We start from the raw sequence: 225,922 nt of genomic DNA on the forward strand, positions 1-225,922 counted from the left end.
TTGACGCCTTCCGACGCCAGAAGATCAACTACCCGGCGACCAATGCCCTTCGTCGAGCCCGTCACGATGGCATTCTTGCCCTTTAAACCCAGATCCATGATTCATCTCCCAACCAGATGTGAAAAACTCGCTTCGACCCCCCGTGAGGCCGCTGCCGCGCGCCGAGACCGGCGCATTGAAGTCCCGCGAACCGGATGCGGCGTGACCGCATCTGTCATGAAAAGGCGCCCGGAAGGTCTCCCCCTGCTCCGCGGGACGTAACGGCAGGATCGGAGCCATATCATAGATTTTTGCCACCGAACAGGATAAGAGCGGGCAATCACAAGACATCGGAACGGGTACCATGACACAGACCATCATCGTCGTCGGCGCCGGCCATGCCGGAGGCCAGGCCGTGGCAACCTTGCGGCAGAAGGGATTCGACGGCCGCATCATCATGATCGGCGACGAACCCTATGTCCCCTACGAGCGCCCGCCGCTCTCGAAGGCCGTGCTGGCCGGCGAACTGGAGGTCGAGCGGACCTTCCTGAAAAAGGACACGTGGTACCCGGATAAGCAGATCGATTTCCGCGCCAACACGCAGGTCACCGCCATCGACCGCCGCGCGAAGACGGTCACCACGTCCCATGGCGAGAACCTTGCCTATGACAAGCTGCTGCTGGCGACCGGTACCAGGGTCCGCAAGCTGCAGGCGCCGGGCGCCCACCTCGAGAACATCTTCTATCTGCGTGCCATCGACGACACGCTGGCGATCCGCAAGCAGATGAAGCCCGGCGCAAAGGTAGTGATCGTCGGCGGCGGCTATATCGGTCTCGAAGTGGCCGCCGTGGCGGTGAAGATGGGCTGCGACGTCACCGTGCTCGAAGGTCTGGACCGGGTGATGAGCCGTGTCGTGGCGCCGGAGGTCTCGGCATTCTACGACAAGGTGCACACCGACGCCGGTGTCAAGATCCGCACCGGCATGGCGGTGACCGGCTTCGAGGGCCATGGCAAGGTCGAGCGCGTCACCTGTGCCGATGATTCATTCTTTCCCGCCGATCTGGTCGTCATCGGTGTCGGCGTCTTGCCGAACGTCGAACTGGCAGCCGACGGCGACCTGGCCGTCGACAATGGAATCGTCGTCGACGAATACTGCCAGACCAGCGACGAGAACGTCTGGGCGGCCGGCGACTGCACCAACCATCCCAATGCGCTGCTGGGCCGTCGCCTGCGCCTGGAATCGGTCCAGAACGCCGTCGACCAGGCGAAGACCGCCGCCAACGCCATGTGCGGCGAGTTGAAGGAATATGCCGAAATACCGTGGTTCTGGTCGGATCAGTATGACCTGAAACTGCAGATCGTCGGCCTTTCCGAGCCCGGCGACGAGGTCGTGATCCGCGGCAACCCCGCCGAACGGAAATTTTCGGCGATCTACCTTCGGCACGGCAAGTTCGTGGCCATCAACGCCATCAACATGATCAAGGATTTCATGGCGGCCAAGAAGATGATCGCCGCAGGCACGCAGCTTGATCCGGTCCGTGCCGCCGACCCTGAAGTACCGCTGAAGGATCTGTAGTCGGCGGAATAGGTTGCAATGCTCCGCGCCTTTGGCTAGGAAGCGGCGAAAACCCGCAGCAGATACCCTCGAGGACACACATGGCAAAAATTCTCATCACCAACCGCGACGGCGAGCAGAGCGAGATCGAAGGCGAGATCGGCATCTCGGTGATGGAGAATCTGCGCGACAACGATTACGAACTGGAGGCCATCTGCGGCGGCCAGTGCTCGTGCGCTACCTGTCACATCTATATCGACGATGCATGGCTGTCCAAAGTCGGCGCTCGCAACGACGAAGAGAACGAGTTGCTTGAGGAACTGGACTGCGTCCAGCCCGGCTCGCGCCTGAGCTGCCAGATCGAGTTCAGCGAAGATCTGGACGGTCTGACACTGACCATCGCGCCGGACGAATGAGCCGCACGGCTCTCTGACTGAAAAGCCCGGCCTTGCGCCGGGCTTTTTGTTTCTAGAACGGCGCCGACATGAAAATGCCGCCCCGATACTCGGTATAGGACCGGCGGTCGCTGTTCGACGCGCCGCCGGCAAAGGAAAAGTTCACGGGTGGCTCGGCAGGCCGGGCCGACGCCGCGACTGGCAGGGCATTGCCATAACCATCGACCGGCGGCGTGCCGTTGTCGTAGGTCGACACGTTGTTGACCTCGCGGACATCGCTCCACAGACCGTAGCGAAGCTGGCCGTTGCCGAAAGCGAATTTCAGGCGATTGTCCGGCCTGACCCGGTAGGCGGTAAACCGCGGCATCGCCGAATAGGTGTCCCTGCCCCGGAGATTGAACGCATCGTCCTTGCAGACCGGACACGGCCGGGACTTGTAGCCGCGCGCATTGGTCACGCGCGGCAGGCCAGTCGCCCCGGCAAGCTTCAGTTTGGCGGGACGCCCCAGCAGACCGCTCGGCTCGGGAAGCCGCGCAAGCGCGTCCACCATCTGGAGAAATTCGCCACCGGCGTCGAACGCGGGCTGCGCGGCGCCCTCGCCGGCACGCACCGGCGTGACCATGAACGGAACAATGAGCAATGCCCAAAGCATCTTCATCTGAGTTCCCCCGTTGATGCCTTTGCAAAGGAATTAGGCCTCATTTGCCGGATTCCAACGGCGCCCTTGGCCATATCCTGCCGGTGGCATAGGCTCGGTGCAATCAAGGGGAGAGACATGACGAACCGTAAAAGCACCGTGGTTTTTCAGAACGCGTTTATCGTGAACGACATCGAGGCGGCGGTTGCCCGCTGGGTGAAAACCATGGGTGTCGGCCCATGGGTCATGCTGGAGAACATCAGCATGGCCAATGCCTTCTACAAGGGCAAGCCGACCACCATGAAGCTGCATGCCGCCCTGGCGGCGTCGGGCGGCATCCAGATGGAACTCATCCAGCCGTTGCACGACCATCCGTCGGTCTACCGGGACTACTTTCCCACCGGAAAGGAGGGCTTTCACCATATCGGTGTGCTGACCGACGACGTGCAGCGCGATGTAGAGATGTACCGGAAGCTGGGCCACGAGGTGATCGCCTCGGGAGGCAACCCGGACCAGACACACATCGCCTATGTGGACACCTGGAACACCGGCCATTGCCTGGTCGAACTGATCCACGCCGACCAGGCCTACATCAAGATGAGCCGCATGCTGGAAGACGCCGCCCGCACCTGGGACGGCAAGACCATGACCGTACCGCGCGCCTAAGGGGAAAGACCGATGAAACAGCACCAGAATCTCGTCATCACCCAGAATGCCTGGGTGGTCCGCGACCTCGATCAAGCCATCGCCCGATTTACCCGAACCATGAAAGTGGGTCCGTGGTTCATGATCCCGAAAATCGCCCTGAACACCGTCATGTATCGGGGAAAGCCGGCTGAACTCGACATCTCGGTGGCCGTGGCCTTCGCCGGGCATGTGCAGCTGGAGCTAATCGAGCAGCACAATGACAGCCCCTCGGCCTACCGCGACACGGTGCCGAAAGGCCAGGACGGCTATCACCACATCTGCTTCTATCCCGACGACTACGACGCCGAACTGGCCCGCTACATGTCGATGGGCTACGAGGTGGCGACCAGTGGGCAGGTCACCTCGGCCAACGACCGCCGGTTCTGCTACATCGACACCCGCAAGGACCTCAACTGCATGGTCGAGCTGGTCGATGCCCCGGAAGGCGGCAGCGTCGTCTGGGCGGCGCTGCGCGAGGCCACCGACAATTGGGACGGCAGGACCGACCCGATCCGGACCATGGGACTCTAGGACCGGTCCCTAGGGCGAGATGATCGTGCAATTATCGATCAGCATCTCGGCGCCGTTGATGAACTTGGCTTCGTCGGATGCCAGGAACAGCACTGTGTTGGCCACATCCTCCGGCTCGCCCAGGCCCGGACCGGGCGGGCCGGCGCTGGCCGGATCGGCGCCCTTTGGCGTGGTGCCGCCCTCGGCCGCCGCCTGCTTGATCATCTCGGTGGCGATGCCGCCGGGGTGTATCGAGTTGACCCGGATCCTGTAGCCCGACTGCTGGCAGTGAACCGCCGCCGACTTGGTCATCGAGCGCACCGCGCCCTTGGCCGCCGAATAGGCGAAGAATGGCGGAAAGCCGAGGAAGGCCGCCGTCGACGACACGTTGATGATCGAGTTCAGGTCGGCGTTCTGCTTCATCAGGCCGATGCCGTATTTCAGGCCGAAGAACACGCCGTCGGTCATGATCGAATGGACCCGCCGCCATTCCTCGGTGGTCGTGCTTTCGACCGTCTTGACCACCACGATGCCCGCATTGTTGACCAGCACGTTCAACTTGCCGAAATGGTCGGCGGTCTGCTTCAGCACCTGCTGCCAGCCATCCTCGTCGGTCACGTCCTGGCGGATGAAGATCGCGCCGTTGCCAGCCATCTGGGCCGTTTCTTCGCCGCCCGCCACGTTGACATCGGTGATGACGACCTTGCCGCCCTCCTCCGCCAGCCGGATCGCATCCGCCCTGCCCAGACCGGCGCCGCCGCCGGTGACCAGGCACACCTTGCCCTCGATTCGTCCCATGGAAACCTCCCCGTTTCGCTGATTGTCAGATGCCGCGGACCATCATGTGCATGCCGTCCGAATTGTCTTCCCGCAGCTTCTTGTACGGGGCGTATTCGGGGCCGAACCAGAATTTCCTGAAGGCGTCCTCGGACGGATACCGCAGGGCGATGAAAGACGCGTGCGGCCAGCTGCCGTCGAGTTGATCGTAGGTGTTGCCGGCGGCGCAGGCCTGCACGCCGAACCGGGCGCTGATCGGTGGCACTTCCGTGTAATAGGGCTTCATCGCCTCCATGTCGCGCGTGTCGCCGCCGCCGATCATGAACACGGCGCCGCTGCCGGTGGCGGGCAGCGGATCGTCGGTGAAGGCTTCCGCCAGGATGCAGTCCTGGTCGCTGGCCGCATCGCGAACCTCCTTCATCGGCTTGTATTCCGGCGAGTTCCAGAACGTCCGCGCCTGCGCCAGCGACGGAAAGCCCAGCAGCACCATGCGCTCGCGCTTGTACTTGCCGTCGAGCACTTCGGCATCGTTGTCGATGGCCAGGATCTGACCGCCATACGAGGCGAGAATCGGCGGCGCGCCCTCGACATATTTGGCCATGCCGGCCTCGTCCTTGATGTCGATGCCGATGAACATGTAAGCGACCTTGGTCATTCCCGTTTCCCCATTCTCAGTTAACGAACGCCGTGCATCAGCCGCTTCAGCAGCGGTGACAACAGCAACAACAGCAGCGCCGAGCCGACCGCGGTCCAGCCTACTGACATGAACATACTGCCATATACCGGCAGCGCATCGGCGACGGCGACGTCCTCGCCCGGCATATGCTTGATGCTGGACGTCATGGCGATCAGACCGGCGCCGTAATTGGCGAACGCGTTCGAGAGGAACCACACGCCCATCATCAGGCCGGTAATCCGTGCGATCGAAAGCTTGGTCACCGCCGACAGGCCGACCGGCGAAATGCACAGCTCGCCGGTCGAATGGAACAGAAAGCCCAGCACCAGCCAGCCGAACCAGACCTTGTCACCTTCGGCCGCCATCTGGATGCCGATGACGAACATGAAGAAGCCTAATCCCATCTGCAGCAGCCCGAGCGCGAACTTGAGCGGAATGTGCGGCTCCCGGCTGCGCCGGTCCAGACCTGCCCAGAGCGCCGCGAACACCGGGGCGAACAGGATGATGAACAGCGGATTGATCGACTGGATCTGGGACGGCACCACCGTCAGGCCGAACAGGCTGAGTTCGACACCGCGCTTGGCGAACAGCGCAATCGAGGTGCCGGTCTGCTCGAAGAATGCCCAGAACAGGGCATGGAACGGCATCAGGATCAGAATGGCGAAGATGCGGTCGCGCGCCACCGGCTCGAGCCGCAAGGCCGAATAGACGATGACCGCCAGCATCGCCAGACCGCCGGCGACGCCGAGTAGACCGCCGACAATATGGCTGTGCTGCACCAGCAGCCAGACCGGCAAAAGCGCGAGGATGCAGCCGCCGATCACCGTGTGCTGAACCGTCAATCCGGCAAAAACCGGGCGATCGAGCGCGGCCGGATCGGGCGCCTCGCCTTTGCCTTCCAGCCAGCCGCGGCCAAGCACGAACACCACCAGCCCCAGGAACATGCCGACGCCGGCCGCACCGAATCCGTATGACCAGCCATAGGTCTCGCCCAGCCAGCCGCACAGCAGCGGCGCCATCCACGCGCCAACATTGATCCCCATATAGAAGATGGTGAACCCGCCGTCGCGGCGCCGGTCGCCCTCGTCATAGAGGCTGCCGACGATGGACGAGATGTTGGCCTTGAGTAGGCCCGTCCCGACGATGATCAGCGCCAGCGAGAAGTACATGACCTGCATGGCGCCCAGATCGCGCGTGACGTTGCCGGCGGCATCGGCGGTCGCCTCCGCGCCCTCGAACGCCATGCCGAAATGGCCGAGCATGATCAGGATGCCGCCGAACAGCACGGCGCGGCGGAAGCCCAGCCAGCGGTCGGCGATAAAGCCGCCAATGATCGGCGAGATATAAACCATGGAGGTATAGGCGGCGAAGATGCCGTAGGCCGGGTCGTCGGCGAACAGGAAGTGCCGGGTCAGGTAGAAAATCAACAGGGCGCGCATGCCGTAATAGCTGAAGCGCTCCCACATCTCGGTGAGAAAAAGGATGGCCAGCCCGCGCGGGTGCCCCAGTATCTTGCCGCCCGCTGCCATGCCGTCCATGAGTTCCCCTTCCTCGTCCGCCCGCCACTATAGAGAAACGGAAGGCCTGCAAAAGAGCCTTATCATTCCGGCGTGCCGGGCTATAGTCGCCGCGACACAGAGGGAGATTCCGATGACCGACATCCACAAACCCGTGGACGCGACGCTGACGCTGGAAAACCGCGTCGCCGTCTTCACCTTGAACCGCCACGACGTGCGCAATGCGCTGACCGGCAACAATCTGATCCAGGACATCGTCGACACCTGCAAATGGGTCAATGCAACGCCGGAGGTGTCCGTGCTGGTCATCACCGGTGACGGCTCGGCATTCTCGGCCGGCGGCAACGTCAAGGCCATGAAAGCCCAGGGCAGCCAGACCGTCGGACACGTGGCGCAGACCTACCGCGACGGCATCCAGCGTATCCCGCAGGCGGTCCAGTCACTGGAAGTGCCGGTGATCGCCGCCGTCAACGGCCCGGCCATCGGCGCCGGCTGCGACCTCAGCCTGATGTGCGACATCCGCCTTGCCTCGACCGAAGCCATCTTCGGCGAGACCTTCGTGAATCTGGGCCTGATCTCGGGCGACGGCGGCGCATGGTTCCTGCCCAAGATCGTCGGCTACCAGCGCGCCGTCGAGCTGACCTTCTCGGGTCGCCTGGTGAAGGCCGACGAGGCGCTGACGCTGGGCATGGTGCTCGAAGTCGTCGAGCCGGACCAGTTGATGCCGCGGGCGCTCGAGATGGCCCGCCTGTTCGCCTCGAAGCCGCCGATCACCACCCGCTATACCAAGCGGCTGATGAAGCTGGCCGAGCGTGAGCAACTGAAGGACTTCCTCGACCAGTGCGCCTTCTTCCAGGGTGTCTGCCACCAGACCGCCGACCACCAGGAAGCTGTCGACGCGTTCATCGAAAAGCGTTCGGCCAACTTCGCCGGGCGCTAAGGCATCCGCAGCCGACCCCTCTCCCGCAACGGGAGAGGGGTCGGGCCGACGACGGATCGGCCATTCTCCCCTGGCCGGAATGCGCGCCGCCGCGCTGAATCCAGCCGGCCAAGATTCTCATCCCATTCGATTGAACTGCGCGAACAGAGCTCCACATACTGTTGAAAGAACACGTGTTTCTGAAAACGCGTGATTCACAAAACCGCAACAGGAAGGCTGCTCGATGAGACGCGAAATCGCGCTTCTCGCGATACTTCAATCCGTGCTGCCGGTCGTTGCGATGGCGCAGCAAGCCCCGCTGCCCGAAGCGGTCACGGCCATGCTGCGCATGGCCGCCGAGCGTGACGCGAAGGAACACACGACGCGTTATCTGGATGCTGCGGTGGCCATCGCCGCCGACGTCTATCCCGAAGCGCACGGCGCCGTGCTGGCCGAGGCCCAGCGCCTCGCGCCGGCCCGCGCCACCGGGCTGGCGTCGGTGATCAGCGGCGAGACGCGCAGCTCGGCGCCTCCTCAGGTCGCCGACGAGAAATCCGTGCCGCCCGCCAGCAAGGCGGCCGAGAAGGCCGCCGCACCCAAGCCCAGCGGTTTCCTGCCTGTCGATCATTGGAAGGGCGGCGTCGAACTCGGCGCGGCGATGAACAGTGGCAACGTCTCCAGCCGGTCTGTCGCCACAGCCGTCAACATGCTCAACGACCGCCAGAAATGGCGTCACAAGGTGGGCGCCACCTTCGGGCTGATCCGGACCGACGGCGTGACCACCAAGCGGGCGGCGACCGCCAGCTACCAGCTCGACCACAAGTGGACGCCGCGTTTCTATAATTACGGTTTGTTCGACTACAGCCGTGACCGGTTCGGGACATTCCACGAGCGCTATCTGGAGACGCTGGGCTTCGGCTACCGGGTCTTGCAGGGCGAAACCTATTCGCTCGACATCGAGGGCGGCGCAGCACTGCGCCAGAGCACGCCCACGCGGACCATGATCCGCGAGGACGAGTACGGCGGCCGCGTGAATACGGTGTTCAACTGGAATGTTTCGGACAGTTTCGCCATCAACAATACCGGGTCGGCTTTCGTGACGGACGCGCGCACATCGCTGGAGAACACCGTGGCGTTGAAAACCAAGATCACGGACCGCATTTCCGGCAAGCTGTCGTTCAATCTGAAGCACGACACCGAGGTGCCGATGGACACCGTCAGGACCTCGACCGAGACCAAGGCGACGCTGCTCTACAGCTTTTGATCCGCATCAAGATCATGAATTTGCTCGGCAATGTTTGAATTGCGCGAGCCGGGTCCCATATTCGTCTCAATCATAACGGGCACCAACCCGCCCAACTCCGGCAATTCCACGACAGCAAGGGGGTACGATGCAACGCGGGCTCGCGTTTCTCGCCGCTATTCAATTCATGGCACCGGTCGCCGCCATGGCCCAGGAGGCAAAACTGCCCGACGGCGTGGCAGTCATGCTGCGCAAGGCGGCTGACAGGGACATCCAGGAAAATACGTCGAGATATCTGGAGACGGCGGTGGTGATCGCTGCCGATGGCTATCCGAACCTGCGCGGCGAGATTCTTGCCGAAGCCGGGCGGCTGGCGCCAGGGCGGACCGGTGCGGTGACTGCCGCTGTTGCTAACCGGCAAATGCCGGCATCAGCAACGCCCGCGCCAGAGCCCCAGGCCGCCGTCAGCGTCCCAACGCCGCCCACCCCGCCCGCAAAGAAGCCAGTCCCGCCAAAACCCTCCGGTTTCGCCGGCTTCGACAACTGGACAGGTAATGTGGAGCTGGGCGCCAGCCTCAACAGCGGAAACATCTCTTCCCAGTCGATCGTTGCTGCCCTCAGCCTGCTCAACGACCGGCATAAGTGGCGCCACAAGCTGGGCGCCAGTTTCGGACTGCTCCGGACGAGCGGCACCACCACCAAGGAACAGGCGGCAGCCAAGTATCAGCTCGACTACAAGTGGAGCGACCGGCTCTACAATTTCGGCCTGGTCGAATACGAGCGCGACAAATACGGCGCGTTCCGCGAGCGGTTCCTGGAATCGATCGGCGTCGGCTACCGGGCGCTCGAGGGCGAAACCTATTCGCTGGACATCGAGGCCGGCGCCGCTGTGCGCCAGAGTACGCCCACTGCCACCATGATCAGCCAGACCGAGTATGGCGGGCGGCTGAATACGGTGTTCAACTGGGATGTTTCCGACACGTTCTCGATCATCAACACGGGATCGGTTTTCCTGTCCGACCGGCGAACCTCGCTGGAAGACACCGTCGCCTTCAAGACCAAGATCACCGAGACCATCTCGGGCAAGTTGTCATTCAATGTGAAGCACGACACCGATGTGCCGCTGGGGAACGCCAAGACCTCGACCGAAACCAAGGCGACGCTGCTCTACAGCTTCTAGAGGTAGCGCCGCTCGAACCGGCGCCCCAGTCCGGTGAGCAATTCGTAGGAGATCAGCCCGGCGGCGCTTGCAGCGTCGTCGAGCGTCCACTCCGGGCCGATCAGGTCGATCATGGCGCCCGGCGCGGCGGCGCTTTCCGGCGCATCCGTCACGTCCAGCGCGATCAGGTCCATGGAGACCCTGCCCGCAAACGGCACGATCACGCCGCCGGCACACGCCTTGCCTCGTCCGCTTGCAGGCGTTGGCCAGCCGTCGGCATAGCCGGCCGCGATCACCGCCAATCGCGCCGGACGCGTCGTGGTGTACGTCGCTTCATAGCCGACAGTCTCACCGGCTTCCACGAACCGCTCCTGCAGCACGCGGACGCTCAGCCGGACCACCGGTTTCATGGGATCAGGCCAGCCCTCGACAGGGTTGCCGCCATAAAGCGCGATCCCGACGCGCGCCAGATCGAAGCAATATGCCTCGCCGATCAGCACGCCGGCGGAATTGGCCAGGCTCGCCTGCGCGTCGGGGAACAGCGACCGCACCTGCCGGAATCGCTGCAACTGCCGGGCGTTCAACGGGTGCTCTGGCCGCCGTGCGCAGGCCAGATGACTCATCACCACGGCAATCCGGAAATTCTCGGGCGCCGACGCCGCCAGCGTTGCGGCTTCCGCCATTGTCATGCCCAGCCGGTTCATGCCGGTGTCCACGTGAATCATGGCCGCGCCGCGATCGCCGGCACGGCCACAGGCGTCGTTCCAGCGGGCGACCTGGTCCAGATCGTTCAGCACCGGCGTGAGCCGGGCTTCCCTGACGCTTTCCTCGTCGCCCGCCATCAGGCCGTTGAGCACGGCGATCTTCGCCTGGGGCAGCATGCGCCGCAGCGACAGCCCCTCGGCAATCGTGGCGACGAAGAACCGCCGGCAGCCCGCGTCCCACAGCGCCTTGCCCACCCTGCCCGCACCCAGTCCATAGGCGTCGGCCTTGACCGCGGCCGCAACCTCGGCGCCATGAGCCTGCGCCTGCATCAGCCGGTAATTGTCGGCCAGCGCGACCAAGTCGATCTCAATCACGCCCGCAGGCGGGACGGATTCCGTGTTCTGGGGATAGGAAAAGGCCATCACCGACAGGTAGCGCGCGCTTTGCCATTGCACAATAGCGGCCTGCGACGCGCATGCTCTATTCCCCAAATCGGCCCAAGACAATAGAGTTGCGACTGAGCGGGAATCGCCTAATGTGGCCGACGAACCGGCCGGTAACAAACCGCCCGCACACGATCTTGAAAGGGTTGCACATGAAATTGGGAATTCTTCTTGGCTATTCCGGTGGCCGAATGGATTTGGGCATCGAGTCCGTGAAACTGGCCGAGAGCCTGGGCTATGACAGCGCCTGGACCGCCGAGGCCTATGGCTCCGACGCGGTCACGCCCGCCGCCTGGGTGCTGGCGCAGACGACGAAGATCAAGGTCGGCACCTCGATCATGCAGATTCCCGCGCGCACGCCCGCCTGCGCCGCCATGACCGCCATGACCCTGCAGGAATTGTCCGGCGGCCGCTTCATCCTGGGTCTCGGTCCGTCCGGCCCACAGGTCGCGGAAGGCTGGCACGGCGTGCCCTATGGCAAGCCCATGGTGAAGGTGAAGGAATATGTGGAAATCGTCCGCCAGATCCTGAAGCGCGAAAAGCCGCTCGAGTTCCACGGCGAGGAATACCGCATTCCCTATGATGGCCCCGGCGCCACCGGTCTGGGCAAGCCGCTGAAGAGCATCCTGCACGGCGACCCCAGCATGCCGATCTATACCGCGGCGATCACGCCGGCCGGTATCCGCGCCTCGGCGGAAGTGGCCGACGGCTTCTTCCCGATCTGGATGAACCCGGAACGTTTCGACGTGTTCAGGGAAGACATCGACAAGGGCCTCGCCAAGGCTGGCAACGGCAAGACGCTGGCCGATTTCGACGTTGCGCCGTTCGTCAACGTGGTGATGGGCGATGACGTGGACGAGTGCCGCAACAAGGTGCGGCCCGGCATGGCGCTCTATATCGGCGGCATGGGCGCCCGGTCGAAGAACTTCTACAACGACTACGCCAAGCGGCTGGGCTACGAGGATGCGGCGGTAAAGATCCAGGACCTGTTCCTGTCCGGCCAGCGCGCCGAGGCCGCCGCCGCCATTCCCGACGCGCTTGTCGATGCCGTCGCCCTTTGCGGCCCCAAAGAGCGCATCAAGGAACGTCTTTCGGTCTGGAAGGACGCGGCGAAGAAGAACCACATCGGTTCCATGCTGATCGGCCGCACGTCGCCCGACGCGCTGAAGGTCATCGCCGAGGCGATGCTCTAGGCATCGCCGCTTTTGGATACGGCAACGGCGCATCCGCAAGGACGCGCCGTTTCTTTTTCACCTGTGCAGTGGGTCAGGCCGCGAGCGGCTTCACCACCGGCGTGCCCGAGGACCAGTCGATGCGCCGGACCGGGTCGGTCTTGCCGTCCCAGGTGTCGGCGCCTTCCTTGATGATCGCAAACATCTTCTCGATCATCTCGCCGCGATACATCAGCTGCATCATCACGCCCGGCTGATCGACGGAATCGATATAGGCATGCTGATCGCCATAGGTCTGGCGAACCTCGTAGTTCATGCCCTTGGCTTTGAGTTCGTCCAGCTTCTCCTGGATGGTGCCGCCGCAGAACACCGCCAGGTGCTGCAGGCCGCCTTCAGGATGCTCCTTCAGATATTCGCTGTAGATGCTGGCCACCGGACCGATCGGCTCGATCACCTCGATCTGCTGGTCACCCGAATAGGCGAAACCGGCCTTCAGCTCCAGCTTCACCGGCTTGCCGTCCACCTCGCCGGGGAACTCCTTCAGATGTTCCATGTAGAACGGTCCGATGCCGCGGGCGATCCAGTGCTTCATCGCCGCGTCGATATCGGGCACCACATAGCCCTGCTGCAGGACCGCGCCGAATACGTTGCTCATGACATGTCTCCCGATTTCTGAGTCGCCGAATGGTAGACCCAACGGGACGGCCGTTGCAACGACACGGCGGACCTGCGACTCTGGCCTGAGGATCGGCACCTCCGGCGCCAGCCAGCATTCGCTCCCCCTTCGCCCTCAACCGACGGTATTGCCGTGCACCTCGACCCATCGATCACCGTACTCGTCGCCGCGATCCTCGGCATCCTGGCGATCGCCGCCGCGTCCAAACTGCTCAACCAGCCGAATGTGGTCGGTTACCTGGCAGCCGGTATCGTGCTGGGCCCGGCGGGACTGGGCCTGATCACCGATACCGAGCTGCTCGACCGAATGGGAGCCTTCGGCGTTCTGCTACTGATGTTCTTCGTCGGCATGGAGGTCACGCCGCGCAAGCTGCTCGCCACCTGGAAGATCGCCCTGCTGGGCACGCTGTTCCAGATCGGCGTGAGCATCGGCTTCATCACGCTGCTCAGCCCGCTCACGGACTGGTCGATCCAGCAATGCGTGTTCTACGGCTTCGTCATCAGCCTCAGCAGCACGGCCGTGGTCATCAAGCTGCTGGAAACCCGCGGCATGCTGCAGAAGGCGCTGGGCCAGGACATCCTCAGCATCCTGCTGGCGCAGGACCTGGCCATCATCCCCATGATGATGGCCCTTTCGGCCATGAATGGCGGCGAGATCAGCAGTACCGACCTGGCGCTGCAAGGCATCGGCAGCCTGCTGTTGCTGGGCCTGCTGGCCTTCGTGCTGATCAAGAAGGAGATCCACCTCCCCTTTGCCCGGCACATCAGCAGCGACCACGAACTGCAGGTGTTCGCCGCGCTTGGACTGTGTTTCGGACTGGCGGTGATCACCTCGTTGTTCAACCTGTCCGGCGCGCTGGGCGCCTTCGTTGCCGGCATTGTGGTCTCGGCAGCCCGCGAGACCGACTGGGTGCGGGGCAGCCTGGAATCCATGCGGGCCCTGTTCCTGGCGTTCTTCTTCGTCTCCATCGGCATGCTGATCGACCCGCAATTTCTCTATGAGCACCTGTTACAGGTCTCCATCGTGGTGGTCGGCGCGTTCACGATGAACACGGCGATCAATGCCTTCGTGCTCCGGCTGGCAGGGTATGACTGGCGCAGCGCCGTCTACGGCTCGAGCTACCTGGCGCAGATCGGCGAGTTCAGCTTCATGCTCGCGGCCATAGGTGTCAGCAGCCGGATCATCAACAAGGCCGACTACAATGTGATCATCGTGGCGATCGCCGTGTCGCTGATGGTCAGCCCGTTCCTGACGGCACTGGCCGGACGGCGGCTGCAATCGATCCAGCCCCACGAGGACTAGGCGCCGCAAGAGAGCCGTTGCATTCGCTGGCGGACAGCTTATCTTTTCGCCATCATTGGCCTGTGTCTCCGCCTAGCGGAAAGCCTGTGCCTACGGCCATCAGTTTCCCATTTCCGCCTGAGTGCAGTTGCCTGAATGACCTACCGTTCCGTCCTCCCAGCTTTCGCGTGCATCCTGGCCGTCGCCATGGCCGTCATGCTTCCCCTCGACGGCGCATTTGCCCAGAGCAAGCCGAAGGCGAAGAAGGAAGGTCCGCTGCCGCTGCAGTTGCAGTCACAATGCAGCTGGCCCGGCCAGCGGCTGGTCCACTCGCTGCTTCGGGATGATACCGTGGCGGCGAAGGACCATCTTGCCTTCTACGAACAGTTCAATTGCCCTAACGACCATCTGGCCAAGGCATTTGCCTGCGCGGTGGATGCGCCTGCCGGCGCCGGCCGTCCACGAGCGGAAATCCTGGTCGAGAATTGCTGGGAAACCCTGTCGCCCACACGGGAAACCGAGGAAGACGCGGATGCGGCCGCCAAGCTTGGTCGCAAGCAGTCCAAATAGGGCCGCCGGGCCTCTGCCACGCCCTCTGTTCCTGAACCGGCGGCGAGCCGGGTTCTGCATCATCGAAGCAATCCGCATGGCTACGGCCATTCAGCGCCATAGGTTTCCACACTGATGCGCAACATCTTCCTCGCCATCGTGATCGGTGCCCTGCTTCAGGCCTGGGCATGGTTCGAATCCTACGACAAGTCCGATCCGCCCGAAGTGACCAACCGCGTCCAGTCGGTGTCACTCGACGTAGGCGGCCCCAAGGCCGCAACCAGCCCGATCACCCTGGCCGAACTGGACCGGGTTGGCGGCATGCTGGACCGGGTCAAGACTGTTTCGTCCACCGTCCGGCTCTACGCGTCCACGGGACTGGCCGCAGAGGTGCCGCGCCTCGCGAACGAGCGCGACATTGCCGTGATTCTGGGCATCTGGCTTGGCCGGGATGAGGAAAACAACCGCAAGGAAATCGAATCCGCGCTCTATTTGTCCAATCTCTACCCGAATATTCGCGCCATCGTTGTCGGCAACGAAACCATCCTGCGCAACGAATGGGGCGTGACGGATGACGACAAGAAGCCGTCGGTAAAGGAACTGATCACGCATCTGCGCGAGCTGCGCCGGCGCAGCCGGGTGCCGATCACCACCGGCGAAACCTGGGACATCTGGATCGCTCACCCCGAACTGGTCAAGGAAGTCGATTTCATATCGGCGCACATCCTGCCCTATTGGGAGATGATTCCCGCCGATGGCGCTGTCGAATTCACCATGGAAAAGTACGACCGCCTGAAGCGTACCTTTCCGGGCAAGCGCATCGTCATCATGGAGTTCGGCTGGCCCAGCCAGGGCTACAACCGGAAAAAGTCGGTGCCCACCGCCATGAACCAGGCGGAACTGATCCGCGAATTCCTGATCGAGGCCGACAAGCGCGACGCCGAATACAATCTCATGGAGGCATACGACCAGCCCTGGAAGACCAACGAGGGCACGGTCGGACCCTATTGGGGTCTGTTCGACGCCTCCGGCAAGCCCAAGTTCCAGCTTCAGGGCGAGGTCAAGGACCAGAACCACGGCCGGACTGCCGCCATCGGCATGATCCTGGGCGCGCTGTTGACCGCCATCGCCATCGGCCGACGCCGCACCGCGTTCGGCCACGCGCTGGCCGTCTCGCTGTCGGCCCAGGCGCTCGGCGCCGGCATGGCGCTGGCACTGGTCTATCCGTTCGACAATTATCTCAATACCGGCTCGACCATTGCCTGGATCATCGGCTTCTTGCTGATGTTCCCGCTGACGGCAATGACCCTGCTGAAGATCGACGAAGTGGCCGAGGTGACGGTCGGCAACCGGCCGATCCGACTGCTGCCGCACCACGTGAAGCCGCCCGCCAGCTTCGTCTATCCCAAGGTCTCGATCCAGGTTCCCGCCTACCGCGAGAACCCGGCCATGCTCAACGAGACGCTGAGCAGCCTGGCGAAGCTGGATTACCCCGACTTCGAAGTCATGGTGATCCTCAACAATACCCCGGACGAGGCCCATTGGGGACCGGTCGAGCGGCATTGCCAGACGCTTGGGCCGCGTTTCAAATTCCTCAACCTGCAGGACGTGAAGGGCTTCAAGGCCGGCGCACTGACCCTGGCCATGGACCACGTGTCGCCCGACGCCCGCATCCTGGCGCTGCTCGACGCCGATTATGTGGTCGACAAGGACTGGCTGAAAGATCTGGTCCCGGCCTTCGCCGATCCCAAGATCGCCTTTGTGCAGGCGCCGCAGGATCACCGCGATGGCCCGGAATCAGCGTTCAAGACCGCCATCAACAGCGAATATGCCGGCTTCTTCGACATCGGCATGGTGCAGCGGAACGAGCGGAACGCGCTGATCGCCCACGGCACCATGCTGCTGATCCGCCGCTCGGCCTTCGACGAGGTCGGCGGCTGGTCGACGGCGACCATCACCGAGGACACCGAACTGGGCCTGCGGCTGCTCGAAGCGGGCTACGAGGGCACCTATACGACCCGCCGCTATGGCTGGGGCCTGCTGCCCGATACCTTCGAGGCATTCAAGACCCAGCGCCATCGCTGGGCCTACGGCGCCATGCAGATCATCCGCAAGCATGCGCCGTTCATGAAGCCGTCGGCGCCTGGCCTGAATTACCGGCAGAAAAGCCAGTACATCGCCGGCTGGAGCTACTGGATTTCCGACGCGTTCGGCGTGCTGACCGCGTTTCTGAATCTGTTCTGGGTGCCCATGATCATCTGGGCCGAACTGATGATCCCCATGTTGCCCTTTACCGTGCCTATTCTGGTTGCGTTCGGCGTCAACCTGCTCCATTGCGGCATGCTCTACGTCACCCGGGTGAAGATCCCGACACATCGCATCCTCGGCGCTGCGGCGGCCGCAATGGCGCTGCAGTTCACCGTGGCGCACGCGGTCGGCCGCGGCCTGATCAGCGACGCGCTGCCGTTCAAGGTCACGGCCAAGGGCGGCGGCGGCAAGAAGGGCAAGGGGCCCAGCCCTATCCGTGTCGAACTGATCGTTGGCGTTCTGCTGCTGGTGGGCTCGAGCAGCCTGTTCTACGTCAACCGGAACGAGCAGGCCACGGAACTGTATGTATTCGGCGCAACACTGATGGTCCAGAGCCTCCCCTTCCTCGCGGCGGCCCTGCTCTATGCCCTGGAGCGCGGGCACGCTTTCGCCAAGGGCGACCCGGGCGACACCGCGACCCAGACCGCGCAACCGGCCATCATCGAGGCCAAGGCAGCGTAGCGCCTTCCTAAAATCGGCGGGGTCGGATAAACCCCTCCTGCCCGACATTTTCGCTGACAGGCCAGCCAATGCATCGCACAGCCGCCATTCCCGCGTTTCTGATCGCCGCAGCCATTTCCTGGTTTCTGTGGTCGTGGCTGGGTCGTCCCATCGACATCGTCGACGTTCCGCGCGGCCATTTGCAGTGCCTGTCCTATACGCCGGCGACCGACGAGTCCTCGCCGCTCAACGCCAAGGACGGCCTGTTTCATGTGCCCGACGGCATGGTCGAGCGCGATCTGAAGATCCTGTCCCGCTACACCGACTGCATCCGCACCTATTCCATGCTCGGCGACCAGGGCAAGACCATGAAGGCCGCCCACGAAGCCGGGATCAAGGTGCTGGTGGGCATCTGGATCGGCTCCGAGGACCGGCGCAACGAACTGGAGATCGACCGGGCGCTGGAGTTGGCCCACCAATATCCGGAGAACGTCCGCGCCATCGTCATCGGCAACGAGGTGATGCTGCGCCGGGAAATGACCGCCGAACGGCTGGCCGGCATCATCCGGTCGGTGAAGGCACGGACCCACCTGCCCGTCACCTATGCCGACATCTACGAGTTCTGGCGGCGCAACCCGGTGCTGGGCGAGGCTGTCGACCTGGTGACGGTGCACGTGCTGCCTTACTGGGACGACCCCCATCCAGTGGCCATCGACCAGGTGCAGGCCCATGCGCGCCGCATCATCGAGGACACCCAGAAGCTGTTTCCCGGCAAGACCGTCCAGATCGGCGAGATCGGCTGGCCGTCGGCGGGCCGCACGCGGTCGGGCGCCGTGCCGTCGCGGGTCAACGAAGCCCGGTTCGTGCGCGAATTCGCCGCCCAGGCGGAATCCATCGGCGTGCCCTACAACCTGATCGAGGCCATCGACCAGCCGTGGAAGCGCATGCCGGAAGGCACCGTGGGTGGTTATTGGGGCATGCTCGACAAGGACCGCAACCTGAAGTTCCCGCTGACCGGTCCGGTGAGCGAATGGCCGCAATGGCGGCTGGCGGCAGCCTTTACGGCGGCCGTCTCGCTGGTCGCCTTTGCCTGGGCGCTGCTGTGGCGCAGGCCGATCATGCCCGCGCGCTGGCTCGGCCTCGGCATCACCGCGCCGCTGGTCGGCGCGACCTGGTGGGCGCTGGGCGCCCAACTCGGCACGATCATGCTGAACAATTGGTGGGGATGGGCATGGATCGGCCTGTTGACGCTGATCGCCGTCATCGGCGGCGCGCTGCTGGTCTACACCGTCGCCGGCGGCCGTAACGTGCCCAGGCCAGCCGGTTTCGACGGCGTGCTGGCGGCGATCCGCACCCGCCGGTTCGATGGTTCGCAGGCGATCGGCGCCTATCATTGGGTGGTGATGCTGACCGCCGCGATCCTTGCCGTGTCCATGGCCATCGACGGCCGTCACCGGGACTTCCTGCAATTGGCCTTCTGGCTGCCGGCGGCCGCGTTCCTGCTGCTCTACATCCAGCCGGCGACGCGCGAACTGGTCCGCGAGCCCCAACCCGAGGAGGCCTGGATCGCGGCATTGATCCTGATCGCCGGTCCGTTCGCCATCGACCAGTTCACCAACCTGGAAGCGTGCATCTGGGCCGCGACCTGCGTGGTGCTGTCGGTGCCGTGGCTGGAGTTCGTGTTGCGCGAAGGAGCGCGGATCCGCGGCGCATTCCGCCGTCCGGAAGCTGCGGGGAACTAGCGCGCCCGGATCAGGCAGATCAGCGCCAGGATCGCGGCCGGCACCGACATGGTGTTGTTGTAGAGGATCATGCCCAGACCGGCCGCGGCCAGCCCGGCAATGGCGAGCCAGCGCGCGGCCCTTGCGCCGCCCTTTGCGAGCACCGCAATCGCCACCACCGCCAGCAGCAGCGACAGCCAACCGAAACCGTTCCCCTGGGTGAACATGATGAAGCCGGTGCGTAGCGGGCACCACCAGGGATCGCCGCGCTCGCACGCGGCGCCCATCGCTTCGGGCTCGACAAACCGGTAGCGGATGGCATAGCCGGCGCCAAATCCGAGCGCACAGACGACGATGCCGCCGACCGCCCGGGCATCGCCCCACAGCGCCGCGATGCCGCCTTTCGCCGCTCCTGCCTGCGCCGCATCGCCCTTGCCTGCCGCCATCCGGGTGTTCCTTCCGCCGATCCGCCGTGGTTGCGCATGGTTACGGCCCGGACCCGCCGTGGTCAACTGTCCCGACGGGCGGGACCAGTCGATTGCGTCGATGAACGTGCGTTGCCCCATCGGTGCGCCAACAGACGTTTGACCGGGCTTGCCGATCCCGCCATTGTGTCGTCCGGAACCGACGCTAGGGAGACGATCGCCATGTATCTGAAATGGTCCGAAGAGAAGCGGCTGCACGAAGTGCTGGCACGCGACGAGATCATGCAGCTTGTCCAGAACTACATGCGGGCCCAGGACCGGCTCGATCCGAAGCTGCACCGTTCGGTGTTCTTCGATGACGCATGGCTGTCCTACGGCATCTACGAAGGCGGGCCGGACGGCTTCGTGGAATTCGCACAGAACGCGCTGCGCCCGCACAAGGCCAACCACCATTTCATCGGCCAGGTGCAGATCGACGTCAACGACCTGGAGGCATTCGGCGAGGTCTATTATCAGGCCCATCACCGCATCGTCGAGGACGGCAAGGAATATGACTATTTCGTCAGCGGCCGCTATGTGGACCGCTACGAGTGCCGCTTCGGGGTGTGGAAGATCGCCTATCGCAGCGAACTGGTCGACTGGGTCCGCAAGGACGAGGCCGCCGACGCCTTCTTCAAGGACAGCAAGATGATCCCGGGCGCGCGCAAGCCCGCCGATCCGCTGTATCACCGCGACAAGATGCGCAAGCCAAAGGGGAAGTAACCCCTGCCCGCAGGCGGCGCGGCAAGAGCATCGGTCTCAACCTGGGTAACGGGGAGCAACCCATGAGCGAGTTCATCAAGACCAGCGTCGACGAACGGGGCATCGCCACGCTGCTGATCGACCGAAACGACCGGCGCAATGCCATGTCGTTCGCCATGCTGAACAGCTTCATCAACCGGATCGCCGAACTGGGCGACGACCCGGCCGTGCACGTCGTGGTGGTGACCGGCGGCGATCAGGGCTCGTTCTGCGCCGGCACCGATCTGAGCGACCTGGATTCGATTCCCGGCAAGGACCGGGGCCTGCGCGGGACAGCTCAGGAAAGCAACAAATGGTGGCCGCTGCTGAAGTGTCCCAAGCCGGTCATCGGCGCCATCGACGGGCCGGCGGTCGGCATGGGCGCCGAATATACCAGCCAGTGCGACATCCGCATCGCCACCACCCGCGCCCGGTTCGCCTGGAACTTCGTCCACCGCGGACTGGTCCCCGACACCGGGGCCGGCACCTGGCTGCTGCCCCGCCTTGTCGGCCCGCAGAAGGCGCTTCAACTGCTCTATTCGGGCGATTTCCTGTCGGCAGAGGAAGCCTATGCCATCGGCTACGTTTCGCAGCTGGTGGCGCCGGAGAACCTGCTGGCCGCCGCCTATGCCGAGGCCGAGAAATATCTGAGGGGCTCGCCCTTCGCCCTCACCCGGATCAAGGCCCTGGTCTATGAAGGCCTGGAGCGGGATGCCGCCGATCACATGGCGGCGCACACGGCGGCGCTGAAGGAGTGCTTCGGCTCGAACGATCACCACGAGGGGGTGCGGTCATTCCTTGAGAAGCGCACGCCACGCTTTACCGGCACCTGAAATTGCAGCACGGCACGGCGGCCCGCGCCGGTTATAAGCCAGCACGTCACGCAACCGCCGGAACCGCGCCATGCCCGCTCAACCCGACCTGATCCTGCTCGGCGCCCTGCTGGTGGGCGTCGGCCTGTTCGGCGGCGTGCTGTCCGGGCTGCTGGGTGTCGGCGGCGGCATTGTCATCGTGCCGGCGCTCTATCACGTGTTCGCCTATCTCGATGTCGATCCCTCCATCCGCATGCATCTGGCGGTCGGCACCTCGCTCGCCACCATCATCCCCACCTCGATCCGCTCGGTTCGAGGCCACTACAGGCGCGGCGCCGTCGACCTGACGCTGATGCGCCAGTGGGGCATTCCGCTGGCCATCGGGGTGCTGATCGGCACCTGTCTCGCCGCCTTCGCGCGCGGGCGCGAATTGACCATGGTGTTCGCCGCCGTCGCGCTGATCGTCGCCCTGCAGATGGTCCTCATGCGCCACGACTGGAAACTGCGGGATACCATCCCTCGCGGCCTGCCGGGCGCGCTGCCGCCGGTCGGCATCGGCACGCTGTCGGCGATGATGGGCATTGGCGGCGGCACACTGGCCGTACCGACATTGTCCATGTTCGGCGTGCCGATCCACCGGGCCGTGGCCACGGCATCGGGGTTCGGACTGATCATCTCGGTCCCCGGCGCGATCGGCTTCATGGTCGCCGGCTGGGCCAACCCGCTGCTGCCGCTGCCCTGGTACCTGGGCTATGTCAGCCTGCTGGGCTTCGTGGTGCTGGTGCCGGCCACGCTGATTGCGGTGCCCTGGGGCGTCGCACTGGCCCATTGGCTGAAGCCGCGGCCGCTGCGCTGGGCCTTCGCCGGGTTCCTGGCGCTGACCTCGGCCCGGATGTTCATCGACCTGTTCGCCTAGGCCGTATCGCCCAGCGCCAGTTCCATCATGTTGCTGTCGATGGCATGGACGGCCGCCTGCGTGACATAGCGGAACCGGCCGTAGCCGCCATCCACCGGGAATGAGCCGCGCACACCGCCCGCCTGGTCGGCGTCGGCAGTGACCGGCAGGGTGCGGCGGATGAAGCGATTGGCGGCTTTGGCCGCCGAGAGGAACGCCTCATCCTTCGTCGCCTCGAACAGCAGAAGCCAGCATGCGGCAGCCTGGGCATCGCCCGACAGGCCGCTCCAGCGCGCCGCCGGCTCCCATTTTTCGGTCAACCGGCCAGGCAACGACCCGTCGCCGCGCCGCTGCACGGCGAGAAGTGCCCAGCCGGCCATTACCGCCGCGTCCAGGTGGCGCAGCACATGGCCGATCCGGTACGCTTCCAGAAATCCCCGCACCGCCGTCCCGATGGTGACGGTGAGCGGCTTCGTGGCATCGTCGGTACAGCAATTGGCCAGCCAGCCGTTGCCGCGCTGCTGGCTCAGGGCCCAGCGCAGGTTGGCCTGTGCCGCGTCGGCGAGACCACGATGCGGCACCTGCTGGTCCGCCTCGAGCAGCGACCAGGCGATCTGGGTATCCTGGGCGCGCCCGGCAGCCCAGCTTCCGTCGCCATGCTGCACGGCAAGCAGGTAGCCCGCCGCCCGAGCCGCCGCGTCCCCTGCGGCCTTGACCACGCCGTGTCCGGCCAGTAATCCGAGCAGCGCCTGCCCGGTGGCAAACGGCGAGGATTGCGCGCCGCCGGCCTCGCCGAAGCCGCCGTCGGCATGCTGGGCGCCGCAGAGCCATTCGAGGCCCCAGGTGGCGCGCTGGCGCAGGGAATGGTCGCCCCAGCGCGCGTCGGCGCGCAGCATGGCGCGCGCCGCGAGCCCTGTACTGCCGGGGCACGACAGGCTCCAGCCCCGGATGAGATCAAAATGACCGGCGAACCCGCCTTCACCCGACGCCGAGCGATCCTGCGCACGGCCCAACCAGGCCAACATGGCATTGACCGCCGCTTCGGCGCACGGATCCCGTTCCGGCAGACCGCGGGCATCGGCACGGCGCAGACGGCGCGCCGGCGCCGGCAGGGTCAGCCATTCCCAGGTGCGGCTCAGCCCCGCGCGCATGCGGCCATCAGGCGGACATCTATTCGAGCGGGCCGGCCGGCTGTTCCGGCGGCTCATCCTGCCGCTGGCGCATCGCCACGATCGCGACAACCGGCAGCAATCCGGCATAGATCATCGCCAGACCGACATAGGTGGCCCAGAAGGACGAGGCCAGCAAAGCTGCCAGGATCACCGCGCCAACCAGCAGCGGCAGCACCAGGTGCCGGTTGATGCGAACGTGCTTGGTCGACAGGGTCGGCACCCGGCTGACCATCATCAGGGCCAGAACCGCCAGATAGACCGCGCACACTTCCGGTTGCCGGAAATAGTCGGACTCGGTGTGGAATGTCAGCGCGAACGGCACCAGGGCAAGCCCCGCCGCCGCCGGCGCGGGCATGCCCATGAAGTGGCTGTGAACCGTGCCGTCCTCGGCCGCGCTCTGGTCCATGATGTTGAAACGCGCCAGGCGCAGGGCGCAGCATACGCAATACATCAGCGTCACGGCCCAACCGAAACGCGGGACCTCGTGGAGCGTCCAGAAATAGAGGATGATGGCCGGCGCCACGCCGAAACAGATCACGTCGGACAGGGAATCCAGTTCGGCGCCGAACTTTGTGGTGCCCTTGATCATCCGCGCCACCCGGCCATCCAGCAAATCGAACAGGCTCGCAAGCAGGATGGCGATCACCGCCGCCTCCCAGCGCTCCTGGAAGGCGAAGCGGATCGAGCTGACGCCCGAACACAGCGCCAGCACGGTCAGCACCGTGGGCGCCAGCACCCGGATCGGCACGAACGGCGGCAACCGGCGATGCAGGGGAGCCTTCATGGTCAGCGAACCTCGCCCAGCACCAGAGGCTCGACGGCCTTCTCGTCGGCCAGGATGGTCTCGCCAGCCACGGCCTGCTGCCCGACGACGACCATGGGGGACATGCCCTCGTCCAGATAGACGTCGACCCGGCTGCCGAAGCGGATGATACCGATGCGCTCGCCGGTCTTCAGCATGTCGCCTTCCGCGATCTTGCACACGATGCGCCGCGCGACCAGTCCGGCGATCTGGACGAAGGCCACGTCCTTGCCGGTCACCGTGGTCATGCGCAGCGCCATGCGCTCATTGTCGTCGCTGGCCTTGTCGAGCGTGGCGTTGAGGAACAGGCCGGGGCTGTACACCTTCCTGGTGATCGTCCCTTCGCAGGGCGAGCGGTTCACGTGGCAGTCGAACACGTTCATGAAGATGGCGATGCGCATGCGCGGCTCGGTGCCCATCTCCAGTTCCGGCGGCGGCGGTGCCGGGCGGATCGACACGACGAGGCCGTCGGCCGGGCTGATGACGAGGCCTTCGCGTACCGGCGTGGTCCTGTCGGGGTCACGGAAAAAATAGACGCACCAGACCGTCAGCACGAAGGCGATCAGGCCCAGCGGCGGCCAGGCCCACATCAGCAGCAACGTAACCACCGCGAAGATCGCGATGAAAGGATAGCCTTCCCGGTGGATCGGGACGAATACGGACTTGATGCTGTCCAGGATGTTGTGGTTTTCCATCGCCTCGCTCATTCCATCATTGTCCGGCAATTAGTAGTCGGCGGCCAGCGTTTCCAGCTTCTCGGCGGCAGCGACCGCTTCCTGCTGGCGCTGCCACATGGTGCCATAGAGTCCGCCGGGCAACGCGAGAAGCGCTGCATGCGTTCCGCGCTCGGCGATCCGTCCGTGCTCCAGCACGATGATCTCGTCGGCATCGACCACGGTCGACAGCCGGTGCGCGATCACCAGCGTGGTCCGGTCGCGCGACACGCTCTTGAGCGCCACCTGGATATCTTTTTCCGTGTTGGTATCGAGCGCCGAGGTCGCTTCGTCCAGGATCAGGATCGGCGGATTTTTCATGATCGTCCGGGCAATGGCGATTCGCTGTTTCTCGCCGCCCGACACCTTCAGACCGCGCTCGCCCACATTGGTGTCATAGCCCATGGGCAGCGAGGTGATGAAGTCGTCGATCGCGGCCATGGCGGCAGCCTCGCGCACCTGCTCGAACGGCGCCTCGGGACGGCCATAACCGATATTATAGCCGATCGTGTCGTTGAACAGGACCGTATCCTGCGGGACGATGCCAATGGCGCCCCGCAGGCTTGCCTGGGTGATCTCGGCGATGTTCTGGCCGTCGATCCTGATGGCGCCGCCGGTCACGTCGTAGAAGCGGTAGAGCAGCCTCGAGATGGTCGACTTGCCCGCACCGCTATGTCCCACGATGGCCACGGTTTTGCCGGCCGGCACGGTGAAACTCACCCCAAACAGGATCTGCCGGTCCGGCTTGTACGCGAACGACACGTCATCGAACACGATTTCGCCGCCTTTGGCGACCAGCGCTGGCGCGTCCGGCCTGTCCTCGACCTCCCGCGGCTGGCCCAGCAGATCGAACATGGCCTCCATGTCGATCAGTGACTGGCGCATCTCGCGGTAGACGAAGCCCAGGAAGTTGAGCGGCAGGAACAGCTGGATCAGCAGCATGTTGACGAACACGAAGTCGTCAATACCGTGTCTCCCCGCCGCCATGTCGTTGGCTGACATCAGCATCACCACGCCAAGGCCGATGGAGATGATCGTGCCCTGCCCGGCATTGAGCAGCGAGAGGCTGCTCTGGTTCAACACGGCGGCCCGCTCATAGCGCTGCATGGCCATGTCGAAGCGCCGGGCCTCGTGCTCCTCGTTGTTGAAGTATTTCACCGTCTCGTAGTTCAGCAGGCTGTCGACGGCCTTGGTGTTCGCCTCGGTATCCTGCCGGTTCATCTCGCGGCGCAGCTTGAGACGGCGCTCGGTGACGCCGAAAGTGAAGATCACGTAGACGACGATCGAGGCCACCGTGGCCGCCGCATAGCGCCAGTCCAGCACGCCCCACATCATGGCGGCGACGAAACCGATCTCCAGAATCGTCGGGATGATGTTGAAGATCATGAACCGCAGGGCAAAGTCGATGCCCTGGGTGCCGCGCTCGATCACCCGGCTCAATCCGCCGGTGCGGCGATCCAGGTGAAAGCGCAGCGACAGCGCATGAATGTGGCGGAAAACCCGCATCGCCACCCGCCGCAACGCCTGCTGGCCGACCTTGGCGAAAATCATGTCGCGCAACTCGCCCAGCGCCGGCGCCACCGCCCTGGCAATGCCATAGCCGAGGATCAGGAACACCGGCACCGCGAAGGCGGCCGAACCGACCGTGCCACCTTGCCGGGTCAACGCGGCGACCACCTCCTTGTAGACCAGTGGTATCGCCACCGTCAGGCCCTTCGACGCGGCCAGCAGCACCAGCGCCACCACCACGCGCGCCTTCATGTCCGGCTCGCCCGCCGGCCACAGATAGGGCAGCAGTGTCTTGACCGTCTTCCAGTGGTGCCGCTCGCGCCGTGGCGGACGGTTGTCGAAATCAGGATCCATGGCGGGTATATAGCACAGGCTTGGCTGCTTGACGCGAGAGCCATCCGGCGCCGTGCGCACCGAACGGCAAGAGGCCCCGGCAATAAAACCGGGGCCCCTGCTTCAGTCAGTCAGATTGCTGACGGACGGTCCGCCTCAGCGCCGCGGACCGTCGCGATCCCGGTCGCGGCCATCCCGGTCGCGGCCATCCCGGTCGCGGCCATCATGGTCACGGCCGCGGGGACCGCGGTCATGGTCCCGGCCATGACGGTCGCGACCGTCATGGTCACGCCACCAGTTGCGTTTCGGACCATAGGCGTTCCAGCGGCGATCCCAATGATCGCGGTCCCGATAGAAGCCCCGGCCCCGGTAATGATTATCCCAGTAACTGCCGACGCTGAACGTCACGTTCGGCACGCCCCACGGCATGCCGTAGACGAGACGGCGGCCGCTCCGCTCGGCAACGATGTCCTCGCCGATGACCCAGCCCCGGCCACGATGGGTGGTGACGTCGCACCACGACCAGTCGCGCAGGCAGCCGTTGATCTCGAGCCGACTGCCACTGCGCGCATAGGCCACAGTCGGATAGTCGTAGTCCGGGCCAGCCTTCACATCGAGGCGGTCGGTCGCATAGCCCGGCATCGCATTGGCCGGCGCGCTGACAAACAGGGCCGCACCCAGGGCAAGCGCCGCGGCGGTAACAGTTCTCTTGAGCATTTCAATCTCTCCTGTGACCTTGTTTTTGTCCGAACGGGCTTCGACACATTGCAGTCTTCCCAGACACGTTCGTGCATCGCAAAACGACACCCTTGCCGGTAAGTTCCCCGCCATCGGACAGGGACAAGGAAAAAGTACTTCCTGACAAGCGTGAAAGTAAACCGCGTGTTCACTTATCGTTCATGTGCTGGAATTTAGAAAGGGACGAAGCCCATTTATCGGCGCCTTGTTGTTGCACCACAGACAGATTTCAGGACACGTTTTTCTATTATATCTCTCCGTTATGCGCGCCTTTACAAAAATATTCGGGGCGTTATCGCAGATATAATCTGATATTATTTTCTTTTGTCGTTTTTTGTAAAATTACATATCTTTTAACGAACAGCCTTTCCTCGCCGTTTATTTACGAATAATGTCCTTCATTCAAAGGAACTTCCAAAAAATCCGTACGTTTATTTAGCGAGGACGATCTCCTAAGCGAAGGAATTTTCGCCGGCGCCCGTTCCACGCTCATCATCACTGGAGATAGACATGTTGAAGAAAACACTTACCGCCACCGCCCTCGCTCTCGGCGCCACCATCATGATCGCGGCGCCAGCCAGCGCCGTACCAGGCTACTCGACCGACCGGCTCGACGTGAAGGCCGGCCCGGACTACGACTACCCGACAGTGGCCTATGCACGCAGCGGCAGCCGCATCGAAATCAACGGCTGTCTGCGCGATTGGTCGTGGTGCGACGTAACCACCCATCGGGGCCGCGGCTGGGTGCTGGGTGAAGACCTCCAGGCCGAGCGCGCCGGCCGTCGGATTTCCTACGGTGCGCCATGGGGCGTCGCGAACGTGACCTTCAGCATCGGTAACTACTGGGACAATCACTACAAGGGCCGCAGTTTCTATGGCGACCGGGACAATTGGAGCCGCCGCGGCGGCAAGAGCAACGGCCATGGACGCAATGACCACGACGGCCGCGACCGGGATGGCGACGGCCGCGATCGCGACCGCGATCACCCCAAGCGTTAAGGGAAGTTTCGGCCGTGACAAGCCGCGGCAGGCAGACGGAGGTCCTGGGCTCATCCAGGGCCTCCTGAGGCCAGCCGGAACCAACGGCGCGCGCTGACGTTCAGTGCCGGATACCATCTTCATGTAACCGGCCACGCCGGAAACACCGAAAAATTCTTGGAGAGAACCATGTTTCGCAAGTCAATCGCCGCTGCGGTGCTTGTTGCCGGCGCGGCGCTCGTTCCGGCCGCGGCCCAGGCTGCGACAGGCTTTACCGTGGAACGTACCGAACTGTTTGCTGGTCCCGACTACGATTATCCTACAATCCGGCACATCGCCGACAACCGGCGCGTCGAGATATTCGGCTGCCTCAACGACTGGAGCTTCTGCGACGTCGGCTATCGCTCCGAACGCGGCTGGGTCAATGGCCGCGATATCGTCGTCGATTATCGCAGCCGCCGCGTCCGCCTGGTCGACGCCGGTCCGTATGTGGGCATCGGATTCCTGTCGTTCAGCTTCGGGAATTATTGGGACAACCATTACCGAGGGCGCCCGTTCTATCGTGAACGCGGCCGCTGGGAGCGCCACTACCACGATCACTACCGTTCAAGCTGGGGCCCGCGCAGGGGCGGCCATGACCGCGACCGGCACGACCGCGATCGCCGCGACCACAACGGGCGGGACCGGCACGACAACGACCGGCATGACCGTGGCGACCGCGACCGGACTGACAATAACCGCCATGATCGGGGCGACCGTGACCGGACCGACAACAACCGCCGTGACAACGACAATCGCGTCATCCACCGGGGCACCCAGAGCCCGGCCGCTGTGACGCCTACTCCCCGGCCGCGAGCGAGCGACCGCAATGACCAGCGCCGTGATGACGTTCGCAAGGGCGACAACCGGTCGCCGGACAGGGATCGGAATGTTCGCAATCCTGCGCCGACGCCCGGTGCGGCCATCGCGCCGACCGCCGCGCCCAGGGGCCCGGCTGCCGGCAATGACCGCCCGGACAGGAACAGGCCCGACCGGAAGGCCGTAGAGCGTCCCGATCGGCCGGATCGCAAGGACGCTGCAGAACGCCGCGCCCCGCGTGAGACTCCGGCAAGACAGCGCGATGATCGCGAGCCCCGGAACAAGCGGGGCCCGGTCGACCCGGATGACGAGAATCGTCCCGGCCGCTAGGCTCCAGACGTGATGATCTGAGAGGCACGAGGCCCCGGTCCGCCGGGGCCTCGTTGCGTTCGGGAATCAGATGTCCGAGCCAGGCTTGAGAATGCCAGGCATCTTGACGCCGTCTCCGTCCTTTTCCTGGGCCACACCCTGATCTGCCCGGAATACCTGGGCGTAGCGCAGCGCGCCGCCCGGCTGGCGCCTCACCACGTGCCAGACGGTCCTGGCGGGCAGGATGGTCGCGGCGGCGCCGCCATCGTCGACAGCCAGGGTAATCGCGGGATTGAACGCCTGGTCCACGTTCTGCACCACGGCATTGCCCGCATCGATCTCCTCGAGCCGGATATTGTGCGGGCCAGCCGTGACGTGCGGAACGGTCAGACTCCACCGGGATTCGTCACCGGCCTTTGCCGTGCCGGCCGGCCGGCCGTCGATGTAGACATTGACCGTATTGCCCGCATTGGCGCGGCCCCGCAGCACGGTTTTGCCCGAGTCATCGAAATCGGCCAGGTCGATGCCCAGCGCCAGGGTCGGCTTGAGCAGGCCCGGTCGCTGCAGGACCCGGCCCGTCCCGGCACCCTGACGCGGCAGCAATACCGCCAGCACGCCCTCGTCGGCCACTGGCTTCTTTTCCCCTTTGGCGGTCTTCAGCGCGGGGCCCTCGGACGGCGGCGGCGGCACGCCCACCAGGGCAAGATTGGCGGACCTGACGTCTCCGCCATTGCCGTCGGTAGCGGTGAGACTGAGGACATGGGTGCCCGGCGACAGCGAACTGTCGACCACGATCTCCCAGGCACCGGTTTCCGAAGCCCGCGACTTTCCGATCGACCGGCCCTCCGACATCACGTCGACAAAGCCGCCCGGCGCGGCGCTGCCCGCGATGACGCCCATGCCTTCGCGGCTGAGCCGGACCAGATCGAATTCTACCGGTACAGGAGCGGCAAGGCTTACCGCCTTCACCGGCGTGGCCTCGGGCGTGGCCGGTTTGTCGGCGCCGAACTGGCTCCAGCCCAGCCCCCCGGCAAGGGCCAGCACGATCAGGACGAGAATGAGTCGGTTGCGCACAATGATGCTTCCGGTACGGGACTGACCGAGGGCGGCGTCGCGCGGCCGCCCGATGATGACTTAGACCCTCTCGCAGCCGGGTCAAATCCGCCGCACTTTATGCGGCAGCCTCTGGTGCGCCGCAACCGAATCCTCCTATAAGGAGACACCCCCGGAGCCGGCATCCAGGAACGTACCAGGAGCGCCCATGTCCCGTCCCCAGTCCATCTGTGTATTCTGCGGCTCGCGCCGCGGCACCGATCCGGCGCTGGCACACGCCGCTGCCGAGCTGGGACGGACCCTGGCGGAAAACGGCATTACGCTGGTCTATGGCGCCGGCGGGATCGGCCTGATGGATGTGCTGGCGCAGGCCGCGCTGGATGCGGGCGGCAAGGTCACGGGCGTCATGCCGCGGCACCTGGCGCGCGAGGAACTGCTGAAGGACGGCCTGACAGACCTGCACATCGTCGAGACCATGCACGACCGGAAACGGGTGATGTTCGAGTTGTCCGGCGCCTTCGTCGCCCTGCCCGGCGGCATCGGCACCCTGGAGGAAACCGTGGAAATCCTGAGCTGGCGCCAGTTGGGCATCCACGACAAGCCGATTGTGCTGCTCAATGCGGGCGGCGCCTGGGATCACTTCGAGGCGCTGATGCGCGGCCGGGTCGCCGCCGGCTTCTGCGCTCCGTCGGACCTGGAACTGTATGAAATCGTCGACCGGGTTGACCAGTTGCTGCCGGCGCTGGATATGGCAAGGCCGCCCAGGATTCCCAGCTTCACGGACTGGACCTGACGTGGCGCGGCGGCTGCATTCCAGCCATCCCGAAATAGGCCGGGACCGCGCTTTTCCGGCCCGAACTCCAATGCTATGGTGCCGCGACTTTTGCGCCCCGTTCATGCGCGCTTAGAGAGGAACAAGAAAAATGGCGAAGATCAAAGTCAAGAATCCCGTGGTCGATCTGGACGGCGACGAGATGACCCGGATCATCTGGAGCTTCATCAAGGAGCGCCTGATCCTTCCCTATCTCGACATCGACCTGAAATATTACGATCTGGGCATGGAGCACCGCGACGCCACCGACGACCAGGTGACGATCGACGCCGCCAACGCGATCAAGAAATATGGCGTGGGCGTGAAGTGCGCGACCATCACCCCCGACGAGGCGCGGGTCGAGGAATTCAAGCTGAAGAAGATGTGGCGCTCGCCCAACGGCACCATTCGCAACATTCTGGGCGGCACCGTGTTCCGCGAGCCCATCGTGTGCTCGAACATTCCGCGGCTGGTGCCGGGCTGGACCAAGCCGATCGTCATCGGCCGTCACGCGTTCGGCGACCAGTACCGCGCCACCGATTTCAAGGTGCCCGGTCCCGGCAAGCTGACCATGAAGTTCGAGCCCGAGGGCGGCGGCGAGCCGACCGAATACGAGATTTTCCAGTTCCCCGGCAGCGGCGTCGCCATGGGCATGTATAATCTCGACGACAGCATCAGGGACTTCGCCCGCGCCTGCCTGAACTACGGTCTCGACCGCAAGTGGCCGGTCTACCTGTCGACCAAGAACACGATCCTCAAGGCCTATGACGGCCGTTTCAAGGATCTGTTCCAGGAAGTGTTCGACGCGGAATTCGCCGACAAGTTCAAGGCCGCCGGCACCACCTACGAGCATCGCCTGATCGACGACATGGTCGCGTCCGCCCTGAAGTGGGACGGTGCGTTCGTCTGGGCCTGCAAGAACTATGATGGCGACGTGCAGTCCGACACCGTCGCGCAGGGTTATGGCTCGCTAGGCATGATGAGCTCGGTGCTGATGACGCCCGACGGCAAGACCTGCGAGGCCGAGGCCGCGCACGGTACCGTCACGCGCCACTACCGCCAGCACCAGCGCGGCGAGAAGACCTCGACCAACCCGGTCGCGTCGATCTTCGCCTGGACCCGCGGTCTCGCGCACCGCGGCAAGCTCGATGAAACTCCCGAGGTGATCCGCTTTGCCGAGACGCTGGAGAAGGTCTGTGTCGACGCCATCCAGTCCGGACACATGACCAAGGATCTGGCCATTCTGGTCAGCCCCGACCAGGCCTGGCTCACCACCGAGGATTTCCTCGCCAAGCTGGACGCCGACCTGCAGAAGGCGCTGGCATAAGCACCAGCACATCCTGACGGCAACAGGCCGGCGCGAGACGATCGCGCCGGCCTTTGCATGTTTACGGCATCGCATATTTCCGGCGGTGTCAGCCCAGCTGGTTCAACGCCCGGTCGATAGCGCGCCTCGAGCGGGCGATTTCCTCTTCGTCGAGCAGCGCCTCGCCATCCGCACCGACCGCGCCAAGACGGGCCGAGGCCTGCTCCAGAATGACCCGGCCAATATCCGGGCTTTGCCCGATAAGATGCAGGAAATCAGCCTTCTGGAGCATCATCAGCTGGCAACGCGAGCGCGCGGTCGCCGTGAAATTGCGTTCCTTGTCGACCAACAACCCCAATTCGCCAAAGAACTCCCCGGAGGTCATGCGCACACGCTGGTATTCGGTCGCGACTTCCACCTCGCCCGACAGGACGATGAACATGCTGTCGGCATAATCGCCCGCACGGGTGATGACGTCGCTGACATTGAATATCCGCGCCTTGAGCAGGCTGGCGATGCGCGACAGCGGCAACGGCCCCAGGCTGGAAAATACCGGTATCTGGCCCAGCACGTCCTTGTTGACCACGAACTCCCGTTGCCGGATTTCGGTGGCGAAGCCCGATGCGAGGATGCCGACCGGCAGCGCGAACATACCCAGCCCGCAGATCATCATGAAGCCGCCGAACATCCGGCCTTCGGTCGTGATCGGTGTCATGTCGCCGTAACCGACGGTCGTCAGGGTCGCCACCGCCCACCACATGGCGTGCGGTATACTGGCGAACACCGCCGGCTGGGCATCGTGCTCCAGGTAATAGATGATGGTCGCCGCGACCACCATCAGTCCGACCATGATGATGCCGGCGGCCAGCAGCCCGCGCCGCTCCGAATAGAATACGCGGCCAAGGGTCGCGAGCGCCGGCGAATAGCGGAACAGCTTGAGCAGCCGCACCAGCCGGAACAGCCGGAGAATGCGCAGGTCCCAGTAGAGGCCGAGATAGAACGGCAGGATGGCGACCAGGTCGATCAGCGCATAGGGCGAGACTATATAGCGCAGGCGGGCACGCCACGGCTTGTTTCGCGGATAGTGCCCATGCATGTCGCTGACCCAGATGCGCGCCAGATACTCGATTGTGAACACCCCGATGGTGAACAGGTCGAAGGCGTGGAACACGGTCTTGTACTGGCTGAACAGGGGCTCGGAGGTCTCGAACACCACGAGCGCCACGTTGAGCACGATCATCGTGATGATGAAGGCGTCGAAGATCGACGACACCTTGTCGTCCATCGCGCTGATCTCGAGAATCTCGAACAGCCGGCGGCGGATCCGTTGGATTCCCGACCGGCCTGTCATGGCCTTACGCCGCCGCCGCCACGGCGGCCTCGATAGCGGCAAGCGCATCCTGCGCCTTCCCGGTGTCCGGGCCGCCCGCCTGGGCCATGTCGGGACGGCCACCGCCGCCCTTGCCGCCCAGCGCCTCGGCGCCGGCGCGCACCAGGTCGACGGCACTGACACGCGCCGTCAGATCGTCGGTGACGCCCACCGCGACAGACGCCTTGCCATCGGCCACGGCAACGAATGCCGCGACGCCCGAGCCCAGTGATTTCTTCGCGTCGTCGATCAGGCCCCGCAAATCCTTGGCCGACACGCCTTCAAGCACGCGGGCCAGCATCTTCACCGAACCGACCGCGCGGATATCGTCATCCGCCGCGCGCGCCCCGCCGCCGCCCATGGCCAGCGCCTTCTTGGCATCGGCAAGCTCCCGCTCCAACCGCCGCCGGTCCGCGATCAGCGCAGTGATGCGCTCGGGCAACTCGGCCGGCGCGGCCTTCACCGCCATGGCCGCCTGGGTCAGCAGACGCTCCTGCTCATTGACATACTCGACCGCGCCCGCACCGGTCATCGCCTCGATGCGCCTGACGCCGGCGGACACGGCGCCCTGGCCGACGATCTTGAACAGGCCGATATCGCCAGTGCGCCGAACATGGGTGCCGCCGCACAGCTCGACCGAATAGCTCGGGCGCGACGGTTCCTCGCCCAGGCCCATGCCGACAACCCTCACCTCGTCGCCGTACTTCTCGCCGAACAGGGCCAGCGCACCGGCTTCCACCGCTTCGTCGGGCGTCATCAGCCTGGTCGTCACTTCCACATTCCGGCGGACCTGACGGTTGACCTTGTCCTCGACCAGCGCGATCTGTTCGGGCGTCAGCGGCGCCTGGTGCGAGATATCGAAGCGCAGCCGCTCGGGCGCGACCAGCGAGCCCTTCTGGGTGACGTGGGCGCCCAGCACCTGCCGCAACGCCTCATGCGCCAGATGGGTGGCCGAATGATTGGCGCGCAGCCGGTCGCGGCGTTCGACGTCCACATGCATCTGCACCACGTCGCCGACCCTGACCGGGCCGGCATGGACCTTGCCCATATGCGCGTGTAGCGCACCGAGCATCTTGCGGGTATCGGTGATCTCGACCGTGCCGACATCGCCGGCAAGCGACCCGGTATCGCCCATCTGGCCGCCGGATTCGCCGTAGAACGGCGTCTGGTTGGTGACGATGGCCACCTCCTGGCCCGGCTCGGCCGTATCGACAAGCTGGCCATCCCGGATGATGGCGACGATCTTGCCATCGGCGTCGGTGGCATCGTAACCGAGGAATTCGGTCGCGCCATGCTCCTCACGGATCTCGAACCACAGGGCCTCGGTCGCCGTCTCGCCTGAACCGGCCCAGGCCTTGCGCGCCTCGGCCCGCTGCCGGGCCATGGCCGCCTTGAAGCCATCATGTTCGACCGTGCGGCCCATGGCGCGCAGCGCGTCCTCGGTCAGGTCCAGCGGGAAGCCATAGGTATCGTACAGCTTGAACGCCACCTCGCCGGGCAGTTGCGCGCCGGACGGCAGCCGGTTCAACTCGTCGTCGAGCAGCCGCAGGCCGCGCTCCAGCGTGACCCGGAAACGAGTCTCCTCCAGCCGGAACGTCTCGCTGATCAGCGCTTCGGCGCGGTTCAGTTCGGGATAGGCCTGCCCCATTTCCAGGGTAAGCGCCGGCACCAGCCGGTACATCAGCGGATCCTGGGCGCCCAGCATATGGGCATGGCGCATGGCGCGCCGCATGATCCGGCGCAGCACGTAACCCCGGCCTTCATTGGATGGCAGCACGCCATCCGCCACCAGGAACGAACAGGCGCGCAGATGGTCGGCGATCACCCGGTGCGAGACTTTCTGGGCGCCGTCGGGATCGGTGCCGGTCGCCTCGGCCGAGGCCTCGATCAGCACGCGCAGCAGGTCGGTGTCGTAATTGTCGTGCACGCCCTGCAGCACGGCGGTGACGCGCTCGAGGCCGGCTCCCGTGTCGATGCTGGGCCTGGGCAGCGCAATGCGCTTGTCCGGCGTGACCTGCTCGAACTGCATGAACACCAGGTTCCATATCTCGACGAACCGGTCACCGTTCTCGTCCGGCGAACCGGGCGGGCCACCGGCAATATGCGCGCCGTGATCGTAGAAGATCTCCGAACACGGCCCGCACGGGCCGGTATCGCCCATGGACCAGAAATTGTCCGAGGTCGCGATGCGGATGATGCGGTCGTCGGACAGGCCGGCGATCTTTCGCCACAGGGCGGCGGCTTCCTCGTCCTCGTGATAGACGGTGACGGTCAGCCGCTTCGGGTCGATGGCGAAGTCCTGCGTCAGCAGGTTCCAGGCGAATTCGATGGCCTCGGGCTTGAAATAGTCGCCGAACGAGAAATTGCCGAGCATCTCGAAGAAGGTGTGGTGGCGCGCCGTATAGCCCACATTGTCCAGGTCGTTGTGCTTGCCGCCGGCGCGGACACATTTCTGGCTGGACGCCGCGCGGACATAGTCGCGCGTCTCGTTGCCGGTGAACACGTTCTTGAACGGCACCATGCCGGCATTGGTGAACATCAGGGTCGGGTCATTGTGCGGCACGAGCGGCGCCGACGGCACGGCGGTGTGGCCGTGGCGTGCAAAGAAATCCAGAAATGCCCGCCTGATCTCGTTGGCGCTCTTCACGTCAGTCCAATCCCCTTGCCCCAGAACCGGCTTTTGCCGGGCGTTTCGCTTTTAGCGTCTGGCCTTAAGCCTGTCCAGCGCACCGGCGCAAAGCTGCGCCGATGGAAACGAAACGGCCGGCACGAGGATCGTGCCGGCCGCCCTGAGATAATGCGATAGAGCCCTAGAGCGAGCCGTCCTCGTCGTCTCCCGCGTCCGAATCCGCATCCGGCCCGCCGGTGATGGCCTCGGCGATGATGCCTGCATTGGCCCGGACGGCCTTCTCGATGGATTCGGCCATGGCCGGATTGTTTCGCAGGAACTCCTTGGCGTTCTCGCGGCCCTGGCCGATCCGCGTCGAATCATAGGAAAACCATGAACCGGATTTCTCGACGATACCGGCCTTGACGCCCAGATCGACCAACTCGCCCATCTTGGAAATACCCTCGCCGTACATGATGTCGAACTCGACGGTGCGGAACGGCGGCGCCACCTTGTTCTTGACCACCTTCACCCGGGTCTGGTTGCCGACCACCTCTTCCTTGTCCTTGATCTGGCCGATACGGCGGATATCGAGGCGGACCGACGCGTAGAACTTCAGGGCGTTGCCGCCGGTGGTGGTCTCGGGGCTGCCGAACATGACGCCGATCTTCATGCGAATCTGGTTGATGAAGATGACCATGCAGTTCGAGCGCGATATCGACCCGGTCAGCTTGCGCAGCGCCTGGCTCATCAGCCGCGCCTGCAGGCCCACATGCGAATCACCCATCTCGCCTTCCAGTTCGGCGCGCGGTGTCAGCGCGGCCACACTGTCGATGACCAGCACGCCCACCGCGCCCGACCGCACCAGCGTGTCGGCGATCTCGAGCGCCTGCTCGCCCGTATCGGGCTGGGAAATCAGCAGCTCGGGCACGTCGCAGCCCAGCTTGCGCGCATAATTGGGATCGAGCGCGTGCTCGGCGTCGATGAACGCCGCGATGCCGCCGCGCTTTTGCACTTCGGCCACCACATGCAGCGCCAGCGTGGTCTTGCCCGAACTTTCCGGGCCGTAAATCTCGATGATACGGCCTTTGGGCAGGCCGCCGATGCCGAGCGCAATATCGAGTCCCAGCGAGCCGGTCGGAACAGCCTCGACGTCGACCGAGGCTTCCTTCTGCCCCAGCTTCATCACCGACCCTTTGCCAAACGCGCGTTCGATCTGGCTCAGCGCCGCGTCCAGAGCTTTCTGCTTGTCCATGGTGTCCCGATTGATGAGCTGAAGATTGGCCGACATGGCTTTGTCCCCTTGTTATTCCATACGCCCGCAGGCTATTCAACGAGGGATATGTACCTGTTTTGTTCCGTTTCGGCAAGCAATTTGTAACTGACTGAACCGCATTGATGAATTTCAGTTTGTTCTCGCTATGTCCGGGACGGCGCCATCCGCCGGCGCCAAAAAGGAAAGGCCGGTCCTGGGACCGGCCTTTCTGACCTTTACCTCTCCCCAAGGCGTCAGTCGTCTCGGTGCACGCGCTCCTTGCGCTCGTGGGCTTCCTGCGCCTCGAGCGTCATGGTGGCAACCGGCCGCGCCTCCAGCCGCTTCAGGCCGATGGGTTCTCCGGTGACTTCGCAATAGCCGTATTCGCCGGTGTCGACCCGCCGCAATGCCGCATCGATCTTGGAAATCAGCTTGCGCTGGCGATCACGGGTGCGCAGCTCCAGCGACCAGTCGGTCTCGGTGGAGGCGCGGTCGGCGAGATCGGGTTCCTGGATGCCGCCTTCCTGGAGATGGTCCAGCGTCTCACGGCTCTCGCGGAGTATTTCCGCCTTCCAGTCCAGCAGCTTCTTTTTGAAGTACGCCAGCTGGGTGGGATTCATGAATTCTTCGTCGGATGAAGGCGCATAGCCTTCGGGAAGCTTTATGCCGTTGGCCTTGTGACCAGAGACCGGAGAGTCTTTTTGATCCACAACCTTGTCCACGTGGTCTAACCCGCCCATGCAGTTGATGAGGCTTTTCAAGCGGCCAGACATATACTCAACGTCAAAAAGCCCTGCAACCGCTTTTACGACTTCTTTCGGGATAGACATGCAATTTTTGCACCTTGACACTCCCCTCCCCGGCTGCGGCCGCGCGGTTTCCAGGCATCCACGCAGAGCGCGGACACCGACGGTTTGTAATCGGTCCATGTTACCGCAAGAGTAGTTTTCCGGCGCGCGGTACGGCCAAAAATACGGACAAGGATTGAATGGCTTCACGGCATCGCGCCTGCAAAACGGCACGGACCGATTGCAGCCCTGCCCAGCGGCTTCTGGGACGGGTCGGTCCTTATTTCTTGATCCCCCCAGCACGCACGCCTAATTTGCGGGGCAACAACAGCTTTCATCTGGAAACGAGTCCATGAAATTCAAAGGCACCGACAGCTACATCGCCACCCAGGATCTGAAGGTGGCGGTGAATGCGGCGATCACCCTGCAGCGCCCGCTGCTGATCAAGGGCGAACCGGGTACCGGCAAGACGGTGCTGGCCATCGAAGTGGCGAAGGCGCTGAACAAGCCCCTGATCCAGTGGCACATCAAGTCGACCACCAAGGCGCAGCAGGGCCTGTACGAATACGACGCCGTGTCCCGCCTGCGCGACAGCCAGCTGGGCGACGCCAAGGTGCACGACATCTCCAACTACATCATCAAGGGCAAATTGTGGGAAGCCTTCACGGGCGATGACTCGCCGGTGCTGCTGATCGACGAGATCGACAAGGCCGACATCGAGTTTCCGAACGATCTGCTGCTCGAGCTCGATCGCATGGAGTTCTTCGTCTACGAGACCCAGGAGCGAGTCATCGCCGTCAACCGGCCGATCGTGATCATCACCTCGAACAACGAGAAAGAGCTGCCCGACGCCTTCCTGCGCCGCTGCTTCTTCCACTACATCCAGTTCCCGGACCCGGACACGATGAAGGAAATCATCGACGTCCACTTCCCCGACATCCAGAAGAAACTGGTCAGCGAGGCGCTGCGAATCTTCTATGAAATCCGCGATGTGCCGGGCCTGAAGAAGAAGCCCTCCACGTCCGAGCTGCTCGACTGGCTCAAGCTGCTGATGGCCGAGGACATGACCCCCGAGATGCTGCGCGAGCGCGATCCCAACAAGCTTATCCCACCGCTGCACGGCGCGCTGCTGAAGAACGAGCAGGACGTGCATCTGTTCGAGCGCCTCGCTTTCCTCAGCCGTCGCCAGAGCTAGTTAGAAGGAAACGGCATCAACCGGAACCAACCGTCATGTTCACCAACTTCTTCTACGAGCTCAAGGAAGCGAAGATTCCCGTCACCCTGCGGGAATACCTCACCCTGATGGAGGCGCTCGACAAGGGCGTGGCCGACTACAAGGTCGAGGACTTCTATTATCTGTCCCGGGCTTGCCTGGTGAAGGACGAGAAGAACCTCGACAAGTTCGACCGGGTGTTCGGCAGGTGTTTCGAGGGTATCGAGTTCAGCGCCGATGCCGAAAAGATCGACATTCCCGAGGATTGGCTGAAGCAGCTGGTCGAGAAATTCTTCTCCGAGGAGGAGAAGGCCGCGCTCGAGGCCATGGACTGGGACGAGCTCATGGAAACCCTCAAGAAGCGCATGGAAGAGCAGAAGGCGCGGCACGAGGGCGGCAACAAGTGGATCGGCACGTCGGGCACCTCGCCTTACGGCGCCTACGGCTACAATCCGGCGGGCGTGCGCATCGGCCAGAAGGAAAGCCGCAACCAGAAGGCGGTCAAGGTCTGGGACAAGCGCGAGTTCAAGAATCTCGATGATTCGCTGGAACTCGGCACCCGCAACATCAAGGTCGCGCTGCGCCGCCTGCGCCGCTGGGCGCGCGAGGGCAATGCCGAGGAACTGGACCTGCCCGATACCATCCGCGCCACGGCCAAGAACGCCGGCTATCTCGACCTGAAGATGGTGCCCGAGCGGCACAACAACGTGAAAGTGCTGCTGTTCTTCGACGTCGGCGGCTCCATGGACCCGCATATCAAGGTGTGCCAGGAGCTGTTCTCGGCCGCCCGGTCCGAGTTCAAGAACATGGAATATTTCTACTTCCACAATTGCGTGTACGAGGAAGTGTGGCAGGACAACGTCCGCCGCCGCGCCGACAAGCTCAACACCTTCCAGGTGCTGCATACCTATCCGCACGACTACAAGGTCATCTTCGTCGGCGACGCCACCATGAGCCCCTACGAGATCGTCCATCCCGGCGGCTCGGTGGAGCATTGGAACGAGGAATCCGGCGAGGTCTGGATGCATCGGGTGCTCGACGTCTATCACAAGGCGGTCTGGCTCAATCCGGTGCCGGAAGGCTATTGGGAAACCTCGCCGTCGATCCGCCTGATGAAGCAGATCATGGGCCACCGCATGTTCCCCATGACCCTTGCGGGTCTGGAAAACGCGATGAAGGCACTGAGCCGCTAGAACCGTCATTTCCCGTCTGGAAGGAGAGCCCGCGATGCTCAAGGGCAAGGTGCGCGCGCCGGAGATCGACCGTCCGGGTCTGGAATGGTTCAACGTCGAGCGGCCGCTGTCGCTCAAGGATCTGGAAGGCAAGATCGTCCTGCTGGATTTCTGGACGTTCTGCTGCATCAACTGCATCCACGTTTTGCCTACCCTGGCGATCCTCGAGGAGGCATTCCCGGAAGAGGTGGTCGTGATCGGCGTCCATTCGCCCAAGTTCGAGGCGGAAAAGGACAGCGCGAATCTGCGCCAGGCCATTGCCCGATACGGCATCACCCATCCGGTCATCCAGGATCCGGAGCACGTGCTGTGGCAGCAATATGCGGTGCGGGCGTGGCCGACCATCGTGTTCCTGGCGCCCGACGGCACCGTGCTGGGCCAGACATCCGGCGAGCCGTCGCGCGACAAGCTGCTGCGTTTCGTGGCCGACCTGCTGCAGCAGGCGGCTGGCGCCGACCAGCTTCGGCCATCGTTGCTGGCGCTGGCGCCCGAGCCCCGGCCCGCGGGCGCGCTGTCGTTTCCCGGCAAGATGCGCAGAATCCCGGGCACGGCGCTATGGGCGCTGGCCGATTCAGGCCATAACCAGATCGCGCTGCTGGACGAGGACGGCGAAATCGTCAGACGCTTCGGTTCGGGCGCAAACGGCTTCGACGACGGCACCGCCGAGGATGCCTCGTTCAGCGCGCCGCAGGGCCTTGCCTGCGGCGAGGCTGTGATCTACGTGGCCGACACCGGCAACCATGCGCTCCGCCGGATCGACATGGATACGGGCACCGTCGAGACGCTGGCCGGCACCGGCCAGCGCGGCATGATCCTCGGCGGCTTGGAAGACGCCGCCAAGACCGCCCTCGCCTCGCCGTGGGACCTGGTGCTCGCCGGCGACGCGGTCTATTTCGCCAATGCCGGAACCCATCAGCTCGGCGTGCTCGACCTGTCAGGGTCCACGATCCAGCCGATCGCGGGCAGCGGCGCCGAGGACATCGCCGACGGTCCGGCACTGGAGGCCGCCCTTGCCCAGCCAAGCGGCCTGGCGATCAGCCCCGATCACGGCACCCTCTATTTCGCCGACAGCGAGACCTCGTCGATCCGGGCGGTGGGCCTGCGAGAGCCGCGCATGGTCTCAACCCTGGTGGGCGCCGGCCTGTTCGAGTTCGGTCACGTCAACGGCCCGTTCGCCGAGGCCAGGCTGCAACACGCCCTGGGCATCGATTTGCTGGGCGATGGCAGCCCCATCGTCGCCGACAGCTACAACGGCGCCATCCGGGTGCTCGATCTGGCGGCGGGCGAGGTAAGCGACCTGGACGACGGCACCTATACCTGCACCGATACCCTGTGCATCCCCGCCGCGGAACCGGCTGGCGTCACCGTCGCCGAGGATGGCCGCATCTTCCTGGTCGACACCAACAACCACCGGGTGCTGGTCTATCACCCCGAAAACCGCACCTATCGGACCTGGGCTGCCTGAAAGGGATTAGCGGTGCAGCACATCCACGCCGAATATCCAGCCGTGAAAATATAGGATCGCGGCGTAAACGATCAGGCCCGCCAGGATTTTCGGCCATCCGATTTCAGCGACCTTCAGGGAATTGCGTCCCTTCAGGATCGCCGCGAATGGCGTCCGCGATGTTCTGGCCGCGAACCTGGCCCAGCCTTCGGGATCACGTCTTGCACGCTTGGCATCAATGTTGGGCATGCCGATCAGCGACACCAGCAGAAATGTGCCGAAGAAGATCAACGAGCCCAGATCGCCATTGGCCAGCAGGTGCGCGGCGGCCCACAGGACGACGCCGACCAGGAACGGGTGGCGGGTAATGCGGACAATACCGGTTGCCGGATCGTCGGCGGCCAGCAGGCCTTCCTGCTGCATGGCCGTCGGATTCTTTGTCGCCACCCCGATAACCGCGAACATCAGCCCCAGGAACACCAGCAACAGGGCGATGCCATGCCCGGCATTGCCCAGGTTCCAGAGATACCGGGAGCCGGTTTCCGATACCGCATTGTAGCTCATCGCCATCCAGACGATGGCGCCCAGCGATACCAGACTGAAAATACCCCGATAGGTCTTCTCGCCGATAGCGTCGGTAATCGTGGCGCGCAGGCCCGTCCCCGAAATCAGCGAATGGATCAGCAGGAACAAGGCGCAGGCGGCGATCAGACTGGTCATGGCAATCTCCCCGTGGCGACTCTGGCGAAAAACAATTATGTCCTTGCCGCCAGCCGTTGCACCCGAATATGACAGGCTGCGGTGGACGGACAGCAGAATACGCCAGCGCCGCAATGCTAACAACCTGTCGCCAGAAGTGCCGCTGAGTATCGGAAATCATTAGACTTTGCCGATTGACCGGCAGGCGGTGTTGGGGGAAAATCGCGTCACGGACGCGATGGAGGATGAGTGGCGCAGCTCGACGCCGATGCGGCGAACGTACGAACGGTCCAGGAGCAGCTAGCCGCGTCCAGCGCGGCCCGCGCCGTTGCGCCTTCTCCCCCTCCACCTCCGCCTCCTGCCCCAGCGCGTTCGCTGCTGTGGGGCGCTGCTGCCGTCTCGGCGGTCTGGCTGATCCTGTGCGCGGCCTACCTGCTGACGAGGCTCGATGTCCCGCCCTATCCGGGCATCGAGCACGGCATCCTTTACGGCATGGCCGCCATCCTGCCTGTCATGGCCGTCTGGCTGCTGGCGATCAGCCTGACCCAGATGCGGGTGTTGAACCACACCAGCCGGCTGATGAATGACAGTCTTGTCGCCATGACCTATCCCGGCGACGACGCCCAGCAGCGGGTCGCCGGCCTCGTCCACAGCCTGAAAGCGCAGGCGGCCGAACTGGCCGGGGCCAGCGACATGGCGCGGCACCGGGCCGAGGACATGGAACGGGTGTTGCAGCGCCAGATGGAGGCGCTGGCCCAGGCCTCGGCCAGCGTCGACGCGGGCAGCGTCCAGGCTGGTACCGCCCTGACGGCGCAGGCGACAGCGCTCGACGGCGCGCTCGAGGCCCTGCGCCAGCGCGCCGGCGACATCGAGACCGCCATCGCCGGTGCAGCCGAGACTCTCTCACGCATCTCCAGCCAATCGCTGGAGAACACCCGCTCGGCCGAGGCCGCCCTCGCCACCCGCTCCGAAAATCTGCTGAATGCCGCCGAGCGCGCCGCGCAGCGCACCGATGAGATCAGCGAGACCTACATGGCAATCGTCGGCCGGCTCGACGCGGCGACCAGCAACGCGGCCCGGCAAATCGACGAAATCAACCAGGGCTATGAACGTCAGGCCCAGGCCATGATGGCGGTCGGCGATGCGCTGGCGGCGAAAATGCGCGGCATCACCGAACTGGCGCGCAAGGAAGTCGCCGCTATCGAGGAAGCCGGCGACCGGACCCAGGAGCGGACGGAGCGGATCGAACAGACAGTCGCCGCCCATGGCAAGCGCCTGAACGGACTTGCCGAGGAAACCAGGGCATTGATCGCCCAGACCGCCGACCATTTCACCCTGCAGGCCGAGTTCATGAAGAACCTGTCCGCAGAAGCCCTGCAGGGCCTCAACAACGGCATCGGCGATGCCGTCAGCAAGATCGACGACGCCGGCAACCGTTTCGTGTCGCTTGCCGCCTCGTTGCAGGCGCGCAGCGGCGAAGCGACCAGTTTCATGGACCAGTCCGGCGAGCGGGTGCGCCAGAACGCCCAGCAGATCACAGCCGAATGGCAATCCGCCGCCGCGGCGGCCGCGGAACTGGCGGCCCGCTCGGCGGACTCGTTCCGCGACCGCGCCGCCGAAATCGAGAAAGCCGCCACCGGCGCTGCCAACGGCATCGCCGGGGCATCCCGGTCCATGGGGGAGAAAGTAGCGGAAGACACGGCCGCGATGTCCCGCTCCGTGGACGCCGCCATGAACCGTGCCGAAGCCCTTCGGCAAGCCCTCGGGCAGGCATCGGGCGACGTGGAGACGGCCTCGGCCGCCGCTGCCGGTTCACTGGACAAGGCACGGGAACTGCTGGCTGACCAGATCGGCCAGCTGGAAGCCGCGGCCGATAATGCCGCGGCCCGGACCAAAACCCTCGGCGACGAATTCGCCGCCGAGACAGACCGGTTCTCGGGCACCATCGGGCAGACCGAAACCAGCATCTCGTCGTTGCGCCAGACCGTGGACGGCGCCGTCAGCATGCTGCGGGAGATGGCTGACGAGATCGCCGAGAAGTCGCGGACGCTGGACGAATCCGTCTCCAGCGGCTCAGGCGCCATCTCCAAAGTAATGCAGGACACGCTGGCCGAGGCCAAACAGGTCGAGTCGGCACTGGGCGCCGCGGCGGCAAGCCTGACCGAGGCGAGCGAGGGCACGCGCGGACGCATCACCGACGCCACCGCCGACATGCTGGAGCAGATCAGGCAATTGCAGGCCGCGTCGGCGGACGGGCTGCGCGAACTGGCCGCCGCCTCCGCCGGCATCGGCCAGCACACGGCCGCTCTGGGTGAAAACAGCGAAACCGCCACAAAGCGGCTGGAGCGGCTGGGCGAGGTTCTGACACAACGCGACGCGGACGCGCAGGCGGCGAGCGGCAGCACGCTGGCGCGCATGAATGCGGCTGGAGACGCCATAGACGCGGCCGGGCAGCGCCTCAGCTCCGTAGCCGGTGATGCCGCCGGACAGATCGGCCGCTCGGCGGAAAGTTTCGACGAGCGCAGCCGGCAGGTCCGGGAGGCCGCGGACGCCGCCGCAGGCAGCGTGGCCCGGACCGGCGAAGTGCTGGAGACCAACGCGGCCCGCATCGCCGACTTCGCCCGCGAGGCAGAGCAATTCCGGGCCCGCGCCGACGCCCTCATCGACGGCGCGCGCGAGCTATCCAGCGCCGCCGTGCAGGCCAGGGACCGGGTCGGGCAAACCGACGAAGCCGTCCGCGACCGCGCCGACCGGCTGCTGGCCCTTGCCGAAAGCCTGGGTCAGCGCCTGTCGTCCATGGAGGACCTCGAGCGCAAGGCGACCGGCGCGGCGTTCGCGCGTACCGCCAGCAAGGTCATGGAGACGCTGGGCACGCTGTCGATCGATCTGAACCGCCTGATGGAGGCGGAGATTCCGCAGAAGGTATGGCGTCAGTACCGCGATGGCGACACCCAGGCGTTTGCCCGGCACATCGTGAAGTCCGGCAAGTCGGACTGGAACCGGACGATCACCGCCCGGTTCGAGACCGAGCCGGCCTTCCGCGAGAACGTGATGCGCTTCATCGCCCACTTCGAGGGTCTGATGCACCAGGCCATGGACAGCGAACATACCGACACCCTGTCGGCGTCGCTGCTGTCGTCGGACATGGGCAAGCTCTATGTCGTGCTGGCGCGGGCCATCAATCGGCTGAACTGACCGCCCTAGTCGATGTCCGGTTCGTCGGGCATCAGGGGCATGACCAGCAGCTTGTCGACGCGCAAGCCATCCATGTCGATCACCTCGAAACGGTGCCGCGCAAAGGTAAAGTGCTCGCCGGGCGACGGCAGGTGCCCCAGCTCGTAGATCGCAAAGCCTGCGATCGTATGGAAATCGCCCTTGCCGCGCAGCTTGCGGATATTGGTGCGGTCCTCGAATTCGTCCACCGGCATGGTGCCGTCGACCAGCCACGAACCGTCATCCCGCTTCACCAGCATGGCCGAGCCTTCCTCGCCCCGCTCGGGCAGATCGCCGGCAATGGCCTCGAGCACATCGGTGACGCTGACCACGCCCTCGAGACTGGAATATTCGTCGATCACCACGCCGATATGCACACCCTCGCGCTGGAACCGCTCCAGCAGCGCCAGCACGGGCGTACGGTCGGGCACCACCAGCGGCGACGTCATGACTTCCCGGAGATCGAAATGCTGACCGCGCAGCGCGAGGGGCAGCAGGTCCTTGGTCTGCAGGAAGCCGACCGGCTTGTCGACCACACCCTCGCAGACCAGCAGGCGCGAATGGCGGTGCTCCTCGATGGCCCGCAGGATGCCCTCGGGCCCGGCATCCACGTCGATCCAGGCCACGTCCACGCGCGGCGTCATGATCGCCATCACCGAACGGTCGGCAAGGCGCAGCACGCCCTCGATCATCTCCTTCTCGCGCGGCACGAAAATGCCTTCGCGGGTACCCTCGGCGATCAGCGTCTTGACCTCGTCTTCGGTGATCGCCGATTGCCTCTCATGGGCCAGCCCGACGAGGCGAAGGATGAAGTCGGTCGATCCCTTGAGCAGCCAGACGGCCGGCGCCGCGACCCGGGCGACGATCTGCATCGGGCGCGATACCACCACCGCGATCCGCTCGGCATTCGCCATGGCGATGCGCTTGGGCACCAACTCGCCCAACACCAGCGTCACATAGGTGATGCCAGACACCACAATGATCATGGCGGCGGTGTCACCATGGCCCTCGATCACCTTGTACTGGTTGAGCCAGATGCCGAGGCGCGCCGCCAGCGTGGCGCCGGAGACGGTGCCGGCCAGGATACCCACCAGGGTGATGCCGATCTGGACACTCGAGAGGAACCGGCTCGGCTCCTCGATCAGTTTCAGCGCGGCGCGCGCGCCCCTGTTGCCCCGGCTGGCCTGGTCTTTCAGCCGGACGCTGCGGGAAGAAACGACCGCCAGTTCCGACATGGAAAGGACGCCGTTGATCACCGTCAGAAGCAGCACAAAGAGTAGCTCGAAATACAACATTGGCTCGCAATGACCCCAGTTGGGACTGCCCGCAATTATGGGCCTCCCGGATGATGTAACGGATAGACGGCAGAAAAGCGAGAATCGCGCCGCATTACGCCTTCGGAACACCCTGCGGCAGGGTGGCGTTCCCGTCCGGCGCACCGTCGGGATTGGACGATGCGGTTCGCACTCCTAACTGTTATCACTGGTTCCCAGACGATGCCGACATAGCGGAGAAACGACATAATGAAGACCCTCAGAGGCCTGGTTCTGGTACTCGTGACAGTGCTGGCGCTGCCCGCCCTGCCCGCTGCCGCGCAGAGTTCTGACCCGGCAGCACTGTTTGTGCAGAAGCTGGCCGACGACACGATCGATCTGCTGAGGTCCCAGACGAGGGGCGCGGCGCGCGACGCACAGTTCCGCAAGTTGATGGGCGCCGGCATGGATGTCGAATTCCTCGGCAGGCAGGTGCTGGCGCGGTACTGGCGGACGGCGACCGAAGCCGAGCGCCAGCAATACCAGACCATTTTCCGCGACTACATGCTGCGCACCATCACCTCGCGCCTCGCCCGCTTCGAGCAGGAGGCGCTCAAGGTCACCGGCACCACCAAAGGGCCGAAGGACGACACCATTGTCTCGAGCGACGTTGTCGGCAAGGGCGAACCGATCCGCATGGACTGGCAGGTGCGCCCCATGGATAGCGGCCTGAAGATCATCGACGTGAAGATCGAGGGCATCAGCATGCTGATCACCACCCGCGAGGAATTCGGCGGCATCGTCCAGCAGCGGGGCATGTCCGGCCTGCTCGATGCCATGAAGAACAAGATCGAGGTCATGAAGGCGCAGTCGGCCGGCGCGCTCTAGGCTGGCGGTTGCCCCGCAGTCGCCCGCCGCGACGGAAAAGCTTCCGTCAAAGGCGGCGAGACGGTGGAAATCAGGCGTCCTGCCAGCGGCAGCTGCAGAACAGCTGCCGGGCCGAATTGTCGATGGCCGCCAGGCAGGCTTCGGCGCGTTCCGGGATGTAAACCTCGAAACGGGTTACATAATCGGCGTCGGCGCCGCTGCCGGGCAGCCGCGCCGAACTCATCCGGACAATATTGGCGTCATAGTCCTGGAATGCCTCGGTCAGCCGGGCGATCAGGCCGGGGCGATCACCGCCGACAACATCGATCACATGGGTAATACGGGCATTTTCAGCCGGTACGGCCGCATGGGTGAACGGCGCCACGGACACGTCGGCGCCGTCGAGTTGCGGGAGCGCGCGCAAGTCGGCGGCGATCGCCTCCAGGCCCACATCCGCCGGCACGTCGCATACCGCGTTGAATTCGAAACCCGTGCCCAGCACGGCGAAGTTGGTGTCGGCAAGGTTGGCGCCCAGGTCGAACAGCCGGGCGGTGACCGCCGAGATCAGGCCAATCCGGTCGGGGCCGGTCATCGACACATAGGCAATCTGGCTCTTGGCCATCGCTCTCCCCTCCGATCGTGGCGACCCCGGCGTGACTCGAACACGCAACATCCTGCTTAGAAGGCAGGTGCTCTATCCAGTTGAGCTACGGGGCCCTTGATGGTCAGGCAGACCGGGTCTGCCGCGTGTACTTGAAGTTGTCGGCGTAGGCCTTGATTCTCAGCTGGCGCACATGCGGCTCCTGCACCTGGTAGGAAAGGCCGTGCTTCTCGGCATAGGCGACCGCCTCTTCCTGGGTATCGAAGCTCAGGCGAACCTGGCGCGATGTATCGTCCGAACTGGTATAGCCCATCAGATCGTCGATGCGCTTGGGGCGCTGCGGTTCGTACACCAGCAGCCATTTGCGTGTGTTCGCCCAGCCCGACTGCATGGCGTTCTTGGCCGGCTTGTAGATCTTTGCCTGCATGTCCGTCGTCCTGCGTTTTCCTGGTCGGGGTGGCCGGATTCGAACCGACGACATCCTGCTCCCAAAGCAGGCACTCTACCAGGCTGAGCTACACCCCGAGAAATCCATGCGAGGAGATACACGAACTGCACCGCCGCCTCAAGGCCGCGAGCACGGCTCTCCGACGAAGCGGCTAGGGCAACCGGACCAACGGCTCGAAGACAACCCGGTCGCCCACGCCGATACCGAGACGGGCGCTGGCGCCGGCATTGAGTTCCAGGACGGCTTTCGTGGGGCCATCCGACGTAATCGGCCGCAGCGAAAAGGGCGTGGTGCCGGCGGCGATGTTCATGATCCTGCCCGCAGCATCGACGAAGATGATGTCGAGCGGAAGAATCGTATTCTTCATCCAGAACGCCACCGGATGCACGTGCGGGAAGATGAACAGCATGCCCTCCCGCTCGGGCATGGACGTTCGGTACATCAATCCGGTCTGGCGAGTCGTGTCGGTATCCGCAACCTGCACCTGCAGCGCCACGCGCCCCTTCCGGGTCTCGACCGTCAGCGGCGCCAGCGGCAGGGTCTGGGCCGTGCCCATCTCCGGCGGATCCGGCTGAAACGCCGCGGCCATGCCGGTCCAGGCCAGCAGCATCATGCAAACAGCCGCAGCCCGAAAACCCATGGCTCCGCTCACGGTTCACCCCGGAGCACGCGCCGTGCGAGCTGGTAGGAGAATCCCGCCCGGGCGAAAGCGGCCAGTTGCTTGTGGTGGCGCTCCTCGGTGACATCTGTCGGGCCGTAAGGGCCCAGCCGCTTGCGACGGGCGAAGGCGACGGCCGCGTCGAGATCAGGATCGTCAGACTGGCTGGACAGCGCCTCGACCGCGTCGGAGGCCATTTCGGCCGTCACACCCTTGGCCACCAGTGCCGCGCGGATCACCCGCCGCGGCTTGCCGCGCCGAAGCAGCGATCCGGCGCGCGCATGGGCAAAGACCTCGTCGTTCAGAAGGCCAAGCGCGACGAACCGCTCGGCGATACGGTCGATCCATTCCTGCGCCGTCGCCTTTTCCACGCCATCGGCGAGACCCCGGCGCTCGACCTTGCGCCACAGCACATCCTTGAAATTGCCAACGCTGGAGGCGAAGCGGGCGAGATAATGCGCCGCGGCGCGCTCCAGATAGGCTTCGTCGGCCGGGCGGCGCGTTCCGGCGCGGTTTTTCGCACCCGACGCAGGACGGTCTTGCTTCCTGGACTCTTGCCTTTCCAGCGGTTTCACCTTAATAACCGGCGCCCTTGCCCCACCGGGGACCAAGTATGGCAAATTTTTGAACCCGCTGCGCTCAAAAGTGAGCTAGGCTTTCGCCCCTCGGAGACGAAGGTGAAAACGGCGGGAAGGACTTGAGTTTTCGGACGAAGGCGCTCCGTTTAGCCCGATACGACGGACCAGGGAAGACCGATACAGCCGCATATGCTGACACCATTACCGACGGATGACCCCGGCCTGCCCAGGCGCATGGCCGACTTTGCCACTTTGCTCGACGCGCTGGATTATGCCGCGCGCGGCATCAGGGGCTTCAATTTCTATTCGGCGCGCGGCGACCTTGTCGATGTCCTGAGCTTCGCGGAACTGCGCGAACGGGCGTTGATCACGGCCCGGCAGCTGATCACCGCCGGTCTTGAGCGCGGCTGCCGTGTGGCGCTGATCGCCGATACGACCCCCGACTTCATCGTCGCGTTCTTTGGCTGCCAGTATGCCGGCCTGCTGCCCGTGCCATTGCCGCTGCCGACATCGTTTGGCGGCAAGGACGGCTATGTCGAACAGCTGGGCAAGCAGATGACGAGCTGCCACGCCGCCGCCGCCATCGCGCCAACCGGCATGTCGGAGCTGCTGGCTCAGGCCACGGAAGGGCTCGAGATGGCGTTGGTCATGACCAGCGAGGAATTGGCGACACTGCCCGAGGGCAATCCGGAGCTGCGTCCGCAGGCGCGCAACGATATCTGCTACCTGCAATATTCGTCGGGCAGCACCCGCTTCCCGCATGGCGTGGCCGTGACCCAGGCGTCGGTGATGTCCAACTGCCATGGCAACGGCGTGCACGGTATCGAGGTGCGCGACGGCGACAGGATGATGTCGTGGCTGCCGTTCTACCATGACATGGGCCTGGTGGGCGCCATGCTGACGCTGGTGGCCGTCCAGGTAACCGCCGATTATCTGCCTACCGAATTCTTCGCGCGCCGTCCGCTGCTGTGGCTTGAGCTGATCAGCCGCAACAAGGCGACCGTCACTTACAGCCCGACCTTCGGATACGAATTGTGCGCCCGCCGGGTCAAACCCGAGCAGGTCGCCGAGCTGGATCTGCGGTCGTGGCGCGTCGCTGGCCTGGGCGCCGAAATGATCCGCGCCGATTCCATGCGTGAATTCAGCCGGACATTCGCCCCCGCCGGATTCAACGACAAGGCGTTCCTGTCCAGCTACGGGCTGGCCGAATGCACCCTCGCCGTGAGCTTCATGCCGCTCGAGCGCGGCATCGAGGTGGATGTTGTCGACGAAAGCCTGCTTTCGCTCGAGCACCGTGCGGTTGCGCCCACCAGCGACAAGGCGAAGATCCGGGAGGTCGTGAATTGCGGCATCCCGATGCCGGAATACGACATCGTGATTCGTGACGAAAACGGCGATTCGCTAAGCGATCGCGGCGTTGGTCAGATATATGTGCGCGGTCCGTCGGTCATGTCGGGCTATTTCAACGACCCTGAAGGCACCCGCAACGTGCTGGACGAGGCCGGCTGGCTGGATACGGGCGACATGGGCTACATGGTCGGCCGGTCGCTCTACATTGTCGGCCGCGCCAAGGACCTGATCATCCTCAATGGCCGCAACCACTGGCCGCAGGATATCGAATGGACCGTCGAACAGATCGAAGGCCTGCGTTCGGGCGACAGCGCCGCCATTTCTGTCCCCGGCCGTGACAACGAGGAAGTCGCCATGATCCTGGTACAGCCACGGGTCAGCGAACTGGAAGAACGGCGCAAGCTGGTCGGCGAGGTCAAGCGCCGCGTCCAGAAGGAAGTGGGCATCGCCTGCCGTGTGGCGATGGTCAAGCCGCGCAGCCTGCCGCGTACCTCGTCGGGCAAGCTGAGCCGGGTGAAGGCCCGCGCCAACTACATGTCCGGCCTGCTGGAGCCGCTCGAGGGCAGCGATCCCTATCCCTGGGAAGACGCCGCGCCGCTGAAAGCCGCCGCCGCGGGGGAGTGAGCCCATGACCGGCGCCGACAGACACGTCGCGCTGACCGGTGCGACCGGCTTTGTCGGCACGGCGGTGCTTGAGGAATTGCTGCAGCAGGGTTTCCGGGTCTCCGCGCTGGCGCGCCGCGACCAGCCTGCCCGTGACGGCGTGACATGGATTCCCGGCGACCTGACCGACGAGACCGCGCTCTCTACGCTGGTTGCCGGCGCTGACGCTGTCATCCATGTAGCCGGGCTGATCAAGGCACGGCGCCGGACCGAGTTCTTCGATATCAACAAGGGCGGCACCGCGCGCCTGATCGCGGCGCTGGACGGCCGTCCGGCGCGGTTCATTCACCTGTCGTCCCTCGCCGCCCGCGAGCCGGCCCTGTCCGGCTATGCGGCCAGCAAGGCCGCGGCCGAGGTTCTGGTCCGGTCGGCGCCGGCGCTGGACTGGACTATCCTGCGTCCGCCCGCCGTCTATGGGCCCGGCGACCGCGAGACACTGGTATTCTTCAAGGCCGCGCGTGAGCGCCGTCCGTTCCTGCCGGGCGGCACGGCGCACCGCACATCCCTCGTCCACGTGGCAGACCTCGCGGCCGCCCTTGTCGCCGCCATCGACCTGCCGGGCATCTCCGCACGGATCGCCGAGGTCCATGACGGAGAGCCCAAGGGCTATGCCATACGCGAGGTCCTGGCGATGATCGACGGCCGGCCAGACTTTCACCACCCGATCTTTCTTCCCGGCGGCCTCCTGCAGGTGGTGGGCGGCGCGATCTGGCTCGCCAGCACCATTTCCGGCACCGTCCCCATGCTGACGCCCGGCAAGGCGCGAGAATTGACCCATGTGGACTGGGTCTGCCGCGACACGGTGCTGGCCGACGCGGGCTGGCGGGCGGCGATTCCGGCGGCGCGCGGTCTGCCCGAGACCCGCGCCTGGTATGAGGCGCATGGCGACCTTCCCTGAGCCAATCGCGGGTTGGGCTTCATTCCGCCCGGTGTTATAACGCGCGCTCCGGACAATTGCAGGCAGGCCGCCCTTCATGAGCAACGCGCTTGACGAGATCGTTACCCTGATCGCGCCCCTCAACCGCAAAGGCGTGGCCGTGACGCCGTCAACCACGTTCGCCACCGACCTGGAGTGGGATTCCCTGACCGTGATGGATTTCGTCGCAGAGATGGAAGACCACTTCGACATCATCATTCCGCTGAACCTGTTGCCCGATCTGGAAACCGTCGGCCAGGTTGCCGATGCGGTGAACGGGCTGATCGAGAAGAAGAATGGCTGATCTGTTCGACAAGTTCGACGGCATGATCCGGGCCCGTGAAGCCCTGAATTTCGAACATGCCAGCCCCATCGACGTGGTCATGGAGCAGATCATTTCGCCCACCGAGGCGGTGATCAAGGGCAAGCGGACGATCCTCGCCGGCACCAACAACTACCTGGGGCTGACCTTCGACCCGCGCTGCATCCAGGCGGCGCACGAGGCGCTCGATAAAGCCGGTACGGGCACCACCGGATCGCGGGTGCTCAACGGCACCTATTCCGGCCACAAGGCGCTTGAAGCCGCCATCGCCAAGCTCTACGGCACCGAGCACTGCATGGTGTTCAGCACCGGCTTCCTTGCCAACATGGCAAGCATCGGCACCCTGGCCGGCAAGGACGACGTCATCGTTATCGACGCCGACAGCCATGCCAGCATATACGACGCCTGCAAGATGTCGGACGCCACCATCGTCCGCTTCAAGCACAACGATCCGGACGACCTGGACAAGCGCCTGCGCCGGCTCGGGACCGGCTCGAATGTGCTGATCGTCGTGGAAGGTCTCTATTCCATGCTGGGCGACAAGGCGCCCATGAAGGAACTGGTCGAGGTCAAGAACCGGCATGGCGCCGCGCTGATGGTCGACGAGGCCCATTCCATCGGCGTGTTCGGAGAGACCGGCTGCGGCGTGGCGCAGGAAGCCGGCGTCATGCACGACGTGGAGTTCATGGTCGGCACGTTCAGCAAGAGCGTGGGCACCATCGGCGGCTATTGCGTCTCGAACCATCCCAAGTTCGAGATTCTGCGGCTGGCCGCCCGCCCCTACATGTTCACCGCGTCGCTGCCACCGTCGGTGGTCGCATCGGCACTGAAGGCGGTTGAAATTCTGGGGTCGGAACCGCAACACCGGGAAAAGCTGTGGCGCAACGCCCGGCAGCTCCATGAGGGTCTGACGCGCGCCGGATTCAACCTGGGCGCCGCGCCCAGTCCGGTGGTTGCCGTGAAGATCGACGACCGCGACATGACGGTCAGGCTGTGGGAGCAACTGCTCAACAACGGCGTCTACGTCAACCTGGCCATGCCGCCGGCAACGCCGCAAGGCCTGAACCTGCTTCGTTGCAGCCTCAGCGCAGCGCATACCGAGGAGCAGGTGAGCACCATCGTGGATACGTTCGAGCGCCTGGCGCGGTCCAACAGCATCCTGAGCAAGCCTGCCGCCTAGCGAAAGCCGCCCTTGCGCCGCGCCTTCCGGATCAGCACCAGTCCGCCGATAATCGGATGGCGGCGGTGCCACGGCTTGATCTTGATGTCGACACCGGAATGGCGGCGCATTTTCCAGGCCAGGTAATCGAGCCCGCCGGTGAAGGTGAACGCGCCCTTGATCAGCCGCAGCAGGCTGAGCGTCTTGCCCTGCAGCCGCCGTGTGCGCCACCGGCCGATTTCCTGTCTCGCACGGGAGGCCGGCACGGCGGTGCGCAGGAAGCCGTGTTCGTCAACGCTCACCTCGATGCCGCTTGCCCGCATGGCCGGCACCGCCAACTCGCGGTAGCGGTCCGGGTATTCTCGGAAAATCTCCCCGCCCTTGGTGGCGGCGTTTTCCGACCGAAATTCGGCCGCATAGGTCATCTGGAATACGTGCGACCACAATTCGTCGGGTGTGAACGGCGATGGATGGACCGGAGCCACCGTGGATACCGCGGTAATCACCGCCTGCGCCACCGCATCGGCCACAAGACCGCCGGTGCGCGGGTCGCGGACCCAGGCGAGCGCGCAGGGCTGGGCGAATCGGGCCCAGAAGCTGGGATTGAGGCAATCCAGCCGCATGGATTCGGCGAAGCCCTCGGTCGACATCAGCGCGTATTTGGTGCGCACCATACGGCCCTCGAACGGCGTTTCGCGGTAGAACACATTCGGTGGCAGGACGCGATTGAAGAAGCCCAGCAGCGCGCTGCCATTCGCCTCGGCCAGGTCGTCGGCCAGCACATAGAAATCCAGGATCTTGTCGTCGTCCGCGCCTGACCGCAGGCAGGACCCGTAGAACAGGATGGCCGCAGCGCCCGGATGCGCAGCCAGAAGATCCCTGCAAGCGGCCTCGGCGGCCGGAAATATCGGTTGGGAAAGTTCGGCCAGGACCCGGTCTGCAACACGCCGGAAGTCCTCGCCCTCGCTGGTCATGCGTCTTCCAGCCTGACGAAGGTGAATGGCGGCGTCGCCTCCAGTTTCACCGGATGGGCCGGATCGGGAACAAAAAACTCACCGTCGAGGGTCACCGGGCTGGGGGTGCGGATTTCGACGCCGTGCATGCGCCGGCGGACCAGGCCGCGTACCAGCTTGCTCGACGGCCGGCCGAACAGGAACGTCCAGGCCGCACGGGCCGCAGCCGAGACGGTGTATTCGATGCTGGTATAGCGCAAGGCGCCCTCACCCACCGCCGAAGCCGCCGAAAGGCCCAGAATGAGGCGATTCAGCGTGGTCACCAGCACGATCATATAGGCCTTGGGCTCGGGCGTGCTGTCGCCGAAATTGACATGCATGGGCTCGCGCCGCATGGGCGATCGGGCGCTCTTGAAAGGCCATGCCGCCATCGCGAGCAACCAGACAATGGCAAGCGAATGCGCCAGGAAGTTTGGCATGCCCAGCGGATAGATCACCCGTCGCGTGAACTCGATGCCCCGAACCACCGTCGCCGCACCGAAAAACGCGCCATAGACCGGCGCCGATCCCGGCGTCACCTGCAGGCGAATGAACGGCAGGGCGACGGTCTTGAGCCGGTCGCCGAGGGCTCCTTCGATCACGTCCCTCAGGCACTCGCTGGGCGTGCCATGCATGCCCAGCGCCTCGGCCACCATGTTGGTGCGGCCCCCCGGCAAGATACAGATCACCGGCGGCTCGTCGAAGATGCCATGGTTCATCAGCGCCGTCACGCCGAGCTGGAGCGTGCCGTCACCGCCGCTGAGGATGACCAGCCGGACACCTTGCGCGGCAAAGTCGCGCAGGATGTGCTCCATGTCGTCGATACTGGAGAGTTCGCGGTACGCAACACCCGAAAATCCACCGACCACCTGACGGAAGTCGTGCAACATCTTGTTCATCCGGGTACTGCCCGGATTGCTGACGATGCCGATTTCTTCGAATGTCACCGGAACCTGTCCAAGCGGCTGGAAAGGCGCGAACTTAGGCAGCTATCGGTTCCGGGTCAAATGACAACAGACGGAGGCGTCAGTAGCGGATGTCGATGGTGAGATCGGTGGTCCCGTCACCCGTCGTGAACACCGCGTCCTTGTGCGACGCGGGACCGAACATGCCGGCCTTCGCGTTGTTGGAAAAACCATAGCCTTCGCTGGCGAAACCGTATTTTCCGTTGGCGTTCTCGTCATGATAGAGGCCCACGGCGTAGATTCCCCGGCCGTTCGGCAACGGCATGCAGGCTTCCATGCGGCCCTGGCTTGCCGGAACATCGAACCGGATGAGCTTGCCACCCTTCTTGCCGACCCACTGGTCCGGATCGGGACCGTGCAGACTGAGCCTGATGTTGCCCTTGGAATTGCGCACATTGGGCAGGATGACCCGGATTCGGGGCGCCTTGTCGGCCGGGTCGCACCAGCCAAGCGGCTTCGAGGGATCAATGCGCTCTGCCACGGATTCGAGCGCCTTGCCGGAAAGGGGCAGCCCCCGCAATCGCTCGGGCAGGGCATGCGGCTGATCGTCCTCGGCGTACGCAGCCCCCGCCGCCAGTGCGGCGCAAGCCGCCAGCATGGCGATGATCCGTTGGTGCGGTCGCGACGTCGAAGCCAAACCGTGTCTCCTGTTCTCAAGTATCGTCATAGCGTGCGCCATCCTATGGCGCGAGGATGAACCTAGGCCGAACGCCCTCGGGCTGGATATGTTCACTGCAGAATTCGTTTGCAATCAACGGGTGGCACTCTTTACTTGAACCCGCTGCCGCGTGATCGCATGGCACCGGGTCCACCATATCCATGCGTATCTGCCGAAAGGATTGCCCGACCGTGTTCAGGAAGGTCGACATCTACATCCTGCGCCAGGTGATGACGCCGCTGCTGATGACGGTCGGCGTGTCGGCCATGTTGCTGCTGCTCGAAAAGATGCTGCGCCTGTTCGACCTGGTGGCCAATCAGGGCGGTCCGGTCGGCGTGGTGTTCAAGATGCTGGGCAACCTGATCCCGCAATATATCGGCCTGGCCCTGCCGCTCGGCTTTCTGCTGGGCGTATTGCTCGCCTTCCGCAAGCTGACCAACAACAGCGAGCTCGAGGCGTTGCAGGGCGGCGGATTGAGCCTGTTCCGGCTGATGCGCGGCCCCATCGCCCTGTCCGGCGTGCTGATGATGATCAATCTGGCGCTGCTGGGCTTCATTCAGCCGCGTTCGTTCTACACCTATCAGAGCCTGCTGTTCGACCTTACCTCGGGCGCATTCGGCACCAGCATCCGGCCGGGCGAGTACAGCTATCTGGGCGATGGATTTACCCTGCGCATCGAAAAGGCTTTTGACGGCGGACAACGCCTTGATGGTATTTTCGCGCAGAAGGAGCGGCCCGACGGTCACATCACCACGATCACCGCCAAGCAAGGCTCGTTCCTTGCGACACCAGACGGCCGAACGGTCCTGATGCGCCTGCGGGACGGCGTGATCGTCGACGTCGAACCCCGCAAGCCCGCGCCGCGGGTGTTTACCTTTACCCAGCACGACTATCCATTCGAGATGCCACAGATCGCCGAATTCCGCGCCCGCGGCAACAAGGAACGCGAGTTGACGCTGAACGAACTTTGGTCGCAGTCGCACACCACCACCGATCAACGCGAGTCGCGCACCTTCCTGTCGGCATTCTTCGACCGTATCCTGCGCTCGCTGACCATCCTGGTCCTGCCGTTCATGGCGGTGGGACTTGGCGTGGGAGCAAAACGGCAACAGAAGCAGTTGGGACTGGTCGTCGGCGTCATCATGCTGCTGACCCTGCACAAGACGCTGGAGTTCGGCACCGCAGCCGCGAGCCTCGGTGAGGGCTCGGGATTGGTCAATCTTTTCGTCCCGTTCGTCGTTTTCATCGGACTGGCCGGATTCTTCTTCTACACGACGGCCTTCCGGGTCGGGGTGAAGCCGTTGGCCTGGATCGAGAACGGCTGGGATCTGCTGCTCGGCTCGGTACAGAAGATCAGCTTCTTCCGGCGCAAGAAGGACGGCACAGAGGGCCAGCCGGCATGACAAGACTGCAGCAACACCGCCTGTCGATCCCCGTCCTGCTGGAATACATCGCCAAGATGTTTCTGGTGCGGTTTCTGGTGCTGCTGTTCGGCATCGCCTTGATCATGCAGGCGCTGGACGTGCTGTCCCAGAGCGGCGACGTGCTCGAGCCCGCCGGCGCCGGCATGGATTCCATCTGGCGATTCACCATTTTGCGGTTTCCGCAGATGGTATCGAACGTCATCGGCTTCTCGGCGCTGCTGGCCACGCTGATCACCTGCACCACCCTGGCGCAAAGCAGCGAGGTGGCGGTAATGCAGTCGAGCGGCCTGTCGTCATTCAGAATCATCTTCCCGATGATGGGCGTCTGCGCGGTGGCCGCCGTCTTCCACTTCGCCATGAACGAGACCATCGTCGCCCAGTCCAATGACGAGTACAACCGCTGGCGCGCCAGCGGATTCGCCATTGGCGACACGACCTTGCCACCCTCCAAGTCCGACGCCTGGGCCATCGAGGGCGACACCCGGGTGCGGGCGCAGGCGGTGACCCGCGACGGCACCATCCTGGACAAGGTCACCCTCTACAAGCTGGACAACGGCCGGATCAAACAGATCACCTCGGCCAACTTCGCGGCCTATTCCAATGGCCAGTGGACCATGTTCGACGTGACCGTCTTCGACGTCGACGAAATGAAGGTGACCTCGACGCCCCGCTTCAACTGGGACACCAAGATCCCGCCGGCCCGGTTTCGCGCCCTGTCCATCGATCCCGAGACCGTGCCCATCGGACGCCTGGCGACGGCGGTCGACCAGTTGAAGGGCGAAGGCATGAGCGTCAACCGGCTGACCGCCTGGCTGCACCACAAGATTTCGGGACCGCTCGGCACCATCCTGATGCCGCTGCTGGGCGCCATGGCCGCCTTCGGCGCACAGCGCTCGGGCACCATGTTCTTGCGGGTGATCGGCGGCATGGCATTCGGCTTCAGCTATTTCGTGGTCGACAATCTGCTGCTGGCCGTGGGTCAGTTCGGCACGATTCCGCCGGTCCTCGCGGCCTGGACGCCGCTGTTCCTGTTCTTCTTCCTGGGAACGTCCGTGCTGTTCTACACGGAGGCATAGCGCTTCCATGTCCACGCCGCCGCCCGGCCCCTCCACAAAGGCAGTGATGGCGCGCGGCGCCGGTCTTGCCCTGCTGGGACGCAGCGGTGCGCTGATCGAACTGGTGAGCTTCTTCCTGTTCACCCAGATGTACGGCGCGCAGACCTTCGGCCTGTTCATGACCATGTGGGGCCTGGTGCAGGGCCTCGCCATCGTCTCCGACTTCGGCATGACCATGGCGCTACAGCGCTTCATTCCCGGCGCCGAGAACGAAGTGGCGGCCGGCCGGGTGCTCAAATACGCCGTCAACACCACGCTGGGGATCTCGTGCCTGATCGGGCTGGGCATGTTCCTCGCCGCGCCCGCGCTTGCCGGCGTGATCAATGCCAACGAGCAGGACGCGGCCCACCTGGTCACCATCATCCGCATCTATTCGCTGGCTGTGCCGCTGTGGTCGATGATCGAGGTCGCCACCGGCGCCATCCGGGCCCGCAGCATCTTCGGTCCCGAGGTGAAGGTTCGGATTTTCTACGAGCAGGGCTTCCGGCTGATTTTCGGCGTGCTGCTCTGGACACTGGGCATGCTGTCGCTGGGCCTGTTCGTCTCGCACCTGATCGGCCTCGCGGTCACCGCCGCCTTCGCCTTCCGGCTTGTCCACAAGCATTACGGCCTGGGCCACCTTGTCGCCCGGACCGGCCTGGGCCGGGCGCTGGGCAAGGAGATGGTGGCCTATTCATCGAGCATGATGCTGCCCAACTTCGCCAAGAAGTGGCATTCGTGGCTGCCGGTGATCTTCCTGAACATCATGCTGCCCGGCGCGCGCGGCGCCGAAGCGGCCGGCGTCTATGCCGCGGCGCGCAAGCTGGTCAGCGTGCTCAATGTCTTCCGCGAGAGCTTCGAATACGTCCTCGCGCCGCTGGCGTCGGCCAACAGCGGCCAGGCCGACCGGGGCAAGCTGCGCGAGATGCTGGCCTTCGCCACCCGCGTCTCGGTGCCCGCCTTCATCCCGATGGCGACGCTGGTGATCTGCTACCGGCACGAATTGCTGCGCCAGAGCGGATCGGAATTTGTCGCTGGCGCCGGCGCGCTGCTGATACTGGTCGTCGGCCGGAGCCTGGAAGTCACCTGGGGCCCCTCGACGTCGATCCTCGCCATGATCGGCAGGTACCGTATCCCGTTCCTCAATGCCCTGGCGGGTGTGGCCGCCACCGCGCTGCTCGCATTCTGGCTGATCCCGCGGCCGGAATTTTTTGGCGGCGGCCTGCGCGGCAGCATGATCGCGGCGGCCATCGCCGCGGCGGGCGGCATCAACGTCTCGGCGGTGCTGGGCTTCCTGCAGGTGCGCTACATTTACGGCCTCAAGCCATATGACCGGCGCCTGTTCCGGCCTGTCGCCGTATCGGCCGGCATCTCGCTCGCCATGGCGCTGCTGTTCGACCTGACCGAGGGCATGTGGCGCACCGGCTATTTCATCCTGGGTCTGGTGACCCTGATCGTCGCCATGCTGACGCTGATGCGCTTCGGTTTCACCCGCGAGGACGCCCAACTCGTGGTGCCGAAAAAGCTCGCCAAGCGGCTGCCCTTCCTGGTGCGCAGGTAAGCCTTCCGGTGTTTCAGGTTGGATATTGCCGCCGGCAGGACTATTTTCCGCCCGTCCGTGATAGAGTACGGACACCGGTCAGGCTATCTGGGACAACGCTATCGTGATCCTCAAGCTCGGTTTCTGGAGTCGGCGGCGCCATCACCTCGACAAGATGACGCTGGGAGAGCTGGTGAAGGCCTATTTCCAGTATTACGCCATCCAGGCCTACATCGTGGTCGCCATCGTCGGCTACGCCTACTCGCTGACGTCCGGCGCGCCGCTGCGCGGGCTCGCGCTGACGGGACTGGCCGCGGTGCTGCTCTATCCGCTTGCCTGGTACGGCATCCACCGGTTCATCCTGCATGGCAACTGGCTGGCCAAGTCGCCGCTGACCGCGTCGGTGTGGAAACGCATTCATTACGATCACCACCAGGACCCGCACGACCTGCACATCCTATTCGGCGCGCTTTACACCACGCTGCCGACGGTTGCCGCCGTCACCATGCCGGTGGGCTACTATTTCGCGGGCTGGCCGGGCGCGGCGTTCGGCCTGGCGACCGGCTGCGCGATCACCTGCTTCTACGAGTTCTGCCACTGCATCGAACATCTGTCCTACAAGCCGAAGAATCCGATCCTGATCCGGATGAAGCAGCTGCACATGGCGCACCATTTCCACAACGAACAGGGCAATTTCGGCATCACAAACTTCCTGTGGGACCGGGTATTCGCCACGCTCTACACCAACGAACGGCGGCCGCCCAAGAGCGCCACCGTATTCAACCTGGGCTATGACGACGCCATGGCCGCGCGCTATCCGTGGGTGGCCGAGCTTTCCGGTGGTGTCGCAAAGGGCACACCCCGCGACCGCCGACGCGACGCGGCCTGATCTCCATGAGCTTTGGCGAGGGCGGCGTTCAGGTCGCCGAGGTCACCACGAAGGCTGACCTCGAAGCTTTCATCGACGTTCCCTGGACCATCTACCGGGGCGATCCCTATTGGGTGCCGCCGTTGCGGTTCGAACGGCGCGACATGCTGAACCGGGACAAGAACCCCTACTTCCAGCACGCCGAGGCCGCCTATTTCATCGCCCGCATGGACGGCCGGCCTGTGGGACGCATCAGCGCCCAGGTGGATCAGCTTGCCCAGACCCACCAGGGTCCGGGCACCGGCCATTTCGGTTTCCTGGAAGCCGTCGACGACCCGCTGGTATTCGACGCCCTGTTCGAGGCCGCCGAGACCTGGCTGCGCGAGCGCGGCATGACCCGGATCATCGGTCCGTTCTGCCCGTCGATCAACGAGGAGTCCGGCCTGCTGGTCGAAGGCTTCGATGAGCCGCCGCGGGTGATGATGGGCCATGCGCGGCCGTATTACGGCGAACACGTGGAAGAGTTGGGATACGCCAAGATCCAGGACCTGTGGGCCTACGACCTGAACATCACCCACGAATTCCCGGCCAGCGTTCAGCGCATCCTGGCCAAGGCCCGCAAGCAGGAGAAGCTGAAGCTTCGCCGGATACGCAAGAAGGACTTCGACAGCGAGTTGAAGATCATCATCGATATCTTCAACGACGCCTGGCAGGACAATTGGGGCTTCATCCCCATGACCGAAGCCGAGATCGAGAAGATGGGCAAGGACCTGAAGCCGTTCATCAAGGAACAGGGCTGCATGATCGCCGAATGGGACGGCGTGCCCACGGCCTTCATGCTGACCGTGCCCGACATCAACCAGGCCGCCGCCGACCTCGACGGCAACATGCTGCCGTTCGGCTGGGCAAAGCTGGCCTGGCGCCTGCTGGTGAAATCGCCGACCCGCTGCCGGGTGCCGCTGATGGGCGTGCGCCAGCAATTCCAGGGCACCCTCGCCGGCGCGTCCATGGCGCTGCTGATGATCGAGGAAATCCGCACGGCAACCGTCAAGGAAGTGGGCTACCGCCGCGCCGAATTGTCATGGATCCTGGAAAGCAACGTGCCCATGCAGCGCATTCTGGAGATGATCTTGTGCCGGCATTACAAGACATACCGGATGTACGAGAAGACGCTGTAGAGCCGGCGCCGGCCACTTTCTGGATTTTCTGACGCAGCAACTTCCCCACCGGCCCGCGGCAAGCGCGGCCGGCACCATTGTCGTATCGAAATAATCTGATATGCTTTGGACATACTCCGGGGGGAGACATCCATGAGCAATGCCATCAAGTGGCCCCTGCGTGCAGTTGCTGCTGCTCTCTGCATCCTGGCGGTTGGCGCCGTGCCGCGGCCTTCCACCGGGCAGATGCCGCCGGTTCCCCAGCCGATCATGTCCAACCCGAACGAGGTTGGATCGGCCGGCGACCGGACGGACAAGAAACCATCTCCTCCCCCGAGCACGAACGACACGAGCACGAACGACACGCGCGCCAACAATGAGAGTGGCGCCAGCGGCGCGTCCGTGCCGGACAACGTCGCACGAGGGTCGGATTCGGCGGCGCCGGTAGCGGTCCCGTTCACGGCGGTGGCGGATACCTCCAGGCCGAACCGGACAACGGCCGCGCCGGCAAAGAAGATCTGCCCCAAGAAGCCACAGCCGATCATCGTCGGCTCGAACGGCAAGGTGGGCTCGGGCGCGCGCGCCAAGGCGAAGGCCATCTCGACCCTGTCGGGGCTGGCTGGCGGCCTGCTCGGCGGTGGCGGCGGCAGCAAGGGCAAAGGCAAGGGCGGCCCGCCCCTGGTCAAGTGCAAGATCAAGAACAAGGAAATGACCGTGTTCACCGATCCGGGAACCGGCATATCCCTCAAGGTCGGCGCCAAGCAGGCCGGCGATTCGGTGAATGTCATCGCCGAGGTGTCAAAGTCGCGGGACAACGGCACCTTCCAGACCGCCTATATGAACCCTCCCGGCGAATCTCCCCAGGCTCCCCAGGAGGTTGGCATCTGCGGCCTGTGGGGCGAATGGTCGCTGAGCGTCTCGTGGACCAAGACCACCTATGTGGATGGCCAGAAGGTCAGCGAGGAATCGGGCGGCTATTCCCGGGCCGGAAACTTCAACATTCCGGGTACCGTGTCATCGGACCAGGCGCCCGCCGGCTTATGGAAGCAGTTGGGATTCTCCAACGCCTCCCACGGCGCCCGGGAAATTCTCATGCGGTACCGGCCGCCGGCCGCGCTCGACGCCGGCCAGCCGGTCAACATGGTGATCCACGTCACCCGCCCCGGCGAGGACCCGGTCACGACGGTGCCATTCAACCTGCTGATGACCAGGACGCCGAAGGGCTTCATGTTCCAGCAGGCGCCCGATGAAGAGTGTCCGGACGATATCGGTGGCACGCAAACGGCGGTCAACGACAACGGCGGCGCGGGCGAACCGCAACCGCAGGGAGAGGGCGGGCAAGGAACATCGCCTCCGGCCGGAACCGGCACGGCTGTTGCACCCGGATCGCCAGGATCAGGCACTGCCGGGACCGGGACAACCGGTGCTGCGGGCAATGCCTCGGCCGCCGCGAAGGATCCCTGCGAGGAGCATCTGCGGCGCGCCAGGGACCGACTCAAATCCCGGCCGAAGGGCGGCGACGATTCACTCGAGGCCATGCGTGAGCGCGCATCGCAGGAGGCGGACATCGCCCGCGGCATCGCCGGCGATGCGAGCCGGGCGCGCTACGACCTGGAGGACGCGGAACGCAAGGCCGAAGACGCCCAGCGAGAGGCCGACTTCCGCAAGGGTCTCTACGACAAATTCGGCACGCACCAGAAAGGCCAGACAAGCGCCTATGGCGATCTGGCGGATTCGGCACGGGCCATGGGGGCCGACATGGAGGCCCGTGCGGCGGAGGCGGAAAGGCGCGCCGCCAACTGGGACGAGGCTGCCAAGCGGTACGACAAGATCGCAGAGACAACCGACGACCCAAGTCTCGCCGACGCTGCAAGGCAGGCGGCGGACAACGCGCGGGAAGACGCTGGCGCGCTCAGGGACACGGCGGCGGACAACCGGAAACAGGCGAAGGAAGACTACGACCGCGCCGGCCAGAGAGAACAGTCGGGCGACAGGATCCAGGCCGACACCGACAAGATGGAGAAGGATGCCCAGGAGGCCGCCCGCGCGGCGGCCGACGCCAGGGCGCTGGCGGAGTGCCTCAAGCGGGCCGTGGCAGAGCTGGACAAGATGGCGGCGGCACAGGCGCAGGCCGCACAGGCGGCCGCCGAGGAACTTGCCCAGCGCCCGCCAGATCCGCCGAAGGAGAGCGACGATACGCCGCCCGGCGATGGATCGACCACCGGCCCCTCGCTGCCTCCGGCCAGTGGCCCCAGGTCGCTGCCGCTGGCGACCGGGAGCGCCCAGTCCAGCATCGCTGCCGTAAGCGCCATGGGTTCGTGCCCCTGGCCGACCGGCAAGGTCAGCCTCCATCTGGTCGACGCCGATGTGTATACGCCGATATTGTATGGCACCAGCGACACCTTCACCGACCTGGCCGACATCGTGGCTCAGGTGAAGGCCAAGGTGGCGCCCCACTACGATCCCCAGGCGCTCTGCGGCAAGTGTCTCCAGCAACTGGATATCTGGGGTCATGGCGATACGGGCGGCGGCTATATCAGCTTCGGCCCCAACGATGCCCAGATCGGCAAGACCCCAATGGGCGCCAATTTCGACCAGAACCTGGCCGCGCTGGGCGGTTTGATGTGCGTCGGCGGCAAGGTGGTGATCAACCAGTGCAAGGCCGGCACGGGCACGAAAGGCACTGACGCCCTGCAGGCCCTGTCCGACAAGATCGGCGTCACGGTGGCCGGGCCAACCGACGCAATAAAGGGCTGCCGGATCTTCGGCGGGGCGCTGACCAGCTACAAGGAGCAGACACCCGGCCCCAACGCGAAGACGCCGGACAAGAACGAGGCGGGACCTGTCGAGACCGAGTAGCCGCGCCGCGCCGGGGCCTGGCTCTGCCGATCCGGTCGACCGCTAATATGCCCCGCCCAGCTTGGTGTGATCCCAGCTGATGGTTTTCACCGGTGTGAACCGGATGATCACCCGCTTGCGCGCCGAATAGCGGATGCCGTCCATCTCCTCGTCCGGGAAGTCCTGCTTCGACGGATCGCGCTGGCGGCGGATGTTCATCATGGTTTCGACGACGAAGTCGTTGTCATCGATGATCTCGGCCGTGGCCTCGGCCATCATGGACTGAAGCTCGGCATAATCGTGGCCGGCTTCGATCAGCAGCGCGGCCTTGGGATCGCGCCGCAGGTTCACGACCTTCTGGCTGGTCCCATAGGTCGAGACCAGGAAGCGGCCCTGCTCGTCATAATAGAAGAACATGGGCATGGGATGGGGGAAGCCGTGCGGGCCGTTGGAGACGATGATCAGCGTGTGCTCGCGCAGGATGAACGCCTTGAGCTCGTCGGGTGTCATGGTGATCTGGTCGCGCCGTGATGCCATGGGATCAGTCCTTCGCGGGTTTGAAGCTCGACAGGCCCACATAGACCAGCATCTCGGTGATCAGGCCTTCGTCGTTGCAGGTGATGACGTTGGCGCTCTCGACGTCGAGCGGCTGGCCGTCGGCTGAGACCCGGGCGATCGAGCAGGCGAGCGCCCGGTTGCCGGCAACCCGCGCGGCGCCCTCGGGCCGCATGGAAATGCTCCCGCCGGAGGCACCAAGCGCGGCCGTGTAGCGGGCGCGGATGGCGTCATGGCCAATGGACGGAGCAGAGCCAACCGGCTCTTCCCAACGCGCATCGGGCGCGAACAGGGCGACGATCCCGTCAACATCGCCTGCGCCCATCAGATCGCGGTAGCGGTCGAAGATGCCATGCATGTGCGCATCGCCCGGCTTCTTCGCCAATCCGCCGAAAATTTTCTCAAGCCGAGACATGGTCCCTCCCGTCCGCAGTGCTTCCTGTCTCCGGCCTATAGGAGCGCCGGGCGCTTTTCAACGCCTACAGCGCCGTGCCCACCACGCCGCCTTCGACCAGCATGGCCGCGCCGGTTGTCGCCGATGCCTGTGGCGAGCAGACATAGACGACCATGTTGGCGACTTCCTCGGGCGTGGTGAAGCGGTGCAGGATCGAGGTTGGCTTCTGGGTCTTTAGAAAGGTCTCGCCGAACGCCTCCGGCGTGATGCCCTGCTTCTTCGAAACCGCATTGACGAAACCGCCAACCGCGCGGGATGTGGTCGGGCCAGGCAACACGGAATTGACCGTGACACCGGTCCCTGCCGCCGACTCGGCAAGACCGCGGGCCAGCGCGATCTGGGCCATCTTGGTGGTGCCGTAATGGACCATGTCCCTGGGCACACGCTGGGCCGATTCCGACGAGATGAATACGATCCGGCCCCAGTTCCGCGTCAGCATGCCCCCCATATAGGCGCGCGACATGCGCACCCCCGACATGACGTTGGTCTCCCAATAGCGGGTCCACTCCCCGTCGGCCAGATCGAGAAAGGGCGAGGCGGAAAAAGTGGCCACGTTGTTGACGAGAATATCGACGTCCTTCACGACGGCCGTGACGGCGGCGCAGCCGTCCGCGCCGGATATGTCGGCGGCCACGCCGCGCACCGAAACGGCGGGATAAGCCGCGCCAAGCTCGCTCACCGCCTGATCCACCGCCGCCTGTGTTCGGCCGTTGACCACGATATCCGCGCCCGCCCCGGCCAGACCCTCAAGGATCGCCCGGCCGATTCCGGCCGTCGAACCGGTCACCAGCGCGGTCTTGCCGCCCAGATCGATACGCATGATGTCTCCCCTTCGGTTGCCGCCCGGAGGGTACCGCGTTGGCCATCCGGGAACCACCGGCTTGCGCTGCCGCGCCGGGTCCCGTATGGGATGCCGTCTTTCGTGCCTTGACGCGGCTTTCTGTCTCGAAGCGGAATTCTTGATTCCGCCCCATACCCGGCGCAATCTGCCAAGATTCGCAACCACTTGTGAAGGAAATCCATGGGTCAGGAACCAGCTTGATGACAGCCGCCACGCCACAGGCGCCGGAGAGGTACGAGGTGTTGGACGGGCTGCGTGGCTACTTCCTGGTCTTCATGCTGCTCAATCACCTGTCCTTCCAGTACAGCTATTTCCTGGTGAAGGTGAATCACGGCGAATTGGGCTTCGTTCAGGACGCGCAGGGTTTCGTGTTCCTGTCGGGCCTGCTGATCGGCATGGTCTATGCCGGCCGCATGACATCGCGCGGGTTGCTGGCGACCGGGACGATCATGTGGCGCAGAGCCCTCGAATTGTTCGTATACGCGGTTTCCTGCCTGGCGATCATCCTGGTTCTCGCGCGTCTGCTGCCATCCGCCCAGGCGGCATGGAAACCCTGGCTCGGGGATCTGCTGGGCGGCGGCCCCGCCTACAAGGTGGCGGCGCTGTTCCTGCTCTATCAGCCGACCTACATGGACATTCTGCCGCAATATATCGTCTATCTAATCGCCGCGCCGCCGTTGCTGTGGCTGTGCGTACACGGCAAGTGGCACTGGATGGCGATCGGCTCGGCGCTGCTGTGGTTCTGCGTGCAGATCGGCTTTCACCTGCCCTTGAGCGGCTATATCGACGATGCCCTCGACAGCGCCAAGGGCGGCCTGGCCATGCGCACCACCTTCAATATGCTCGCCTGGCAGATCGTGTTCATGGGCGGCATGGTGCTGGGCACGCTGACGCGCCGGGGCACCATCGACTGGCGCGGGGTATTCAGCCCGGGGCGCCGTGTACTGATGAACGCATCGCTGGCCGTCGTGGTCTTCTTCATGTGCATCAAGCTTGGCTGGACCGCGGGCCTGTTGCCGGCCGAGATGCTGGCGCGGTTCGGCGAATTCAACAACCGTCCCGAGTTCAGCACGGTCTATCTCTTGAATTTCGCGGCGCTCGCTTATCTCGTAGGCTGGCTGCTGACCGCCGGGCCGCAGTCTTCCAGGCGGTTCGAAAGACTTGTCGGCGCGCTGCTGAACCGCCTGTTCAGGCTGCGCTTCCTGCGCCTGTTGGGACGCCATTCGCTACAGGTCTATGCCTGGCATGTGGTGCTGGTCTATCTGCTTGCCGCACTCGACCGCCAGACCGGGCCGCTGGACGAACTGGTCAAGAACCTGCTGGCGGTGATGGCGGTTGCCGCACTGGCGCTTCCGGCGTTGTGGCGCGAGCGGCGAGCCATCTTCAGCGCCGAGCCTGACCTGGCCTCGGCCAAACCCTAGCCCGAGGTCAGGTACCGGATCGCGGCATCGCGCTCGAACAGGTACAGCAGCACACGCAGCGCCTCGCCCCTTCGGGAATTCAGTGCCGGATCGTCCTTCAGGATCGCCGTGGCGTCCTCGCGGGCCAGCCGCAACAGGTCACCGTGCATTTCCACATCGGCCAGCCGGAATTGCGGCAGGCCGCTCTGCCTGGTGCCAAGCAATTCGCCCGCGCCGCGCAGCCGCAGATCCTCTTCGGCGATGACGAAGCCGTCATCGGTATCCCGGATCACCTTCAGGCGCTGCTGGGCGGTTTCCGACAGCGGCGACCCGTAGAGCAGGATACAGGACGAACGGGTCGAGCCGCGCCCGACACGGCCGCGAAGCTGATGAAGCTGCGCCAATCCGAAGCGCTCGGCGTGCTCGATCACCATGATGCTGGCGTTGGGCACATCAACGCCGACCTCGATCACGGTCGTGGCCACCAGGATCGACAGCGCGCCGGCAGAAAAGCGCGCCATCACCGCATCCTTCTCGGCGGGCTTCATCCGGCCATGCAACAGCCCGACACGGTCCCCGAACTGCCGTTGCAGGGCGGCGAAGCGTTGTTCGGCGGCGGCCACATCGAGCACTTCGGATTCCTCGACGAGCGGGCACACCCAATAGGCCTGCGCGCCGTTCTCGACGGCGCGGTGCAGGCCGGCGACGACCTCGTCCATACGCGTGGCCGGCACCGCGCGCGTATCGATAGGCGTGCGGCCGGGCGGTTTCTCGGTCAGGCGCGAGACGTCCATATCGCCATAGGCGGTCAGAGTCAGGGTGCGAGGGATCGGCGTGGCCGTCATTACCATCACGTCTACGGGTCCGCCGCCCTTGGCCGACAGGGTGAGCCGCTGGTGGACACCGAAGCGGTGCTGCTCGTCGATCACCGCCACGGCAAGGTCGTTGTAGGCCACGTCTTCCTGCAGCAGCGCGTGGGTGCCGACAATCAGCTGAACCACACCCGATGCCAGATCGGCCAGCAATGCCTCGCGCGCCTTGCCCTTGTCGCGGCCGGTCAGCAACCGGACCTGAATGCCAAGCGCATCGGCAAAGGGACGAATCGTCTCGTAATGCTGGCGGGCGAGGATTTCGGTGGGCGCCAGCAGCGCGGCCTGGGCGCCCTCCTCGACCGCGGTCAGCATGGCATGCAACGCCACGATCGTCTTGCCGCTGCCGACATCGCCCTGCAACAGGCGCAGCATCCGGTCGGCCGAGCCCAGGTCGGCGAGGATCTCGGCAATGGCGGTCTTCTGGGCGCCGGTCAGTTGATAGGGCAGCAGCGCCACCAGCGAGGCGCACAGGTCGCCGGTTCCCTTCAGCGGCCGGCCCTTGGCGCGGCGCATGCGGGTGCGCACCAGCGCCAGCGCCAGCTGATTCGCGAGAAGTTCGTCATAGGCGAGCCGCTGACGCGCGCGGGCATTGGGATCGAGATCGGTTATTGCTTCCGGGCTGTGCGCCGTCCTGAGCGCATCGGACCATGCCGACCAGCCGCCCCGCGACAACGTGGCCCTGTCGAGCCATTCGGGCAATGATGGCAGCACTGTCAGCGCGGACCTTACCGCCTTGGTGAGAATCTTGGGCGACAGGCCCGCGGTCAGCGGATAGACCGGCTCGACGATCTGAATACTGGCCTTCTCCTCGGGACTGACGACGTAGTCCGGGTGGCTCATCTGCCGGCCCCCGTTGAATTCCTCGATCGTGCCGCTGACCACGCGGGTCGCGCCTTCCGGCAGAATGCGGCGCAGGTAGTCGTCGCGGGCGCTGAAGAATATCAAGGCGATGAAGCCGGTATCGTCGCTGCACAGCACCCGGTACGGGCTACGCTGATTGCCGGGCTTCTCGTGCCGGTCTACCTGCAGTGTCAACGTCACCACCTGCCCGACCGGCGCCTCGGCAACCTTGGGGGAAAACCGCCGGTCGATCAGGCCGGTTGGCAAATGCCAGCAAAGGTCGACGACCTTGTCGCCGGCCACTTTCTCGACCAGTTTGGCCATGCGCGGGCCCACGCCGGGGATCGACGTGACGGGTTTGAACAGTGGAAACAGGACCTCGGGACGCAAGGCAGCCTTCCGGGTGCTGACAGACAGGTGCGGAGACATTATATCGGGGGCCGCGAAGGGAGCGAGCGCCATGACTGAGAGTCTCGACGTAACACGGAAGAAATTGCGCTTCCGTGCCTGGCACCGGGGTACCAAGGAAGCCGATCTGATGATGGGCCGGTTCGCCGACACGTATCTGCAGGGCTTCGGCGCTGACGACCTGGCCGTGTTTTCGGCATTGCTGGAGGAACAGGACCTGGACGTCTATGGCTGGGTGATCGGGCGTGATCCAGTGCCGCCGGAACACCGAACCAGAGTCATGGAGTTGTTGCAGGCATTCGATTTCACCATCGAGGGACTCCGTTGAACCCACGCGTTCTCGAAATGGCCGGCCGCCTGACGCTTTGCGGCGTCCCGGAAGGCGCCGATGCGTTGATCATCGCCGAGGTAGCGCGTGCCCGCGCCGCCGAGGGCGAGTTGGGCGGCGTGTTGCACATTGCCCGCGACGATGCGCGTCTTTCCGCGCTGGCCGATGCGCTGGAGTTCTTCGCGCCCGAGATCGAGATCGTCACCCTGCACGCCTGGGACTGCCTGCCCTATGACCGCATCTCGCCCAATCCGGTGTTGTGCGCCAGGCGCATGGAAACGCTGGCGCTGCTGGCGGGTCCGTCGGCCGGGGGGCGCGTGATCCTGACAACCGTGAATGCCGCCAGCCAGCGCATGCCGTCCCGCGACGTCCTGCGCCGGAACAGTTTCACCGCCCGAATCGGCGACACGGTGAACAGCGACAATCTCGTAAAATTCCTGTCCGAGAACGGCTATGTGCGCTCCAGCACAGTAAGCGAAGCCGGTGAATACGCGGTGCGCGGCGGCCTGGTGGACATCTTCCCCGCCGGTGCCGACGAACCGATCCGGCTAGATTTCTTCGGCGATTCGCTCGACGGCATTCGCCGGTTCGATCCGTTGAGCCAGATGACGACGGGCAAGGAACAGCGCTTCCGCCTGGTGCCGGTGAGCGAGGCGCCGCTGGACGAGGCGTCCATCGCCCGATTCCGCGCCGGCTACCGCGAATTGTTCGGGGCCGTGACGGGCGGCGACCCGCTCTATGAGGCGGTCAGCGAAGGCCGCAAATATCAAGGCATGGAACACTGGCTGCCGCTGTTCTATGACCATGTCGAGACGGTCTTCGACTATCTGCCCGGCGCCTTCGTCAGCCTGGACCATCTGGTGGACGAATCCTTCACCGCGCGGCGCGAGATGATCGACGACTATTACAACGCGCGCAGCGAGCAGGCCCAGCTGCGCGGCGAAAGCCGCTATCATCCGCTGGCGCCGGATCGGCTCTACCTGACCATGGCCGAGTGGAACGAGAGCCTCGAGAAGCTGGACGCGCGTGCGTTCAGCGCCTACCAGCTTCCCGACGCGGCCAATGTGGTCGATTACGGCGCGCGGCGCGGCCGTGACTTCGCTCCCGAGCGCAACCAGCGCGAAATCAACATCTACGACGCCATGCGCGCGCACCTGATCGACCTGGTGGGCGAAGGCAAACGCGTGCTGATCGCGTCCTATTCCGAAGGCTCACGCGAGCGGCTGGGGCTGGTCATGGCCGATCACGGCATGACGGCGACCAAGCGGATCGACCACTGGTCCGAGGTGGCTGCCCTGCCGAAAAACCTGGCCGGTCTCGCCGTACTGCGGCTGGAGCACGGCTTCGAGACGGCCGACCTGGCGTTGATCACCGAACAGGACATCCTGGGCGACCGGCTGATCCGCAAGCCGAAGAGGTCGCGCCGGGCGGAAAACTTCATCGCCGAAGCGTCGGCGCTGAACGAGGGCGATTACGTGGTCCATATCGACCACGGCATCGGTCGCTACGAAGGTCTTGAGACCATCGAGATATCCGGCGCGCCGCACGATTGCGTGATGATCGTCTATGCCGGCGGCGACAAGCTGTTCGTGCCGGTCGAGAATATCGACGTGCTGTCGCGCTACGGCTCCGAAGACGCCATCGTGCAGCTCGACAAGCTGGGTGGCCAGGCGTGGCAAAGCCGCAAGTCCGCGCTGAAGCAGCGGCTGAAGGACATGGCCGAGGAACTGATGAAGGTGGCGGCCCAGCGCGAGCTGCGCGTCGCACCCAAATTGCTGCCGCCCCAGGGCCTGTACGACGAGTTCTGCGCCCGATTCCCCTACCAGGAGACCGACGACCAGCTCCGCGCAATCGACGACGTGGCCCACGATCTCGTCGAGGGCAAGCCCATGGACCGGCTGATCTGCGGCGACGTGGGCTTCGGCAAGACCGAAGTGGCCCTGCGCAGCGCGTTCATCGCCGCCCTCGACGGCAAGCAGGTCGCGGTGATCGCGCCGACGACGCTGCTGGTGCGCCAGCATCTGAAATCGTTCACGGAACGCTTCGCCGGCCTGCCTGTCCGCATCGAGCAGCTGTCGCGCATGGTCTCGGCCAAGAACGCCAAGCTGATCAAGGAAAACCTGGCCAGCGGCCATGTCGACATCGTCATCGGCACCCATGCACTGCTGGGCAAAGGCATCAAGTTCAAGGATCTGGGCCTGCTGGTTATCGACGAGGAGCAGCATTTCGGGGTGCGCCACAAGGAGCGTCTGAAAGCGTTGCGTGAGGACGTGCATGTGCTGACGCTGACTGCCACGCCGATCCCGCGCACCCTTCAGCTCGCCATGAGCGGCATGCGCGGCCTGAGCATTATCGCCACGCCGCCGGTTGACCGGCTGGCGGTACGCACCTTCGTGATGCCGATGGACCCGCTGGCCGTGCGCGAGGCGCTGCTGCGCGAACATTATCGGGGCGGACAGTCCTATTATGTCTGCCCGCGCATCGCCGACCTGGCCGAGATCGAGGCGTTCCTGAAGGAAGAAGTGCCCGAGGTCAAATTCGCGGTGGCCCATGGCCAGATGGCGTCCGAGCAGCTCGAGGACGTGATGAACGCGTTCTACGACAACCGGTTCGACGTGCTGTTGTCCACCACGATCATCGAGTCCGGCATCGACATTCCGACGGTCAATACCATGATCATCCACCGCGCCGACCAGTTCGGGCTGGCCCAGCTCTACCAGTTGCGCGGCCGGATCGGCCGGTCAAAGCTGCGCGCCTACGCCTATCTGACTGTGCCGCCCGGCAAGCCGCTGACGAAGACCGCCGAGAAACGCCTCAAGGTCTTGCAATCCCTGGATGAACTGGGCGCCGGCTTCACCCTGGCCAGCCACGATCTCGATATTCGCGGCGCCGGCAACTTGCTGGGCGAGGAACAGTCCGGGCATATCAAGGAAGTGGGCGTGGAACTCTACCAGCACCTGCTGGAAGAAGCCGTCGTCCGTGCCCGGTCGGAACAGAGCGGCAGCGACGTGGCCATGCCGGACGAATGGTCGGCCTCGGTCAATCTCGGCACAGCGGTGCTGATCCCGGAGGCCTATGTATCGGATCTGGGCATCCGGCTTGGCCTTTACCGGCGCATCGCGCAACTGCAGACGCCGGAGGAGATCGAATCGCTGGCGGGCGAGATGATCGACCGTTTCGGCAGCCTGCCCGCCGAGGTGGAAAGCCTGCTGAAGATCGTCTCGATCAAGCAGCTGTGCCAGCAGGCCGGAGTCGCCAAGCTGGACGCCGGGCCACGCGGCGCCACGGTGAGCTTCCACAACGCGTCGTTCAACAATCCGGGCGGGCTGGTGGAGTTCCTGTCCAAGCAGTCCGGCACCGCCAAGCTGCGGCCCGATCACACGCTGGTGCTGATGCGCGACTGGTCCGACGACAAGAAGCGCGTCCGCGGGGCCCATGATCTGATCAAGGCGCTGGCCGGCATCGCAGCCAAGGCGGCTTGAACCGGCGCTCGATCAGTTTCCCCTTGATCCAGAGGGAAATACAAAGATGAAGGTATTACAGTGGCTTGTGCCTTCTATAAAATCTTCTGCATCAACACCAAGGTCAGCCATCTGTCGAATTTCTGGCCCACTTCCGGCATCCGCGCGACTTCGCTGAAACCCAGGGACCGGTGGAGCGCGATGCTGGCCGCGTTCTCGTCGGCGATGCCGCCGACCAATATGTGAACACCGTTATCCCTGGCACGCGCTATCAGAGTACCCAGCAGCATGCGGCCGATCCCCATGCCCCGGACCGAGCCGTCCACATACACCGAATGTTCCCGGGTGCCCCGATATCCGGTGTGCGGGCGGAATTCTCCATAGCTGGCGTAGCCGAGCACCCGCCCCTCGCCGCGCGCCACCAGCACCGGCCAGCCCTTCAGACGCTTGAGTTCGAACCATGCGTCCATCCAGTCCCGCGTACGCGGTTCGTCGTACCAGACCGACGTCGTGTTCTCGATGGCCTCGTTGAGGATGACAGCGATGGCGGGCAGATCGTCGGCCAGGGCGTTCTCGATCTTGACGTCCACGCGGTACCCTCTCGCCGAAAGCCCTTAATTCCTGCAGGTATCCTGCTATATAAGGAACCTTGATGGGAACAGGGAACCAACCGTGATCGACCCCTTCGGCCGGCACATCAGCTACCTTCGCGTATCGGTGACCGACCGATGCGATTTTCGCTGTGTCTACTGCATGGCCGAGGACATGACGTTCCTGCCCAAGTCGGACGTGCTGTCGCTGGAGGAGCTGGACCGGCTGTGCACCGCGTTCATCGGCAAGGGCGTGCGCAAGCTGCGTCTGACCGGCGGTGAGCCGCTGGTGCGGCGCGATATCATGACGCTGATCCGGTCGCTGGGACGCCACCTGCGGACCGGCGCGCTCGACGAACTGACGCTGACCACCAACGGCAGTCAACTTGCAAAATATGCGGGTGATCTGGTCGAGGCCGGCGTCAAGCGGATCAATGTGTCGGTCGACACGCTCGACCCGGAAAAATTCACCCGCATCACCCGCTGGGGCAAGCTGGCGCAGGTGCAGGAAGGGTTGCGCGCGGCCCGGGACGCCGGCCTGCAGATCAAGATCAACACCGTGGCGCTGCGCGGCGTGAATGACGACGAAGTGCTCGACCTGATCGGCTGGGCCGGCCGGGAAGGCTTCGACCTCACCTTTATCGAGACCATGCCCCTGGGCGAGGTGGATGTCGCCCGGGTCGACAACTACCTGCCGCTGTCGCTGGTAAAGGCACAGATCGGCCAACGCCACACCATGCTGGAATCCAGCCACACGACGGGTGGGCCGGCGCGCTACGTGACGCTTGCCGAAACCGGCCAGCGTGTCGGCTTCATCACGCCGCTGACCCACAATTTCTGCGAATCCTGCAACCGGGTGCGCGTGACCTGCACGGGCATGCTGTATATGTGCCTGGGCCAGGAGGATTCGGCCGACCTGCGGACGGCGCTGCGTGCCGATACAGATGACACGGCCCTCAACGACGCTATTGACGAGGCGATCGGACGGAAGCCGAAAGGTCATGATTTCGTGATAGACCGGCGCCGCCAGACGCCGGCCCTATCGCGCCATATGAGCGTGACCGGCGGCTGACGCCGTTCCACCTTCCGAAAGTCCCATGACCAAACCAGCCGTCGCGTTCGCCGCCAACCCCACGCCCAAGGCACAGGCCATCCTGCGCACCCTGTCGGCGCGCTACAGAAGCGTGCCGGTCGCCGACGCCGACGTGATCGTCGCTTTGGGCGGCGACGGTTTCATGCTGCGCACCCTGCACAGCGTGCTCAAGCATGGGCTGCCGGTCTACGGCATGAACGCCGGCTCGCTGGGCTTTCTGATGAACGACTACGCGGAAGATGACCTGCTGGAGCGCATCGAGGCGGCCGAGCTGGTGGAATTGCACCCGCTGCGCATGCGGGCGCACGCCATCGACGGCTCGTACACCGAGGCGCTTGCCATCAACGAGGTCTCGCTGCTGCGCCAGACCTATCAGGCGGCCAAGCTGGCCATCCAGATCGACGGCAAGCCGCGCATGACGGAACTGGTCTGCGACGGCATTCTGGTTGCCACGCCCGCCGGCAGCACCGCCTATAATCTGTCTGCGCACGGGCCCATCGTGCCGATCGATTCCGACATCCTGTGCCTGACGCCGATCAGCGCCTTCCGGCCGCGCCGCTGGCGCGGCGCCCTGCTGCCGCACGATGCCCATGTCGAATTCATCGTCGACGACCCCGCCGAACGGCCGGTCAGCGCGACCGCCGACAACCTTGAAGTGAGGGACGTCTCTCGCGTCGAGGTGCAGGAGGACCGGAACCTGACCCTGAGGCTGCTCTACGACCCCGGCCACAATCTCGCCGAGCGCATCCTGGCCGAGCAGTTCGAGGCCTGAGCCACTAACGTCGCCGTCCCGGCCCGCGGTCGCCGCCGGCAAACAGCACGAGCGGCAGCCAGAACACACACAAGGCGCCCTGGGCATAATATGGTCCGGTCCAGCCAGGCGTGCCGCCGATCGGCAGGCCGTGCTTGAAGAACTCGACGAATGGCACCGACAGCCACCAGGCAGCGGCCACCAGCAGCGCCATGATGATGCCGCCAGCGATATTGCGGTTCAGGCAGAGTACGCGGGCAGCCGCAGGCATGGCGACACCGGCGGCCAGGCCGGTCAGCGTCAGCGCCGCCGCGCCGTCCGTATAGTCGCCGGCCCACTCGGCGAACCAGTACAGGCCAAGGATGGACAGGATCAGCGACAGCGCCAGGGCCAGCCGTGTCGTCCCGGGCGCGGCCGTCATGCCCACCGCTGCGCCCATGGCGTAACCCGCCGGAAAACTCGCCAGCAGAAGAATTTCGTCATATGCGCCCGGCCGCCACAATGTGCGGAAACCTTCGGCCAGAGGCACAGCACCGGTCGCGGTCAGGTGCAGGATCGCGAAGACGGGCAGGACGACCAGAAACCTTTTCCAGGCAAGCACCGTTCATTCCCCCAAGCGCGCCACTATATTCGAAGAAGCCGACAGGCTGGCGCAATAAGCCGTTTTTGTCAAAAAGGTGGGCTTCCACGCGGGCTTTGCGATGCGGCTTGCCTGCCCCTATATTCCCAACGGCGACGCGCCTGCGTCGTCCATGTTCAGGAGGCTATCCGGTTGAAATCTGTAATCGCCGCGCTGCTTTTCGCGGCTTTGTTCGTTCCGGGCGCCCGGGCAGAGGCCTCGTTGACGCCTGGCTCGGCCCAGGCCGCCGTCGACGAGTTGCAGACCGGGATGATCGGGATTCTCAAGAAGACCAGCGGCCAGCCGTTCGACAAGCGGGTCGATGCGCTGTGCCCCGTTCTCGAGGCCAGGATGGACGTGAAACTGCAAAGCGCCATGGCCATCGGCCGCAGCGTCTGGAACAGCTGGAGCGACGAGCAGCGCACGGCCTATGTGGCCAAGTTCAAACAGTACCTTTGCGCGATCTATGCCAGCCGCTTCAAGTCCTTCACCGGCCAGACCCTGGCCGTGACCGGTGAGCGGCCGGGCCCCTCAGGCGCGGTGATCGTCAACAGCGAGGTGCGGATTCCGCAAGAGGCCTCGATCCCCATCGACTATGTCATGCGCAAGACCGGCGAGACATGGAAGGTCTCCGACCTCTATCTGGGCGGCCGTATCAGCGAAATCGCGCTGCGCCGTTCGGAATTCGCCAACGTGCTGAGAACCCAGGGCTTCGATGGCCTGATCGCGGCAATCGGCGTCAGAACAGCGGCGCAAGGCGGCAAGTAGCGTCCTTGACCCGGATCAATTGCCTTTCGGGACGGCGGTGTCATTCTGCCCTATAGTGAGACTATAGGTCACATGATGGGGAGACGGTTATGGCAATCCGCAATATTCTGTTTCACGCGTTCGAAGGTCAGGCTGGCCAGTCAATCGAAGACGTGGCGTTTTCACTGGCGCAGCTCCACGGTGCATCGCTGACGGCGCTCTGCGTGATCGAAAACATGCTGATGCCGTCCTACGTGGTGCCGTACGTTCCGGCAAATATCGCGGAAAGCTACATCGACGAAGCGCGGGCAGCGGCCCGCAAGATCGAGGAGCGCATCAAGGCGCGCGAGGCCGCGACCGGCATCCGAACCGAGTGGCGCTACCACGAAGGCGACATTCGCGCCATATTCGCCCAGCATTCCCATTACACCGATCTCGTCTTGCTGGCCCAGGGGACCGGCGATGACGTGCCCATAGGCCCGGCGAACAACCTGCCAGGTGATTTGGTGCTGACCGCCGGCCGACCGGTAATGGTCGTGCCCTGGCACGGCGCTTCGCTGACGGTGGGCAAGCGCGTCATCATCGGCTGGAACAGCAGCAAGGAAGCGACGCGCGCCCTCAACGACGCGTTGCCGATCCTTGAGAAAGCCGATGCGGTCAAGGTCCTGACCATCGGCGACGACGACAGCCGCCACATACCCGGCGCCGAGATCGCCCAGCATCTGGCGCGCCACGGCGTCAACGCCGAGGCCGACCACGTTGCCGATGCCGACGGCTCGCCCGGATCGGCACTGGTGTTCGAGGCCAAGGATTTCGGCGCCGATCTGCTGGTGTGCGGCGCATGGGGCCATTCCCGCATGTTCGAGACGGTCCTGGGGGGCGTTACCCGCGACCTGCTGCGCGGCATGGAATTGCCGCTGTTGCTGTCGCACTAGGTCGTCCAGCGCCCGGGCGCACCTGCCCGTTCAGGCCAGCACAAGAGTGGTCGCCACAACGCCGCCGGCGCCTTCGGGGCGTGCGTGAAAGCCAAGGCGTGATGCCAGATCAAGCATGGCTTTGTTGTCGGCAAGAACCGTGCCCCACAATTCCTTCGTGCCGCGCGTGCGGGCATAGCGGATCAGCTTTTCCATCAGCGCCTGCCCGATCCCCGTTCCCTTCAGGTCGGAACGGACAATGACGGCATATTCGGCGCGCTCATTGTCGGGGTCAGCGATGGCGCGGACAACGCCCAGCGTCTCGTCCTCGCCTGCCGTCCCGCGCGTGGCGATGAAGCACATCTCGCGGTCGTAGTCGATCTGCGTCAGGCGTGCGAGCGTCTCGTGCCCCGGCGGCTTGATCGCACCGAAGAAGCGGTGGTGCAGATCCTCCTGATCGAGCCGCTGGAAGAACGCGTCATGCGCGGCCTCATCCTCCGGGCGGATCGGCCGCAGCACCACGGCTTCGCCCGAGCGTAGCGAGACCGTCTCTTCAAGACCGTCCGGATAGGGCCGGATGGCAAGGCGCGCCAGGCCCGATCCCGTGGCGGGATGCACCACGACCCTTGCATCGAGCGCCGTCACGCCTTCATCGTCGGCGAGCAGCGGATTGATGTCGAGTTCTGCGACTTCCGGCAGGTCGCTCATGAGCTGCGCCAGTTTCAGCAGCACCATGCAGACCGCGTCCATATCCGCCCGGGGCCGATCGCGGTAACCTTCGAGCAAGCGCGAGATTCGGGTCTCCGCGATCAGGCGCCGGGCGATGGTCATGTTGAGCGGCGGCAGCGCAACGGCCCGGTCGCGGATCACCTCGACCGCGGTACCGCCCTGGCCGAACATGACGATCGGCCCGAACACATCGTCGACGAAGCAACCCGCGAGCAATTCGTGCGCCGTCGGCCGCGCAACCATCTGCTGCACGGTAAAGCCGTCCAGCGTTGCATCCGGGCGCATTTCGGCGACCCGTGCCGTAATCGACTGGACCGCATCCCGCACCGCGTCGGCCGATTTCAGGTTCAGGGCAACGCCGCCCACGTCGGATTTGTGGCTGATGTCGCGCGAGAGAATCTTGACCACGACCGGATAACCCATCTCGTCCGCCAGCCTTACCGCCTCGTCCGCATCGCGGGCAACATTGGTGACGACGATGGGGATGGCGTAGGCATCGAGTAGTTCCTTGGCCTCGAATTCCGTCATCAGGCTGCGCCCATCGGTGAGCACCGCGCCGATCACCGCTCGTGCGCGCTCGAGATCAGGCGTGAAGTCGGCCGGATTGGCGGAGGGGGTTTCATAGAGCAGCGCCTGCAGCTTGCGGTAGCCGGTGAGTTGGGTGAACGCATTGACCGCGGCCGCCGGCGTCTCGAACGACGGCATGCCGGCGTCCTCGAGCAACTGACGGGCGGGCCGGACCACCCTGCCCCCCATCCAGTTCGTCAGGATTGTCTTGTCGGCGCCGCCCAGCCTGGCGGCAACGCCGCGCGCCACCTCGTCGCTGGAGGTAATGCCGGTCGGCGCATGCATGACCAGCAGCGCATCGGCCTCGGGGGCGCCGAGCAACACATCGAGCGCATCCACATAGCGAGCGCCGGGCGCGTCACCGATGATGTCCACCGGATTGGCCCGCGACCAGGTGGCCGGCAGCACCTTGTCGAGCGCGGCCACGGTCGCCTCGGACAGCGCGGCGAGCGTGCCGCCCCGCGCGGCGAACGCATCGGCGGCCATCACGCCGAGACCGCCGCCATTCGTGAGGATGACAAGCCCATCGCCGGCGGGTTTGCGAGCCCGGGCCAGCGTTTCCACCGCCTCGAACAGATCCTCGGTGGAATCGACGCGCAGCACGCCGCCCCGCGCGAGCGCCGCGGAATAGACGTCATCGCGCCCCGCCAGCGCGCCGGTGTGAGAGGCTGCGGCCTTTGCGCCCTGGCCGTAGCGGCCGGCCTTGATGGCGATGATCGGCTTGGCCCGCGATGCCGCGCGGCATGCCGAGAGGAACTTGCGCGCGTGCCTGATCGATTCGATGTAGAGCAGGATGGAATCTGTCCCGGGATCCTGGGCCAGGTAGTCGATGACATCGCCGAAATCCACATCGGCGCTGTTGCCCAGCGAGACGAAGTGGGAAAAGCCGATGCCGCGCTCGGCGGCCCAGTCGAGTACCGCGGTACATAGGGCGCCCGACTGGGAGACGAACGCGATCTGTCCGGCATCGAGCGTGCCGGGCGCGAAACTGGCGTTCAGCCCGATCCCCGGCACCAGCAGGCCGACGCAATTGTGACCCAGGATGCGCAACAGGTGCGGCTTGGCGGCGCTCAACATGGCGTCGCGGTCGACGCCGGCGGTGATGACCACCGCCGCCTTCGTCCCTTTCTCGCCCAGTGCGGCGATCAGGCCGGGAACGGTCGCCGCCGGCGTGCAGATGACGGCAAGTTCAGGTGCCTCGGGAAGGCTTGCCACGTCCGGATAGCAGGTCCGGTCGAAGAGACTGGCGCGTTTGGGATTGACCGGGTAAATGGCGCCGCCGAAGCCACCGGCGAGCATGTTCCGCATCACCACCTCGCCGACCGCCGAGGGCCGATCGGTAGCGCCGATGACGGCAACGGAACCGGGACGAAACAGTTTGTCTAGATTGCGAACAGACATGACGCTCCCTTCAGCACAGGGGCATGCTAGCCTCTCTCGGCAGCATTTGCATGACATGGACGACAACCGCGGCCTGACCGCTACAAGGGGCCATCAGTCCGCAGGCGAGCGGCTCGGTATCCGGTGCGATGTCCCGGCGCCGAGATTTCTAGTGATCGCCGATGATGTGACGCCGGTTGATGGTGCGCACGAACGGGATCTTCGCGCTATCGCCCCGGTGCTCGCCATCGTGGATGCGGCGGCGCGCGATCTCGATGATCAGCCGGGTGATATTGGGAAGATCGAGGCTCTGGGCGTCCTTGAGTTTCACCCAATTGAGATTGAGCAGTTCACCACTGCCTGCGATGTCGCCGCGCAAATGGTCGGCGTCGACCATCAGGAAGCGCGTGTCGAAGCGCCGCGGCCGGCCGGGCGGCGTGATGGCGCGGGCAATATATTCCAGCTTGTCGAGTGCCGGCACGAGGCCGCTGGCATAGAACGGCTTCCAGTTCGGCGACCCGGTGCGGATGGGCGCATGCTCGGCGCCCAGGATCATGCCCGCCTCCTCGAAGGTCTCGCGTACCGCCGCCATGGCCAGCGCGCGCGCCCGGTTGCCGGACGGCGCGCCCCGCGTCAGCTTCTCGGCCACGTCCGGCTGCAGGTCGATGGGCCGCGGCACCATGCCGTCGGCACGGTCGACGCGCCCGCCGGGAAAGACGTATTTGTTCGGCATGAAGGCGTGCCTGGCGCTGCGCACGCCCATCAGCACTTCCTCGCCGCCGCGGATGATCAGCAGCGTCGCCGCATCCTTGGGCTTCAGCTTGTAGGCTTCGACCGGCTTTTCCTCAGTCACGGGATATCTCCATTACGATCCGGCCGGCGACGCTGCGCCCTGCGATCGCATCGAATGCATCGACAAGGCCCTCGAACGGCATCACCTGGTGAACATGCGGGTGGAACAGGCCTTCATTGGCCATGCGCATCATCTCGCGCGTCACCTGCCGGCCGCCTTCCGGGTTCTTGCGGCCATATTCTCCGGCGCGTACACCGATCACCGAGAATTGCTTGATCAGCGGATAGTTCACCGGCAGCGAGGGAATCCGCCCGCTGGTGAATCCGATGATCAGGATCCGCCCGAAGGTGGCGATACAGCGGATCGACTCGTCGAACACGTCGCCGCCAACCGGATCGTAGATCACGTCGGCGCCACGACCGCCGGTGAGTTCCTTGACCCTGTCACGGAAGCGCGGCGTATCCCGGTAGTTGATGACGTGATCCGCGCCCATCTTCTTCACGACCTCGAGCCGCCTGTCGTCGCCGCCGGTGCCGATCACGGTGCAGCCGAGGATCTTGCCCAGCTCCACCGCGGCAAGGCCGACGCCGCCCGAGGCTGCGTGAACCAGCAGGGTTTCGCCCTTCTGAATCTGGCCGCGGGTGACAATGCCCACATAGGCAGTGCGATAGGCGCTGCCGAACGAGGCGCCGGTGTACCAGTCGAACGCCGCGGGCAGCGGGTTGATCATGGTTTCGTCGGTCACGGCCAGTTCGGCATAGGCACCGAAGCGCACCCCGCCCATGACCTTGTCGCCGGGCTTGAAGCGGGTGACGCCCTCGCCCACCGCCAGCACCACACCGGAACATTCACCGCCCGGGATGAACGGCGTCCTGGGTTTGTGCTGGTGCAGGCCCTGGACCTGCAACATCTCGACAAAAGTGACGCAGGCCGCGCGCGGCTGGAGCAGCACCTGTCCCGGCCCGGGAACCGGGTCGGGGACGGTGCCGATCACAACGTCATGGTAGTCGCTGAATTCGCGACAGATCCAGGCGCGCATGGCGCTGGCTTACTCGGCGGCGTATTTCGCGATCTTGGACTTGAGCGTCTTGCGCATCACCCGCCGCATCATCGGCTCGAATTCCTCGAGCGTCATGGTCGGGTATTTGGGATCGAACGCCGGCATGTCGTACTTGTCGATGAATTCCTTGGTCTGCTCGTAGTACGGGCTGTCGATGAACTTGTCGCGCCGGTTCTTGTCGAGGCCGACGAACTCGTAATAATAATAGCCCTGAAAATCGGTGTGATTTTCCAGCATCCAGCGGTTCGCCTCGGAGATGAACGGCTTCAGGATCGCCGCCGCCACCGCGCCATGCGCGTAGGTGCCCAGCGTGTCGCCGATGTCGTGCAGCAGCGCGCAGACCACATATTCCTCATCCTTGCCGTCGCGGTGGGCGCGGGTCGCGGTCTGCAGGCTGTGGGTCAGGCGGTCGACCTGGAAGCCGCCGAAATCGCCGTCCAGCAGCTTCATGTGCTGGATGACCCGGTCGACGACGCCGCTCGCCATCTTCATGTATTCACGGCCGATGATTTCCCAATCCTCGGCGGTGCCTTCGTCCATGCGCGTGAACTGCGACAGTTCCTGAGTCTCTGAATGATCCGTCATATTTCCGTTCCCCGGCTGTTTCATGCGCCTGCTGTGAGGACGATCTTACCCTCGGCCTCGCGATTGACAAACAGGTTCAGGGCTTCCCTCGCCTGCTCCAGCGGCATACGACGCGATATATGGGGCTTCAGTTTGCCCTGGCGATACAAATCGACGATCTCCGTGATCGCCTGCTCGCTCTTCTCCGGCTCTTCCTGCTTGAATCGGCCATAGAACACGCCAACGATGGAGCAGCCCTTCAGCAAGGTCAGATTGACCGGCGCCGTCGGGATACGGCCGCTGGCGAAACCGACGACCAGAATGCGGCCGTTCCAGTTGATGCAGCGCAGCGCCTGGTCGAAATAGTCGCCGCCCACCGCGTCATAGATCACGTCGGCGCCCTTGCCGCCGGTCAGTTCCTTGACCGTTTCCTTGTACTCGCCCTCGGCATAGTTGATCAGGTGGTCGGCGCCCGACTCCCTGGCAATCTTCAGCTTGGCGTCGCTGGAGGCTGCGGCGATCACCGTCGCACCCAGCGCCTTGCCGATCTGAACGGCAGCCAGGCCGACGCCGCCCGCAGCGCCGAGCACCAGCAAGGTCTCGCCCTTGAGCAGATTCGCCCGGTGGACCAGCGCGTGATAGGAGGTGCCGAAATTGGTCAGAAAGCCGGCGGCCTCGGCGAAGTCCATGCCCGAGGGAAACTTCACGCAGCGATCGGCCGCGGCCACGATTTCTTCGCAGAAGCTGCCCCAGCTGGTGAGCGCCAGCACGTGATCGCCAACGGCGAACCCCGTCACGTCGTCGGCCACCTCGGTCACCACGCCGGCGGCCTCGCCGCCGGGAATGAACGGCATGGGCGGCTTGAACTGGTAGGTGCCCTTGATGATCAGCGTGTCCTGGAAGTTCACGCCGGCCGCGCGGACCTGCACGCGCACATGGCCCGGCTTCATCTCCGGCGCCGGCAGGTCGACCAGCTTCAGGACATCAGGTGTGCCGTATTCGTCGCACAGAACCGCTTTCATGACCGCTATCCCCGTTCAGTTTGGCATTCGGACGCCAAAATACATGCACGTGTGCACGTTGCAAGCTCATGCTCGCTGCGCCACCGATTCTCCGACTTCTGCCGCTTCCACCTCTTGCATTCGCTGCGGCTCTCAAGCATTATTGATCGGTCGACCAAATCACACGGGATCGCAATGGCGCGTGGTCCTCATCGTTGTTGCTCGGGGAAAAGTGAACCATGACCGAGACCATCACCCATCCACTTGCCATGAACGGCAAGGATCCCCGTAACCTGCGCGGCGATCCAATCACACCCGACCGCTACTACTCGCGCGAGTGGATGCAGAAGGAATGGGATCACCTGTGGACCAAGGTGTGGCACATCGCCGGCCGCGAGAATGAGCTCAAGGAACCGGGCGATTACATCGTGCACAATTTCATGCACGAATCCGTCATCATCGCGAAGCAGCAGGATGGCAGCCTGAAAGGCTTCTACAACGCCTGCGGTCACCGCGCCCAGAAGCTGGTGTGGGACAAGGGCTCGCAGGACAGCTGGACCTGCCCGTATCACGGCTGGGAATGGAGCATCGACGGCAGCCTGCTCGACGCCTGCGACCGCGACGACTTCCCGCAGGGCGACCCGGTCGGCAAGATCCGCCTGATCGAGGTGCGGGTCGACACCTGGGGCAGTTTCATCTGGTACACCATGGACGACGACGCGCCGCCGCTGCTGAAGTACCTGGAGCCATTGCCGGATATCTACAGGAACCACCCGTTCGAGACGCTGGTGCGCATCCGCCAGGTGCGCGTGGCGCTGAACTGCAACTGGAAGTTCGCGGGCGACAATTTCAACGAGTCCTACCACACCCGCACCGCCCATCCCCAGGTGCCGCCGGTGATCGACCAGGACCACTTCACCTCGCGCTACGAGATGTTCCCCATGGGCCATGCCCGGATCATCCAGATGGGCCGGCCGTCGCTGCGCGACCGGGTGCCCGAGGGCAAGGAACATCCCTACGAGGCCACGCTGCGCTTCTGGGGCATCGATCCCGCCCAATATCCGGACTACGAGACCATGGCCATGCAGGGCTGGCTGGACCTGAAGGCGGCCAAGCGCAAACTCTGGAAGGAAAAGGGCTTTGTGCAATACGAGAACATGACGGACGAGGATCTGACCGAAAGCCCGTTCGGCGTGCTGTTCCCGAACATCGCCTTCGGCGCGGCGCCCGACGGCATGTCGTTCTTCCGCTGGGAGCCGCATCCGAGTGACCCGGAGAAGTGCTATTTCGATTACTGGATGCTGGCCTATCCGATCGAGGGCAAGACCGATTACGTCCACCGGACCGCGTCGAAGCCCTACGAGTTCAAGGAAGGCGAGCTTGAGGTTCGCGACTACGACGGTGGCCGGGGCGTCATGGACCTGGAAGACACGGTGGTGTTCCAGGACTGGGGCCTGACCGAAGGCCAGCAGGCCGGCTGGCGCTCGCGCGGCTATCAGGAGCCTTACCTGGCCAACCAGGAAACCCGCGTGCGGCGTTTCCACGAAGTGCTGCACGACTACCTGGACGGCAAGCCGCCAGGACGCTGACCACAGCGCATCAGCCAGCGCTGATCGGGCGGGCGGGGCATGTCCTCGTCCGCCCGAGACTTGTTTGTGAAGATCGAAGTCAGGCCATAATCGCTTCGATCAGGCGCGGCCCCTTCCCGGCCAGCGCCTTGTCCAACTCCCGCGCCAGATCGTCTGCCGTATCGACCGCCACGGACGGCACGCCGAAGCCCTCGCCGATCTTCACCCAGTCGAGGAACGGCTTGTCGAGGCCGGCCATGGATTGTGCGATCGGGCCCGGCTCGGTGATTCCGGCGCGTTGCAGTTCCACGTTGAGGATGTTGTAGCTGCGGTTGGAGCCGATGACGGTCACCACGTCCAGATTCTCGCGGGCCTGGGTCCAGAACGCCTGCACCGAATAGGCGCCGCAACCGTCGGACTGAAAGTTGATCACTTTCCGGTCCGGACAGGCGATGGCCGCGCCCGTCGCCGCGCCAGGGCCCTCGCCGATGGCGCCGCCGGTCAGCATCAGGTGGGTAAAGCGCGGCGCATGGCGCGACGCCTCGAAATAATGGACGCCGACGGTCAGTGCCTCGTCCATCATGATGCAGTTCTCCGGCTGCTGCCGGGCGATGATCGCGGCGACCGACTGGGCATCGAGCGGACCGGACGGCATGTCCGGCCGGGTGCCGGATTCCGGTGCAATATCGCCGGGCGCGTTTACCTCGACGGCGAGCGCACCGAGCGCACCGAGCGTATCCTCGAGCGGTGACGCCAGGGTGATGGCCTGCGCCTCGGTGATGACATGGCTGGGAATGCCCGGATAGCCGAAGAACGCCACCGGCCGACGCGTGCCCGCGACGATGACGTGTTTGTAGCGCTGCAACAGCGCGATCGCCTCGTCGGGAAAATACGGGACCTTGGCCACATGAGGCAGGCCGCCGCCCCGCTCCATGCGGGCGAAGAAACTGTCGCAGAGCAGGTCGGCGTCGGTCGCGGCGGCAATGCGGCCGGCCAGTTCGATACCCTCGGCCGACAGACCCTCGGCGCCCAGCAGGATGGCGCATCGGCTGGTGGCCAGCGCCTTGGCGGCATGGATGACATTGCCCGACGAAAAGGTCTTCACCGGATCGGGCCGGCGCGCCGGGATTGCCGTTCCGGCATCGCCGAGCTGGGAATCATGGGCCACGGTCAAGGTGGCGACGCGGCCCCCGTTCTGCCTGGCGCCCTCGACCGCGCCGGCCAGGTCCATGGCCACGGTGGTCGCGCCCAGATTCTCCTTCACGTAGTCGCTGACCGTACGGGCGATCCATTCGATATGGGTGGCGAGCAGCGGGTCGGCCGGCAGGTGCCAGCTAGCATGTTCGCCGATGACATTCAGCACCGGCGTGAACGCCCGCTTGGCGTTGTGCAGGTTGGTGAGGCCGTTGGCGAGGCCGGGTCCCAGGTGAAGCAGGCACATGGCCGGGTTACGGGTCATGCGGCCATATCCGTCGGCCGCGCCGGTTGCCACGTTCTCGTGCAGGCACAGGATGCCGCGAATCCCCGGCACCGCGTCGAGCGCCAGTACCAGCGGCATCTCGGTGGTGCCCGGATTGGCGAAACAGACCTCGATGCCTTCGCTGATCGCGGCGGCGACCAGTGCTTCCGCACCGTTCATATGGCGGCTCCCCCTCGGATTGGAGGGCAGACTCTAGCGGGCAAGGCAGGACGGTCAACGGAATAAGCCCGCCGACACGGGGAGGAGTCGGCGGGCTCGCTCAGGAGACGTCATTGCTGACGTCACGGGGATCGCGGTGCGCTTGTCCTGCGGTAGGGGCGCTGGTGAGGGGGAGCGCATGACCCGTATCCGGTGTCATTCCCTCACCAGCGCGTCCCAGCCGGAACTTGCGAGTGGCTCTCAACTGAAGACAGATGTACTTCACCTGAGAATCGCTTGCAACACTTTTTTGCGATTCATTCTCATAATTTTGATGACTACAGCTTGTCGCCTTCAAGCGCCGGGTCGTCGACCACATCGGGCAGATAGCGCCCGACCACCGCCGCGCCCACGGCATCACCCCAGACATTGACCGAGGTGCGGAACCGGTCGAGGAACCAGTCGACCGTCAGCAGCAGGCCGATGCCCTCCAGCGGCAGGCCCACTGCATTCAGCACGATCACCATGGTGACCAGCCCGGCTTCCGGGATGCCCGCTGCGCCGATCGCCGCCAGCGTCGCGGTGATGACGATGATCACCTGATGCTCAAGGCCCAGCGGCACACCGTAGGCCTGGGCGATGAACATGGCGGCGCACGCCTCGTACAGCGCCGTACCGTTCATGTTGACGGTGGTGCCCAGGGGAATGACGAAGCGCACCGCGCGCGGGTCGACCCCCTCTTGCCGTGCGCATTCCAGGGTCAGCGGCATGGTTGCCGAGGAACTGGCGGTGCCGAAGGCGGTCAGCAGCGCGCGCAACAGCCCGGCGAGATAGCGCCAGCCCCGTCCGGCGACGAAGAACAGGATCAGCAACAGGACAACGAAGTGAATGGACAATGCCGACAGCACCGTGAGGACATGCAGGCCCACGGCACCTACCTCGGCCAGGAACCCGCCATGCAGTTGCGCCGTGCCCAGCCGGGCCGCCACCAGTGCAAAAATGCCCAGCGGCGCCAGATACATCAGCCAGACGACCAGCTTCATCATGGCCTCGTTGATGCCGTCGAAGAATTCGATGACATGCGCACCGCGCCGTCCCACGGTGGTCAGTGCAGCGCCAAGCAAGAGCGCGAACAGGATGAGGGGCAGCAGGTTCGTCTTGGCCGCCGCATCGACCAGATTCGGCTGGACGATCTGGAACAGGATATCGGTCGGCCCCATATCGGCCTTGGAAGCGACCTGCTCCGGGATGGTCCCGTCGCCAAGGGCAATGCCGACGCCCGGCTGGATGACGTTGACGACGATCAGGCCGATGACGACGGCGATGCAGGTCGTCACCAGGAAATAACCGACGGTCAGACCGCCGATCCGCCCCAGCTTCCTGATGTCGCCCAGCGCCGTGACGCCCGACAGCACGGCCGCAAAGATCAGCGGCACGATCAGCATCTTCAGCATGGTCAGGAAAAGGTCGCCCATCCATTTCAGCGACATGCCCGCCGCCGGCGAAAACCACCCGAGAAGGGCGCCCAGAACGACACCGGTGGCGATCGCATAAAGAATGATTTTGGCGTGCTTGTGGCCCACGTCGTTCCCCCGGTGCTGGTTTTGCGGCGGGTAACGAATGGCCTACCGCCGGTAATGTTCAGTGTAACGGCAGGCCGGGGCTGGTCAACGACTGCGGCTGGCGGTCGTCCGCCTTACAGGTGGCGCAAGGCATCCGGGTCGAATTCCAGACCCATCGACGCCAGCCCGTCTTCCAGGAAATCACCCAGCTGGGGCGTGCCGATCAGGTAATCGGCGGTGGCGTTGGTCGCTTCCTGCTTCGCGGTTTCCACCGCCTCTTCCCAATCCTCGGCATCGTAGGTGCCGCGGCCGACCCACATCAACGCGACCAGTTCATAGGCCGCGTCGTCGTCCAGATCCTCGATCGCCTCATGCAGTTCCTGGTAGGTGGGGTCGTCCGCAAAATCCTCGAGAATGATGCGCTCGCCGTCATCGGCTTCGTCCGATCCCGGATTTTCCTCGACGGGATCGACCTTCACGTCGAATTCTCGGGCCTTGACGATGATGTAGGAAACGACGCCGACGCTCAGTGATTCCATGGAACCCTCCAACCATGCACGTGACGGTAAATAGGTATACCGCGCAAAGGTTCCAGCCGGAACGCCTCAGATAATGGGGTCGTCCAGAAGATGGCTCCCGTCGCGGGATTCGACCTCGACTACCCACAGGTCCGGATCGAACTTCGCCTGTTTGGCGATGAAGGCGTCGGCCTCGTGGTCCGGGATCGGGTCCGGCCCCGTGGCGCGCAGCCACGCCCGGTTGCCATCCATGTCGACCGTGCGTTCGAACACGGTCGAGCCGATGCCGTGCTGATAGAGCTTGATCAGCACCGTGCCCGCCGTGTCGTCACCGTGGCGGACGACCATGGCGGGAATGGCGCTGATCTCGCACAGCCTGATATATGCCTGGACCCAGAATTTGGCGTTGAGGCGCGGCTGGCTCAGAGCTCGACCTCGTACAGCTTCTGGACCTGCGGCGCGCCGTCGACCACGCCGCCGAGGCGCGGCAGGACCGAGGCCACGTGCGGCGTATCGCGGTGCGCCTGGAGCGCCGCTTCGTTCTGGTAGATTTCGATCATGATGAACTCCAGCGGGTCCTCGGTGCGGAACAGCTTGTAGACCACCGTTTCCGGCTCGTTGGCTTCGACCACACCGCTCATGGTGCGGCCAACGGCGGCGAATTCCATTTCCTTGCCCGGTTTGACCCGAACCTTGACGATCTGTGCGAACATGATGCTTTCCTCCTGTCAGGCGTCGCTGATCTTCAGCAGCAGCTTGCCGTCGTGGCTGCCGCTGAACAGCTTGTTGAATACGTCCGGCGCATGCTCGAGGCCCTCACGGACGTCGACCTTGAACTTCAGCTTGCCGGCCTTGATCCAGTCGTTGATCTGCTCGTAGCCGGGCATGACCCGGTGGAAATAATCCGACACCAGCAACCCTTCCACGTGGGCGCGCTTGACCAGGATATTCCACATGTTGCGCGGACCGGGCGGCGGATTGTGGCTGTCATTGTAGGCCGAGATCATGCCGCAGATGGCGATGCGGGCGTGTAGCGCCATGTTGTCCATGGCCGCCTCGAGGGTCGGCCCGCCGACATTCTCGAAATAGACGTCGAAACCATCCGGGAAGTGTTTGCCGATCTCGCCCGACAGGTCTGTGGTCGCGCGATAGTCGATCGCCGCATCGAAGCCCAGTTCCTCGGTCAGCCAGCGGCATTTTTCCGCGCCGCCGGCGATGCCGACCACCTTGCACCCCTTGATCTTGCCCATCTGGCCGACCAGCGAGCCCACGCCGCCCGCCGCACCGGAGACCAGCAGATTCTCGCCATCCTTAAGCCGGCCGATCTCGAACAGACCGTAATAGGCGGTGGCGCCGACCGCGCCAAGCGGGTGCAGATAGGTGGTGAGATCATGCCCCCAGTCGACGGGCACGGGGCCGAGCATGCCCGGCTTGGCCACCACATAATCGGCCCAGGCGCCCAGGCCGGAGACGATCTGACCGACCGGATGGGCGTCGACGTTCGACTTGACCACCTTGCCGAGCACCACCGAGCGAACCGGCGAGCCTAGCGGAATTGGCGGCGCATAATTGCCGCCGGCATCCATCCAGCCGCGAATTGCCGGGTCCATTGCGGCATAGAGGATGCGGACCAGAAACTCGCCCGGACCCGGTTCGGGCACCGCGCTCTCGAGCCACTGGTAATCGCTTGCCTTCGGCTCGCCCTCGGGCCGCTGCACCAGCAGCCATTCACGATTGGTCTCGGCCATCACATCCTCCGCGAAAGTGTCCGCCATCAATACGGCCAACCCTCAATAAGGAACAGGCTTGCCGTTGTCGATGATCACGCGCTCCTCACCCAGCCAGATCGGCGAGCGGGCGAAATCGATGAACCGCGCCTCGTCCTCGACCGCCTCGGCCATGGCGGCCTGCGCCGCCGGGTCCTGCATCCGCTCCTGCAGGAACTCCAGGCTGGGCCACCATGCCTCGGCGACGCCGTCATAGGGCTCGGGCGCGCCGCGGTCGTCGACAAACAATTTGTTGAGCGGATTGTCGGAGGTGTGGGTCTGCACGTAGCGGACCATGCCGATGTGCTGCATCAGCCGCTGGCCGAGCCGGCCGTGGTTTTCGTACCAATAGCGCTGGAATTCCTCGCGGCTGAGATGGTCCTGCCGCCGCAGGCAGAAGGTGAGTTTGAGCATGACGTTCCCCGTTTGGCGTGTTGGCATTGGCTGCCAGTATGCGCCACTATGGCTTGAACCGTCATCAGGGGAGAGATCGATGGCAATGCCGAGCGAACGCAAGATTTTCCAGGACGCGTGGGTCGTCGACGACCTCATGGCCGCCTGCAACCGCTGGATCAAGTTCTACGGCGTCGGGCCGTTCTACATCACCCAGAACCTCACCATCGGCAACGTGCAGTACCGCGGCGCGCCGGGCGAGTTGCGCATGTCGGTTGCCCTGGCGCAGGCCGGCGACGTGCAGATCGAGCTGATCGAACAGCACAGCGACAGCAACAGCGCCTACCGCGACATGTACGCGAAGGGCCAGCACGGCTTCCACCATTGCTGCGTCTGGAGCAGCGACTACGATTCCGACATGAAAGCCTATCCGGCCGCCGGCTATCCGGCGACGACCTATGGCGGCGGCGACGGCAGCGCGCCGCGTTTCGCCTATTTCGACGCGCGCAAGGACTTCGACATCTTCCTCGAGATCGTCGAGCCCAACGACGCGATCCGCGCCTCGTTCAAACGGGTCGCCGATGCCGCCGCCACCTGGGACGGCAAGACCGACCCGATCCGCATCAACCAGCCGGACGGCAGCTACACGGTTCCCTGAAGGAGACGGTCATGAATCTCGGCAGGCGCTCGGTCTGGGCAGGACTCGACGGCTACACCGCCAAGGAAGCCGCCGGCTTTGCCCGTCGGCTGGAGGACTGGGGCTACGGCACGCTGTGGATTCCCGAAGGCCTGGGCCGCGAACCACTGTCGCTGGCGGCCTGGCTGCTGGCGAACACGAGGACGCTGACGATCGCCACCGGCATCACCAACATCTACGGCCGGGACGCGCGCACCGCGAAAGTGGCGCAGATGGCGCTCAACGAGCAGTCGGGCGGACGGTTCCTGCTGGGACTGGGCGTGTCGCACAAGCCGCTGGTGGAGGGCTTCCGGGGCCACAGCTATGGCAAGCCCATCGCGGCGATGACCGGCTATCTCGGCGCCATGGCGCAGGTCCAGTACATGGCGCCCGCGCCGGCCGCGACGCCAAAGACGGTGATCGCGGCGCTGGGCCCGAAGATGCTGGAAGTGGCGCGCGACAAGGCCGACGGCGCCCATCCCTACCTCGTCACGCCGGAGCATACCGCCGGGGCGCGGCGTATCCTGGGTGCCGGCAAGCTGCTGTGCCCGGAACAGAAGGTGGTGCTGGAGACCGATCCGGCGAAGGCCCGGGAGATCGCCCGAAAAGGCATCGCCATCTACCTGGACCTGCCGAACTACCGCAACAACCTGGTGCGGCTGGGTTTCTCGGACGCCGACCTGGACAAGGGCGGCTCGGACACGCTGGTGGACGCGATCGTGGCGTGGGGCGACGCGTCGGCGATCAACGAGCGCATCGAGGCCCATCTGGACGCCGGTGCCGATCAGGTCTGCATCCAGGCGCTGAGCGACGATGGACGGGCGGATGAAAAGGCACTCGCGGCACTGGCCAAGGGCTGATCGCAAGCCGGCGCGTCGTTCCCGCCCGGCCATGCGGGCGGTGATGGGCGGAGGCTACTTGCCGCGCCGGTAATCGACGGTGGTGCCGGGCGATTGCCGGAATGGCTCGCGGAGCAGGATCATGTCGGGTGGCTCATGCTCATCCTGCTTGGCCGTCTGCTGATCGCTGCCGTGTTCGGTGACGGGCTGCGATTGCATGGTCCCCGTCTGCGCGGTGCCTTTGTCGTCCGCGTCGCCGGTGAAACGCTTGCCCTGGGCGTATGCCGCCGTGGCCGTCAGCGCCAATCCCAGCACGCTCGCGAGCATGAACAGGCGGCGTGCGGTCGAATCGGCGTTCATGGCGTCGTCCTCAGGCAGTTCGGTCCCATCGGGAGAGAGTGAGATGCGTCGGTTGAACGGCACATGAACGCGTCCGCCGTCAAATCCGGCGTTCCATGCCGGCCCAGTAGGGCTCGCGCAGCTTGCGCTTGAATATCTTGCCGGAATCCTCGCGCGGCAACTCAGCGGCGAACTCGATCACCCTCGGCACCTTGTACCCGGCCAGCCGGTCGCGCAGGAACGCCTTGATGCTGCCGGCATCGAGCGCGCCTTCCCGCTCCGCTTCCACATAGGCGCACAGGGTTTCGCCAAATTCCGCATCGGGAATGCCGAACACGGCGCAGTCGCGCACGCCCGGCATGGTGATCAGCGTTGCCTCGACCTCGGCCGGATAGATGTTCACGCCACCGGAGATCACCATCTCGATCTTGCGGTCGCAGAGGAACAGATAGCCATCCTCGTCCAGGTAGCCGATGTCGCCGATGCAGACCAGGTCATTGCGGCCGATCTCGCCGCGCTTCTCGTCCAGGCCGTGATAGGTGAAGTCGGGCATGCCCTCCATCCACACATAGACTTCGCCGATCTCGCCCGGCGGCAGTTCCTTGCCGTCTTCGTCGAAGATGCCGATACGGGCGCCGGTGATGGCCTTGCCGACAGTGCCGGGCTTGCGCAGGGCATCGTCGCTGTTCGCCGTGGTGATCAGGCCGATCTCGGTGCCGCCGAAATATTCGTTGATGACGGGGCCAAGCCACTCGATCATCTGCCGCTTCACCTCGGGCGAGCATGGCGCGGCGCCGTGGGTGATCCATTCCAGCGACGACGTGTCGTAGCGCGCCTTGACCTCGTCGGGCAGCGCCAGCAGGCGCACGAACATGGTCGGCACCATTACCGCGTGGGTAATCCGGTGGCGTTCGACCTGGCGCAGGAAGTCCTCGGCCTCGAACCGGGGCTGCAGCACCGTATAGGCGCCCATCCCGGCCGCCGCGCTGGCATAACCGTTGGGCGCGGAATGGTACATGGGACCGGTGACCAGCACCCGGTGATCGGTACCGGTGAAGCCCCAGGCTTCGGATGCGGTGCGGATCATCAGCCCCATGACCTGCTGGAGGTCGATGACGCCGCGCTTGACGCCCTTGGGCTTGCCGGTGGTGCCCGAGGTGTAGAACATGGCGCCGCGCGAGGCCATCGACGGGTTCGCCATGGGCGGCAACGACACCATCCAGTCGTCCCAGCTGGTCATTCCCGCGGGAACAGCCGCCTGCGCGGCGGAAACGCCATAGGCAGCGGCCACTTCAGGCGGCGTCGCGACGACGACGACATCGACCCCTGCGGGCACCGCCCCGTCGACCTGCGGAAGCAGATCGGCGTGGATGACCAGCGCCCGCGCCTGCGAATCGCGCAGGATGTAGCCCACCTCCTCGCCCTTGAAATGCCAGTTGATCGGCACTGCATAGGCACCGGCGAAGGTCGCGCCCCGGCTGGCCTCGAAGAAGGTGAAATCGTTGCGGAGCATGACCGCCACGCCGCTGTCGGACCCAACTCCCATGGCCTGAAAGCCCGACGCCGCGCGCAGCGCGTTCTCGGTGATCATATCGTGCGGCCGTGCGCGCTCGCCGCTGTAAATCGCCGTCATCCTGTCATCCCGTTCGACTTCCCTATGGTTCTGATAGGCGAAAGCATGCCGCTTTCCAAGCCGCATCGACCGGAGCGCAGCGAAAAGTTACCATACGGGAACTCAGGTTGGGGAACGGGCCCCATCGGCAGCCATGTACCGCGCCTGCCGGCACGCCTGGAATTGAAGCGGCGGCCGATTTGATACCTCTTGTCTTTCCAAGTTCCATTCAAAGGGGTTATCTGGAAACGGGACACACAAGCAGCGGGGAAAGCCATGGAAGACTCGACGCCCATCATTGTCGGCGCCGGCCAGTTCACCGAAAAGGGCGTCGCCCCGGATCAGGCTCATCCTCCCATGGGGATCGCCGCCGAAGCGGCCAAGGCCGCCATGGCGGACACGGGCCTTGGCGCGGCGCTGGCGCCGCATATCTGCACCCTGGCGATGATCCGCATCTTCCCCGATTCGACCAATCGTCCACGCGTGACCCATGGCTTCGGCCGTGCCGAGAATCCGCCGCGCGCCGTCGCCCGGCGCATCGGCGCCAATCCACGCAACGCCATCTACACCCAGGTCGGCGGCAATACGCCGCAGAAGCTGGTCAGCGAGATGTGCGAGCGGATCGCCTCCGGCGAGGTCGGCATGGCGCTGATTGCCGGCGCCGAGGCCATCCAGACCACCAAGGACGCCATGCGCCTCGGCATCACGCTGGACTGGCAGGAAGAGGACGAAGGTTCGCTGGAGGACCGGGGCATTGGCGCCAACTTCGTCACGCCGCACGAATTCGCGCACGGCATCGGCATCCCGGTCCAGACCTATCCGCTGTTCGAGAACGTCATTCGCGGCAGGCAGGGGCACAGCATCGAGCAGCACCTGAAGGCCATGGGCGCGCTGTTCGCGCCCTTCACACGGGTCGCGGCCAACAATCCCTATGCGTTCTATGGCACCGAACGGACGGCTGCGGAATTGGCCAATCCGGGCGGATCGAACCGATTTATCAGCTTTCCCTATCCGCGCTGGATGAACGCCATGGACGGCGTGAACCAGGGTTCGGCGGCGATCATGACGTCGGTGGGCAAAGCGCGCGAACTGGGCATTCCACAGGACAAGTGGGTGTTCATCCACGGCGTCGGCGAAGCGGTCGAGAAGCTGATCAGCTTCCGCCAGCGGCTGGACCGGGCGCCCGCCATGAAACTGAGTGGCCACAAGGCGCTCGACATGGCGGGGATCGGCCTGGACGACATCAGCTTCATCGACCTGTACAGCTGCTTTCCATCGGCGGTCGAGGTGGCCTGTGACGAACTGGGCCTTGCCTATGACGACCCGCGCGGCCTGACGGTGACCGGCGGTCTTCCCTTCTTTGGCGGACCGGGCAATTCCTATTCGCTGAACGCCATCGCCGCCATGCTGCCGAAGCTGCGCGCCAAACCCGGGTCCTTTGGCCTGGTCGGCGCCAATGGCGGCTATCTCAGCAAGCAGGGCACCGGGATCTACTCGACCACGCCGACCAGGGGGAACTGGGCACGGGAAAATCCGGGTTCGTATCAGGGCGAGATCGATTCCCTGCCGGATATGCCCTTCACCGAGACACCCTCGGGCAACGGGACCATCGAGACCTATACGGTTGCTTTCGGCAGGACGGGACCGGAGCGCGGCATCATCGTGGGCCGGCAAGCGGATGGCGTGCGGTTCATCGCCAACACGCCGGCAGATGCCGCGACGCTGAACGGGCTGATGGATGTGGACAGCCTTGGCAGGCCCGGGACGATACGCCATGCCGACGGCCGGAATACTTTCGTTCCGGCTTGATCTTGCGCAAAGTGACGGGGCGCACTTGCTCATAGGATGCAGACCATGAACAGAACAATGTCGATACTCGCTGCCGTTCTCGCCCTGGCCTCCAGTCATGCCCTGGCGGCCGACTCATCCGAAGCCGGCGATCCGCCAATTCCCGGTGCGTCCTATTCCCCGGCGGAACAGGGCGCCGACCTGGCGCAGATGTGGTGCAATGCCTGTCATGTCACCGGCACGAGCGCCAACGAGAGCGCCATGGACGCGGCACCGCCCTTCAAGATGCTGGCGCCGATGGTCACCACGAATCCGGACCATTACCGGACCTTCCTCACCAGGCCACACGGCTCCATGAAGGAAATCACCCTGAGCCGCGACGAGATCGAGGCGGTTCTCGCCTATATCTCGTCGCTTGACGAGCCTGCAGGCAACTAGCCGCGGGTCTCAGAACGCCCGCGCCTGCGCCTTCGCCGCGAACTGGTTGGCGATGGCGAAGAAGCCGTCAACGGTTTCGTCGATGATCTGCTTCACCGGCTTCACCTCGTGGATCAGGCCGATGCCCTGACCGGCGAGGCCAAGGCTTGCTTCCATGTCGCCGCCGAAATAGAGGTCGAGGACCGAGCCGAAACCCTTGGATCGCTCCATGATGCCCGCCTCGGCGATCGCCATCGATCGCTCGGTCTTGAGCGCACGCACGCAGGGCGTTGATTTCTTGTTCAGCACCACGGTACCGGTTTCGTCACCGTCGACGATGGCGTTCTTGAAGTTCCTGTGCACCGGGCTTTCCACCGAGCTGACGAAGCGGGTGCCCATCTGGATGCCTTCGGCGCCCGACGCGAACGCCGCTGCCATGCCGCGCCCATCGACGATGGCGCCAGCGGCAACCATGGGGATGTCGCTCTTTTCGCGGATGCTCTGCAGCAGCACGGCGAGCGACACTTCCTCGGGGTTCTTGTAACCTCCGCCCTCGGCGCCTTCGACTACCAGACCGTCGACGCCGGCATCGACCGCCTTCATGGCCATCGCCGCCGTCGGCACCGCGTGATAGACGGTCAGGCCGCCCTTCTTCAGCTTGTCGATATATTTGGCCGGGCTGCCGGCCGATGTGGTGACGAACTTCACGCCTTCGTCGATCACCATGTCGACCATTCGCTCATCGCGCAGGAACAGCAGCGCCAGGTTCACGCCGAACGGCTTGTCGGTGAGAGTCCGCATCTTCCGGATCTCTTCCATGCACTGATCGATCTCGCCCGACGAGGTCTCGATGATGCCCAGCGCCCCGGCGTTGGATACGGCAGAGGCGAGCTGCGACCGGGCGATCCATCCCATGGGCGACTGGATGATCGGGTATTTGGTGCCGAGATGGTCGAGAACGCGGTTCATGGCGGCTTCCCTGTTATTGGTCGGACTGAGTGAATTTGTCTGGGCTTTTTTTAGAGCGCCTATCGTGCATAGTGAGCAGGCCAAATCAACGGGGAACAGTCACGCATGAAGGCTTTATTCGACATCTCGGGCAAAGTCGCCCTGGTAACCGGCGGCTCGAGCGGCATCGGCAAGATGATCGCCGCCGGCTTTGCAGCCAATGGCGCCAAGACCTACATCGCCTCGCGCAAACTGGACGTCTGCGAGGAAGTCGCGGCCGAGCTTTCCCGGACCGGCACCTGCATCCCGCTGCGGGCCGACCTGTCGTCTCATGCCGGAATTGTCGCGCTGGCCGACCGCATGAAGGAGCTTGAGCCGAAGCTGGACGTGCTGGTGAACAATTCAGGCGCTGCCTGGGGCGCGCCGTTTGACGAATTTCCCGAGGCCGGCTGGGACAAGGTTTACGCCATGAACGTCAAGGCGCCGTTCTTCCTCATCCAGCAGCTGCGCGGCGCCCTCAAGGCAGCCGCCAGCGCCGAGCGCCCGTCCAAGGTGATCAACATCGCCTCGATCAACGGTCTGACCGTGCCCGACATGGACACCTATTCCTATTCGTCGTCCAAGGCGGCGCTGATTCACCTGACGCGTGTGCTGGCGAAGGCGCTGGCCAGGGATCACATCCGGGTCAACGCCATCGCGCCCGGCCCCTTCCCCAGCAAGATGATGGCCGAGACCATCGAGAAGACCCGCGACAAGATCCTGGCGCGGGTGCCGGCGAACCGGCTGGGCGAGCCCGAGGACGCGGCCGGAGTCGCCATCTTCCTTGCCTCGCGGGCGAGCGATTACGTTCACGGCGCCGTCATCCCGATGGATGGCGGCTCATCGACCACGGTGTAGTCAAGATGGACCTGAGCTTCAGCCCCGAGGACATGGCGTTTCGTGACGAGGTGCGCCGGTTCCTCGACGACAACCTGACCGACGACCTGCGCTACGCGGCGCAGACGCAAACCGCCATTTTCGCCGAATTCGAGCCCACCATGCGCTGGCACAAGGTGCTGCACAGACAGGGCTGGATCGCGCCGTCCTGGCCGAAGGAGCATGGCGGCACCGGCTGGACCATCCCGCAACGCTACCTGTTCAACAAGGAAATGACCGAGGCCCACGCGCCCAAGCCGCTGCCGAACGGGCTGGGCATGGTCGGGCCGGTGATCATCAAGTTCGGCACGCCGGCGCAACAGCAGCAATATCTGCCGCGCATCCTGTCGGGCGACGATTACTGGGCGCAGGGCTATTCGGAACCGGGCGCCGGCTCCGATCTGTCGTCCCTGCGCACCAAGGCCGTGAGCGATGGCGACCACTACGTCATCAATGGCTCGAAGATCTGGACCACCTATGCGCAATTTGCCCAGCGCATGTTCTGCCTTGTGCGCACCAGCGACCAGGGCAAGCAGCAACAGGGCATCTCGTTCCTGTTGTTCGATATGGACACACCCGGCATCACGGTGGAGCCGATCATCACCCTGGGCGGCGACCACGAGGTGAACCAGGTTTTCTTCGACGATGTGCGGGTGCCCAAATCCGGCCTGATCGGCGAGGAGAACATGGGCTGGACCTATGCCAAATACCTGTTGGAGTGGGAACGCGGCGCCGGCGCCTGGGCGCCGCGCCTGATCGCCGACCTGAAGCAGTTGCGCCACATGGCGGCCAATGAACGCTCGGACGGCAACCGCCTCGCCGACGACCGGACCTTCGCGGCCATGCTCGATGCGGTCGAGGTGGAACTGATGGCGCTGGAGATGATAGAACTGCGCATCATGTCGGTGCTGTCAAAAGGCGGCTCGCCTGGTCCCGAGGCATCGATGATCAAGGTGCGCGGCTCCGAGGCCATGCAGAAGGTGACAACGCTGACCATGGAAGCGGTCGGCTACTATGCTGCGCCGTTTACGATCCACGACGCGCGCCAGCACAACCAGCAGTCGATCGGACCCGACTACGCCGCGCCCGCCGCGCCGCACTACCTCAATGCCCGGGCCGGTTCGATCTATGCCGGCACCAATGAAGTGCAGCGGGACATCATGGCCAAGATGGTGCTCGGTCTCTGACCCAGGAGGCAAATATTCAAGCCTGCCCAAATTCCCTATGCGACAGGCGGGCTTGGCTTTATGCTCTGGCGATTATGAACAGCTCCGATCGAACCGTGACAACTCAGGACAACGACGCCACGACGCGCGATGCGCGCCGGCACCAGACCAAGAAAAGCATCGCGACCCGGAACAGTATCCTGGACGCAACCATCCAGTGCTTCCTGGAACTTGGCTACCATCGCACCACGACCACGGAAATCGCGAAGCGGGCCCGCGTGACGCGCGGCGCGGTTCAATATTATTTCCCCACCACGCCCGATGTGCTGCGCGCGTCCATCGACCACATGATCGACCAGTGGATCGAAACCTATGCCGATGAGCTGCGCAGGATGCCGGCGTCGGAGAAGCGGCTGCAGGGCGGCGTCGACATTTACTGGCGCTTCGTCCAGAACCCGCTGTTTGTCGCCTGGCAGGAATTGCAGGCGGCTGGCCGCACGGACCCTGAACTCGCAGAGATCGTCAAGGACGCCGGCAAGCGCTATGACGAGCGCCGGCTGGAGTTGGGCCGCGAGGTCTATGGCGAGGTTGCCAGCGTCGAGGATCCCAATTTCGCCGTCGCCCGCGACCTGCTGCGGGTGTCGCTGGAAGGCCTGTCGGTTGCCGAGTTCGGTCACGACAAGGACAAGCGGCAACAGGCGGTCATCGACCTGCTCAAGCGCATCATGGGCCGGATGATTGGCGGGAAGTAAGGACTTTCCCCTCTAACTTTAATCGCCATCTCCACGCACGCGGGAATGACGACTGGAGGTGGGAGCGCCGCTACTACCCCTTCAACCGCGCATAGGCCGAATATTTCGGATTATCGACGCCCAGGTTCTCGACGGCGACCTGGCGCAGATGCTCGAGCAGGGCGGGATCGTCCAGGCTGAACTTACCGTTGCGGATGTCCTCGCACAATTCGCGGTTGAGCGTCTCCCGGTCGCCGTCATGGCCCAGCAACGTCATCAGCCGCTCGCGCTGCGCCTGCTCGATCTCCGGCGACTGGCCGATCTCGCGGCGGACCGAGGCGATGACGTTGGCGGCGACGCGGGCGTGGAAGTTCAGGTGGCCGGTGACAGCGGGCATCACCTTGTCGCGCAGGAATTCCTCGACGGCTTCGAGCATCTCGTCGGCGGTGGGACGGTCGGGACGCATCAGCTTTTCCCCAGCAGGATCATCAGGTCGGCCTCGCATTCGGACGAGCGGCGGCCGATGGCCGGACGCTCGACAGAACGATCATGGCCGGTGAGGTGGGTGAACGCCATGGAGCGGCAGGTGATGCCCCATCTGAGACTCCCGAAGATTTCCCAGAACTTCACGCGATCCGGGTCGACCTTCACGCCGGAGACCGCCTCGTAACCCTCGAACATGTCCTCGCGCCGGCCGAAGCCGCCGACCGGCTTGTCGATCTTGCCGAAGCGCCACGAATTGATGCAGATCCAGGCCAGGTCCTCCATGGGATCGCCGAAATGGGCGATTTCCCAGTCGAGGATCGTGCGCAGGCCTTCCGGTCCCCAGATGATGTTGCCGTTGCGGAAGTCGCCGTGCACCAGTGTCACGCGGTCGCGCGAAGGTACCCGCTCCTTCAGCCAGCGCAGCGCGTAGTCGAACACCGGGGACGGCGACCATTCGAGGAAATATTTCTCGTAGGCGTTCCAGGTGTTCTGCCATTGCTGCTGCGGCGTGATCTCCTCGAGGAAATCCAGCTCGTCCATCGGCACCTGGTGGATCGAGGCGGCAGCCTCGCCGCTCTGCCTGGCCATCTTCGGGCGCGCATCGGCGTAAAGATCGTCGCGCAGGACGCGGGGCGCCAGCGTCTCGCCGGCGATGCGGTCCATGACGAAGCCGACGCCCAGCCCGTCCGCTTCCTGCAGCACATAGCGCACCCGGGGCGCCTTCACGCCGTGTGCATGACAGATCTGGATCAGCCGCGCCTCACGCACCTGACCAATGGCCGTCGATCGGCTTTCCGGGACGCCGCCCGGCGCACGGCGCAGGATCAGTTGCTGAACGCCCTCGGCTGTCGGCGCGTCGAACGACCAGGTTTCCTGGGACGCGCCGGCCGAGAGCCGCTTCAGGTCGGCGATCCCCGTCGCCGACAAATATTTCCGTGTCGCGGCATCCAATGCCGTCTCGATGCTACCACCCGCCATCAGTCAGCCACTTCTCCACCATCCAAAGTCTGTCCGAGCCAAAGAAGGGCTCGCCGTCCACGATGATATAGGGCGAGCCGAACACGCCCTGCTCCATCGCCTCTTCCGTGTGGCGCTTGTACCGCGCCTTCATATCCGGGTCGTCAGCGCTGGTCCGATATGCCCCCACGTCGAGCCCCAGTTTCCCGACCTCCGCGGCGATCCAGTCAGGATCGCATGCATTGGTCGCCTCGCAATAGAGCGCATGGTAAATGCGCAGGGCAAGCTGCTTCGCCGCTGCCTCGTCACGGTCGGCCGCCCAGTAGAATGCGCGGCCCGCCACCGCTGCGTTGGCGCTGCGCATGTCGGCGACGTTCCAGGGAGCGATGCCGTGAAGCCGAGCCAGGCGCGGCACGTCATGTTTGAAATATTCGCCCTTGATGGGATAGGCGACCATCGGCCGGTCGAAGCCCGTCGCCACCGCGACCGTCCGGAGATTGAACGGCCGCCAGCGTACGGCGCGCCCGTGCTTTTCGGCAATCGCATCGATCTGCCTCGCCGTAAAAAATCCGAACGGCGAGATGAAGTCGAAATAGAAATCGATAGGCGTATTGATCGCTGCCTCCCCGGGCCGGCCGCCATCCTGTAGCACGTTTGCATCATTGCAAGAATATTCTGCAACACAGGCGGCGGCGCACCTTGTCAGAGCACCGGGTGGCACCTACAACAACGCCTGACGACCGCCGGAATTTCAACATTGTCGAAAGTACTCACCGCCGCTCCCGCAGCCGCTCCTTCCAAGGGGCTGGCGGTGACGTATACGGGTGGGTACCGCTGGTACGTGCTGGGTCTGCTGACCGTGGTGTTCTCGTTCAGCCACATGGACCGCAACATCATTGCGATCCTGCTGAACTCCATCGCCATCGACCTGAAGCTCACCGACTGGGAAGCAGGCGCCATTTCGGGCCTGGCCTTCACTATCACCTACATCACCCTGGGCGTGCCGCTTGCCTGGGCGGCTGACCGGGGCAAGCGCAAGCGCATCATTTCGGCATCGCTGGCGCTTTGGAGCCTGATGACGGCGCTGTGCGGCGCCACCCACAATATGTGGCAAATGTTCCTGGCGCGGATGGGCGTGGGCATCGGCGAGGCCGGCTGCGTTCCTGCCTCCCAGTCGATCATCGCCGACTATTTTCCCAGGGAACGCCGCGCCTTTGCGCTCGCCATCTTCGGCCTTGGCATCCCGATCGGTTCGTTGGCGGGCTACGCGCTCGGCGGCATCATCAACGACGCCTATGGCTGGCGCGCGGCCCTGGTCATCGTGGGCGCGCCCGGCCTGCTCGTCGCGCTATTGCTGCAGCGGACACTGCGGGAGCCGCCGCGCGGCTTCTCCGATCGCCATGACGCGCCTCCCGACGAGCCGTTGCCGACATTCGGCGAGGTGGTACGATTTATTGTCAACCGCTGGTCGCTGCTGCACCTGTTCGCCGGCACGTCGCTGATCGTGTTTGGCGGCGCCGTCTCGCAAACCTGGATTCCGGCATTCTTCGAGCGATCCCATGGGCTGAGGTCGAGCCAGATCGGCGTCTGGCTGGCGCCTTCCATCGTTCTTGGCGGCGGCATCGGCGTATTGCTGGGCGGCTGGCTGGCCGACAAGCTCGCGAAGCGTGACCCGCGCTGGTACGTCTGGATTCCGGGCATCGCCATGATCCCCGCCGTACCGATCGCCGCGCTGGTGCTGCTGCTGCCGGCGACGATCTATCAGGTGCTCGGCATTCCAGTGCACAGCTACGTCATCTCGATCGCGCTGATGGCGATCCCGGGCGCCGCCTATACCTGCTATGTCGGCCCGGTCAACGCGGTGATCCAGCTGATCGTGAGCCTGCGCATGCGCGCCACGGCCATCGCGGTGTTCCTGATGATCACCAACCTGGTCGGCATGGGCCTCGGCCCGTTCCTCGTGGGCATGGTCAGCGACTTCATGGTCTCGCGCTTTGGCCACGAATCGCTGCGCTATTCGATGCTCGTTTTCCTGTTCATCTATGTCTGGGCGGCGTTCCACTTCTTTCGCGCGGGCAAGTATCTGCGTGAAGATCTGGGAGCGCAGTACAGGTAGCAGTCGACCGTTTCGCGGGCCGCTGCTATCACGGCTGCCATGAGCGAGGTCGAAACCCCATCCGGCAAGAACGCGGCGAGCGAGAATTTTCCCGTCGGCTCCTTCCTGCTGCCCAAGGCGCTACGGCCGCATGTGGCGGTCTTTTACGCATTCGCCCGCGCAATCGACGACGTGGCGGACAATCCGTCCCTCGCGCCCGGCGACAAGATGGCAAGGCTGGACGGATTCGCCGCGGCGGTTCGCGGCGAGACCGATGAGGCGGCCTATGCCAAGGGACATGCGATCCGGCGCAGCAACCAGCAGACCGGCGTCACCGAAAAGCACTGCCTCGACCTGATCTCGGCATTCAAGCAGGACGCGGTGAAGAGCCGATACGAGAGCTGGGACGACCTGATCGACTATTGCGACCGGTCGGCCTCGCCCGTCGGCCGCTACCTGCTCGACCTGCACGGCGAGGACAAGGCCGGCTATGGCCGGTCCGACGCGCTGTGCAATGCGCTGCAGGTCATCAACCATCTCCAGGACTGCGCCGACGATTATGCCGAGATGGACCGCGTCTATCTGCCCCAGGCGTGGCTGCGCGAGGCCGGAGCGGCGACCGAGGACCTGGCCAGGCCGGTCACGACACCCGGCCTTCGCCGGGTGATGGATCAATGCCTCGATGGCACCGAGGCGCTGCTCAGGGACGCCCGGCGGCTGCCGGGCGTGCTGGCAAGCCGCCGGCTCGCTCTCGAATCGGCCGTCATCGTCCGCATTGCCGACCGTTTGACGCTGCGCCTGATGCGCGAGGATCCGATCTCCACGCGTGTTGCGCTGAGCAAGCCTGCGGCCATGGGTTGCACCGTGTCGGGGTTGCTCGACGTCGTACTGGGCCGCAGGCGGTGATGCTGGCGGCGCTGGGCGTCCTGACGCTCGCCATCTGGGCCTGGCTGCTGCTGTTCCACCACCGCTTCTGGCGCGCCGACCAGCGCCTGCCGGAAGCGGCAGGGCGAAGCCGCTGGCCGTCGGTGATCGCCATCGTGCCCGCACGCAACGAGGCGGCGACCATCGCCGACTGCGTCAAGGCGATAACTCTTCAGACCTATGCCGGCGACCTGACGGTCGTGGTTGTCGACGATTCGAGCACCGACGGCACCGGCGACATCGCCCGGGCCGCCGGCGGCAACGTGCGGGTCGTCTCGGGCGAACAGCTGCCTCCAGGCTGGAGCGGCAAGCTCTGGGCGCTCGAGACCGGCCTGAGGCACACCAACGCATTGCCGGGCGACTATGTCTGGTTCACCGACGCCGACATTGTCCACGCACCCGGCGTGCTGAGCGACCTGGCCGGCTTTGCCGAGGAGCAGCGGCTGGAGATGGTGTCGCTGATGGCCCGGCTCCACTGCTCCCACTTCTGGGAGCGTCTGCTGGTGCCGGCCTTCGTGTTCTTCTTCCAGATGCTCTACCCCTTCCCCGCCGTGAACGATCCCGCATCGAAGATTGCCGGAGCGGCGGGCGGCTGCGTGCTACTGCGCCGGGACGCGCTCGCGCGGATCGGCGGTATCGGCGCGATTCGCGGCGCGCTGATCGACGACTGCTCGCTGGCGGCCGCTGTGAAACGGTCGGGCGGTCCGATCTGGCTGGGACTGGCCGATGGCACGCGCAGCCTTCGCGTATCTCCCGCGTTGCGGGATCTGTGGCAGATGGTGTCGCGGACCGCCTTTACGCAATTGCGATATTCGGCCCTGTTGCTGGCAGGGACCCTCGCCGGGCTGCTGATGACATTTCTGGGGCCGCCATTACTGGTGATTTCGTGGCCGATTCACCACAATCTGACGGCCTGCGCAGCCGGGCTGGCGGCCTGGGCGATCATGGCCGGCGCATACTGGCCAACGCTGCGCGATTACGGCAGGACGGCGCCCGAGACGCTCCTGCTGCCCATTACAGCCGCGCTCTACGGCGCCATGACCCTGGATTCCGCGCTCAATTACTGGCGCGGCACGGCCAGCAACTGGAAGGGCCGGCAGTACCAAAAAGGACACACCTGATGGACGATTCACCAATGCAATGACAATGCGTTGGTGTCTGGACGATGATCGACTACCATATGTGGAATATGTTGCGAGCATCAGGCGTTTAGTGGCGCATATGACTATGCAAAGCGGCCGGGGCAGTGTAACCCGTCCCCTTCCACGAACCATGACCACCAACGACTTGGACAAATGGCGTTAAAGACCCCGCTACTCGACAGGATCGTCACTCCGGAAATTCTGCGTTCCCTTAATCCGGGTCAGCTTCGGCAGGTCGCCGACGAGCTTCGGGCGGAAATCATCGACGCAGCGTCGCAGACCGGCGGCCATTTTGGCGCGGGCCTCGGTGTCGTCGAATTGACTGTTGCGCTGCACTATGTCTTCGCCACGCCGGATGACCGGATCATCTGGGACGTGAGCCATCAGGCGTACCCCCACAAGATCCTGACCGGACGCCGCGACCGGATCCGCTCCATTCGCCAGAAGGGTGGCCTGTACGGGTTCACCAAGCGCAGCGAAAGCGCATACGACCCGTTCGGCGCCGCGCACAGCTCCACGTCAATTTCCGCCGCGCTGGGCATGGCTGTGGCGCGCGACATGAAGGGCGGCGACAACAATGTCATCGCCATAATCGGTGACGGCGCCATGAGCGCCGGCATGGCCTACGAGGCGATGAACAACGCCGGCGCGCTGAACTCGCGCCTGCTGGTGGTGCTCAACGACAACGCCATGTCGATCGCACCCGCAGTCGGCGCGCTGAGCCATTATCTTGCGCGGATCGTCGCGGACAACCCGCTGATGTCGCTGGACGCCATCAAGGAGCGGCTCGAAGCCGCCTTTCCGGTAGACTTCGCCACTGCCCAGGCCCGTGCCCAGAGCTACGCCGAAAGCGGGTTGGGCAACGGCACCATGTTCGAAAACCTGGGCTTCACCTATGTGGGACCGGTCGACGGCCATGACGTGGAACATCTGGTCACGGTGCTCGACCGCATCCGCGATAACGACCGGCAGGGTCCGGTGTTGCTGCACATCGTCACGGAAAAGGGTCATGGCCACCCGTTCACCGCGCCGAACGCGGAGAAGTACCACTCGGTCAACAAGTTCGATCCGGAAACGCTGGTGCAGGCCAAGTCGGCCCCCAAGGCGCCGAGCTACACCGCCGTGTTCGCGCAAGGCCTGATCGAGGAAGCCGAGCACGATCCGTCCATCGTCGCGATCACCGCCGCCATGCCATCAGGCACCGGCCTGGACGCCTTCGGCAAGCGCTTCCCCGAGCGCACCTATGACGTGGGCATCGCCGAGCAGCATGCGGTGACCTTCGCAGCCGGCCTCGCCACCGAAGGCATCCGGCCCGTTGTGGCGATCTATTCGACCTTCCTGCAGCGCGCCTACGACCAGGTGGTGCACGACGTCGCCATCCAGCGGTTGCCCGTGCGTTTCGCCATGGACCGCGCCGGCCTGGTCGGCGCCGATGGCGCGACTCATGCTGGCAGCTACGACTTGGCCTATCTGTGCTGCCTGCCCGATTTCGTGGTGATGGCGCCTTCGGATGAGGCCGAACTCAAGCACATGCTGGTCACCTCGCTGGCGATCGACGACCGGCCATCGGCGCTGCGCTATCCGCGCGGCGAAGGTGTCGGCGTTCCCCTGCCCGAGCGCGGCCAGGTATTGCCCATCGGCAAAGGCCGCATCCTGCGCGAGGGCAACCGCATCGCCCTGCTGTCGCTGGGCTCCCGCCTGCACGAATGCCTGCGCGCCGCTGACGAACTGGGCCATTACGGCCTGCGCCCCACGGTGGCCGACGCACGCTTCGCCAAACCGCTCGACACAGCATTGATCCGCCAGCTGGCGCAGGAACACGAGGTGCTGGTGACCATCGAGGACGGAGCCGCGGGCGGCTTCGCCGCGCATGTGCTGCAATACATGGCCGGCAACGGCCTGCTGGATAATGGCCTGAAGGTTCGCACCATGACTCTGCCGGATTTCTTCGTGGGTCATGGCACGCCAGAGCAGCAATATGCCGAAGCGGGGTTGACGTGGTCCGATGTGGTCACGACAGTGCTGGGAGCGCTTGGCCAGCCGCAACTTTTGCGTGAGGTTGGCGCCAACTGATCCCTGGTATCGACGTGGCGCTCGCTCAACAAACATCATCCTATAGTTCTCCGACTCCCGCCGATCTCGCGCGGGTGCGCGAAACCGTGACGGCCGCCGGATCGTCGTTCTATTGGGCGATGCGTTTCCTGCCGCCCGAGAAGCGCGATGCCATATTCGCCGTCTACGCCTTCGCCCGTGAAGTGGACGACATCGCCGATGGCGACGATCCGGACGACGTCAAGCGCGCCGGCCTGGAATCCTGGCGGGCCGAGATCGAGGCGCTGTACCAGGGCGTTCCCCAACATCCGATCACCCGCGTGATCGCACCCGCCATCAGCACCTATCATCTGGAGAAGAAAGACTTCATCGCGCTCATCGACGGCATGGAAATGGACGGCATCGGACCGATCCGCGCGCCGGTGATGGACGAGCTGATCCTCTATTGCGACCGTGTCGCCTGTGCCGTGGGCAGGCTGTGCGTCTGCATCTTCGGCGAGCCCGGCCCGGCGGGGCAGGCCGTTGCCGATCATCTCGGCCTCGCGCTGCAGCTGACCAACATCCTGCGCGACATCGAGGAAGACGCGGCCATGGGCCGCCTTTACCTGCCGCGCGAACTGCTGGCGCAGGCGGGCATCGAAGGCGACGAGCCCGGAACCGTCATCGCCGACCCACGGCTGCGCGAGACCTGCAGGGCGCTGGCGGTACGGGCCGAGGAAGAATTCCGGCTGGCGGATACGGCGATCGCGCGCTGCTCGCGCAAGGCCATGCGCCCGGCCATCATCATGATGATGGTCTACCGCAAGACCCTGGACCGGCTGTTGGAGGAGGACTGGAGCTACCTGCCGAACAGCCCCCGCAACGGCGTATCCAAGCTGGAGAAACTTTGGATCGCCGTGCGTTACGGCTTGTTCTGATCCCATGGCCAGGACCTATGTCATTGGCGCGGGCCTCGCAGGTCTGAGCGCCGCCCTTGCCCTGTCGCGCGGCGGCCGGGCGGTCACCCTGATCGAAGCGACCAGGCGCGCCGGCGGCCGCTGCCGCTCGTTCCACGACCCCATGCTCGACGCCATTATCGACAACGGCAATCACCTGGTGATGAGCGGCAACAAGGCCGCCATGAGATTTCTCGACGAGGTCGGCACCCGGCACCGCATGGTCGGACCGCAAGGAGCCGCCTTCCCCTTCGTAGACCTAGCAAGCGGCGAGCACTGGACCGTCCGGCCCAACTGGGGCCCGATCCCGTTCTGGATATTCGCACCCTGGAGACGCGTGCCGGGTTCGTCTTTCCTGTCGTTCCTGCCGGCGTTGAAGCTGCTGATGGCGGGCAGCCGGCAGACCGTTGCCGACGTGCTGCCGGCAAAGGGCGCCCTCTACCGCGGCCTGTGGGAGCCGCTGGTGATCGCGGCGATCAACGCCAGGCCGGACCAGGCCGCCGCCGTGCTGATGAAGCCCGTCCTGCTGGAGACTTTCGCACGCGGATCGAGCGCCTGCCGGCCGCTGATCGCCAAGGTGAGCCTGGCCGAATCCTTCATCGATCCCGCGATCGACATCCTGGAAGCGCGCGGCGTCGATATCCGCTTTGGCGAACGGGTCCAGGCTCTCACCTCGGAAAACGGCAAGGTGAACAGTTTCACCATCGCTGATTCGACGGTCGTGCTGGGCGATGGCGACAACCTGATTCTTGCCGTGCCGCCCTGGGACGCCGCCTCGTTGCTTCCCGAATTGCAGGTGCCGGCCGCGGGCGAGCCGATCGTCAATGTCCATTTCCGGCTGGTCCGCCCGCCGCGGGGCGAAGGCGCGGTGGCCTTGCTGGGGGTGATCGGCGGATTCGCACACTGGATCTTCGTGCGTGACGACATCGTCTCGATCACCATCAGCGCCGCCGGCGACGAAGCACAACTGGATGCCGACGAAATCGCCTCGCGCTGCTGGGCCGATGTCCAGGTAGCACTTGGTGTCGACGGCGCGGTCCCGCCGTTCCGCGTGGTCAAGGAAAAGCGCGCCACCTTCGCCCAGGACCCGGCAGCCGTGGCCAGGCGGCCGGACGCCACAACCCGGCTTGATAATCTCTATCTTGCGGGCGACTGGACGAACACCGGCCTGCCTGCCACCATCGAGGGAGCGATAAGGTCTGGCAGCAAAGCCGCCGGATTGGCCGCAAAACCCGTGAAAGGACGTAAAGCATGACCCGGCTCGGCATCGTCACCGGAATGCAGTTCGAGGCCGACATCCTGCGGGCGGAACTGGCGAAAGCGGGGTCACCCGACAGCGTCGTCGTCGCGTGCGCCGGACCCAGCTATGTTTCGGCCCGGCGTGTGGCTGCCGAACTGCTAGACCAGGGCAGCGAAGCCCTGCTGAGCTTCGGCATCGCCGGCGCCCTGATCGAGGGGTTGAAGCCGGGTACGCTCCTGATCTCCAGCCAGGTGGTCAACTGGCACCTCACCATTGACACGGATCAGGCCTGGGCCGCCCGGATGACAGAGGGGCTGGGCAAGACGCGTTTCGCGACCGAAGCCGGCCGGCTGGCCCATAGCGACCCGCCGGCCGTCACGCCGGCCGACAAGCGTGCGCTTCATATCATGACCAAGGCGCTGGGCGTCGACATGGAAAGCTACGGCGTCGGAGAGATCGCGCGCGACCGGGGCGTACCGTTCCTGACGCTGCGCGTGGTCGCCGACGGCGCGACGCGCATTCTGCCTTCATCGGCCCTGGCGGCGGCCAACCCGGATGGCACGGTCGATACCGTGCGCGCGCTCACCGAGCTTGCGCTGCATCCGTGGGAGTTTGCCGATATGGTGCGGCTTGGCCTTCAGACAAGCGCGGCGCGCAAGACCCTACGCAACCTTGCTCTTCTGGGGGCTCCCCGGCTTTTCTTCGTCTAGCATGAAATTGGTGACCTGCTTCTCGAACACGTAGGCAGCCGGACGCTGGTTATCCAGCGGGATATCCGGCGCCATCGGCGCTTCGGTCGAGACACCCTTCATGAAGACCTTCAGCGCCTTGAGCGGATTCGATACTGTGTCGGTAACCGCTGTCGGCTCGTAGCCGCAATGGACCATGCAGTTGGCGCACTTCTCGTATTTGCCGGTGCCGTAGGTGTCCCAATCGGTGGTTTCCATCAGCTCCTTGAACGTCGAGGTATAGCCCTCGCCGACCAGATAGCACGGCTTCTGCCAGCCGAACACGTTGCGCGCCGGGCTGCCCCAAGGCGTGCATTCGTAGGTCTGGTTGCCCGCGAGAAAATCCAGATAGAGAGTCGACTGGTTGAACACCCAGTTGCTGCCGCGCTTGTTGCCCAGGCGGAACACGTTGCGGAACAATTCCTTGGTGTCGCGGCGCGACAGGAAGTGATCCTGGGTCGGCGCACGTTCGTAGGCATAGCCTGGCGAAACGGTCACACCCTCGACGCCAAGGGTCTTCACGTAATCGAAGAAATCGGCGACGCGCTCGGGCTCGGCATTGTTGAACAGAGTGCAGTTGACGGTGACACGGAAGCCGCGTTTCACCGCTTCCTCGATCGCCTCGACCGCGCGCTCGAACACGCCTTCCTGCGAGACCGACTTGTCGTGCTCGTCCTTCAGGCCGTCCAGATGAACCGAGAAGGTCAGGTACGGCGACGGCGAGAACAGGTCCATCTTCTTCTTGAGCAGCAACGCATTGGTGCACAGATAGACGAACTTCTTGCGGGCGATGATGCCCTCGACGATCTTGTCGATCTCCTTGTGCAGCAAGGGTTCGCCGCCGGGGATCGACACCATGGGCGCGCCGCATTCGTCGACGGCCTGCAAGCATTCCTCGACCGACAGGCGCTTGTTCAGAATAGCGTCCGGATAGTCGATCTTGCCGCAGCCGGAGCACGCCAGATTGCAGCGGAACAATGGCTCGAGCATCAGCACCAGCGGATAGCGCTTAGTGCCTTTCAGCTTCTGCTTCATGATGTAGCTGGCGACGCGCACTTGCTGGATCAGAGGGACAGCCAAGGCTTTATCCTTTCAAAAGAACTTCGTTCCGGTCGCCTCAGGCGGCCGGCCGCTGTACGTTTCGGACCTGAGGCGGCAGCTTGAACTGAACGTTCTCGATCAGTCCGTCGAGCATTTCCACGCCTTCCGCCCCCAGTTCGAGAAGCCGCGCGATCAATTCCCGGACCAGTTCCTCCGGCGCCGAAGCGCCGGCGGTGATGCCGATCACGGCCTTGCCCTCCAGCCACGCCGGATCGAGACACGTCGCATCGTCGATCAGGTATGACGGAATGTTCATGTCGGCGCCGATCTCGCGCAGCCGGTTTGAATTGGAACTGTTCTGGGCGCCGACGACGAGCAGCACATCGCAGCGTTCGACCAGGTGCCGGACGGCTTCCTGCCGGTTCTGCGTCGCATAGCATATGTCGCGCACATCCGGTCCCTTGATGGCAGGATAGTGCTGCTTCAGGGCCGCGATGATATCGCGCGTGTCGTCGACCGACAGCGTCGTCTGCGTCACATAGGCCAGCTTGTTCGGGTCGGTGATCTGCAACTGGGAAACCTCGGCCACGCTGCCCACCAAATGGGTCGGGCCGTCGATCTGTCCCAGAGTGCCGATGACTTCCGGATGGCCATGATGACCGATCAGGATGATTTCATGCCCGTTGCGCGAATACCGCTCGCCTTCCATGTGCACCTTGGCAACCAGCGGACAGGTTGCGTCGATGACCTCGAGGCTGCGATCCTCGGCATCCTTCTCGACAATCTTCGCGACACCGTGGGCGGAAAAGATGGTGATGGCCCCGGCCGGCAATTCGTCCAGTTCGTCGACGAAGACGGCGCCCTTGGCGCGCAGGTCCTCGACCACCCGCTTGTTGTGGACGATTTCGTGACGGACATAGACCGGCGGGCCGTATTTGATCAGTGCCCGCTCGACAATATCGATCGCGCGCTCCACGCCGGCACAGAAGCCTCGGGGTTGCGCCAGTAGTATCTTCATGCGTCCGCTTCTCCCGGGACGTTACGTGTCAGGCCCACCGTTTCCGACGTCGGCTGGCGGTTTCTTGCGCTGTATATAGTAGATTTCATGCTGTTGCGCTGCAACCAATACGCATGGCCGATCCGAAAGCAGGTCAGCCGGCGGACCCGCGGCGAACCGCCTGCAGGATGCCGATGGCGGTCATGGCGATCCCCGGCCAGATCGTGATGCCGGCCAGGATGCCGAGCCCGATCGGATTGGGATGCGGGTCGCTGATCAGGCCCAGTTCGTCCGCCGCGGCAAAGCCAAGCAGCGGTCCCGTACCCAGCACGAGAATGGCGATGCCGATCCAGAATAGCTTGGGCATGCAGTCTCCTTGTCACCCCGACCGCCGGACCCTAGCAAAGGACGGCGCCGCTGGACAGCCGCGTGGAGTCCTGCCACCGTTCACGGCGCATGCGGGGAAACGGGAGACCTGAGCCATGATGACGGGTGAGCAGTACAAGGCGTCGCTGCACGACGGGCGCGCGACCTATTTCGAGGGCGAGCGGATCGCGGATGTGGTGAGCCACCCGATCCTGGGCAAGACCGTTGCCGACACGGCCGCGTCCTATGACCGGTTCTTCAAGCCGGGCAACGGTGCGGTCAGCGATTACATGACCGTCCCCGGGTCGGTTGCCGAGCTGCGCGCCAAGGTCGAGATGCACCACGAGGTCGACCTGCTGACCCATGTCACCTATGCCTCGATCATGACCCTGCTGACCGCCGCCGACCGCATCGGCGACATCCGTCCCCAGGGCGCCGAGGCGATCCACCGCTACGTCAAATATGTGCAGGAGAACGACCTGCGCATTACCGAATGCATTACCGACGCCAAGGGCGACCGCAGCCGCAAGCCCGGCCAGCAGGATGACGCCGACGCCTATGTTCATGTGGTCGCGCGCAAGCCCGGCGGCGTGGTGATCCGCGGCGCCAAGCTGCACATCTCCTGCGCCTCGATGGGCCACGAGTTGATGGTGATCCCGACCAAATCCATGCATGAGGGCGAAGAGGAATACGCCATCGCCTGCGCCATCCCGGTCAACGCGCCGGGCGTGAAGATCGTCAACACCACCTATGCGCCGCGCCACGGCGACCCGCGTGATTTCCCGATTTCCAGCAACCGGGTCGTGCCGGAAGGCTTTGTGATCTTCGATGACGTGTTCGTGCCCGATGACCGCATCTTCCTTGACGGCGAATGGCGCGCGGCGGCGGTGTTCGCTCATTCGCTGGGCCTGTGGGAGCGGCTGGGCGGCCTCGCATCCATGGCCGACGGCGCCGATCTGCTGGTGGGCTTTGCCCAGCTGATCGCCGAGGCGAACGGGCTGGAGAAGGTCGGGCACATCAAGGAGAAGATCTCCGAGATGATCATCCATGCCACCCTGGTGCGCGCAACGCTGGAGGCGGCCATTGCCCATAGCGAGGTAACGGCCGACGGCGCCGCCTTCCCCAACGAGCTGTTCACCAACGCCGGCAAATATCACGGTGCGGCCAATTACAGCCTGATGGTGCGGCACCTGCACGACATTGCCGGTGGCTCGATCCTCACCGTGCCGTCCATGAGCGACCTGGACAATGACGAAACCGGCCACCTGCTGCGGAAATATCTGGGCACCAAACAATCGGTGGACGGCGTCTACCGCGCCCAGCTGTTCCATGCCATCCGTGACCTTTCGGCCGACGCCTATGGCGGCTACCGCGCAGTGACTAACGTGCAGGCGGGCGGCGGCCTCTATGCCCAGCGCATCGTCACCCGCAACCATTACGACATGAAACGGGCCAAGGGCCTGGCGCTGGAAATGGCCGGCATCGGCACCGGCGATGCCGGCCTCAAGGCAGCGGAGTAGCACCATATGCTGGGTCTGATGCAGCAGCGGCCGCTGCTGATTTCGTCGCTGCTCGAGCACGCCGAACTCAATCACGGCGAAACCGAAATCGTCTCGTGCCCCGTCGAGGGCGGCGAGCATCGCTACACCTATGCGGATTGCGCCAAACGCACAAGAAAGCTGGCCAAGGCACTGAAATGGCTTGGTATTCAGACTGGAGACCGGGTCGGCACGCTGGCCTGGAACACCTGGCGGCACTTCGAGTTGTTCTATGCCATCCCTGGCATCGGGGCGGTGTGCCACACCATCAACCCGCGGCTGTTCGACGACCAGATCGCCTATATCGCCAACCATGCCGAGGACCGGTTCCTGTTCATCGACCTGACCTTCGTGGAACTGGTCGAACGGTTGATCGGACAGATGCCCTCGGTGGAAGCCGTAATCATCCTGACCGACGCCGGACACATGCCGGACACGTCGCTTCCCAACGTGCTGTGCTACGAGGATCTTGTGGCCGCCGAGGACGACGATTTCGCCTGGCCCCAGTTCGACGAAAACACCGCCTCGTCGCTTTGCTACACGTCCGGCACCACCGGCGATCCCAAGGGCGTACTCTATGCCCACCGGTCGACCGTCATCCATACCTATGCCGCCTCACTGCCCGACGTCCATGCGTTCAGCGCGTGGGACGTGATCCTGCCGGTCGCCCCCATGTTCCACGCCAATTCCTGGGGCATTCCCTATTGCGCAGCGGCAGTGGGCGCCAAGCTGGTCCTGCCCGGACGCGACGTCAGCGGTGCGACCATCTATGCGCTGATGCTGAAGGAGGATGTTACACATTCTGCCGCAGTTCCAACGATCTGGCTGGACTTTCTCAACCAGGTCGAGAACTCGGACATGGGCATCGGCAAGCTCAACCGGGTGTGCGTCGGCGGCACGGCACCGCCACGCAGCATGATCGAACGGTTCCACAAGCTGGGCATCCAGGTGCGTCAGGGCTGGGGCATGACCGAAATGAGTCCCATGGGCACCTTCGCCACCCTGAAGCGCGACATGCTGGACTGGCCGGAGGACAGGAAACTCGACGTGCTGGTCAAGCAAGGCCGCGGCGCGTTCGGCGTGCAGATGCGGATCGTCGACGACACGGGCACCGTGCTGCCCCGCGATGGCAAGACCTTCGGCCACCTTCAGGTGCGCGGCCCCTGGGTCACATCGGGCTATTTCAAGCGCGACGACTGTCCCATCGACGCCGAGGGGTGGTTCAACACCGGAGACGTGGCCACCATCGATCCGCGCGGCTTCATGCAGATCACCGACCGGGCCAAGGATGTCATCAAGTCGGGCGGCGAATGGATCAGTTCCATCGAACTGGAGAACGCCGCCATGGGCTTCCCCGGCGTGGCGGAAGCGGCGGTGATCGGCGCCTATCACCCCAAGTGGGACGAGCGGCCCCTGCTGGTGGTGGTGCCGAAGAATGCGCCGCCGGACAAGCAGGCATTGATCGATTTTCTGAGCGGCCATGTGGCCAAGTGGTGGCTGCCCGACGATGTGGTGTTCGTCGAGGAATTGCCGCACACCGCCACCGGCAAGGTCCAGAAGACCGCCCTGCGCGAGCAGTTCAGGGACTACAAGCTGCCCACCATCTGAGGGACCGCCATGACCAACCGCCAGTTCATGCTCGCACGCATTCCCAGCGGTCCGCTGACGGCGGACTGCTTTCACCTGAACCATGGCGAGATTCCCCGGCCCGGCGACGGCGAGGTTCTGCTGAAAGCCCGCTATATCTCGCTCGACGCCGCCAACCGGGCCTGGATGCAAGGCGCCACCTACCGCGACGCCATCGAGGAAGGCACGGTGATGGCGGGCGGTGCGCTGGGCGAAGTGATCGAATCCCGCCACCCGGACTTCAAACCCGGGGACATCGCCTCGGGTGATTGCGGCTGGCAGGAATATGCCGCAAGGCCTGGAAACAATTTAACAAAACAGCCCACCATCGAGCCGCTTCGGCACCTGCTGAGCGTCTATGGCATCACCGGCCTGACCGCCTATTTCGGCCTGCTCGAAGTGGGGCAACCCAAGCCGGGAGAGACCGTGGTGGTATCTGCCGCCGCCGGCGCGGTCGGCAATATCGTTGGGCAGATCGCGAAGCTGGTCGGCTGCCGCGTCGTCGGCATCGCTGGCTCGGACGAGAAGTGCCGCTGGCTGACCGACGAACTCGGCTTCGACGCCGCCGTGAACTACAAGGCCGGCCCGGTCTACAAGAGTCTGAAGGCCGCCTGCCCGGACGGCATCGATGTCTATTTCGACAATGTGGGCGGCGACATTTTCGAGGCCGTGCTGTTCCAGATGAATCTGATGGGCCGTATCGCCTGCTGCGGGGCGGTTTCCGCCTATGACGGAACGCCGCCCGCCCACGGACCGCGGGGCGTTCCGGGCATGTTCGTGGTCAAACGGCTGACCGTGCGCGGTTTCATCGTCTCGGACTTCTTCGCCAAGCGGGACGAGGCGCTGGCCCAACTGCGGTCGTGGGTGACGGACGGCAGGCTGACTGTCTTCGAGGACGTCATCGACGGATTCGAAAACCTTCCACAGGCGCTGATCGGCCTGCTGCACGGCGAGAACCGGGGCAAGCGCATGGTGAAGGTCGGATGATGATCTGGCCATACGCTGGTCAGGAGGAAAGGACGATCATGTCATGGACGCGCGCGGCCGCACTGTCCGTGATGATCGGCGCACTGGCGCTGGGGCTTCCCGGCGCGGCTGCGACCGAGGCAACGCTTGTCGTCCATACCGCATCCGGGCCGGTAAGGGGCGCCTTGCAGGATGGCATGGCCGCCTTCAAGGGCATTCCTTTCGCCGCGCCGCCGGTGGGCACGCTGCGCTGGCGGCCGCCGCAGCCGATAACGCCGTGGACCGGGGTGCGCGACGCCACCGAATTCGGCGCCATGTGCGCGCAGCCGACACTGCCCAGTGGCCCCGCCAGGGGCAGCGAGGACTGCCTGAGCATCAATGTCTGGACACCTGACGGCAAGACCGTTGGCAAGCGGCCGGTGATGGTGTGGATCTATGGTGGCGCTTTCGTCGTTGGCTCGAGCGCCCAGTTGCTTGACCAGGGCGCCACCGAACTGTCCAAACGCGGCGTGGTGCTGGTCTCGTTCAACTATCGCGTCGGCCGGTTCGGCTTCTTCGCTCACCCCGACATGGCGAAGGCGCATCCGGGCGAACCCGGCGCCAATTACTGGCTGATGGACCAGATCGCCGCACTGAAATGGGTAAAGGCGAATATCTCGGCGTTTGGCGGCGATCCGGACAATGTAACCATCTTCGGTGTCTCGGCCGGCGGCACCAGCGTCAATGCACTGGTCGCCTCGCCCGCGGCCCGCGGGCTGTTTCACAAGGCCATATCCCAGTCGGGCGGCGGGCTGTTCAACTCCAGCATGCCCCTGGCACAGGCCAGGCGGGCCGGGATGGCAATAGCGGCGCGGGCCGGCGTGGCCGGTCCCGGTTCGCTTGACCGGTTGCGGGCCATGTCCACTGCCCAAATCCTGGCCAACGAACAGGGTCCGCCCGAATTCCTCCCGGTGGTGGACGGCATGCTGCTGACCGACACTCTGCCCGCCATGTTCGCCAAAGGCCACATCGCGCCCGTTCCCTTCCTGGCTGGCACCAACAGTAACGAGTTCAGCGTGTTCGGCCTTATGGGCTTTACCGGCGAGACGCTCGGGAAGCGTTTCGGCGTGAATATCGAGACCGCGAAACCGGTCTATAATGAGCAAGGCGCCCTCAGCGACAACCAGCTGGTGTCGCAGATCGGCACTGACTTCATCTTCACCGCCGGCTCGATGGGGCTTGCCAGCATGGCCGCGAAGGCGGGCAATCCCGCCTACACCTACCGGCTTGCCTACATTGCCGACGAGTTCCGGCCAGCGCTGAAGGGCGTGCCCCATGCCGGCGACCAGATGTACGTGTTCGGCCTAGACTACAAGCCCGAGGTGATCTTCTCACCGGGCACATCGGCCTCGAGTCCCAGCGACAAGGACCGGCGCATCTCGGCGATGATGGCCGACTACTGGACCAATTTCGCCAGGACCGGCGACCCGAACGGCAAGGGGCTGCCCGTCTGGGGAATGTTCAAACCGCCCGCGCCGATGACCTTGGTGATCGACGACGAAACCGCATCGGTGCCGGATTTCCGCAAGGCGCAACTGAGCCTCTGGTACCGGATGTGGGAGCGCCAGAGCGGCCTGACGGTGGAGTGAAGCCACCCGATCTGCCCAACAAGGTAGCCCCGAAGGCCACAAAGCCGTAGACTGACCGGGTAAGTCGCTACCGGGCTTTGGGGGCCGATCGGAGGGGGACATGCCAGAATTCACCTTGGGAAGGCTCAAATTCGAGAGGAATTGGCGCGGCAGCAAGGACAGCGCCGAACAGATCATCGCCATCCATGACTGCGCGCCGCCGCCGCGAGGCAGCCGCCTGAACGGCAACCCGGCAACCCAGTGGCCGGTCGACATCCAGTCCGCGTTTCTCCAGCCCAGCGAAATCGGACGCATCGTTGCGGGCGCGACGGTGCCTGCCGGTCCATCCGATATCACCGCCATACTGGCCAGCGTCATGAACAATCTGGACATGACGCCTTTGGCGGTCGACATCAACCTGGTGCCCTCAGGCTGGCACGGGATCACGCCGTGCATGCGCACCACCATCGCCTATGTGGTCCAGTACCAGATCATCGACGTTGACGTCACCACGACGGTGGACGCGACCTTCGGCAACGAAACCTATCCGGCGGGAGACCGGGTCGCCAGTTTCCGCGTCCTCGATCCACGGCGCTATCAATTCGTCCGCCGGCACCAGCACAACCCCGCCTGCTGCCCGGGCGCCCATGTCGCGCCGGCTACGGAGCAATCCGACTGGTTCCCCATCAGCGAGCGCGACATCAGGATCTATATCGATCCGGGTCTCGACTGGAAATCGCGGTGGGATCTGACGCCCAGACTGGAATACAAGTTCTATGAAGGCGAAGGACAGGCACCGGAGGCGCCGGACGATGACAAGAGCCCCGAACTCGACGACCTGAAGCGCAAGCTCCGCGAGCTCGAGGAAAAATTGCGCAAGCTGTCCGAAGGCACCGGCAATTAGGTTCGCCCGGCCGCGCCGCCAAGCAGCTCCAGGCAGGTCATCAGCGCGCGGCCGTTGTGATAGGCTGCCTTCCAGCCATCCGCCTTGTGCCCGATGGGCCTGCCGTTGGTGGCGATTTCGCGGTGCCATTCGCCGTTGGTCCAGTCGGCCTGCACATTGACGATCCAGTCCAGGGTGCGGAGATAGCAGTCCGCGTAGTCCTGGCGCCCGGTTTCCAGGTAAAGCCACAGCGCGGCCACCAAAGCCTCGGCCTGCACCCACCAGACCTTGCCCTGCAATGACGCCGCAGCGCCCGGCTGTCCCGTCCAGTAGAAGCCACCCTCCGTGCTGTCCCATCCCCAGCGCATCGCCGTCTCGAACAGGTCCGCGTGCCGGGCCAACCGCGCGGACCCGACCACACCGATCCGGCAATCGGCCTCGCGCAGCAGCCATACGGCTTCGACATCGTGGCCGTAATTTGCCGCGTCGGGCATCGGTGTCCAGTCGGGCAGATGGGCATCGGTACAGGCGCCATACTCGTGGCGCACGACCTTGTCGGTGAGGATATCCACCAGTTCCGGCAGCCAGGCCTTCGCAGTATCGTCACCCAGCAGATCCACCTGCTCGACCAGCGCCTCGAACCAGTGCAGATGGGTGTTGTAGCGCTTGGTCCCCGCCGGCACTTCAGACAAATATCCCCGCTCCGTGCCGGTCCACGGCCTCCAGTCCCGCGTGAAAAGCTCACCGTAGCCGCCATGAACGGCGTCGTGCGCCTTCTCGTGTACAAGCCGGGCAAGCTGGCGCGCCATCGACTCCGCCTGGCCGTCGTCGGACACGGCCGCATAGCGAGAGAGCGCGAACAGGCCGAACGCCTGGCCGTAAAGATGCTTGGCGTCCTTGACTGGCCGTGCCGACCGGGCATCCACCGTCCAGTAGAAGCCGCCGTGTTCAGGATCCCACATCCGGTCGCGCAGAAACCGGAAGCCATGGGATGCGGCGTCCAGATGTTCCGGGCCGCCATGGCCGCCCGCCACCAGGCGCGAGAAGAACCAGACCATCCTGGCCTGGGTGACGATCGCCCGCTCCCATACGCGGCCAGCGGGCCGGCCGCGCACATCCCGCTTCAAGGCATAACCACCCGAATGGGCATCGATGCAGGACGGGAACCAGAAGCCCAGGCAATTGGCGTGGAGCAACCGTCCAAGCAGAGGGCTTGTCTCCTCCGGGCGGTCAGGAATCGCCATGCCTGCGCGGCGGAGCGGCACCGGTGGCAGACGCCGCGTGACGGCCCGTCCCAGCCGGGACGCGTCCCACGCGGCCACGACGATCGCGACCTCAGGCGGCGGCGCGCTGCTTGTCGAGCAGGCCGAGAATTTCGGCGGCTGCCTTCGGGATATTCGTGCCCGGGCCGTAAACCGCCGCGACGCCGGCCGCATAGAGACCATCGTAGTCCTGCGGCGGAATGACGCCGCCACAAACGACCAGGATATCGGACGCGCCCTGCTTCTTCAGTTCCTCGATCAACGCCGGCACCAGAGTCTTGTGGCCGGCAGCCTGCGAAGACACGCCGATGACGTGCACGTCCGCCTCGACGGCCTGGCGAGCCGCTTCTTCCGGCGTCTGGAACAACGGCCCCACGTCGACGTCGAAGCCGATATCGGCAAACGCCGTGGCGATGACCTTGGCGCCGCGGTCGTGGCCGTCCTGGCCCATCTTCACGACGAGCATACGCGGGCGGCGGCCCTCGGCGGCGGCGAATGCCGCAATGTCCTTCTGGATGTTCATGAAGCCCTCATCGCCCTCATAGGCGGCGCCATAGACGCCGGAAATGGAACGGATTTCCGCACGGTGACGGCCGAACACCTTCTCCATGGCATCGGAAATCTCGCCCAGGGTGGCACGGGCCCGCGCCGCGTCAACGGCCAGCGCCAGCAGATTGCCATCACTGGCCGCCCCTTCGGTCAGCGCCACGAGCGCGGCCTGGCAAGCCGCATCGTCGCGCGTCGAGCGGACGGTCTTCAGGCGGATGACCTGGGCTTCGCGCACCTTCGTATTGTCGATGTCGAACACCTCGAAAGGCTGCTCGCTGGACGGCTTGTACTTGTTCACGCCGACGACGACTTCCTCGCCCCGGTCGACCCGGGCCTGCTTCCTGGCGGCAGCCTCCTCGATCTTCAGCTTGGGCATGCCGCTGTCGACGGCCTTGGTCATGCCGCCGAGTCCCTCGACCTCCTGGATCAGGTCCCAGGCCGCGTCGGCCAGCGACTTGGTCAGGCTTTCCACGTAATAGCTGCCACCGAGCGGATCGATCACATGGGTGATGCCGGTTTCTTCCTGGAGGATCAGCTGAGTGTTGCGGGCAAGCCGGGCCGAGAAGTCGGTGGGCAGCGCGACCGCTTCGTCGAATGCGTTGGTATGCAGCGACTGGGTACCGCCGAACGCCGCCGCCATGGCCTCGACCGTGGTGCGGATAATGTTGTTGTAGGCGTCCTTCTCGGTCAGCGACACGCCCGAGGTCTGGCAATGGGTGCGCAGCATCAGCGAGGAATTCTTCTTGGCGCCGAAGTCCTTCATGATTCGTGCCCACAGCAGCCGCGCGGCGCGCAGCTTGGCCACTTCCATGAAGAAATTCATGCCGATGCAGAAAAAGAACGACAGCCGGCCGGCGAAATCGTCCACGTCCATGCCCTTGGCCTGCGCGGCGCGGACATATTCCATGCCGTCGGCGAGGGTGAAGGCCAGTTCCTGCAGCTGGGTCGCGCCGGCTTCCTGCATGTGATAGCCGGAGATCGAGATCGAGTTGAACTTCGGCATGTTCCTGGAGGTGTACTCGATGATGTCGGCGATGATCCGCATCGAGGGTGCCGGCGGATAGATGTAGGTGTTGCGGACCATGAACTCCTTGAGGATGTCGTTCTGGATGGTCCCTGCGAGTTTGTCGGCCGACACGCCCTGCTCTTCCGCCGCGACGATATAGAACGCCAGCGTCGGGATGACGGCGCCGTTCATGGTCATGGAGACGGACATCTCGTCGAGCGGGATCTGGTCGAACAGAATCTTCATGTCCTCGACGCTGTCGATCGCGACCCCTGCCTTGCCGACGTCGCCGACGACACGCGGATGATCGCTGTCATAGCCGCGGTGCGTTGCCAAGTCGAACGCCACCGACAGGCCCTTCTGGCCGGCAGCCAGGTTGCGGCGATAGAAGGCGTTCGATTCTTCAGCCGTGGAGAAGCCGGCATATTGCCGCACGGTCCACGGCCGGTTCGAATACATGGTGGCGCGCACGCCGCGCGTGAACGGGAAGAAGCCCGGCAGGGTCTCGTCCTCGGCCATGGCCTCGAGGTCTTCCGAGGTGTAGAGCGGCTTTACGGTGATGCCTTCGGGCGTTTCCCAATCCAGCGCCGTGAGCGGCGTGCCGCGCAGCTCCTTCTCGGCCAGCGACTTCCAATCCTCGACGGTGGGCTTCTTCTGCTCGGACATCCCAGTCTCCCTGCGTTTCACCCGTCAGAATACCATGACAGGGCAATGGCAACCTATATTGGCGGCGGAATATCGCCAAACGATAGCGCGTGTCAAATCGCGCCATTGCATGGTTGAATCGCGCCGGTGCGTGGCCTATTGGGCGGCTGCCAATCCCATGGCGGCCTTGCGCCGTTCGTTGGTGGCGGCCTCGTTCTCATCATAGGCCCGGGCGGCCTCCAGACAATTCATGTCGAGATCCGGTTCCTTGCCGTCGCCCATGCGAACGATGTTGACGCAGAACCAGCCCTGCTGACCGTGCTGCTGCAGCATGGCGCGGTGCGACGGGCTGAGGTCGGGGGCATCTTCCTCGCGGACGATCAGGTGACTCTCGTAGGCCGGCAACGCGTCGATCTCGCCGCGGATCAGCTGGCCCGGGCACTCGGTATCACCGCACAACGGCCGCGCAATGCCGACCACGTCGAGCGCGCCGTCGTTGAGCGCCGCTTCCATGGCCTCGCGCGTGCGGAAGCCGCCAGTGACCATCAGCGGCATGGTGGCCGCAGGACGGATCGCCTTGGCGTATTCAACGAAATAGGCTTCGCGGGCGCGGGTCGATTCCTTCAGCGGATCCTGCCAGGTCCTGGCGCTGCCCTTCTGGCCAACCATGGCCGGCTGCTCGTAGGTGCCGCCCGAGACCTCCAGCAGGTCGATGCCCGCCTCGCCCAGCCACGACACCACCTGGCGGCATTCGTCCAGGGTGAACGCGCCTTGCTGGAAGTCCGAGGAATTCAACTTTACCGAGATGCCGAAATCCTTGCCGCAGGCGTCGCGGGTGCCGCGGACGATTTCCAGCAGCAGGCGCGCGCGATTCTCGATCGGACCGCCCCACTGATCGTTGCGGCGATTGACCACCGGAGACAGGAAATTGCTGAGCAGGTAGCCGTGCGCCGCGTGGACCTGCACGCCGCCGAATCCGGTCGCCTTGGCTGTCTCGGCCACATGGAGGAAGCGGCGGATGATATCGGTGATCTCGTCATGGGACAGCGGGATCGGCGTGCCGAACACCGCCTCGTTGGAGCCGAGCCGCACGTCCGACGGCGCGCGCGGCCGGGCGCTGATCGAGGCCGGCTCCTGCCGGCCGGGGTGATTGATCTGCATCCACAGCTCGGTGCCGCCCGTCTTGCCGGCCCCGGCGTATTTCTTCAGTTCCTCAAGGCCGCCATTGCCGTCGATGGCGACGTTGCCGGGGCGCTCCAGATGATTACGGTCGATCTGCACGTTACCGGTGAGCGACAGGCCGATGCCGCCTTCCGCCCAGCGCCGGTAGACCGCCGCGTGCCGCTCGGTCGCGCGCAGCTGCGGGTCCGCTAGTCCCTCGGTCATCGCCGCCTTGCACAGACGGTTGGGCAGCGTAATGCCGCAAGGCAGCTCGAGCGGCGATCCCAGTGTGACAGTCATGCGTGCATCTCCCCAGTTTCCGTATCGTTACTTCGGGGTGGAATTGTCCGCAAACCATTTCGCCCCAACTGGGGCACTCCAATTTTAGCTTTGCCGCATGGCCCATGTGTCGATCACCTGCCGAGCCAGCTGGTCCAATCTTCTCGGCCTACCCGTAGCGGCGCGAGCGATTGCCAAGGCATTGTATTGGTAAGGGTGGTTGGAAATCAGGGTCATTACAGACGCCGCCTGCTCATCGGAAATCACCTCCCCCCGGATCAACGCAATAGCGCATCCGGATAGTGGAGCCGCGAGTGGATGCTGCCATCCGTCCCGCCAAGCCTCCAAGAGTTCGAGCGCCAAGGGCTTGCGCTTCCTGACCCACTCGCCGCGACATATCTCATGCAGTACCATGAACACTGCGTTGACCGAGATAGCTCGGGCTTCCTCGATAAGCACTTCGCACTGCCGTTTATCCTTGTAAGGAAAGCGCGCATCAATCCTAAGAATGAACTCGCCTTCGGCAATGTGATCTGGTTGCGCGTATGGCATCAGCACCCCACGGGCGAAAACTTGACAAATCATGAAATGTCATGATACTCACTATTCATGACTGATATGAAGCAGAAATTCTCGACCCAGGTAGATCCGACCATCCTTCAGGAGGTGCGGGCGCTCGCCGATTCCGAAGGCCGGCAGCTTCAGGCGCTGATCGAAGAGGCCCTTGCCGACCTGATAGAGAAGCGCAAGCAGAGCACGCCGCGCAAGCATATCCTGGCCCATTACCGCACCAGCGTCGAAAAATTCGGACCGCTTTACGAGCGCCTCGCCAAATAGCCTGAGCCATGACCGACTACCTTACGATCGCCGACGTCCTGGCGATCCATGACGACCAGATCGAACGATATGGTGGCTCGCACGGCGTGCGGGACATGGGCGCGCTCGAGTCCGCCCTGTTCCGTCCCCAAACCGGCTACTATGCGGACCTGGTCGAAGAGGCCGCCGCGTTGTGGGAAAGCCTGGCGCAGAATCACCCGTTCATCGATGGCAACAAACGCGTGGCGTTCGCTGGCACTTATGTGTTCCTCGCCGCCAACGGCCTCACCATCGAGGCGGACCCGCTAGAGGCATACGATTTTATCAACGGACTCTATGAAAACCGGGACTTCCGGTTCGAACATCTTGTCGTGTGGCTGCGCGCCCACACCACATAGCGCAGTCACAATAATTTCTGTTGCCTGCAGGCCCTGATGGGCAAATATAGAGTCCAGATGACTCGGCTCCCCCAGATATGCCCGCGGGGCCGGATAAAGGGCCACGGAGCGGGATGAAGAACGATCAGGACACAAGGCGCCTGGTTGCCGTCCTCGGTCCCACTAACACTGGCAAGACTCATTTCGCGATCGAACGGATGCTGGGCCACAGCTCGGGCATGATCGGCCTGCCGTTGCGGCTGCTGGCGCGCGAGGTCTATGACAAGATCGCGGCCATGCGCGGCACGCATTGTGTGGCGCTGTTGACCGGCGAAGAAAAGATCGTCCCGCGTCATCCGTCCTACTGGGTCTGCACCGTCGAGAGCATGCCGCTGGACAAGGACGTGGCGTTTCTGGCCATCGACGAGGTCCAGCTCTGCGCCGATGAAGAACGCGGCCACACCTTCACCGACCGGCTGCTCTATGCGCGCGGCCGCGAGGAAACCATGTTCATGGGCGCCGACAGCATGGCGAAGATCATCCGCCGGCTGCTGCCCGAGTGCGAAATCATCAACCGCAGCCGATTTTCGCACCTGTCCTATGCCGGCGCAAAAAAACTGACCCGTCTGCCGCGGCGCAGCGCCATCGTCGCGTTCACCGCCCGGGACGTCTACGAGATCGCCGAACTGATCCGGCGCCGGAAGGGCGGCGCCGCCATTGTCATGGGCGCCCTGTCGCCGCGCACCCGTAATGCCCAGGTCGAGATGTACCAGAACGGCGAGGTTGACTACATCGTCGCCACCGACGCCATCGGCATGGGGCTCAACATGTCGATCAACCACGTGGCGTTCGCCTCGCTGACCAAGTTCGACGGCATGCGCCACCGCGCCCTGAACAGCCAGGAAGTCGCCCAGATCGCCGGGCGTGCCGGGCGGCATATGAACGACGGCACCTTCGGCGTGCTGAGCGATGGCATGGACGAGCCCGACATGGCCCCTGAAGTGATCGAGGCGGTCGAGCAGCATCGGTTCGTGCCGGTCGAGAAGCTGCAATGGCGCAACGCCGCGTTGGACTACGCGTCCCTGCCCCGCCTGATCTCGAGCCTGGAGCGGACACCCGATCTTGGCGGCCTGCTGAAGGCCCGCGAGGCCGAGGACCTGACGGTGCTGAAGGCGCTGGCGAATGACAGCGAGATCCGCGACCTGGCCACCCATCGCGCCGCCATCTCGCGGTTGTGGGAAGTCTGCCAGGTGCCGGACTTTCGCAAGACCATGGCCGACGAGCATTCCCAGCTGGTCAGGAAGCTGTACGTCCACCTCATGGAGGAAGGCGGCAAACTGCCAGAGGACTGGATCGCCGCACAGGTCAAGCGGCTGGACCGCACCGATGGCGATATCGACACGCTGGCGACGCGTATCGCCCATACCCGCACCTGGACCTATATCGCCAACCGGCCTGACTGGATGACCGACCCGGCTCACTGGCGCGGCGAAACCCGAAAGATCGAGGACAAGCTTTCCGACGCCCTGCATGAACAGCTCACGCTGCGCTTCGTGGACCGGCGCTCGGCGGTGCTGATGAAGCGTTTGCAGTCGGACCAGCAGATCTTCGCCGCGATCGACGCCCAGAGCGACGTGCTGGTCGAGGGGCATTATGTGGGCCGCCTGAACGGCCTGATATTCGATGTGGACCAGACGGCGAACGGTGCGGAAGGCAACGTGCTGCTGAATGCTGCGGGACGTGCCTTGCGCCGGGAGGTGGCGAGCCGGGTTCGCAGCATCCGCGAGGCGGCTGACCGGGACTTCGTTCTGGAAACGGACACCGCGCAGGTCCTGTTCGGCGGCGCGCCCGTCGCCAGGCTGACCAAGGGCGCCGATCCGTTGAGCCCCAAGGTCGAGATTCTGGCCAGCGACTTTGTCGAGCAGGCCGAGCGCCTGATGCTCGCCGGCCGGCTGACCGCATTCGCCGAGGCTCAGCTTCGCAGGGCGCTGGGGCCCTTGTTCCGCCTGAAGGATGCGCTTGCCGCCTCGGACCGGGATTCCGACGCCAAGCTGGCCGGCCTGGCACGCGGTATCGCGTTTCGTCTGATTGAAGCGCTGGGCGCCATGCCCCGCGAGACGGCCGCCGAGGATCTGCGCAAGCTGGCGCAACAGGACCGCTGGCAGCTTCGCTCGCTGGGCGTGAAGTTCGGCGAGGCCAGCATCTTCATTCCGGCAATGCTGAAACCCGGCGTCACGCGGCACCGGTTGATGTGCTGGCGCCTGTTCCACGACATGCACGGCCTGCCGGCTGTGCCCGCTCCGGGCATGACATCGGTCATCGCCGCGCCGGCGCCGGACGGGTTTTACGAGGCGACCGGGTACCGCGTGATCGGCGTGCGCGCCATTCGGCTCGACATGCTCGAGAAGGTCGCCGAGACGGCACGGGCACGGCATGAATCCGGCGCCTTGAACGCCGACCGCGAGATCACCTCGTTTGTCGGCTGCCGCGACCAGGAATTCGCCGCCATACTGGCTTATCTGGGGTATCAGCCAAAGACGCACGCCGACGGCGACACGACGTTTGTTCGCCAGCGGAAGGACCACAGGAAATCATCGGCGAAGGCGCAGCGCCAGCAACGGCAGCGCGCCGAACATTCGCCATTCGCGGGACTGCAGACTTTGAAAACCGCCCTCGGCAGAGGTTAGAACGGAGCCCCCATGCAAGATACCGCCCTGCGCATCGACAAATGGCTTTGGTACGCCAGATTCTACAAGAGCCGCTCGTTGGCGGCCAAACATGTGCAGGCCGGTGAAATCCGGGTCAACAGTCAAAGAATATCCAAGTCGAGTGTCGTGCTGAAGGTCGGCGATGTCCTGACCTTCGCGCTTGGCGACACGGTCCGCGTGGTCGAAGTCGCCGCGCTGGGCGACCGGCGCGGCCCGGCGCCCGAAGCCAGGCTGCTCTATCACGACCTTGCCGGACAGATCGCGGCCAGCCGCAACCGGCCTGGCATCGCCGCCGAATAGCGGCCAGGCTTGCGGGCGTTCTCCCGGCATGGTAACGCCGGGACATGTTGGAAGCACTGAAAGCATTGCTGGGCGCCGGCGCCCCGCCCGTCGAGCGCGAGGGCGAAGGCGCGGATATTCATATTGCGGCGGCGGTCCTGATGGTCGACGCGGCAAGCATCGATGGCGAATTCGGCGACAACGAACGCGGGATCGTTGCGGGTATTCTCAAGCGCCATTTCGGCCTCACGGACGACGCGCTGGCGAACCTGATGTCGCTCGCTGTCGGCAGGCGCGACACCGCGTCGGACCTCAACCGCTACACGCTCACAATCAAAGACGAATTTTCCGAAGCGCAGCGCGTGGAACTCGTTGAACTGCTTTGGGAAGTGGTGTATGCGGACGGCCAACTTCACGCCTACGAAGCAAACCTGTTGCGCCGCATCGCGGGGTTGCTCTACGTTTCCGACCGTGAACGAGGGGATGCGCGCAAGCGGGTACTTAACCGCCTGGGCGTTACAGAATAAAAGGCTCAAGGAGACCGCGATGGCTTACGTCGTGACCGAGGCTTGCATCAAGTGCAAGTACACAGACTGCGTGGAAGTATGCCCGGTGGACTGCTTCTACGAAGGCGAGAACATGCTCGTCATCAATCCCGACGAGTGCATCGATTGCGGCGTTTGCGAGCCGGAGTGCCCGGCGGAAGCAATCGTGCCCGATACCGAGGACGGCCTCGATCAGTGGATCGAACTCAATGCCAAGTTCTCGAAGGAGTGGCCGAACCTGACCGAGAAGAAGGAGGCGCTCGACGGCGCCGACGATTTCAAGGGCGAGACGGGCAAGTTCGACAAGTATTTCACGCCCAATCCGGGCAGCTGAGACTGCCGCCCGGAGTGCTTCGGGCGCAGCACCGCTGACCGCTATGTTTTCTCGGCACCCCCGATTGCGTGAAATCGGGGGTGCATTTTTTACGATTTTGTGATAATTGTCCTCTCCGCGTCGGGACACTATCGACACAAGTCGAAGCACCCTTGTCGCGGCGTTTGTCTCCCGTTTCGGTGAGAACCGGTCGTCCTACGAGACGATAGTACAGACATCATCCGGTCAATGCGGTCGATGCCGCAGGGGGCGGGTTACATGACTGTCAACTGCTGGCAAAAGGCCAGCGCGGCCACCCGACTGGGACCCTGGAGAGAGGTTGGCGAGAGAATCCATGAACATCATGACCAGCAAGAAGCCCGATCTGTCGAAGAAAAAGTTCCGCAAGGGCGAGCACATCGTCTATCCGGCGCATGGCGTCGGCCGCATCACCTCCATCGACAAGGAGACGATCGCAGGCACGGAGCTGGAACTTTATGTTATTGAATTTGATAAGGAAAAGATGACCCTCCGGGTTCCGGTCGCGAAGGTGGACCAGTTGCAGATGCGGAGTCTCGCATCGCCCGACATCATGAAGACGGCGTTGACGACGCTGCGCGGGCGGGCGCGGGTCAAGCGCACCATGTGGAGCCGCCGCGCCCAGGAATACGAAGCCAAGATCAATTCGGGCGACCCCATCTCGATCGCCGAAGTGGTGCGCGATCTGCACCGCGCGGAAGATCAGCCGGAGCAGTCCTACAGCGAGCGCCAGATCTACGAATCGGCCCTGGGACGTCTCGCCCGCGAAGTTGCGGCAGTGGAAAAGATCGACGAGCGATCGGCCATCGAGAAACTGGAAAAGACTCTCAAGGCGGCGTAACGCAGGCACGCACAACGCGTTTGCAGAAAGGCCCGCCTCCGGCGGGCCTTTTTCGTCCGGGATCACCTTAAATTGACCGCACCAATGCCCATATGATATTAGAATTAGTCCAAACTGCTCGCCACACCGTAAGAATGGTTGCCGCTTAGCCGCACCAGCGCAGGAGGGAGCGACAGTAGGAGGTCCGTTATGGATCTGAGTCCACAGAGAATAGACCAGCGCCTCGTCAAGGCCGCCACGGATGCCCGCCTCCTCGGCAAGGAGGAGGAGTTCGAACTGGCGAACCGCTGGCGCCACAATCACGATCACGACGCCCTTCACCAGTTGATGGCCGCCTATCTGCGGCTTGTGATCAGCATGGCGAGCAAGTACCGGCATTATGGCCTGCCGGCCAATGACCTTGTGCAGGAGGGCTGCCTGGGCCTGATCCAGGCCGCCGACCGGTTCGAGCCGGAACGCGATATTCGTTTCTCGACCTATGCGAGCTGGTGGATCCGGTCTGCCATCCAGGATTACGTCCTGCGCAACTGGTCCATCGTCCGCACCGGCACCACGGCGGCGCAGAAGAAGCTGTTCTTCAACCTGCGCCGGCTGCGCAGCCTGATCGGCCAGGACACCGGCAACGACAGCGCGGCGCCGATCTCGTCCGAGACCCGTCAGCGGATCGCCACCCAGCTTGGCGTGAAGCAACAGGAAGTGGATTACATGGAAGCCCGCCTGACCGGCGGCGACCAGTCGGTCAACGCGCCTATCGGCGAGGAAGGCGACAGCGAGTGGCAGGATTACCTAGCCGACGATCGCGCTGTTCCGGAAGACACGGTGATGAATGCCCACGACACGGAAATTCGTCTCGGATGGCTGAAAGAGGCCATGGAGACGCTGACCGATCGGGAAAAGCTGATCATCAAGGAACGCCGCCTTGGCGACGAGTCGGTGACCCTGGCAGTGCTGGGCGACCAGCTCGGCATCAGCAAGGAGCGGGTGCGCCAGATCGAGCACCAGGCGCTGGGCAAGCTGCGCAAGGCGCTCTTGCGCCTCGTCGGCGGCGATCCGCACCGCGTGGGTCTGATCCCGTCGACCTGACGCGGCCGCGCAACACGATCAAGGGGAGGGTTCGCGCCCTCCCCTTTTCTTTGGCGGCATGGGTTCGTGCCCCGGCAATTCGAGCTGTTCCGGATGGCTCAGTTCGATCATGGGGCCGTTGTAATTCTTGATCCAGCCCCGCACACGAACCGTTCGGCCCTTCAATGCCGCCGCATCCAGGCCTTGCCGCGCAAGCATGGTCCGCACCCGCGCCGGCACAAGCACCGTGAAATCGGTTTTCCAGTCCGGGCCGAAGTTCAGATAAACCCGGTTCTTCACGGCTGCGGCATCCAGCACCGTGCCCTCGACGATCTGGAAGGTATTCACCACGCGATGAGCGCGCTCTGGCGTGACGATCGAATAATAGGGATGTCCCCAGATGCCGCGCCTTGCGGCACGGGCATTGCGCTCAAGCGCCAGCATCTCGGCGGCAAGCGCGCGGTTGTCGGAAAACGTGTAAACCCTGGCCCAGCCCGACCGCAGCATCTCGCCTTGCACCCACAGGCCATCGTCGCGCTCGAGATGGGCGAGGGTCCTGCCCCAGCGATCGATGGGTTTGGCGGTTGGGCGCACGGTCAGCGTATGGTCCAGCACGATCCGCTCGAGTGCACGCCTCGATTCCCTTGCCAGTGGCCATTCCTTGAAGTGAGGACGATCCAGGGGAAGTTTGGGCGCCTGGATGCCGACCAGCCGGACGACAACCTTGTCGGCCAGAACGAGCGTGTCACCGTCGGTCACTTCGGCGACCTTTGCCGTCCCGGATGACCGCGGCGCATGGCCCGGCAGCGCGGCAAAGGCCCACGCTGACAAGGGCAGCAACGCCAGAACGGCAATGACATATGACCGGAATTTCATGGCGGCAGCGTATCACCGCGTCGCCGGATCGTCAGGCGAAGACCGCACCCAGGACCAGATAGGCCAGGACGAGGACGACCAAGACGGGAAGCACGAGCCCCCGCAAGAGAGAAAACACTGCCGAGTCCATTTTTCCTCAACCCCCAAGGGCCATCTCATAGCGGATCGCCCTTATATTCTGGATAGCCGCCGAGTTCGGCAACATTAAGGCGTATTTGCGCCGTGGCCGGTCTCCACTGCCCGATATGAGCCCCGCCCCGGAGAGGGCATTCGTCGGTGGCGCGACTTTGGGAATCCATGAGCCTGTCGCCGCAACGATCACGTGGTCACTCGAGGCTTTAGCGGCAGCGAAAATTCCGCTATCACTCTCGGCGGGCGCCCGTAGCTCAGCAGGATAGAGCACAGGATTCCTAATCCTGGGGTCGTGAGTTCGAATCTCGCCGGGCGCGCCATCACACCGGAAACAAATTTTCAGACAGCCGGGAACCACTTCCTGTGACACCCGTTGTCTGGTTGTGGCATCGGCGATTGCCCTCGAAGGTGCCTTGTGGAACCAGCCCCGCCGGAGCCCCCCGCCCGGCGGGGCACACATTTGGGGACCACCGCGCCGCCGGCATTGTACCGGCTAACTGCCGCCGCCGGTCTCGTCGAGAATTGCGTCCACCCGTGACCACTGATGGCTGGCGTGGCATTCGGGGCAAGGGACCGACTGGGTACCGAAGCGGTACGATTCGAAGGTTTCCCAGTTGAGGTTTACGCCGGTGTAGATTTGCTTCCCCGTATTGGGACACTTGATCATCACTCTGGGCATGGCTTGCTCCTCTTTGTCGAACGGCGCTCCGCCACCGCGGATCATAGCACGATCACCCGCCCATGGCCGCCCGTTGTCGGGATGTTCGCACGATCCCGGGTCAATCGGGTGCCATCGGAGAAACCATTTACCGTCCGCCGAGTTGAGTAAGGCAGGAGCAGAAAGGCTGGCGACTCGATGAGCAACAAGATCTCGAGAGAGGACAAGGACACCCTGTATCGGCTCAGACCGAACGACGAGGACCTGATCCGCAATCTGCATGTGCTTTATGACGGCATCCGCGTCGAGCCCATGCCCGAATATCTTCAGGAACTACTGGACCAGCTGCCGAAATAGCGGCCACAAGTGCTGCATTACCGCCGATTCCGAGGCCTCTTCCCCTTGCCTGAACGGCGCGTCGGCAGCCGGTAAGTGAGCGCAAAAACGATCCCCTCGTGCCGCATTACGGTTTCCTTCGACAGCGTGCATCCTATAACAACACTCGGAACACCATCTCGCCGAGGACCAGTATGACAATCCGCCGATTCTCAATTCCCCTGCTGGGCATGGCGGCCTTGTTGGCCGTATCCGGCCCCGCCGCTGCCTGGTCGCCCGAAGGCCATCAGGTCATCGGGCGCATGGCGGCGCTTTATCTCACAAAGAGCGCCAAGGCCGAAGTCGAGGCGCTGCTGGGCGGCGACGCAGCGGATGCCATGGAGCGGGCCTCGACCTGGGCCGACGATATCGTGGCACAGCGGCCGGACACCCTGGCGTGGCATTTTGTCGACATTCCCCTGGACGAGGGCAAATACAACCCAGAACGCGACTGCCCCGGCGGGAATTGTGCGGTGGCGCGGATGACGGCCGACATGAAGCTTCTGGCCGACAAGACCCAGCCAAAGGAACAGCGCGCCGAAGCCCTGAAATACCTGATCAACCTGATGGGCGAAATCCACCAGCCGCTGCGGGTGGTGGACGACGGTCACGACCATGGCCGCGACATCAAGGTCCAGTTCGGCGACAAGCGCACCAATCTGTTCGACGTCTGGGAAACCGACGTGCCAAAGGGACTTCAGGGGACAACCCAGCAGATCGTCAGCCGACTCCGCGGCAAGATCACGCCCGAGCACCGCAAGTTCTGGGCCTATGGGACCTTTATCAAGTGGACCGAGGAATCCGCCGGCCAGGCCCGGGTCAACATCCATGACGACCTGTACGGCGCCGCGCGCTTGTCGAACGAGGAATTGCTGGTGAGCCTGGAATACCCCGACGTCAAGCGCAGGCTGGCATCCGAATTGATCTCGCGGGCCGCCGTGCGCCTTGCGGCAGCGCTCAATTTTGCGCTGAAATAGATCAGCGCGACGCCGTGCGCTCTTCATCCCAGCAGCGCTGCATCAGGTAGTAGCTGAACGAGGCCGACCAGCCCAGCAGCAGCAGGCCGTTGATCGGCTCGATGCTGGCCAGCAGCCGCAGCGGACCGATGGGATAGATGTCGCCCAGCCCCAGTGTCGTGAAGGTCTCTGCGGAAAAGTAGAAATAGCTGAGCGGCTCGAACACATGGGAGCCGGCAAAGCTGCCGATATCGATCCATTTGTCGGCAAACCAGTACGCGATCGCGTAGAGCCCGATCTCCAGCAGGTGAATCCAGAAAACGATGAGGATGGCCGCGAGGATCTTGCGCCGCCCGGATCCCGACATCCCCAGGATGTACCGGTAGGTCAGGCGAAGTCCCTCATAATGCATTGCGGTGGTGGTCACGACCAGCACCAGCGCCGTCACGATCGCATAGAGAATGCCCAATGGGCCGTCCTTCCGGTGCCGCCACCATTGGAGAGAAGAGTCTGGGCGGAAGAGCGGCCGTCAACCGCCGCTGGGGAACCGCTCGAACGCGGGCAGACCCTCGGGAATGCTGTGGAAAGGCTGCTTGTCGATGGTAAAAATCGCCATTTCCGGACCGCCGAACAATTTCGGGTCGTCGAACGTGCCCACTTTCAGGATGACCCCGTCGAAGCCCTTGGCGCGGGTGAGGATGTGGGTGCCGCAGTTGGGACAGAACTCGCGCGTTACCGGGCGCGGCAGATCGCTCCGGGCGAACTGTTTCGGCTCGCCTTTGGTGTAGGCAAATCCGGCGAGCGGCATGGCGACGATGACGTTGGGCGAGCCGCCCGAAATGTACTGGCATTCCCGGCAATGGCACTGCGCCTTCATCATGGGATCGCCCTCGGCCACATAGCGCAGCCCGCCGCAATAACATCCGCCTTCGATCTTCATGGGTTCCCTCCCCTGGTTCGCAAGCGAGTCTAGCCCGCTCCGCCGCGAATTTCCATGCAGCGGATCAGATCATGGTTGATGGATCCGGCGTGGATTGCGCCGCAGCAGGCCGGAGCTGCCCTTCCGGGGCTCTTGAACACCCGCACAAACGGCCCGCGACGAAGAAAGCAACCTTGCTTATTCCTGTTCGCCGCGACAGGCTACCGCTTCACGAAACTGGGGAGTACGTGGGATGGGACAGCTTGACGGCAAGGTGGCGATCGTCACCGGCGCTGGGCGCGGCATCGGCAAGGCGACGGCGATTACCTATGCGAAAGAGGGCGCCAAGGTCGTTGTCGCGTCGCGGACGCAGGCGACGCTGGACGGCGTGGTGAAGCAGATCACCGACGCAGGCGGCACGGCCATCGGCATCACCTGTGACGTGGGCCACAAGGACCAGATATTCGCCATGGTCGACAAGGCGGTGAAGGCATTCGGTCCTGTCGATATCCTGGTGAACAACGCGCAAGGCTTCGGCACCGAGGCCAACCCGCAGAAATCGACCGTGTTCGTGTCGGTGCAGGACACCGACGACGTGGAACTGGAATACACCTTCCGCACCGGTGCGCTGGCGAGCCTGTGGGCCATGCAGGCCGTCTATCCGCACATGAAGGGCCGCGGCGGCAAGATCATCAATTTCGCCTCGGCCGCCGGCATGACCGGCGACCCCGGCAACACCTCCTACAACATCGCCAAGGAGGCCATCCGCGTCATCACCCGGACGGCGGCACGCGAATGGGGACCGGACGGCATCCAGATCAACACGGTAAACCCGTTCCTGCGCACCGACGCCTGGGAGAACTGGGAAAAGGCCCGGCCCGAAGACGTGAAGAAATACGCGGAATCGGTGCCGCTGAAGCGGCTGGGCGATCCCATGAAGGACGGCGGGCCGCTGATGGTGTTCATCGCCAGCGACGCCAATTCCTACATGACCGGCCACGACTTCAACCTGGACGGCGGCTGGGAGATTCACGCATGAGCACCGACAGGACCATCCGCGACCTGCTCGAAAAGCAGGCGATCTACGAGCTGATGGCGCATTATGCCGACCGGATCGACGCCAACGATCCCGAAGGCGCGGCGGCGTGCTTCGCCGAGGACGGATTGGGCGTCTACTGGCAGGACTGCATCGGGCCGGTGGCCATCGCCGAACGCCTCGTCGGCATCCTCGACCGCTTCCACGCCACGTCCCATCACCTGAGCAATGTCCAGATCCGGCTGAACGGCGATACCGCGACGGCGCAGGCCTATGTCTACGCCTTCCACCGGGTGAAGGCCGACATGGAAAATCCCATGCACTACTGGGGGCGCTGGGTCGACGAACTGGCCAAGATCGACGGCGCGTGGAAATTCAAGCGCCGCGAAGTGGTCGGCATCGGCAGCATCAGCCGGGGAACGGACGATCTGGATCATCCGGGACATCCGGGCCGCCTTTCACGCGAGGCGCCCAAGGCCGATTTCGGGTAGCGCCGGATGACCGATCCGATCCGCGAACTCGCCGACAAGCGGGCCATACACGAGTTGATGGCGCATTATGCCGACCGGATCGACGCCAACGACCCGGAAGGCGCAGCGTCCTGCTTCGCCGAGGACGGCATCGGAGTCTATTGGCAGGACTGCGTGGGTCCCAAGGCTATCGCCGAACGGCTGACCGGCATCCTCGCCCACTTCCACGCCACGTCGCACCATCTGAGCAACGTCCAGATCCGGCTGGATGGCGATACGGCGACGGCGCAGTCCTATGTCTATGCGTTCCACCGGGTAAAGGCGGACATGGACAAGCCCATGCATGTCTGGGGCCGCTGGGTCGATGCCCTGAAAAAAGTCGACGGCCATTGGAAGTTCGCCCACCGCGAAGTGGTGAGCGTCGGCAGCATCGGCAGCGTGCGGGTGCCAGATGACCTCGGGCATCCGGGGCATCCGGGACGGCTGGTGAGATAGAGATTTACCTTTTCCCGTCATTGCGAGCGCCCGCAGGGCGCGCGGCAACCCAGTCTCTCCACCACTCGCTCATCGGTTGGAGAGACTGGATTGCCGCGTCGCTTCGCTCCTCGCAATGACGGCGGATTTACCATCTGGTAATCCGCGGCCACAAATCTACCTCCTGTAACCTTCGACCACTATTCCGCGCGACCGTGGAACTCACCGGGGAGCACGCCGTCACGGCACCGTCACATGAACAAGGCCCTGACCGTCATCCTGGCCACGGTCGCGCTCGATGCCATTGGCATCGGCCTGATCATGCCGATCCTGCCCAGCCTGCTGCGCGAGCTGGGCCATTCGTCCGAGATTTCGGCCCAGTACGGCATGCTGCTGGCGCTTTATGCGGCCATGCAGTTCCTGTTCGGACCGGTGCTGGGCGCACTGAGCGACCGCTTCGGCCGGCGGCCGATCCTGCTGGTCGCGCTGGCAGGCGCCGCGGTCGATTACCTGATCATGGCGATGACCGATCATCTGGCGATCCTCTATGTGGGCCGCGCCATCGCCGGCATCGCGGGCGCCAGCTTCGTCGTCGCCACCGCCTATATCGCCGACATCTCGCTGCCCGCCGAGCGCGCGCGCCGCTATGGGCTGATGCAGGCCTGTTTCGGGATCGGCTTCATTGCCGGGCCGGTGCTGGGCGGCCTGCTGGGCGAACTATCGCTGCGCTATCCTTTCCTGCTTGCCGCCGCGCTCAACGGCATCAACTTCGTGGTCGGACTCTTCGTGCTGCCAGAATCCCATCTGCCGGAGCGCCGCAAGGTCAAACTCGCGAGCCTGAACCCGCTCGCGTCGTTCCGCTGGGCGTTCGGCATGCGGACCCTGGTCCCGCTGATCGCGATCTTCTTCACCATGCATCTGGTGGGACAGGTGCCGGGATCGCTTTGGGTGATCTATGGCGAGGACCGCTTTGCCTGGGATACCTGGATGGTGGGCCTGTCGCTGGGCGTGTTCGGCCTGTTCCATGCCGTCGCCCAGGCATTCCTGACCGGACCGGTCACGGCGCGCCTTGGCGAGAAGACCACGCTCGCCCTGGGCGTCGCCTTCGACGCCACCGGGCTTGTCCTGATGGCGTATGCCACCACGACCTGGATGGTCCTCCCAGTGCTGATGTTCCTGACCCTGTCGGGCGTGGGTATCCCCGCCCTTCAGTCCATGGTCTCGCGGCAGGTCGATGAGGACCAGCAGGGCGAGTTGCAGGGCACGGTCGCAGCGCTCATGAGCCTGGCTTCGATCTTCGGACCGCTTGCCGCCACCGCCTTCTATGCGGCGACGGCGGCTACATGGAGCGGCATGGTCTGGGTGGCGGCGGCGGCGCTCTATGTCCTGCTCATTCCCGCGCTGCTCGCCATCCGGCGGCATTAATGCGCCCTCGGCTTTATGGGCCAGGCAAAACCAGCACGCATGATGCTTCCATCGGAGGCGATCCGATGCTTACATAGGGGCCGCGCAGGGGAGAGCGCGTTTCCAGGACCGAGGGAGAGACCATGTCCGCGCCGAATGACCACGAAGTCGTTTCCATCTATCCGTACACGCCCGAGCAACTCGACCGGCTGATGACCGACGCGCGCGAATGCGTGCTGATGTGGGCCACCAAGGACAACTGGCCGGTCGGCGTCTACCATTCCTTCGTCTGGCGCAACGGGCGCATCTGGATCACCTTCGCCGCCCACCGCCACCGGGCCAACGCGATCAAGCGCAACCCCAAGGTGGCGGTCGCGGTCAGCGGCGTCGCCGGGGTCGAGCCGGATTGCCCCATGGGATCGGCCACCGCCAAGGGCATCGGCATCTTCCATGACGATGACGAAACCAAGGCCTGGTTCTATCGGGCGCTGGCAGACAAGTCGTACCGCGACGACCCGGCCAAGGCAGACCGCTTCGTCGAAACCCTGAATTCGCCCATGCGCACCATTCTCGAGGTGATCCCGACCCAGTGGATCACCTTCGACAGCGGCAAGTCGGCACGCCACATGGCCGGGCAGATCAACGACACCGAACTGGGTCCGCGGCTCACCTCGGACGCCGAGCGGCTCGCCAAGTTCCGCCAGGAACGCGGACTCGGCGAGCGCTGAAGCAGGTCAGGCCGCCAGGGCGGCACGGCAGGCCAGGCCAATCTGCTCCACATGGCGGTGGTCGGTCCCGCAGCAGCCCCCCAGCACGTTGAGCTGCGGCAGCAGCGTCCGCAGGTCGGCATAGCGCCGCGCCAGGTCGGCCGGATCGCCGTCGTCGAGGTCGGTGGCTTCGTCCAGTTCGGCATGGCTGCGGGTCGACGCGTTCGCCCGCAGGCCGCGCAGCTTCGCGGTCCAGCCCTCGCCCGTCTCCAGCGCATGCCGGAAATGGGTAGGATGCGCGCAGTTCAGCATGTAGTAGGCCGGCGCGCCGCCGGTCTGGTCCTCGACAATGCCGATTGCCTCGCCAATGCTGTGGCCCGACGGCAGCGTGCCGTCGGTCTCGACGGTGAACGACAGGGCAACCGGCATCCCGGCCGCCTTCGCCGCCCGCGCCAGGCCTGTAGCCTCTTCCGGATAAGTCATGGTAATCGCGGTGATCATGTCCGCCTCGGTGCCGGCGAACACGCCAATCTGGACCGCATGGTAGTCCTCGGCCGCCGCCACGCTCATCATGCCGTCCGGACGATAGCCGTCGCCGCGGGGACCGATACAGCCGCTGATCACCATCGGCGACGAGGGTGTCTGCAACCGGTCACGCACCTGCTGTACAAGCGCGATCGCGCGCCGGTTGGCGTCGGCGAGCGCCTCGTCCGAATAGCCCAGCTTGTCGGCCCAATCCTTGCTGGCGCGCCAGGTCGGGCTTTCCAGGATGAAGCCGGCCCCAGCCTCGACCGCGAGCCGGGCGTAGCGTTCGAAGTAGGCTTGCAGCGCGTCGGCGCCGCCGTCCCGGTTGAGCAGGTCGAAGGCGGCGAAGTAGGGCAGATCAAAATGATCGTGGAAGATCAGTGTCGTCTCGATGCCGCCATCGGACAGAAACAGCCGCTGGGACAATTGGGGCAGGTTATTGCGATAGGTCGCCATGGTCTCACCTCGTGGTTTTGGGTGTCCGGACTTTTCCCCAATCCGCATCATGAAAATAGACGACTCGTGGTAAACTAAGAGCGTAGGTTCGATTGTTTAATAGATTCAGTAACTTGGAAGATGCCCAAGGCGATGGGGCCGCTCTGGGTGGCAAAAATGCACCGACAACTTGACCCCCGGTACACTAACCATGCTGGAGACGCCGACCCGCAGGAGCGACACGCGCGAGCGCCTGCTGGCGCTTGCCGAGGAGGCCGTGCTGGCAAAGGGGTTCGCGGCCACATCCATCGAGGAACTGATCACTGCCGCCGGCATTACCAAGAGCGGTTTCTTCTACCATTTCAAGGACAAGGCCGTTCTGGCGCGCGCATTGCTGGTGCGATACCTGGAGAACGACAAACAGCTGCTGGACGATCTCTTCTCCCGCGCGGATGAACTCAACGAGGACCCGCTACATGGCTTCCTCGTCGGCTTGAAGCTGTTCGCCGAGATGATGGACAATCTACCCGAGGCGCATCCCGGATGCCTCGCCGCCTCGTTCTGCTATCAGGACCAGTTGTTCAACCAGGAGATCCGCAAGCTGAACGCCGACGGCGTCATCGTCTGGCGCCGCCGGTTTCGCGAGCGGCTGGACCTCATCGCCGCGCAATATCCGCCGCGCATCGACGTCGATCTGGACGCCATGGCCGACATGGTCTCGACGTTGGTGGAAGGCGGCATCATCCTGAGCCGGGTGCTGCGCGACGGCACCGTCATGCCGCGGCAGATCATGCTCTACAGGGACTTTGTCCGGATGGTCTTCTCGCCGGCCTGAGCTGATCCAGGCCGACCTAGTCGAGGCTGGCCGTGGCCGTGCCCGGCGCGACGATGATGCAGCTGACCTTGCCACGCTTGAGCATCGTGCACGCATCCTGCGCCTCGCTGCGGCTGGCGAAACCCACCAGGCGCGAGCGATACAGCGTCTTCTTGCCGCCGGCCGTGCTGACCGAGGCAGTGACATGCTCAAGCGTATCCGACAGCCTGCCAATGACCTTCTGGGCGAAATCGCGGGCGGCATCGCGCTTGCTGAACGCACCGACCTGCACCGCCCAGCCCTGCGGCAACGTCGCAGCTTCGGCATCGCTTTCGCCGGTTTCGAGGGCCGCCGAGGTAACCGATGTGGCCGATGCTTCCACCGGCCTCATTGCGCCGGCATCGGCCTGGCTGGCGCGCGGCGCCGGCATGGCCAGCGATGCCGGCATCACGACGGGCTTGTCGGTCGGGGCAAGCTGATCGTCGAGCGTCGTCATGGTGACGACCTTCGCCTTGGGCGCCGTTTCCTGCGGGAAGCCGGCCACCTTCACCTTCATGACCAGTGGCTCCGGCTTGACGGCGGCAAGCGACTTGGTGCCTGCGTCGTCATCCTTGACATATTCCACGCCCGGCAGATCGTTCCCCTTGGCCCGGGCAAAGCTGGCATCCATGATCTCGCCCATATAGCGGTCGCGCGACGCGGCGGTCGAGCCGCCGAAGACCACGCCGACAAGTCGGGTTCCGTCGCGCTGGGCGGCCGCCAGCAGATTGAAGCCGGACATGCCGATGAAGCCGGTCTTGATGCCGTCCGCACCCTTGTAATTCAGGGCAAAGCGATTGTGCGAGGTATGGGTCACGCCCTTGTAGGTGAAGCTGCGGGTCGAGAAGTAGGCGTAATATTCCGGGAAATTGCGGTGGATCGCGACGCCGAGCAGCGCCTGGTCTCGCGGTGTCGACACCTGTTGCTTGTCGGGCAGGCCCGAGGCATTGCGGTATATGGTGTTCTTCATGCCCAGTTCGCGGGCCTTGGCCGTCATCAGGTAGCCGAAATCGGCCTCGGTGCCGCCCAGGCCTTCCGCCAGCACCGCCGCGGCATCGTTCGCCGACCGGGTGACGAGCGCCAGGATCGCGTCCTCGACGGAAATGCTCGAGCCCACCGTCAGCCCCAGCTTGCTGGGCGGGCGGGATGCCGCCGCGCGAGATACCGGCAGCTTGCTGTCGAGCGTCAAGGTGCCGTTTTCCAGCGCCTCGAACGTGAGGTACAGCGTCATGACCTTGGTCATCGATGCCGGATACAGCTTCTTGTCGGCATTGCGCGCGTAGAGAACTTCGCCGGTCGCCTCATTGATGATGATGGCGCCCGTGCCGATCGTGAAGGTCGAGCCCTTCTTCGATTTGGCTTCCTTGGACTTGTGCGTGCGGGCTTCGGCGGGGGGCGCAGAGGCGACACCGACCATCAACAGAGAGGCCAGTACCAGTACGTGTAACTTGATCAGCTTTTGCGCAAAGCGCCGTCCGAATGCATTGCCCCGCATCCACAACCTCCCTTGGTCCGCCCTACTCCACGAGCAAATTGATGTAGAACAAAAGAGTCTTATTTTTCGCCAGGTTGTGCAAGCTAAAGTTAAAGTGAAGACTCAGGAAATGTCACATTCCCGACAATTTACCGCGGCGCGCACCGCCGGGGAGGTATTCCCTAACCTGCGCGCGGTATCGGAGGCGTGAAACCCTATTCGCGGAACGGGTGGACGTCCCGGTCAGGCCACAGAAAATGGATCCGGGTGCGATGGATCAGCCAGTTGTCCCCGGATTTGCGATATTCGTCATCGTAGATCCCGAACAGGATCAACGGGTCCTCGGTGCCCTCGGCGGTCCGCAAGTCGAGCAGATACCAGCGGCCGATCGCCCGGTCGGGTCCCTTGAGCATGATCCAGGGATTGGTGACAGCATGCATCACGTTGAAGATGCCGCCATAGCGGGACATGAAATTCCGGTAATTCTCGTGAATTGCCTTACGGCCGACCCAGTCGCCGCCGTAATTGGCTCCGAATTCGCAGACGGCGTCCTCGGTGAACAGCGCCGCGAGTTTGTCGACCTCGCCGCCGTCATAATAGTGTGAGTAGAGGTGGCGCGTCGTCTTGATCTTCTCGATATCCAGCAGGTCGTCGATCGTCATCGGTGTCTCCATTCATCGCGCCGCACGGAATTTATCGCGAGGGGCACGCCGGGCGGCAAGCCTTTTCGTTCAAGCGTGCTTGTTAAGCCTTTCCAAGCGGCCGGGGTTTTGGCAGGTTGGCGCGCAAAGGAGCCAAGCGATGCCTTATGATTTCCACGATGTGCTGCGCGGCACGGTCACCACCAATCTGGGCAGCTTTCCCCACGAATTTATCGATGGCGAGGGCATGCGCCATGCGGCCGTCGCCCTTACCATCGTGGCAGGCGACACGCCGGAGGACGGCGCGTCCATGCTGCTGACCCGGCGCACGTCCAGGCTGAACAAGCATGCCGGCCAGTGGGCGCTGCCGGGCGGACGCATCGACCAGGGTGAGGATCCATTGCGCGCCGCGCTCCGGGAGATGCACGAGGAAGTCAACCTGATGCTTGATGACAGCCACCTCCTGGGCCGCCTCGACGACATCTCGTCGCGCTCGGGTTACGTGATCTCGCCTTTTGTTTTCTGGGCCGACGACCTCTCGTCGATGGCGCCCAATCCTGACGAGGTGGCGTCGATCCACCGCATACCGCTGCGCCTGTTCGAGGGCGCCGATTCCGTCCAGTTCATCGACGTCGAGGGACAGACCGAAAAGCTGCTGCGTCTGCAACTGGGCGACACCCGCATCCACTCGCCAACCGGCGCATTCCTGCTGCAGCTTTGGGAGGTCGGCGTCAACGGCCGGCATACGCGCGTCAAGCAGCACCTGCATCCCGACTGGTCCAAGTAACCGGCCGCTTGCGCGGCGCACCGTGATCGTGGCTAGCTTCGCCCCTAAGTTTGGCAACGAGCGAGGACGGCCTTGGGACATCGCGGCTATCTGACCATTCTCGGTGTCCTGTTCACGATCCTGTTCGTGACGCTGGCGATCCATCCCGTCGATCGCGCCGGCTGGATGCTGGAAAATGCGCTGGTCGGCGGTTTCCTGCTGGCCGCGTTGCTGATCCACCGCCATTTCGCCTTTTCCCGGCTGTCGGCGACGCTGATCTTCGTCTTCCTCTGCCTGCATGAGGTCGGATCGCACTACACCTATTCCCTGGTTCCCTATGACGCATGGTTCACGGCTGTGACCGGCGGCAGCTTCAACGAACTGGTGGGCTGGGAGCGCAACAACTACGACCGCGTCGTGCATTTCAGCTACGGCCTGCTGCTGGCCTATCCCTTGCGGGAGATGTTCCTGCGCGTGGTCGATGTCAGGGGATTCTGGGGCTATTTCCTGCCGCTCGACGTGATGATGTCCACATCCATGCTCTACGAGTTGGTCGAATGGGCAGCCGCCGCAGCGTTCGGCGGCGAACTCGGCATGGCCTATCTGGGTACCCAGGGCGACGTCTGGGACGCCCACAAGGACATGGCGCTGGCCAGCGCCGGCGCACTCGTCGCTATGGGGATCACGGTGGCCGTCAATCTGGCGCTGCAGCGCGATTTCGCGTCGGAATGGGCGGAGAGTTTCCGCGTCAAGAACAACCAGCCGGTTGGCGAGGCCGCCTTCATCGGATTGTGGCGCCGCCGCCGGACGGATTGAGCCAAACCGCCCGCGTCGTGGCCCCGTTTGACCGGTTTGCCAACCGGCCGGTCACTTCATCGTGAATGTGGTATTTGGCGCTGCAGGAGTTTGCGGAAGTGCAGTAAAATCGGCCTTCAGCACCCAAGCCCCCTCAAGCCTGACGTGCTGACGGCCGGACGGGGAGCGGCTGCAGCGCATCCCCCGTCCGGCCACCCTTTCGCAAAACCCGGAACGTCCCAACACCCGGAAAGCGGCCCGTGGGCTGAATTGGTGGCCAAGCGCCGGCATTCGGGATAGGCTGAACCCATGAAGAACCACCAGCAGATCGCGGACGCCCTCAACGCGCGCATGGCGCAATTGTCCCAGCGCGTCGAACGGCTCGAGGAAGATCTTCGCCAGCCGCTGGATCCGGATTTCGCCGAACAGGCCACCGGCATGGAATCCAGCGAGGCAAACGAAGCGCTCGAGGGCGCGAGTTTTGCCGAAATGGCGCAGATCCGGGCAGCCCTGGGCCGCATCGACGACGGCACCTACGGCGTTTGCGTCAGCTGCGGCGAAACCATCGCACCAGCGCGGCTGGAGGCCCTGCCCTATGCCCAGCAATGCATCGATTGCGCTCGCGGCAGCTGATTTTCTCCGGTGCGGGTGCCTGCGGCGCAGTATTAATTGCGCCGGCAGCAGATTGACTTAAATCTTACCGACCACGGGCTGGGGCGGCACCCGAATACCAAGGAGACAAACGACATGCTGAAATTCACCCGGCGCAGCTTCCAGGTTGCGGCACTGTCGGTGGCGCTTGCCACGGGCGTGGCGACTGTTGCCCTGATACCGTCACAGCCGGTGCAGGCGGCTTCGGAATCCGACGCCAGGGAACTGGTGATGTCCGCCCAGTATGCCTTCGACGACCTGACCGACAAGGGCAGCAATGCGACGGTCCGCTCGCTGCTGAAGGATGCCCGGGGCGTGATGATCTTTCCGTCGGTGGTCAAGGGAGCAGTCGGCATCGGCGGCGAAGGCGGCAGCGGCGTGCTGCTGGTGCGCGGCGAGGACGGCGTCTGGAGCTATCCGGCGTTCTACCACATGAGCTCGATCAGCATCGGCCTGCAGCTCGGCGGCCAGGAAAATCGCTTCCTGCTGATCCTGATGACCGACAACGCCGTGCGCAAGGTCATGAGCGGCGACACCCAGGTCGGCGGCGACCTGAGCGCCGTGGCCATCGAGAGCGGCGTCGACAAGTCGACAGGCACGACCACTGGCCGGCGTGACATCTATTACCACGCCGAAACCCAGGGCGGCCTGTTCGCGGGCGTCAGCCTGGAAGGCACCAACATCAAGGCGCGCAACAAGATGGCCAGAAAATATTACGGCCAGGAAGTGTCCGTCAGGGACATCCTGATCGAGCGGCGCGCCGCCAACCCGCAGGCAGAAGACCTGCGGACGATCATCGCGTCCCAGTCGGGCTACTAACCCGCCGTCGCAAGGGCCTGGTCCAGATCGGCGATGATGTCGTCGATGTGCTCCAGGCCGATCGACAAACGGACATAGCCGGCGGTGACGCCCGTCGCCAATTGATCCTCGGGCGAGAGTTGACTGTGCGTGGTGCTGGCGGGATGGATGGCCAGGCTTCGCGCGTCGCCGATATTGGCCACATGATACAGCAGCTTGAGGGAGTCGATGAACCGGCGCCCTGCCTCCATGCCTCCCTTCAGTTCGAACCCGACCAGGCCGCCATAGCCGCCCTTGAGATAGGCATCGGCCCGGCGCCGCGCCTCGCCTGACTGTTGCCCCGGATGGATCACCGTCGCGACGGAAGGATGCCGGGCCAGCCAGTCCGCGACCTTCGCGGTATTGGAGCAGTGCCGCTCCATCCGCAGCGGCAGGGTTTCAAGGCCCTGCATGATGTAGAACGAATTGGTCGGGCTGATCGCCGGACCAAGGTCGCGCAGCATCACCGTGCGGGCACGCAGAATGTAGGCGATGGGGCCGATCGGCTTGGCCGCCTGTGTCCAGACCGCGCCGTGATAGGACGGGTCGGGGCTGTTGAGGTTCGGCTGTCGATCAGGATTCGCTTCCCAGTCGAAGGCGCCGCTATCGACGATCATGCCGCCGATCGACGTGCCGTGGCCGCCGATATATTTGGTGAGCGAATAGACGACAATCGCCGCGCCATGATCGAAAGGCCGGCAGAGCATGGGCGCCGCCGTATTGTCCATGATCAGGGGGATGCCGAAACTGCGGCCGATGGCCGCGACTTCTGCGATCGGAAACACCTGCAGCTTGGGATTGGGCAGCGTCTCGGCGTAATAGGCGCGCGTGCGGTCGTCGGTCGCCCGCCGGAAGCTCTCGGGATCGCCCGGATCGACAAAGCGCACCTCGATGCCCTGCGCCCGCAGCGTATTGTTGAACAGGTTCCATGTCCCGCCATAGAGATCCGTCGAACTGATCACGTTGTCACCGGCCGAGGCGAGGTTCTGCAGCGCCAGCGTCGACGCCGCCTGACCGGACGCCACTGCCAGGCCGGCAGCCCCGCCTTCCAGCGCGGCGACACGGCTTTCGAGGACAGCCGTCGTGGGATTCATGATGCGCGTGTAGACGTTCCCCAGTTCCTCGAGCGCGAACAGCCGCGAGGCATGGGCGGTGTCGTCGAACTGATAGGATGTCGTCTGGTAGATCGGCACGGCGACGGCGCCTGTGGCAGGATCGGCACGGTATCCGGCGTGCAGGACGAGAGTTTCGGGATGCTTGCTGTCGGTACACATGGTGTTCCCCTGACAAGGCCTCAGAAAGGTACCGCGAGCATGCCCGCGCGACGCGCGCCATGCAACCTGTGCCGGACCTTCGCCGTGCCAGTTGCCGTCCGTGCGCGCCGGCCGCCAGAACGACAGCGCCCTGGGCCCGCCTCCCGGCTGCTTGGCCGCGACGCGCAAAGGGCGTAGTGTCGCCGCTGCGTGAAACCAGGGAGAGGCCCATGTCGCTGATGGCGATGATCAAAGGCCGTAGCGGACCCAGCGGGTTCGGCTACGCGTCGACGGCCGAGGACGTGACGGCGGGGCTCGACCTTGCCGGCAAGACGATTCTGGTTACCGGCGTCACGTCGGGTCTGGGACGGGAAACGGCCCGAGTCCTGGCCAAGCGCGGCGCCCATGTCATCGGCACCGGCCGGTCGGCGGACACTGCGCGCGAGACCCTTGAATCGTTCGGCACGCACACGACCGCCGTGGCCTGCGAATTGTCGGAACCGGCATCGGTGCGGCAGGCCGCCGCCGAGATCGGCGGCACAGGCCGCGCCCTCGATGCGGTGATCTTCAACGCCGGCATCATGGCGCTGCCGAAGCTGCAGCAAAAGCATGGCTACGAGCTGCAATTCCTCACCAATCACATGGGCCACTTCATGCTGATGCAGGGGATCATGGACGTGCTGGCGCCCGATGCGCGGGTGGTGGTGGTTTCCAGCACCGCCCATACCGGCGCGCCAAGGGGCGGCATCCAGTTCGACAATCTGTCGGGCGAACGCGGCTATGGCGCGTGGCGCGCCTACGGCCAGGCGAAGATCGCCAACCTGCTGTTCGCCAAGGAACTCGCCCGGCGGTTCGAGGGAACGGGGCGAACCGCCAACTCGCTGCATCCGGGCGTCATCATCACCAATTTGGGGCGGCACATGAATCCGGTGATGAAATTCGGCTTCGGTGTCGCCAGTGTCGTGATGTGCAAGACCGTGGAACAGGGTGCGGCGACCGAATGCTATCTGGCTGTCCACCCGGGTGCGGCCAGGATCAACGGCGAATATTTCGACGACTGCAATATTTCGCGCCCGCGCGCCGACGGCACCGATGCCGATACCGCGCGCCGGCTGTGGGAGGTGAGCGAGGAAATCGCCGCCCGCTTCCCGTGAAGGCAGCGGTGTCGGCCCGGTATCTGTTAGGCGCCGCCACGGCCGCCATGTTCGCGCTATTCGCCCACCCCGGCCTGGCACGGGAATGCCGCGACCGGCCGGTGCCCGGCAATATCCAGACGGCGCTGTTCAGCCATGTGGCCAGAAACGGCACCAGCGAGGACACCTACACGGTAGCCGCCATGGGCAACGAGCACACGGCGCTGGGCACCGACCTGAAGCCCCTGCCCGCCGAACAGCTCGCGACGGTCATCAAGGGCGATCCAAAATTCGCCACCGTCACGCGCATCGTGCTGGAATGGCCGTATTCGGCGCGCGGCGACGCGCCCTACGCGAGGGAACTGGAGGCGCTGCTCGAAAAGCCCGTCGACGGCTATGCCGGCCCGGTCTGGTGGTATGCCGACGGCACGCTCATCGCGGCCCGCGGCAGCAACGGCATGGAAACGGGCCCGGATGCGGCCGATGTCACCGAATGCGCGATCAGCGACGGGGCACTGCTGGAAGGCGCGGCGTGTCAGCCGGTGTTCGTGGCCCACAAGACCCAGACCAAGTATTTCGGCAACGCCCCCTACGACCTGACCTGCGACGAAGTAAATCAGATGGAGATCCTGTCCGACCAGGGCGACCGGAAAGCGACGCAGCGTCTGTTGCTGTATCATCAGTTCGTCAACAGGGACGCCAAGGCTGAGCAGAAATATTCGTCCAGGCCGCGATAGGTCACCCAAGCCTGCGAGCAAGAGGCCGGATCATGCCGACCGCCGGTTCATACCTTACCCGCGACGAATTGCGCAGCCTGCGCAAACGATCCGACCTGCGCGGCGCGTGGATGTTGGCGCACGCATGGGGTCTGATCTTCGGCGCCATGGCGCTGTTCGCATGGTGGCCCAATCCCCTCACCTTCCTGCTGGCGGTGATGATCGTCGGCACGCGTCAGCTGGGACTGGGCATCCTGATGCACGACGCGGCCCATGGCCTGCTGTTCCACAACAGGACACTGAACGACCGGGTGGGCAACTGGCTCTGCGCCTACCCGCAGATCCTCGACCTGGACATCTACCGCCCCTATCACTTCGAGCACCACCGCAAGACCCAGCAGCCGGACGATCCGGACCTGCCGCTGTCGGCCAAGTTCCCGGTCAGCCGCGCCAGCTTCCTGCGAAAGAGCCTGCGCGACCTGACCGGACTCACCTTCTTCCGGCAGTACCGCGCGGCCATGGACAGCCCGGCGCGGCGCGGCGACGGCAGCACGAAGCGCGGCCTGGTCAGGCCGCTGATCGCTAATCTGGCGCTGCTGGCGGTGCTGACCGCCTTGGGCAAGCCTCACTATTACCTGATGTTCTGGGTGCTGCCGCTGGTCACCTGGCGGATGTGGGTGACCCGGATACGCAACATCGCCGAGCACGCCATGGTCCGCGACAACGATGACCCGTTGCTGCACGCCCGCACCACACTGGCCAACCCGCTGGAGCGCCTGCTCATCGCGCCGTATTTCGTGAACTACCACCTCGAGCATCACCTCTATATGTGGATTCCCTGCTACAACCTGCCCAGGGCGCACGGGCTGATCCGCAGCAAGGGTCTGGAGCCGCGCATGGAGGTGCAGCGCAATTATGCCGATGTCCTGCGGCTGGCGCTGACGGCGGCATAGCGGCGCAGGCTATCGCCTCTCGGGCCGGCTGAATTGAGGCATCCTGCGGGCCGCCGGGGCGCAACCCAACGGCCTCGGCGGGCTCCAGCGTGTCAAGCGCATTATCACGAATTTTGAGTGACGATCACGCTTGACGCCTATGGGCCACAGGCACAAGATATGGGGTCTGTGGTGCCCCCAATTATCATATCTGGGGCCGACAGGGCCGCCGTATGATGCGAAAATTCGCGAGAATCCGGGGCCGCCGGAGCCGGAAAGGCACCGCAGTAAAGTAGAAAACTCCCAGGGCGAGGGGCCCATGGGATGCGTGCTGGGTGATTGCGCCAGCCATGCATTTCGATTCCCCGGCGTCCAAGGAAGCGAAGGAAACGGTGCATGTCGACGCTCGCCTATGATTTCGACCGCGAAGGTCATCTGGTGCCGGAGGCGAAGGCTGCCCGGCCCATGCCGATCCCCCCTTCACAGCTGCCGATGCATTTCTCGGCCAGCGACGCGACGGTCGAACCGGCCAGACGCGCACCGCTGCCCATGCCGCTTGCGCCTCGGCCCACGCCGGCCGATCTCGTCCTCGACCGCAGCCGCGACGACCTGCTGACCCCGTTCGGCAAGGCGACGCTGGAGGATCGCTACCTGATGCCTGGCGAGTCGTACCAGGACATGTTCGCCCGTGTCGCCTGCGCCTATGCCGACGACCTCGATCACGCCCAGCGCATCTATGACGCCGTGTCGCGGTTGTGGTTCATGCCGGCGACTCCGATCCTGTCCAACGGCGGCACCACACGCGGCCTGCCGATCTCATGCTTCCTCAACGCCGTGCCGGATTCACTCGACGGCATCGTCGATATCTGGAACGAGAACGTGGCGCTCGCCTCCAACGGCGGCGGCATCGGCACCTATTGGGGCAAGGTCCGCTCCATCGGCGAGCCGGTAAAGGGCTGCGGCGAAACCTCGGGCATCGTGCCGTTCATCCACGTCATGGACAGCCTGACGCTGGCAATCAGCCAGGGCTCGTTGCGCCGCGGCTCGGCCGCCGTCTATCTGGACATTCATCATCCGGAGATCGAGGAGTTCCTCGAGATCCGCAAGCCATCAGGCGACTTCAACCGCAAGGGCCTGAACCTGCACCATGGCATCAACATCACCGATGCGTTCATGGAAGCCGTCAAGGCGGGCGAGAACTTCGGCCTGATCAGCCCTAAGACGGGCACGGTGATCCGTGAAGTGGACGCCCGCCAGCTGTGGCAGCGCATCCTGGAGACCCGGTTGCAGACCGGAGAGCCCTATATTCTGAACATCGACGCGGTGAACCGGGCGCTGCCCAAGCACCAGCGCGATGCGGGCCTGACCGTGTCGACGTCGAACCTGTGCAGCGAAATCACCCTGGCCACCGGCACCGACCAGCACGGCGAGGAGCGCACCGCGGTCTGCTGCCTGTCGTCGCTGAACTTCGAGACCTGGGACGAGTGGAACGACGAGCCCGGCTTCATCGAGGACATCATGCGCTTCCTCGACAACGTGCTCACCCAGTTCATCGAGGACGCCCCCGACACCATGAAGAACGCCCGCTATTCGGCGCTGCGCGAGCGTTCGGTGGGCCTGGGCGTCATGGGCTTCCATTCCTTCCTGCAGGCCCGCGGCATTCCGTTCGAGAGCGCCATGGCCAAGTCGTGGAACATGCGCATGTTCCGCAAGGTCCGCCGCGAGGCCGACGCCGCTTCGGTGGCGCTGGCGGAGGAACGCGGCCCCTGCCCCGACGCCCAGGAACGCGGCATGATGGCCCGGTTCAGCCACAAGCTGGCGATCGCTCCCACCGCCTCGATCAGCATCATCTGCGGCGGCGCCAGCGCCTGCATCGAGCCGATTCCGGCCAACATCTATACCCACAAGACGCTGTCCGGCGCGTTCGTGGTGCGGAACCCCTATCTGCAGGACCTGCTGGCGCGCAAGGGCGCGGACACGCCGGAAATCTGGCAGTCCATCGTCGAGCACGAAGGCTCGGTGCAGCACCTCGACTGCCTCGACGAGGACGAAAAGGCGATTTACCGCACGGCGTTCGAGATCGACCAGCGCTGGGTGCTCGATCTGGCGGCGGATCGTACGCCGTTCATCTGCCAGAGCCAGTCGCTGAACCTTTACCTGCCTGCCGACATCGACAAGTGGGACCTTCACATGCTGCATTGGAGCGCCTGGGAAAAAGGCATCAAGAGCCTCTATTACTGCCGCTCCAAATCGGTCAGCCGCGCCGCGTTCGCCGGCCAGATGGAAAAGGGCGAGACGGCCATGAACTATGGCGGCCGTACCGATTACGAGGAGTGCCTGGCATGCCAGTAGCCGCATCAGGCACGAGCTTTGGCGACGTCGATCCCCGCAGCCTGATCGGCACCGGCCGGGTCGGCCTGCTGCAGGCCACCGGCACCTATGACGTCGAGCGCTATCCCTGGGCCTACGAGTTCTGGAAGCGCCAGCAGCAGACCCACTGGATGGGCGAGGAAGTGCCGCTGGGCGCCGACATCCGCGACTGGACGTCGGACCGGGTCACGCCCGCCGAACGGGCTCTGCTGACCCAAATCTTCCGCTTCTTCACCCAGTCGGACGTGGAAGTGGGCGACAATTACCTGAAGCGCTACATCCCGATCTTCCAGCCGATCGAGGTGCAGATGATGATGGCCGCCTTCACCAACATGGAGACGGTGCACATCGACGCCTATGCGCTGCTGCTGAAAACGCTGGGCATGCCGAAATCGGAGTTCGAGGCGTTCCGCGACTATCGCGAGATGCGCGAGAAGGCCGACTACATGCACACCTTCGGCGTCGACACCGTCTCGGACGTGGCGCGCACGCTCGCCATGTTCGGCGCGTTCACCGAAGGCATGTCGCTGTTCGCCAGCTTCGCCATGCTGCTGAACTTTCCGCGCCACAACAAGATGAACGGCATGGGCCAGATCGTCAGCTGGTCGGTACGCGACGAGAGCCTGCACTGCGAGGGCATCATCCGCCTGTACCACCAGTGGAACCGGGAAACCGGCGCGGTGACCAAGGGCGTGCGCGACGACATCATCGACGTGGCCAAGACCATGGTGAAGCTGGAGGACCAGTTCGTCGACCTGGCCTTCGGCCTGGGCGGCATCCAGGGGATGACCGCCGAGAACATCCACGATTATGTCCACTACATCGCCGACTGGCGGCTGACCCAGCTGAAGCTGACGCCGGTCTTCGGCTATTTCAGCGAGCACGACAACACCTACAGCCAGATCAAGGCGCATCCGTTGCCGTGGCTGGTGGAAATCCTCAACGGCGTCGAGCATGCCAATTTCTTCGAGCAGCGATCGACGGAATATTCCAAGGGCGCCACGCGCGGCAGCTGGGATGGTGCAAACGGCGTCTGGGCGCTGTTCGACGCCAAGCGGCAGCCCGCGGAAGCCGAGAAGCTGCTGGTCTGATAACCGCGAGGCGCGGCTATCTAGTTTCCATGGGCTTTTCGACCAGTTTCTCGATGAGGCGCTTGAGGTCCGAAGGGGTCGTGTGCCCGGCCACCACCTCGTGATAGCCAATGCCTGCCCGGCGGAGAGCCTCCTTTTTTATTGCATCACGTGCCGCTGCAGCAGCCTGATAGTGGGCACCCCCCTGATATTCGATGGCATGCCGTGGCAGGCAATCTTCATCCACAAGGAGAAGGTCGACGCGTTTTGAGTTGATGCAGCTATACGCATCTATGTCTTTGCATTGAAGAATTTCGCCTAACGAAACCTGCGCCATCACCTGCCAGTCCGGATTGCAGGCGAGAACGATGCGATCAAGTTCCTTAAATACACGGGCTTCGCTCTTGTTCAGCAATGACTGAACCGTGAAACTGGCACCCATGACAATACGCAGTTGATCCGCGGCATCCGGGGGCTTCGAAGCTTTAAAATCGGAGCTCGATGTCCATGGCTCGCTGGTAACATTGCTGCGGCTCGTTCGTTTCCAGCGTCCTCGCCTCCGCCACATCAAGCGTTGAACTCGGGACCGCAAACGCTCGAGGCTACTGCCGATGAAGGCACCCAATAAGAGCGCGATTATCCAATAAGTCTGGTTGTCATATGGTCCAAAGATTTCGGGCAGCATGCCCGATAGGATAGCATCGTCGTGTTGTGTCCGCCGCTAGAACATTACCCGAACTCACGGCGCAGAGTAGCGGAGTTGGATTTGCGACTAAGCAGGGTTGCAGTAATAGTCCCTCTCGAAGCTTCAACGATGTCGACGTTGCATGCCGTTCGATGCGAAACGGTCGCCGAAAGAAATAAAGAATCTATCGGTCTGATCAAACAATGATTCTCTACGCCTAAAGTAGTCCGTCCTTGAAGTTCTCGTCGGTGTTCAATACCGAGAACACGCCAATTTGGGTGACCACGACCGGGCTGGATGGGATGCGCCGGGGAAATCAGGCCGCTTTCCGGCGCAGCGCTGCATCGGCGGGCTCCGCCAACCGTCTGATCAGGTCCGCTTCCGGGGCGCCATGAGTTTCTGGATCTGTCGGGAATCGGCGACCAGCCTGTCCTCGCTGTCCCAGATCTCGCCGTCCTCCTCGAAGAAGCCGCGGGTCAGGAGTCTTGTGGTGAACCGGAAGCGCAGCCAGCCTGGTGCTGGCCGGCGGCGCAGATGGGTGGTCAGCTCGATGGTGGGCACCCAGCCGGTGGCGCCAACCACGTTGAAGATGGCGGGCGGCACGGCATCGGCAAACATCAGTACCGAATAGAGGTCAGGCTCCAGTCCGTCGCGAAACCGGATGTAGCCGGCCATCTCGCCAACACCGTGCGGCGTCGCACGGGCCCAGCCCATATGGGTGGGGTGGAACCGCATGTCGATGAGTTGCTGGAAACCGGGGGACTTGCCGGCCACATAGGGATGCTCGACACAATCGTCCGGCGGCGGCAGGTCCGGTGGCGTGGCATGGACCACCGACTGACCGGTGGCGATATCGAAATCGGTAAAGGTCGCGGTGAAATGGGTCCGCTGGACACCATCCTGGATCAGCCGCGCCAGGCCGGTCGACGTGGTCAGGCTCCGGCCCAGCAATTCGGTATGGATGTCCACCGGACCCGTCGAGGAGCGCTTCATGTAGTGGCCGGTGATGGTCAGCGGATGCGGATGCGGTACCGTCCCTGCGATGGCCCGCGCGGCGATGGCCATGAGGTAGCCGCCATTGGGTGTGCCCCCGGCAATGCCCCAGGTCTCATGGAAATGAGCGGTGAAGCGGGTGTCGTTCACCTTTTCCACGGCGGTTTCGGAATCGAAGAACGAAGGCGTGACCGCAGTCGGCATGGCGAAGGCTTCCTTTAGCTGACGGCCGACGAATTAGCGAAATTGCCGGTCGCTGGCAATGCCCGTCACTCGCCGGGATGCCCTGCGCCGCGATGATCCATGTCGCCCCTGGGATTGGGCGAGCCGAATGTCAGACGGCTGGCGTGCCGGCCCATCCAGGCCTGAATGTCATCGACCACCGTGAACACGACGGGCACGAACACCAGACTGAGCAGGGTCGAGGTGATCAGACCGCCGATCACGGCGATGGCCATGGGCGAACGGAATTCTGTGTCGGCGCCGATGCCGGCGGCAATCGGCAGCATGCCGGCGCCCATGGCGAGCGTGGTCATGACAATCGGCCGCGCCCGCTTGTGGGCGGCGTCGAGCAGCGCCTCGCGGCGGGAAGCACCGCGTTCGTTGCGCGAAACGATGGCGTATTCCACCAGGAGAATGGAGTTCTTCGCGGCAATGCCCATCAGCATGAGGATGCCGATTAGGACCGGCACCGAGAACGGCTTGCCGAGGATGAGCAGCAGGCCGAAAGCCCCGCCGAACGACAGCGGCAGGGCCGTGAGAATCGTGACCGGGTAGCCGAAGTTCCGGAACAACAGCACCAGCACGAAATACATCAGCAGGATGCCGGTGATGAAGGCGAAGATGAAGCCGCTGAGCAATTCGCCCAGATTCTCGACGTCACCCGTCGGCACCTCGAACACGCCGGCCGGCAGATTGCGCATGGCCGGCAGCGCGTATACCAGGTCGTTGGCCTCGCCGAGCGGCAGGCCGGATATCTCGGCCTCGATCAGGGCGTTGCGGCGACGGTCCAGGCGATCGATCTGCGATGGGCCGGCGCCGAAGGACACGTCGGCCACGGAAGACAGCGGCACCGAACCGCCCTGGCTTGTCGGAACCCGCAGATTACGGATCGTATCGAGACTCTCGCGCGCATCCTCGGCCAGCATCACCCGGATCGGAATCTGGCGGTTCGGCAGGTTGTACTTGGGCAGGTTGAATTCCACGTCGCCCAGGGTGGCGATACGCACCGCCTGGGCAATGGTCTGGGTGGCGACGCCCAGCGACGCCGCCTTGTCGGGCTTGGGTGCGATCAGGATCTCGGGCCGTGCCAGATTTGCGGTCGAGGCCACGTTGGTAAGGCCCGGCAGCCCGCGCATCTCGCGCTCGAGCTGACGCGACGCCCGGGTCAGCGCCTCGGCATCGTCGCTGACCAGCGCGATCTGGAGCTTGGAGCCGCTGGAGCCATCGGCGCCGAAGCGGACACGGACGCCCGGCACGGCCAGCAGATCCGGCCCCACAGCGGCTTCGAATTCCTGCTGCGTCAGCTTGCGCTTGCCGCGCGGAACCAGGTTGACGGTCATTGTCGCACGGCGAACTTCGCCCTGGGTGGAGCCCCCGCCGCCCGGTCCCATAAGCGTGACCGATGTGCCCAGCGCCACATAGATGGACTCGACCTCCGAGCGCTGCATCAGCACCTTTGCCAGACCGGCGGCGACCGCATCGGTTTCGGCGAGCGTGGCGCCGGGCGGCAGTTCGATCGACATGACCGAGCGGCCTGTATCGCTTACCGGTACGAAGTCGAACTTCATCGCCATCGCCATCGCGCCCGAAATCAGCACGATGACGAAGCCGGCGATGATGACCTTGATCCGGTGATCGAGAGCCCACGACACCAGTTTCAGGTAACGCGGCATCCAGCTGGGCTCGTCATGCTGCTGGTCCCCGCCCTTCAGCAGGTAAGCCCCCATCAGCGGCGTGATGGTGCGCGCCACCAGCAGCGAAAACAGCACGGAGACGCATGCCGATATCGCAAAGGCGCGAAAGAACTGACCAACGATCCCCGGCATGAACCCCACGGGCGCGAAGACGGCGACAATGGTCATGGTGGTCGCCACGACGGCAAGGCCGATCTCGTCTGCGGCTTCGATCGCGGCCGGATAGGCCGGCTTCCCCGCCCGCATATGCCGGACAATGTTCTCGATCTCGACAATGGCATCATCGACCAGGATGCCGATCGTCAACGCCAGCGCCAGCAAGGTGACGATGTTGAAGGACTGGTCGAACAACGCCATGACGGCAAAGGTCGGAATCAGCGACAGCGGCATGGCAAGCGCCGAAATCATGGTCGCGCGCATGTCGCGCAGGAACCACCAGACGACCAGCACCGCCAGCGCCGCGCCCAGCAGGAGCGCCTCGATGGACGCCAGATAGCTTTCCATGACAAATTCGTCGGCGGAGGTGACCTCCTCGATACTCACATCGTCACGCGCCGCGTCGAGTTTGGTAACTTCCTTGCGCACCTCGCGCGCCACATGCACTTCACTGGCGCCGCGCGTGCGGATGATGCCGAAACCCACCACTTCCTGGCCGTTGAACCGGGCCCGCGTGCGCGGCTCGGCCCAGGAATCCTCCACCCGGCCCAGGTCCGAAAGCCGGACGGTGCGTCCATCGGGCAGATTGATCAGGCTGTCGGCCAGCCCCTTGACGGAAGCCGCGCTGCCCAGAGTACGGATCGACTGCTCCGCCGAACCGATATCCGAGCGGCCGCCCGGCAGGTTGGTGTTGATCAATCGAAGCTGCTGGCTGACGTTGCCGGCCGTGATGCCGAGCGAGGCGAGGCGCTGCGGGTCGAGCCGCACGGCGATTTCGCGGCTGACGCCGCCTTCCCTGTCGACACGGGATACACCCGGGATCGCAAGCAGCGCCTTGGCCACGTCGTTATCGACGAACCAGCTCAGCTCCTCCGGCGACATGCTTTCGGCACGAACCACGTAGGTGACCAGCTGGCCGCCGGATGCGTCGATACGCTCGACCATCGGCTCGTTGATATCCGCCGGGAGATCGGAACGAATCCCCGTGACCGCGTTGCGGACATCATTGGTGGCGCGATCCGTATCGGTGCCGAGCTGGAATTCGACCGTGGTCACGGAAACGCCGTCATTGACCACCGAGCGGATATGCTTCACGCCACCCAGACCCGCGACCGAATCCTCGATCAGCCTGGTGATCTGGGTCTCGATCTCCGACGGCGCAGCACCGGGCTGGGTGACCGACACGATGATCGCCGGCACGTCCAGGTCTGGCGTGTTGTTGATCCGCAGCATGTTGAAGCCGACGACGCCCGCGATCGTCAGCGCCACGAACAGAACGACCGTGGGAACTGGATTCCTGATCGACCAGGACGAGAGCCGCATCATTTCGGACGGGCTTCGGTCTGCGCCAGTGGCAGTTCGGCGCGCTCGGGCTCGCGCGACAGCGTCACCTTGTCGCCATCCTCGAGGAAGCCGGCGCCCTTGAGCGCCACTTCGTCGCCGGCGGCAACGCCCTTGCTGACCTCGACAAATGCCCCGACCCGATCACCGGTGGCGACGGGGCGGAAACTGACCTCCTGGTTCTTCGACATCACGAACACGCCGGAGACGCCGTCCCGGTAGACGACCGCGGAACTGGGCACCAACAGCGCCGTGCCCTGTTCCAGCGCGATACTGGCCTGGGCGAACATGCCGGGGCGGAATCCGGCCTTGGGCGGCAATGCAATGTGGGCAAGCCCCAGCCGCGATCGGGTATCCACACTCGGAGCGATCGAGCGGATGGTCCCGCTGGTCACCGGCAAGCCGTCGGCGCTGACCTGAACGGTCAAGCCCGGAGACAGGCTCGCAAGGGTGGTCTCGGGTATCTGCGCATCAAGTTCCAGCCGGCTGTCCCGCACGACCCGGAACAACTCGGTACCGGAGCTGACGATCTGACCGATCACGGCGCTTCGGGCCGAAATGTAGCCGTCATCCGGCGAGGTGATGCGGGTCTGGTTCAGCTTGGCGAGCGTTTCGTCGCGCGCCGCCTGAGCCACGGTGAGTTGCGCGGCGGCAGTGCCGGCAGCGGCGCGCCTGGCGTCGGCGGTCTGGCCGCTGATATGACCCTTGGGCAGCAAGTCCTCGGCACGCCTGAGATTGGCCTGGGCTTCGGTGAGGGTCGCTCGTGCCGCCGCGATATTGGCCTCGTGCTGCGCGAGTTGTGCGCGAAGCACGGAATCGTTCAGACGAGCGAGCACCTGGCCGCGCTTCACCTCATCGCCTTCCTCGACGAGCACCTCGGTAATCGCGAGACCGCCCACTTCGGCGCCGACGGGCATTTCTTCCCAGGCGACGACGGTGCCCATGACCGCGATCGTCCGTGCCAACGGCCTGGCTTTGACGGTCGCTGTGGTGATCGTCATGGCGGATCGCGCCTCGTGCTGCTCCGATGCGCCGTCGCCGCAGGCAACGAGCACCACAGCAACTGCCGCGGCGGAGAGCATTCTGAAACTGGGAAACTGCAAAACGAGTCGCATAAGGCCCTTGAGAGTTTGGTTTGGCGTTATCCGGAACATGGCAGGCCCGGATGGACCATCAGTCGGGATGGGCTCCAAATATCGCGCATATTCCGTCAGCCCCCGCCAGCACGGAAAATTCAAAAAATAAAGCGGCCCCATCCCGTCCACGGCGAGCGAGATATAAGACCCGGACCGTTTACGGCCAAGAACTTATCTCTGTTACTTTCAAGATAGGTCCGGCTTTTTGCGAATAGCAGCCTTTCTGCAACGCAATATGGAACACGGGTTCTTCAGAAATGCACGGGCTGCCGGAATCTTCACGGATGCTTGTTATGGAAGGCGCCGTTCAATGCTGCCGGTCAGCGCTGGGTGACCGCCACCGGATCCTCTTCCGGAACGCGTTCGACCGGCTCGACGGCCACGGGGCTGTTGGGTCTCGTCCGGAGGGCCGGATCGCCCACCGAAATACGGTACGCCGTATAATATTTGTAGATGTTGGAAACATATTCGACCGATTTCCGGCCGAGGGTCTGCGCGGCGGCCAGTTCGACGTTCTGAAACCAGACATTGGGGTCGAGCCCGCTCTTGGCGGCGGCCTCGCGGATGATCTTGAGTTTCCTGGGGCCCGCATTGTACCCCACGAACGCCATCAGCGTGCGGTTCATCTGACTGATATTGGGGTCATCCAGGTATGAATCGGCTATGTATCTTAGATACTTGGCGGCTGCCTCGACATTCCGGTTGGCGTCCTTGTCGATGCCCTTGATGGCGACGACCGACGTGGAAGCCGTCGCCGGCGTGATCTGCATCATGCCGACCGGGCCATAGGGATTGCGTGCCTTCTGATTGAGGCCGGATTCCTGATAGCCCAGGGCCATCATCATCAGATGATCGAAATCGTAAGCGTCGCCATACTTCTTGAACATGTCGATGGCTCCGTTGAACTTGTCCATCTCTCTCTGGGCGGTCGCGTTGTTCGGCAGCCTGGTTTCGCCGAGATATTTTCTCAATGAGGTTCCGCCCGCAAAGGCTTTGCCCTCGGCACGGGCCGTAAAGCCCTCGAGGAGGCGTTTGAGCTGCGGGCTGTTCTTGCGCACCGCCCATCCCAGCGCTGTGCCTCCCTTGTCCAGCAAGTCGCCGTTCACCACGATGCCGGGGATGATCTTGCTCCAGAAGGTCGCGACATAACCATCGACTACGGCAATCTGGACAAGGCCACCGCTGACCATCTGCAGCAGATCCTCGTCCTGCAGCTCCTCGGGCGCCTTGATCAGCTTGATGGGACGCTTGCCCCGGGCCTCCAGCCTGGCGCTCAGCGCCCGCAGAGGCTCGAACGACGCGCTGGACCTGTGAATGACCACCTCGCGACCCGACAGGTCGTCCAGCTCGTCAAGCGGATCGCCGCGTTTTCGGCTGACGAGAACCGAACCGCTGTCAGGCGCCAGCGATCCGCCAAAGTCGATCTCGCCATTGTCGTCGAAAGCCAGGCCACCCGCTGCCATGTCGCCAAGCCCCGCCGTCAGGTCCGACAACAATCGCTCTTCGGGCACCGGCACGAACACCACCTTCACGCTCTTCTTGCCCGGTCCGGGTGAAGACTGCTGGTTGGCCCACTTCTCCAGCGACACGCCGAGATCGTGCACCACCCCCATCTCCTTGTCCTTGTCGTAAAAGAACAGGGTTTTGCTGTAGGGAACGAGAATGCGGATGACCTGCCGGTCCTTCATGCCCGAAAGGTCGCCTGTCCACGGGCTGGAATCGCCATCTGGCCGTGCGGCACCAGAGGCAGACTCTGCCGGTGTTGCCTGCTGGACATTTCCCTGTTTACCGGAAGCGGTATCCGCGTATGCAGCCGGGCTACCCGCCAGAAGGCACAGCGCCAACCCGAAGGTAGCCGCCAGACGAAAAACCGCGTCACCACGTCGTGGCCGGATCATTTCAGCGGGCTGAACCAATGCCGCTCCTGTTACCGTCCCGGGGCGACATAAAAGCATGATGAAATGCCTCACGCCACCCCTACCGACAAGACGCAGGCGACCAGCGCCCCCCGATCCCTGCCACGCGCCGGCCGCACCGCACGCGGCCTCCGCGGTGACCGGTGGGTAAGCGGTAATTGGGGCTTTTTCATGCCGCCCGAGACGCGGCATATGAACCCTTCGTCAGACCGGCCAAGCCCTGTCCGGTGCCGGCCCGATCAGGGACGATGCGTCATCGCGCGGTACAGGGGATGTGCCGGTGAAAGGCCTTCGATCAATTCCAGGCCCTTCAGGCCGCCGTCCGGGCCGCCGGAGCTGGGCATCTGCTGGGCGAATTCGAGCATGGTGCGGCGCTCGGAAATCCGCCAGATCCCATCACGCTTCTCCAGCCTGTCAAGATAACGGCTACCAAAGAAGCTCTGGTTGAAACCACCCTCGCCGTCGGACGAACGACCGCCGGCCAGACTGTTGCTTTCCGCCTCGGCCGTGTCGCCGTTCAGTTCTATGAGGATGTTGAAGACGTAGTGGAAGCGGTGAAGGCTCTGCGCCTCGATGGGCATCACCATGGTGCACCAGTCATGGGCGTTTCCGACGAAGAAGCCATAATCCACATGGGCGTCGGGGTGAAAGCACGCCTTCAACGCCGCCTCGTCGAGCCAGTCCAGCCCGCGGGCGTACCGGGCACCCAATACGTCAGCGATTTCCTGTTTGTCCCATAGCTCCTGAAGCTGCGCGTCGGTGGGCATGTCTGTCTCTCCCTTATGCGATTCCGGCCCCCAGCCTAGCCAGAGCGACCGGTAAAATCATTCCCCAATGCTGCGCCCGCAGTCATGTCTGTAACAGATTTAACACACTCCCCAAAAAGTCAGTCCGACCCGTAGAAATCACGCTTGAATGTTTGTGGAGACATATGCTCTGATTTTGGTAACATGAACATGAGCGTGCCGTCTTGGGGAGGGATCGGATGCGCGCTGCCAGGTCTCCGAGGGGAGGAGCGCCGGCACCGCATGGCAAGCGCGCCGCATCCACTCTCACCAGCAGACGCATGACGCAAGGAATCCGGCGCAGTATCGACCGCCGACAACAGGGGAGATGATCAACGTGAAAACAGCGCAACATATGGGAGGGGGCAGCTTCTTGGGCCGCTTGCTTGCCGGCGTGGCGGGAGCCGCGCTGATAGTGGGGATAATCGGCCCGGCCGCCGCGCAAGGCGATGCGCCCCCGCCCGCACCGCCACCGACGCCCCAGAGGACCTCGTCGATCGAGACCGTGATGGTGAGCGCCCGAAAGACCGAGGAACGCGCCATCGACACGCCGGTTGCCCTGGCGGTACTGACCGAAGAGCAGATGCAGCGCTACAATACCACCGACGTGACCCAGCTGAGTTCGCAGTTGCCCGGCGTCGAGGTGAACAAGGCCTCGGGCGGCGGCGCCGGCGGCAACTTCGTCATTCGCGGCATCGGCCGCCAGGCGTCCGACTACGGCGCCGACCAGCCGGTGGCCTTCGTGCTGGACGGCTTCTCGTTTACCCGCGGCCACATGTCGAGCGTCGGCTTCTTCGACGTGGCGAACGTCCAGGTGCTGAAGGGTCCGCAGACCCTGTTCTTCGGCAAGAACAGCCCGGCGGGCGTGATCGCGGTCACCAGCGTCTCGCCCGGCGACACCTATGAAGGCTTCGCCAAGGTCAGCTATGAGTTCCGCGCCGAAGATCCGAGCATCGAGTTCGGTGTCTCGATCCCGGTCAACGAAAAGCTGAAGATCCGCGTCGCTGGCCGCGGTCAGTTCATGCAGGGCGGGTATTACAAGAACGACGGCGCCAAGATCCTCGACGTGCCCCGGAATCTGGGTCCGTTCGAGACCGATGCGCTCTACCCGCACAACCCGAACCAGTTCAAGGAGCAGCCCAAGACCAAGCAATATGTGGGCCGCATCACGGCCGTGTTCGAGCCGACCGACAATTTCGATGCCACCTTGAAGATATTCGCGGCCGATCAAACCGATAACGACGCAGGCGCCGCGGCTGTCATCGCCTGCGCCGATGGTGTCGGCGGCAGCCCCTATCTGAACACCGGCTTCTTCGGCCTCGTCAAGGATCCCACCCAAGTCTGCGACGGCAAGATTCACTGGCGGCGGAGCGCTGTCCAACCGCCGGTCGCATGGTTCGAGAGCAACCCCACGCTCGATAACAACGACACCCATTACTTCAACCACTTCCGTAACTTCCTTACCACCCTGGAGATGAACTGGAAGATCACCGACGACCTGACGTTGACCTCGGTGTCCGGCTACTGGGATTACAAGCAGCGCGAGCTGACCCAGTACGACTACACCTATGGCGTCGTGGCCTCGAAGCAGGGCGAAGGCGGCCACAGCTTCACCACCGAGCTGCGCCTGCGGTCCGACTATGACGGTCCGGTCAACTTCATGATCGGCGGCTTCTACGAGGACATGTTCCGCGACCTGGATGCCCCGGTGCAGATCTTCCCGCTCGGCCCGGCCCCGGACAGCAATTTCTATCCGGATTTCTACAACGGCAGCTTCCTCACCTATCACCAGCATTGGGACAACAACATCACCAGCTGGTCGATATTCGGCGAAATGCGCTGGGACATCACCGACACCCTCGAGCTGTCGGGCGGTGTGCGCTATACCGAGGACAACCGCAACGCCCACGGCGAGCAGCTGTTCAACCGGCTGGACGATTTCCTGTCGGCCGCGCCCGAGACGGCCAATCCGTTCGCTCACTCAGGCACGGCTTACGACCTGACCCGCAGCTTCCACAACACCTCGCCGCAGGCGACGTTGAGCTGGAAGCCGGTTGACGACCTGATGCTCTATGCCTCGTACAAGACCGGTTACCAGGCGGCGGGCATCTCCAACCCGGGCACCATCGGCAACTTCTATTCGAAGAACCCCGACGGATCGATCCGGATGGACACGGAGGGCAACCCGATCCGCGCCACCAGCGAAGAGGTGAACCCGATCCTGACCTTCGACGGCTCGACCGTTAAAGGCTTCGAGATCGGCGCCAAGGGGTCGTTCTTCGACGGCATGATGACCGCCGACATCGCCCTCTACACCATGAAGTACAGCTCGCTGCAAGTGGCCGTGTTCAACCCGGTGACCACCAACTTCACCGTCCAGAACGCCGCCGGCGCCCGGAACTCGGGTATCGAAGGCAACATGTACCTGCAGGCCACCGACGACCTGCAGTTGCGCCTTTCGGCCCAGTACAACCATCTGAAGTACACCAGCTTCCCGGCAGCCCAGTGCTATGCCGGCCAGAACACGCCATCGGCATCGAACTATGTGCCCGCATTGGCGGCGTTGTGCATGCCCACCGGTACCGGCGGCTTCGCCCAGGACCTGTCGGGCGAGCGTTATGGTGGCGGTCCCTTCCAGATTGCCGCCGGCTTCACCTACGATGTGTCGATTGGCAATGACTGGGGAATGTCGCTGTCGGGTGACGTGAACTTCCGCAACAAGGGTTTCGAGCCCCTGCGTCAGCCCGGTACGGCCGTTCCGGCACGCACGCTGATCAACGCATCCGTCCGCATCTACCAGATGGACGGACCGTGGGAGTTCTCACTGATCTGCTCGAACTGCGGCAACGACCATTATGTCTACAGCATCCAGGACAAGCCGCTGGCCAAGACCGGCGACCTGACCGGTCAGTTGGGCATGCCCCGGCTGATCACCATCCAGTCAACCTACCGCTGGTAAGCTAGCTTCCAGCATCATCCGCCTCGGGGCGGGCCGGTTTACCGGTCCGCCCCGTTGCTTTTGCGGGTAGCGCCCCGGGACCGCTGCCGGGCCGGCCATCAAAAATCACGCTTGAATGTATTTGATTAGTATGATGTTCTTCCAGCGAACGAAGCACTGAGTTGGGGAGGACAGGTGCGGATCGACACCATCGATGGTTGCTCGCACCGAAATACCGCGCACGGCATCCCCCCGCATAACCGCCACACCAAGAAACAGGCACTGAATCCAGCGACTGCCTGACCAAAGTGTCCGTTGGAAATCCAGCGGACAAGGGGCAACACCACAAGGGGAGAAAACAACCAGTGAGTAAGCTTTTTAATACCTGGACCGGCCGTCATGGCCGCGCCTTGACGGGCGTTGCGGGCATAATTGCTCTTGCAGCGATCCATCCTGCAGCCGCCCAGGACGGCGCGGCGCCGTTGCCGCCGACGGGTCAGACCCAGCAGCAGCCTGTGTCGCAGCCGCGCAGCCAGTCGATCGACACGGTGATGGTGAGCGCCCGAAAGACCGAGGAGCGCGCCATTGATACGCCGGTCGCCCTGTCGGTGCTGACCGAAGAGCAGATGCAGCGCTATAACACCACCGACGTGACCCAGCTCAGTTCGCAGCTGCCCGGCGTCGAGGTGAACAAGGCCTCGGGCGGCGGCGCCGGCGGCAACTTCATCATCCGCGGCGTGGGCCGTCTGGCGACCGATTACGGCGCCGACCAGCCGGTGGCCTTCGTGCTGGACGGCTTCTCGTTTACCCGCGGCCACATGTCGAGCGTCGGTTTCTTCGACGTGGCGAACGTCCAGGTGCTGAAGGGTCCGCAGACCCTGTTTTTCGGCAAGAACAGCCCGGCGGGCGTGATCGCGGTCACCAGCGTTTCGCCCGGCGACACCTATGAAGGCTTCGCCAAGGTCAGCTACGAGTTCCGCTCCGAAGACCCGAGCGTTGAATTCGGCGTGTCGATCCCGGTGAATGACAAGCTCGCGATCCGTGTCGCAGGCCGCGGTCAGTTCATGCAGGGCGGCTATTACAAGAATACGGCGTCAGACCTGGTTGGCCTGCCGCGCGACCTGAGCCCGTTCGAGACGACCGCGCTCTATCCCACCAATCCCAACCAGTTCACCGAAACCCCGAAAACCAAGCAGTTCGTGGGCCGTATCACCGCGGTGTTCACGCCGAACGACAATTTCGACGCGACGTTGAAAGTGTTCGCAGCGGACCAGCGAGACAATGACGCCGGTGGCGCCGCTGTCATCGCCTGTGCCGACGGCGTGGGCGGCAGCCCCTACCAGAACACGGGCTTCTTCGGCCTGGTCCAGGATCCGACGCAGACCTGTGACGGCAAGATTCATTGGCGCCGTCACAGCACCCAGCCGCCCGAGGCGTGGTTCGACAGCAATCCTACCCTGGATAACAACGACACCCACTACTTCAACCATTTCCGCAATTTCCTGACCACGCTGGAGATGAACTGGAGGATCACCGACGAGCTGACGTTGACGTCCGTGTCGGGCTACTGGGACTACAAGCAGCGCGAGCTGACCCAGTACGACTACACCTATGGCGTCGTGGCCTCGAAGCAGGGCGAAGGCGGCCACAGCTTCACCACCGAGCTGCGCCTGCGGTCCGACTATGACGGTCCGGTCAACTTCATGATCGGCGGCTTCTACGAGGACATGTTCCGCGACCTGGATGCCCCGGTGCAGATCTTCCCGCTCGGCCCGGCCCCGGACAGCAATTTCTATCCGGATTTCTACAACGGCAGCTTCCTCACCTATCACCAGCATTGGGACAACAACATCACCAGCTGGTCGATATTCGGCGAAATGCGCTGGGACATCACCGACACCCTCGAGCTGTCGGGCGGTGTGCGCTATACCGAGGACAACCGCAACGCCCACGGCGAGCAGCTGTTCAACCGGCTGGACGATTTCCTGTCGGCCGCGCCCGAGACGGCCAATCCGTTCGCTCACTCAGGCACGGCTTACGACCTGACCCGCAGCTTCCACAACACCTCGCCGCAGGCGACGTTGAGCTGGAAGCCGGTTGACGACCTGATGCTCTATGCCTCGTACAAGACCGGTTACCAGGCGGCGGGCATCTCCAACCCCGGCACCATCGGCAACTTCTATTCGCAGAACCCCGACGGCTCGATCCGTTATGACGGTGACGGCAAACCGATCCGGGCGACCAGCGCCGAGGTCAACCCGATCCTGACCTTTGACGGCTCGACCGTTAAAGGCTTCGAGATCGGCGCCAAGGGGTCGTTCTTTGACGGCATGATGACCGCCGACGTCGCGCTCTACACCATGAAGTACAGCTCGCTGCAGGTGGCCGTGTTCAACCCGGTGACCACCAACTTCACCGTCCAGAACGCCGCCGGCGCCCGGAATTCGGGCATCGAAGGCAACATGTACATGCAGGCTACCGATAACCTGCTGCTGCGTCTTTCGGCCCAGTACAACCGCCTGAAATACACCAGCTTCCCGGCAGCCCAGTGCTATGCCGGCCAGAACACGCCTTCGGCATCGAACTATGTGCCCGCATTGGCGGCATTGTGCATGCCCACCGGTACCGGCGGCTTCGCCCAGGACCTGTCGGGTGAGCGTTATGGCGGCGGTCCGTTCCAGGTCAATGCCGGCTTCACCTACGACGTCGACCTGTCCAACGACTGGGGCCTGTCCCTTTCGGCGGATGTGAACTTCCGCAACAAGGGCTTCGAGACCATCCGCCAGCCCGGAACAGGGGTGCCCGCGCGTACGCTGATCAATGCGTCGGTCCGTGTCTATCAGACGACCGGTCCGTGGGAGTTCTCGCTGGTCTGCGCCAATTGCGGCAATGACCATTATGTCTACAGCATCCAGGACAAGCCGCTGGGCGCGACCGGTGACCTGACCGGCCAGCTTGGCATGCCGCGCCTGATCACCATCCAGTCGACCTATCGCTGGTAAACGAACTCCAGCAACGCCGACGATCGCGGGGCGGACCGGTAACGGTCCGCCCCGTTTTCTTTGCGCAGCCCTGCCCGCACGGCATTGCCACTTGATCGGCATGCCGCCCATGGTCAGAGTGCGCCCGTCCCGCCACTTCGTCCGGTGCCGCAATGCTGTCCTACCGCCACGGATTTCACGCCGGCAACCACGCTGACGTCCTCAAGCACGGAATATGCGCGTTCATTGCCCGCTACCTGCTGCGCAAGGACACACCGGTCCTGTTCCTCGACACCCATGCGGGCGCCGGACGCTACGATCTGCAGGCGCCAGAGGCTGAAAAGACCGGGGAATTCAGGGCTGGTATCGGCCGTCTGATGCCGGAAGCCGCCGACGCGCCGGAATTGCTGACCGATTATCTGGCCCAGGTGCGATCGCTCAATGCGGACGACAGCCTGCGCATTTACCCCGGCTCGCCATCCTTGATCATGGCGCTGATGCGGCCTCAGGACCGTGCGCTGTTCTATGAACTACATCCGTCGGACGAAGCCAGACTCTCCCAGTTTGTCTCCGGCCGAAGGCGGGTCCGCGTGGAAAAGGCGGACGGCCTTCGCAACCTGATCGCCCACATGCCGCCACCCGAGCGGCGGGCGCTGTGCCTGATCGACCCCAGCTACGAGATCAAGACCGACTACGCGCTGGTTGCCACGGCCGTCTCCCAGGCATGGAAAAAATTCCCCGGCGGCACATATGTCTGGTGGTATCCCGTCATCGACAGGACACGTGTGCGTGCCATGGAGGTCGCCATGCGCGCAGCTGGGCTTCGCAAGACTTACAGGGTGGAATTCTGCATGGAACCAGATACGGCCGAACGCGGCATGACAGGGTCCGGCCTGTTTATCGTGAACCCTCCCTACACGCTGCCCGCCGCGGTGGATGCGGCCCTGCCCTGGCTGGTGGAAAAGCTTGGCGCACAGGGTCCGACACAAGCCGGCTGGCTGTTTCCCGAATAGGCGGACGATGAACATCAGAGCGGAAACCAGCGCGGACCACGGCAGCATCAGGACGCTTAACCGGATCGCCTTCGGCGGTGAATATGAAGCTGCCCTGATCGAGCGCCTGCGGGCGGAGGAGTTGATCCGCGCATCACTGGTCGCCATCGATGACGAGCAGCTGATCGGACATATCCTGTTCAGCGCCATTTCGGTCATCGTGGACGGCTGGGGCGTGCGCGCTGCCGCACTCGCGCCCATGGCCGTCACGCCAAAACGCCAACGGCAGGGTGTCGGCTCGGCTCTGGTACGCACGGGCCTCGATCAACTGGCGGCGCAGGGTTTCGAGGCCGTGATCGTCCTGGGGCATCCGGCATATTATCCACGTTTCGGGTTCTCGCCGGCGACGGTAAACAAGCTGGAGGCGCCGTATTCAGGCGAGGCCTTCATGGCCCTGGAACTGACGGCCGACGCATTGGCCGGCATGTCCGGAACGGTGACCTATCCGGACGCCTTCGATCCGGATTGAACCCGGACAGGAACCGCCCTTTCCGGCATGCGTTCGTGTCGGGCAACAACGTACAGGGCGCGGGCAGTCGCATGCGATTTCTTCTCAGACATTCAACCACTTACAGCTACGCCAACCCGGTGAAACTGGGGCGGCACCGGCTGATGCTGCGGCCGCGTGACAGCCACGAGATGAAGCTGCACGAAGCCACGCTGGCCATTTCGCCGCACCCCAGCAACATTGTCTGGCAGTACGATGTGTTCGGCAACAGCATCGCCTTCGTGGACTTCGACTGCCAGGCGACCGAACTGGTGATCGACAGCACGCTGGACGTGGAACGTTTTGCCTTCGTCCAGCCTGAAGCCCTGCTGACGGATCACGCACGGAACCTGCCGCTCGCCTATTCCGCCGACGAGATTCGGGATCTGGCGGGTCTGCAGGAGCGTCACGTGCCCGATCCCGGGCATGCCATCGATTTGTGGGCAAAGGGCTTTCTTGCAGTCCCCGACGGCGGTGCAGGCGTCAAGGAAACGCTGCCGCTGATCCGGGAAATCGCATCGGCGATCAAAAGCAACTTCGCCTACAGTCCGCGTGACATTTACGGCACGCTGTCGCCGCTGGAGACGCTGCAGACAGGATCTGGCACGTGCCGGGATTTCGCCTACTTCATGATGGAGGCCATGCGAAGCCTCGGAATCGCGGCCAGGTTCGTCAGCGGATATATCTATGACGCGGCGCAGGACCCCGGTTCGAATGCGGCCGGCGTGATCGGCGGCGGCGCAACCCACGCCTGGGTGCAGATCTATCTGCCAGGCGCCGGCTGGACCCATGTGGACCCGACCAACGCCCTGACAACCGACATCGAGTTGATCCCCGTCGCCATCGTGCGCGACCCGCACCAGGCATCGCCCATCTCAGGCACTATCGAGGCCGCGCCCGGCGATGCCCTGGGCATGAACGTGAATATCTCCATTACCAATCACATCTGATTACCCCACCTCGCGGACCAGCTATATCCGGGATTTGCACGCTGGTACGCCGCGGCTGTAGCCGGCTACCGGCGCCTTCTGCCGGCAGTCATCTTTTTGAAAAATCAGGAACATTCCCCTTCGATCCCCGTTGTTCGAAGATATCCGCATTCATGGTGCGGATGCGATTCACTACGGAAAGGAATGTCAGATGGACACGACGACCCACACCAAACTGATCGCCTCCGACCGGGTCGAGGGCACCAAGGTATACAACCCGCAGGGCGAGAAGATCGGATCGATCGAGAACGTCATGATCGACAAGCTGAGCGGCAAGGTCGCCTACGCGGACATGTCATTCGGCGGCTTTCTCGGCATGGGCGACAAGCATCACCCGCTGCCCTGGAGCGTCCTGAAATACAACACCGACATGGACGGCTATGTGGTGAATATCGACAAGGAAAAGCTGAAGAACGCGCCCACCTTCGAGGCCAACGACAAACCGCAATGGGAAGACGAAGGCTGGGGCAAGCTGGTTCACAGCTATTATAACGCCACGCCTTACTGGATGTAGGCCAGACAGGGCCATGGCCGCCGCGCCATGGCCCGCCCTACACAGGCGGCGGCAGATCGTAGCCGCGGTAAAGCTGGCTCTTCAGATATTCCTGGATCGCGTAGCGCGTCAACACGCCCACCACGGCCGCCATCGGCACTGCCAGGAGCAGGCCGACGAATCCGAACAGGGCGCCGCCGGCCAGCAGCGCAAAGATCACCGCCACCGGATGCAGGTCCACCTTTTCGCCCACCAGCATGGGCGTCAGCCAATTGCCTTCCAGCGCCTGGCCGACCAGAAATACGCCCGCAACAAGGGCGACGCGCCAGGGTTCATCGAACTCGATGGCCGCCATCCCCACCGCCAGGATCAGTCCGCCGATCGCACCGACAAACGGCACGAACGACAGGAAACCGGCAAAAATCCCGATGAACAGTCCTACCTTCAGTCCGATCAAGCTGAGCGTTACCGCGTAAAACGCCGCCAGCAATACGCATACAAGGGCGACACCCCGCACCCAGGCGGCAAGGATATCGTCGATCTGACCGGCGAGGCTGCGAACCACATTGACCTGATTGCGCGGGATCCAGGAATCCAGCCGGGCAATAAAGCTGTCCCAGTCACGCAACATGAAGAACGCGACCACCGGGGTCAGAAAGATCAGTGACAGGACATTGAGCAGGGCCAGCCCGCTCGAGAGCAGGCCGGTCAGCATTCCCCCGATCCACGACCCAAAACCACCGAAGGAACTGGCCAGACCGTCGCGTATCTGATCGGCGGTCGCGGGATCAACGACCTGGTTGAACCGGTCGAGCAGCACACGGACCTTTCCCCGGCCGACCTCGAGCAACGTCGGCAAGGTGTCGACAAAGTCGCCAAGCTGATGAACGGCGAGCGGCAGCAGGAAAGCGAACGCCGCCACGACCAGCAGGGCGAAGGCCACCGTCAGGACCGATGTGGCCCAGACCCGCGACATGCCCCAGCGCTGCAGCCGGTCGCAGATCGGATCGAGAAAATAGGCTACGGCAAGGCCCGCGAGGAATGGCAGCAGAATTGACCGGAGCAGCCAGACGACGCCAAGAAAACCGACGAAGCCGATGATCCAGAAGGCAAGGCTGCGCCGCCGCGATATCGTCACGTCCATTCCTCCACTCGCCACGTGGATGCAAGGTAACGGAGACCTTGGCGGTCGGCCACGCAAATCCCGATACTATGCGCTACGGCGCCGGACAAAAAATTCCCCCTCGCCGCAAAGAGAGGGGGAACCGGTAACCTCGAATGGAGGGCGCCGGAGCGCCCCGCCATATCCTTACGAAGCGATCTGCCAATAGGTGGCAAGCTTCTCATAGGCGGCGTCGCCCTTGACCGCCTTGAACGCTGCCGTGGCCTCGGCCTTCTTGCCAGCCGCAAGAAGTGCCTGTCCCAGGTGCAACTGGGCGGCGGCCACATTCTTCAGGCCACCCTTCTTGAGGCCCGACTGATAGGCCGCGATCGCCTTGTCGTACTGACCGTAACTGGCATAGGAATCGGCAAGCGCGATGTCCTTCGCGCCGGTCGTCGCCGCAGCGGCTTCCTTGACCAGACCAGCAGTCTCCGACTTATCGGTCTTGACCGCATCCTCGACCGTCTTCCTCAGACGCTCGTGGCGGCCAGCATCGCTGCCGGTGCCGAGGATCTTCTTGTCGTAACCCTGCTTCATCGCAGCCTGGGCATCGCCAGGAACGCCAAGGAGAACCGCAACCTGCGCCATCTCCATGTAGTCCTCGGACGTGCTCAGCGTGCCGATGTGCTCCATGAGGCGGAAGCTCTCGAGATTGATCGCGTCCGAACGATTGGCATCGCGGAACGTGTTGATCAGATCACGCCAGTAATCCTTGTTGCTCGGAGCAACCCGGACCAGCTGCTCAAGCGCATCGCGCATGGTATCCTTGTCCTGCGCCTTGTGGGCACAGCTGAGCTGAATCTGAAGCCATTCCTCTTTGACCGGCCGGCCCGCAGACCGGGCGGTGTTCACCAGCTTCTTCACAGTGTCCTTGGCGGCGCTGCACTGGTTCATCAGGTACTGGCTTTGCGCAACCAGCACCATCATGTCGGTGTCGCCGGGATTCTGGCCCAGATACTGCTGAGCGGCGTTAACCGCAGCATTGTAGTTCTTCAGGCTGTAGTAGATCTGGATCAGGTTCTTGCGCAGGGTCGAGACCTCGTCCGGGGCCGCGATACCGCTGTCGATGGTCGACTGGATCGCCTTTGCAGCCTTGTCGTATTGCTTCAGGCCCACATAAGCGTTGGTTTCGAACTGGCTGATCACGTAGTTTTCGTAGGGTGTCCGCTTCGGAACAGCCTTTGCTTCGGCCAGTTTCGCCAGAGCCTTGTTATAGTCCTTTGCATTGATAGCCTCCTGGGCTTCCTGCAGCGGACGACCAACCTTCTCGCTGACTTTCTGCTGCTTGGCAGCGTAAGCCGCGCCGGTGTCCACGACGCTGGTTGCCAGGACCGGACCGGCCAAGGCGACCATCACGAGGGCGACGAGTTGTTTCCCGTTCATGTGAGCCTTCCATTTTATCAAAGTTCTACGCGTATCCCGCGCAATACACACTCTAGGTTCCGGTAATTGAACCTGGAATGAATGCGTTAGCCGCCGATCGAACTGTCGTTGATCAAGCCCATCTTCTTCAGACCGAGACGCTGGGTAGCGGACATCACCTTGGCGACATACTCGTATTTCACGAGTTTGTGGGGCCGGATGTGAATTTCCGGCTGCTTCGGCTGTGCGGCGACGGTGTTCAGGTAGCCGTTAAGCTGCCCCATGCTGGAAACGACATTGCCGTTCCACAACACGGTACCGTCAAAGTCGACCTGCAATTCCACCACTTCCGGCGGCTCGGGCGGCGTCGACGGCTTGTTCACCGGCATATCGAGCTTCACGGCGTGCGTCTGGATCGGGATCGTAACGATCAGCATGATCAGCAGCACGAGCATGACGTCGATAAGCGGTGTGGTGTTCATTTCCACCATGACGTCCGCTTCGTCGCCCGAAGCGTTACCTACGTTCATAGCCATTGGCTATAACTCCTTGACAGACGGTTCAGACCAAGCCGGGACGCAGAGGCTCGGTGATGAAGCCGACCTTGACGATACCCACGCGCTGACATGCCACGACAACACGACCCACGAACTCATAGCGGGCCGCCTTGTCGCCACGGATGTGGACTTCCGGCTGAGGGTCAAGCACCGCCACTTGGGAGAGCTTGTCCATCAGTTCGGCTTGGCCGGCAACCTGTACTGCATTCCAGTACACGTTGCCGTCAGCGTCGATGGCGATGACGATGTTTTCCGGCTTCGTCACCGTCGCAATGTTACTCGCCTTGGGTAGCTCCACCTTCACCGTCGTGATCACCACTGGAATAGTGATGAGGAAGATGATCAGCAGCACCAGCATCACGTCCACGAGTGGAGTCGTGTTGATGGTCGAAATTACAGCTTCGTCTTCCTGTGCTCCGACGGACATTGCCATTTTAGTGGCTCCGGGCAGTCGCGGACCGGCTCTGCACCAGGTACGACCCGTAATCGATCACGAAGTTGCGAACGATCTCGGTGGCGGCCTTGTTGCGGCGAACCAGCCAGTTGTAGGCCAGCACGGCCGGCACGGCGACGGCAAGACCGATGGCGGTCATGATCAGTGCTTCACCAACCGGACCCGCGACCTTGTCGATCGAGGCCTGACCGGCAACGCCGATGGCGATCAGAGCGTGATAGATACCCCAAACCGTACCGAACAGACCGACGAACGGTGCGGTCGAGCCGACGGTGGCGAGGAACGCGAGGCCGCCCTGCAGACGCATCTGGATGGCTTCGGATTCACGCTGCAGATTGTTGGCAATCCACTCCGGCGCGTCGATCTGATCGGTCAGACGGCCTTCGTGATGCTGGGCGGCGCCCAGACCCTTTTCGATCAGGCTGCGGAACTGGTTGCCGCGGTCCAGCTTGTCGAGGCCTTCCTGCAGGCTCGGCGCCTTCCAGAAATCACGGTCGACCTGCTTGGCCTGGCTGAACAGCTTGGCCTGGTCCCACACCTTGGTGAACATGATGTACCAGGTGCCCATGGACATGATGACCAGGATGATCAGCGTGCCCTTCGAGATAAGGTCGCCCTGCTCCCAAAGAGCCTTGAGGCCGTAGGGGTTCTCGACTTCGGCCATTCCGGTGTCTTCGATCGGCGCGGCTTCCATCGGCGCGGCCGGCTCGGCAGTGGCCGCCGGATCGGTCATGACGGGAGCTTCATCGGCCGGAGCCTCGGCGGCCGGGGCTTCGGCGTCCTGAGCCAGCGCGATGCCAGAGGCAACCGGGGCGACAACCAGGGCCAGAGCGAGGGCAACCGGCGCGAAGGCGCGGATGCCCCAGTGACGGGTGGACAGGCGGTTCATTGTGGTATCTCCGTTTTGAATTCTTGACGTGAAGCCGGTTGCGCCGGCGCAGGTTGATTAAGAGGCGTGGAAAGCACTCCGGGTTAGCGGCGTGCCTTCTTCAGCTCGAACACGACACGGAACTGGTGCCATACCGCAACAGGCTTGCCGTCTTTCGTTCCAGGTATAAATCTCCAGGCCTTGCGGGCTTCTGTCATCGCAGCCTTGTCGAGACGATCAGAACCACTGCTTTCGACGACGGAGATGCTGTCTGCATCGACGCGGCCATTCGGCATGACCATAAACTTCAGGATGACGGCGCCTTCTTCACCCAAGCGAACCGACGTGGACGGATATTCGGGCTGCGTGATCGGACGACGCGGGTCCTGACGCGGCTCGGTCGGCTTCGCGACGGGCGGCGGCGGCGGCGGCGGGGCTTTCTTCACCTCGTTGGTAACATTCTGAATCGCCCGGGTTGCAGGTGCCGAGTCAAAGGCGACCATGGGCATGTCGACAAAGGCGGGCGGCGGCGGCTTGAAGTCCGGTGGCGGCGGCGGCGGTGGTGAGTCGTCCTTGACGGCCTCGTCGATGATCTCTGTCTCCATTGGCCCGGTCAGCAACTCTACCATTGTGCTGCTGAGCCCGGACATGAGCGCATAGAAGATGCCGACATGGATCAGGATGACAAAGCCGAAACCAAGCGCGCGGCCGGAAATCACGGATTGGGTATTGTTCATGGTTCCTCGACGCTGTGTACTTTGATCTTCCCCGCAGCGCCTTTCGGTTCGGCGCCGACCACCCTCCCCGGGTGGCGGACCCCGTGCGCTACGGCATGGGACCCTTGGCGCATATCAATACGGCCCTTGGCATGAACTGACAATGGCCCAAAGATTAACTTTTATTCATTTTTCAACCGAGCGCTTGAAAAGGAAGCTCAATGGCGGCTTTCGGCGAGGCTTGGCGACGAACTGGATTACGGCGGTAAGCCCTGGCAGGTTGTCGTGCAATTTCAGGAAGGCCCCGTGCAATTTAGCGACTGCCGCGACGAGGCTGAGTCCCAGTCCCGATCCCGGGCTTTTCCGTGCCGCGTCAAGCCGGACAAAGCGATGGATCACCCGCTCGCGCGCCTCGGCGGGAATGCCCGGGCCTCGGTCGCTGACCTCGATCAGCGGCCCCAGCGGCCCCAAGGACGCCCGCAGCTCGATAGCCGTTCCCAGCGGCGAATATTTGATGGCGTTGTCGATAAGGTTGGCGATCGCCTGGGCCAGCAGTTCCGGATGGGCGCGGACCTGGATCGGCTCTGCCGCATGGACATTGAGTTGCAGACCCGCCTCCTCGGCGACCGGGACATAAAGGTCACCGACGTCCGAAATCAGCGTCGACAGGTCCATGTCGGCCATCTGGTCGCCGCTGACGCCGGCCTCGGCACGGGCGATCTCGAGCAGCGAGTTCAGGATGTGCAGCATGGAATCCACTTCGCTGGCGGCATCGCGCATGGCCGTGCGAAGTTCCTGCTCGCCACCCTTGCCGCCTGACGCCATCTCGAGCCGCGCGCCAAGACGGGTGAGCGAGCTGCGGAAATCGTGGGCGATGCTGTCCGTGACGGCGCGCATGGTGGTCATGCTGTCTTCGATGCGCGACAACATGGCGTTGAGCGAGGCGGACACCACGCTGAACTCGACCGGGAGATAGCTCACCTTGACGCGCCGGGACATGTCGCCCCCGAGAATATCCTCAGCGGTCTCGACGATGCTGCTCATGTGCCGGCGCAGGAAGTGCGAGACCCTGAAGCCGGCAATGACATTGAGCAGCATGGCAATGAAGAAGCCCAACGCTGCCGCCTTTGCGACCAGTCCGATCGGCATGCCCCATTCCTCGCGGGGAATGGCTACAAGCAGCCGGTAGCGTCCGGGCAGTTCGGTCGCACTCGCGCCCATCACCTCAGGCTCGGCGAATGTCGACCGGCTCAGCGGCACGACTTCCCATGCAAAACTGGACGAGGACTTGGCCGGCCACGCCGTCAGATTGCCGGCAACGCGGTAGCGGTATCCATCCTCGAACAGATACAGCATGCGGCCACTCTCCGAGTTGGTCAGGCTGTCACGGATCCGTTCCTCGACGGCGGCTGCCCCATCGTCCTCGTAAACCGACTTCAGCGCCCGCAGCTCATCGCTCACCTCCTTTTCGATCTTCTGCTCGTGCAGTGTCGAGAGATCGAAATAGAGCACGCCGAAAGGCACAAGCGTCGCCACGATGGAAAGTGGGATCAGCGTGCGCGCGATCTGAAGGGTTGCGCTCTGGGGCCGGATCGGCAAGCGCTCAGCCCTCCGCCGCGAGACGGTAACCGGCGCCCCTGATGGTATGGATCAGCGACCCCTGGAATCCCTTGTCGACGCGCTGGCGCAGCCGGCTGATATGCACGTCGATGACGTTGGTTTGCGGGTCGAAATGGTAGTCCCACACCGCTTCCAGCAACATGGTCCGGGTAACCAGCTGGCCCTGGTGCCGCATCAGATATTCGAGCAGGGCGAATTCGCGCGGTTGCATGTCGATGATCTTGCCGGCCCGCGTCACCTTGCGGGCGATCAGGTCCATCTCGAGGTCGGCGCAGCGCAGCTTGGTCTCGGCTTCGGGGCCCGCGCTGCGCCGGCGCAGCAGAACCTCGATGCGCGCCAGCAGTTCGGACACGGCGAACGGCTTGACCATGTAGTCGTCGCCGCCCGCCTTCAGGCCCTTGACCCGCTCGTCCAGGGTGCTGAGCGCCGACAGCAGGAGCACGGGGGTCTCGATTCGGGCGGCGCGCAGGGCCTTGAGTACGGAAAGGCCGTCCAGCCCCGGCAGCATCCGGTCCAGCACCACCAGTTCGTACGCCCCGTCACTGGCAAGGTAAAGCGCCTCGCGCCCATCTTCGGCCACGTCGACCGTATAGCCCTGTTCCCTGAGGCTCTGCACCAGGTAGCTGGACGTGATGGTGTCGTCTTCAACGACTAGCAGTTTGCGGCTCACCCGATCTCCCCCGAACAGAACCGGTATCGGAAAGAATGTTACAATGGCCGGCCGCCGCGCGCGAGGACATGCCTTGCGGTCTGCCGCACCTGGTTCTATGTGTGGGCGCAGCTGGCTGCATGCCAAGCGGAATCTCCGCCGGCAGTCGCTTCAGGGAGTACGACCGTGACCAAAGCCCGACTCGCGGGCGGCATCTGGACGGGGGTCTTTGTCCGGCACTGCGGCCGGGCGAAGGCCTTGCTGGTGGCGTTACCGCTGCTGATGCTCTCTGTGGCGGTGGATCATGGCTTTGCCGGCGCCACTGCCTCGACTGATTCTGGCAAGTCAAATAGCCACGCCGCGGATGTCGCCGGCACCCAGGGGACGGCGCAGCCGCCAGGGCGCGCCGCCGCCGTCATTGCCGATCCTGCGCGTCCGACGCCCAAATTGTCGGGCGGCGGACTGCCCGGCGCGCACGGCATTGTGCGGACGGTCTCTTTCGATCCCCTGCGCGGTCCGGTGATACCAATATTGGGCAACAAGCAGCAGATGGCGCCATTGCGTGCGCCGGTCGCTGCCCGTCCAAGGGCGCCGCCATCCCTGGCGGCCTAGCCCAACCGCGCCTTGCGGCGCGGCCGAACTATATCCAGAGAATTCGATGAAGACGCCCGCCCAAGCGGCATGGCTTCGGACTCCAGCCCAAAAGGCGACCCCATGCAGATCCCAAAGTGGCAGATTTACCTGTACAGCTTCATCGTCCTTGTCGGGGTGATACTGGCGCTGCCCAACGTCTTTACCTCGGCACAGCTCGATCGCATGCCGAACTGGCTGCCGAAGAAGCAGGTCACCCTGGGCCTCGATCTTCGCGGCGGCTCGCACCTGGTGCTCGAAGTGGACTCGAAGGCGCTGATGAAGGAGCGCCTGCAATCCATGGCGGACGACATCGCCACCAAGGTGCGCCAGGACAAGATTTCCAGCGTGCGCGCCGCACCGGTCGGCGATTCGGTCCTCGTGACGTTCCGCGACCCGAGCCGCGCCGACCAGCTGCGTGAGCTCATCCGCGATGTCACCCAGGCACCGGCCACGGCCATGGGGCCGAGCCAGCCGGACGTGGATATTGAATCCGGCGGCGCCACCCAGCTTCGCGTGACGTTCACCGAAGCCGGCACGACCCGGCGGATCACGGCAGCCGTAGACCAGAGCCTCGAAGTCGTGCGCAAGCGCATCGACGGCGCCGGCGTGGCCGAGCCGACCATCCAGCGAATCGGCAGCGACCGGATCCTGGTCCAGCTTCCCGGCGTGCAGGATCCCGGCCGCATCACCAAGCTGCTGGGCGGTACGGCCAAGATGACATTCCATCTGGTCACCACGCCGGTCATGGCCGGAGAAACACCGCCGCACGGCGTGTTCGTGCTGCCCGACGTGGAAACCGGCGAACAGCTGGCGCTGATCGAGCGGCCGATCGTCACCGGCGATCACCTCGAGAATTCGGATGTCAGCTTCTCGCAATACACCAGCGAGCCGCAGGTGGGCTTCAAGTTCGACAGCACGGGCGCACAGCAGTTCGGCCGTGCCACCCGTGAGCACGCAGGCGAGAGAATGGCCATTGTACTGGATGGCAAGGTGCTGAGCGCGCCGCGCATCAACGAACCCATCCTTGGCGGTGCCGGCGTCATCACCGGGAATTTCACGACCACGGAGGCCAAGGACCTCTCGACCATGCTGAAGGCCGGCGCCCTGCCCGCGCCGCTGACCGTGATCGAGGAACGCACCGTGGGTGCGGATCTTGGCGCCGATTCCATCAAGATGGGCGCGTGGACCGGCTTCATCGGCTTCGTGCTGGTGTTCGTCCTGATCCTGTTGCTCTACGGCACCTGGGGCGCCATCGCCAGCGTGGCGCTGCTCATTCACACCATTCTGACCCTGACGGTGCTGACCCTTCTGGGCGCGACGCTTACCCTCCCGGGCATCGCCGGTATCGTGCTGGGCATCGGCCTGGCGGTGGACGCCAACGTGCTGATCAACGAACGCATCCGCGAGGAGAGCCGACGCGGGCTGGGAGCCTTCGCCGCATTGGAATACGGTTTCAAGAAGGCGTTCTCGACCATCATCGACTCCAACATGACGACGCTGTTCGCCGTGATCCTGCTGTTCGCGGTAGGCACCGGTCCGATACGCGGCTTCGCCATCACCATGGGCCTGGGCATTGTCATCTCACTGTTCACCGCGCTGACCATGGTGCGGGTCATGATGATCTGGTGGATCAAGGTGCGGAAGCTCAAGGTCCTGAAGATGGACCCGCCGTTCCAGATCGTTCCCACAGGCACGAACATCAGGTTCATGCGCGCCCGCTTCCTGGGCATCGCGGTATCGGCAATCCTGTCCACGGCCTCGGTCGTGCTGTTCATCGTGCCGGGACTTAACTACGGCATCGATTTCAAGGGCGGCATCCAGATGGAGGTCGAACCGGCTGAAGGGAAGGCAGACCTCGGCGCAATGCGAGACAAGCTGGGCAGCCTTGGCCTGGGAGACATCTCGTTGCAGGGCGCCGACAACAACACCAGGGTCCTGATCAGGATCGAAATTCAGCCTGGTGGAGATGGGGCCCAGCGGGTCGCGGTCGAGAAAGCGCGCGCCGCCATCAACGAGGCGGCGCCCGGCAGCCAGATTTCGCGCACCGAGGTGGTGGGGCCGAAAATCAGCGGCGAGTTGGCAACCACCGGCATCTACGCGGTACTGGGCGCGAGCATCATCATGCTGCTCTACATCTGGTTCCGCTTCGAATGGTACTTCGCCATCGGCGCCATCGTAACCATGATGCTCGACATCACGAAGGTGGTTGGCTTCTTTGCGATCACCCAGCTGGATTTCAATCTCAGCGCCGTAGCCGCATTGCTGACACTGGTCGGCTATACCGTGAACGACAAGGTCGTCGTGTACGACCGAATGCGCGAGAACATGCGTCTGTTCCAGAAAATGGACCTGCGTGACATCATCGACAAAAGTATCAATGAGACGCTGACACGCAGCGTCTATACGTCGGCGACCACGCTGCTGGCCATGCTGCCCATGGCGATCTGGGGCGGATCTGCAGTGGAGAGCTTTGCCGTGCCGATGATTTTCGGCATCGTCATCGCGGCCTCGTCCTCGATCTTCATTGCGGCGCCGATCCTGCTGTTCCTGGGCGACTGGCGCATCCGGCGCCAGGCCAAGGAGGCGCTGAACGACGATGAAAACGCGAATGTGGGCGGTGTCGATCCGGCGCGGATGCCCTGATGAGCATGATGCTGCTGGCAGCGGATGGCCGGACCTATATCGAGGCCCTGCTGCTGGGCCTGATCGAGGGCCTGACCGAATTCCTGCCTGTGTCGTCGACCGGCCACATCCTGCTGGCCGGTCACTTCATGGGGTTCGAGTCAACCGGCAAGACCTTCGAGGTAGTAATCCAGCTGGGCGCGATCCTTGCCCTGTTGCTGGTCTATGCCCAGCGCCTGCTGGGCGTGGCCGTGGCCGCGCCTGGCGACCCGAAGGCCCGGCGCTTCATCGCCAGCATCCTGATCGCGTTCCTGCCGGCGGCAGTGATCGGCGCACTGGGCCACGATTACATCAAGGATGTGCTGTTCGAGAGCCCCGGCCTGATCTGCGCCACGCTGATCGGCGGCGGATTCATTCTGCTGGTGGTGGACCGGTTGAAGCTGCCGGTGCGGCATGCCGATGCCATGGCCTATCCGATCCCGATGGCGTTCGGTATCGGTCTTTGCCAGTGCCTCGCCATGGTGCCCGGCGTTTCCCGCTCGGGCGCCACCATCGTCGGCGCGCTGCTGATGGGCGCCGACAAGCGCTCGGCCGCCGAGTTCTCGTTCTTCCTCGCCATGCCGACCATGGTGGGCGCCGTGGTTTACGACGTCTACAAGAACCGCGACGTGCTCGACTTCAGCGACACGGCGCTGATCGCCGTTGGATTCGTCACGGCATTCATCACTGCGTTACTGGTGGTGCGGGCGTTGCTCGAATTCGTCAGCCGACGTGGATTTGCAGTGTTCGGCTGGTGGCGTATCGCCGTCGGCGTCGCGGGGCTTGCCGGGCTATCGCTGCTCGGATGAGCGCCTAGGCGCCTTCCTTCCGCGCGGCCTCGGGCGCCGGCCGGGAGGTGTCGAGGGCGGGCGCCGGTTTCATGCTGATCGTGGCTTCATCGTCGTCTTCCACAAGACCCTTGCGAAAGCTCTTGATTCCCTTTGCCACGTCGCCCATCAGTTCAGAGAACTTGCCCTTGCCAAAGATGAGCAGCAGGAGCGCGACGAGCAGGAGAATTTTCCAGGCCATGCGTAACCTCCGAAGCAACCTAACAGCAGGTTGAAGGCCCCCTCATAGACCTTCCCGGCCAGCGGTTCAAGAGAGGTGCCAAGCGGGTTCCAGCAGCGGCCGGTTACCGGTACCATGCGGTCATGCGAACCCTGCCCGCCCTGATCGGAGTCCTGCTGATGCTGTCGATGGTTCAGGCGCATGCCGCGGATGACGCGCTTCCCGAAGGCTTCGTTCGCGCCGACCAGACAGTGCCCGGACTGGTGCTCGACCTGCGCTATGCCGGCGCGGACAATTTCGTTGGCCAGCGGATCGACGGATACGAGGCTGTCCATGTCGTACTGACGGCACAGGCTGCCGAGGCACTGGGCAAGGTGCAGGCCGACCTGCTGCCCTTCGGCCTGGGATTGAAGGTCTTCGACGCCTACCGACCTGCCAGGGCCGTTGCGCATTTCGTCCGCTGGTCGTCCATGCCGGACGATCCGGCCACAAAGCGCGCCTATTACCCCGATATCGACAAGCAGAAGCTGTTCGAGGAAGGCTATGTGGCGACCCGCTCGAGCCATAGCCGCGGCAGCACGCTGGACCTGACGCTGGTCAGCATCGACAGGGACGGCGCGGCACGTGAGCTGGACATGGGCACGCCGTTCGACTTCTTCGGCCCGGAATCATGGCCTGACTATGCGGCACTCACCGGCGAGCAACGCTCGAACCGTCTGCTGCTCAAACTGGTGATGGAGCGTCACGGCTTCAAACCGTTCGACAAGGAATGGTGGCACTTCACGCTCGGGAACGAGCCGTTCCCCGAAACCTATTTCGACTTTCCGATCCGGTAGTGCAGGCGGCGTCCCTATACCTTAGGGATTGCGGCTCCGGGCGGTCAGGCTGACGCACTCGGCCGGGTGGCAAAAGTCTTGCGCCAGCGAACGACATTGGGGAATTCGTCGGCATCCTTCAGGCCCACATAATCCCCGAAATCGAGGATCGCATAGAGCGTGCAATCGGCAACCGAGGGCCTGTCGCCGGCCACGAAGGGCTTGCCCCCGATTTCCCGGTCCATGACGCCAAGGTTCTTGCGGTAGCAGTTGACCGCCATCTTGGCGGCATCAGGCGATTGCGGCCCCTTGTCGGCGAAGAACGGCGAGACATGGTGAACATAGTTGGCCAGCTCGACCATCAGGCCGAATTCCGCGAGCCGGTCCAGTTCGCGGATGCGGGCTCTCTCCAGCGCCGTGCTGCCAAGCATCGGCGGCTCCGGGTACAATTCCTCGAGATATTCGATGATGACGAGAGATTCGCGGATCACCGTGCCGTCGTCCAACTCCAGGAAGGGCACCACGGCGAGCGGATTCTTGGCCAGCATTTCGGGCGTGCGGAGCTGGTGGTTCATGACGTCCACCTGCACCAATTCGAGCGCTATCCCCTTCTCGGCCGCATATATGCGGACCTTCTGCGGATTGGGCGCGGCGAAATTATACAGCTTCATGTGGTCTCCCCTTCCCTTGTCCCGCAGGGAAACACGGATCGACCGCGCGGGGCAACGGTCCGCGCGGCGTCATCGAGGAGCAACCTGATCAGATGCTGGTGCCGGCTCGTTCGGCGGATTTGGCCCGCGCGGCATCCTTGTCCGTGAAATACAGCGCATTGATTTCAATGAAATCCTTTGCTGCCGGCGGAATCTCGTGATCGGCGAAAATCGCGCCCACGGGACACGCGGAAACGCAGACGCCACAATCGATGCACTGCTCCGGCTCGATATAGACCATGCGGTCCTCATCTTCCTGGTAGATGCAGTCTACCGGACAGACCTCGATGCAGGACATGTCCTTCACGTCGATGCAGGCGTTGCTGATTACGTAAGTCATTGTTCTCCCGAGCCTCAAGCTTGCTTGGCCGACCCGGCACGGTCGGCTCGCTATTTCATCTTCCCGCGACCTTATTGTAACACCTAGGCGGCAAAGCCCCAGACCCGAAATTCGCCCGGTGGCGGCACGCTGAGGCGGTTGCTTCCCCGTACGACGCGGTGTCGTTCCGACGCGCGCATTACGCTCGCGGGACCCGGTCAAGTCAAGCATGACTTTATCCGGCGTTGCTATGGGGCTGGGCAAGATGTAACGTGCGCTTGGGGAAAAGTCAGACATGAACGGGGATTGCAGATGAATACGGAACCCTTTGCGGCGGTATTCGCGCGCGCGCTTGGCGCCGATGCCGGGGATTTGACGGAAAAGGCAGCGGACGGCGACTTCCAGGATATCTTTCCCCTGATGCCGGTGGGTGAACGAGTCGACATGGGCTCGGCGCCCGATGGCACCCCGCTGATCGATCCCCGCATTTTCTTCTCGGCAGAGTTCCGCCGCAACCCGTGGCCCTATTACCGGCTGATGCGCGATCATTATCCGGTCTACTTCAACCAGCTGAACAACACCTATTACGTCACCCGGTACGACGACATGACCGAGTGCTATTTCGACGACATCGGTTTCAACACGATACCGAAGGGATCGTCGAACGGCGTGCTGGGCAACGTCACCCATGAACTGAGCGGCGTCGAACATCGCCGCCGGCGCAACCTGTTCGGCCAGCATCTTGTCGGCAAGGCGCTGGAGAACCGCGTGCCCGCGATCGAGCGCCTGGCGCAGGAGATGATCGACGACTGGGCCAGCGTGGATGCGCCGTGGTGCATTACCAACGGCAACGTCCGGACCATCGAACTGGGCCAGGCCTTCGCCGATGCGTTCCCCGTCCGGGTCGTCTGCGACGTGCTGGGCTTTCCCAAGGAAGCACGCGGCAACTTCGTCTACTGGTACAATTCCATCATGGGCGGTCTCGGCGCCTCGGAAACCCACAAGCAGGGCATGGAAGCGCGCCAGCACCTCGAGGATTACGTCGAATCCATCGTCGAGGAACGGCGCGCGCGTCCCACCTTCCTCTACGACAATGACGGCAACAAGCTCGGCAAGGACATCATCTCGAAGCTGTGTGAAAGCCAGGTGGACGGCGACTTCCTGTCGACCGAGGAAATCACCGCGCTGATCGCGCTGGTGGTCGCCGGCGGCGGCGAGACCACCCGCGGCACGCTGATGAACATGTGGTACAGCCTGCTGCAGAAGACGGATCAGGCCGAAGCGGCGCTGGCTGATGAATCCCTGTGGGATGCCGTATTCCATGAGACGCTGCGCCACTCGAACCCGATCGGCGGCCAGCCGCGCCACGCCACGTTCGATGTGCAGATCCACGGCATGACGGTGCCGGCGGGCTCGCTGATCGAGATGGTCAACTTCTCCGGCAGCCATGACGAGCGGATCTTCGCCGATCCGGACAATTTCAACATCTTCCGGGCCGACCTCTACACCGGAAAACTGCTGCGCAGCGGCTTCCGCAAGGAGGGCAAGTGCAGCCATATGGCGTTTGGCGTCGGCCCGCATATGTGCCCGGGCGCATGGATTTCGCACCAGGAAGCGGTGGTGGGCTCGAAGATCCTGTCTCGGACCATGAAAAACCCCCGGATCAACCGCGACCGCATGCCCAAGGACATCGACGGCGTCAGCCTGGCGCCGATCGGCATCAACAAGACCCGCGAGCTTTGGCTCGACTACGATCTGACCTGAGGCAAGCGGCATGAGCACTGATGAGAAGCAGGCGGTCAGGCCGCCGTCCTACGGGGCCGGCGCCCCGGACAAGGACGCGTTTACCGGCCGCAACGGCGTGCCCCTGTATACGAGGAACGGCAACCAGAACGATTACCGGACCTATGAGGTCTATCAGCGCGAGCGGGTCAAGGAGGCCACCGACAAGATCCGCCCGATCCAGTTGATATCGCCCGAATTCATCAAGGACCCCTATCCGGTTCTCGAGATCCTGCGCGAGAATTATCCGTTCTACCGCGACTGGCTTGGCAACTCGTTCTGGGTCACCCGGTATGATGACGTGACATCGATCTTCACCGACGATGCCAATTTCGAGACACGGCCCAAGCGCTGGTTCTATGGCATCGAGGACCTCGGGCGCGATCTGGGACAGGAAGTGCCGGTGCTGACGGCGCAGGCCGCCCGGATCGATGCCAATGTGGCGCGCATCGCCGCCGAGATCGTTGACGGCTTCAGGGCCAATGGCGGCGCCGATCTTGCCATCGACTTCGCCGCGCGCCTGCCGTTGGAGTTGCTCGCCTGCGTGCTCGACCTGCCGAAGGAGGATTTCCCCACATTCGTCGATCGCTACTGGCGCATGCAGCGCGGCGCCATGTGGGAGCCGAAAAGCCGGCAGGCCGGACTCGGCGCCATCCAGGAACTGGTCGAGTATTTCCGGCCCATCCTCGCGGCACGGCGCGCCCGCCCGGGAGACGATCTCCTCTCGGCGATCGCCGGCCTCGACCTCGAGGACGGCCCCGCGACGGCGGAAGACGTGGTTGTGACCCTTCTTGAGCAGGATCACGAGACCCTGCATGGCGGCATCGCCAATATGTGGCTCCAGTTGATGACGCATCCGGAGCAACTCGACTTGGTGAAGCGCGAGCGGCGCATGGTGAAGTTTGCCTGGCTGGAAACGCTGCGGCATTCCACGCCGGTCGTGACGGCTAACCGCTTCTCGAGACACGAAGTCGAACGGTTCGGCCGGCTGATTCCGATCGGCGCCCTGCTGCATTGTTCGGCCGCCGCCGCCAACCGCGATCCGCGCCAATACAAGGAACCGGACCGGTTCATCGTCGGCCGGAAGGACCTGTGCCAGCGTGAGCCGCGCGGCCAATACCGGGCCGACGGTTTGCCTGCCGGCTTGGCATTCGGCCTGGGCAAGCCCACCAGGCATCCGGCCGTACCGGAAGACCGTCCGCGCTCCCTTTATGCGCTCTGCCGTGACACCGCGACGACAGCCTCGAACGTGCTCCTCGAAGCATTGCCGGACCTGCGGCTAAAGCCTGGCGCCACGCCGGCATTGCGCAGCCTGCGGCTTGGCGAGATGCATACGTGCTGGCACCTGCCGGTGGTGTTCTGACCGCCGCAAGTCCAGCAATTAACCAGTCACGTGTGACTTTTGCCTGATTGCCAACCCATCATCGAGGATGTAGGTTGACCGCTCCGGCCCAACCTGAACCGAATGAGGCCTCCGAATGGACTCCGTCACCTCTTTTCTCAGCACGATTGTCGAGAACGCCGACAAACCGAATGAGGGCAACGCCCCTTCGTCCGCGACCCATGCGCCGCGCGCGCAATCGGTGTCGGCCCACGACTTTCCGCTGATGCCCGTGGGCGAGGCGTATGACATGGGCCATGCGCCCGACGGCACGCCGCTGATCGACCCGCGAATCTTCAATTCCGCCGAGTTCTACCGGAACCCGTACCCGTATTACAAAATCATGCGGGACCATTATCCGGTGTTCTTCGACAAGCTGCACAATTGCTATTACGTCACCCGCTACGACGACATCACCACCTGCTATTTCGACGACGAAGGCTTCAACACGATCCCGAAGGGGTCGTCGAGCGGTGTGCTCGGCAACACCCAGCTGGAGTTGAGCGGCGTCGAGCATCGCCGCCGCCGCAACCTCTATGGCCAGCACCTGGTCGGCAAGTCCCTCGACAACCGGATGCATGCCATCGAGAGCATCGCGGAAGAGATGATCGCCGATTGGGACAATCTGGATGAAAGCGTCGTGCAGGACCGCAACGGCGTCCGCTCGGTCGCCATCGGCAAGGCGTTTGCCAACGAGTTTCCGATCCGGGTCGTCTGCGATGTGCTGGGCTTCCCCAAGGAATCCCGCAAGAACTTCTTCTACTGGTACAATTCCATGATGTCCGGCCTCGGCGGTTCGGAGACCCATCATCAGGGCCTCGAAGCGCGCCAGGACCTGGAAGATTATGTCGGCACGCTGGTCGAGGAGCGCCGCGCGCATCCGACCTATCTCTATGACGCGGCCGGCAACCCCATCGGCAAGGACATCATCTCCAAGCTGTGCGAGACCCAGATCGACGGCGATTACCTGTCGACCGAGGAGATCACCTCGAACATCGCCCTGGTGGTGGGCGGCGGCGGCGAGACCACCCGCGGCGCCATCCTGAATATGTGGTACCTGCTGCTGCAGCATCCGCAGCAGCTCGAGGCCGTGCTGGAAGATCCCGAAGCCATGTGGGACGTGGCGTTCCACGAGACGCTGCGGCATTCGACCCCGATCGGCGGCCAGCCGCGCCACAACTCGTTCGACATCGAACTGCACGGTGTGAAGATCCCGGCCGGCTCACTGGTCAACATGGTCGACTTTTCCGCCAACCACGACGACCGCATCTTCAACGATCCGGAAGCGTTCAATATCTTCCGGCCCGACCTGTACAGCGGCAAGCTGCTGCGCAGCGGCTTCCGCAAGGAAGGCAAGTGCAGCCATATGGCGTTCGGCGTCGGCCCGCATCTGTGCCCCGGCGCGTGGATTTCGCACCAGGAAGCCGTGATCGGCTCGAAGATCCTGCAGCGCCATTTGAAGAACCCGCGCCTGAACGTGGACAAGATGCCAAAGGACTTCGACGGCAGCCTGATGCCGATTGGCTTGATCTCGGCCAAGGAAGTCTGGATCGACTACGACCTGGAATAGGGCCCGACAATGAGCACCACAGAAGCGACCCGGGCCGCGGCAGGCACCGGCAAACCTCAGGACGCGGCAGCGCCCAAGATCACGTATGGCCGCAACGGCGTGCCGATCACGCCGGGCGGCGTGAAGGGGCATGGCTTCCGCACCTACGAGATCCATCAGCGCGAGCGGCTCGGCCAGTCCACGGCCAAGATCAAGCCGGCGCAGCTGATCTCGCCGGACTTCATCCGGGATCCCTATCCGTTCCTGGAAATCCTGCGGGAAAACTATCCCAGTTACCGGGACTGGCTGGAGAATTCCTACTGGATCACCCGGTATGACGATGTGACGTCGATCTTCACCGACGACGCCAATTTCGAGACCCGGCCGCGCCGCTGGTTCTACAACATCGCCGATTATGGCCGCGACCTGCGCCAGGAGCTGCCGGTGCTGTTCGCCCAGGCCAAGGCCATCGACGGCAACGCCCAGGCGGTCGCCGAGGAAATCGTCAGTGACATCAGGGCCAAGGGCGGCGCCAATCTTGGCATAGACTTCGCCGCCCGCTTCGCACTGGAATTGCTGGTCCGCCAGCTCGACCTGCCGACGGAAGACGCGCCGAAATTCTGCGAGCGCTACTGGCGCATGACCCACGGCTTCAACGTCGACCCGGTCGCCGAACAGGACGGCCTCGCCGCGATCCGCGAGCTGACCGAATATTTCCGGCCCCTGCTCGCCAGCCGCCGCGCCAACCCCGGCGACGACCTGATCTCGGCGGTTGCCGGCCTCGACCTGGACGGTGGTCCCGCTACAGCCGAGGATCTGGTGGTGACGCTGCTTGAAGGCGACCACGAAACGCTGCATGGCGGCCTCGCCAACACGCTGTTCCTGCTGCTGACCAACGCCGGCGAGTTCCAGAAGGTGAAGGACGAGCGCCGCATGGCCAAGTTCGCCTTCCTCGAGGCGCTACGCCACTCGGCGCCGGTGCTGTCGGCCCGCCGCTTCGCACGCCACGAGGTCGAGCGCTTCGGCAAGCTGATCCCGGAAGGCGGCCTGATGATCTGTTCGGCAGGTGCCGCCAACCGCGACCCGCGTCAGTACAAGGATCCGGAGAAGTTCATCGTTGGCCGCAAGGACCTGTGCCAGCGCGAGCCGCGCGGCCAGTATCGCGCCGACGGCCTGCCCGCCGGCATCGCCTTCGGGTTCGGCAAGCCGTCCAGGCATCCGGCGATACCCGAGGACAGGCCCCGGTCGATGTATGCCATCACCCGCGACACCGCGACGACGGCACTCAACGTGCTGCTCGACAGCTTCCCCGATCTGCATCTGAAGCCCGGCGCCAAGCCGGAGTTGCGCTCGCTGAAGCTGTGGGACACCCACACCTGCTGGGACCTGCCTGTCGAGTTCTAAATCCGGGCTCCGCATTGGTCATAATCGGGAACGGCCCTCGTCGAGGGCCGTTTTCCTATGCCATTGGCAATGTCAGCGGCCGTAAACTAGATTGGTCGATATCATTCGGAATACGCCGCTGGGCGTTCGGAAACGAGGTGGATCGTGGCACGGCATGAACTGATCGAGATGGCGCGCGACAATATCGGGCATGCCCAGGCGGGCACCATCGCGCAGGAAGCGGACGTGTTCAAGGTACCGGCCTCGAACTATTTCGACCCGGACCGCTTCAAGCTGGAAATCGACAAGGTCTTCAAGCGCATCCCGCTGATGCTGGCGGCCACGGCCGAGCTGCCGCAGCCGGGCGACTACAAGGCCATGGACGTGGTCGGCCTGCCCGTGCTGATCTCGCGCGGCGGCGACGGCGTCGCCCGGGCGTTCATCAATTCGTGCAGCCACCGGGGCGCGCCCATCGTCAAGCCGGGCACCGGCAAGGCGCGGCGCTTCGTCTGCGGCTATCACGCGTGGTCTTTCGACTACAAGGGCAACCTGGTTGCCGTCGCCGCCAAGGAAGATTTCGGTGAGATCGACATGGCGCAATACGGCCTAGTGCCGTTACCGATCACCGAGCGCGCCGGCCTGATCTGGGTCATCCTCGATGCGGATTCCCCGGTCGAGATGGACGCCTTCCTGGCCGGCTACGACGAGATGCTGGGCGCGTTCGGCCTGGAGAACTGGCACCTGTTCGAGGCCCGCACGCTAAAGGGCCCGAACTGGAAGATCGCCTATGACGGTTATCTGGACCTGTACCACCTGCCCGTCCTGCACCGCGAGACCTTCGGCGAGCAGATGTCCAACCGGGCGCTGTACTACGCCTGGGGACCGCACCAGCGGGTAACGTCGCCGTCGAAACAGATGATCGGCCTGCTGGAGAAGCCTGAGGACGAGTGGAGCAGCGATGTCCTGTCGGCCGGCGTCTGGACCATCTTCCCGCACATTTCAATCGCCTCGTTCCGGGGCGGCGGACGCAGCATCATGCTGTCGCAACTGTTCCCCGGCGAGACGCCCGGCGAATCCTTCACCACCCAGATGTACCTGATGGAGAACGAGCCGACCGACGAGCAGCGGCTCGAGGCACTGCAGCAGTTCAAGCTGCTGGAATATGTCGTGCAGGAAGAGGATTACGCCATTGGCCTGCGTCAGCAGAAGGCGCTGGAAAGCGGCGCGCGCAAGCACGTGCTGTTCGGCCGAAACGAAGGCGGCGGACACCGCTTCCACCGCTGGGTGGACCGAATTCTCGAGACCAGCGACCAGGACCTGAACGCGCTGTTCCGCGCGGGCACCCCACAGGACACGTAATCCCGCCGCCCTCGCTTGCAGGCCGTCCCGGCAGGAACAATGACCGCCGGCTTCGCGTTAGCGGATCGACGGCCACTTATGCGAAGGACGGACTCAACATGACGACAGATACCCACGAACCCGTCGCCGGCGACGTTTCCGAGCGCTATGCCCATCCTGAAGATATCATTCAGGATCAATCCCTTACGAGGGATCAGAAGATCGGCTACTTGCAGGAATGGGAGCAGGACCTGCGGCAGTTGATGGTTGCTTCGGAAGAGAACATGCCGGGCACTGTCACCGGTCAACCCGCCGATTCATTGAAGGCGGTAAGCGAGGCGCTGGAAAAGCTGGGCGCCGATGCAGACAAGAAGGACTCGCCTGCCAAGAGCGGCTAGCCGTTCCGTCCCCGTGACCGAGAATTTTTTTGCGAACCGCCCCGCCTGCTGTGCGGGGCGGTTCTGCATTTGAATGGCACGGTCAGAGCCGGGCGGTGGGTTGCGGCAATTCGCGGTCCGGCATGGTCGGGGGCGGCGTCTCGATTGGAACATCGGCCGGCTCCGGAGGCTGTGGCTCTTCGATCTCCGGCGGCGCTTCGTTGGGCCGTTCGGGGAACTCCAGTGGCGGCTGGTCCGGGTTCGGCGTGACGGGGTTCGGGGTAGACTGCATGAAGCGGCTCCTGGCTGGTTCCTGTCTTTGCGCCGCGCCGGCGCACTCTTGTGGAACGGGTCACATCAAGGAGTGTTCCCCTAGCCGTTCGCATCGACCCCCAGCGCCCGAAGCGCCGCGACCCCAAGCGACTGCCGGACGTTGACGTAGTCAGCCCATGGATCCGGTTCCGCCAAATGCGGTACGGCATCGCCGATATGAACCAAGGCGGCGCTGTGCGTGCCGTCAAGGCTTTCCCAGGTTACCGGCCAGGCCACCGGCGCCCCCTTCCTCGCTCGGGGTGAATATGGTGCAATAGCGGTCGAGCCGCGCTCATTGCGCAGATAATCGATAAAGATGCGGCCCTTGCGCTTTGCCTTGCTCATGGTGGCCAGATATTTGTCCGGCTGGTCCTCGGACATCCGCAGCGCGAGGGATTTGGCGAATTCCTTGATCACCGGCCATTCGTGGCGTCGCCGGATGGGCGTGACCACATGGATACCCTTGCCGCCGGTCAGCAACGGGAAACTGCGCAGGCCCAGCGCATCGAGGATGTCGCGCACCCGCAAGGCGGCCTGCTTCACGGACTCGAAACTGACGGACGGATCGGGGTCGAGGTCGAAGACGATGCGGTTGGGCTTTTCGATATCGTCGATCATGGAGCCCCAGATGTGGAATTCCAGCACGCCCATCTGGGCGGCGCGCACCAGACCGGTTTCGTCGGTCAGGTAAAGGTAGTCGTCTTCGCCGCCATCCTTCTCGCGCACCGGCAGCGGCTTCAGAGACGGCGCCAGGCCCGCTGTTCCATGCTTCTGGAAAAAGCACTGTTTGGCTGCGCCTTCGGGGCAGCGCACCAGGCTGACCAGCCGGCGCGAGACATAGGGCAGCATGCGCGGCGACACAGCGTGGAGATACCTGGCGAGATCGAGCTTGGTCACGCCCTGATCGGCATAGAGCACCTTGTCCGGATGGCTGAGTGTGACGCCCGCGACGGCAACCATCAGTCGCGCCCCTTTTCCGGCTGCTCGCGTATTACCGCCTGCGCCGGCTTGTCCTCGCGCAGGCCCAGGAAACGGCCATGCCGGACAAGGCCATCCCTGGTGAACTCGGCGAACGCAATGTTGGCAACCAGCTTCGGCTGCAGCCAGCGCGCCTTACGTGCCACATCGGCCGGGACCGGCCCATCGACCGGCCGCGTTTTGCGCGAAAGGCGGCGAAAGCGGCTCGACAGGTCGTCCAGCGCCGCATGGGAGAACCCGCTCCCCACCCTGCCCGCATAGCGCAGGACCCCGCCTTCGTTGACAGCCAGCAGGATCGAGGAGAACGGCCGGTTCCTGTCCGAGGGCGACCAGCCGACGATGACGAATTCCTGCGATGCCCCGCACTTGATCTTCAGCCAGGCATGGCCACGGCCCGAGACATATTTCGCGCGGGACCGCTTGGCGATCACGCCTTCGAATCCGCGTCCGCACAGCGCGCCGAGCATGGCCTGGCCGTTGCCCTCGACATGGTCGGTGTAAAATACCGGCCCGGTCTTGCCGACCTTGCCCAGCAGTTTGCGAAGCATGTCCTTGCGCTCGACCAGCGGCTTCGAACGCAGGCTCTCGCCGCCAAGCGCGAGCACATCGAATACAAAGAAAGACAGGCTGCCGCCTCCACCCTTCAATTGCGCCTGCAGCGCCCCGAAATCGGATTTCCCTTCCTTGTCGACCACGACAATCTCCCCGTCGAGAAGAGCACCGTCGAGGTTGAGCGAGGCAAGAGCCTGCGCGATAGCCGGATATTTTGACGTCCAGTCGAGCCCATTCCGGGTGTAGATGCGCACCTCGTCGCCTGAAGCGGCGGCGATCGCGCGGTAGCCGTCGAACTTGATCTCGAACAGCCAGTCATCGCCTTCAGGTACGTCCTCGACGAGGGTCGCCAGCGCCGGCTTGACGAAGCCTGGCAATGGCGATGACCCCGCCCTGCTCGCCGCATTCCTGCGTTGCGGTGTATCGTTCGCCTTGCCTGGTTTCCGGCGCCGCTCGGGATTCTCGGCAATGGCCTTCAATGTGCGCCCGGTCGCGACGCTCTCCAGTGCCGCTTCGGTAATCTCGACCTCCCGCCGGGCCTCGTCGTCATCGCCCTTGATCAGCAGCCAGTTCTCGCGTTTCTCGCTGCCGCGGTTTCGCATGCGGATCAGCGCCCAGCGGCCCTTGAGACGTTCGCCGTGGAGCACGAATTCGAGACGTCCATCCTTCAACCCCCGGCGTGCATCCTTGATCGGTTCCCACGTTCCCTGATCCCAGAGCAGCACAGTGCCGGCGCCGTAATTGCCGGACGGGATGGTACCTTCGAAGTCGCCATAATCGACGGGATGGTCCTCGGTGCGCACCGCAAGGCGCTTTTGCGCCGGATCCAGGCTGGGCCCGCGCGTGATCGCCCAGCTCTTGAGGACGCCGTCGAGCTCCAGCCGAAGATCGTAATGCAGCCGCGTCGCCGCATGCTTCTGGATCGCATAGAGGTTGCCGGCCCGCGTCGCCTTGCCGCCCTGCGGCTCGGGCGTGCGGTCGAATTGCCGCTTCGCCCGGTAGGTGCCGAGCTGATCGGAACCGCGCGGCATGTCAGCTCGCCTTCTTCCTGCGGGTAGCGGGCGCCGCCGGCTTGCCCGAGTTCTTGACGCTGCGTTTCAGCGCCTCGACGAGATCGATGACCGTGCCGCCATTGCCCGCCTCTTCTTCAATGGCCACCGGCTTACGGTTCTTGATCTTGGCATCGATCAGCGCACGGACCGCCTCGCTGTACTTGTCCTTGAACTGGCCCGAATCGAACGGCGCTGTCTTGCGTTCGATCAGCTCCTTGGCGAGATCGAGCAGTTCCTTGTCGGGTCTGGCATCGTCGATGCCGGCGAAGAATGGTGCAGCACTTCGCACTTCGTCGGAGAACCGCAACGTTTCCAGCAGCATCCCATGGCCGCAGGGTTTCAGCGCCGCGATATATTCTCGGTTGCGCATCACGAATTGTCCCAGCCCGATCTTGCCGCTTCCCCGAAGCGCGTCGCGCATGACGTTGTAGGCCTCTTCGGCAAGCTCGCCATCGGCAACCACGTAATAGGGTCGGTCAAACCAGATGGGATCGATCTCTCCCTGTCCGACGAACTGGACCAGATCGAGGGTCTTTTTCGCTTCGAGCTTGATCGCGTCGATCTCGTCCGGATCGATCAGGACGTACTGGCCCTTCTCCACCTCGTACCCCTTGACGATCTCATCGGTATCGACCGGTCCGATGCCGGGCACGACCTTTTCGTAGCGGATGCGCTTGCCGGACGGCTCGTGTACCTGGTGAAACGATATCTGGGCGCCCGATTTGGTCGCCGGATAGAGATTGACCGGCACCGACACCAGGGCCAGACGGAGATTGCCGCCCCAGATCGGACGCGCGCCAGAAGGGCGTGCTTCACGAGGCGTCGCTGCGGCCTTCCTGCGGGAAGGCGCCTTGGCCTTGGCTGTACTGCGCGGCGTGCGGGTGGGTTTCGTGGCCATGTCTTGCTCCCGGCTTTCGCGCCGCGTCATGGAGCGGGCGCGGCGCTGGATTGTTCGTCGGTGAACACGGTGCCCTGCTGTTCGGGCTTGGCGTACTTGTAGTCGGGCTTGTTTTTCAGTTGGTCCGATGAGGCGTTGACGGCAACCTTTTTGCCGTTGTCCGAGACGACCACATCCTTCCAGTCAATCGCCACCGTCCGGTCGCCCATGCCGGTCACGATGACTTGCTTGACGTTGCCTTTTCCATCCACATAGACGCTCTCGATTTCGCCGATGAGTTGATCCCGGGCGCTCGTCAGGTCACGGCCGATGAGGTTCTTTCCCTCGATGGTCCCCATGGGCTGCTGACCGCCGGCAGCGGCAGCAGCTCCGGGGATGATCGCTGCCGGATTGGACGCAAGCGCCTCGTCGGCGCGGGCTGCGGCGCCGCAGAGTGTGACTGCTGCCAATAGCAGCAGGCATCCACGGATGCTCCGGCCTCGTTTCATGCTGTCCTCTCCTGCCTTCAGCGCACTAACACGATCCGGAAGCGAAAGGTTCCTGTCCGCGGCGCGGCAGGCCGAGACGCCGCGGCGAATGCTGGAACATCCCCTGCTGGACGGAGTTGAGTCCATGTCGGCGCCCGATTGCGCCGGCGCAGTTCGAGAGGAGGATACACATGAACCGAGACCGAGACCGAGAGCGCTACGAAGCTGATCGCCGGTACCGGCAGGAAAACCCGCGGGACGGCGCAGGCTCGCCGGACTTTCATGAGTCCCATGGCCCACGCAGGGGCGAGCCCGACGAAGCACCCTATGGTGTCGGTGCCGATGCCGCGTATGGCGTGCCCGCCGACGACCGCTATTTCGCGCGCCGGTACCGGACGCACCTTCCTGAAGCACCGAGGCCTGGCTACAGGTCATCAGCGCCCGAGGCATGGGACCGCGAGAGCGACCGGGACATGCAGCGCCGCGGACATTTTCCCAAACCCGGCTATCGAGCGTCGGCCGGTGGCCAGACCACCCAGGGCGGATTCTGGACGGCCGATCTGGACGGTCCTCAAGGCGGCCCGGTTACCGGCGACGAATTGCGCGGGCACGGCCACTTCCTCGACCATGATTACGTCTCGTGGCGGGAAGACCAGCTGCGCGCCCACGACCGCGATTACCACGAATGGCGTGAGGAGCGTCGCCGCGCCTATGACAGCGACTATGAAGGCTGGCGCCGCGAGCGGCAGGAGAGATTCGGCAAGGATTTCGGAGACTGGCGCACGCAGAAACAAAGCGCCGGCGAACCGGACCCGACCACAACGGAAGGCGCCCAACAGCGCGGTCCGTTGACCGCGTCGCGGCCCACCGATGACCAGCGGAAAAAGCAGGACAGTTGACATTACGGCGGGAGCCGTTCGCCGCGGCTCCCGTCCCACGCCCTGACATTCCATATGAGTGCTATCCACCAAGCCGCTCGATGTCGTCCATGAGGTCCTGTACCGGCTGTATCCTGGCTTGCCGGGCGCGCTGCGGCAGGCCGTTGGATAATACCTGCTCCATCTCGGCGCGCGCCCGGGCCACCCGGCTCTTGATGGTGCCAACCGGGCAGCCGCAAAGATTTGCCGCCTCTTCGTAGGAAAACCCGCCTGCGCCGACGAGGATCAGTGCATCCCGTCGCGACGGCGGCAGGTGCATCAGTGCGCGCCTGACATCGTCGAGTGACAGGTGGTGGTCTTGCGACGGCGCCGAGGACAGCGCCCTTTCGGCGAATGTCTCATCCCAGTCCCCGGAAAATCGCGCCCGGCGAACACCCGAAAGAAACAGATTCCGCAGGATCACGAACATCCACGCCTTGAAATTGGTGCCGGGCCGGAAGCGGGCCCGGGCGCGCCAGGCATTGAACATGGCGTCCTGCACCAGATCGTCCGCCCGGTCGGCGCTGCCGGACAGGCTGCGCGCGAAGGCACGCAGATGCGGAATCAGATCGCGAAGCTGATCTTCGAACTCGGCATCCGTAAGAGAGGGCAACGCGTCGGGTACATCCCCGAAGTCCATCGATCACATAGTCCTTTGCATGACAAAAGATCGCGGTGAACCGCGTTTGTCTGGTGGGGCCTGTGACCTCCGTCGGAATGCCCGGGGTCACCCCGTGCCTTGCGCACCGGGATTCTCGCTCAGGTTGAGAGTACGGCGGCCGTGACGATCCCGGTTTAACCTGGATCAAGAAGGCCGAGCCTATTTGCCGTTGCCGTTGCCGTTCCTGAACTTGAGCCGGCGCGGATAGGCATCCAGATGAAGATACGAGGGATCGAAGTCGCATAGCTCAACCAGAGCCTCGATGTCGGTCAACTCGATCCATTGTCCGCTGCGCCGGATCATGCCTTCGTCGCGGAACCGCTTCAGCGTGCGGTTAACGTGAATCGATGTCAGACCCAGGGCGTCACCAATCAGCGACTGCGTCATCGGCAGGCGAAATCCGTCGCCGGCACCCTCGTCGACGATCAGCGCCCTGCGGTGCAGTTCCAGCAGGAAATGGGCAGTCCGTTCACCCGCATTGCGGCGGCCGTTCCGCACAATCTGCTCGCGGAGCATCGCCTCCTCCTGCACCGCCGCCCACCACAGCGCCTGCGCGAGGCGGCCGGACAGATTGAAGATATTGAGCAGGTCTTCGGCCTTAAAGGTCTTCACCGTCATGTCGGTAATGGCCGTCACCGAATGATCTGCCTCGGCCGCGATGAAGACCTGAAGATCGAAAATATCTCCCGGCAACAGGACGTTGAGCACCTGACGCCGGCCATCGGACAGCAGGCAGTACCGGATCGCCCAGCCCGTCTCGACGACGAACCCATAGGTCGGCGCATCACCGGAGACGATGAGGTCGGTCCCGCGCGGCGCCTCCATGATGCGGCCGGGCATATCCAGCAATGGCTTCGCGGTTTCTTCGTCGAGATCGCAGTAGTAACGGAGTCTCTTCAACAACATCACCAGACCATATCTGTTGCAGGAAATCGTCTTTGAATGGCGGTAGCCGTGACGGCCGCTCTGCAAGTGCCGCGCTGTTGCAAACGAAATCCCTTGTCCTGTGTTCCCCTGATGGGTGGAACCCCGCGCCGTCCCCGGCCGTTGGCAACCTATCGAACCACCAAAGGAGCGAGCTTATGGACAAGTGGAAGAACCAGGGTGAAGGCGACAATGAAAGCGCCCGCAAATACAATGAGGAAACCGAGGCCTTCGCCAAATCCGGCAAGGTCGGCGAGGCCGCAAAGGATGCGGAGCGGGCCCTGGAAGGCGGCGAGCGCGACGAGCTGATCGAGGCCGAACAGGCCGGCAAGGCACGCTCGAAAGGTGAGGATCCGCAACTCGACAAGAAGGCAAAGGACTAAAGCCTTTTCCCTAAAGGCGTATTAGCCGATGTTAGAGGCTAATGACCTGGAGGGATAAGAATGAAGTCTATTTCTGTACTGATTGCGGCCGGTGCCGCGATCCTGTTCACCACCGGCGCGCAAGCGCTGGACAAACTCGGTTACCCGGCCCGGGAACTCCTGGTAACCAGCACCGATGTGCTGGGACAGCCTCTGGTCTTCCCGACCGGGACCGTGAAGATCACGTCGGCGATCATTACGATCCAGCCCGGCGGCGCAGGCCAGCTTCACCGGCACGATGTGCCCATGTACGCCTATATCCTGCAGGGCGAAATAACGGTGGATTACGGGCCGCATGGCACCAAGGTGTACCGTCAGGGCGAGGCGATCATGGAGGCCGAACATGTGCCGCACAAAGGCATGAACACGGGCGATGAGGCCGCTTCGCTGCTCGTCGTCTATATGGGCGTGGATGGCATTGCCAACGCAACGCCGGTCAAGTAAGCGGAAACCGGCGGCGGCTAGCCGCCGCCGGTTTCGCCCTACTCCTCGACGGTAATTGCCCCGGTGGGGCAGACTTCGATGGCTTCCATGGCCTCGTGACGCAGCGCGTCCGTGGTCAGATCCTCGACAAGGATCTTCGGAAAACCGTTATCGGTTCGCTCGAAAAGCGCCGTGTGATTGTAATAGCACTCGCCCGCCTTTTCGCATTTCTTGTAGTCGACCCTGAGTTTCATGGCGGTCACTCGGGATCGAATTCCAGCCACAACTCGGGCGGTGAGCGGAAGCCTCCGGAATCGATGTTCGGCGAGTAGATGCCCGCATGTTCCTTGAACTTGGGCCGCAGATTCTTCAGGGACTTGGCGAAATAGGCGCACGCCAGAACCGCCTCCTGCCGCGCCATGGCATAGCCCATGCAGAAGTGCTGCCCCATGCCGAAACCGAGATGGCCGGGCTTGCCGTCCTTGTAGCGGCCCGAGCGGTTTTCACGGCCCATATGCAGATCGTCACGGAATGCATCGAACGTATCCGGGTCCTTGAACACCCGCTCGTCCCGGTTGCCTGCGCCAAGATAGATCAGCACCATGGCGCCCTTCGGGATCACCTCGTCATACAGCGCCATCTCATTGACGGTGCGGCGTCCCTGGGTATGCACGACCGGGTCGTAACGCATCATCTCGGTGAACACGTTCTCCCAAAGCTCGGGATTCGCCTTCACCTGGTCGAACTGGTCCGGCCGTGTATACATCATGTGATACATCATGTTGGCGATGGCCTTGTCGGTGGTGTCGCCACCGGCGGCGAGCAACAGGGCGACGAAGCCCTTGATCTCGTCCATGTCCATCTTCACGCCATCGAGTTCGGCCGCGATGATCCGCGACAGCAGATCCTCGCCCGGGGTCTTGCGCCGTTCGTTGATCAGCGGCTCCAGATACTCCCACATCTCGTTGCGGGCGGCGATGCCGCGCGCCAGATGCTCGCCGCCGAAGCCGAGGCCGGCGATCAGCGCCTGATACCAGCCGACGAACATGTTCTCGTCCTCGCGCGGCAGGCCCAGCATGTTGGAGATGACCCGGATCGGGAACTGGTGGCTGAACTGGGTCACCACCTCGACTTCGCCATCCTTGCGGAACTTGTCGATCAACTCGCGGGCGATCATGTCGATCACCGGCAGGAAGTCGTTCAGCTTCTGGCCGACGAACTGGCCGGCGATGACGTTGCGCAACCAGCGATGCCGGTCGCCGCGGCCATATTCCAGGATGTTCGGGCCGAACACATGGCGCGAGCCAAACTTGTAGGGACCATCTTCCTCATAGATGCCGCGGGTATAGGCTTCGCTGTTCTGGAACACGGCGTCTACGTCCCAGTAGCGGCTGATCACCCATCTGTTGTGAAAACGGTCGTGGTAAATCGGGTGATGATCGCGCAGGCGCTTGTACAGCGGGAACGGATCATGCTGGAAACCAGGCGCATCGAATTCACGAGGGTCGATCTCGTTCTTCAAGCGGTCCTTGATCATTTCTTCGACGGCCGACATGTGCTCTCCCCAGCCACATTGCGTCACACCCCATGGGCGACGCCTGACGTAAGCAAATGCTAACGCAACGCCCGCCGGCCTTACAAGCACGTATGAAGGTGAATAATACGAATCAAAATTCAGGCGTGATTGTCTGTATGGAGCAACGGCTGTGGCGGCGCGTGCGGATGCCCCCTATCATCGCCCGCAACGGACGCAAACGGGGAGATGCGGGATGAGTAACAACGGAATGGGACGCCGTGACCTGCTGAAGGGAGCGGCGATCGCGGCGGCGGCGACCGCCACGCTGGCGACGGGCACGGCCAGGGCCGCCACTGCCGGACGCTTCGAGGGCAAGACCGTGCTGATTACCGGCGGCACCTCGGGCATCGGTGCAGCAACGGCAAAGGCCTTCGCCGCCGAGGGCGCCAAAGTGGTGATCTGCGGCCGGCGGGAGACGCTGGGCAAGAAGACCGAGGCAGCGATTCGTGCCGCGGGCGGCAATTGCACCTACATTCAGGCCGACATACGCGAGGAGCCGCAGGTGGCGGGCCTGGTGGATGCGACCGTGAAGCTGCATGGCGGCATCGACATCGTCCACAACAATGCGGGTATCGAAGGTCCGTTCCGGTCTTTCACCGAGTCACCGCTGGACGGCACCATGGGGTATCACGACACCATCCGCACCAATCTGGACGGCGTGTTCTATGGCATCCGCCACGCGTTGCGGGTGATGCTGCCGAAGAAGGCCGGCGTGATCGTCAACACCGCCTCGATTGCCGGCAGCAACAGCCTGGCCGGCAATCCTACCTACGCCGCCAGCAAGCATGGCGTGATCGGCCTGACCAGATCGGCGGCGAAGGCCCACACGAAAGACGGCATTCGAGTCGTCTCGGTCTCGCCGGGCGCAGTGGATACGCCGCTGCTGCGGCGCGCCCTGGGCGGGAATATGCCTGCCGGCCGCATCGGCAAACCGGAAGAGATCGCCGCCCTGGTGCTCAATCTGGCAGCGCCGGAATCCGCCTATATCAGCGGCGCGGACTTTACCATCGACGGCGGCGCGACCGCCTAAGGGAGACCAGTCATGACCGATATCGAGACGCTGCTTGCCATCGAGGAAATCAAACAGCTCAAGGCGCGGTATTTCCGCTCGATCGACACCAAGGAGTTCGACACCCTGCGCACCGTGTTCGCGCCGGACGCCACCTTCGATTTCCGCGAGGCGCTGCGCGACCCGGTCCTGGGGACGCCAGAGGGTGTCACCGAGCATGAGCCGGTCTCGGGACTGGAAAACATTGTCAGCTATATCGGCGGCGCCCTCGCCACCGCACAGAGCGCCCATCACGGTCATACGCCCGAGATCGAGCTGCTGTCCGACACGACCGCGCGGGGTATCCATCCCATGGAGGACACCGTACTGAACGGTTCGTTCTTCTTCCGCGGATACGGTCATTACCGCGAGACCTATGTGAAGCTTGCCGATGGCTGGCGCATCCATACCTCGCAGCTCACCCGCCTGCTGGTCAGGGTCGAGAGCCGCTGACAGCACGTCAGGCTAGGCGCGAGACCGGCGGGTCAACGTGACAACCCTCGGAATCCGGCGTATCCTCAATCCGTTAATTGCTCGAGGTTCTGACGGTTCGTCAGCCATTTGGGGCAGCGGTTGACGGCATCGTCCTCCTCGTTCGCGTGTACGAAATGGGGAACGGAACGATGATGGACATGACCAGCACGGCCGCCGACTACGACGCGCCTGGCATCAACAAGATTACCTTCAGGGATCTGAAGGACGCGCTTGCCGAGGGCTACGCGGACTATACCGACAACCGCACAGACGTTCTTTTCCTGTGCCTGATCTATCCGCTGATCATGTATGTGGCAGTGCGCATGGCGTTCGGTTATGGCGTGCTACCGCTGATCTATCCGGTTTTTACCGGCGCGGCGCTGCTGGGACCGGTTGTTGCGGTCGGCCTCTATCATGTGAGCTGGCGGCGCGAGCAGGGTCTCGAAACCCACTGGCGCGATGCGTTCAGGGTATTCCAGCACCATTCCATCGGCAGCATCGGCCTGATGACCTTGATCCTGGTGGGCCTGTACTGCGCCTGGCTGATGGCCGCCATCACCATCTATGAATTCACCCTTGGCAAAGGCGCGGTCTGGTACCTGTCGCCAGCGGAATTCGTCCGCGAAGTGCTGACCACATCGCAGGGCTGGACGCTGATCGTGGTGGGCAACACCGTGGGCCTGATATTCGCCCTCATTGCCTTGTGCATCAGCATGGTGTCGTTCCCCATGCTGGTCGACAAGAATGTCGGTCCCATCAACGCTGTCGTCACATCGGTCCGCGCGGCATTTGCAAACCCCGGCCCCACCCTGGCATGGGGCCTGATCGTCGCATTGTTGCTGTTCCTGGGGTCGCTGCCGTTCTTCCTGGGGCTGGCCGTGGTGATGCCCGTACTGGGCCACGCGACCTGGCACCTTTACCGCAAAATGGTCCGGCACTGACGCGGGAGCCGTCCAAGGCCATAGACGGTCAACTGAGGCGAAAGCCGTCAGCGGCTTCGCGATATTGCCCAGCCTTGGCCCAAATACAGCCATAGGTTGCGGCGATATTCCCTCCTGTTGGCCTCGTCAGCCCGGTCGTGTGTTCGGATTTCAGCCCCCAAGCCCTCTCCGAACACGCGGCCGGGCACTTCGAACGAGAGCTAGCGCCACCTGAATTCCAGAATCACCCCGGCGCGCGAATCGCAGCGGAACGGCATGTCGTGCGACTTGCGGCTTTCGCGGTGCTCACTGGCCAGAACGATCCCCTTTACCTTGATCCGGCCTGCATCCTTGCGGTCGATATCCTCGATCCGCAGCAGCCTGGCATAGCCCGCGCCGCCACGATAGGCTTCGCGCACCGCCCGCTCGATGCAGACATCGACGGCGACATCCTTGGGCCGGCTGCCGGGAATGCCCCCGTGACCGGCCACAGCCTGGCCGGCCGGCTGGGTGGCCCGCTGATCATAGCCTGCGCCGGCAAATCCCGGACCGCCGTGGCTCTGGTCGGCGACGCAGACCAGTTCGCCATCGATATTGGCGAGTTCCCCCCAGCAACGGTCCAGCTCGAATGACGTCCTGCGCCACTCACCCTGGCCGTCGAGGCACCGGGCCTGGATTCGGACAGAATCGCTGTCCCGGTCCTTCAGCTTGATGTCCTTGCAGCTGTCCCGATAGCTGCCGATGGGAATTGCCCCGGCTGGCGCGGCCAGCCCGAGACACAACAATGCGCACCAGATCCCTGGCAGGTACTTGAATGGCATGAGACCCCTTCCCCTCACTCTTCTTAGGAAATTGCGGTTACGCGGCGCCGCGCAAGCAAATTCGGCCTGAAAATCGAGGACGTTGCCCGAGGGCGCTTCAAGTGGAGCGACAAATACGCGCGGATTCCCGGGGATTTCAGGGAACTGAACAGCCACCGGGCCGTTGAAGAAGGACTAACTCCTCCCCACCCCGCGAAAGGAACGTTCTATGGGTAGCACCGCTGACAAGGTCAAAGGCACCGCCAACGAAGCCGCCGGCAAGGCGCGCCAGGCCGCTGGCCGCGCAACGAATTCGCCGAAGACGGAAGCCAAGGGTGTCGCACAGGAAGCCAAGGGCAAGACCCAGAAGGCTGTGGGCGAGACCAAGGATGCCATCAAGAAGGCCACCAAGTAGCGGCCTGTCGCTGGCTGCTTGATGCGCCTCAGAGAAGCGGTCCCCTGACCCCCGGGGGGCCGTTTTTCGTATGAAAAGGATAGCCGGCCCTCACGCGGACACAGCGATGCGGGGTTCTGTCCGGCCGCATGCATGGGCATCCGACCTCACGGTCGCCCCACGCATCGTCAACCAACCGGATGGCCTTTCCGGGGTAGCCAATCTCGCATCGCCGCCGAATTCCCCGCACGAAGGCGATCGGCGGCAGAAGAATGCGCCCTTACCTCTTGCGCGCCTTGCGAGCGGCATAACGCGCGTCGCGCTTGGCTTTGCGCTCAACCTCCATCTCGGCTTCGCGGGCAGCCTTCTCGACCAGTTCGCGTTCCTTGCGGGCGATCTCGGCGAGATGCGCCGCTTCGCGCTCGGCGGCATTGCGCTTGGCCTCGGCCTCGCGGCGTTCCTTGTCGGCGGCGCGCTTGGCGCGCTTCTCCGCTTCGCGCTTCTCGCGCTCCTCGGCCGCAACCTTCCTGGCAGCCTGCCGTTCGGCGAATGCCGGATCGTTCACCGGATTCTTGGCTTTCGCCCGTTCGAGCAGCGCCTGCTTTGCCTTGGCCTGTTCGCTCAACCGGTCATTGAAACTACCGGTTTCCTTACCCTTCATGTATCTGAACCTTCACTACCGTGCGCCGTGATGGACGCCCTGCCTGTATAGAACAGGGTGTTTACGACCGAATCGATGGCCGAGTCCAGATTCCAGGTGGGTTGGCGCGGCGTTTTCGGCGAAATCAGGCCAGCGCCGCATCCAGTGTGGGGTGCATATCGATGATCTTGGAGAAGCCGCTGACCGTGAAAACCTCCTGCACGCCCTGGGTCAGCGAGCACAACACGATCTTGCCACCCTTGGCCTTGGCGGCCTTGGCAGCGCTGAGAAAAACGCGCAAACCCGCCGACGACACATAGGTCAGCTTCGCACAATCGATAACGACCACGGTGCTCTGGTCGACAAGCGGCAACAGCGCGCTCTCGAAAGCCGGAGACGTCATGCTGTCGATCCGGCCTTCCGGGCGGACGACCAGCTTATCGCCAATGGTTTCGTGGGTGATTTCCATGATGTTCCCCTTGAATTCAGACTCGTGCAGTGATCAGAGCGGCGCCATGAACAGGATCGGCGACGCAGTCCGGATGTCGGAGATCACGGCGGATACGGCCTGGGCGATCAATTCGAGGTTGCCAACTTCCTGGATGCGTGCGGAAAGCCGTTCGATTTCGGCCGGCGACATGAACAATTCCAGGATGCGTGTCTCGTAGGCCAGACTGATCAGCGCCACATCCTCGGAACTGGGAATGTCGTCGCTCATCAGCACGGAAAGAATTCGCAGCTTCGCTTCCTGCTGGATGACGCTGCTGAGCGGCGGATAGCGGCGACTCTTCAGCACCCACAGGAAGGATTCATCCTTCTTGGCCAGAATGCCCTTGTCGACGAGGCTCTGGAGGGCGGCGGCGTGAACCTCCCGCGCCACTTCCATCACATCATAGACAGCCGTCTGGATAGGCATCTTCTCGCCCTTGCCGGCGAGGTATTTGAGCGCCATGTCGAGATGCGCCTCGCCGGTCGGCTCCTTGTTGACAATAAAGAGTTCGCTGACGTCGTTGTCGATGCGGCTGCGAAACGCAAGGTCGATAAGGCTGGCGCCCGCGACGGCGGCGCGCACCGCCAGCTCCTCGCTCCAGCGCAGCAGCTTCCCCTCATCGTTCACAGTCAGAAGGATGATCTCTTCGCATACAGTAATGGACATGGACCGCCCCTGAATCAGAAATGCTTCAGGCAGATCGAATGCCGAAAGCGCATGCTGGACTCCCCGCCCGGCGGCTTGTTTCACCGCCAGCCAGACACCGGAAGACGTTAGCCGCTTTTGCCCGTAAAGAGAACCGGGCTTTTGGCCACGAGCGGTCGACCGGCGCAGGTCTGCCGTCCCGGCGACAGGCGACATAAATTCGTTGTTATAAAAAGTCTTGGGGCACTACCCTTACCTGTTGCCTGAAGCATGCATGTTGTCATTGGGAAAACCGGCGATGTCCGGGGACCGGAGGGGCGGGCCCGTTGGAACCGGAAGCAGGGGGGAAACCAGCATGAGCGTCCACGCATCCCAGTCGCCGGCATTGCGGGCGCGCCTCCGGCGGAGCCTGATCCAGCTAGGCAGTCTGCTTGCGATCGCTCTTGTCGTGGTGGGCGTCTTCGCCATGTTCTCGGTGTGGTCGCTCAACCGTGCTCATCTCGCCAATGAGGCCGTGGCGTCCCAGTTCCTGTTTGCGCTCGATGACGGACGCTCGGCCCAGACCCATTTCAAAATCCAGGTGCAGGAGTGGAAGAACATCCTGCTGCGTGGTTCGCAGGAGCAGGACTACACGCACCACTTCGATGCATTCGAACACGAAGAGTCCGAGGTCCAGACTCGCCTCGCCAGCCTAGAAGAGCGAGCCCGGGGAGTCGATCTGCCGCAACTCGCCTCGACCGCGCAAGACCTGGCCGATGAGCATCGATCGCTCGGCGAAACCTACCGCAATGCGCTGGAACGCGGCAGGCGTATGGCGTGGGATCCTTTTGCCATCGACCAGCAAGTCCGCGGAATCGACCGCAGCCTGAATGATGGCCTGGACCAGGTGGCCGAAGCGCTGCTGTCGGCGACGGCCGAAAGGCGCACAAACGCCGCACGGCAGGAACGGGGCCGCTACCACGCGCTGCGCGACTTCATGGGCTGGAGCGTCGCCGGCGCCATCGCCATGGTCGGGCTGGTGCTGTGGACCGCGCTGCGCCGGAGAACGGGGCAGGCATGAGCGCCGCCCCCTCGATCATCGCCGGCTTCGGCCTGTTCTTCGTCGGCATTCGGCTGATCGGCGACCACATGCAGCAAATGGCGACCCGGCGGGTACGCCAGTATCTGGGCAAGGCGATGCTGAGGCCGGGCGTGGCCCCGCTTGCCGGATTCGGTCTTGGCGCCCTGGTCCAGAGCACCACCGGGGTGACGTTCATCGTCATGAGCCTGCTGGCGTCGGGATTGCTGGCCATGGCCCCTGCCATGTCGGTGTTGGCATGGTCGAATGTGGGCACATCGGTGCTGGTCGTCCTGTCCACCTTCAACCTCAAGACGATGGCGCTTTACCTGCTCGGACTGATCGGCCTGTCCTACTTTCAGGGCTACGACAAGGCGCCGCGCACCAAGCATCTGGTCACCGCCGCGCTGGGCGTCGCGCTGCTCTTCCTGGGGCTTTCCCTGGTCAAGGACGGCGTCGAGGGTGTGCGCGGCGATCCGTGGGTCGAGGAATTCGTGCTCTTCGCCGGCGAGAGCGGCACCATCGCGCTGCTCGTCGGGCTGGTGCTGGCGGTGGCGGCACAATCGTCGGCAACCGTGACCATCCTGGGCCTGCCGTTGGTCAGCGCCGGTATTCTGGACGAGCCCCAGATGATCCTGATCGTCTACGGCGCCAGTGTCGGCTCGGGCCTTGGAGTCATGCTGCTGTCGTCGAACCTGGACGGCACCGCACGGCAACTGGCGCTATTCCAGTCTTGCCTGAAGCTGCTGGCGGCAGCGGTGTTCGTGCCGCTGCATCTGATCGAGCAGGCTTGGCATGTCCCGCTGGTGCAGGCTGGCGCCCAGGCTCTCTCGTCCTCATCCGACACACGCATCGCGCTGGTCTATGTCCTGTTCCAGATCGGCGCCGCGCTGCTGGGATGGATATTCCGGGCGCCGCTGGCCCGGATGCTCGCCGCGCTGTCGCCGCCGACCGAACAGGAAACCCTGATGCGCCCCCAGTTCCTGTTCGACGAGGCCATCGGCGATCCGGACACGGCACTGGCGCTGGTCGACCGCGAGCAGGCACGGTTGCTGTCATTCCTGCCGGCCTATCTCGACGGCGCCCGCCCGGAAAGCGAGCGCTCGGCGGACGCCCTGCCGCTTGCCACAAGGCACGGCGCCAGCACGGCGGTGGCGGACGAAACCGACATATTCCTGTCCGAGGTGCTGGCGGCCAATCCGGGCTATGACGGCGTGGACCGCGTATTCGAGGCGCGATCGCGGCTGCATACCCTGCAATCACTCCAGACCTGCCTCCACGATTTCGCCCGTCATGCGACCGGCCTGTCAGTCGGCAGCGACCATTCCCTGGGCACCAGTCTCGTGGAATCACTGCACTTGCTGCTGACGATGGTGGCCGAAATCAGCCAAACCGGCGATAGTGTCGACCGGGCGCTACTGGACGAACTCACCTCGGATCGGTCGGACATGATGGACGGGATCAGGAAACAGCTTCTGGGGGAAGCCTCCACCGCCTCGGTCCGCGAGGCGTTCCTGGTCGCGACCATGCTGTTCGAGCGTGCGGTCTGGCTGGTGCGCGAGTTACGGCTGGCGACTGCCGAAGACGTGGCGGAGCCGGCGCGATGAGCCTGGAATTTTCAACGACAATGGCCAACGACATGGCGGATCTGGGGCGGCTGCCGCCCGAGATCGAAGCATTCGCCGAACGGGCCGATCTGCCGGCGGACGTGGCCATGCATATCGACCTCGTCCTCGACGAGTTGCTCGTGAACACCATCAGCTATGGCTTTCCGGATGGGCGCCCCGGCAAGATCACGGTACGGATGCGCGTGGAAGACGATGTCGTCATCGTCATCGAGGACGATGGCGATGCCTTCGATCCGCTCGGCGCACCGCCGCCCGACGTCGAGAGCGACCTGGAGAACCGGCCCGTCGGAGGGCTGGGCGTCCATCTCGTCCGCACCATGATGGATTCGGTCGACTATCAGCGCATCGACGGTATCAACCGCCTTACACTCACCAAACAGCTTCCAAGGTCAGGCCAGCACCATGCAAGCAATACCTGAGACGCCACGCAAAGGACCCCGCTGGGATTGGCTCGGCCGCCTGGGAATCAGGGGCAGACTGGCGTTGATGGGCCTACTGCCGATGTCGCTCCTGCTGACGCTGCTGGTGGTGGTGCAAGGCTGGATGCTGTTCGAGGCCTACCGCAAGGGCGGCGAGGATTTGCTCAGGCTGGAAGTACACGAAGTGTCGATGATCTATGACGGCTACGCGCAGGTCGCCAACACGGTGCCTCATGTGCTGGCGCTGGCGCAGGAGAACGGCCTGTTCGGCAGGCGGCGTGAGTCCCTGCAATTGCACCGGGCGGTTGTCGCAGCATTTCCCGATTTCGTCGGCAGCGCGCTGTCCTATGAACCCGATGCCGACAATCAGGATGCCGCCTTCCTGGCATCCGCCTCGGACCTCGAGAAGCGGGCGCTCGACGAGAACGGGCGGCTTATCGCCTATTGGTATCACGACGCACGGGACGGCGACGCGATCAAGCTGGCGCCGCTGAGCGGATTGGACACCAGCTACTATTACCGCGGCGTGAAGAACCGCTTCGACAACCTTCCCGAATCCTCGGGTGTCGCCATCGACGGCGGATTGAGCAAGCTGTGGCGTGATCCGGTGCCCGGCGGCACCAGCCCGATCCGCCCGATGATCACCGAGCCCTACATGTACGAGGGCAAGCTGATGGTGGAGCACATTTTCCCTATCACCCGCGACGGCAATTTCCTGGGTGTCGCCACGGCCGACCGGTCACTGGACTGGATCGAGGGAGACCTGAAGAAGCAACGGCGGTACGAAGGCGGCGAGTTCATCGTGATCAGTGAACGGGGCCGTATCATCGCCGATACGTCAAATTCGACGTTGCGCACGCAGAAGATCGAAGACACGCCCCGCGCCCGAATCCTGGAAGCGGTTTATGCGGGCAAGGACCGGTATCTCAGCGTCGACCAGGACCCCGTGACCGGAGAGAGCGCCTATTTCGCCGCGGCCAGGATTCCAAGCAATGGCTGGCGCCTCGTCATGGTCGTGCCGCAGTCCGAGGTGCTTGCACCCGCCTGGCACGGCGTCCGCATCTCAATGCTGATCGCCGGTCTGGGCGCCGTTGCGCTGATCTTGCTGGTGGCCAGCCTGATCAACAATGTGGCGAGGCGGATGGGTGTCGCGGCCGCCGCCGCCGAGCGCGTGGCCCAGGGCGACCTGACGGTTGCCGTGCAAGCCGGAGGAAACGATGAATCCGGGCGGCTGCTGACGGCGGTGGGCACCATGGTGTCATCGCTCACCAGTCTGGTGCAGCGGATCAAGCTGGCCAGCGTGCAACTGGTATCGACGGCAACCGGCGTCGCGGCCATCTCGCGGGAGCAGGAAGGCAATGTGACCGATCTGGGCGCATCCTCGAGCCAGATCGCTGCGGCCGTACGCGAGATCGGCGCCACGTCGGTCGAGCTGTCGAAGACCATGGGCGAGATAACCGATGCCACGGAAGCAACGGCAAGTCTTGCCGGCCAGGGCCAATCGTCGCTGGCGAGCATGGAGCAAGCCATGGGCGGCCTGGGTCAGGCAACCTCGACGATCTCGGAAAAGCTGTCGGTGATCAGCGACCGCGCCACCAATATCGGCAGCGTGGTCACCACCATCACCAAGGTGGCGGACCAGACCAACCTGCTGTCGCTGAACGCCGCCATCGAGGCCGAGAAGGCCGGCGAGGCAGGCCGTGGCTTTGCCGTCGTCGCCCGCGAGATCAGGCGGCTCGCCGACCAGACCGCCGTCGCGACCCTGGATATCGACAATCTGGTGCGCGAGATGCAGTCCGCGGTCTCGAGCGGCGTCATGGAAATGGACCGCTTCACCGAGGAGGTGCGCCGAAGCGTGGCGGATGCGGGCGCGGTAGGCGAGCAGTTCGCCGCCATCCTGGAGCAGATCCAGACATTGTCGCCCCGGCTTGCGGCCCTGCATGACGGCATGCAGAGCCAGAATGTGGGCGAGCAGCAGATCAACGAGGCCATGCTGCAGCTCGTCGACATCGCGCGCCGGTCGGCGGATTCACTGCAGGATTTCCACCAGTCGGCCGATCAACTCAACGCTGCCGTCGCGTCGCTGGAATCCGAGCTGGGGCGGTTCAAGACAGAGTAGGCACATGCTGGCGCTGCTATTCCGATTGGGAACCGAGCAATTCGCGCTGGATCTGGCGGGGCTGACCGCCATCCTGCCGAATTCACGGATCAACCCGATCCCCTATGCGCCACCGGAGATCTGCGGCGAGTTCAACTGGCGCGGCCGCATGGTGCCGGTGATCGACCTGCGCCAGATGTTCTTCGGCGAGTTTTGCGAATGGCACCTGACAACACGGCTGATCGTGTTCCGCTGGCAGGGCAAGACCCATCGCGGCAACGTGGCGCTGCGCGCCGAAGGCATCACCGACACCATCGAATATCGTCCATCCGACCTGCAAAAGCCCTCGGTCGCCCATCCCGAACGGCCCGGCGTGCTGGGCACGTTGATTGCCAACGGCAAGGTGGTCCGGTTGATCGAACCGCAGGCGCTGGTGTGGGATTCATTCCACGACGTGCTGTTCCGCGAGACCACCTCATGACTGCCTCCCGCGATGCCGAGGTGCTGGGAACCGTACGCACGCTGCTGCACGACACGGCAGGCCTGGATGCGCAGGTGATGACCGAAAGCTGGCTCGGGTCGATCATCGACCACCGGCTGCGCCAGCGCGGCATGGACTGCGCGCCGTGGCTGGCAAGCCTGGGCACGGACAGGGCCGAGCAGGCCGCGCTGGTCGAGCGGGCGCTGGTCCACGAAACCTGGTTCTTCCGCGACGTGACGCCGTTCGATTATCTGATGGATATGGCCCGCAAACACTGGCTTCGGCGCAGCGCCGCCAATCCGGTGCGGATCCTGAGCGCCCCCTGTGCCAGCGGCGAGGAAGCCTGGTCCATCGCCGCCGCGCTGCTGGCGGCGGGCATGGCGCCCGGAACCATCGCCGTGGAGGCCATTGATCTGAGCGGCGCCATGGTGCAGACGGCGCGCACGGGCGTCTATGGCCCGCGCAGCCAGCGCAATCACCACGCCGGTATGCTGCAGCCCTACACAGAGAGCCTGCCCGGCGGCGGCGTGCGCATGGGCCGGCTGATCCGCGGCTGCGTGAAATTTTCGCCGATGAACCTGCTGCATCTGCCGCAAGGCAGGACATACGATGCCGTCTTCTGCCGCAACGCCCTGATGTACATGCACGAGGCGGCGCGGCGGCGCATTGTCGCATCGATCAGCGCCTCGCTGGCGCCCGGCGCACCCCTGTTTGTCGGCCATGCCGAGGCGGCCATGCTCATGGGCATGGGATTTCGGGCGACCGGACCTAGCCGCGCGTTCTGCGTGACGGCGCCAAACGGCGCGGCGGCCCCGGTCCCCTGCGTGCCGCCGCGCGCTGCCGCAAAGCCCGCCGCCGCACCGGCAAGGAGGCCGGCGCCAAGGCCGGATGAACCGAGACCGGAACCCGATCTCGCGTCCCTGCTCGATGAGGCAAAAAAACTGGCCGACAGCGGCGCGCTTGCCGAGGCCATGATCCCATTGCAGCGCCTGCTCGGGACCAATCCCATGTGCGCGCAGGGTCATGCCCTTGCCGGCCTGATCCTTGCCGCCCGCGGCGACAAGACCGGCGCGGTCCGGCACTTGCGCAAGGCGCTGTTTCTCGACGCCACGGACGAGGCCAGCCGGGTCAGCCTCGACCACCTGCTGGGCGGCCGATCATGAGCGTGCCCTGCTGGCGGGATATCGGGATCGAGGGCGACCGCTCCTGCCCGGAGCTGAAACTGCACATCCATTGCCGCAATTGCCTGACCTTCGTCGACGCCGCCCGCGAGTTTCTCAACCGGGCGCCGGAAGAGGACTACATCGACGAAGTCACCGGCCTGAACACCAACATGTCAAGCGGTGCGCTCCGTGACGATGGCGTGCCGATCATGACGTTCCGGCTGGGGTCCGAATGGCATGGACTGCCGGTGCGGGTAATCGAGCAGATCCATCCGGTCGCCCCGATCCGGCGGGTGCCGCACCGGAGCAATCCCGGATTCCTGGGCCTGACCTCCATCGAGGGACAAATCGAGGTCTGCATGTCGATGCATGCGGTGCTGGGGGTCGAGGGCGACGCTGCGCCCGCCACGGGCATCCGGCGCTGGCTGATGCTGAAGCTGGGCGGTGAACGCTGGGTGGCGCCGGTGGATGAGATCATGGGGGTGGTGCGGGTCGACCGGAAAAGCATCCAGCCGCTTCCCGCCACGCTGGAGCGCTCGCCCGATCCGGCCAGCTCGGGCGGCTTCGCCTTGGACGACCTGCGCGTCTCGCTGCTGGCGCCCGATCCGCTGCTGCGCCGGTTCAAGGCCAGCCTGGCATGAGCATCGAGGTCGACACAGAATTGCTCGACATGTTCCGCGCCGAAGTGGAGGAGCAGATCGCCGTCCTGCAGGACGCCATCGTCGCCCTGGACGCGGGCGGCGATGCGGCGCAGCACCTGGGCACCTGCATGCGTGCGGCCCATTCGCTGAAGGGCGCGGCCCGGATCGTCGGAATCGATCCAGGGGTTCAAATCGCCCATGCCATGGAAGATGCATTCGAGGGCGCCCGCAAGGGCCATCTGGTGCTGAACGCGGATCATATCGACCGGCTGCTGGCGGCGGGCGACTACCTTGCCCATCTGGGCAAGATCGACATTGCTGCCCTGCCCGCCTGGCTGGATGCCGAAGGCGATGCCATTGCCGCACTGGTCGGCGAACTTGAGGCCATCGGCGGCACCGGCGATGCCGCGCCCGAGCCAGTCCCACAGCCGCGGCCGCAACCGCCGCCGCAGCCGGTAGAGGAGCCGGCATCCGCTCCCGCTATACAGGTCGATGTGGAATTGCTCGAGATGTTCCGGGCCGAGGTAGAGGAGCAGATCGCCGTCCTGCAGGATTCGGTTGTGGCGCTCGACGCCGGCGGCGACACGGCCCAGCACCTCACGTCCTGCATGCGGGCGGCCCACTCACTGAAAGGCGCCGCGCGCATCGTCGGCATCGATCATGGCGTCCGGCTCGCCCATGCCATGGAAGACGCCTTCGAAGGCGCGCGCCAGAATCGCCTGGTACTGGATGGCGACCATATCGACCGGTTGCTGGCGGCCGGTGATTATATCGCGCATCTGGGCAAGATCGACCTGGCAGCCCTACCCGCCTGGCTGATCACCGAAGGAGACGCCATCGCTGCCTTGATCGGCGAGTTGGAGATGCTCGGCAAGGGCGGGCAACCGGCGCCTGCTTCCGCGCAGCCGGAAACGCCGCAACCGACGGCAACGGCCGAGCCGGCGCCAATCCAGCCGGCGGTACCGCTCCAGACCGATACCAGGCCGGTGGCCGACGCCAGCAACGCCGAAGCACGGGCCATGCAGTCGGTGAAGGTGAGCACCGAGACGCTCGCCAAGTTCATGGGTGTGTCGGCACAGGTGCTGATCGACGCCAAGCGGCTCCAGAGCACCGTGGACTCACTGCAACAGGTGCGCCGCCGCCTTGCTGGGCTGGAGCGGGCGCTGGGCAGCGATTCCGGCACGGGAATCAACCGGACTTCGGCCAGCGATCTGGTGCGCCAGGAACTGGCGGCACTGCGCGACGACTTTGCCGAGCGCATCGATGAATTCGAGACCCAGACTGGCCGGTCGCTGGTCAATGCCGACCTGCTTTATGGCGAAGTGCTCCGCAGCCGCATGCGGCCCTTTTCCGACGTGGTGGGCGGCTTCCCCAGGCTGGTGCGGGACGTGGCGCGGCAACTCGACAAGAAGGCGACTCTGGAGATCGTCGGCCGCAATACCGAGATGGACCGCGATATCGCGGGCGCACTGGATGCGCCGCTGGGCCATTTGCTGCGCAACGCCGTCGACCACGGCCTCGAGATGCCCGACATCCGCCGCGCTGCAGGCAAGTCGGAAGAAGGCACCATCTTCCTGGAAGCCAGGCACCGCGGCGGCGCGCTGGTCGTGACCGTCAGGGATGACGGCAGGGGAATCGATGTCGAACGGCTGCGGGTCAAGATCGTCGAGAAAGGGCTGGTGGATGCCGAAACCTCACGCACGCTGAGCGACGCGGAAACGCTGGAATTCCTCTTCCTGCCCGGCTTCAGTACCGCGGCGCAGGTTACCGATGTCTCGGGACGCGGGGTCGGACTGGACGTGGTCCAGTCCACCGTCCAGCGAGCGGGCGGCATGGTCCACGTCACCTCGGTACTGGGTCAGGGCACCACGTTCGAGTTGCAGATGCCGGTGGCGCGCTCGGTGGTGCGCGCCCTGCTGGTCACGATCGGCGGCGCTCCCTGGGCGCTGCCGCTGGCCCGGATCGACGAGATCCGGGAGGTGGATGCCGCCGGCGTGCGCATGATCGAAGGCCGGCGGGTGATCGACGTGGAAGGCGCCGATGTGGGCGTGGTGTCGCTGGCGGAGGTGCTGGAGCTGGACGCCGCCGATACGCGCCTCGACACGATGACGCTGGTGATGATCCGCGAACAGGGACAGCGCTTCGGGCTGGAGGTAGAGGGCGTGGTCGGCGAACAGGAACTGGTCGTGCGCCCGCTCGACCCGCGACTGGGCAAGGTGCCGGACGTGCTGGCCTCATCGTTGCTCGACAACGGCACGGCGGTGCTGATCCTCGACCTCGAGGACCTGGTGCGCTCGGTGGACAGCCTGCTGGCCCAGGGCAGGCTGCGCGGCAGCCGCCGCAGCCTGGCCGACGCGACGCGGCGCGCGCGGCACATCCTGGTGGTGGATGATTCCCTCACCGTGCGCGAGACCGAACGCAAGCTGCTGGAGCGGGCCGGCTATCTGGTCGATGTGGCGGTGGACGGTGTTGCCGGCTGGAACACGCTCCGGCTGGGCAATTACGACCTGCTGCTGACCGACGTGGACATGCCCCGCATGACCGGGATCGACCTGACACGGGCCGTGCGCGACGACGCGAGACTGCGTGACCTGCCCGTCATGATCGTATCCTACAAGGAGCGCGAGGAGGATCGCCGCGCTGGTTTCGAGGCCGGCGCCGACCGTTACATCACCAAGGCGAGCTTCCGCGACGACAGCCTGCTCAAGGCCGTCGAGGAATTGATCGGCGGGCCGTGGGCCGAATGAGGATCGGGATCGTCAACGATGTCATGATGGCGACCGCCGCGCTGCGCCGGGTGGTCACGGCGACGCCCGGCTGTACTGCCGCGTGGACCGCGGCCAATGGCGCCGACGCGGTACAGAAGGCGGCCGCGGATCCGGTCGACCTGATCCTGATGGACCTGATCATGCCGGTCATGGACGGTGTCGAGGCAACCCGACGGATCATGAAGGAATCGCCCTGCGCCATTCTGGTCGTCACCTCCACGGTGACCGGCCACCTGGACATGGTCTATGACGCCATGTCGCATGGCGCGCTCGATGCCATCCAGACGCCGGTCCTGGGCCTGTCCGGCGCCATCGACGGCGCGCGGCCGCTGCAGGACAAGATCGCCATCGTCGGCAAGCTGCTGCGCAAGCCCGCCCCCAGCGCCGTCTCACAAGGCGTGGCGCAGGCCGCGTTGCCCGGAGAGCCGCCGCTGATCGCAATCGGCGCCTCGACCGGCGGGCCGCACGCGGTGTCGGAGATATTGCAGGCCTTCCCGGCCGTCTTCGCCGCCTCGGTGGTCATCGTCCAGCATGTGGACGAACATTTCGCGGCGGGACTTGCCGAGTGGCTGACAAGGCGCTGCAATCGGGCGGTTCGACCCGCCGTGGAGGGCGACCGGCTGAGCGCCGGGCAGATCGTCATCGCCGCCGGGCCGGAACATCTGGTGATCGGCCCAGGCGGCCGGCTGAGCTACACGCCCGAGCCGCGCGATTCTTCGTACAAGCCATCGGTCGATGCGTTCTTCCGCAGCGCGGCGCGGCGGCGCGGTTTGCGCGGCTGCGGCGTGCTGCTGACCGGCATGGGCCGCGACGGCGCCGAGGGCCTGCTGGCCATGCGCAAGGCTGGCTTCCACACCATCGCCCAGGATCGCCAGACGTCGGTGGTATGGGGCATGCCCAAGGCCGCCGCCGAGAACGGCGCGGCCGCCGACGTCCTTGCCCTTCCCGCCATCGGTCCGCGTGCCGTGGCCGTCATAAAGGAACTGAGCCCATGAGCGACCCGATCCGGGTGCTTCTCGTCGACGACCAGCGACTGGTCAACGCGGCCGTCGCCTCCATGCTGCGACCCGAAGGCGACATGGAGCTGAAATGGTGCGGCGAAGGCGCCAGGGCGCTTGAGACGGCGCGGGAATTCAAGCCGCATGTAATCCTGCAGGACCTGGTGATGCCGGATGCGGACGGGCTGGACATCGTCACCGCCCTGCGCGCCGACCCCGAGTTGCTGGACATTCCGCTGGTGGTGCTGTCGGCCAATGACGACGCAGCGATGAAGGCCGAGGCGTTCACCCGAGGCGCCAACGATTACCTGGTGAAGCTGCCGGCCGCCGTCGAACTGGTCGCGCGCATCCGCTATCACGCCCGCGGCTATCTGGCGCTGCTGGAGCGGAACGCGGCCTATTCGCGCCTGCACGCGGAACTGCAGGAGGCGGCGGCCTATGTGCGCTCGATCCTGCCGCCGCCGATCACCACGCCGATGGCGACCGGCTGGACCTTCGTGCCGTCGAGCTCGCTGGGCGGCGACGCGTTCTCGTATCACTGGCTGGACAACGACCATTTCGCGCTCTATGTGCTCGACGTCTGCGGCCACGGCGTCGGCTCGGCGCTGCTGAGCGTATCGGCGCTGAACGCGCTGAGTGCCCAGGCGCTGCCCGGCATCGACTTCCTGGCGCCCGATCGGGTGCTGGAGGCGCTGAACGATGCCTTTCCCATGGAGCGCCAAAACAACCTGTATTTCACCATCTGGTACGGCGTGTACGAGGTCTCGACCCGGACCCTGAGCTATGCCGCCGCCGGTCACCCGCCCCCCATCCTGCTGGCCCCGGGCGAGCCGCCCAAGCAGCTGCAGGGCGTCGGTCTGCCGATCGGCACGTTCGAGGGCCTGGACTACGACAATTTCTCGACCACGGTGCCGCCGGGCTCGAAGCTCTACCTCTACAGCGACGGCGTGTTCGAAGTGGAGAAGAAGGACAATGCCGGCATGCTTCCCTTCGAGGAGTTCATCGCCATCCTCACCAGCCTGACCCACGACAGTTGCCAACAGAGGGTCGATTGCATCATCGAAACGGTGCAGGAGATACAGGGCAAGCTGGCGTTCGACGACGATTGTTCGCTGGTGGAGTTCGTGTTCGAGGGTTGAAACCCATAGTCGTCATGCCGCCCTTCGCCGGGATGACGGCTGTGGGTTGGAGCAGTGCCGCGACGCGCTTTACAACTTGAGCTTGTAGCCCTCATGCGTGGCCTCGAATCCGAGCCGCTCGTAGAACCTGTGGGCATCGCGCCGGGACTTGTCGGTCGTGAGCTGAACGATCCGGCAGCCCTTTTCCCGGCAGCGGCCGATTGCCCATTCGATCATCGTCCCGCCCAGACCGGCATCGCGGTGGTCCTGGCGGATGCGGACCGACTCGATCTGGCCGCGCCAGGCGCCCGTCAGGGCCAAGCCGGGAATGAAGGACAGGTGCAGTGTGCCGACAACCGACTGGTCGAGCAAGGCGACGGCAAGGAACTGGTTCTGGTCGGCGCTGATCGCGTTGAAAGCCGCGATATAGGCGGGATTCAGAGGCTCGGACGCATCCTCCCGCGTGCTGCCGATCGGATCGTTGGCGAGCATCGCCACGATGTCGGCAAGATGATGCCTTTTTGCCTTTTCGACCCTGATCATGCGGCGTGATCCTGCCTGGGGTTAGGTTTCGAGATCGACAATCCGGTCGGTCATCAGCGCGGCGCCGTCGTCATCCTGCCCGATCAGCGCCAGGCCCTTGGCGATGGAGACCAGCTGGTCGCTGCTCTGGATCGCGGCGCCGCCAAAGCGATGCTCGAACAGTGCACGGACGGCCGGCACGAACGAGGTGCCACCGGTGAGAAACACGATGTCGACGGCCGCCGCGTCCAGGTTGGCCTGCTGCAGCGTCTGGTCGATCAGGGCGTCGAGCTTCGTCATGTCCCGGTCGATCCAGGACTCGAACGCGCGCCGCGTGACACTGGATTCGACACGGGTGCCATCGAAGCGCAGCTGAAACATGGCTTCCTCCTGCGAGGACAGGTCGCGCTTGGTCTTCGCGATGGCGTCATGGAGATCGACGGCGGCTTCCGAATCGATGAACCGGATGAGTTTGTCGATCCGGTCCGGCGCATGGCTGTAGCGCTTCAGGTCGACGATCTCCCGGTATGTCTTGTTGGCGCGCAGACTGTAGATCTCGTTCCAGCGCGCGAGCCTTGTGTAATAGCTGATGGGAAACGGCAGGGTTTTTCCCAGGCTGTCATAGTCCGACCCCTTGCCCAGCGCGGGCGAGACGATCCTGTCGATGATCCGGTAGTCGAACCGGTCGCCCGCGATATCGAGGCCGCAGGATGCCAGCGGCTCCATGGCCATCCCGTTGCCGCGGGGCGCCAGCCGGATGATCGAGAAATCGCTGGTGCCGCCGCCCAGATCGGCGACGAAGACGTTGGCTGTCTCGGTGAGGTCGCGGACGAAATAATAGGCGGCCGCCAGCGGCTCGAAGACGGTGCGCATCTCGGAAAAGCCCAGCGCCTTGAGGGCGGCGCCATACCGCTTGATCGCCAGATCGTCGCTGGCATTCAGCCCGGCGAAGCGGATCGGCCGCCCGATGACGATGCGTTTTGTGTCCCATGAACCAGCCGCATCGCCATGGGCGCGCATGGACGACAGGAAGGCGCGCATCAGGTCTTCGAAGCCATATTGTGCGCCGTAGACCTGGGTATTTGAAAAATGCGGATTGCCGGCGAAGGTCTTGATCGACTTCAGGAAGCGGCAGTCCGGTTCGTTCTGGGTGAAGGCATCGATGGCCCATTGGCCGCCCTCGACGAGAGTTTGCGCCCTGCCCCGTCCGCTCTCTTCCTGCCAGAAGGTCAGCAGGGACGGGAAAATCCGTTCCTCGCCCTCGGGCCGGTCGAACGACACGGTGTGGATGCCGCCATCCTCGCGCAGCACGCAGGCGACGGAATTGGTGGTGCCGAAATCGAGGCCGATCGATTGCATTGCCGGTGACGCGCTTCTGAGTGGGCGCCTTCAATAGCAGCGCCGGCGGCAAAGGTCACGGCAGTCGCAGCACCTGCTTGGCGATGACGTTCTTCTGCACTTCG

The 225,922-nt window shown here is 64.1% G+C and carries 217 protein-coding genes, 3 tRNA genes and 1 pseudogene (1 of these 221 cut by a window edge); 120 read left to right on the top strand and 101 right to left on the bottom strand.

Going from position 1 to position 225,922, the window contains the following annotated elements:
- Nucleotides 1-98 (bottom strand): annotated as a pseudogene (locus WJU21_RS15995) (3-ketoacyl-ACP reductase); the annotation flags it as partial.
- A gap of 245 nt (nt 99-343) precedes the next feature.
- Between WJU21_RS15995 and WJU21_RS16000 the strand changes: the two are divergent.
- Both WJU21_RS16000 and WJU21_RS16005 read left to right on the top strand, forming a co-directional pair.
- Nucleotides 344-1,555 carry an FAD-dependent oxidoreductase gene (locus WJU21_RS16000; protein ID WP_346324464.1) on the top strand — a complete coding sequence of 404 codons (1,212 nt, stop codon included), beginning with the start codon at nt 344-346 and terminating at the stop codon, nt 1,553-1,555.
- A gap of 80 nt (nt 1,556-1,635) precedes the next feature.
- Nucleotides 1,636-1,950 carry a 2Fe-2S iron-sulfur cluster-binding protein gene (locus WJU21_RS16005; RefSeq protein ID WP_346324465.1) on the top strand — a complete coding sequence of 105 codons (315 nt, stop codon included), beginning with the start codon at nt 1,636-1,638 and terminating at the stop codon, nt 1,948-1,950.
- A 52-nt stretch (nt 1,951-2,002) separates the two neighbouring features.
- Here the strand turns inward: WJU21_RS16005 and WJU21_RS16010 are convergent, their stop codons facing one another.
- Nucleotides 2,003-2,587, bottom strand: a complete 585-nt coding sequence (locus tag WJU21_RS16010) for a hypothetical protein (protein WP_346324466.1) — start codon at nt 2,585-2,587, stop codon at nt 2,003-2,005.
- Between the two features lie 117 nt (nt 2,588-2,704).
- On the opposite strand from WJU21_RS16010, the gene WJU21_RS16015 reads away from it, so the two are divergent.
- Both WJU21_RS16015 and WJU21_RS16020 read left to right on the top strand, forming a co-directional pair.
- On the top strand, nt 2,705-3,232 hold the full coding sequence (locus WJU21_RS16015) for a VOC family protein (protein WP_346324467.1): 528 nt from the start codon (nt 2,705-2,707) through the stop codon (nt 3,230-3,232).
- 12 nt (nt 3,233-3,244) lie between these two features.
- The gene (locus WJU21_RS16020) at nt 3,245-3,784 is read left to right on the top strand and encodes a VOC family protein (protein WP_346324468.1); all 540 of its coding nucleotides are present in this window, start codon (nt 3,245-3,247) and stop codon (nt 3,782-3,784) included.
- Between the two features lie 9 nt (nt 3,785-3,793).
- Here the strand turns inward: WJU21_RS16020 and WJU21_RS16025 are convergent, their stop codons facing one another.
- Genes WJU21_RS16025 through WJU21_RS16035 form a run of 3 tightly spaced genes read right to left on the bottom strand, consistent with a single transcriptional unit; the run spans nt 3,794 to nt 6,754 of the window.
- Nucleotides 3,794-4,561 carry an SDR family oxidoreductase gene (locus WJU21_RS16025; protein WP_346324469.1) on the bottom strand — a complete coding sequence of 256 codons (768 nt, stop codon included), beginning with the start codon at nt 4,559-4,561 and terminating at the stop codon, nt 3,794-3,796.
- Between the two features lie 25 nt (nt 4,562-4,586).
- Nucleotides 4,587-5,195 (bottom strand): DUF1330 domain-containing protein, encoded by a 609-nt coding sequence (locus WJU21_RS16030; protein ID WP_346324470.1) that lies wholly within the window; start codon nt 5,193-5,195, stop codon nt 4,587-4,589.
- A gap of 20 nt (nt 5,196-5,215) precedes the next feature.
- Entirely contained in the window at nt 5,216-6,754 is a 1,539-nt protein-coding gene (locus tag WJU21_RS16035) for a peptide MFS transporter (protein ID WP_346324471.1), read from the bottom strand.
- 112 nt (nt 6,755-6,866) lie between these two features.
- Here WJU21_RS16035 and WJU21_RS16040 point away from each other — a divergent pair, with 112 nt between their 5' ends.
- From WJU21_RS16040 to WJU21_RS16050, 3 genes are all read left to right on the top strand, one after another.
- Nucleotides 6,867-7,673, top strand: coding sequence for an enoyl-CoA hydratase-related protein (locus WJU21_RS16040; RefSeq protein ID WP_346324472.1), 807 nt, complete (start codon nt 6,867-6,869; stop codon nt 7,671-7,673).
- Between the two features lie 223 nt (nt 7,674-7,896).
- Nucleotides 7,897-8,916, top strand: coding sequence for a DUF481 domain-containing protein (locus WJU21_RS16045; protein ID WP_346324473.1), 1,020 nt, complete (start codon nt 7,897-7,899; stop codon nt 8,914-8,916).
- Nucleotides 8,917-9,043: 127 nt separating this feature from the next.
- Entirely contained in the window at nt 9,044-10,075 is a 1,032-nt protein-coding gene (locus WJU21_RS16050; protein WP_346324474.1) for a DUF481 domain-containing protein, read from the top strand.
- Here the strand turns inward: WJU21_RS16050 and alr are convergent.
- Nucleotides 10,072-11,214, bottom strand: a complete 1,143-nt coding sequence (gene alr, locus WJU21_RS16055) for an alanine racemase (protein WP_346324475.1) — start codon at nt 11,212-11,214, stop codon at nt 10,072-10,074. The two genes, WJU21_RS16050 and alr, sit on opposite strands and share 4 nt — an antisense overlap.
- Before the next feature lie 140 nt (nt 11,215-11,354).
- Between alr and WJU21_RS16060 the strand changes: the two genes are divergently transcribed.
- Nucleotides 11,355-12,395 carry an LLM class F420-dependent oxidoreductase gene (locus WJU21_RS16060; RefSeq protein WP_346324476.1) on the top strand — a complete coding sequence of 347 codons (1,041 nt, stop codon included), beginning with the start codon at nt 11,355-11,357 and terminating at the stop codon, nt 12,393-12,395.
- A 73-nt stretch (nt 12,396-12,468) separates the two neighbouring features.
- On the opposite strand, the gene WJU21_RS16065 is transcribed toward WJU21_RS16060, so the two are convergent.
- Entirely contained in the window at nt 12,469-13,029 is a 561-nt protein-coding gene (locus tag WJU21_RS16065; protein ID WP_346324477.1) for a VOC family protein, read from the bottom strand.
- Nucleotides 13,030-13,182: 153 nt separating this feature from the next.
- On the opposite strand from WJU21_RS16065, the gene WJU21_RS16070 reads away from it, so the two are divergent.
- The 4 genes from WJU21_RS16070 to WJU21_RS16085 all read left to right on the top strand — a co-directional run bounded on the left by WJU21_RS16070 (nt 13,183) and on the right by WJU21_RS16085 (nt 19,370).
- A complete protein-coding gene (locus WJU21_RS16070) occupies nt 13,183-14,352 on the top strand; it encodes a cation:proton antiporter (protein WP_346324478.1) in 1,170 nt (389 codons plus the stop codon).
- Nucleotides 14,353-14,487: 135 nt separating this feature from the next.
- Nucleotides 14,488-14,901 carry a hypothetical protein gene (locus WJU21_RS16075; protein ID WP_346324479.1) on the top strand — a complete coding sequence of 138 codons (414 nt, stop codon included), beginning with the start codon at nt 14,488-14,490 and terminating at the stop codon, nt 14,899-14,901.
- Nucleotides 14,902-15,015: 114 nt separating this feature from the next.
- Nucleotides 15,016-17,649, top strand: a complete 2,634-nt coding sequence (locus WJU21_RS16080) for a glycosyltransferase family 2 protein (protein ID WP_346324480.1) — start codon at nt 15,016-15,018, stop codon at nt 17,647-17,649.
- A 68-nt stretch (nt 17,650-17,717) separates the two neighbouring features.
- Nucleotides 17,718-19,370, top strand: coding sequence for a hypothetical protein (locus WJU21_RS16085; protein WP_346324481.1), 1,653 nt, complete (start codon nt 17,718-17,720; stop codon nt 19,368-19,370).
- Here the strand turns inward: WJU21_RS16085 and WJU21_RS16090 are convergent.
- Complete coding sequence (locus WJU21_RS16090; RefSeq protein ID WP_346324482.1) at nt 19,367-19,795, bottom strand: hypothetical protein; 429 nt, start codon at nt 19,793-19,795, stop codon at nt 19,367-19,369. The two genes, WJU21_RS16085 and WJU21_RS16090, sit on opposite strands and share 4 nt — an antisense overlap.
- Nucleotides 19,796-19,996: 201 nt before the next feature.
- Here WJU21_RS16090 and WJU21_RS16095 point away from each other — a divergent pair, with 201 nt between their 5' ends.
- From WJU21_RS16095 to WJU21_RS16105, 3 genes are all read left to right on the top strand, one after another.
- Nucleotides 19,997-20,536: a nuclear transport factor 2 family protein gene (locus WJU21_RS16095; protein ID WP_346324483.1), complete on the top strand. Its 540-nt coding sequence runs from the start codon at nt 19,997-19,999 to the stop codon at nt 20,534-20,536.
- A 62-nt stretch (nt 20,537-20,598) separates the two neighbouring features.
- The gene (locus tag WJU21_RS16100) at nt 20,599-21,387 is read left to right on the top strand and encodes an enoyl-CoA hydratase/isomerase family protein (protein ID WP_346324484.1); all 789 of its coding nucleotides are present in this window, start codon (nt 20,599-20,601) and stop codon (nt 21,385-21,387) included.
- 70 nt (nt 21,388-21,457) lie between these two features.
- The gene (locus tag WJU21_RS16105; protein ID WP_346324485.1) at nt 21,458-22,282 is read left to right on the top strand and encodes a sulfite exporter TauE/SafE family protein; all 825 of its coding nucleotides are present in this window, start codon (nt 21,458-21,460) and stop codon (nt 22,280-22,282) included.
- On the opposite strand, the gene WJU21_RS16110 is transcribed toward WJU21_RS16105, so the two are convergent.
- From WJU21_RS16110 to WJU21_RS16130, 5 genes are all read right to left on the bottom strand, one after another.
- Entirely contained in the window at nt 22,279-23,412 is a 1,134-nt protein-coding gene (locus tag WJU21_RS16110) for a hypothetical protein (RefSeq protein ID WP_346324486.1), read from the bottom strand. The genes WJU21_RS16105 and WJU21_RS16110 overlap by 4 nt on opposite strands.
- Nucleotides 23,413-23,431: 19 nt before the next feature.
- Nucleotides 23,432-24,217: a CDP-diacylglycerol--serine O-phosphatidyltransferase gene (pssA, locus tag WJU21_RS16115; RefSeq protein WP_346324487.1), complete on the bottom strand. Its 786-nt coding sequence runs from the start codon at nt 24,215-24,217 to the stop codon at nt 23,432-23,434.
- A gap of 2 nt (nt 24,218-24,219) precedes the next feature.
- Nucleotides 24,220-24,942: a phosphatidylserine decarboxylase gene (locus WJU21_RS16120; protein ID WP_346324488.1), complete on the bottom strand. Its 723-nt coding sequence runs from the start codon at nt 24,940-24,942 to the stop codon at nt 24,220-24,222.
- An 18-nt stretch (nt 24,943-24,960) separates the two neighbouring features.
- Nucleotides 24,961-26,811 (bottom strand): ABC transporter ATP-binding protein/permease, encoded by a 1,851-nt coding sequence (locus WJU21_RS16125; protein WP_346324489.1) that lies wholly within the window; start codon nt 26,809-26,811, stop codon nt 24,961-24,963.
- 135 nt (nt 26,812-26,946) lie between these two features.
- Nucleotides 26,947-27,507, bottom strand: a complete 561-nt coding sequence (locus tag WJU21_RS16130; RefSeq protein WP_346324490.1) for an SH3 domain-containing protein — start codon at nt 27,505-27,507, stop codon at nt 26,947-26,949.
- 531 nt (nt 27,508-28,038) lie between these two features.
- On the opposite strand from WJU21_RS16130, the gene WJU21_RS16135 reads away from it, so the two are divergent.
- Nucleotides 28,039-28,527 carry an SH3 domain-containing protein gene (locus WJU21_RS16135; protein ID WP_346324491.1) on the top strand — a complete coding sequence of 163 codons (489 nt, stop codon included), beginning with the start codon at nt 28,039-28,041 and terminating at the stop codon, nt 28,525-28,527.
- 168 nt (nt 28,528-28,695) lie between these two features.
- Nucleotides 28,696-29,694 carry a hypothetical protein gene (locus WJU21_RS16140; protein ID WP_346324492.1) on the top strand — a complete coding sequence of 333 codons (999 nt, stop codon included), beginning with the start codon at nt 28,696-28,698 and terminating at the stop codon, nt 29,692-29,694.
- A gap of 66 nt (nt 29,695-29,760) precedes the next feature.
- Here WJU21_RS16140 and WJU21_RS16145 read toward each other — a convergent pair whose 3' ends face one another.
- On the bottom strand, nt 29,761-30,747 hold the full coding sequence (locus tag WJU21_RS16145) for a hypothetical protein (protein WP_346324493.1): 987 nt from the start codon (nt 30,745-30,747) through the stop codon (nt 29,761-29,763).
- Nucleotides 30,748-30,934: 187 nt separating this feature from the next.
- Here WJU21_RS16145 and WJU21_RS16150 point away from each other — a divergent pair, with 187 nt between their 5' ends.
- Nucleotides 30,935-31,519: a TIGR00730 family Rossman fold protein gene (locus WJU21_RS16150; protein ID WP_346324494.1), complete on the top strand. Its 585-nt coding sequence runs from the start codon at nt 30,935-30,937 to the stop codon at nt 31,517-31,519.
- A gap of 130 nt (nt 31,520-31,649) precedes the next feature.
- Nucleotides 31,650-32,864 (top strand): NADP-dependent isocitrate dehydrogenase, encoded by a 1,215-nt coding sequence (locus WJU21_RS16155; protein WP_346324495.1) that lies wholly within the window; start codon nt 31,650-31,652, stop codon nt 32,862-32,864.
- Nucleotides 32,865-32,952: 88 nt separating this feature from the next.
- Here the strand turns inward: WJU21_RS16155 and WJU21_RS16160 are convergent, their stop codons facing one another.
- The 4 genes from WJU21_RS16160 to dksA all read right to left on the bottom strand — a co-directional run bounded on the left by WJU21_RS16160 (nt 32,953) and on the right by dksA (nt 38,695).
- A complete protein-coding gene (locus WJU21_RS16160; RefSeq protein WP_346324496.1) occupies nt 32,953-34,194 on the bottom strand; it encodes a cyclic nucleotide-gated ion channel in 1,242 nt (413 codons plus the stop codon).
- Between the two features lie 4 nt (nt 34,195-34,198).
- Nucleotides 34,199-36,859 carry an alanine--tRNA ligase gene (gene alaS, locus WJU21_RS16165; protein WP_346324497.1) on the bottom strand — a complete coding sequence of 887 codons (2,661 nt, stop codon included), beginning with the start codon at nt 36,857-36,859 and terminating at the stop codon, nt 34,199-34,201.
- Nucleotides 36,860-37,022: 163 nt separating this feature from the next.
- The gene (gene recA, locus WJU21_RS16170; RefSeq protein ID WP_346324498.1) at nt 37,023-38,111 is read right to left on the bottom strand and encodes a recombinase RecA; all 1,089 of its coding nucleotides are present in this window, start codon (nt 38,109-38,111) and stop codon (nt 37,023-37,025) included.
- A 218-nt stretch (nt 38,112-38,329) separates the two neighbouring features.
- Nucleotides 38,330-38,695: an RNA polymerase-binding protein DksA gene (gene dksA, locus WJU21_RS16175; protein WP_346324730.1), complete on the bottom strand. Its 366-nt coding sequence runs from the start codon at nt 38,693-38,695 to the stop codon at nt 38,330-38,332.
- A 520-nt stretch (nt 38,696-39,215) separates the two neighbouring features.
- On the opposite strand from dksA, the gene WJU21_RS16180 reads away from it, so the two are divergent.
- Genes WJU21_RS16180 through WJU21_RS16190 form a run of 3 tightly spaced genes read left to right on the top strand, consistent with a single transcriptional unit; the run spans nt 39,216 to nt 42,773 of the window.
- The gene (locus tag WJU21_RS16180) at nt 39,216-40,058 is read left to right on the top strand and encodes a MoxR family ATPase (protein WP_346324499.1); all 843 of its coding nucleotides are present in this window, start codon (nt 39,216-39,218) and stop codon (nt 40,056-40,058) included.
- A 35-nt stretch (nt 40,059-40,093) separates the two neighbouring features.
- Nucleotides 40,094-41,269, top strand: coding sequence for a VWA domain-containing protein (locus WJU21_RS16185; protein ID WP_346324500.1), 1,176 nt, complete (start codon nt 40,094-40,096; stop codon nt 41,267-41,269).
- Nucleotides 41,270-41,303: 34 nt separating this feature from the next.
- Nucleotides 41,304-42,773 carry a redoxin domain-containing protein gene (locus WJU21_RS16190; RefSeq protein WP_346324501.1) on the top strand — a complete coding sequence of 490 codons (1,470 nt, stop codon included), beginning with the start codon at nt 41,304-41,306 and terminating at the stop codon, nt 42,771-42,773.
- Between the two features lie 6 nt (nt 42,774-42,779).
- On the opposite strand, the gene WJU21_RS16195 is transcribed toward WJU21_RS16190, so the two are convergent.
- On the bottom strand, nt 42,780-43,472 hold the full coding sequence (locus tag WJU21_RS16195) for an NnrU family protein (RefSeq protein WP_346324502.1): 693 nt from the start codon (nt 43,470-43,472) through the stop codon (nt 42,780-42,782).
- Nucleotides 43,473-43,700: 228 nt separating this feature from the next.
- On the opposite strand from WJU21_RS16195, the gene WJU21_RS16200 reads away from it, so the two are divergent.
- Complete coding sequence (locus WJU21_RS16200; protein ID WP_346324503.1) at nt 43,701-46,646, top strand: hypothetical protein; 2,946 nt, start codon at nt 43,701-43,703, stop codon at nt 46,644-46,646.
- Nucleotides 46,647-46,651: 5 nt separating this feature from the next.
- Here WJU21_RS16200 and WJU21_RS16205 read toward each other — a convergent pair whose 3' ends face one another.
- Nucleotides 46,652-47,935, bottom strand: coding sequence for a hemolysin family protein (locus WJU21_RS16205; protein WP_346324504.1), 1,284 nt, complete (start codon nt 47,933-47,935; stop codon nt 46,652-46,654).
- Between the two features lie 252 nt (nt 47,936-48,187).
- Between WJU21_RS16205 and WJU21_RS16210 the strand changes: the two genes are divergently transcribed.
- A complete protein-coding gene (locus tag WJU21_RS16210; RefSeq protein ID WP_346324505.1) occupies nt 48,188-48,805 on the top strand; it encodes an ABC transporter substrate-binding protein in 618 nt (205 codons plus the stop codon).
- 70 nt (nt 48,806-48,875) lie between these two features.
- Here the strand turns inward: WJU21_RS16210 and WJU21_RS16215 are convergent, their stop codons facing one another.
- From WJU21_RS16215 to WJU21_RS16240, 6 genes are all read right to left on the bottom strand, one after another.
- Entirely contained in the window at nt 48,876-49,406 is a 531-nt protein-coding gene (locus WJU21_RS16215; RefSeq protein ID WP_346324506.1) for an ACT domain-containing protein, read from the bottom strand.
- An 18-nt stretch (nt 49,407-49,424) separates the two neighbouring features.
- Nucleotides 49,425-49,501 (bottom strand) — tRNA-Arg (locus WJU21_RS16220).
- A gap of 8 nt (nt 49,502-49,509) precedes the next feature.
- Nucleotides 49,510-49,812, bottom strand: coding sequence for an ETC complex I subunit (locus WJU21_RS16225; RefSeq protein WP_346324507.1), 303 nt, complete (start codon nt 49,810-49,812; stop codon nt 49,510-49,512).
- Between the two features lie 21 nt (nt 49,813-49,833).
- Nucleotides 49,834-49,910 (bottom strand) — tRNA-Pro (locus WJU21_RS16230).
- 74 nt (nt 49,911-49,984) lie between these two features.
- On the bottom strand, nt 49,985-50,473 hold the full coding sequence (locus WJU21_RS16235; protein ID WP_346324508.1) for a DUF192 domain-containing protein: 489 nt from the start codon (nt 50,471-50,473) through the stop codon (nt 49,985-49,987).
- A gap of 8 nt (nt 50,474-50,481) precedes the next feature.
- Nucleotides 50,482-51,066 (bottom strand): regulatory protein RecX, encoded by a 585-nt coding sequence (locus WJU21_RS16240; RefSeq protein ID WP_346324509.1) that lies wholly within the window; start codon nt 51,064-51,066, stop codon nt 50,482-50,484.
- Nucleotides 51,067-51,258: 192 nt separating this feature from the next.
- On the opposite strand from WJU21_RS16240, the gene WJU21_RS16245 reads away from it, so the two are divergent.
- From WJU21_RS16245 to WJU21_RS16260, 4 genes are all read left to right on the top strand, one after another.
- Entirely contained in the window at nt 51,259-53,043 is a 1,785-nt protein-coding gene (locus WJU21_RS16245) for a fatty acyl-AMP ligase (RefSeq protein WP_346324510.1), read from the top strand.
- 4 nt (nt 53,044-53,047) lie between these two features.
- Nucleotides 53,048-53,980: an SDR family NAD(P)-dependent oxidoreductase gene (locus WJU21_RS16250; RefSeq protein ID WP_346324511.1), complete on the top strand. Its 933-nt coding sequence runs from the start codon at nt 53,048-53,050 to the stop codon at nt 53,978-53,980.
- A 76-nt stretch (nt 53,981-54,056) separates the two neighbouring features.
- Nucleotides 54,057-54,302: an acyl carrier protein gene (locus tag WJU21_RS16255; RefSeq protein ID WP_346324512.1), complete on the top strand. Its 246-nt coding sequence runs from the start codon at nt 54,057-54,059 to the stop codon at nt 54,300-54,302.
- Nucleotides 54,295-55,500: an aminotransferase class I/II-fold pyridoxal phosphate-dependent enzyme gene (locus WJU21_RS16260; protein ID WP_346324513.1), complete on the top strand. Its 1,206-nt coding sequence runs from the start codon at nt 54,295-54,297 to the stop codon at nt 55,498-55,500. Before WJU21_RS16255 ends, WJU21_RS16260 begins: the two co-directional genes overlap by 8 nt.
- On the opposite strand, the gene WJU21_RS16265 is transcribed toward WJU21_RS16260, so the two are convergent.
- From WJU21_RS16265 to WJU21_RS16275, 3 genes are all read right to left on the bottom strand, one after another.
- The gene (locus tag WJU21_RS16265) at nt 55,497-56,453 is read right to left on the bottom strand and encodes a hypothetical protein (RefSeq protein ID WP_346324514.1); all 957 of its coding nucleotides are present in this window, start codon (nt 56,451-56,453) and stop codon (nt 55,497-55,499) included. The two genes, WJU21_RS16260 and WJU21_RS16265, sit on opposite strands and share 4 nt — an antisense overlap.
- Entirely contained in the window at nt 56,450-57,418 is a 969-nt protein-coding gene (locus WJU21_RS16270) for a diacylglycerol kinase family protein (protein ID WP_346324515.1), read from the bottom strand. Before WJU21_RS16270 ends, WJU21_RS16265 begins: the two co-directional genes overlap by 4 nt.
- Nucleotides 57,419-57,497: 79 nt before the next feature.
- Nucleotides 57,498-58,073, bottom strand: coding sequence for a DUF2141 domain-containing protein (locus WJU21_RS16275; protein ID WP_346324516.1), 576 nt, complete (start codon nt 58,071-58,073; stop codon nt 57,498-57,500).
- A 212-nt stretch (nt 58,074-58,285) separates the two neighbouring features.
- Between WJU21_RS16275 and WJU21_RS16280 the strand changes: the two genes are divergently transcribed.
- The 6 genes from WJU21_RS16280 to WJU21_RS16305 all read left to right on the top strand — a co-directional run bounded on the left by WJU21_RS16280 (nt 58,286) and on the right by WJU21_RS16305 (nt 67,036).
- The gene (locus WJU21_RS16280) at nt 58,286-59,497 is read left to right on the top strand and encodes an LptF/LptG family permease (RefSeq protein WP_346324517.1); all 1,212 of its coding nucleotides are present in this window, start codon (nt 58,286-58,288) and stop codon (nt 59,495-59,497) included.
- Complete coding sequence (gene lptG / locus WJU21_RS16285; protein WP_346324518.1) at nt 59,494-60,594, top strand: LPS export ABC transporter permease LptG; 1,101 nt, start codon at nt 59,494-59,496, stop codon at nt 60,592-60,594. Before WJU21_RS16280 ends, lptG begins: the two co-directional genes overlap by 4 nt.
- A 7-nt stretch (nt 60,595-60,601) precedes the next feature.
- Nucleotides 60,602-62,173 (top strand): lipopolysaccharide biosynthesis protein, encoded by a 1,572-nt coding sequence (locus WJU21_RS16290; protein ID WP_346324519.1) that lies wholly within the window; start codon nt 60,602-60,604, stop codon nt 62,171-62,173.
- A 103-nt stretch (nt 62,174-62,276) separates the two neighbouring features.
- Nucleotides 62,277-63,041, top strand: coding sequence for a sterol desaturase family protein (locus WJU21_RS16295; RefSeq protein ID WP_346324520.1), 765 nt, complete (start codon nt 62,277-62,279; stop codon nt 63,039-63,041).
- Between the two features lie 5 nt (nt 63,042-63,046).
- Nucleotides 63,047-64,198, top strand: a complete 1,152-nt coding sequence (locus WJU21_RS16300) for an N-acetyltransferase (RefSeq protein ID WP_346324521.1) — start codon at nt 63,047-63,049, stop codon at nt 64,196-64,198.
- 132 nt (nt 64,199-64,330) lie between these two features.
- Nucleotides 64,331-67,036 (top strand): hypothetical protein, encoded by a 2,706-nt coding sequence (locus tag WJU21_RS16305; RefSeq protein ID WP_346324522.1) that lies wholly within the window; start codon nt 64,331-64,333, stop codon nt 67,034-67,036.
- A 42-nt stretch (nt 67,037-67,078) separates the two neighbouring features.
- Here the strand turns inward: WJU21_RS16305 and WJU21_RS16310 are convergent, their stop codons facing one another.
- From WJU21_RS16310 to WJU21_RS16320, 3 genes are all read right to left on the bottom strand, one after another.
- Nucleotides 67,079-67,552 carry a pyridoxamine 5'-phosphate oxidase family protein gene (locus WJU21_RS16310; RefSeq protein WP_346324523.1) on the bottom strand — a complete coding sequence of 158 codons (474 nt, stop codon included), beginning with the start codon at nt 67,550-67,552 and terminating at the stop codon, nt 67,079-67,081.
- A gap of 4 nt (nt 67,553-67,556) precedes the next feature.
- The gene (locus tag WJU21_RS16315) at nt 67,557-67,985 is read right to left on the bottom strand and encodes a nuclear transport factor 2 family protein (protein WP_346324524.1); all 429 of its coding nucleotides are present in this window, start codon (nt 67,983-67,985) and stop codon (nt 67,557-67,559) included.
- Nucleotides 67,986-68,049: 64 nt separating this feature from the next.
- Complete coding sequence (locus tag WJU21_RS16320) at nt 68,050-68,844, bottom strand: SDR family oxidoreductase (protein WP_346324525.1); 795 nt, start codon at nt 68,842-68,844, stop codon at nt 68,050-68,052.
- A 221-nt stretch (nt 68,845-69,065) separates the two neighbouring features.
- Between WJU21_RS16320 and opgC the strand changes: the two genes are divergently transcribed.
- Nucleotides 69,066-70,286 carry an OpgC domain-containing protein gene (gene opgC, locus WJU21_RS16325; protein ID WP_346324526.1) on the top strand — a complete coding sequence of 407 codons (1,221 nt, stop codon included), beginning with the start codon at nt 69,066-69,068 and terminating at the stop codon, nt 70,284-70,286.
- On the opposite strand, the gene recG is transcribed toward opgC, so the two are convergent.
- A complete protein-coding gene (recG, locus tag WJU21_RS16330; RefSeq protein WP_346324527.1) occupies nt 70,283-72,367 on the bottom strand; it encodes an ATP-dependent DNA helicase RecG in 2,085 nt (694 codons plus the stop codon). The genes opgC and recG overlap by 4 nt on opposite strands.
- A 70-nt stretch (nt 72,368-72,437) precedes the next feature.
- Between recG and WJU21_RS16335 the strand changes: the two genes are divergently transcribed.
- Together WJU21_RS16335 and mfd are read left to right on the top strand one after the other, a co-directional pair.
- A complete protein-coding gene (locus tag WJU21_RS16335) occupies nt 72,438-72,713 on the top strand; it encodes a succinate dehydrogenase assembly factor 2 (RefSeq protein ID WP_346324528.1) in 276 nt (91 codons plus the stop codon).
- Complete coding sequence (mfd, locus tag WJU21_RS16340) at nt 72,710-76,195, top strand: transcription-repair coupling factor (RefSeq protein ID WP_346324529.1); 3,486 nt, start codon at nt 72,710-72,712, stop codon at nt 76,193-76,195. Before WJU21_RS16335 ends, mfd begins: the two co-directional genes overlap by 4 nt.
- 74 nt (nt 76,196-76,269) lie before the next feature.
- Here the strand turns inward: mfd and WJU21_RS16345 are convergent, their stop codons facing one another.
- Complete coding sequence (locus WJU21_RS16345) at nt 76,270-76,764, bottom strand: N-acetyltransferase family protein (protein ID WP_346324530.1); 495 nt, start codon at nt 76,762-76,764, stop codon at nt 76,270-76,272.
- Nucleotides 76,765-76,846: 82 nt separating this feature from the next.
- Between WJU21_RS16345 and moaA the strand changes: the two genes are divergently transcribed.
- Both moaA and WJU21_RS16355 read left to right on the top strand, forming a co-directional pair.
- Nucleotides 76,847-77,836 (top strand): GTP 3',8-cyclase MoaA, encoded by a 990-nt coding sequence (gene moaA / locus WJU21_RS16350; RefSeq protein WP_346324531.1) that lies wholly within the window; start codon nt 76,847-76,849, stop codon nt 77,834-77,836.
- A gap of 25 nt (nt 77,837-77,861) precedes the next feature.
- Nucleotides 77,862-78,629, top strand: coding sequence for an NAD kinase (locus WJU21_RS16355; RefSeq protein WP_346324532.1), 768 nt, complete (start codon nt 77,862-77,864; stop codon nt 78,627-78,629).
- Between the two features lie 4 nt (nt 78,630-78,633).
- Here the strand turns inward: WJU21_RS16355 and WJU21_RS16360 are convergent, their stop codons facing one another.
- Nucleotides 78,634-79,209 carry a hypothetical protein gene (locus tag WJU21_RS16360; protein ID WP_346324533.1) on the bottom strand — a complete coding sequence of 192 codons (576 nt, stop codon included), beginning with the start codon at nt 79,207-79,209 and terminating at the stop codon, nt 78,634-78,636.
- Nucleotides 79,210-79,380: 171 nt separating this feature from the next.
- On the opposite strand from WJU21_RS16360, the gene WJU21_RS16365 reads away from it, so the two are divergent.
- Nucleotides 79,381-79,995, top strand: coding sequence for an ABC transporter substrate-binding protein (locus WJU21_RS16365; RefSeq protein WP_346324534.1), 615 nt, complete (start codon nt 79,381-79,383; stop codon nt 79,993-79,995).
- A gap of 89 nt (nt 79,996-80,084) precedes the next feature.
- Complete coding sequence (locus WJU21_RS16370; protein WP_346324535.1) at nt 80,085-80,909, top strand: universal stress protein; 825 nt, start codon at nt 80,085-80,087, stop codon at nt 80,907-80,909.
- A gap of 30 nt (nt 80,910-80,939) precedes the next feature.
- On the opposite strand, the gene WJU21_RS16375 is transcribed toward WJU21_RS16370, so the two are convergent.
- The 5 genes from WJU21_RS16375 to WJU21_RS16395 form a co-directional block, all read right to left on the bottom strand.
- Complete coding sequence (locus WJU21_RS16375) at nt 80,940-83,585, bottom strand: bifunctional acetate--CoA ligase family protein/GNAT family N-acetyltransferase (protein ID WP_346324536.1); 2,646 nt, start codon at nt 83,583-83,585, stop codon at nt 80,940-80,942.
- Between the two features lie 148 nt (nt 83,586-83,733).
- Complete coding sequence (locus WJU21_RS16380) at nt 83,734-84,417, bottom strand: NUDIX hydrolase (protein ID WP_346324537.1); 684 nt, start codon at nt 84,415-84,417, stop codon at nt 83,734-83,736.
- Nucleotides 84,410-85,396 carry an NADPH:quinone oxidoreductase family protein gene (locus tag WJU21_RS16385; protein ID WP_346324538.1) on the bottom strand — a complete coding sequence of 329 codons (987 nt, stop codon included), beginning with the start codon at nt 85,394-85,396 and terminating at the stop codon, nt 84,410-84,412. Before WJU21_RS16385 ends, WJU21_RS16380 begins: the two co-directional genes overlap by 8 nt.
- Nucleotides 85,397-85,405: 9 nt before the next feature.
- Nucleotides 85,406-86,002 (bottom strand): HD domain-containing protein, encoded by a 597-nt coding sequence (locus tag WJU21_RS16390; protein WP_346324539.1) that lies wholly within the window; start codon nt 86,000-86,002, stop codon nt 85,406-85,408.
- Between the two features lie 20 nt (nt 86,003-86,022).
- Nucleotides 86,023-87,003 carry an NADPH:quinone oxidoreductase family protein gene (locus tag WJU21_RS16395; RefSeq protein WP_346324540.1) on the bottom strand — a complete coding sequence of 327 codons (981 nt, stop codon included), beginning with the start codon at nt 87,001-87,003 and terminating at the stop codon, nt 86,023-86,025.
- Between the two features lie 218 nt (nt 87,004-87,221).
- On the opposite strand from WJU21_RS16395, the gene WJU21_RS16400 reads away from it, so the two are divergent.
- A complete protein-coding gene (locus tag WJU21_RS16400; RefSeq protein ID WP_346324541.1) occupies nt 87,222-88,571 on the top strand; it encodes an aromatic ring-hydroxylating dioxygenase subunit alpha in 1,350 nt (449 codons plus the stop codon).
- 79 nt (nt 88,572-88,650) lie between these two features.
- Here WJU21_RS16400 and WJU21_RS16405 read toward each other — a convergent pair whose 3' ends face one another.
- From WJU21_RS16405 to WJU21_RS16435, 7 genes are all read right to left on the bottom strand, one after another.
- Nucleotides 88,651-90,189 carry an acetolactate synthase large subunit gene (locus WJU21_RS16405; RefSeq protein WP_346324542.1) on the bottom strand — a complete coding sequence of 513 codons (1,539 nt, stop codon included), beginning with the start codon at nt 90,187-90,189 and terminating at the stop codon, nt 88,651-88,653.
- Between the two features lie 317 nt (nt 90,190-90,506).
- Nucleotides 90,507-91,751: a dicarboxylate/amino acid:cation symporter gene (locus WJU21_RS16410; RefSeq protein WP_346324543.1), complete on the bottom strand. Its 1,245-nt coding sequence runs from the start codon at nt 91,749-91,751 to the stop codon at nt 90,507-90,509.
- A gap of 113 nt (nt 91,752-91,864) precedes the next feature.
- Nucleotides 91,865-92,269, bottom strand: a complete 405-nt coding sequence (locus tag WJU21_RS16415; protein ID WP_346324544.1) for a DUF3775 domain-containing protein — start codon at nt 92,267-92,269, stop codon at nt 91,865-91,867.
- Nucleotides 92,270-92,335: 66 nt separating this feature from the next.
- Entirely contained in the window at nt 92,336-92,674 is a 339-nt protein-coding gene (locus tag WJU21_RS16420) for a DUF1491 family protein (protein ID WP_346324731.1), read from the bottom strand.
- On the bottom strand, nt 92,671-92,961 hold the full coding sequence (locus WJU21_RS16425; RefSeq protein ID WP_346324545.1) for a putative quinol monooxygenase: 291 nt from the start codon (nt 92,959-92,961) through the stop codon (nt 92,671-92,673). Before WJU21_RS16425 ends, WJU21_RS16420 begins: the two co-directional genes overlap by 4 nt.
- A 15-nt stretch (nt 92,962-92,976) precedes the next feature.
- Entirely contained in the window at nt 92,977-93,996 is a 1,020-nt protein-coding gene (locus WJU21_RS16430; RefSeq protein ID WP_346324546.1) for an NADP-dependent oxidoreductase, read from the bottom strand.
- A 42-nt stretch (nt 93,997-94,038) separates the two neighbouring features.
- Nucleotides 94,039-94,428: an EthD domain-containing protein gene (locus WJU21_RS16435; RefSeq protein ID WP_346324547.1), complete on the bottom strand. Its 390-nt coding sequence runs from the start codon at nt 94,426-94,428 to the stop codon at nt 94,039-94,041.
- A 79-nt stretch (nt 94,429-94,507) separates the two neighbouring features.
- Between WJU21_RS16435 and WJU21_RS16440 the strand changes: the two genes are divergently transcribed.
- The gene (locus tag WJU21_RS16440; protein ID WP_346324548.1) at nt 94,508-95,065 is read left to right on the top strand and encodes a VOC family protein; all 558 of its coding nucleotides are present in this window, start codon (nt 94,508-94,510) and stop codon (nt 95,063-95,065) included.
- Nucleotides 95,066-95,076: 11 nt separating this feature from the next.
- Entirely contained in the window at nt 95,077-95,943 is an 867-nt protein-coding gene (locus WJU21_RS16445; RefSeq protein ID WP_346324549.1) for a TIGR03620 family F420-dependent LLM class oxidoreductase, read from the top strand.
- Between the two features lie 54 nt (nt 95,944-95,997).
- On the opposite strand, the gene WJU21_RS16450 is transcribed toward WJU21_RS16445, so the two are convergent.
- Together WJU21_RS16450 and WJU21_RS16455 are read right to left on the bottom strand one after the other, a co-directional pair.
- A complete protein-coding gene (locus WJU21_RS16450) occupies nt 95,998-96,282 on the bottom strand; it encodes a hypothetical protein (protein WP_346324550.1) in 285 nt (94 codons plus the stop codon).
- A 79-nt stretch (nt 96,283-96,361) separates the two neighbouring features.
- The gene (locus WJU21_RS16455) at nt 96,362-97,894 is read right to left on the bottom strand and encodes an acyl-CoA synthetase (protein WP_346324551.1); all 1,533 of its coding nucleotides are present in this window, start codon (nt 97,892-97,894) and stop codon (nt 96,362-96,364) included.
- Between the two features lie 255 nt (nt 97,895-98,149).
- Here WJU21_RS16455 and WJU21_RS16460 point away from each other — a divergent pair, with 255 nt between their 5' ends.
- Together WJU21_RS16460 and WJU21_RS16465 are read left to right on the top strand one after the other, a co-directional pair.
- Nucleotides 98,150-99,682 carry an acetyl-CoA acetyltransferase gene (locus WJU21_RS16460; protein ID WP_346324552.1) on the top strand — a complete coding sequence of 511 codons (1,533 nt, stop codon included), beginning with the start codon at nt 98,150-98,152 and terminating at the stop codon, nt 99,680-99,682.
- Nucleotides 99,683-99,727: 45 nt separating this feature from the next.
- Nucleotides 99,728-100,099, top strand: coding sequence for a cytochrome c (locus WJU21_RS16465; RefSeq protein ID WP_346324553.1), 372 nt, complete (start codon nt 99,728-99,730; stop codon nt 100,097-100,099).
- A gap of 9 nt (nt 100,100-100,108) precedes the next feature.
- On the opposite strand, the gene WJU21_RS16470 is transcribed toward WJU21_RS16465, so the two are convergent.
- Complete coding sequence (locus tag WJU21_RS16470; RefSeq protein ID WP_346324554.1) at nt 100,109-101,047, bottom strand: nitronate monooxygenase; 939 nt, start codon at nt 101,045-101,047, stop codon at nt 100,109-100,111.
- Between the two features lie 105 nt (nt 101,048-101,152).
- Here WJU21_RS16470 and WJU21_RS16475 point away from each other — a divergent pair, with 105 nt between their 5' ends.
- The 3 genes from WJU21_RS16475 to WJU21_RS16485 all read left to right on the top strand — a co-directional run bounded on the left by WJU21_RS16475 (nt 101,153) and on the right by WJU21_RS16485 (nt 103,859).
- Nucleotides 101,153-101,923 carry an SDR family oxidoreductase gene (locus WJU21_RS16475; protein ID WP_346324555.1) on the top strand — a complete coding sequence of 257 codons (771 nt, stop codon included), beginning with the start codon at nt 101,153-101,155 and terminating at the stop codon, nt 101,921-101,923.
- A gap of 5 nt (nt 101,924-101,928) precedes the next feature.
- The gene (locus WJU21_RS16480; protein WP_346324556.1) at nt 101,929-103,128 is read left to right on the top strand and encodes an acyl-CoA dehydrogenase family protein; all 1,200 of its coding nucleotides are present in this window, start codon (nt 101,929-101,931) and stop codon (nt 103,126-103,128) included.
- 95 nt (nt 103,129-103,223) lie between these two features.
- A complete protein-coding gene (locus WJU21_RS16485) occupies nt 103,224-103,859 on the top strand; it encodes a TetR/AcrR family transcriptional regulator (protein ID WP_346324557.1) in 636 nt (211 codons plus the stop codon).
- Between the two features lie 73 nt (nt 103,860-103,932).
- On the opposite strand, the gene WJU21_RS16490 is transcribed toward WJU21_RS16485, so the two are convergent.
- From WJU21_RS16490 to WJU21_RS16500, 3 genes are read right to left on the bottom strand one after another with little or no spacing between them, the layout of a single operon-like run.
- Nucleotides 103,933-104,304 carry a DUF6285 domain-containing protein gene (locus WJU21_RS16490; RefSeq protein WP_346324558.1) on the bottom strand — a complete coding sequence of 124 codons (372 nt, stop codon included), beginning with the start codon at nt 104,302-104,304 and terminating at the stop codon, nt 103,933-103,935.
- Entirely contained in the window at nt 104,304-105,302 is a 999-nt protein-coding gene (locus tag WJU21_RS16495; protein WP_346324559.1) for a phosphotransferase family protein, read from the bottom strand. The genes WJU21_RS16490 and WJU21_RS16495 overlap by 1 nt, the downstream gene beginning before the upstream one ends.
- Complete coding sequence (locus WJU21_RS16500; protein WP_346324560.1) at nt 105,289-105,933, bottom strand: 2-hydroxychromene-2-carboxylate isomerase; 645 nt, start codon at nt 105,931-105,933, stop codon at nt 105,289-105,291. The genes WJU21_RS16495 and WJU21_RS16500 overlap by 14 nt, the downstream gene beginning before the upstream one ends.
- A gap of 159 nt (nt 105,934-106,092) precedes the next feature.
- Here WJU21_RS16500 and WJU21_RS16505 point away from each other — a divergent pair, with 159 nt between their 5' ends.
- The 7 genes from WJU21_RS16505 to WJU21_RS16535 all read left to right on the top strand — a co-directional run bounded on the left by WJU21_RS16505 (nt 106,093) and on the right by WJU21_RS16535 (nt 114,379).
- Nucleotides 106,093-107,397, top strand: a complete 1,305-nt coding sequence (locus tag WJU21_RS16505) for an MFS transporter (RefSeq protein ID WP_346324561.1) — start codon at nt 106,093-106,095, stop codon at nt 107,395-107,397.
- 39 nt (nt 107,398-107,436) lie between these two features.
- The gene (gene hpnC / locus WJU21_RS16510) at nt 107,437-108,282 is read left to right on the top strand and encodes a squalene synthase HpnC (protein ID WP_346324562.1); all 846 of its coding nucleotides are present in this window, start codon (nt 107,437-107,439) and stop codon (nt 108,280-108,282) included.
- Nucleotides 108,282-109,421, top strand: coding sequence for a glycosyltransferase (locus WJU21_RS16515; protein WP_346324563.1), 1,140 nt, complete (start codon nt 108,282-108,284; stop codon nt 109,419-109,421). The genes hpnC and WJU21_RS16515 overlap by 1 nt, the downstream gene beginning before the upstream one ends.
- Before the next feature lie 174 nt (nt 109,422-109,595).
- A complete protein-coding gene (gene dxs, locus WJU21_RS16520; RefSeq protein WP_346324564.1) occupies nt 109,596-111,515 on the top strand; it encodes a 1-deoxy-D-xylulose-5-phosphate synthase in 1,920 nt (639 codons plus the stop codon).
- Nucleotides 111,516-111,601: 86 nt separating this feature from the next.
- Complete coding sequence (hpnD, locus tag WJU21_RS16525) at nt 111,602-112,411, top strand: presqualene diphosphate synthase HpnD (RefSeq protein ID WP_346324565.1); 810 nt, start codon at nt 111,602-111,604, stop codon at nt 112,409-112,411.
- A 4-nt stretch (nt 112,412-112,415) separates the two neighbouring features.
- On the top strand, nt 112,416-113,684 hold the full coding sequence (gene hpnE / locus WJU21_RS16530; RefSeq protein WP_346324566.1) for a hydroxysqualene dehydroxylase HpnE: 1,269 nt from the start codon (nt 112,416-112,418) through the stop codon (nt 113,682-113,684).
- Entirely contained in the window at nt 113,681-114,379 is a 699-nt protein-coding gene (locus WJU21_RS16535; RefSeq protein ID WP_346324567.1) for a hypothetical protein, read from the top strand. The genes hpnE and WJU21_RS16535 overlap by 4 nt, the downstream gene beginning before the upstream one ends.
- Here WJU21_RS16535 and hpnH read toward each other — a convergent pair.
- The 3 genes from hpnH to WJU21_RS16550 form a co-directional block, all read right to left on the bottom strand.
- A complete protein-coding gene (gene hpnH, locus WJU21_RS16540) occupies nt 114,332-115,477 on the bottom strand; it encodes an adenosyl-hopene transferase HpnH (protein ID WP_346324568.1) in 1,146 nt (381 codons plus the stop codon). The two genes, WJU21_RS16535 and hpnH, sit on opposite strands and share 48 nt — an antisense overlap.
- 37 nt (nt 115,478-115,514) lie before the next feature.
- A complete protein-coding gene (gene ispH / locus WJU21_RS16545; protein ID WP_346324569.1) occupies nt 115,515-116,456 on the bottom strand; it encodes a 4-hydroxy-3-methylbut-2-enyl diphosphate reductase in 942 nt (313 codons plus the stop codon).
- Nucleotides 116,457-116,589: 133 nt separating this feature from the next.
- Nucleotides 116,590-116,802: a hypothetical protein gene (locus WJU21_RS16550; protein WP_346324570.1), complete on the bottom strand. Its 213-nt coding sequence runs from the start codon at nt 116,800-116,802 to the stop codon at nt 116,590-116,592.
- Between the two features lie 115 nt (nt 116,803-116,917).
- On the opposite strand from WJU21_RS16550, the gene WJU21_RS16555 reads away from it, so the two are divergent.
- The 5 genes from WJU21_RS16555 (at nt 116,918) to WJU21_RS16575 (ending at nt 123,442) form a co-directional block, all read left to right on the top strand.
- Entirely contained in the window at nt 116,918-118,321 is a 1,404-nt protein-coding gene (locus tag WJU21_RS16555; protein ID WP_346324571.1) for a 4-hydroxyphenylacetate 3-hydroxylase N-terminal domain-containing protein, read from the top strand.
- 6 nt (nt 118,322-118,327) lie between these two features.
- Nucleotides 118,328-119,947: a long-chain-fatty-acid--CoA ligase gene (locus tag WJU21_RS16560; protein ID WP_346324572.1), complete on the top strand. Its 1,620-nt coding sequence runs from the start codon at nt 118,328-118,330 to the stop codon at nt 119,945-119,947.
- A gap of 9 nt (nt 119,948-119,956) precedes the next feature.
- Entirely contained in the window at nt 119,957-120,952 is a 996-nt protein-coding gene (locus tag WJU21_RS16565; RefSeq protein ID WP_346324573.1) for an NADP-dependent oxidoreductase, read from the top strand.
- A 38-nt stretch (nt 120,953-120,990) separates the two neighbouring features.
- On the top strand, nt 120,991-122,559 hold the full coding sequence (locus WJU21_RS16570) for a carboxylesterase family protein (RefSeq protein WP_346324574.1): 1,569 nt from the start codon (nt 120,991-120,993) through the stop codon (nt 122,557-122,559).
- Between the two features lie 100 nt (nt 122,560-122,659).
- Nucleotides 122,660-123,442 carry a hypothetical protein gene (locus WJU21_RS16575; protein ID WP_346324575.1) on the top strand — a complete coding sequence of 261 codons (783 nt, stop codon included), beginning with the start codon at nt 122,660-122,662 and terminating at the stop codon, nt 123,440-123,442.
- Here WJU21_RS16575 and WJU21_RS16580 read toward each other — a convergent pair.
- The 4 genes from WJU21_RS16580 to WJU21_RS16595 form a co-directional block, all read right to left on the bottom strand.
- Nucleotides 123,439-124,665, bottom strand: a complete 1,227-nt coding sequence (locus WJU21_RS16580) for an AGE family epimerase/isomerase (protein ID WP_346324576.1) — start codon at nt 124,663-124,665, stop codon at nt 123,439-123,441. The two genes, WJU21_RS16575 and WJU21_RS16580, sit on opposite strands and share 4 nt — an antisense overlap.
- Before the next feature lie 91 nt (nt 124,666-124,756).
- The gene (gene scpA, locus WJU21_RS16585) at nt 124,757-126,904 is read right to left on the bottom strand and encodes a methylmalonyl-CoA mutase (RefSeq protein WP_346324577.1); all 2,148 of its coding nucleotides are present in this window, start codon (nt 126,902-126,904) and stop codon (nt 124,757-124,759) included.
- Nucleotides 126,905-127,039: 135 nt separating this feature from the next.
- Nucleotides 127,040-128,344: an NADH:flavin oxidoreductase/NADH oxidase family protein gene (locus WJU21_RS16590; RefSeq protein ID WP_346324578.1), complete on the bottom strand. Its 1,305-nt coding sequence runs from the start codon at nt 128,342-128,344 to the stop codon at nt 127,040-127,042.
- Nucleotides 128,345-128,428: 84 nt separating this feature from the next.
- Complete coding sequence (locus WJU21_RS16595) at nt 128,429-128,875, bottom strand: hypothetical protein (RefSeq protein WP_346324579.1); 447 nt, start codon at nt 128,873-128,875, stop codon at nt 128,429-128,431.
- A 57-nt stretch (nt 128,876-128,932) separates the two neighbouring features.
- Here WJU21_RS16595 and WJU21_RS16600 point away from each other — a divergent pair, with 57 nt between their 5' ends.
- From WJU21_RS16600 to WJU21_RS16635, 8 genes are all read left to right on the top strand, one after another.
- A complete protein-coding gene (locus WJU21_RS16600; protein WP_346324580.1) occupies nt 128,933-129,160 on the top strand; it encodes a hypothetical protein in 228 nt (75 codons plus the stop codon).
- A gap of 8 nt (nt 129,161-129,168) precedes the next feature.
- The gene (locus tag WJU21_RS16605) at nt 129,169-129,537 is read left to right on the top strand and encodes a type II toxin-antitoxin system death-on-curing family toxin (protein ID WP_346324581.1); all 369 of its coding nucleotides are present in this window, start codon (nt 129,169-129,171) and stop codon (nt 129,535-129,537) included.
- A gap of 113 nt (nt 129,538-129,650) precedes the next feature.
- Nucleotides 129,651-132,203 carry a helicase-related protein gene (locus WJU21_RS16610; RefSeq protein WP_346324582.1) on the top strand — a complete coding sequence of 851 codons (2,553 nt, stop codon included), beginning with the start codon at nt 129,651-129,653 and terminating at the stop codon, nt 132,201-132,203.
- A 12-nt stretch (nt 132,204-132,215) separates the two neighbouring features.
- On the top strand, nt 132,216-132,524 hold the full coding sequence (locus WJU21_RS16615; RefSeq protein WP_346324583.1) for an RNA-binding S4 domain-containing protein: 309 nt from the start codon (nt 132,216-132,218) through the stop codon (nt 132,522-132,524).
- A 44-nt stretch (nt 132,525-132,568) separates the two neighbouring features.
- Entirely contained in the window at nt 132,569-133,030 is a 462-nt protein-coding gene (locus tag WJU21_RS16620) for a TerB family tellurite resistance protein (protein ID WP_346324584.1), read from the top strand.
- A 19-nt stretch (nt 133,031-133,049) separates the two neighbouring features.
- Nucleotides 133,050-133,382, top strand: coding sequence for a ferredoxin FdxA (gene fdxA / locus WJU21_RS16625; RefSeq protein ID WP_346324585.1), 333 nt, complete (start codon nt 133,050-133,052; stop codon nt 133,380-133,382).
- A 334-nt stretch (nt 133,383-133,716) separates the two neighbouring features.
- Complete coding sequence (locus tag WJU21_RS16630) at nt 133,717-134,241, top strand: CarD family transcriptional regulator (protein ID WP_346324586.1); 525 nt, start codon at nt 133,717-133,719, stop codon at nt 134,239-134,241.
- A gap of 189 nt (nt 134,242-134,430) precedes the next feature.
- Nucleotides 134,431-135,324 carry an RNA polymerase factor sigma-32 gene (locus tag WJU21_RS16635; RefSeq protein WP_346324587.1) on the top strand — a complete coding sequence of 298 codons (894 nt, stop codon included), beginning with the start codon at nt 134,431-134,433 and terminating at the stop codon, nt 135,322-135,324.
- A gap of 18 nt (nt 135,325-135,342) precedes the next feature.
- On the opposite strand, the gene WJU21_RS16640 is transcribed toward WJU21_RS16635, so the two are convergent.
- On the bottom strand, nt 135,343-136,179 hold the full coding sequence (locus WJU21_RS16640; RefSeq protein WP_346324588.1) for a thermonuclease family protein: 837 nt from the start codon (nt 136,177-136,179) through the stop codon (nt 135,343-135,345).
- 375 nt (nt 136,180-136,554) lie between these two features.
- Between WJU21_RS16640 and WJU21_RS16645 the strand changes: the two genes are divergently transcribed.
- Nucleotides 136,555-136,631: transfer RNA gene (locus WJU21_RS16645), tRNA-Arg, on the top strand.
- 173 nt (nt 136,632-136,804) lie between these two features.
- Here the strand turns inward: WJU21_RS16645 and WJU21_RS16650 are convergent.
- Nucleotides 136,805-136,990: a hypothetical protein gene (locus WJU21_RS16650; RefSeq protein ID WP_346324589.1), complete on the bottom strand. Its 186-nt coding sequence runs from the start codon at nt 136,988-136,990 to the stop codon at nt 136,805-136,807.
- Between the two features lie 177 nt (nt 136,991-137,167).
- Here WJU21_RS16650 and WJU21_RS16655 point away from each other — a divergent pair, with 177 nt between their 5' ends.
- Nucleotides 137,168-137,326, top strand: coding sequence for a hypothetical protein (locus WJU21_RS16655; protein WP_346324590.1), 159 nt, complete (start codon nt 137,168-137,170; stop codon nt 137,324-137,326).
- Between the two features lie 173 nt (nt 137,327-137,499).
- The gene (locus WJU21_RS16660; RefSeq protein ID WP_346324591.1) at nt 137,500-138,321 is read left to right on the top strand and encodes a S1/P1 nuclease; all 822 of its coding nucleotides are present in this window, start codon (nt 137,500-137,502) and stop codon (nt 138,319-138,321) included.
- Nucleotide 138,322: 1 nt separating this feature from the next.
- On the opposite strand, the gene WJU21_RS16665 is transcribed toward WJU21_RS16660, so the two are convergent.
- A complete protein-coding gene (locus WJU21_RS16665) occupies nt 138,323-138,769 on the bottom strand; it encodes an ion channel (RefSeq protein WP_346324592.1) in 447 nt (148 codons plus the stop codon).
- Nucleotides 138,770-138,829: 60 nt separating this feature from the next.
- Nucleotides 138,830-139,240 carry a GFA family protein gene (locus WJU21_RS16670; RefSeq protein ID WP_346324593.1) on the bottom strand — a complete coding sequence of 137 codons (411 nt, stop codon included), beginning with the start codon at nt 139,238-139,240 and terminating at the stop codon, nt 138,830-138,832.
- A 232-nt stretch (nt 139,241-139,472) separates the two neighbouring features.
- On the opposite strand from WJU21_RS16670, the gene WJU21_RS16675 reads away from it, so the two are divergent.
- From WJU21_RS16675 to WJU21_RS16695, 5 genes are all read left to right on the top strand, one after another.
- Entirely contained in the window at nt 139,473-140,258 is a 786-nt protein-coding gene (locus WJU21_RS16675; protein WP_346324594.1) for an SDR family oxidoreductase, read from the top strand.
- Entirely contained in the window at nt 140,255-140,746 is a 492-nt protein-coding gene (locus WJU21_RS16680; RefSeq protein WP_346324595.1) for a nuclear transport factor 2 family protein, read from the top strand. The genes WJU21_RS16675 and WJU21_RS16680 overlap by 4 nt, the downstream gene beginning before the upstream one ends.
- A 6-nt stretch (nt 140,747-140,752) precedes the next feature.
- Nucleotides 140,753-141,220 carry a nuclear transport factor 2 family protein gene (locus WJU21_RS16685; RefSeq protein ID WP_346324596.1) on the top strand — a complete coding sequence of 156 codons (468 nt, stop codon included), beginning with the start codon at nt 140,753-140,755 and terminating at the stop codon, nt 141,218-141,220.
- A 234-nt stretch (nt 141,221-141,454) separates the two neighbouring features.
- Nucleotides 141,455-142,624: a Tet(A)/Tet(B)/Tet(C) family tetracycline efflux MFS transporter gene (gene tet, locus WJU21_RS16690; RefSeq protein ID WP_346324597.1), complete on the top strand. Its 1,170-nt coding sequence runs from the start codon at nt 141,455-141,457 to the stop codon at nt 142,622-142,624.
- A 122-nt stretch (nt 142,625-142,746) separates the two neighbouring features.
- The gene (locus tag WJU21_RS16695; RefSeq protein WP_346324598.1) at nt 142,747-143,331 is read left to right on the top strand and encodes a hypothetical protein; all 585 of its coding nucleotides are present in this window, start codon (nt 142,747-142,749) and stop codon (nt 143,329-143,331) included.
- 6 nt (nt 143,332-143,337) lie between these two features.
- On the opposite strand, the gene WJU21_RS16700 is transcribed toward WJU21_RS16695, so the two are convergent.
- The gene (locus WJU21_RS16700) at nt 143,338-144,291 is read right to left on the bottom strand and encodes a homocysteine S-methyltransferase family protein (protein ID WP_346324599.1); all 954 of its coding nucleotides are present in this window, start codon (nt 144,289-144,291) and stop codon (nt 143,338-143,340) included.
- A gap of 190 nt (nt 144,292-144,481) precedes the next feature.
- Here WJU21_RS16700 and WJU21_RS16705 point away from each other — a divergent pair, with 190 nt between their 5' ends.
- A complete protein-coding gene (locus WJU21_RS16705; RefSeq protein WP_346324600.1) occupies nt 144,482-145,105 on the top strand; it encodes a TetR/AcrR family transcriptional regulator in 624 nt (207 codons plus the stop codon).
- Between the two features lie 16 nt (nt 145,106-145,121).
- Here the strand turns inward: WJU21_RS16705 and WJU21_RS16710 are convergent, their stop codons facing one another.
- Both WJU21_RS16710 and WJU21_RS16715 read right to left on the bottom strand, forming a co-directional pair.
- Entirely contained in the window at nt 145,122-146,618 is a 1,497-nt protein-coding gene (locus tag WJU21_RS16710) for a D-alanyl-D-alanine carboxypeptidase (RefSeq protein WP_346324601.1), read from the bottom strand.
- Nucleotides 146,619-146,812: 194 nt separating this feature from the next.
- Nucleotides 146,813-147,259 (bottom strand): nuclear transport factor 2 family protein, encoded by a 447-nt coding sequence (locus WJU21_RS16715; RefSeq protein WP_346324602.1) that lies wholly within the window; start codon nt 147,257-147,259, stop codon nt 146,813-146,815.
- 139 nt (nt 147,260-147,398) lie between these two features.
- Between WJU21_RS16715 and WJU21_RS16720 the strand changes: the two genes are divergently transcribed.
- The 4 genes from WJU21_RS16720 (at nt 147,399) to WJU21_RS16735 (ending at nt 150,269) form a co-directional block, all read left to right on the top strand.
- Nucleotides 147,399-148,025 (top strand): CoA pyrophosphatase, encoded by a 627-nt coding sequence (locus WJU21_RS16720; RefSeq protein WP_346324603.1) that lies wholly within the window; start codon nt 147,399-147,401, stop codon nt 148,023-148,025.
- A gap of 72 nt (nt 148,026-148,097) precedes the next feature.
- A complete protein-coding gene (locus WJU21_RS16725; protein ID WP_346324604.1) occupies nt 148,098-148,820 on the top strand; it encodes a DUF2238 domain-containing protein in 723 nt (240 codons plus the stop codon).
- Nucleotides 148,821-149,108: 288 nt separating this feature from the next.
- Nucleotides 149,109-149,432, top strand: a complete 324-nt coding sequence (locus tag WJU21_RS16730; RefSeq protein ID WP_346324605.1) for a TraR/DksA family transcriptional regulator — start codon at nt 149,109-149,111, stop codon at nt 149,430-149,432.
- A 114-nt stretch (nt 149,433-149,546) separates the two neighbouring features.
- Nucleotides 149,547-150,269 carry a lipid-binding SYLF domain-containing protein gene (locus WJU21_RS16735; RefSeq protein ID WP_346324606.1) on the top strand — a complete coding sequence of 241 codons (723 nt, stop codon included), beginning with the start codon at nt 149,547-149,549 and terminating at the stop codon, nt 150,267-150,269.
- Here WJU21_RS16735 and WJU21_RS16740 read toward each other — a convergent pair.
- Entirely contained in the window at nt 150,266-151,561 is a 1,296-nt protein-coding gene (locus tag WJU21_RS16740; RefSeq protein WP_346324607.1) for a PLP-dependent transferase, read from the bottom strand. The genes WJU21_RS16735 and WJU21_RS16740 overlap by 4 nt on opposite strands.
- A gap of 209 nt (nt 151,562-151,770) precedes the next feature.
- On the opposite strand from WJU21_RS16740, the gene WJU21_RS16745 reads away from it, so the two are divergent.
- From WJU21_RS16745 to WJU21_RS16765, 5 genes are all read left to right on the top strand, one after another.
- The gene (locus tag WJU21_RS16745; RefSeq protein ID WP_346324608.1) at nt 151,771-152,694 is read left to right on the top strand and encodes an SDR family oxidoreductase; all 924 of its coding nucleotides are present in this window, start codon (nt 151,771-151,773) and stop codon (nt 152,692-152,694) included.
- 8 nt (nt 152,695-152,702) lie between these two features.
- The gene (locus WJU21_RS16750; RefSeq protein WP_346324609.1) at nt 152,703-153,410 is read left to right on the top strand and encodes a hypothetical protein; all 708 of its coding nucleotides are present in this window, start codon (nt 152,703-152,705) and stop codon (nt 153,408-153,410) included.
- Nucleotides 153,411-153,442: 32 nt separating this feature from the next.
- Nucleotides 153,443-154,342, top strand: coding sequence for a fatty acid desaturase family protein (locus WJU21_RS16755; protein WP_346324610.1), 900 nt, complete (start codon nt 153,443-153,445; stop codon nt 154,340-154,342).
- 528 nt (nt 154,343-154,870) lie between these two features.
- Complete coding sequence (locus WJU21_RS16760) at nt 154,871-156,673, top strand: ribonucleoside-diphosphate reductase subunit alpha (RefSeq protein ID WP_346324732.1); 1,803 nt, start codon at nt 154,871-154,873, stop codon at nt 156,671-156,673.
- Nucleotides 156,664-157,782 (top strand): ribonucleotide-diphosphate reductase subunit beta, encoded by a 1,119-nt coding sequence (locus tag WJU21_RS16765; RefSeq protein WP_346324611.1) that lies wholly within the window; start codon nt 156,664-156,666, stop codon nt 157,780-157,782. Before WJU21_RS16760 ends, WJU21_RS16765 begins: the two co-directional genes overlap by 10 nt.
- Nucleotides 157,783-157,798: 16 nt before the next feature.
- On the opposite strand, the gene WJU21_RS16770 is transcribed toward WJU21_RS16765, so the two are convergent.
- The 6 genes from WJU21_RS16770 to WJU21_RS16795 all read right to left on the bottom strand — a co-directional run bounded on the left by WJU21_RS16770 (nt 157,799) and on the right by WJU21_RS16795 (nt 166,671).
- Nucleotides 157,799-158,446 (bottom strand): DUF2726 domain-containing protein, encoded by a 648-nt coding sequence (locus WJU21_RS16770; RefSeq protein WP_346324612.1) that lies wholly within the window; start codon nt 158,444-158,446, stop codon nt 157,799-157,801.
- A 369-nt stretch (nt 158,447-158,815) separates the two neighbouring features.
- Nucleotides 158,816-159,643: a thioesterase family protein gene (locus WJU21_RS16775; RefSeq protein ID WP_346324613.1), complete on the bottom strand. Its 828-nt coding sequence runs from the start codon at nt 159,641-159,643 to the stop codon at nt 158,816-158,818.
- A 65-nt stretch (nt 159,644-159,708) separates the two neighbouring features.
- On the bottom strand, nt 159,709-162,837 hold the full coding sequence (locus WJU21_RS16780; protein WP_346324614.1) for an efflux RND transporter permease subunit: 3,129 nt from the start codon (nt 162,835-162,837) through the stop codon (nt 159,709-159,711).
- The gene (locus WJU21_RS16785) at nt 162,834-163,853 is read right to left on the bottom strand and encodes an efflux RND transporter periplasmic adaptor subunit (protein ID WP_346324615.1); all 1,020 of its coding nucleotides are present in this window, start codon (nt 163,851-163,853) and stop codon (nt 162,834-162,836) included. Before WJU21_RS16785 ends, WJU21_RS16780 begins: the two co-directional genes overlap by 4 nt.
- A 455-nt stretch (nt 163,854-164,308) precedes the next feature.
- Nucleotides 164,309-165,676, bottom strand: a complete 1,368-nt coding sequence (locus tag WJU21_RS16790) for a transglycosylase SLT domain-containing protein (protein WP_346324616.1) — start codon at nt 165,674-165,676, stop codon at nt 164,309-164,311.
- 467 nt (nt 165,677-166,143) lie between these two features.
- On the bottom strand, nt 166,144-166,671 hold the full coding sequence (locus WJU21_RS16795) for a nuclear transport factor 2 family protein (protein WP_346324617.1): 528 nt from the start codon (nt 166,669-166,671) through the stop codon (nt 166,144-166,146).
- 391 nt (nt 166,672-167,062) lie between these two features.
- Here WJU21_RS16795 and WJU21_RS16800 point away from each other — a divergent pair, with 391 nt between their 5' ends.
- The 6 genes from WJU21_RS16800 (at nt 167,063) to WJU21_RS16825 (ending at nt 175,650) form a co-directional block, all read left to right on the top strand.
- Nucleotides 167,063-169,648, top strand: coding sequence for a TonB-dependent receptor (locus WJU21_RS16800; RefSeq protein ID WP_346324618.1), 2,586 nt, complete (start codon nt 167,063-167,065; stop codon nt 169,646-169,648).
- A 344-nt stretch (nt 169,649-169,992) separates the two neighbouring features.
- Nucleotides 169,993-172,629 (top strand): TonB-dependent receptor, encoded by a 2,637-nt coding sequence (locus tag WJU21_RS16805; protein ID WP_346324619.1) that lies wholly within the window; start codon nt 169,993-169,995, stop codon nt 172,627-172,629.
- 152 nt (nt 172,630-172,781) lie between these two features.
- Nucleotides 172,782-173,621 carry a 23S rRNA (adenine(2030)-N(6))-methyltransferase RlmJ gene (gene rlmJ, locus WJU21_RS16810; RefSeq protein WP_346324620.1) on the top strand — a complete coding sequence of 280 codons (840 nt, stop codon included), beginning with the start codon at nt 172,782-172,784 and terminating at the stop codon, nt 173,619-173,621.
- A 7-nt stretch (nt 173,622-173,628) separates the two neighbouring features.
- Nucleotides 173,629-174,129: an N-acetyltransferase gene (locus WJU21_RS16815; RefSeq protein ID WP_346324621.1), complete on the top strand. Its 501-nt coding sequence runs from the start codon at nt 173,629-173,631 to the stop codon at nt 174,127-174,129.
- A 71-nt stretch (nt 174,130-174,200) separates the two neighbouring features.
- The gene (locus WJU21_RS16820; RefSeq protein ID WP_346324622.1) at nt 174,201-175,097 is read left to right on the top strand and encodes a transglutaminase family protein; all 897 of its coding nucleotides are present in this window, start codon (nt 174,201-174,203) and stop codon (nt 175,095-175,097) included.
- A 190-nt stretch (nt 175,098-175,287) separates the two neighbouring features.
- The gene (locus WJU21_RS16825; RefSeq protein WP_346324623.1) at nt 175,288-175,650 is read left to right on the top strand and encodes a PRC-barrel domain-containing protein; all 363 of its coding nucleotides are present in this window, start codon (nt 175,288-175,290) and stop codon (nt 175,648-175,650) included.
- A 37-nt stretch (nt 175,651-175,687) separates the two neighbouring features.
- Here the strand turns inward: WJU21_RS16825 and WJU21_RS16830 are convergent, their stop codons facing one another.
- The 8 genes from WJU21_RS16830 to WJU21_RS16865 form a co-directional block, all read right to left on the bottom strand.
- A complete protein-coding gene (locus WJU21_RS16830; RefSeq protein WP_346324624.1) occupies nt 175,688-176,767 on the bottom strand; it encodes an AI-2E family transporter in 1,080 nt (359 codons plus the stop codon).
- Between the two features lie 171 nt (nt 176,768-176,938).
- Entirely contained in the window at nt 176,939-178,174 is a 1,236-nt protein-coding gene (locus WJU21_RS16835; RefSeq protein WP_346324625.1) for a tetratricopeptide repeat protein, read from the bottom strand.
- Between the two features lie 86 nt (nt 178,175-178,260).
- On the bottom strand, nt 178,261-178,689 hold the full coding sequence (locus tag WJU21_RS16840; RefSeq protein WP_346324626.1) for a biopolymer transporter ExbD: 429 nt from the start codon (nt 178,687-178,689) through the stop codon (nt 178,261-178,263).
- 25 nt (nt 178,690-178,714) lie between these two features.
- A complete protein-coding gene (locus WJU21_RS16845; protein WP_346324627.1) occupies nt 178,715-179,143 on the bottom strand; it encodes a biopolymer transporter ExbD in 429 nt (142 codons plus the stop codon).
- A gap of 1 nt (nt 179,144) precedes the next feature.
- On the bottom strand, nt 179,145-180,053 hold the full coding sequence (locus WJU21_RS16850) for a MotA/TolQ/ExbB proton channel family protein (protein WP_346324628.1): 909 nt from the start codon (nt 180,051-180,053) through the stop codon (nt 179,145-179,147).
- An 83-nt stretch (nt 180,054-180,136) separates the two neighbouring features.
- The gene (locus WJU21_RS16855) at nt 180,137-180,769 is read right to left on the bottom strand and encodes an energy transducer TonB (protein WP_346324629.1); all 633 of its coding nucleotides are present in this window, start codon (nt 180,767-180,769) and stop codon (nt 180,137-180,139) included.
- A 165-nt stretch (nt 180,770-180,934) separates the two neighbouring features.
- The gene (locus WJU21_RS16860) at nt 180,935-182,347 is read right to left on the bottom strand and encodes a HAMP domain-containing sensor histidine kinase (RefSeq protein ID WP_346324630.1); all 1,413 of its coding nucleotides are present in this window, start codon (nt 182,345-182,347) and stop codon (nt 180,935-180,937) included.
- Nucleotides 182,348-182,351: 4 nt separating this feature from the next.
- On the bottom strand, nt 182,352-183,038 hold the full coding sequence (locus WJU21_RS16865) for a response regulator transcription factor (protein ID WP_346324631.1): 687 nt from the start codon (nt 183,036-183,038) through the stop codon (nt 182,352-182,354).
- A gap of 165 nt (nt 183,039-183,203) precedes the next feature.
- Here WJU21_RS16865 and WJU21_RS16870 point away from each other — a divergent pair, with 165 nt between their 5' ends.
- From WJU21_RS16870 to WJU21_RS16880, 3 genes are all read left to right on the top strand, one after another.
- Entirely contained in the window at nt 183,204-183,629 is a 426-nt protein-coding gene (locus WJU21_RS16870; RefSeq protein WP_346324632.1) for a hypothetical protein, read from the top strand.
- A 102-nt stretch (nt 183,630-183,731) separates the two neighbouring features.
- A complete protein-coding gene (secD, locus tag WJU21_RS16875; RefSeq protein WP_346324633.1) occupies nt 183,732-186,293 on the top strand; it encodes a protein translocase subunit SecD in 2,562 nt (853 codons plus the stop codon).
- Nucleotides 186,294-186,301: 8 nt separating this feature from the next.
- The gene (locus tag WJU21_RS16880; RefSeq protein WP_346324733.1) at nt 186,302-187,120 is read left to right on the top strand and encodes an undecaprenyl-diphosphate phosphatase; all 819 of its coding nucleotides are present in this window, start codon (nt 186,302-186,304) and stop codon (nt 187,118-187,120) included.
- Nucleotides 187,121-187,124: 4 nt separating this feature from the next.
- Here the strand turns inward: WJU21_RS16880 and WJU21_RS16885 are convergent, their stop codons facing one another.
- Nucleotides 187,125-187,340, bottom strand: a complete 216-nt coding sequence (locus WJU21_RS16885; protein WP_346324634.1) for a twin-arginine translocase TatA/TatE family subunit — start codon at nt 187,338-187,340, stop codon at nt 187,125-187,127.
- 122 nt (nt 187,341-187,462) lie between these two features.
- Between WJU21_RS16885 and WJU21_RS16890 the strand changes: the two genes are divergently transcribed.
- Entirely contained in the window at nt 187,463-188,155 is a 693-nt protein-coding gene (locus WJU21_RS16890; protein WP_346324635.1) for a M15 family metallopeptidase, read from the top strand.
- Between the two features lie 44 nt (nt 188,156-188,199).
- On the opposite strand, the gene WJU21_RS16895 is transcribed toward WJU21_RS16890, so the two are convergent.
- Together WJU21_RS16895 and WJU21_RS16900 are read right to left on the bottom strand one after the other, a co-directional pair.
- A complete protein-coding gene (locus WJU21_RS16895) occupies nt 188,200-188,805 on the bottom strand; it encodes a glutathione S-transferase family protein (RefSeq protein ID WP_346324636.1) in 606 nt (201 codons plus the stop codon).
- An 88-nt stretch (nt 188,806-188,893) separates the two neighbouring features.
- Nucleotides 188,894-189,184, bottom strand: coding sequence for a 4Fe-4S dicluster domain-containing protein (locus tag WJU21_RS16900; RefSeq protein ID WP_346324637.1), 291 nt, complete (start codon nt 189,182-189,184; stop codon nt 188,894-188,896).
- Between the two features lie 291 nt (nt 189,185-189,475).
- Between WJU21_RS16900 and WJU21_RS16905 the strand changes: the two genes are divergently transcribed.
- The 6 genes from WJU21_RS16905 to WJU21_RS16930 all read left to right on the top strand — a co-directional run bounded on the left by WJU21_RS16905 (nt 189,476) and on the right by WJU21_RS16930 (nt 196,994).
- Nucleotides 189,476-190,927 (top strand): cytochrome P450, encoded by a 1,452-nt coding sequence (locus WJU21_RS16905; protein ID WP_346324638.1) that lies wholly within the window; start codon nt 189,476-189,478, stop codon nt 190,925-190,927.
- Between the two features lie 10 nt (nt 190,928-190,937).
- Complete coding sequence (locus WJU21_RS16910; protein WP_346324639.1) at nt 190,938-192,308, top strand: hypothetical protein; 1,371 nt, start codon at nt 190,938-190,940, stop codon at nt 192,306-192,308.
- A 115-nt stretch (nt 192,309-192,423) separates the two neighbouring features.
- Nucleotides 192,424-193,896 (top strand): cytochrome P450, encoded by a 1,473-nt coding sequence (locus WJU21_RS16915; protein ID WP_346324640.1) that lies wholly within the window; start codon nt 192,424-192,426, stop codon nt 193,894-193,896.
- Nucleotides 193,897-193,905: 9 nt separating this feature from the next.
- Nucleotides 193,906-195,279, top strand: coding sequence for a hypothetical protein (locus WJU21_RS16920; RefSeq protein ID WP_346324641.1), 1,374 nt, complete (start codon nt 193,906-193,908; stop codon nt 195,277-195,279).
- A gap of 144 nt (nt 195,280-195,423) precedes the next feature.
- On the top strand, nt 195,424-196,617 hold the full coding sequence (locus WJU21_RS16925; RefSeq protein ID WP_346324642.1) for an aromatic ring-hydroxylating dioxygenase subunit alpha: 1,194 nt from the start codon (nt 195,424-195,426) through the stop codon (nt 196,615-196,617).
- A 98-nt stretch (nt 196,618-196,715) separates the two neighbouring features.
- Complete coding sequence (locus WJU21_RS16930) at nt 196,716-196,994, top strand: hypothetical protein (RefSeq protein WP_346324643.1); 279 nt, start codon at nt 196,716-196,718, stop codon at nt 196,992-196,994.
- 82 nt (nt 196,995-197,076) lie between these two features.
- Here WJU21_RS16930 and WJU21_RS16935 read toward each other — a convergent pair whose 3' ends face one another.
- From WJU21_RS16935 to WJU21_RS16955, 5 genes are all read right to left on the bottom strand, one after another.
- Nucleotides 197,077-197,265, bottom strand: coding sequence for a hypothetical protein (locus tag WJU21_RS16935; protein WP_346324644.1), 189 nt, complete (start codon nt 197,263-197,265; stop codon nt 197,077-197,079).
- Between the two features lie 80 nt (nt 197,266-197,345).
- The gene (gene ligD, locus WJU21_RS16940) at nt 197,346-198,245 is read right to left on the bottom strand and encodes a non-homologous end-joining DNA ligase (protein WP_346324645.1); all 900 of its coding nucleotides are present in this window, start codon (nt 198,243-198,245) and stop codon (nt 197,346-197,348) included.
- Entirely contained in the window at nt 198,245-199,846 is a 1,602-nt protein-coding gene (gene ligD / locus WJU21_RS16945) for a non-homologous end-joining DNA ligase (protein WP_346324646.1), read from the bottom strand. The genes ligD (WJU21_RS16940) and ligD (WJU21_RS16945) overlap by 1 nt, the downstream gene beginning before the upstream one ends.
- A 1-nt stretch (nt 199,847) precedes the next feature.
- Nucleotides 199,848-200,765, bottom strand: a complete 918-nt coding sequence (locus tag WJU21_RS16950) for a Ku protein (RefSeq protein WP_346324647.1) — start codon at nt 200,763-200,765, stop codon at nt 199,848-199,850.
- A 26-nt stretch (nt 200,766-200,791) separates the two neighbouring features.
- Entirely contained in the window at nt 200,792-201,253 is a 462-nt protein-coding gene (locus tag WJU21_RS16955) for a PRC-barrel domain-containing protein (protein ID WP_346324648.1), read from the bottom strand.
- Nucleotides 201,254-201,423: 170 nt separating this feature from the next.
- Here WJU21_RS16955 and WJU21_RS16960 point away from each other — a divergent pair, with 170 nt between their 5' ends.
- The gene (locus WJU21_RS16960; RefSeq protein WP_346324649.1) at nt 201,424-202,131 is read left to right on the top strand and encodes a hypothetical protein; all 708 of its coding nucleotides are present in this window, start codon (nt 201,424-201,426) and stop codon (nt 202,129-202,131) included.
- A gap of 61 nt (nt 202,132-202,192) precedes the next feature.
- Here WJU21_RS16960 and WJU21_RS16965 read toward each other — a convergent pair whose 3' ends face one another.
- A complete protein-coding gene (locus WJU21_RS16965) occupies nt 202,193-202,789 on the bottom strand; it encodes a sigma-70 family RNA polymerase sigma factor (RefSeq protein ID WP_346324650.1) in 597 nt (198 codons plus the stop codon).
- Between the two features lie 180 nt (nt 202,790-202,969).
- Nucleotides 202,970-203,782: a Crp/Fnr family transcriptional regulator gene (locus WJU21_RS16970; protein WP_346324651.1), complete on the bottom strand. Its 813-nt coding sequence runs from the start codon at nt 203,780-203,782 to the stop codon at nt 202,970-202,972.
- Nucleotides 203,783-203,892: 110 nt separating this feature from the next.
- On the opposite strand from WJU21_RS16970, the gene WJU21_RS16975 reads away from it, so the two are divergent.
- Together WJU21_RS16975 and WJU21_RS16980 are read left to right on the top strand one after the other, a co-directional pair.
- Nucleotides 203,893-204,117, top strand: a complete 225-nt coding sequence (locus tag WJU21_RS16975; protein ID WP_346324652.1) for a hypothetical protein — start codon at nt 203,893-203,895, stop codon at nt 204,115-204,117.
- A gap of 60 nt (nt 204,118-204,177) precedes the next feature.
- Complete coding sequence (locus WJU21_RS16980; protein ID WP_346324653.1) at nt 204,178-204,600, top strand: cupin domain-containing protein; 423 nt, start codon at nt 204,178-204,180, stop codon at nt 204,598-204,600.
- A gap of 38 nt (nt 204,601-204,638) precedes the next feature.
- Here the strand turns inward: WJU21_RS16980 and WJU21_RS16985 are convergent, their stop codons facing one another.
- Together WJU21_RS16985 and WJU21_RS16990 are read right to left on the bottom strand one after the other, a co-directional pair.
- Entirely contained in the window at nt 204,639-204,833 is a 195-nt protein-coding gene (locus WJU21_RS16985) for a ferredoxin (RefSeq protein WP_346324654.1), read from the bottom strand.
- A gap of 5 nt (nt 204,834-204,838) precedes the next feature.
- Entirely contained in the window at nt 204,839-206,134 is a 1,296-nt protein-coding gene (locus tag WJU21_RS16990; RefSeq protein WP_346324655.1) for a cytochrome P450, read from the bottom strand.
- Between the two features lie 214 nt (nt 206,135-206,348).
- Between WJU21_RS16990 and WJU21_RS16995 the strand changes: the two genes are divergently transcribed.
- From WJU21_RS16995 to WJU21_RS17005, 3 genes are all read left to right on the top strand, one after another.
- Nucleotides 206,349-207,185, top strand: a complete 837-nt coding sequence (locus WJU21_RS16995; protein WP_346324656.1) for an SDR family oxidoreductase — start codon at nt 206,349-206,351, stop codon at nt 207,183-207,185.
- Between the two features lie 12 nt (nt 207,186-207,197).
- Nucleotides 207,198-207,656 (top strand): nuclear transport factor 2 family protein, encoded by a 459-nt coding sequence (locus WJU21_RS17000; protein WP_346324657.1) that lies wholly within the window; start codon nt 207,198-207,200, stop codon nt 207,654-207,656.
- 170 nt (nt 207,657-207,826) lie between these two features.
- Complete coding sequence (locus WJU21_RS17005) at nt 207,827-208,618, top strand: DUF2189 domain-containing protein (RefSeq protein ID WP_346324658.1); 792 nt, start codon at nt 207,827-207,829, stop codon at nt 208,616-208,618.
- A gap of 200 nt (nt 208,619-208,818) precedes the next feature.
- On the opposite strand, the gene WJU21_RS17010 is transcribed toward WJU21_RS17005, so the two are convergent.
- Nucleotides 208,819-209,418, bottom strand: a complete 600-nt coding sequence (locus WJU21_RS17010) for a CVNH domain-containing protein (protein ID WP_346324659.1) — start codon at nt 209,416-209,418, stop codon at nt 208,819-208,821.
- 208 nt (nt 209,419-209,626) lie between these two features.
- Here WJU21_RS17010 and WJU21_RS17015 point away from each other — a divergent pair, with 208 nt between their 5' ends.
- Nucleotides 209,627-209,812 carry a CsbD family protein gene (locus WJU21_RS17015; RefSeq protein ID WP_346324660.1) on the top strand — a complete coding sequence of 62 codons (186 nt, stop codon included), beginning with the start codon at nt 209,627-209,629 and terminating at the stop codon, nt 209,810-209,812.
- 259 nt (nt 209,813-210,071) lie between these two features.
- On the opposite strand, the gene WJU21_RS17020 is transcribed toward WJU21_RS17015, so the two are convergent.
- From WJU21_RS17020 to WJU21_RS17030, 3 genes are all read right to left on the bottom strand, one after another.
- Complete coding sequence (locus WJU21_RS17020) at nt 210,072-210,452, bottom strand: DUF6481 family protein (RefSeq protein ID WP_346324661.1); 381 nt, start codon at nt 210,450-210,452, stop codon at nt 210,072-210,074.
- 124 nt (nt 210,453-210,576) lie between these two features.
- A complete protein-coding gene (locus WJU21_RS17025) occupies nt 210,577-210,900 on the bottom strand; it encodes an STAS domain-containing protein (protein WP_346324662.1) in 324 nt (107 codons plus the stop codon).
- Between the two features lie 33 nt (nt 210,901-210,933).
- Nucleotides 210,934-211,782 (bottom strand): GPP34 family phosphoprotein, encoded by an 849-nt coding sequence (locus WJU21_RS17030; RefSeq protein ID WP_346324663.1) that lies wholly within the window; start codon nt 211,780-211,782, stop codon nt 210,934-210,936.
- 139 nt (nt 211,783-211,921) lie between these two features.
- Between WJU21_RS17030 and WJU21_RS17035 the strand changes: the two genes are divergently transcribed.
- The 10 genes from WJU21_RS17035 (at nt 211,922) to WJU21_RS17080 (ending at nt 223,958) form a co-directional block, all read left to right on the top strand.
- Nucleotides 211,922-212,626 (top strand): hypothetical protein, encoded by a 705-nt coding sequence (locus WJU21_RS17035; RefSeq protein ID WP_346324664.1) that lies wholly within the window; start codon nt 211,922-211,924, stop codon nt 212,624-212,626.
- A complete protein-coding gene (locus WJU21_RS17040) occupies nt 212,623-214,230 on the top strand; it encodes a Na/Pi symporter (protein WP_346324665.1) in 1,608 nt (535 codons plus the stop codon). Before WJU21_RS17035 ends, WJU21_RS17040 begins: the two co-directional genes overlap by 4 nt.
- On the top strand, nt 214,227-214,670 hold the full coding sequence (locus WJU21_RS17045) for an ATP-binding protein (RefSeq protein ID WP_346324666.1): 444 nt from the start codon (nt 214,227-214,229) through the stop codon (nt 214,668-214,670). The genes WJU21_RS17040 and WJU21_RS17045 overlap by 4 nt, the downstream gene beginning before the upstream one ends.
- A 67-nt stretch (nt 214,671-214,737) precedes the next feature.
- Entirely contained in the window at nt 214,738-216,789 is a 2,052-nt protein-coding gene (locus WJU21_RS17050) for a methyl-accepting chemotaxis protein (protein WP_346324667.1), read from the top strand.
- Between the two features lie 4 nt (nt 216,790-216,793).
- Entirely contained in the window at nt 216,794-217,249 is a 456-nt protein-coding gene (locus tag WJU21_RS17055) for a chemotaxis protein CheW (RefSeq protein ID WP_346324668.1), read from the top strand.
- On the top strand, nt 217,246-218,412 hold the full coding sequence (locus tag WJU21_RS17060; RefSeq protein ID WP_346324669.1) for a CheR family methyltransferase: 1,167 nt from the start codon (nt 217,246-217,248) through the stop codon (nt 218,410-218,412). Before WJU21_RS17055 ends, WJU21_RS17060 begins: the two co-directional genes overlap by 4 nt.
- A complete protein-coding gene (locus tag WJU21_RS17065; RefSeq protein ID WP_346324670.1) occupies nt 218,409-219,053 on the top strand; it encodes a chemotaxis protein CheW in 645 nt (214 codons plus the stop codon). The genes WJU21_RS17060 and WJU21_RS17065 overlap by 4 nt, the downstream gene beginning before the upstream one ends.
- A complete protein-coding gene (locus WJU21_RS17070; RefSeq protein ID WP_346324671.1) occupies nt 219,050-221,800 on the top strand; it encodes a hybrid sensor histidine kinase/response regulator in 2,751 nt (916 codons plus the stop codon). The genes WJU21_RS17065 and WJU21_RS17070 overlap by 4 nt, the downstream gene beginning before the upstream one ends.
- Entirely contained in the window at nt 221,797-222,816 is a 1,020-nt protein-coding gene (cheB, locus tag WJU21_RS17075) for a chemotaxis-specific protein-glutamate methyltransferase CheB (protein WP_346324672.1), read from the top strand. Before WJU21_RS17070 ends, cheB begins: the two co-directional genes overlap by 4 nt.
- Nucleotides 222,813-223,958 (top strand): SpoIIE family protein phosphatase, encoded by a 1,146-nt coding sequence (locus WJU21_RS17080; protein ID WP_346324673.1) that lies wholly within the window; start codon nt 222,813-222,815, stop codon nt 223,956-223,958. The genes cheB and WJU21_RS17080 overlap by 4 nt, the downstream gene beginning before the upstream one ends.
- A gap of 69 nt (nt 223,959-224,027) precedes the next feature.
- Here WJU21_RS17080 and WJU21_RS17085 read toward each other — a convergent pair whose 3' ends face one another.
- The 3 genes in view from WJU21_RS17085 to WJU21_RS17095 are tightly spaced (at most 55 nt apart) and all read right to left on the bottom strand, a layout consistent with a single transcriptional unit that may run on beyond the window.
- Entirely contained in the window at nt 224,028-224,480 is a 453-nt protein-coding gene (locus tag WJU21_RS17085) for a GNAT family N-acetyltransferase (protein ID WP_346324674.1), read from the bottom strand.
- A 21-nt stretch (nt 224,481-224,501) separates the two neighbouring features.
- Nucleotides 224,502-225,818, bottom strand: coding sequence for an Hsp70 family protein (locus tag WJU21_RS17090; RefSeq protein WP_346324675.1), 1,317 nt, complete (start codon nt 225,816-225,818; stop codon nt 224,502-224,504).
- Between the two features lie 55 nt (nt 225,819-225,873).
- A protein-coding gene (locus WJU21_RS17095) for an acyl-CoA dehydrogenase family protein (RefSeq protein ID WP_346324676.1) crosses the window boundary here: on the bottom strand, nt 225,874-225,922 show its end. The gene runs 1,151 nt beyond the window's last position; 49 of the gene's 1,200 nt are visible here — the last part of the coding sequence; the start codon falls outside the window, past its right edge; it ends in the stop codon at nt 225,874-225,876.

This window comes from Emcibacter sp. SYSU 3D8 (genome assembly GCF_039655875.1).
Taxonomy (GTDB): Bacteria; Pseudomonadota; Alphaproteobacteria; order SMXS01; family SMXS01; genus RI-34.

Excerpts from the sequence above, each read along its gene's own strand:
- WJU21_RS16000 (WP_346324464.1), top strand. The coding sequence starts at position 344 with ATGACACAGACCATCATCGTCGTCGGCGCCGGCCATGCCGGAGGCCAG.
- WJU21_RS16005 (WP_346324465.1), top strand. The coding sequence starts at position 1,636 with ATGGCAAAAATTCTCATCACCAACCGCGACGGCGAGCAGAGCGAGATC.
- WJU21_RS16010 (WP_346324466.1), bottom strand. The coding sequence starts at position 2,587 with ATGAAGATGCTTTGGGCATTGCTCATTGTTCCGTTCATGGTCACGCCG.
- WJU21_RS16015 (WP_346324467.1), top strand. The coding sequence starts at position 2,705 with ATGACGAACCGTAAAAGCACCGTGGTTTTTCAGAACGCGTTTATCGTG.
- WJU21_RS16020 (WP_346324468.1), top strand. The coding sequence starts at position 3,245 with ATGAAACAGCACCAGAATCTCGTCATCACCCAGAATGCCTGGGTGGTC.
- WJU21_RS16025 (WP_346324469.1), bottom strand. The coding sequence starts at position 4,561 with ATGGGACGAATCGAGGGCAAGGTGTGCCTGGTCACCGGCGGCGGCGCC.
- WJU21_RS16030 (WP_346324470.1), bottom strand. The coding sequence starts at position 5,195 with ATGACCAAGGTCGCTTACATGTTCATCGGCATCGACATCAAGGACGAG.
- WJU21_RS16035 (WP_346324471.1), bottom strand. The coding sequence starts at position 6,754 with ATGGACGGCATGGCAGCGGGCGGCAAGATACTGGGGCACCCGCGCGGG.
- WJU21_RS16040 (WP_346324472.1), top strand. The coding sequence starts at position 6,867 with ATGACCGACATCCACAAACCCGTGGACGCGACGCTGACGCTGGAAAAC.
- WJU21_RS16045 (WP_346324473.1), top strand. The coding sequence starts at position 7,897 with ATGAGACGCGAAATCGCGCTTCTCGCGATACTTCAATCCGTGCTGCCG.
- WJU21_RS16050 (WP_346324474.1), top strand. The coding sequence starts at position 9,044 with ATGCAACGCGGGCTCGCGTTTCTCGCCGCTATTCAATTCATGGCACCG.
- WJU21_RS16060 (WP_346324476.1), top strand. The coding sequence starts at position 11,355 with ATGAAATTGGGAATTCTTCTTGGCTATTCCGGTGGCCGAATGGATTTG.
- WJU21_RS16065 (WP_346324477.1), bottom strand. The coding sequence starts at position 13,029 with ATGAGCAACGTATTCGGCGCGGTCCTGCAGCAGGGCTATGTGGTGCCC.
- WJU21_RS16075 (WP_346324479.1), top strand. The coding sequence starts at position 14,488 with ATGACCTACCGTTCCGTCCTCCCAGCTTTCGCGTGCATCCTGGCCGTC.
- WJU21_RS16080 (WP_346324480.1), top strand. The coding sequence starts at position 15,016 with ATGCGCAACATCTTCCTCGCCATCGTGATCGGTGCCCTGCTTCAGGCC.
- WJU21_RS16085 (WP_346324481.1), top strand. The coding sequence starts at position 17,718 with ATGCATCGCACAGCCGCCATTCCCGCGTTTCTGATCGCCGCAGCCATT.
- WJU21_RS16090 (WP_346324482.1), bottom strand. The coding sequence starts at position 19,795 with ATGGCGGCAGGCAAGGGCGATGCGGCGCAGGCAGGAGCGGCGAAAGGC.
- WJU21_RS16095 (WP_346324483.1), top strand. The coding sequence starts at position 19,997 with ATGTATCTGAAATGGTCCGAAGAGAAGCGGCTGCACGAAGTGCTGGCA.
- WJU21_RS16100 (WP_346324484.1), top strand. The coding sequence starts at position 20,599 with ATGAGCGAGTTCATCAAGACCAGCGTCGACGAACGGGGCATCGCCACG.
- WJU21_RS16105 (WP_346324485.1), top strand. The coding sequence starts at position 21,458 with ATGCCCGCTCAACCCGACCTGATCCTGCTCGGCGCCCTGCTGGTGGGC.
- WJU21_RS16110 (WP_346324486.1), bottom strand. The coding sequence starts at position 23,412 with ATGCGCGCGGGGCTGAGCCGCACCTGGGAATGGCTGACCCTGCCGGCG.
- pssA (WP_346324487.1), bottom strand. The coding sequence starts at position 24,217 with ATGAAGGCTCCCCTGCATCGCCGGTTGCCGCCGTTCGTGCCGATCCGG.
- WJU21_RS16120 (WP_346324488.1), bottom strand. The coding sequence starts at position 24,942 with ATGAGCGAGGCGATGGAAAACCACAACATCCTGGACAGCATCAAGTCC.
- WJU21_RS16125 (WP_346324489.1), bottom strand. The coding sequence starts at position 26,811 with ATGGATCCTGATTTCGACAACCGTCCGCCACGGCGCGAGCGGCACCAC.
- WJU21_RS16130 (WP_346324490.1), bottom strand. The coding sequence starts at position 27,507 with ATGCTCAAGAGAACTGTTACCGCCGCGGCGCTTGCCCTGGGTGCGGCC.
- WJU21_RS16135 (WP_346324491.1), top strand. The coding sequence starts at position 28,039 with ATGTTGAAGAAAACACTTACCGCCACCGCCCTCGCTCTCGGCGCCACC.
- WJU21_RS16140 (WP_346324492.1), top strand. The coding sequence starts at position 28,696 with ATGTTTCGCAAGTCAATCGCCGCTGCGGTGCTTGTTGCCGGCGCGGCG.
- WJU21_RS16150 (WP_346324494.1), top strand. The coding sequence starts at position 30,935 with ATGTCCCGTCCCCAGTCCATCTGTGTATTCTGCGGCTCGCGCCGCGGC.
- WJU21_RS16155 (WP_346324495.1), top strand. The coding sequence starts at position 31,650 with ATGGCGAAGATCAAAGTCAAGAATCCCGTGGTCGATCTGGACGGCGAC.
- WJU21_RS16160 (WP_346324496.1), bottom strand. The coding sequence starts at position 34,194 with ATGACAGGCCGGTCGGGAATCCAACGGATCCGCCGCCGGCTGTTCGAG.
- recA (WP_346324498.1), bottom strand. The coding sequence starts at position 38,111 with ATGTCGGCCAATCTTCAGCTCATCAATCGGGACACCATGGACAAGCAG.
- dksA (WP_346324730.1), bottom strand. The coding sequence starts at position 38,695 with ATGAATCCCACCCAGCTGGCGTACTTCAAAAAGAAGCTGCTGGACTGG.
- WJU21_RS16180 (WP_346324499.1), top strand. The coding sequence starts at position 39,216 with ATGAAATTCAAAGGCACCGACAGCTACATCGCCACCCAGGATCTGAAG.
- WJU21_RS16185 (WP_346324500.1), top strand. The coding sequence starts at position 40,094 with ATGTTCACCAACTTCTTCTACGAGCTCAAGGAAGCGAAGATTCCCGTC.
- WJU21_RS16190 (WP_346324501.1), top strand. The coding sequence starts at position 41,304 with ATGCTCAAGGGCAAGGTGCGCGCGCCGGAGATCGACCGTCCGGGTCTG.
- WJU21_RS16195 (WP_346324502.1), bottom strand. The coding sequence starts at position 43,472 with ATGACCAGTCTGATCGCCGCCTGCGCCTTGTTCCTGCTGATCCATTCG.
- WJU21_RS16210 (WP_346324505.1), top strand. The coding sequence starts at position 48,188 with ATGAAGACCCTCAGAGGCCTGGTTCTGGTACTCGTGACAGTGCTGGCG.
- WJU21_RS16215 (WP_346324506.1), bottom strand. The coding sequence starts at position 49,406 with ATGGCCAAGAGCCAGATTGCCTATGTGTCGATGACCGGCCCCGACCGG.
- WJU21_RS16225 (WP_346324507.1), bottom strand. The coding sequence starts at position 49,812 with ATGCAGGCAAAGATCTACAAGCCGGCCAAGAACGCCATGCAGTCGGGC.
- WJU21_RS16235 (WP_346324508.1), bottom strand. The coding sequence starts at position 50,473 with ATGGGTTTTCGGGCTGCGGCTGTTTGCATGATGCTGCTGGCCTGGACC.
- WJU21_RS16245 (WP_346324510.1), top strand. The coding sequence starts at position 51,259 with ATGCTGACACCATTACCGACGGATGACCCCGGCCTGCCCAGGCGCATG.
- WJU21_RS16250 (WP_346324511.1), top strand. The coding sequence starts at position 53,048 with ATGACCGGCGCCGACAGACACGTCGCGCTGACCGGTGCGACCGGCTTT.
- WJU21_RS16255 (WP_346324512.1), top strand. The coding sequence starts at position 54,057 with ATGAGCAACGCGCTTGACGAGATCGTTACCCTGATCGCGCCCCTCAAC.
- WJU21_RS16260 (WP_346324513.1), top strand. The coding sequence starts at position 54,295 with ATGGCTGATCTGTTCGACAAGTTCGACGGCATGATCCGGGCCCGTGAA.
- WJU21_RS16265 (WP_346324514.1), bottom strand. The coding sequence starts at position 56,453 with ATGACCAGCGAGGGCGAGGACTTCCGGCGTGTTGCAGACCGGGTCCTG.
- lptG (WP_346324518.1), top strand. The coding sequence starts at position 59,494 with ATGACAAGACTGCAGCAACACCGCCTGTCGATCCCCGTCCTGCTGGAA.
- WJU21_RS16290 (WP_346324519.1), top strand. The coding sequence starts at position 60,602 with ATGTCCACGCCGCCGCCCGGCCCCTCCACAAAGGCAGTGATGGCGCGC.
- WJU21_RS16300 (WP_346324521.1), top strand. The coding sequence starts at position 63,047 with ATGAGCTTTGGCGAGGGCGGCGTTCAGGTCGCCGAGGTCACCACGAAG.
- WJU21_RS16305 (WP_346324522.1), top strand. The coding sequence starts at position 64,331 with ATGAGCAATGCCATCAAGTGGCCCCTGCGTGCAGTTGCTGCTGCTCTC.
- WJU21_RS16310 (WP_346324523.1), bottom strand. The coding sequence starts at position 67,552 with ATGGCATCACGGCGCGACCAGATCACCATGACACCCGACGAGCTCAAG.
- WJU21_RS16315 (WP_346324524.1), bottom strand. The coding sequence starts at position 67,985 with ATGTCTCGGCTTGAGAAAATTTTCGGCGGATTGGCGAAGAAGCCGGGC.
- WJU21_RS16320 (WP_346324525.1), bottom strand. The coding sequence starts at position 68,844 with ATGCGTATCGATCTGGGCGGCAAGACCGCGCTGGTGACCGGTTCGACG.
- opgC (WP_346324526.1), top strand. The coding sequence starts at position 69,066 with ATGACAGCCGCCACGCCACAGGCGCCGGAGAGGTACGAGGTGTTGGAC.
- WJU21_RS16335 (WP_346324528.1), top strand. The coding sequence starts at position 72,438 with ATGACTGAGAGTCTCGACGTAACACGGAAGAAATTGCGCTTCCGTGCC.
- WJU21_RS16355 (WP_346324532.1), top strand. The coding sequence starts at position 77,862 with ATGACCAAACCAGCCGTCGCGTTCGCCGCCAACCCCACGCCCAAGGCA.
- WJU21_RS16370 (WP_346324535.1), top strand. The coding sequence starts at position 80,085 with ATGGCAATCCGCAATATTCTGTTTCACGCGTTCGAAGGTCAGGCTGGC.
- WJU21_RS16375 (WP_346324536.1), bottom strand. The coding sequence starts at position 83,585 with ATGTCTGTTCGCAATCTAGACAAACTGTTTCGTCCCGGTTCCGTTGCC.
- WJU21_RS16385 (WP_346324538.1), bottom strand. The coding sequence starts at position 85,396 with ATGCGCGCCTGGATCTGTCGCGAATTCAGCGACTACCATGACGTTGTG.
- WJU21_RS16390 (WP_346324539.1), bottom strand. The coding sequence starts at position 86,002 with ATGACGGATCATTCAGAGACTCAGGAACTGTCGCAGTTCACGCGCATG.
- WJU21_RS16395 (WP_346324540.1), bottom strand. The coding sequence starts at position 87,003 with ATGAAAGCGGTTCTGTGCGACGAATACGGCACACCTGATGTCCTGAAG.
- WJU21_RS16400 (WP_346324541.1), top strand. The coding sequence starts at position 87,222 with ATGACCGAGACCATCACCCATCCACTTGCCATGAACGGCAAGGATCCC.
- WJU21_RS16405 (WP_346324542.1), bottom strand. The coding sequence starts at position 90,189 with ATGAACGGTGCGGAAGCACTGGTCGCCGCCGCGATCAGCGAAGGCATC.
- WJU21_RS16415 (WP_346324544.1), bottom strand. The coding sequence starts at position 92,269 with ATGGAATCACTGAGCGTCGGCGTCGTTTCCTACATCATCGTCAAGGCC.
- WJU21_RS16425 (WP_346324545.1), bottom strand. The coding sequence starts at position 92,961 with ATGTTCGCACAGATCGTCAAGGTTCGGGTCAAACCGGGCAAGGAAATG.
- WJU21_RS16430 (WP_346324546.1), bottom strand. The coding sequence starts at position 93,996 with ATGGCCGAGACCAATCGTGAATGGCTGCTGGTGCAGCGGCCCGAGGGC.
- WJU21_RS16435 (WP_346324547.1), bottom strand. The coding sequence starts at position 94,428 with ATGCTCAAACTCACCTTCTGCCTGCGGCGGCAGGACCATCTCAGCCGC.
- WJU21_RS16440 (WP_346324548.1), top strand. The coding sequence starts at position 94,508 with ATGGCAATGCCGAGCGAACGCAAGATTTTCCAGGACGCGTGGGTCGTC.
- WJU21_RS16445 (WP_346324549.1), top strand. The coding sequence starts at position 95,077 with ATGAATCTCGGCAGGCGCTCGGTCTGGGCAGGACTCGACGGCTACACC.
- WJU21_RS16450 (WP_346324550.1), bottom strand. The coding sequence starts at position 96,282 with ATGAACGCCGATTCGACCGCACGCCGCCTGTTCATGCTCGCGAGCGTG.
- WJU21_RS16455 (WP_346324551.1), bottom strand. The coding sequence starts at position 97,894 with ATGACGGCGATTTACAGCGGCGAGCGCGCACGGCCGCACGATATGATC.
- WJU21_RS16460 (WP_346324552.1), top strand. The coding sequence starts at position 98,150 with ATGGAAGACTCGACGCCCATCATTGTCGGCGCCGGCCAGTTCACCGAA.
- WJU21_RS16465 (WP_346324553.1), top strand. The coding sequence starts at position 99,728 with ATGAACAGAACAATGTCGATACTCGCTGCCGTTCTCGCCCTGGCCTCC.
- WJU21_RS16470 (WP_346324554.1), bottom strand. The coding sequence starts at position 101,047 with ATGAACCGCGTTCTCGACCATCTCGGCACCAAATACCCGATCATCCAG.
- WJU21_RS16475 (WP_346324555.1), top strand. The coding sequence starts at position 101,153 with ATGAAGGCTTTATTCGACATCTCGGGCAAAGTCGCCCTGGTAACCGGC.
- WJU21_RS16480 (WP_346324556.1), top strand. The coding sequence starts at position 101,929 with ATGGACCTGAGCTTCAGCCCCGAGGACATGGCGTTTCGTGACGAGGTG.
- WJU21_RS16490 (WP_346324558.1), bottom strand. The coding sequence starts at position 104,304 with ATGCGTCCCGACCGTCCCACCGCCGACGAGATGCTCGAAGCCGTCGAG.
- WJU21_RS16495 (WP_346324559.1), bottom strand. The coding sequence starts at position 105,302 with ATGGCGGGTGGTAGCATCGAGACGGCATTGGATGCCGCGACACGGAAA.
- hpnC (WP_346324562.1), top strand. The coding sequence starts at position 107,437 with ATGAGCGAGGTCGAAACCCCATCCGGCAAGAACGCGGCGAGCGAGAAT.
- WJU21_RS16515 (WP_346324563.1), top strand. The coding sequence starts at position 108,282 with ATGCTGGCGGCGCTGGGCGTCCTGACGCTCGCCATCTGGGCCTGGCTG.
- dxs (WP_346324564.1), top strand. The coding sequence starts at position 109,596 with ATGGCGTTAAAGACCCCGCTACTCGACAGGATCGTCACTCCGGAAATT.
- hpnE (WP_346324566.1), top strand. The coding sequence starts at position 112,416 with ATGGCCAGGACCTATGTCATTGGCGCGGGCCTCGCAGGTCTGAGCGCC.
- WJU21_RS16535 (WP_346324567.1), top strand. The coding sequence starts at position 113,681 with ATGACCCGGCTCGGCATCGTCACCGGAATGCAGTTCGAGGCCGACATC.
- ispH (WP_346324569.1), bottom strand. The coding sequence starts at position 116,456 with ATGAAGATACTACTGGCGCAACCCCGAGGCTTCTGTGCCGGCGTGGAG.
- WJU21_RS16550 (WP_346324570.1), bottom strand. The coding sequence starts at position 116,802 with ATGCCCAAGCTATTCTGGATCGGCATCGCCATTCTCGTGCTGGGTACG.
- WJU21_RS16555 (WP_346324571.1), top strand. The coding sequence starts at position 116,918 with ATGATGACGGGTGAGCAGTACAAGGCGTCGCTGCACGACGGGCGCGCG.
- WJU21_RS16560 (WP_346324572.1), top strand. The coding sequence starts at position 118,328 with ATGCTGGGTCTGATGCAGCAGCGGCCGCTGCTGATTTCGTCGCTGCTC.
- WJU21_RS16565 (WP_346324573.1), top strand. The coding sequence starts at position 119,957 with ATGACCAACCGCCAGTTCATGCTCGCACGCATTCCCAGCGGTCCGCTG.
- WJU21_RS16570 (WP_346324574.1), top strand. The coding sequence starts at position 120,991 with ATGTCATGGACGCGCGCGGCCGCACTGTCCGTGATGATCGGCGCACTG.
- WJU21_RS16575 (WP_346324575.1), top strand. The coding sequence starts at position 122,660 with ATGCCAGAATTCACCTTGGGAAGGCTCAAATTCGAGAGGAATTGGCGC.
- WJU21_RS16580 (WP_346324576.1), bottom strand. The coding sequence starts at position 124,665 with ATGGCGATTCCTGACCGCCCGGAGGAGACAAGCCCTCTGCTTGGACGG.
- scpA (WP_346324577.1), bottom strand. The coding sequence starts at position 126,904 with ATGTCCGAGCAGAAGAAGCCCACCGTCGAGGATTGGAAGTCGCTGGCC.
- WJU21_RS16590 (WP_346324578.1), bottom strand. The coding sequence starts at position 128,344 with ATGACTGTCACACTGGGATCGCCGCTCGAGCTGCCTTGCGGCATTACG.
- WJU21_RS16595 (WP_346324579.1), bottom strand. The coding sequence starts at position 128,875 with ATGCCATACGCGCAACCAGATCACATTGCCGAAGGCGAGTTCATTCTT.
- WJU21_RS16600 (WP_346324580.1), top strand. The coding sequence starts at position 128,933 with ATGACTGATATGAAGCAGAAATTCTCGACCCAGGTAGATCCGACCATC.
- WJU21_RS16605 (WP_346324581.1), top strand. The coding sequence starts at position 129,169 with ATGACCGACTACCTTACGATCGCCGACGTCCTGGCGATCCATGACGAC.
- WJU21_RS16610 (WP_346324582.1), top strand. The coding sequence starts at position 129,651 with ATGAAGAACGATCAGGACACAAGGCGCCTGGTTGCCGTCCTCGGTCCC.
- WJU21_RS16615 (WP_346324583.1), top strand. The coding sequence starts at position 132,216 with ATGCAAGATACCGCCCTGCGCATCGACAAATGGCTTTGGTACGCCAGA.
- WJU21_RS16620 (WP_346324584.1), top strand. The coding sequence starts at position 132,569 with ATGTTGGAAGCACTGAAAGCATTGCTGGGCGCCGGCGCCCCGCCCGTC.
- fdxA (WP_346324585.1), top strand. The coding sequence starts at position 133,050 with ATGGCTTACGTCGTGACCGAGGCTTGCATCAAGTGCAAGTACACAGAC.
- WJU21_RS16630 (WP_346324586.1), top strand. The coding sequence starts at position 133,717 with ATGAACATCATGACCAGCAAGAAGCCCGATCTGTCGAAGAAAAAGTTC.
- WJU21_RS16635 (WP_346324587.1), top strand. The coding sequence starts at position 134,431 with ATGGATCTGAGTCCACAGAGAATAGACCAGCGCCTCGTCAAGGCCGCC.
- WJU21_RS16640 (WP_346324588.1), bottom strand. The coding sequence starts at position 136,179 with ATGAAATTCCGGTCATATGTCATTGCCGTTCTGGCGTTGCTGCCCTTG.
- WJU21_RS16650 (WP_346324589.1), bottom strand. The coding sequence starts at position 136,990 with ATGCCCAGAGTGATGATCAAGTGTCCCAATACGGGGAAGCAAATCTAC.
- WJU21_RS16655 (WP_346324590.1), top strand. The coding sequence starts at position 137,168 with ATGAGCAACAAGATCTCGAGAGAGGACAAGGACACCCTGTATCGGCTC.
- WJU21_RS16660 (WP_346324591.1), top strand. The coding sequence starts at position 137,500 with ATGACAATCCGCCGATTCTCAATTCCCCTGCTGGGCATGGCGGCCTTG.
- WJU21_RS16670 (WP_346324593.1), bottom strand. The coding sequence starts at position 139,240 with ATGAAGATCGAAGGCGGATGTTATTGCGGCGGGCTGCGCTATGTGGCC.
- WJU21_RS16675 (WP_346324594.1), top strand. The coding sequence starts at position 139,473 with ATGGGACAGCTTGACGGCAAGGTGGCGATCGTCACCGGCGCTGGGCGC.
- WJU21_RS16680 (WP_346324595.1), top strand. The coding sequence starts at position 140,255 with ATGAGCACCGACAGGACCATCCGCGACCTGCTCGAAAAGCAGGCGATC.
- WJU21_RS16685 (WP_346324596.1), top strand. The coding sequence starts at position 140,753 with ATGACCGATCCGATCCGCGAACTCGCCGACAAGCGGGCCATACACGAG.
- tet (WP_346324597.1), top strand. The coding sequence starts at position 141,455 with ATGAACAAGGCCCTGACCGTCATCCTGGCCACGGTCGCGCTCGATGCC.
- WJU21_RS16695 (WP_346324598.1), top strand. The coding sequence starts at position 142,747 with ATGTCCGCGCCGAATGACCACGAAGTCGTTTCCATCTATCCGTACACG.
- WJU21_RS16700 (WP_346324599.1), bottom strand. The coding sequence starts at position 144,291 with ATGGCGACCTATCGCAATAACCTGCCCCAATTGTCCCAGCGGCTGTTT.
- WJU21_RS16705 (WP_346324600.1), top strand. The coding sequence starts at position 144,482 with ATGCTGGAGACGCCGACCCGCAGGAGCGACACGCGCGAGCGCCTGCTG.
- WJU21_RS16710 (WP_346324601.1), bottom strand. The coding sequence starts at position 146,618 with ATGCGGGGCAATGCATTCGGACGGCGCTTTGCGCAAAAGCTGATCAAG.
- WJU21_RS16715 (WP_346324602.1), bottom strand. The coding sequence starts at position 147,259 with ATGACGATCGACGACCTGCTGGATATCGAGAAGATCAAGACGACGCGC.
- WJU21_RS16720 (WP_346324603.1), top strand. The coding sequence starts at position 147,399 with ATGCCTTATGATTTCCACGATGTGCTGCGCGGCACGGTCACCACCAAT.
- WJU21_RS16730 (WP_346324605.1), top strand. The coding sequence starts at position 149,109 with ATGAAGAACCACCAGCAGATCGCGGACGCCCTCAACGCGCGCATGGCG.
- WJU21_RS16735 (WP_346324606.1), top strand. The coding sequence starts at position 149,547 with ATGCTGAAATTCACCCGGCGCAGCTTCCAGGTTGCGGCACTGTCGGTG.
- WJU21_RS16740 (WP_346324607.1), bottom strand. The coding sequence starts at position 151,561 with ATGTGTACCGACAGCAAGCATCCCGAAACTCTCGTCCTGCACGCCGGA.
- WJU21_RS16745 (WP_346324608.1), top strand. The coding sequence starts at position 151,771 with ATGTCGCTGATGGCGATGATCAAAGGCCGTAGCGGACCCAGCGGGTTC.
- WJU21_RS16755 (WP_346324610.1), top strand. The coding sequence starts at position 153,443 with ATGCCGACCGCCGGTTCATACCTTACCCGCGACGAATTGCGCAGCCTG.
- WJU21_RS16760 (WP_346324732.1), top strand. The coding sequence starts at position 154,871 with ATGCCGCTTGCGCCTCGGCCCACGCCGGCCGATCTCGTCCTCGACCGC.
- WJU21_RS16765 (WP_346324611.1), top strand. The coding sequence starts at position 156,664 with ATGCCAGTAGCCGCATCAGGCACGAGCTTTGGCGACGTCGATCCCCGC.
- WJU21_RS16770 (WP_346324612.1), bottom strand. The coding sequence starts at position 158,446 with ATGCTGCCCGAAATCTTTGGACCATATGACAACCAGACTTATTGGATA.
- WJU21_RS16775 (WP_346324613.1), bottom strand. The coding sequence starts at position 159,643 with ATGCCGACTGCGGTCACGCCTTCGTTCTTCGATTCCGAAACCGCCGTG.
- WJU21_RS16780 (WP_346324614.1), bottom strand. The coding sequence starts at position 162,837 with ATGATGCGGCTCTCGTCCTGGTCGATCAGGAATCCAGTTCCCACGGTC.
- WJU21_RS16785 (WP_346324615.1), bottom strand. The coding sequence starts at position 163,853 with ATGACGATCACCACAGCGACCGTCAAAGCCAGGCCGTTGGCACGGACG.
- WJU21_RS16790 (WP_346324616.1), bottom strand. The coding sequence starts at position 165,676 with ATGAAGGACCGGCAGGTCATCCGCATTCTCGTTCCCTACAGCAAAACC.
- WJU21_RS16795 (WP_346324617.1), bottom strand. The coding sequence starts at position 166,671 with ATGCCCACCGACGCGCAGCTTCAGGAGCTATGGGACAAACAGGAAATC.
- rlmJ (WP_346324620.1), top strand. The coding sequence starts at position 172,782 with ATGCTGTCCTACCGCCACGGATTTCACGCCGGCAACCACGCTGACGTC.
- WJU21_RS16815 (WP_346324621.1), top strand. The coding sequence starts at position 173,629 with ATGAACATCAGAGCGGAAACCAGCGCGGACCACGGCAGCATCAGGACG.
- WJU21_RS16820 (WP_346324622.1), top strand. The coding sequence starts at position 174,201 with ATGCGATTTCTTCTCAGACATTCAACCACTTACAGCTACGCCAACCCG.
- WJU21_RS16825 (WP_346324623.1), top strand. The coding sequence starts at position 175,288 with ATGGACACGACGACCCACACCAAACTGATCGCCTCCGACCGGGTCGAG.
- WJU21_RS16835 (WP_346324625.1), bottom strand. The coding sequence starts at position 178,174 with ATGAACGGGAAACAACTCGTCGCCCTCGTGATGGTCGCCTTGGCCGGT.
- WJU21_RS16840 (WP_346324626.1), bottom strand. The coding sequence starts at position 178,689 with ATGGCTATGAACGTAGGTAACGCTTCGGGCGACGAAGCGGACGTCATG.
- WJU21_RS16845 (WP_346324627.1), bottom strand. The coding sequence starts at position 179,143 with ATGGCAATGTCCGTCGGAGCACAGGAAGACGAAGCTGTAATTTCGACC.
- WJU21_RS16850 (WP_346324628.1), bottom strand. The coding sequence starts at position 180,053 with ATGAACCGCCTGTCCACCCGTCACTGGGGCATCCGCGCCTTCGCGCCG.
- WJU21_RS16855 (WP_346324629.1), bottom strand. The coding sequence starts at position 180,769 with ATGAACAATACCCAATCCGTGATTTCCGGCCGCGCGCTTGGTTTCGGC.
- secD (WP_346324633.1), top strand. The coding sequence starts at position 183,732 with ATGCAGATCCCAAAGTGGCAGATTTACCTGTACAGCTTCATCGTCCTT.
- WJU21_RS16880 (WP_346324733.1), top strand. The coding sequence starts at position 186,302 with ATGCTGCTGGCAGCGGATGGCCGGACCTATATCGAGGCCCTGCTGCTG.
- WJU21_RS16885 (WP_346324634.1), bottom strand. The coding sequence starts at position 187,340 with ATGGCCTGGAAAATTCTCCTGCTCGTCGCGCTCCTGCTGCTCATCTTT.
- WJU21_RS16890 (WP_346324635.1), top strand. The coding sequence starts at position 187,463 with ATGCGAACCCTGCCCGCCCTGATCGGAGTCCTGCTGATGCTGTCGATG.
- WJU21_RS16895 (WP_346324636.1), bottom strand. The coding sequence starts at position 188,805 with ATGAAGCTGTATAATTTCGCCGCGCCCAATCCGCAGAAGGTCCGCATA.
- WJU21_RS16900 (WP_346324637.1), bottom strand. The coding sequence starts at position 189,184 with ATGACTTACGTAATCAGCAACGCCTGCATCGACGTGAAGGACATGTCC.
- WJU21_RS16905 (WP_346324638.1), top strand. The coding sequence starts at position 189,476 with ATGAATACGGAACCCTTTGCGGCGGTATTCGCGCGCGCGCTTGGCGCC.
- WJU21_RS16910 (WP_346324639.1), top strand. The coding sequence starts at position 190,938 with ATGAGCACTGATGAGAAGCAGGCGGTCAGGCCGCCGTCCTACGGGGCC.
- WJU21_RS16915 (WP_346324640.1), top strand. The coding sequence starts at position 192,424 with ATGGACTCCGTCACCTCTTTTCTCAGCACGATTGTCGAGAACGCCGAC.
- WJU21_RS16920 (WP_346324641.1), top strand. The coding sequence starts at position 193,906 with ATGAGCACCACAGAAGCGACCCGGGCCGCGGCAGGCACCGGCAAACCT.
- WJU21_RS16930 (WP_346324643.1), top strand. The coding sequence starts at position 196,716 with ATGACGACAGATACCCACGAACCCGTCGCCGGCGACGTTTCCGAGCGC.
- WJU21_RS16935 (WP_346324644.1), bottom strand. The coding sequence starts at position 197,265 with ATGCAGTCTACCCCGAACCCCGTCACGCCGAACCCGGACCAGCCGCCA.
- ligD (WP_346324645.1), bottom strand. The coding sequence starts at position 198,245 with ATGGTTGCCGTCGCGGGCGTCACACTCAGCCATCCGGACAAGGTGCTC.
- ligD (WP_346324646.1), bottom strand. The coding sequence starts at position 199,846 with ATGCCGCGCGGTTCCGATCAGCTCGGCACCTACCGGGCGAAGCGGCAA.
- WJU21_RS16950 (WP_346324647.1), bottom strand. The coding sequence starts at position 200,765 with ATGGCCACGAAACCCACCCGCACGCCGCGCAGTACAGCCAAGGCCAAG.
- WJU21_RS16955 (WP_346324648.1), bottom strand. The coding sequence starts at position 201,253 with ATGAAACGAGGCCGGAGCATCCGTGGATGCCTGCTGCTATTGGCAGCA.
- WJU21_RS16960 (WP_346324649.1), top strand. The coding sequence starts at position 201,424 with ATGAACCGAGACCGAGACCGAGAGCGCTACGAAGCTGATCGCCGGTAC.
- WJU21_RS16965 (WP_346324650.1), bottom strand. The coding sequence starts at position 202,789 with ATGGACTTCGGGGATGTACCCGACGCGTTGCCCTCTCTTACGGATGCC.
- WJU21_RS16975 (WP_346324652.1), top strand. The coding sequence starts at position 203,893 with ATGGACAAGTGGAAGAACCAGGGTGAAGGCGACAATGAAAGCGCCCGC.
- WJU21_RS16980 (WP_346324653.1), top strand. The coding sequence starts at position 204,178 with ATGAAGTCTATTTCTGTACTGATTGCGGCCGGTGCCGCGATCCTGTTC.
- WJU21_RS16985 (WP_346324654.1), bottom strand. The coding sequence starts at position 204,833 with ATGAAACTCAGGGTCGACTACAAGAAATGCGAAAAGGCGGGCGAGTGC.
- WJU21_RS16990 (WP_346324655.1), bottom strand. The coding sequence starts at position 206,134 with ATGTCGGCCGTCGAAGAAATGATCAAGGACCGCTTGAAGAACGAGATC.
- WJU21_RS16995 (WP_346324656.1), top strand. The coding sequence starts at position 206,349 with ATGAGTAACAACGGAATGGGACGCCGTGACCTGCTGAAGGGAGCGGCG.
- WJU21_RS17000 (WP_346324657.1), top strand. The coding sequence starts at position 207,198 with ATGACCGATATCGAGACGCTGCTTGCCATCGAGGAAATCAAACAGCTC.
- WJU21_RS17005 (WP_346324658.1), top strand. The coding sequence starts at position 207,827 with ATGATGGACATGACCAGCACGGCCGCCGACTACGACGCGCCTGGCATC.
- WJU21_RS17010 (WP_346324659.1), bottom strand. The coding sequence starts at position 209,418 with ATGCCATTCAAGTACCTGCCAGGGATCTGGTGCGCATTGTTGTGTCTC.
- WJU21_RS17015 (WP_346324660.1), top strand. The coding sequence starts at position 209,627 with ATGGGTAGCACCGCTGACAAGGTCAAAGGCACCGCCAACGAAGCCGCC.
- WJU21_RS17020 (WP_346324661.1), bottom strand. The coding sequence starts at position 210,452 with ATGAAGGGTAAGGAAACCGGTAGTTTCAATGACCGGTTGAGCGAACAG.
- WJU21_RS17025 (WP_346324662.1), bottom strand. The coding sequence starts at position 210,900 with ATGGAAATCACCCACGAAACCATTGGCGATAAGCTGGTCGTCCGCCCG.
- WJU21_RS17030 (WP_346324663.1), bottom strand. The coding sequence starts at position 211,782 with ATGTCGCCTGTCGCCGGGACGGCAGACCTGCGCCGGTCGACCGCTCGT.
- WJU21_RS17035 (WP_346324664.1), top strand. The coding sequence starts at position 211,922 with ATGAGCGTCCACGCATCCCAGTCGCCGGCATTGCGGGCGCGCCTCCGG.
- WJU21_RS17040 (WP_346324665.1), top strand. The coding sequence starts at position 212,623 with ATGAGCGCCGCCCCCTCGATCATCGCCGGCTTCGGCCTGTTCTTCGTC.
- WJU21_RS17045 (WP_346324666.1), top strand. The coding sequence starts at position 214,227 with ATGAGCCTGGAATTTTCAACGACAATGGCCAACGACATGGCGGATCTG.
- WJU21_RS17050 (WP_346324667.1), top strand. The coding sequence starts at position 214,738 with ATGGGCCTACTGCCGATGTCGCTCCTGCTGACGCTGCTGGTGGTGGTG.
- WJU21_RS17055 (WP_346324668.1), top strand. The coding sequence starts at position 216,794 with ATGCTGGCGCTGCTATTCCGATTGGGAACCGAGCAATTCGCGCTGGAT.
- WJU21_RS17060 (WP_346324669.1), top strand. The coding sequence starts at position 217,246 with ATGACTGCCTCCCGCGATGCCGAGGTGCTGGGAACCGTACGCACGCTG.
- WJU21_RS17065 (WP_346324670.1), top strand. The coding sequence starts at position 218,409 with ATGAGCGTGCCCTGCTGGCGGGATATCGGGATCGAGGGCGACCGCTCC.
- WJU21_RS17070 (WP_346324671.1), top strand. The coding sequence starts at position 219,050 with ATGAGCATCGAGGTCGACACAGAATTGCTCGACATGTTCCGCGCCGAA.
- cheB (WP_346324672.1), top strand. The coding sequence starts at position 221,797 with ATGAGGATCGGGATCGTCAACGATGTCATGATGGCGACCGCCGCGCTG.
- WJU21_RS17080 (WP_346324673.1), top strand. The coding sequence starts at position 222,813 with ATGAGCGACCCGATCCGGGTGCTTCTCGTCGACGACCAGCGACTGGTC.
- WJU21_RS17085 (WP_346324674.1), bottom strand. The coding sequence starts at position 224,480 with ATGATCAGGGTCGAAAAGGCAAAAAGGCATCATCTTGCCGACATCGTG.
- WJU21_RS17090 (WP_346324675.1), bottom strand. The coding sequence starts at position 225,818 with ATGCAATCGATCGGCCTCGATTTCGGCACCACCAATTCCGTCGCCTGC.